The following is a 173,657-nucleotide window of genomic DNA, read 5'->3' on the forward strand; positions in this document are numbered from 1 at the left end:
TTATCAAAAAATCCTAATGGTATTGGTGATGCTTTAATTTTGCCTAAAGATTTCATTCCTTCGCTTTCAATAAACTCTTTCCATGTTAATACTATAATTTCTTTTTTATCTTCTAACTTTTTTGCAGTAAAATCTCTTAGTTGAGTACATGGACATGTAATAATTAAAGAATCGTTTTCTTTAGATATATATTTATCATATAAAACTCTTGATGTTCTAATTAAAATTGGTTCAATATCTGGAACATCATATCCATCTGTTAATTCATATTCTTTTAATACTTTAATAGTTTGTGGACATCTACAATCTAAAATAGTATTTTTATTTTTCTCTGCATATGATTTATATTGTTTTTTCACATAATCTAACTGTGATTCACAGCTTACTAATACATAACCCTTTTTAATCAACGCTTCTTCTATTGTATTTATATCTTTTCCATACATCTTCTCCGCTACGGGATTAATCCATAAAAATTTGCTCATTTTTTCCCCTTATTGATTTTGATTATCATTTTCTTTATAATTATACTGTCTCCCATTATAGCATGTCAACTTTTTTATTAAATTTAACTTTTAATAAGTTTCTTACTTTTAGCATTTTACTCCAAGTAAAATTTTCATTAATAAATTGTATAAAAATAGAGCATTATACTTAAAATCAATACTGAAATTAAGTTATAATACCCTATAATTTTATAATGAAATATGCTCTAACCCCTCATTATATAAGACTTTTTTTGATAAATTACATTTTTTATTAACTTCTCTTACATTTGTCTTTTATTCTTAACTTGTGCTTGTGCTGCTGCAAGTCTAGCAAGTGGTACTCTAAAAGGTGAACAAGAAACATAATTAAGTCCCAAATCATGACAGAATTCGATTGATGATGGATCTCCACCATGTTCTCCACATATACCTAATTTAATATCAGGTCTTGTTTCTCTGCCCTTTTCTACTGCGATTTTAATTAAAGCTCCAACACCACTTCTATCTAATTTAGCAAATGGATCTTGTTCATATATCTTCTTATCATAATAATCAGATAAGAACTTAGAAGCATCATCTCTTGAGAAACCGAATGTCATTTGAGTTAAATCATTAGTACCAAATGAGAAGAATTCAGCTTCTTTTGCAACTTCATCAGCTGTTAATGCTGCTCTTGGTATTTCTATCATTGTTCCTATTTTATATTCTAAATCAATATTTTTTTCTTTTAATACTGATTCTGCAGTATTTTTTATTACATCTTTTACGTATTTTAATTCTTTTAAATCACCTATTAAAGGTATCATTATTTCTGGAATAATATTATATCCTTTATTAGTTTTAACTTCTATAGCAGCTTCTATAATAGCTCTTGTTTGCATCTCTGCTATTTCTGGATATGATACCGCAAGACGGCAACCTCTATGGCCCATCATTGGATTAAATTCATGTAAATTATCAACTGTAAGCTTTAACTCTTCAAAAGTTAATCCAATTTCCTTAGATAATGTCATTATATCTTGCTCTGTACTTGGTAAAAATTCATGTAAAGGTGGATCTAACAATCTTATAGTAACAGGTCTTTCTTCTAAAGCTTCATATATCCCTATAAAATCTCCTCTTTGCATTGGTAATATTTTGTCAAGTGCAACTCTTCTTTGTTCTTCATCTTTAGATGTAATCATTTGTCTTACTGCCATTATTCTATCTTCTGCAAAGAACATATGCTCAGTTCTGCAAAGTCCGATTCCTTCTGCACCAAATTCAACCGCTTGTTTGGCATCCTTTGGTGTATCTGCATTAGCTCTAACTTTTAATTTTCTTATTTCATCAGCCCAACACATAAATGTTGCAAAATAACCTGATATTTCTGGTATAACAGTTTTTATTTTTTCTCCATATACATTTCCTGAAGTACCATCTATGGAAATAAAATCATTAGATGTATATACTTTATCTCCAACTCTAAGAGTTCTCTTAATTTCATCTACCTTAATAGTTCCACAGCCTGCTACACAGCAAGTTCCCATTCCTCTAGCAACTACAGCTGCATGAGAAGTCATTCCTCCTCTTACTGTTAATATACCTTTAGCGGCAACCATACCTTCTATATCTTCTGGAGATGTTTCAAGCCTTACCAGAATAACATCTTCATCTAAAGCAGCTCTATCTTTAGCTTCTTCAGCTGTAAATGCAATTTTACCACAAGCTGCTCCTGGAGATGCTGGTAAGCCTTTAGCAATAGGATTGGCCTTTTTTAATGCCTCAGTATAGAATGTAGGATGAAGCAATGTATCTAATTGTTTAGGTTCAACTTTTAATACAGCCTCTTCTTTAGTTATCATTCCATCATTAAACAAATCAACAGCTATTTTTAATGCTGCTTGAGCTGTTCTTTTACCATTTCTGGTTTGTAAGAAATACAACTTTCCTTCTTCTATAGTTATCTCCATATCTTGCATATCTTTATAATGATTTTCTAATTTACTTACAATATTAACAAATTCCTCATAAATCTTAGGATCTTGTTCTTTTAACTTTGATATTGGAAGTGGTGTTCTTATACCTGCTACAACATCTTCACCTTGTGCATTCATTAAGTATTCACCATAAATAACATTTTCTCCTGTTGCTGGATTTCTTGAAAATACAACACCTGTTCCAGATGTTTCACCCTTATTTCCAAAAACCATTTCTTGTACATTTACTGCTGTACCCCATTCACCTGGAATATCATTAAGTCTTCTATAAACAATAGCTCTAGGATTATTCCATGATCTAAATACTGCAGTTACAGCTTCAATTAGCTGAGTTTTAGGATTTTGTGGGAAATCTTCCCCTTTTTCCTTTTTATATATTGCTTTAAATTCAGATACCAATACTTTTAAATCATTTTCATCTAAATCTGTATCAAATTCTACCCCTTTTTTATCTTTAATTTCTTCAATTTTATTTTCAAATAATCTGTTTTCTATACCCATAACAACATCTGAAAACATTTGAACAAATCTTCTGTAAGAATCATACGCAAATCTAGGATTATTAGTTAATTTAGCCATGCTTTCTACTACTTCATCATTTAATCCTAAATTTAAAATAGTATCCATCATTCCTGGCATTGATGTTCTTGCTCCAGATCTTACTGATACTAATAGTGGATTTTTATTGTTTCCAAATTCTTTTCCACTAACACTTTCAAGTTTTTGTAAACTATTATAAATTTCATTTATAATTTCATCTGAAATAGCTTTACCATCTTCATAGTACTTGTTACATGCTTCAGTTGTAACTGTGAACCCATAAGGTACAGGAATGCCTAAATTAGTCATTTCTGCTAAATTTGCACCTTTACCTCCTAGTAAATTTCTCATTGAAGCATTTCCCTCATTGAAAAGATAAACATACTTTTTGGTCATATCAATACTCCCCCATTCTCAAATTTTTATACCATATATTTACTATCGAGAAAAAATATCTCGTAGTTAGCACTGATTAACCTTATTATTATTGTTTTCCTAATTTAACAAACAATTTTGTAACATTAGTCTTGGAAACTTTTCCCATTATCTTAAATTGTTCCTTATCACCTATCTTTTCTAACGATTCTACAATGGGGATACTGTCAATTTCATGCTCTATTATTTTTTTAGCTAAATCATATGCATTATCATCTTTATTACCACATATAATATTGGGCATACGAGTCATTATTACTCCAATTGGTACCTTGTGGATATCCGTTCCGCCTATAGCAATTTTAAGAAAATCCTTTCTTGAAACAGCTCCAGTTAAAACGCCTTCATTTTCTACAAATAATGTACCTACATCATTAAGGAATAAAAATACAATTGCATCATATACCATAGTTTCTTCACTAACTGTAATTGGCTTAGACATAATTGCATTAGCTTTAATTTCAGTTATATAGTCATGTAACATACCACTAGAAGATTTGCCTGAATATATATATCCTACCTTAGGTCTAGCATCTAAAATGCCTATCATTGTAAGTATTGATAAATCTGCTCTAATTGCAGCTCTTGTTAAACCTAACTTTTCTGCTAAAGCCTCACTTGTGATTGGTTGATGCTCTTTTACTAACTTAATTATTTCTTCTTGCCTATTTGATAACTTCAAAATTCTCCCTCTTTCCCTGAAATAAAAGAATTACTTAAACTTTTAATCTTGGTCATCAAAATCAACTTTATATGTATAAACTGTTTCATTTCCAGTATATACTTTTGATTTATCTTCACCATTATTTGTTTTTACTTTATTCTTTACTTCATCTACTTTAGATTTCATTTTATCTGCAATATCAACGGCTTTGTCTTTCACATCATTTGAAACTTTACATACATATTTATTTATAACTTCGACTGAACCATCTTTTTTAGTTATTTCTATTGTTATTTTTGTTGCAACTGCTGCAATTATACCTGCTACCAATATTGGTGGAATTAATACTGCAATAACTCCAGCGGCTATTCCTGCATTTACAGGAATATCTATTAATTCAGTATCCTCCTTCTTAATCTTTATTCTTGTTATATTCCCTTTATGAATTAAATCTTTAATAAAATTTTTTAATTCTTCTATAGTCATATTTTGTTTATCTTCTTTATCATCATAAATATTATAGTCTACATTTTCATCATCTTTAATTTCTTCTTCTAAATAAATTAATGCTTCTAAAACATCTCCATTACATTCTTCTAACGCATGTTTAGCTATTGCATAGCTAACTCCTGTTCTTTCTATTATCATATCTACTTTTTCTAATGTAATATTAGTCATTATTTATCACTCCTTAATAAATTTTAACATTTCTAAGCTTTTAGGCTTTTTAGAATAATTATTTGATATCAAATAGCTAGATATTTTTTCTAATTCTTCTTTGATTTTATCAGTTAAATTAAGTCTATATACCTTATCTATTCTCATCTTTAATAAAAATTTCAAAGCATTATAAGTAGCTTTTGAAATATACAATCCATATTCTTTAGGACATTCATCACATACCCCACCGTAATTAGATAAACTTATATAATTAGATGAGGGGATTTTCTTTTTACACATACAGCAATTCTCTAATTCTAAAGAATATCCTGTGTTTTTTAATAATTTCAATTCAAATGCTCTAACTAACAATTCATACTCTAAAGCATTTGTATCTAAAAGATAAAAAGTCGTAACTAAATCTATAAAAATCTGTTTATTTTTTTCATCATCAGGTGTACATATATCTATGAGTTCACATAAATAGGATGAGTAAGTAAGCTTATCTAAGTTTTCTAACAATCCTTGAAAAGAATTTATAATTTTCCCTTCTTGAATCGTATACAAATTTTTACCTTTATATAACATGTACTCACCATAACATAAAGGCAAAGTAATAGAAAAAGACTTGTTTTTGCTTTTCTTTGCCCCTTTTGCTATGGCAGTAATCTTACCCAACTCTTCTGTATAAAGCCAAACTAATTTATCATTTTCTTTAAAATCCTGTGATTTTATAATAACAGCTTTACTTTCAAAAAGTGCCAGAAAGATCATCTCCTAATTTTAGAATAAATATATCTATTTTTTCTTATATCCTAATTCTTTTAACAGATTTTGATTATCTCTCCACTCTTTTCTTACTTTAACCCATATTTTAACATTAACTTTTGTTCTTAAAAATCTTTCTAACTCATATCTTGAAGTTTCACCTATTTTTTTAAGCATTTGTCCGTTTTTGCCTATTATTATTCCTTTATGGGAATCTTTTTCACAAATCAAATCAACTTCTATATGATAAGTTCCATTATCACTTTGCTTCATTTGAATTATATCAACAGCAATACCATGTGGTACTTCATCACGTAAACATCTTAAAGCTTTTTCTCTTACGATTTCAGAAACAACAAATCTTTCTGGAACATCTGTTATCATATCTTCTGGATAATATTTAGGTCCTTCTGGCAACTCATTTTTCATTAAGTCAACTAATGTATCTACATTTTTTCCTTTTATTGCAGCTATAGGAACTATTTCTTTAAAGTTGAATTCGCTTGAATACATTTCTAAACTTTTAGCTACTCTTTCTGGTGTACTTTCATCTATCTTATTTAAAACAAGGTATACAGGACATTTTTTATCTTTTAAAGATTCTAAGATAAACTTATCTCCTTTTCCGATTTCTTCGTCTGGATTAGTTAAAAATAAAACTAAATCAACATCATTAGTCGAATCCTTCGCAGAATTGACCATATATTCTCCAAGCTTATGTTTTGGCTTATGAATTCCTGGTGTATCAACAAAGACAATTTGATAGTCCTCACCTGTTAATATTGTTTGAATATTATTTCTAGTGGTTTGAGGCTTATTAGAAACTATTGATAGTTTCTCCCCCATTATATAATTTAATAAAGTTGATTTTCCCACATTAGGTCTACCAACTATTGTAACGAATCCTGATTTAAACATTTTTCCTCCTTCTATAACTTAACCATACTCAAATACTGTAATTAAGTTATACGTTAATTATAAATTAAAATTCATCTTTAGATAAAGTTTATTTCCCTAACTAGAAAATAACTATATCTTCTCTAATCATAATATAGTTTACAAATAGTATACTCTATTTATTCTATTATGTATATTATAAATAATAATTAACAACGTTTATGAAATAAGAATATATACAAAGAATTATTAATTAATATTTCTATGATAATAATTAAAACTTTTTGATTATGCCTAAATTACAAATGCTCGTAAAATTTTCTAATGATATTTTACGAGCACTTATTATTTATTTGAAAGAAATTTATCTTTAAAAGAATAAACTAACTACATAGTTTATCAATTGCTAACACTAATTTTAAAAGATTTCATACTTTTCTAAGTATTAATTTTACTGTTTATATTCTAAATACTACAAATATAAGCATAGTTAATAAAATTCCAAAGAGTGCTCCTACAATAACTTCCAAAATCGTATGTACTTCAGAGTCAACTCTACTTTGAGCGGTTATAAGAGCCATTAAATAGCTTAACATAACACATATAGGTTCTTCTGTAATTAATGAAATTGCTGTGGCAATTGAAAATGCTAAAGCACTATGTCCACTTGGCATTCCACCTTTTAATGGTGTTCCCTCTCCAAATATAGCTTTTACTATTATTGTAGCTATACATACTATTACTAGTACAATAAAAATTGTGTATGGTTCTGATTTTTTAACTTTATTAATTAAGTTATATGAAAAATACGATAATTTATCCCAAAATATTATATATCCTACTAATACAGCATTTATTGCAGTAACTAAAACAGCTCCGGCAGCTGCATTTTTAGCTATTTTAGCTAATGGATGATAATAATTTGCTTTTAGATCTATTACAGCTTCTATAGCTGTATTAATTATTTCTGCACTTATAACCATAGTAATTGTTATGGCTAATATAAGAAATTCATATTTTGTTACATCAAAGAAAAAACATGCTATCAATATTAACAACGCTACTATTAAATGTATTTTCATATTACGCTCTGTTCTTACAGTTTCTATGATTCCATTTATAGCATTATTAAAACTATCTAAAACTTTTTTAAATTTCATCGTTATTTTTCACCTGCTTTTCTACTATCTTCTTATATCAAGTGCAGTTAATATTTCTTCCTCTCTTTTTCTCATTTTCACCTTATCATCTTCCTCCATATGATCGTATCCTAGAAGATGTAACACTGAATGTACTACTAGATAAGATGCTTCTCTTTCATAAGAATGATTATACTCTTTACTTTGTTCTAAAGCTCTCTCTAAAGACAATACAATGTCTCCAAGTACTAAATCATCTCCATCAAAATCTGCTTTAGAAAAATCATTTTCTGTATAAACTTCTTTAAATACTTTCTTTTCTGGATAATCCAGCATAGGAAAAGATAAAACATCTGTAGCTCTGTCTATATTTCTTGTTTCATTATTAATTTCTCTAATCTCTTCATTATCAACGAATAATAAAGAGATTTCACTTGAAATATTAACACCTTCTTCTTTTAACGCAAATTCTATTACCTTTTCTAGATGATTTGTAAACTCATCACTTACTTCCATTTTTTCTTGTCTATTATCAACGTAAATCATCTTACACTCTCCCTACAATTTTTCTTTTGGATATTCAATTCTTTGATGATATATACCATTTAATGCATTTAAAAAGCATAATCTTATCTTTTCAATATCCTTAAGTGTTAAATCACAATTGATTAATTGATTGGAATTTAACTTATCCTTTATTATGTTATTAACCATTTCCTCTATTTTTTCTTTGTTAGGCTCTTTTATCGATCTAACCGCTGCTTCTATTCCATCTGCAAGCATTACTATACCAGCTTCTTTGCTACTTGGAATAGGTCCTGAATACCTATAATCTTTTTCTTTTATATCATCTGGATTTTCAGCATTATTTTTCATAGTATAATAAAAATATTTTACCAAGGTAGTTCCATGGTGTTCTGCTATAATATCTTGAATTATAGCAGGCAACTTATGTTCTTTAGCTAATCTTAATCCATCTTTAACATGTGATATTATAATGTGTGTACTAAGTTTAGCGCTTATCTTATCATGTGGATTTTCTCTACCAATTTGATTTTCCCCAAAGAAATAAGGTCTTTCAGTCTTACCTACATCATGATAATAAGCTCCAATTCTAGCGACTACTGGATTTGCTCCAACTTCTTCTGCTGCCATCTCTGCAAGGTTTGCAACTAACATACTATGATGATATGTCCCTGGTGCCTCCATAAGTAACTTTTTTAATAGTGGATTATTAGGATTTGATAATTCTAATAACTTAATCGTAGTAACTTCATTAAAGGTACCTTCTAAAAATGGTAGTACTCCTAATGCAAAGATTCCTGATAACACTCCTCCAATTATAGAGAATAAACTTACTATGAAAATTTCCTTTAAATTACTAGATATAATAACTCCTGTAGCTAATGTTAATATTGAGCTAACTACTGATATATATAATGTTGCATATATAAGTTCATTCCTCTGTTGCATTTTCTTTAGCATAACAGCACCTAAAATAGCATTTATAAATACTAATAACATCACTTGTGGATCAAATTCAACCAGTGCACTAATTATGGCTGAATTAAAAATACTTATTATAATTGAAATTTTATAATTTAAAAGTAATGTGAGTAACATAGATCCAAATGCAAAGGGAATTAAAAATGCCGAAACAGCTCCAATGCTTCTAGCTAAAATAAGAGAAAGTATATTAATTAAACTAATAAGAATTAATCTTTTAGCATCAAAAAATATTTCCTTATAATTTAAATATATATAACTATATTGTAAAAATAATATAACAAATAAAAATAGTGCTAAAGATAAATATACATATACATATTTGCCTGTTATTCCATTATCAAGAAGTCCTAATTCGTTTATTATAGCAATTTGTTCTGCTGTTACAGGTTCTCCTTCTTTTATTATAATTTGATTTTTCTTTATTATAACTTTAGAAGTACTTTTTTGGGCTTCTTTTTGCATTTCTTCAGTTTTTTCACTATCATAAAATAAATTTGGATTTATTTGTGATTTTGTTATATTAACTAATATTTCTTTTAATGGAGTTGCTATATTAAATTCTTCAATAGCATTTATTCCTTCTTTTTTTGCATTTTCAAGTGAACTTTCATTATTTTCTTGAATATCTTTCTTATAAATCTTATCAATTATATTGACTATTTTTCCTTCTAAGTCAATTAATGTTTCTTTAGGTGTATTTATTAATTCTTTGTATTCACTATCTGTTAATTTAAATTGCGTTATTTTTCTTAATTCAGTTATTTTACTTGCTTCATCCATATTTGTTGCATTTAAATTTAATACTTCATCAAATAAAGACTTTATATTATCTTCTGCTTGAACTTTAACTTCATTTTTTACTGTATACTGCTTATCAACTTTTTCTATAGCTTCACTTTCTTTTTCTTTTGTTGCTTTTTGATCTATTGTATCTCTTGGTGCTTTTATATCAACTCTAGCTATGTCGCCCTCTTGCAAATTAAACTGTTTAGGTGCTATTGCTGTTAAAAGTAAAAGATATGACACAATAAATACAGTACCAAACAAAGCCAAATACTTTGATTTTTTTGACTTCAAATTCTGTAGTTTCTTATTATTTTTTGATTTCATGTTAATCACCTTCTCATCGCTAACATTGAAAGTATTAAGATATATTTTCAGCTATATCTTGTTCAACCGTAAAAATCACCTTTATACATATTGTATCTTTAGAAATATTTTCTATATTTACTTTATTGTCTATTATTTTAGCATCATTAGTTAAATCCTTTTGTAATGATTTTCTTAATTTTTCTACTGCATCTTCTACAGCTTTATCCTTATCTAAATTAACACTTTTTCCTTCTTTTCTAAAATATATTACTTGATTTAATAAACCACCAGTTTCCTCTATTTTATCATAATATTTAAAATCATTTATAGCTTTTTTTAGATAAATTTTCTTATCCCAAAAGTTTACATAAATATCTCTATCTTTTTCCCCAGTTCTTTGGATTTTTTCCCCACTTATTTGTACTTCCATTGACTTTTCGTAAAAAGTGTTAGCTATTACACTGCCACTTGGCTTAACTTCTTTTTCAAAGCCTTCTTTGCCTTGTATTGGCAAAATTAAAACATTACCTGTTTTTACTATATCTCCAGGTTTTACTGCTGCATTCCCTGAAAAAGTAAATACCCTTTTAATTTCTCCATCCATCTTAGCTAGCACTTGCTCTGGTAATATTTTTTCTGTAACTGGTGGATTAACTTTTTCTGCTACAATTACTCTTAATGTGGATCCTTCTATTCTAGCTCTTACCCACATAACTTCTGAATCTAAATCTTCCATCTTTTTTTCTATATTATATACATTTATATCAGATTTTTTTAATCCTGGTTTTATACCTATAGATGTAAGTTCCTTTCTAATCTCAAATGGTGATAAATTATTTCTAGTTTGTATATCTATGGCCCAGATATAATTAGATAATAAGTATAAAACCAATAAAAATACTCCTGCTCCAATACACAATGATAATTTTCTTTTTATTGATAATAGTAAAACTATTATACCACTTTTCCCAACAATTCTGACTTTTCCTTTAGTCCTTTTAACTACCTCTTCCACTTCTTTATATGAATCAAAAGGTATCTGAAACCTTACTGTAGTTATATTAAGTTTAACTATTTTTGATACATTTATTCCTTTTTGCCAAAGTATGTTCAATGTCTTTTCAGGTATTAGACTGTTAACTTCTATTGTTATTTTTCCTACTTTAAACTTATCTAATATCATATTTATCCCTCATAAGATATTCCTCTAAAAATTCCACTTATAGTAATGGTATTATCTCCTATAAAAAGTATTTCAAATTTTTCACCCTCTACTATAACTGCACCAATTCTAGAGTTTATTTTTATCATGTTATTGTCAAAAGTCATAATACCCTTATGATTTTCAATTGTTATTTCCTTATTTCCTACAACAATGATCTTTGGCAAATCTAAAACAACATCTGTGGGAAACTCTAATTTATCAAATACTTTTTCTCGTCCTCTTTGAAACTTATCTTCCATATTCTCCTCCTCTATACCCAAATACTCTGCTATTGTAATCTATGATTAAATAATTAAATTAATTCATTAAAATTTACCATACATTGTATTTTGTATATAAAACAGTTTTTGAAAGTTAAAGTTCAAGTTAGTGCTTACTAAAAATACTATATATTAAAATATTATTTAAATTATAGTGTAATACAACTCTTAATTTCAGATGATGTAGCTTCTTTGAGATTTTTTCATAATTACTTGGACAACAAAAAAATCCTTATGTTTAACAATATATTAAACATAAGGATTTTTTGTATAGCTTATAAATAATAAAAGAACTCAAAAAAAGAGTTCTTTTATTATTTATTTAAATATTCCTTAACAATCTGACTTACAAGTTTACCATCAGCTCTGCCTACAATTTTAGGTCTTATAGCCGACATAACTTTACCCATATCTTTAATGCTACTTGCACCCATTTCTTCAGCTGAATCTTTTACTATTTGTTTTATTTCTTCTTCGCTTAACTGCTGAGGAAGGTATTCCAACAAAATTTCTAGCTCAGCATTACACTGATCCACTAAATCTTGTCTATTTCCTTTTTCGAATTCAAGCATAGATTCTCTTCTTTGCTTAACTTCTTTTGCTAAAATATTGATAACTTCATCATCCTCAAGCTTAACATTATCAGTTTTCTCAACTAATAATATAGCAGATCTCGCTGTACTAATTGTATTAGCTTTAAATTTATCTTTAGCCTTTAAAGCGGCTTTCCAGTCTTCTTGAAGTTTTTCCTTAATTGTTGGCATTGTTATACCTTCTTTCAAAAGAAACCATTTTATTTAAACTTTCTCTTTCTAGCAGCTTCTGATTTTTTCTTTTTCTTAACGCTTGGCTTTTCATAATGTTCTCTCTTTCTTACTTCTGAAAGAACCCCAGCTCTAGCACACTTCTTTTTAAATCTTCTTAAAGCACTTTCAAGTGTCTCGTTTTCTCCAACTTTAATTTCTGACATTTACTATCCCTCCCTCCGCTAGCTTAAATTAATTAACTCAGCTATGGGCTTTATAACACACGGTATATTATACAATATTACAATGATTAATGTCAACAACTTAGAATAAAATGTCTGACTAATTATATTGTAAATTTTAACCTGGTGGCCATTGCAAGTTTCTACCAGCTAAAATGTGAAAATGCATATGATTTACCGTTTGGCCACCATCTTCTCCACAATTGTTCACTATTCTATATCCACTTTCAGCAATACCAAGCTCTACTACTAGTTTATTAATTACTTTAAAGATGTGTGAAACTACATTAATATTTTTTTCATTTAATTCATTTGCACTTTTTATATGTTCTTTAGGAATAATTAAAAAATGAACTGGTGCTTCTGGATTTATATCATAAAATGCATATACAAGCTCATCTTCGTATAACTTTTTGCTTGGAATATCACCTTTTATAATTTTACAAAATATACAATCTACCATAAATTCACCTCCTAAAAAATATTATCAAAATGTTCCGTTCTAATACAATATTGATATATGCATAATCAAAACTCTTATCATAATTCTAAAATTCCAATCACAATGTCACTTCATCTATTGCATATATAAATATATATTTAAAACATAGCCTATTAGAAATTATAATTTTGTATATAATTATATTTTCTTATTTTTACACATTTATTATACCAAATCTTTACTTTATTTTCCCAATAATATAATTATCTTCGTAATCTTCTATATTGCAATTCATAATTTTGCCTATCATCTTTTCATTTGCATCAGAAATCTCAGCTTTTACATAGTTTTTTGTATATCCTTCAAACATTCCTGCTTTATGCGGACATTCTCTTTCTATTAAAACACCCATATCTCTGCCAACTAGTTTCTTAATAAATTCTATTTCATTTTCTTTATTTAACTCTGATAATATTTTACTTCTTTTATCTTTAATAGTTCCATCTATTTGATTTGGCATTTCTGCTGCTTTAGTTCCCTTTCTAGGACTATATTTAAATAAATGAACTTTAGTTAATTTTAAATTCTTTAAATATTCATATGTCTCATTAAACTCTTCTTCAGTTTCACCAGGGAAACCTACTATTAAATCAGTTGTAATTGATACATCTTCAATATTCTCTCTTAGTGTTTGAACTGTTTTAGCATATTCTTCTGCAGTATATCTTCTATTCATTCTCTTTAAAGTATCATTAGAACCACTTTGAAGTGATAAATGAAAATGAGGACATAATTTTTTCATGTTTTTTATTTTATTTATTACTTCATCAGTAAAAAATGCTGGTTCTATAGAACCAATTCTAACTCTATCTATTCCGTCTATCTTTTCTATGTCTTCCAGTAAGCTTATTAGCGTAATGTCTGAGCCTAGATCCACTCCATAAGAAGCTGTATGTATACCAGATAAGATAACTTCCTTAAATCCATGCTCTGCTAATTTCTTTACTTCTTCAATAACTTTTTGTGGATTTTTAGAACAAGTAGCACCTCTTGCATATGGAATCAAACAAAATGTACAAAATCTATTACATCCATCTTGTATTTTTAAAAATGCTCTAGTTTTATCTTGATATTCTTCTATATTAAGTTCTTCGAATTCTTTATTTCTAAGAACTTCATTGACACTTACTTGTATTGCTTTTTCATCTCTAGCTTTATTAACAAAATATACTATATCACCTTTATTTCTTGTTCCTAAAACAACATCTACACCTTCAATTTTAGAAACTTCTTCTGGAGCTATTTGAGAATAACATCCAACCACTGCAATTATAGCATCACTATTAGTTCTTCTAGCCTTGCTTATTATTTGTCTTGATTTTTTATCCCCCATGTTTGTAACTGTACATGTATTTATAACATAAACATCAGCAAAATCATCAAAGTCAGTAACACTATAACCTTCTCTTATAAACTTTTCTGTCATCGCTTCAGTTTCATATTGATTAACTCTACATCCTAATGTGGCAAATGCAACTTTCATTAAACATTTCCTCCTAAATCTGCTAATTCATATTGTATTAAAGAAGTAGCTACAAATCCTGCTGTTTCTGTACGTAAAATTCTATTGCCTAGAGTTATTATATAGGCACCTTTGTGTTTTAAAGTTTCAATTTCACTTTCTTCAAATCCACCTTCTGGTCCTATTACAACTCCTATATTTTTTATAGAATTTAAATCTACATTTTTATCACTTAGTTCTTTTACAAGACTTTTGAAACCAAAATTTTCTGCGTTTTCATAAGGGACTAAAATTAGATCTAATCTTTGTAGTTCATTTAAAGCTTCGTCAAACTCAACAACTTCTCTTACATTTGGTATAATACTTCTTTTTGATTGCTTAGCTGCCTCTAACGCAATTCTATTTAGTCTTTCAAGCTTTTTAAATTCGCCCTTTAATTTAACATCTACTCTATCTGTTATTATCGGCACAAATTCTTTTATACCAAGTTCCGTTCCTTTTTGAACTATCAAATCCATCTTTTGTCCTTTAGGTAATCCTTGAAATAAAGTTATATTTACTCTACTTTCATTATTAGTACTTAATTCTTCTAATATATTTACTATTACTTCTTGTTTTCCAACAGATTCAATTTCTCCTAAGTATTCTTTACCTTCACAGTTATTTAAAACTACTTTTTCACCCTGATTTAAACGTAAAACCTTATATATATGTTTTACATCATCACCAAGTATTTTTCCCTCTTTTTCTGTGATATTGCATGCTGAAGTAAAAAACTTATGCATAAAAATCTCCTTCATTAAATAAATTCAAAATTATTTTTAGCTTCATTACTTTGCTCTATTTTAATTAATGTTAAAAAACATTATTTTAATTTAGCAACTATACAATTCCATTCTCCATCTTTGTTTACTTCCATAACCTCAAATCCACACTCATCAAGCTTTGAAGTAACCATGTCTACTCTTTCATGTATTATTCCTGAAGTAATAAATAATCCACCTTTATTTAGAGCTTTACTAACATCATCTGTTAATATACAAATAATTTCTGCTATTATATTTGCAACTACTATATCAGCTTTACCATCAATTACATCAAGAAGATTTCCTTCTAATATTTCAATATTATCTAAATCATTTAATCCTACATTTTCTTTAGCAGATTCAACTGCTACTGGATCTAAATCAACTCCTAAAGCTAATTTTGCTCCAAGCTTTGCTGCAGCTATGGCTAAAATACCAGAACCACAACCAACATCAAAAACAGTTGAATCTTTTTTCACATACTTTTCTAATGCTTTAACACACATTCTTGTAGTTTCATGTGTTCCTGTACCAAATGCCATTCCTGGATCTAATTCAATGACTAACTCTTCATCTTTAGGTGCATATTCTTCCCACATAGGTTTTACAACTATTCTGTCTGTAATATTTGATGGTTTATAGTACTTCTTCCAGTTGTTTGCCCAATCTTCTTCTTTTATCTTGTCACATTCAACTATACCTTTTCCTATATCTATTCCCATGTCTTGAATTTCTTTAATTTTTTCCTTTGTAATTGAAACTATTTCTTCTAAATTATCGTCTCCAGAGAAATAAGCTTTAACTACTGCAAATTCACCTTTATGCTCTAATACGTTTATGTCTGCAAAATCCCAAGTTAATGGTCCTTGATCTCTTGTTAATAAATCGTTTGGGTCTTCTACGGCAACCCCTTGGCTGTTTAATCCATAAAATATTCCTGATACAGGTTCTATTGCTTCGCAACTTGTTATTACTCTAACTTCTATCCATACTCCGTTCATATTAAATCACTCCTACACTTATTTTAATTTTTTAGTCTTCTTTTATTGCTATTAAAAATTTAGTTTTTATTCCTTGTTCCGTAAACATTCTTTCATGTTCAGTTTCAACATTTCCTTCAAAACCACTAGTATGTAAATCATAAGTTATATATTCAATTCTAAACTTACCTTCTTTAAAATATTCAAGAGATTCTTCAAATAATTCATCATCATCTGTCTTAAACCAAATCTCTCCATTTTCTTTTAAAAAGTTTCTATATTGAGTTAACTGTCTTGTATGAGTTAGTCTTCTCTTCTTATGTTTCTTTTTAGGCCAAGGATTGCAAAAATTAATATAAATTCTACTTATGTTGTCATTTTCATCTAACATTTCATTAATAAGACCAATCTCTTGAGCCATCAATTTAATATTATTTAATTCTTTATTTTTCTCGTTATATGCTTTTTCTATATTTCTTTTAGCTAGACCTAGCACTTCGTCTTTTATATCAATTGCAATATAATTAATATTTTCATTATCAGAACCATGTACAGCTACAAACACACCTTTACCGCATCCAAGTTCTAAGTAAATAGGATTTTCATTGTTAAATGATTCCTTCCACTTACCTTTGTTTTCTTTAGGATTTACAATAAAAAAATTACAACTTTCAAGTTCTGGTCTTGCCCATGGCTTTTTTCTCATTCTCATTGTTAATTCACTCCATCTTTTATCTAATGCCTTATAAGTTTAATATCAAACCAATAAGACCTATGTATTTCCTTAATAAAAAAAGAATTCTTTTGCTTATTTTAGCATTAAAATTCACTTTATCATTCATAATAATTATACATATATCGAAATATATTGCAATTATATAAAATTTGAAACACTTCTATTTAATTGGTTTTATAAAATATAAAAAGCTATTTATTTCCCAAAAAAATCAAGAAATAAATAGCTAATCTATACTTATTTTTTAAATTTATTTACTAATGCTTCAAATTCTTCTTCATGATCCTTTAGATAATCATGAAAATTAACATTATCTTTTTCCAATAATAATGCTAATTCATAAAGAAATTCTGGAATATCTTCTGTTAAAATGTCTCCATATATTTTACCAAGTCTTGCATTGCCTTCTTCAAAAGATCCATTTATATGAAGTTCAAATACGTCTTTAGTTTCATCATTTACTCTCTTCTTCTTTCCTGTAAATCCAATCAAAGCAACTTCATGAATACCACATGAATTTCCACAGCCGGATATATGAACTCTAGGTAATACATCTTTTCTATAATTTTTCTCTTTAAAATATTTTAGTATATTATCTAATATACCCTGGCTATTTAATATGCCTATTTGACATGTAGGTACTCCTATACAAGATATACTTTGTTCTAATGTAGTTTCTCCACCTAAATCTTTTGTAGCTTCTAAAAGCCTTTTAGCTTCTTCTCCATTTAAATTTCTAATATACATGCCTTCTGTCATAGTAAGTCTTATTTCTACATCTTTAGTATTTTCAATTTCGTCAATAATTAATTTTAAATCTTTAAGATATAATTGACCTCCTATTGGATGAAAGTATACACTATACAATCCCTTTTGCTTTTGCTCATACAATCTATTATGTTCTAAATCAATTTCTATACCTTCTTTGTTGCACTCTGATACATGTAAATGCAAAGTCAAATCTTCTTTGTCCCTTAATTCTTTCAAGTGTTTTTTATAGCAATTTAAAAATTCTTCTGGTCCCATTTTATCTAATATATATCTTATACGTGCTTTGTTTTTATTCTCATAGTCACCTTCTTCCATAAATAGATTTGTCATAGCTTCAACATGATATAAGACGTCACTAGGATCTATAAGTTCATCACACACAATTCCTAACTTTGAATTTTTTCCTAACCCTCCGCCTATGTATACCTTAAAATACTTTTTACCATTTTCTACAACTGCTAAAAACCCTAAATCTGTAACAGTAGAATGTCCACAATCCATATTACTGCTTGAAAATGAAACTTTAATTTTTCTAGGAAGATTATATGTATTTATTTTTCTTAAAAAATGATTATTTACTGCTAATGCATAAGGTGTAACATCAAAAGCTTCATACCTATCTACACCTGCTAGTGGAGACATTGCAACATTTCTTGGATAATTTCCACCTGCTCCTCTAGTATATATATTATGTTCTAATCCTTCTTTCATTATTTCACATGCATCATCTATAGATATATCATGAAATTGAACAGCTTGCCTTGTAGTTAAATGTATCTTTTCTAAATTATACTTTTTAGCCATATCATATATAAATTTTAATTCATCTACATGTGTTATTCCTGATGGTATTCTAAGACGCATCATAAATTTTTCACCACCACGATGAGCATATGTTCCCATGCCACCAGATATTTTCTTAAAATCCATTGCCGACATTTTACCTTCACAAAAATCATGACCTATTTTTCTGAAATCTTCTATTTCATCTAACAAAATTTTTTTCAACCTATCCATTAAAACCTACCTACCTTTGCTTTAAGATTAACAATAAACAAACATTTATAAATTCCTCTACTCACTAGCTTTATATTACAATATAACCCATCTTTAAAATATCCCTAAAATTAAAATGGTGCTTATATTACAGTATTATCTTTATATATATTTCACTTTATTATGCAAAAAAATCGTTTCAAATTATATTAAAATTTGAAACGATTTTTTATTTAAAAATTATTTTTTTCTTCCGAAAAATGTTTTCTTAGAATTATGAGTATTTTCATTCATTTCTTCACCGCAAGCTTCCATAAACGTATATAACGCTTCTTTTTGCTTTTGATTTAATCCTTTTGGTATATCAACAATAACTCTTACATATTGATCACCTTTTCCAGTAGAATTAACTCTAGCAACACCTTTTCCTTTTAATCTAAATAGTGTTCCTGATTGTGTTCCTTCAGGAATAGTATATTTCACATTTCCTTCTACTGTTTTAACTGTAATCTCTGTACCAAGAGCTGCTTTAGCCATTGATATGTGAGTATCTATATAAATATCATTTCCTTTTCTTGTGAATTCCTTTGATTGAGCTACATTTATTCTAATGTATAAATCTCCAGGACTTCCCCCTCTTAAGCCATGTTCACCTTGTCCTCTAAGAGGCATAACATTTCCAGTATCAACTCCCGCAGGAATATTTACGTTTATCTTTCTTGTCTTTCTAACATTTCCATTTCCTCTACAATGTGTACAAGGTTTTTCAATTATATTTCCTGTACCACTACATCTATCACAAGTTGATGTTGATACAAAACTTCCAAGTGGAGTTTGTCTTTGTACTCTTACTTGACCTGAGCCGCCACAAGTTGGACAAGTCTTCTTAGAAGTTCCAGGTTCAGCACCTGAACCATTACAGTGTTCACAACTTTCGCTTCTATTAACTGTAATTTCCTTTTCAACTCCAAAAACAGCTTCTTCAAAAGTTAATGTTAATGTATATTCAATGTCATTTCCTCTAACTGGTCCATTTCTTCTACGTGTACTTGAACCGCCAGTAAACATATCAAAAATATCTCCAAAGCCGCCCATATCAAAGCCACCAAAGCCGCCTGATCCAAATCCACCGCCATTAAAATCAGCTGTTCCAAACTGATCATAATTAGATTTTTTTTCAGGATCAGAAAGCACTTGGTACGCTTCATTTATCTCTTTAAATTTTTCTTCTGCTTCTGCATTTCCCTTATTCTTATCGGGATGATACTTAATAGCTAATTTTCTAAAAGCCTTTTTTATTTCATCATCACTTGCACCTTTTTGAAGTCCAAGAACTTCATAATAATCTTTGTTTGCCATTTATTAATGTTCACCACCTAGTTTTGTTTTCTACCTTAAAGAGGGAAGACGAGCATTGCCTTCCCTCTGAATTATTATATTAGATAACTAGAATATAGTAAAATTATTTATCATCATCTACTTTAAAATCAGCATCTACAACATTGTCATCATGTGGTGCTTGCTCTGCTCCACCTGCTGCATTTGGATCAAATCCACCAGCTTGAGATGGATCTCCACCTGCTGCTGCATAAACTTTAGAAGATACAGCATAGAATTCTTGAGTTAATTCTTCTGTAGCTTTCTTTATAGCTTCTAAATCTTCTCCATCTTTTATAGCTTTAAGAGCTTCTAATTTTTCAGTAACTTTAGCTTTGTCTTCTGCTGATACTTTATCTCCAAGTTCAGTTAAGGCTTTTTCTGTTTGATAGATTAATTGATCTGCATTATTTAAAGTTTCTACCTTTTCTTTTCTCTTCTTATCTTCTTCTGCAAATTTTTCTGCTTCTTTTACAGCTTTATCTATTTCTTCATCATTTAAGTTAGTAGATGCAGTAATAGTTATATTAGCTTCTTTTCCTGTTCCTTTATCTAATGCTGATACTTTAACAATACCATTAGCATCAATATCAAAAGTAACTTCAATTTGAGGAATTCCTCTTGGTGCTGGAGCTATTCCTGATAAAGTAAATCTTCCTAATGATTTATTATCCATAGCCATTTGTCTTTCACCTTGAACTACATTTATTTCAACTGATGTTTGACTATCTGCTGCAGTTGAGAATATTTGACTCTTTTTAGTTGGAATAGTTGTATTTCTTTCAATTAATGGAGTTGCTATTCCACCAGCTGTTTCTATTCCTAAAGTTAATGGTGTAACATCTAATAATAATACATCTTTAACTTCTCCTGTTAATACTCCTGCTTGAACTGCAGCTCCTACTGCTACACATTCATCCGGATTAACTCCCTTTGATGGATCTTTTCCTGTAAAGTTTTTAACTGCTTCTACAACAGCAGGTATTCTTGTTGATCCACCAACTAAGATTATTTTTTCAATTTCATCTATAGAAATTGCAGCATCACTTAATGCTTTTTTCATAGGTTCAATACTTCTTTGAACTAAGTCATTAGTAATTTCATTGAATTTAGCTCTTGTTAAGTTTAGGTCTATATGTTTTGGACCTGTTGCATCAGCTGTTATAAATGGTAAATTGATATTTGTTTGCATTGATGAAGATAATTCAATCTTTGCTTTTTCTGCTGCTTCTTTTAATCTTTGAAGAGCCATTTTATCTTGTCTTAAATCAATTCCATTTTCTGCCTTAAATGTTTCTGCTATATAATCCATAACTTTTTGGTCGAAGTCATCTCCACCAAGTTTTGTATCACCATTAGTAGATAATACTTCAAATACTCCATCTCCTAATTCTAAGATAGATACATCAAAAGTACCACCACCTAAATCATAAACTAATATTTTATGATTTGAATCCATTTTATCTAATCCATAAGCTAAAGCTGCTGCTGTTGGTTCATTGATTATTCTTAATACTTCTAAACCAGCAATTTTACCTGCATCTTTTGTTGCTTGTCTTTCACTATCATTAAAGTAAGCTGGTACTGTAATAACCGCTTGAGTTACACTTTCACCTAAATAGCTTTCAGCATCAGCTTTTATTTTTTGAAGTACCATAGCTGAAATTTCTTGTGGTGAATAGTTCTTACCATCTATATCAACTTTATAAGAAGTTCCCATATGTCTCTTTATTGAGATAATAGTTTTGTCTGGATTTGTTATCGCTTGTCTTTTAGCTACTTGACCTACTAGTCTTTCTCCGCCAGCTTGGAAAGATACTACTGATGGAGTAGTTCTTGCTCCTTCTGAATTTGTTATAACAACAGGTTCTCCACCTTCCATAACTGCAACACATGAATTAGTTGTACCTAAGTCAATTCCTATTATTTTTCCCATAATATATTCCTCCTAAATTTGGTTTAATTTATTTGTATATTTTATTTAAATATTAGCCTCTTTTCATAGGCTAGTTAATTAGTTAGCTACTTTAACAACTGTATATCTAATTACTTTATCTTCTTTTTTATATCCTTTTAAGAAAACTTCTGCAATTTGATTTTTTCCCATATTCTCATCTTCTATATGCATTACTGCTTGATGAAGATTTGGATCAAAATCTGCTGATGCATCTATTTCTTCAACTCCTAGTTTTTCAAAAGAACCTTGGCAAGATTTTATTGTCATCTCTACACCTTTTTTTAGGTCTTCAAGACTTCCTTCTGCAGCAACTGCTCTTTCAAGATTATCTAAAACAGGAACTAATTCTTTTAATACATCTACACATGCATCTGAGTATATTCCTTGTTTTTCTTTAGTTGTTCTTTTTCTGTAGTTGTCATATTCAGCAGTAATTCTTAATACTCTATCATTTAAAGATTCCATTTCCTGCTTTAATTTTTCATTTTCTTCTTTATACTTTTTCATCATGCTAAGTTCATCCTCTTCTTCATTTAAAGATTCTTCAGAAGCTTCATCATTTAGATTTTCCTTATCATTATTTTCAATGTTATCTTCTTTTTTTTCATTTTCTTCGATAACATCTTCAATTATCTCTTCTACTTCTTCATTTTTTAAAGTTTCACCATTATATTCCATTTCTGAAATTACACCTCTTCTCTTATTGATTATAAAAATTATTTATTCTGATTATTTAACATATTGTTTAATTCTTTTACAATTTCAGCCATTATTGCTATTACTTTAGAATAATCTATTCTTCTAGGACCTATTAATCCAATGGTTCCAATGGGTCTATTTCCAAAAGAATATTCTGCAGCTATTATGCTACATTCTTTAGCTTGTGGCTTATAATTTTCTTCACCTATTCTAATAGTTATATCTTCATTTGTTTTAAGTAAATCTCTTAATGACTCTTTATCATTAAGAAGAGATAACATTTCCTTAGCTTTTTCAATATCGTTGTATTCTGGATAGTTAAATATATTAGTAGTGCCCTCCATAATTAAATCAGGTGAATCTGCTGCATTTTTTAGAGTTTCATATAATGGAGTTAACAAAGCATTAAATAATTCATCGTATCCTTGTAAATCTTCTTTTAATTGATTGATAACTTGTAAATTTATTTGTTCTATACAAAGATTTACCAGTCTCCTATTAATAACTGCATTTATCTTATTCAATTCCTCAATTGTCGGCGTTGAATTAACTCTTATTATATGATTTTTCATTACTCCAGCATCTGTTATTATTACTGATACTAATGTAGTACTATCTACTTTCATCAACTGAAGTGATTTAATAAAACTTTTATTTACTGATGGAGTTTGAACTACACAAGTTAAATTAGTAAGTTCTGATAATAAAGAACTTGTTTGTCTAACTATTTTATCTACTTCTAACATAGCCGTATCTATAATATATTGCTTTATTCTCAAATTTTCTTCAGGTGTTAGCAATTGATTTTCCATCAAATTATCAACATATAATCTATATCCCTTACTAGATGGAACTCTTCCTGACGAAGCATGAGGTTGTTCTAAATAACCCATATCTTCAAGATCTGCCATCTCATTTCTAATGGTTGCAGACCCTACCCCTAAGTTATACTTTTTAGCAATAGTTCTAGAGCCAACTGGATCTCCAGTATGAATATAATCATTGATAATAGCTTGAAGTATTTTTATTTTTCTATCATCAATAGTCATAATCTCACCTCTTTTGTTAGCACTCACTATGTTCGAGTGCTAATGACTATGTTTTTAATATAGTATTTATCATGTTTTTTGTCAATTCTATTTATATTTAATATAAAGATCTTCACTTCTTTTATTTGATTTTTTATTGACTTTTCTCCATTTTTCTCATTTTTACTCTAATTTACTATAAAAGTTATATTATAAAATCACTCATAACACTATTTGATACTTCTATTCCACGAGATGTCAAATATATTCTACCCCCATTACGAACTAATAATTCTTGTTTAATATTTTTATCAATTATGGTTCCATATACCTCGTCTATATCTTTTTTAAACCTCTCTTTAAATTCGCTTTCTTCTATTCCGCTAATCATTCTAAGCCCCATAAACATGAATTCTTCCATGTTATCATTTATATTATTTTTATAGATTTCATTTTCAACATTTTTATTATTATTTATATTTTTAATATAAAGTTCTATATCATCTATGTTTTTTATTCTTTTCCCATCAATATAAGAACTTGCTGAAGCTCCTAGTCCTAAATATTCATTTAATTTCCAATAAACTGTATTATGGTAACATTCTTTTTCATCTTTTGCAAAATTAGAAATCTCATATTGATTATATCCATTATCTTTCAAAAATTCTTTTGTGAGCAAATACATTTCTCTTTCTTCTTCTTCAGATGGTAAATTTAATTTATCTTTATTATATAAATTATAAAAACAAGTTCCCTCTTCAATTATTAGACTATATGCAGATATGTGTTCTGGATTAAATTCTATTATTTTCTCTAATGTTCTTCTCCAATCTTCTACACTTTGATTTGGCAATCCAAACATTAAGTCTATATTTATATTTGTAAATCCTACTTTTCTTGCCAATAAATAATTATTTTCAAATTCTTCAAGAGTATGAATTCTCCCGATTTCTTTTAAAAGAGATGATTTTGTAGATTGAAGTCCCATACTTATTCTATTTACATTATATTTTTTCATAATTTTTAGCTTATCTTCACTTAAACTACCTGGATTACATTCCATAGTAAATTCTAAATTTTCTTCTAATCTTAAAGTATTAATGCATTTTAAAAGCTTCTCTAATTCTATTTCATTTAAATAAGAGGGTGTACCACCTCCAATAAATATACTTTTAATTTTATAATTGCTAGATTTAGTTCTAATCTCCTTATTAAGTGCATTTACATACTCACTAATAAATTTTTCTTTTCCTGAATATGAGGGAAAATCACAATATAAGCATTTTTGCTTACAAAACGGAATATGTATATATAAAGATATTTCTTTTAAAAATAGTTCTTTCATCTTTTCTCCTCCTAATTAACACTTTTTAATACTTTTAGATAGGCTATATTTTAACAGAATGTTGCTATATGCATATATCAACAAATATTTAAAACATAGCCTTTAGACAAAAAAAGCTGACGTATTTGTCAGCTTTTTTCTTATGTTAATTTTTGGCTCTGTTTTAGCAGGGTGTTGATATATGCATATATCAACACACATTTAAAACAGAGCCTGATTTTTTAATCTACTTTTAATACTGCCATAAATGCTTCTTGTGGTACTTCAACAGAACCAACCTGTCTCATTCTCTTCTTACCTTCTTTTTGCTTTTCAAGTAATTTCTTCTTTCTTGAAATATCTCCACCATAACATTTAGCCAATACATCTTTTCTCATAGCTTTTACTGTTTCTCTTGCTATAATTTTTGAGCCAATTGCAGCTTGAATTGGAACTTCAAACATTTGTCTTGGAATTATTTCTTTTAACTTCTCAGCTATGCCTCTTCCTTTGCTATAAGCTCTTTCATCTGGAACTATCATTGATAATGCATCAACTACATCTCCATTTAATAAAATATCAAGCTTAACTAACTTAGTTGTCTTGTATCCTTTAAATTCATAGTCTAAAGATGCGTATCCTCTAGTTCTAGATTTTAATGTATCGAAAAAGTCATAAACTATTTCATTTAGCGGCATATCATAAGTTATTACTGCTCTTGTTTCTTCTATATATTGCATGTCTATATAAATTCCACGACGTTCTTGACATAATTCCATAACAGCTCCAACATAATCAGTTGGTGTAATTATAGATGCTTTTACCACTGGTTCTTCCATAAAATCTATTTCTGTCATTGGTGGTAAATTAGTTGGATTAGTAATATCCAATACTTCACCATTTGTCTTAGTAACCTTATATATAACTGATGGTGCTGTAGTAATTATATCTAAATTAAATTCTCTTTCAACTCTTTCTTGAATTATTTCCATATGCAATAATCCTAGGAATCCACATCTGAAACCAAAACCTAATGCGATAGATGTTTCAGGTTCAAAGTTTAATGCTGCATCATTTATTTGTAATTTTTCTAATGCTTCTTTTAATTCATCGTACTTTGCTCCATCTACTGGATATATTCCTGAATAAACCATAGGTATTGCTGGTTTATATCCTGGTAATGCCTTTCCTGTTGGTCTACTAGCTTCTGTTATAGTATCACCAACTCTTGCATCTCTAACATTCTTTATTGATGCTGTTATGTAACCAACGTCTCCTGCGCTTAATTCTGGAACTGCAAGCGCGCTTGGAATAAACACACCTACTTCAGTTACATCATAAACTTTGTTAGTTGCCATAAGTTTTATTTTATCACCTGGTTTTACTTTACCATCAAGTACTCTTACAATAGATACAACACCCTTATAACTATCATAATAAGAATCAAAAATCAAAGCCTTTAAAGGTGCTTCTTCATCTCCATCAGGTGGAGGTAAAGTTTCAACTATACTTTCTAAAACCTGTTCTATATTTAAACCTGTTTTTGCTGAAATCATAGGTGCACTTCCTGCATCTATTCCTATTACATCTTCAATTTCTTGTTTTACTTCTTCTGGTCTAGCTGAAGGTAAATCAATTTTATTTATAACTGGTGAAATTTCTAAGTCATTATCTAAAGCTAAATAGCAATTTGCTAAAGTTTGAGCTTGAATCCCTTGAGTTGCATCAACTACTAATAAAGCACCTTCACATGCTGCTAGACTTCTAGAGACTTCATATGTAAAATCCACATGTCCTGGAGTATCTATAAGATTAAATATATACTCTTCTCCATTCTCTCTCCTATAGACTAATCTAGCTGCTTGAGACTTTATTGTTATGCCTCTTTCTCTTTCAATCTCCATATTATCTAAGATTTGTTCTTCCATTTCTCTCTTAGTTAATGTTCCTGTTGTTTCTAACAATCTATCTGCAAGTGTTGACTTACCGTGATCGATATGTGCTACTATTGAAAAATTTCGTATATATTTTTGTCTTTCACTCATATATATAACTACCTTAATAAGGCAGTTTAGTCACCCCCATTGTATTTAAATAAAACCTTTTATTTTTTTCAAGTGCCTAAATTATATCATACATGTATTTAATATTTCTATATAAAACTTTTTCAAACCCTTTTATCTAAATATTATTCTTTAGATTTATGAGTAAAATTATACGCATTTTCTTTTAAACCAGTAAAATTAATACTAATTTTGTTATATAAATTTTTTAACTTCTGTGTAAAAATAGATTCTTCATTAATTCTTAAGTCCTTATTACCTATTCTGATCAACAATTGTTTATCTTGTTCTTTATAAATTTTAATTGTTGAATTATCTTTTATAAAATTTGAAAAGTCTTCTCCAAACTCTTCACTAACTAATTCGTAATTTTGCTTTGTATTTCCAAGTGGAGATAATGATTTTGTATTAATGATATTCACCTTTATAAGTCCACCTAATACAATTAAGATCAGCATAATTACTGGTAACATTCTTCTAAATATCCCGTGTTTTTTTTCTCTCATTTTAAAAGACCACCTTTAGATATATTTATCTAAATAATGGTCTTATTCCATTAATATTATTCATTAATCCCTATTTATTTAATATTTCAGCAATAACCCTTGCCATGCATCTTGCTGTAACTTTTGCTTCTTCAATTGAATTTACATTAGATCCCATTTCAAAAAGTAAGCTTCCATCACTTTTACTTTGATTAAATGCATTTTTTCCTCTATTATAAGTTAATATTTTTCTTGTTAATCCTGGAAATAGTTCTTCTGTCTTTTTAAATACTTGTTCTGTTAACGCTTTATTTTTATCATACCTTGTACTATTTTTAGCATTTACAAACATAATTTTAGCAGCTTCTGTCCCTTCAACTTTTGTAGTCATAGCACCTTTGTCAGGCACAGAATCTCTATGCAAATCTAATATAATTTTAAAATCACCATATTTTTTTAGATACTTATCTACCGTTTCACTTGATCTTGAATAACTATCATTATATGAAACGCTATGATTTGTTTTATCATGTATTACTGAAATTCCATAGTTCTCTTCTAATTCTTTTGCTAATACATCTCCAACGCCAACTACATTTGCATTTTCATCAGTAGTATCAGCAGGAGCCTCTGCATAATTTTCAGTTGTATGTGTATGATAAATTAAAATTTCAGGTTTAGATACATTTAGTTCCTTTTTTAAGGATGCATCATAAATCTTACTATTTAATGATTTTTCATTTGATGAAAATTTTAATATACTGTCTTCATTTACGCTAAATTGATTAAATGTTAATGTAGACTCATCATTTCTATCTATATTATTAAAAAAGCCAACTTCGCTTTTTAATATATTCTCATATGTTAACCCGTCCAAACCAACTGATTTTAATAAAACATTTTTTAAAGATAAGTTATTTTCCGCATAACTTTCTTCATTATAAACTTGTTCTTTTACTATTGGCATACCTAAGTTTAATAATTGAACATATGCATATCCACCTCTCTCATTACATTGCTTCAATACACTGCCAACCCTTAGAAAAAATATAAACACTATAATAATTAATAATATTAGTCCACTGTTAATTCTGGAAAGAAACTTAGTTCTTGCATTCTGTTGTTTAAAATTTTTTCTTCCTAATGTAAGTTTATACAAGTTAACCCCCCCTTGCTTCTTTTATATTTATATTAATAAATTTACATAATTATTATCTTTATTTATAAAATTATTAATTTTATAAAAACAAAAAGTGGCTAAGCCACTTTTAATTTAAAAACTTATTTATATCTTCCATTTCCATATCAGGTTGAAGCGCCATATTTACACCATTAGATATAATTTTAGATAATGCCTCAATAATCATATCTACCTCTTTTGGTGCTACTATTAATTCACCAACATTAGCAGATAAAACCTCTTTTATAAGAAGTTTCTTTTCTGATTTATCAATATCTTTTAACATATTATAAAATTCTTTTCCTGATGAAGATTTGCTTATTAATTCATCTATAACTAAATCTATTGAGTCACTAGCAATTGTAGCTGCATCAACAACTGTTGGTACACCTACTGCAATTACTTTTACACCTAAAGTTTTTTCACTTATTTCTTTTCGGTTATTTCCAACACCTGCACCTGGAGATATTCCCGTATCTGAAATTTGAATTGTTCTGTTAACTCTTTCTATACGTCTTGAAGCTAATGCATCTATGCAAACTACCACATCAGGTTTAACTTTATCAACTAAAGATTTTATAATTTCTCCGGTTTCAATGCCTGTTATACCTAATACACCTGGTGCTATAGCACATACAGGCCTTACGGAATCATCAATAGCCTCAGGCATAACAACTTGCAAATGTCTAGTTACCATTATTTTTTCTGCAACTTTAGGTCCTAAAGCATCTGGTGTTACTTGCCAATTTCCAAGACCAACTACTAGTGCTGTTTGCTTTTCCTCTAAATTAATAAGTCTTTTTAATATTTTTCCTAAAACCTTAGAAACATCATCCATTATTCCACCATCATAAACTGTAAATTCTGGAATATCCATTGTTATATAATTTCCTACAGGTTTACCCATTTTTTTAGCTCCATCTTCATTTTCTATCTTTACTGTAGTAAATTTTATATCCCCCTCTTTTTCTTCTTCTGCAATAACTCCATCAATTTCTCTATTATGTTTTTTTATATACATTTCCCTTGATTCAATTGCCAAATCTGTTCTAATATCCATTGTTACCTTACCTCCATATATCAAGTTATTCTTATTTTTAGCTAGATTTTTCTTATAAAAATCGCCTTTCTCTATCTGAATCTTAGAAGAACTTATCCACATGCAACCCATTGATTATCTCATATATTACAAAATAAGATTATTGTTAATGGTAGCAATCAGATAAATGCTTAATACTATTATTTTTCCTATATGTTTAAATTTAATACTTGAATTACATAACTTTCAATGTTATAATAAGGTTTGTTGAAATTAAACGTTGAGCAGATTTCCCCGAAAACTGCTTAGGCCCTATAAAACTTTAAGGGGGTGAATCAAGAATGGCAAACATAAAATCAGCAAAAAAGAGAATTAAAGTTACTGAAACTAAAACTTTAAACAATAGAATGATTAAATCAGCGTTAAAAACTGTAATTAAAAAGTTTGAAGCTGCTGTAGCTGGTAACAATGTTGAAGAAGCTAAAACTGCTTTCGTAGCAGTAACTAAGTCTTTAGATGTGGCTGCTTCAAAAGGTGTTGTTCACAAAAACATGGCTGCAAGAAAGAAATCTAGATTAGCTGCGAAATTAAACGCTATGGCGTAATCTAATAAACCCACCATTTTTGGTGGGTTATTTATTTTCTTATCTTTTTACTGTTAAAGTATTAATAAGTAACAATTCCATTTCCATAGTCTTATCTAGTCCACTAGATTTTAAATTATTTTCTGTATTAACACACAATTTAACAAGTTCACTTAATTGTTTTTCTGTAAATTTACTACTTTGTGCAACTAATTTTTCACAAACAAACTGTGGTAATCTTAATTCTGTCATGAAATTATTTATCTTTTTCCCTTGTCTTAATCCAGTTTTTATATCATAAAGTTTGATAAAATGTCTTTGAATATTACTTATTATTAACATATGTTGATCTGATTTATATAAAATTTCCTTCATTACATCCATTGCACGCTCTATTTTTCTTTGTGCTATTAATTCAACTAAATCAAATACATCATCTTCTCCAGATGATGATATTAACATATCAATATCTTTTTTAGTTATTTCTCTTCCATCTGTATATGAAATCAATTTATCAATTTCTCTTTTTATTATGTCAAAATTATTTTGCACTTTTTCTGCAAAATATATAAGTTCTATTTTCCCTATATTCTTTTTATTTATTTTAAATAAATCATTTATTTTCTTAATATAAGAGTCTCTTCTTAATTTATCACAATGTACAACTGGTATTAATTTATCTAATGAATTTAACTTTTTATTCTTATTAGGTTTTTCCCTTTTATCATTAAATAAATAATACATTATTAAAATAGTATACGGTGGCATGTCAGAAGCATATTTCAACATACTTTTATAAGTCTTATTGGATGCTTCATCACTTTTATCTTTCAAAAAATTAGCTCTGTATACAATGACAACTTTTTTATCACTCATCATTGGAAAAGTTTCACATGCATTCATAATTTCATCATAATTTGTTTTCATACCATCTATTCTTATTAAATTAAGATTATCTTTATCATTTCCTATAGTCTTATTAAGTATTGAGTTTATAGAATCCTTTATAAGCTCTTCATCTAATCCACAAAATATATATGAATTTTTTATATTTCCTTTTTCAATTTCTCTTTCAAAAACTTCATAATTAATCAAAGTAAAATCCGCCTTCCTATACTTCACATCTAAAATAGCACTTTACCTTTAAATAATATAATTTTATTTATATTATTATCGCTAAAATTTATTATATCATAATCCTTAGAATTAACTTTTGTATTATTAGTTTTAAGAATATAATTTTTATCATCAACCTTTAATACACAATTATTTTTATATTTTTTTATTTTAGCTTTATCACCTATATTTATAATTCCATTTTCTCTATATGTTTTTGTAGCAAAAGTCATATTTTTTAATTTTTTTATATCTATATTATTTTTATTTGTTACAAGTACTCTATCACCTTTATAAGTAATTAAAAAAGAACCTTCATTATAATATTGTATTTTAGGTAACGGACTATATAGTTCAATGGTTATTGCTACTATAAATAAAATAGGTAAATAAATAAATTTATATTGATTATTTTTTACAAAATATAAACTTATTAAAATGCTCATATAAAATATAGCTATATATTCATTACCATTGATTATAGGTAATGAATAATACTCTAATTTATCTAATGTCCAGTCAAACCATTTCAATATAACTAAATTAATATAACTACAAAAATCAAATAAGCTAGGTATAACATATGTAACTGGTAAAATATTGCCACATATAACTATTAAATTAATAAACGGCATTAAAAATAAATTTCCCAATATAAAATTGATAGAAAAATCTTTGAACACTAAAACTAAATATGGAAAAGTAAAAATTTCAGCTGATAAACTAATACTTAAAGTATTTCTTAACACCTTAGGCAATTTATAAAACTTATAATTAAGTTTCTTATTATACAAAATTATTCCTAGTGTTGCCAAATATGATAAATGAAATGAGACTTCAAAAACAGCATAAGGTCTCATAAGTAAGAGTACTATTCCAGATATGCTTAATGCTGAGATAGAATTATTATTTCGTTTCAATAAGTGACTTAATTCCAATGTGCTCAGCATTAAAAATGCTCTAATACTTGAATAATTACTGCCAGTAAATAAAACATATATTATAGTAAATATCAAACCTAGCTTAATTCCTAAAAATCTTTTTAGAACACTATATACTATAGCAACATGTAATCCTGAAACACTAATTGCATGTATTATTCCAAAGCTTTTCATATACTCCTTATCTTCATCATCCAAACACTCTGAATAACCAAATGCAATAGATGAAATAAGTCCTGCCTTTCTTTTGCCAATATTTTCTTCTAGCATTTGATATACTTTATTTTTAATATTATACAGTTTACTTATAAAATCATCATCGCTTTTTTGTAAATTATTTATAAAAAGAGTTCCCACTATCCCCTTTTGTTTAATATCGTTATCTTTTAATGTTCCTTTTACATTAAATTTATCGCCTTGAGTTAACTCATCTTTTAAATTTTCTATTATAATTTTTTTACCATTATAACATCCTATTGTTTCATATGAATTATTCTTTAATATTCTTACTTGTGCATCTACATTGGAATTAATATTGTAATAAGAAAAATTAATAAATAATCCAATTGCAAAAATTAAGCTAATTATAAATATAAAGTTAATTCCACAATAATAAAAAACACATATTAAAAAAAAGCCAACAATAAAAATTGTAAGCTTCTTAAAATCAGAAAACAATCCAAAAGTAATTGAACTCAATATTAGCGTTATAAAAATATATACTATTGGATTGGCTATTTCTTCAATTCTTTTTGTGTTCAAATAGCTCACCTCATCAATGAGTTTTGCCACTTTTTAAATAAAATTTCAAACACAAGTAAAAATACTACTATTATAGCTGAAATAATCATGCAGTTATTTGTTATAACTACTTGTTTTAACATAAATGTTGCTCCTAATGATACTATTGCTAAAACTAAAGATATTATCATTAATTTTCTTTCTATTGATGAGTGCCTTAGGCTTATATTGCTATTAAATGCAATAAATACAATTCCACCTAAAGACATTGTTAACAATGAAATTAAATATCTACTATTATCTTTTAATATATATGTTGATATTAATGTTATTGCACTTAATAACATTGATCTACCTATCACTTCTTTCCTGCTTATATCCATTCCATCTTTCAATAATAAAATTAATGCAAGTGGTACACTTAAAATTATATTTATAAATAATATATTAAAAATATCTAATGATTCCGATATTCCAACCATTGAAGACAATAATAAAGTTATTATTTGTGTTAAAACCAATGTATAAATACCTTTAAATGTTCTATTAATATTATGATTTAATTTTGTTGCATAATCTTTTATCTTAAAAAATCCATCTAAATAATTTTCTTTTATATAAACATCGGATATTTTCTTAACTAATAAAGAAGGTTCTCCTTTAGCTATACCAACATTAGATAAATTTAAACTTGGTAAATCCCCCAAATTTTCTCCTGTTGCTGATACTTTATATCCATCTTTATTAAATAGAGCTATTATTTGAGACTTTATTTCAGGATTTATTCTGGAAAATACTCTTACTTTATTTAATAAATCTTTTAATTCTTTAGAACTTAATGTATTTAATTCTATTCCTGATACAACTTGTTCATTTTTATATATAAGTCGTGCTTTTTTTGCTGTTGTGATAGCACTGATTTTATTTTCTTCTGTAAATAGAATTGGAATTATACCATTATCCTTTATTTTATTAACTCTTTCTTCAATATCTTCTTTAAGTGGATTTTCTAAAGCAATAATACCCACAAAAACCATATTACTTTCTATATTTTCATCCGTTGATGGTTGATAACTAAAATTTCTATATGCAAAGGCTTCCGTTATTAAACCTTCTGCTGAAAATTTTATATCAATTTCTTTTATTTTAGATTTTTCTTCATCAGTAAGTTCTTTCTCTACTCCATCTACCATAATATGAGTACATCTTTCTAATACCGAATCTAAATTACCACGTGAATTAGCTCTATACCATCTTTTTATTCTATTCAAAACTGTTATCATTTTTTTATCAAAATCCATAGGTATTTCAATAATTCTAAGATTTTGATTATCTAAAATTGATTTATATACTTTCTTTTTAGACGCATATTCTAAATATGCTATCTCAGCTAAGTCACCTGAACCATTATTATTTTCAACATTATAAATAGAATTATTACATAATAACGATATATCTAATATTCTCGTAATATTTATATCCTTAGAATATTCGACATTCTCAGATAAAGATATTTCATTATTAGTAAATATTTTTTTTACTATCATTTTTTCTTGAGTTATTGCTCCAATTTTATCTAAACACATTATATTAATATTATTTATTAAATCAAAAGTAGAAAAATTTATAATATTAATATCTTGTTTTAAAAATAATTCAGAAATATATTTAACAGCTAGTGCTATAATTAAAAAAACTGGTAAACATCCAATTATAAAAAATCCAGTATATAAATCACTTATGTCTTGTTTTACTAAATTAATACTTATCATTCCGCATATTAATATTAGGAAACTATACAACAGATACTTTCCCCATTGTTTTTGTGTTTTGTTTAATAGGGTGTTCTTTCTATTGCTTGCATATGTAAGCATTGCTAAAAGTCTTCCAAGTTGAGTAGAATTCCCTATTGAAATTACTATACCTTCCCCATTGCCTTCTTTTATTACAGAACCTTTAAAAAGTATATTGTTCATTTCACTAAGTGAATTTATTCCACCGCTTATTTTACTTTCGAATTTCTCTTTAAAAAATGTCTCCCCAGTAATATTTTTTTCATCTACTTTTATATTGTTAGCTTTTATTATTCTTATATCAGCAGGAATCAAGGAATCTTTTTTAAAAATTACTATATCGCCTATTAATATATCTTCTGCTTTTATTATTTGTTGTAGACCATCTCTTACTACAGTAGCCGTAGCAAAGTTCAACTTTTCTAAAAAGCCAATTTCCTTATCTTTTCTAATGTTATAAAACATAAGTGCTGCAGTATTTATAATTAAAAATCCTAATATAATAAATTTATAATTATTAAAATTCAATACAAATAATAAAATTGTAAGTATTAAATATATTAATATATGTACTTGTTTAAATATACTTAGTATATTCTTAGATACTCTATTCCCACTTGGTAATTCTATCTTATTACTTCCATACTTTTCTTTTCTTACTACACACTCACTACTATTAAGTCCTTTTTGTATATTACTGTCTAACATTTCAACAACTTGAAGCCATGTACTTTTACAATATTTGTCCAAAAAATCCCCCCACCTAACTAATAATTAAATAAATAATAAACCAGCCTATAAACTGGATTATTATTTATTAATTATAGTATAAATGTTAGTAGATTAAAAATAAAGTTAAAAATCTACTCTTTTGTTTTAGGGTTGAATATTAGAGCCATTAAATAACCAAAGAAAATAGCAGCAGTTATCCCTCCAGCAGCACCTTTAATACCTCCAGTAAAGGCTCCTAGTAATCCTATTTCTTTTACTTCTTTTATTGCAGCTTTAGCTAATAAATTTCCAAATCCAGGTAAAGGCACAGTAGCTCCTGCACCTCCTATCGCAACAATTTTATCATATATTCCAAAAGCACCTAATATTGCCCCAATTGTAACAAATAAAACTAATATTCTACCTGGTGTTAACTTTGTTGTATCCATTAATATTTGTGCTATTATACATATAATTCCACCAGTTATAAAAGCACTTAAATAATCCATATATGTATTCTCCTTTCAAAAACTTATTTCATTTCTATTGCAACTGCATGTGCTATACCTGGTATACTCTCTCCTTGAAGAGATGAAGTTGGACTCATTAAAGCTCCTGTAGATACTAAGAGTACATTCTTTATTTCTTTTCTCATTAATTTTTTATAAAATTCTCCTGCAAATACAACTGCTGAACATCCACATCCACTTCCTCCTGCAGCAGTTTTTTGTTGTTCATTATTAAAAATTGCTTCTCCACAATCAATATGATTAGATCTTATATCAAAACCATATTCCGATATTAATTTGTCTGCTAACTCTTTTCCTACACTCCCTAAATCACCTGTTGCTATAACATCGTAAAATTCTGGTTTTCTTCCTGTATCATTAAAATGACTTACTAATGTATCTACAGCCGCTGGAGCCATTGCAGCTCCCATATTATTAGGATCTTTTTGACCATAGTCTTTTACTTTTCCAGTAGTTACATAAGTTACCTCTGGGAATTTTCCTTCATGCCCCAATACTAGTGCACCTGAACCTGTTACAGTCCATTGACAAGTAGCACATCTTTGGCATCCATATTCTAGAGGAAATCTAAATTGTCTTTCAGCTGAACTAAAATGAGATGACGTTGCAGCTACTACATGATCTGCACATCCAGAGTCCATTATTATAGATGCTAAACTTAATGATTCTGTCATAGTAGAACATGCTCCATATAATCCAAAAAAAGGTATATCAAATTTTCTTGCTGCAAAGCTCGAAGATATTATTTGATTTAATAAATCTCCAGCAAAAAGATAATCTATATTACATTCCTGTAAATTAGCTCTTGACAAAGCCTCTGTTATAGCTGTAAACATCATTTCACTTTCAGCTTTTTCAAAACTATCTTTGCCACAAGTATCATCATTTAATATTTGATCAAAATACTCCTTTAAAGGTCCTTCACCCTCTTTAGGTCCTACTATGGAGTAAGCAGAAATTATTTTAGGTGGATTTGTTAATTTAACTGTTTGAGATCCTATTTTCTTACTATCTATTTTCATATTTACACCTACCTCAATTAACAAACTATAGTAATTAATCTTAATATCTAATTAATATAAAAAACAAAGTGGTTGTTCCACACTTTTTTAGTTGAGAGTGGAGAGATTAGAGTTAAAAGTTTTGGTAGAAAGTCATAAAGACTTTCCAAAATATATGTTTTTTAAATTCCAATATAGAATTTTCTCCTTCACTCTACACTTTCCACTCTCAATTCTCAACTAATATTTACTCATAAATCTAGATTTTATCAACTTTTATAACTATAAATCTATATAATAACTTTTTATTTTAAAAAATAGACATTATATAATACACAATACCTATAATTACAGACGTTCCTATACCATATACAAGAACTGGACCTGCAATTGTAAACATTTTGGATGCTACTCCAAAAACAAAACCTTCTTTTTTAAATTCTATAGCTGGAGATACAATTGCATTTGAAAAGCCTGTTATTGGTACTACTGTTCCTGCACCTCCAAATTGTGCTATCTTATCATATATCCCTACACCTGTTAATAATGCACCAAAGAAAATCATAGCTATAGAAACAATTGTTTTTACTTCATCTTCTGGCAAACCTAATGTTGCTATATAATTATTTATAAATTGTCCTATAGTACAAATTATTCCTCCAACAAAGAAGGCTTTCGCACAATCCTGAAGTATTTTGGGCTTTGGTTCAATTTGCTTAGCCATCTTTTCATATTTTTGTCTTATGATTTTTTCATTTCTTTTTTTCAATATTTATCACTTTGCTACTTGTAAATATAAACTTGTAGCATTCTCCTTTCTTTTTTATTTTTATATATCCATACATAAGTATTATTTGTAAATTTAGAAAATTTAATTATGTTAATTTGTTCCTTATTATCATTCGCCTAAAACTATTGTATATAGATCCCTTAAATATAATTTATTTCAATTTTAAACCACACAATTTTCAAAACAAAATTACTGATATAATTTCCTAAAGAAAATAAAAAAACAGATGATTGTCTCATCTGTTTTTTTATATTTTTTATAAAAATCACCATTTTAATTTCTATTCCTCTAATTTCTCTCGCATTTTTAAAAGTACCTTTTTTTCAATTCTTGATACTTGAACTTGACTTATACCAAGCAATTTAGCTACTTGGACTTGTGTCTTATCTTTAAAATATCTTAATACTATAATCTGCCTGGCTTTTTCATCTAGACTTCTTAACGCCTCTTTTAGTGCTATTTTATTTATCATTCCAATATCATCTTCACCTTTTTCACTTAACTTATCTATAAGCAATACAGGTGCTCCATCATCTTGATGAATTGTATCATAAAGATATTGTAGACTGTTAGCTGATTCTATAGCAAATATTATTTCTTCTTTATCTACTCCAGAATATTCTGCAAGTTCATCTATAGTAGGACTACGATTTAATTTTTTAGTTAATTCTTCTTTTGTAAAGTGTATACGCTTTGCTAAGCTTTTCACATTACGACTGACTTTTATCATCCCATCGTCTCTTAAAAATCTTTTTATCTCTCCAATGATCATAGGTACTGCATAAGTTGAAAATTTAACATTGTAACTTAAATCAAAATTATTTATGGCCTTTACGAGTCCAATAGATCCTATTTGAAATATGTCCTCATAGTCATATCCTCTATTTAAAAATTTCTTACTTATAGAAGCTACTAGTGGTAAATTCATCTCTATTAATCTATTCATAGCTTCAGAATCACCGTCTTTAGCTAAAGGTAATAATTGTGAATTATCATTATAATTATATTCCTCTCTATTAAAATTCTCTGTTCCCATATTTTTCCCCTAACTTAATATGTTAAATTTTTTCTTCATTCTAACCCTTGTACCCTTTTCCTTTTCACTTTCAACTAATAACCCATCCATAAATGTTTCCATAACAGTAAAACCCATTCCTGATCTTTCCAAATCAGGACGTGATGTATATAATGGCTCCATCACTTTCGGTATATCTTCAATACCTTTTCCATGATCCGTAATCTCAATGGTAACTTCTCCATCACGAATTTCAACTTCAATTTTAATAATTCCATTTTCCTTATTTTCATATCCGTGTATTATAGAATTAGTTACTGCTTCTGATACTGCTGTTTTCACATCACTTATCTCATCTATAGTTGGATCTAATTGAGCGATAAATGCAGCTACAGCTACTCTTGCAAAAGCTTCATTTTGAGATTTACTTACAAACTCCAAATTCATTTTATTTTCATACACAATAAATCCCTCCATCTTAAATGCATCTTACTGCCTCATCTACAGTTTCATAATGTTTAATTATTTTATATAATCCTGTTAATTCAAATACTTTATTTACGCTTTCCTTTATATTGCAAATACAGAGAGCGCCACCTTTACTATTAAGTTTTTTATTTCTTGCAACAACTACTCCAATTCCAGAACTGTCCATAAAACTCACTCCAGAAAAGTTTAAAATTAATTTTTGTATATTATCTCTATCGATTCTATCGTCAATTCTAACTCTAACTTCTTCTGCACTATGATGATCTAACTCCCCAATCATAGTGACTATTAAAATTTCATCATACTTATCAAATTTTAAATCCATATAAAAATACTCTAAAATTTTTCTTAGAGTAATTCACCTCCTTAGTTTTCTTTACCATATTTTAACATACTATTTTATGCACCGTCAATTTGTTTTATTACATTTTATTCTATTTATTCAATTTTATATAATAAAAATGAAATATCTCAATGACATTTTAATCAAAAGTGTAAAGATTATAGTTAAGAGCTAAAGTGCTTTGCTAAAACATAACGAAAAAATAAGTACTAAGCTTATTTTTTTAACTTAGTACTTATTTTTTTACTTCTTCTTTTTACTTGGTTTATATTTGGCTATCTCTTCTTCTATAATCTTAAAAAATGTCTTAACAGTTTCACCTTCATTTAGTATAAGAACTTCTATTGCATCTTCAAGGACATCCATTGTATAAATATGAAAATCACCATTACTAATACTCTCTTCCACTTCTTTTTCTAAGATTAGTTCATCTTTATTCATACTAGGAATCAATACACCTTTGCCACTAATATTATCTATAGTCTTACATACAGTATAAAAGCCTTCAATCTTTTCATTAACCATTCCTATTGGCTGTACTTCTCCAAATTGATTTATTGATCCTGTTACTGCAATATTTTGTTTTATCGGTCTTTTACTAATGGCTGAAAGCATGCATATTATTTCTGCAACAGAAGCACTATCACCTTCAACTAGTGAATACGTTTGTTCAAAACTCAACTGAAAATCTACTGGTAAGCTTTCATAAGGACTCAATAAAGTATTTATTAAACCTCTTAAAATTACAATAGATTTTTCATGAATATTTCCACTTAATTTGCATTCATTATGAACATCAATTATTCTACCACTGCCTTGAAATGCTAAACAAGTTATTCTCATAGGTCTTCCCAAGCTAAATAAACTTGTGCCAATAACCGCTAATCCATTAATAGATCCAACCTTTTCACCTTTAATAGCTATTAATATTTTATTATTCTTATAACTTTCTAGCATCTCTTCTTTAATATCTTTATCATCACAATGATAGCTACTAATAACATCATCTCTAATTACAGAGAATCTCCCCTCACTATTTGCTTTATCATTAGCTAGATATAATATTCTATCAATATAGTAATTATCCACAGAAATCTTATTTCTATCCCCTATAATTCTAGATAAATATTTAAAAATTTCTTCTATTGATTCTTGATCCATATCTAAAAGATTTTCATTTTTTGCTTTATTTTTTATATAATTTGCAACTAAACTTCTTGATGCATCATTACATTTCAATTGATTTTCCATTTCAACTTTAAATGGGAATATTCTTTTAAATTCTTCGTCTTTCTCGTGAAGTATACTAAATGCCTCATAATCACCTATTAAAATAACTTTCACATTAATTGGTATAGACTCAGGTTTTAAGCCTTCTAAAGATAGAACATCTAAATAATTTTTTGTATAACTATAGTCTATTTTTCCAAGCATTAGTATTTTCTTTAAATAATAATAACTATACCCACTAGATAGTAATGAATTAAGATTTAAAATTAAACAACCTTCATTAGCTTTTAATAAGCTTCCAGGATGTATTAACTCTATGTCTGGCAAATATCCTCCATTACTATTCTTATATTCAATATTTCCAATCAAATTATTTATTGTGGGATCTTCTTCAAAAATAACTCTTGGATGTGGTATATTTTTATTATCCACAAGAACTCTAACTTCAAATTTTGTGAAAATATCATCTATATATTGCTGATCCTCTTCTAGACTTACTGTATAGCATTCAACTATCTGCTCTTCAATCCAATCAAACATTTGAGAAAGATACATACAAGTAAATTTATCAGTTACAAATTCAAATAATAAATCTTCCTTCATTTCTTTCATTTCTTTTTTAAGATATTTTTCATAAATAACTCTTAATTCATTAATTGATTTAATTTCAAGTGCAGTTAGCTTATCTAGTACAACTTGTGCTTCCTTTTTCAATTCTGATACTTGTTCCTTGATTACCCCCTGTTCGTCATTTTCCAATTCATCATACTCATCTTCTGTCATCTCATTTCCTTGAGATTTTAATGGAATAAATACAAAACCACCATTTGTTGCTTTTACTTCAAAATTATTTTCCTTTGCTTTTTTCATTAAATTAGAAATACACTCATTCCTTTGTTCCTTGGTTTCTTCAAGTAACTCCTCTTTTTCCTTATCAGATGAGCCATTATAAAATTCTATTACACAATCAAAATATTGATTCTTTATATCGTCAATTTGTTCTTTTAATAGTGTTCCTTTTCCACTTGGTAAAAATAAAACTTTTGGATTTAATATATCTTCAGTAGTAACATAGCATATATCTTTAGGTGCACTTTCCTCTTCGTATATCTTTGAAATATAATCCATCAAGTCAGTTAATTTATTCATTGCAAATGAATCAATATAATATAAGTTGTATCCATTTTTCTTAATTTTTAAAGCTCTTTTTATATCATTTAATCTTGAAGTAACTTCTGGTAATTCTGCAAGACGTTCTTTCTCAGATAATTCTTTAAAAGAACATTTAAATATAACTTCACTTGGAGTTAATTCATTTTTCATAAACCATATCCACTTCGAAGTTTTTTTCTATAACTTAAACTGTGATTAAATCTTCAAAAGTAGTTTCCTCCTTAAATTAGTAGTATATTAATATTAATATTCTTCAACTGAAAAAATAGAGATAGTTTTTTATTTTTTCTCCATATTTTAATATATTATTTACTACTAATTTTTTATAATTAAGCTAAAACTTCATTAAAAACTCCTTGATTTTTACTTATTAAGAACGAATATGTACTAAATGCTAATAATTCGTCCAAATATTTTATATTTTCCTCTTCCATACTCATAAATACAATAACTAAAGCAAGTATATTTCTAAATCCTTTATCTATATAAAATTCATATTCAAGTTCTTCATCACATAAATATTCTACAACTTCCTTCATTTTTCTTATGATTTCATGTACATCTTGTTTTTTTACCAAAACTCCTAGTACACTCAAAAATTGATTACTTATCTTGAAATCATTTTTTTCTAAGGATTTTAACAGTTCTTCAGCCTTGCAGGTTGCATCTTCATAACCATTTAACAGTATTGTATTAGTCAATCCTTGTACGCTATTATTAGAGAATAAATCCAAATGTAAAACATAATTAAAAACTTGTTCCATATATTCAGTTATAGAATTAAATTCATTACAATTTATTGCTAATAGCGTACAGAATAAATAATCATCCTCTTTTGTTACGTTTCCATATTTAGATTTTATTATTTTAAATATTTCTTTAGTTTTATAAATTATATCTTGCCTATTTTCTTTATCTACATATTTTACTATTGAATATGCCGATAAAACTAAATAGCCACAATCTTTTAAATTTTCTTCTAATAATGACTCAAATACACCAATTATTTCATCAATTAAATCTGTTTTATCTTTTTTATCATTCATCACTGATATTAAAAATGATAATATATATAGCATATCCCCTCTAAACGAAGACATTCTAGACGTTTTATCTTTAATAAATTTTCTTATATATTTAATTTCATCAAATTTAATTTCTTTATTATAATATCCATTAAGTAAAGAAGAAAAATGATTAATATAATCTCCATCATATCTTAATGTTTCTTTAGCATTAAGATAGTTATTCACTGTAGTATCACAAACTATTCTGGTATTCGTATCTATTATGATCTCCCCCTAGTTTTTTACTAATCTATTAATTACTTTCTTTATTTAATTATATAATGTCTTTATGACATATTTGTGTCTAAATTTATTATTTAATTATTAATAAATAACATCTTTCTTAATTATATATATGAATTAGTAAGTTTTTAGGGTATGTCTAATAGTATTAATTAGTTTATTATATCTATCTAATTTTGCTTCTTATTTCATTAATAGTTGAACTTATTGAATCTAGTGTATTTAACTTTTCAGTAAGTTGTTTTATTATATCTTGATAGTTTTTCTCTCTCTCTTCTTGTCTTAAGTCTCTATTTTCTTGTGCTTTTAATATATAAACTATAAGAACACAACTTAAAATTGTCCAAACTCCTTGAGTTGCAGCTATTTTTATTAATTGATCAAACATAAATTGCCTCCCTATATAATATATTCTTTAAAAATTTCAAAGCTTGTCTTTTAGATTTATTTACTGCTTGTCTTGATATTTTTAATCTTTCTGCAATTTCCTTATCTGATAACTGTAAATAAAACTTTAAAAAAATTATTTTCTTTTGTTTAGGCTTTAATAATGAAATCAAATCCTTAAATATTACATTTGAATATTCATCATTGTTAATATTTTTGTCTAGTACATTTAAAAGTTCTTCATCGGAATTATAAGTTATAAAGGTTCTATACGAATTTATTTTATAATATAAATTTATTGATTTATTCTTAATGCATCTTCTCATATATTTTAATATTTCTTCATCATCATTAAACTTTTTCAAATCCAATTGTAAGGCAAGTTCATATAAATATATAATCAAATCTGTAGATGCTTCTGGATATTTTAACTTATAACTCAAATAATTAATTTTAGAATTAAAATGAGACACTATATCCATAAAATTATTGGATTGTTCTTGAAATAATTTCATTTTTTTTAATAAATCTGTAGGCATACGATCACTCCTTAAGTTGCTTTAACTCCATAACAAGAGCTTTATATACCTACTAAAAGTAAAAATATAAAAAAAATGTAAACCTATTTTTTCAATTTATGTATTTTTATTCAAACAAAATTCTACAAAAACAAATATAATAGTTCTATATTTGATAAATATTATTATGAAAATTATAATTTATCCTCCTAAATATTCCATCAAAATCCAATAATTGTTACTCAAACTTTACAATTACCAACATAAATAGTTATTAAAGTAAATAAAACTCAATGCTTTTAAATGTTTTAAATTAGAATAATCAATTTAGGCGCATGAAAATAAATAACAATATTATGTTTAATAGCTATTTTAATTTCATCATGTAAATTTTCAAAACTAAAAAAAAGCAGCATATAACTTTGTATAAAAACAAACTTATATACTGCCATCTCTATTTTTATTAATCCCTTATTATATTTAAATTTTCACCATTTAATATTTTCTTCATTGTCCTCATGGAACACATTTTACCACACATAGTACATGTTTCTTCATCATGTGGTTTTGACTCTTCTCTATATTTTTTAGGTTTTGTTGAATCCATAGCGAGTTCCATCATCTTTTCCCAATTAAGCTCTGCTCTTTCCTTACTCATCTTATCATCCCAAACTTTAGCTCTTGGTATTCCTTTAGCTATATCTGCTGCATGAGCTGCTATCTTGGTTGCAATAATACCTTCTTTCATATCATCTAAATTAGGTAATCTTAAATGTTCCGCTGGTGTTACATAACATAAAAAATCAGCTCCATAAGTTGCCGCAATAGCCCCACCTATTGCAGATGTTATATGATCATAGCCTGGTGCTACATCTGTAACTAATGGTCCTAGCACATAAAATGGTGCTCCATGACATAGCTTCTTTTCAAGAATCATATTAGCTTCAATTTCATTTAAAGGCATATGTCCTGGACCTTCTATTATTATTTGAACATTTTTTGCCCATGCTCTTTTTGTTAATTCCCCCATTGTTATTAATTCTTTAATTTGAGATGCATCCGTAGCATCATTTATTGACCCTGGTCTACACGCATCTCCTAATGAAATTGTAATATCATATTTAGCACATATATCTAGTAATCTATCAAAATGCTCATAAAATGGATTTTCCTTATTATTTAATTCCATCCATGCAAATAATAAAGAACCACCTCTTGAAACTATATTAGTTAACCTTTTATTTCTTTTTACAGTTTCTATGGCTTCCTTATTTAACCCTGCATGAATTGTTATAAAGTCAACTCCATCTTGTCCATGTTTTTCTACTACTCTAAAAAATTCATCTACAGTTATATCCTTTAATTCCTTATCATAAAATCCTAATGCATCATATATTGGAACTGTTCCTATCATAGCTGGTGACATATCAATTATTTTTTTTCTTAACCCTTCAGTTTTTCCATAATTAGAAAGATCCATGATAGCTTCTGCTTTCATTTCAATTGCTGTACGAACCTTTTCTAATTCCATCTCAAAATTTTGACAATCCTTTGAAATACCTAAATTAACATTTATTTTAGTTCTTAAACCTTGTCCAACGCCCTCTGCACTTAAACTCTTATGATTTTTATTAGCAGGTATTGCAATTTTACCTTGTGCTACTAACTCTCTCAAATCCCCTACATTAATATTTTCTTTTTTTGCTACTAAATTCATTTCAGCTGTAATAATTCCTTTTTTAGCAGCATCCATTTGTGTTGTATAACTCATAAAAAAAAATCCTCCCTTATTATAAAAATTAGATAATTTTTCTAAGGGGGATAACCTAAATAAATAACAACCTGTCTTTTCTAATCACAATATATTATATATAAATTTCATTTCTTTAAAACATAGCATTCTAGGAATTATACTCAGATTTAAAATTTTTATAAATTCCTAAAGAAGAACAAAATCGCTAAGGCGACTTTGGAGCCGTCGATTTTTTTAGCCATGCGCCCTTTCCAAACGCAGTGCAGGAATAATGGTGCGGCATATGATTATTTTTTATTCTTTAGGGGTACTCATAATACCTTTAAAACACATTATTTTAAAAGTTATCCACAAATTTTTTAATAATATAAATTCCTAAAGAATAAAAAAAGCTTGCACTAAGCAAGCATAAAATACCACTACATATAAATATATACAGTAAGTAAATAAGCTTCCCTACGATGGTACTAACCATATCAGGTTATTAGAGTTAGGATATCCTTCTCAGCCGTTAAAAACGGCACCCCTAGCAAAATATTCTATTTTAATTAATTATATCTAAATAATTCACTTATTTCAACTTATAATTTTATTTATAAAAATTGCTATGAAACATATTATTTTAATAATCACAAATACTATATGAATTAATTAGATTTTACATGTCACTTTAAAATACAATCAAATGCTAATATGTATGGTACTTAATAAACTATTATGATATAATAAGCTAGATATAATAGGTTTTTTATTTTAATTGATAAATATATTCTTATTAAAAAGGAGAGTCATAAATGGGTTTAAAAGAAAAATTTTCTGGAAAATTTAATAAGTATTTTCAAGACGCATATCTTGAAAAGTATGGAGATAGAATTACAAGTACATCTGGAACTGTTTTATCAGTAAAGGTTTTTGAAAAAAGTTACTTTATATTTCATAAGTTATTAGTTGAAATGGTAGTTAAACCTGAAGTTGGTAGATCTGTTGTTAAATGTTTTTATAAACAAAATAAATGGTTTAAAAAAACCGAATTTATTACTGTATCTCAAGGCCATAAAGTAATAATAATGGGTGTTAAAGGCGAGAAAATAAAGAAAAAAGATACTACAGAAGCTATTCAAATAATGAATGTATTAAATCTTACAACTAAAAAAGACTTAATACCTGTTGACCATAGTGAATTAAAAAAATCACGTCAACAAGCTACTAAAATGATGAGAAGATAATTTTATTAATTTACACATGAAAACAAAAGTACCAATTGAAAATCTCAATTGGTACTTTTTTATTACCTTGTTGTATAGCATATGCTAATGTTAACCTTGTAGTGTAAGAGCGCAGTGGCATTGTAATTTACTTTTTAAAATTCTTAATGAGTATTGTCACATTTACTGCTTGTCTCAATTTTATATTGAGAACAAGCTAAAATTGGACTATACTCATTTTAGTATTTTTAAAGGAAATTACTCAGTCCACGAGCTTTATACTACAAGATTAACATCCTATTTTGATTTTATTAATAAATATACACTATTTATTAATGCTATTATTCCGGAGAAGAACATTACTATTAACCATTGACTAAATGACAATGCAACAGTATGGAATATTCCTCTGAAGAATGGTATATAAAGTACAGATGTTATCATTATTATTGAAATTAAAACAGCTCCTACTAAATAAGGATTTGTAAATAGCTTTATTTCAAATATTGAATGTCTTTCTGATCTACATTCAAAAACATGTATTAATTGAGACATTACAAGAGTACATAAAGCTAAAGTTCTACAAGTTTCTAGATTCATACCATAATATCTTCCTATCATAAATGATAGTAAGGTACATATTCCTATTAATGATCCTCTTACTACAATCTTCTCAACTAGTCCCCTTGCAAAAATACTTTCATTTTTTGCTCTTGGAGTTTGTCTCATAATATCACTATCAGCTGGGTCAACACCAAGGGCAATAGCTGGCAATCCATCAGTAGCTAAGTTAACAAGTAAAATTTGTATTGGACTTAATGGATTGGGAAGATAAAATAATGTTGCTAAAAACATAGTTAAAACTTCACCTAAATTACAAGACAATAAATATCTTATGAATTTTCTTATATTATCATAAATTATTCTTCCCTCTTCTACAGCTGCCACTATAGTTGAAAAATTATCATCCATTAATATCATTGAGGATGCTTCTTTAGTAACATCAGTTCCTGAAATCCCCATGGAAATTCCTATATCTGCTTCTTTTATTGCTGGAGCATCATTTACTCCGTCTCCAGTCATTGCAACTATATTACCTTTTCTCTTAAATGCTTTTACAATTCTTAACTTATGGTTTGGTGAAACCCTAGCAAATACTCTGACTTTATTAACTTTCTTATATAATTCATCATCACTAATTCTTTCTATTTCTTCACCTGTTAAAACTTGTTCTTCAGTATTACATATATTTAATGATTTCGCTATGGCAAGTGCAGTATTCTTATGATCTCCTGTTATCATAACAGGCTTTATTCCTGCAAGTTTACATTTTAAAACTGCATCTCTAGCTTCTTTTCTTGGTGGATCAATGCTTCCAACAACACCTATAAATATAAGATTTTCTTCTAAATGATTATTTTTACTTAATCCTTCTTCCTTATATGCGCATGCTATACATCTTAGTGCTCTAGATGACATAGCTTCAATAAATTTTGCTACTTGTTGTTTCTTTTGATATGTTAAAGGCTTTATTTTATTATTTTCTAATATATAAGAACATTTTTCTATAAGTCTTTCAGGTGCACCTTTAACATAACAAGTTTCTTTATCATTTTCATTAATTATTACAGACATCATCTTTCTTGTTGAATCAAAAGGAATATCATATACTCTATTTATATTAGATACATATGCCTTTAATGGTTCAACTTTCTTAAAGAACATCTCTATTAATGCAGTTTCTGTTGGTTCTCCATGAAGCACTTCTTCCATTATATTTTTAGTAAAATCATAATTACAATCATTACAATAAACTAGAGCTTTCATCATTTTGTTATAATCTTTTAATTCTTCTTTTTCTAATTCATATATTTTACCATTTAAATAAGCTTCTTTAGCTGTCATCTTGTTTTGAGTTAATGTACCTGTCTTATCAGAACATATAACAGAAGTACATCCCAAGGTTTCAACTGCAGGTAATTTTCTTACTAAAGCGTTCCTTTTTAACATTCTAGATACTCCAAGTGCTAATGCTACTGTTACAATTGCAGCAAGACCTTCTGGAATAGCTGCTACTGCTAAACTTACGCCAAGTAAAAACATTTCTGTTATATCATTCCCTCTTATTACACCCATTACAGTTACTATTACACATACAACTAAACAAATAACTACCAATACTTTGCCAAGTGAATCTAATTTTTTATTTAAAGGTGACTTTTCTTCATCTATGTTTTGAATTAGATCTGCTATTTTTCCCATTTCTGTATTCATACCTATTGTGTCAACTTTAAATAATCCTTTTCCTTTTACAATAGTTGTTCCCATATAGCACCTATTATTTTTTCCATTAACATCTTTATCAACTCCTACCGATTCCCCAGTAAGTAGTGATTCATCCACGACAATACCTAATCCTTCAATAAATGTACCATCTGCTGGGACTCTGTCACCAGCTTCTAAAATAACTACATCACCTATAGTTAAATATATAGAATTAAGAATTTGTATGCTTCCATCTCTTAGTACCTTACATGTTGGTGCAGCTAAATCCTTCAGAGCCTCTAATGACTTTTCCGTTCTAAATTCTTGAACAAATCCTAATATCGCATTTACAAACACAATTATTAATATAGTAATTGCATCAGCTTTATCACCTATGATTCCCGAAATTATTGTTGCTGCTATAAGTACCCATACAATAAAATCATTAAATTGTGAAAGAAATATTTTTAAAGCTGATGTCTTTTTTTTATGCTGAAGTTCATTAAGCCCAAAATTCTTAATTCTTTTTTCAGCTTCCTTTGTACTAAGTCCTTTTAAAAGTTCTTTTTCTTGTACCACAATTTCTCCTCCCTTTTTTTCTCCTCATATAAATATATATATTTTCCTTTGCAAAAGTTATGATGATTTTTTAATAAACTTTACATTATTGAAATTTACAAGTAAAATATATACTGTGATTTTATACAAATAAGGAGGAGCTATTTTGAAGAATATAGTTTATGTAACTGGACATAAAAATCCTGATTCAGATTCAATCTGTGCTGCTTATGGATATGCAGCTTTGAAAAATAAAATTAGTAATCTTGAAGCTATACCTGTAAGACTAGGTAATGTAAATCGAGAAACTCAATTCATATTAGATTATTTTGGTGTTGAAGCACCTAAATATTTAGAAACAGTAAAGCTTAAAGTAGAAGATTTAAAAATAGATAATCTTGATCCAATTCCACCAACTTTCCCATTAAGAGGTGCTTGGAACATAATGAGAGATAATCATCTTAAAGCTTTACCAATAGCTGATAAAAATGGTTGCTTAATTGGAGTTATTTCTATTTCTAATTTAACATCAGCTTATATGGATATTTGGGATAATAACATCCTAGCAAAAAGTAATACATCTATAGAAAATATAATAGAAACTCTTGATGCTAAAGCAATATACATAGATGAAAATGTTAAAACATTTCCTGGGAAAATAACTGTAACTGCAATGCAACCTGATAGTTTAAGAGAAATAATAAATCAAGGTGATATTGCTATAGTTGGAGATAGACATGATGTTCAAGAGGAACTATTAAACATAGGAACTTCTTTAATGATTATAACTGGTTCTAATACTTTACCATCTGAATTAATTTTTAAAGCTAGAGAAAACGGAGTTACTGTTATAAGTACACCGCATGATTCATTTACAACCTCAAGATTAATCGTTCAAAGTATACCAGTTGAATATGTAATGGCTAAGGAAAACCTAGTATCATTCTCTACTGAAGATTTAGTAGATGATATTAAAGGTATTATGGCTGAAACTAAATACCATTGTTACCCTGTAACTAATATTGAAGGTAAAGTAATTGGTACAATTTCAAGATATCATCTTATTTCTGATCATAAGAAAAAAGTTATTCAAGTTGATCATAATGAAAAAGGTCAATCTGTTAATGGATTAGATGATGCTGAAATAATAGAAATAATTGACCATCATAGAGTTGCTGATATTCAAACAAGCAATCCTATATACTTTAGAAATGAACCAATTGGTAGTACTTCAAGTATAGTTGCTAAATGTTATTTTGAAAGTGATGTTCAGCCTTCTAAGGAAGTTGCCGGACTTTTATGTGGAGCTATAATTTCAGATACTCTGTTATTTAGAAGCCCAACTTGTACTGAACAAGATAAAATTATTTGTCTTAGATTAGCTGAAATAGCAGGAATAAACATTGATGAATTTGCTAAAGAAATGTTTAAAGCAGGTACTTCTTTAAAAGGAAAATCTGTTGCTGAAATCTTCAATCAAGATTTCAAACCTTTTAGTATAGCTGATTCTAAAATAGGTGTTGCTCAAGTTAATACAATGGACATCGATGGATTTATGCCATTAAAAGATGAAATGCTAAATTATATGAGCAAACAAGCTGAAGAAAATAACTTTGATGTAGTTATGCTACTTTTAACTGATATACTAAATGAAGGTTCTCAAATTTTAGTTGCTGGACCAAAACCAGAAATCGTTGAAAAAGCATTTAAGGTAGAATTATACAACTGTATGACATTCCTACCAGGGGTATTATCAAGAAAGAAACAAGTAGTACCACCTCTAACAACAACATTATTAGCAAAATAATTATTAAATAAAAAATAGTATCTCAAAAATTTGAGATACTATTTTTTATTTGGCTATGTTTTAACAGAGTGTTGATATATGCATAAGCAAAGTGGACGGAGTAATTTAACTTAAGAACACTAAAATAAGTATAGTCCCATTTTAGCTTGCTCCCAATATAAAATTGAGACAAGCAGTAAATGTGACAATACTTATTAAGAGTTCTAAAAGTCCAATTACAATGCCACTTCACCTATTGCATATATCAACACACATTTAAAACATAGATTTTTATTTAATATTTTTTCACATATATTTTTTTAAACACCAATATTATAGTATAATGGCGCAGTGACATTGAAATTTACTTTTTAGAACTCTTAATAAAGACCTGTTGAATTAATTGCTTGTCACAATGTTTCATTGGGAGCATGCATTAATTAGACTAGTCTTTATTTTTAGTGTTCTTAAAGTAAATTACTAAGTCCACAAGCTTTATACTATAATATTGCTAGTTCTAAAAATTACTTTCTCATTCCGTTTATCATTCCCCATACTTCATCAGCAGTTGTTATGCCTTTAGAGCTTAATTGGAATGCTCTTTGAGTGCTTATTATATCTGTGAATATCTCAGCAGTATCCACATTAGATCCTTCTAAAATTCCTTGATGAATATTGTAATCATTACTTAATGTTACTTGTGCATCATCTGATGCCACAAAGTAGTTATCTCCAAGAGCAATAAATGCTTTATCTCCTACTGCAGTAAACACTGGTATTTGTCCTACTTTTACGTATTCACCATCAACTTTTGTTGATACTCCACCTTCACCATCTATTGAAATGTCTTCACTAGATAATTTAGGACTTCCTTCTGACATACCATCTGCATATTGTATGTATATCTTATTACCTCTAGCATCAACTAATACACCATCTCTATCAATCTTTAAGTTACCATCTCTAGTATATGCTATAGAACCATCATTTTGAACTGCTGCAAAGTACCCTTTTCCATCTATGGCTATATCAGTTTTAACACCAGTAGTTAAAAGATTACCTTGAGTATCCTTTCTATAATTCATACCTAATTTAACACCAGTACCATTAATGGCATCTTTATTTACAAGAGGAGTTCCTTTTCTATCTAATGATTCAGTTAAAAGATCACTAAATTGAACATCTGTTGCTTTATATCCAGTTGTTGATGTATTTACTAAATCATTTGAAAGATAATCTAATTTTTCTTGATATGCATTCATACCACTTTGGGCATTTGCAAATATATTAAACATATTTTTATCCTCCCTATCTTACAGATCCAATTTCATTTGCAGCTTTTTGAACAGTTTCATCTTGCATGCTAACAAATTTTTGATTAGTTTCAAATTGACGTTTTATTTCCATAAGTTTTACCAGTTCTTCAGTTGGATTAACATTTGAAGTTTCAAGAACGTTTTGTCTTACATTTACTACTGCATTATATACTGGATTATCACTTTTATAATAATTATCGCCAAACTTTTCTAATGATGCATAATCTGCAAAATCTGCTGTTAATAATTTATATGTTGATTCTCCTGTAGCACTTTGAATATTGTTATTTCCATCTAAAGAAAATTTTTCTTTTCCTACAAATATACGTTCTTCTGCACCAGTTCTATTATTTTTTCCTAGTACATAATCTCCCTGACCTGTTATTAAATATCCTTGTTGATCTATTTTAAAACCACCACTTCTTGTAAATAAACGTTCATTTCCTTTTTGTACTGTAAAAAATCCTCTTCCATCAATACCAAAGTCAGTATAGCTGTCTGTTGTTTTAAAAGCACCCTGCGTATATATAGTACTTACATCATTAACTTTTACGCCTAAATTTAAATTACCAAGTTTATTTGGAATATGTCTATCTCCAACTTTATTTTGTCTATTAGTTATCATAACATCTTCAAAACTTTGTTTTGTTAAAGTGTTTTTCTTATAACCGTTATTATTAACATTAACAATATTATTAGTAACAGTTTGTTGTTCATTTTCTAATGTTATTAAACCCGATACAGCCGTATAAAAACCTCTTATCACTTACTTATCAACTCCCTCTTTAATAATAGCTTTACATTCATCATTATAGTGCATGCCTAAGCCTCTAGCTCTTTCTTCTATTTTGCTGTCAGAAAGATTAAAACTACTCTTATATCCAAACATAAGGGTTACTCCTATAACTAATCCTATACCAATACCAAATAATATTTTACTATCATTTAAGAAAAATATCATGTCTTTTAGCTTTTGAATAAGTTTCTTACTAATAATACTTCCCCCTTACTTATAGACAAAACTTTACATATCTCTTCATCAGTTAAATTTTGCTTTATTAAATCAGTTATCATCAGTTGCTTATTAGATTCATTTGTCACTTTCTGAGTTTGAAAATTTATCTCTGAAATAATTCCGTTACTTATTTCTTCAGTTTCGCTTTGTTCTATAGCAATATGTTCTTCTTGAATATTATTTTCTAGTTCACTAGTACTTTTTGTTTTATAAATATTACTATCTAATATATTATCGTACTCTTCTTCAATATCATTAATCATATTTAAATTTACTTTTATAGTTTTGATTTCTTGTTGAAGTTCTGTAAGACTTTCACCTATATCTTTTCTTAAAAGTCCAAGTTCTAATTTATAATCATTTAAATTTTCTTTTTCTTCATTTAAAGTAAATTCAAATGAAGTTGTGCCTTTACTCATTATTTTATAATTATATACAATTAAAATAATTCCAATTGCAATCAATATTAATGGTACCATCGAATCGCCTCTTTAATCAATGTAATGTAATTTTTTCATAGCTTCTCTTAAATTACTAATAGATCTTGCATGTAATTGACATACTCTTGATTCCGATACTGACAATATAGCTCCTATTTCCTTAAGTGTTAATTTTTCATAATAATATAAATTAAGTATTAATTGCTCTTTTTCTTTTAATAACTTAATTGCATCTGATAATACTTCTAACTTTTCTTTTTCTTCTAATTCTCCCTCTGGACTAGGACTATTTTTATCTTCTATTATTCCTAAAAGATTAACTTCTTCATCATCTGAAAAAATTATATTTTCTAAAGATACCATAGATATGTGATTAATATAATTTTCTATTTGAGAAACTTCTTCCAAAGATAATTCTAAATATTGTGCTATTTCTAAAATATTAGGTTCTCTTAATAATTTATTCTGCAGAGCTTCAATAGCACTATTATATCTATTTAATTTATCCATGGCACCTTTAGTAATTGGTCTATTCTTACGTATTTGATCTATTATAGCTCCTTTTATTCTAATAGAGGCATATGATGAAAATTTCATTCCTTTTTCAGGATTATATTTGCTAATAGCGTCCATAAGTCCTATTATCCCATAACTAACTAAATCTTCATACTCCATATACTTGTTTTTACCAATCATAATCCTAGAAGCTATATATTTAACTAAAGGGATGTACTCTCGTACTATTTGTTCTTTTACATTATTATCTTGTAAATTACACATTCCTCTCAATCCCCCTTTTCTTACTCTTAACACTCTTATTATTATATTATTTTTAATTTTTTATAATATAAGAGCAACTTTTGTCTTTTGTTAAATAATTATTATAGTATTTCTCTTTGTTTCCTCATTATATTAAAAATTTCACTTATAACCTTATCTCTTTGATTTTCACTAATCTCAATAAATTTAACTCCATAAATATATTCATTAAACTCAGTTATTTCCAAACGCATAATTTGTGCTTTTATATAATTCAACTTATCATTTAATGCAAATTCTAATATTAATTTATCATACTTTTCTAATTTTTCTTTAGTTTTAAATCTCATTCCACCACCACTTAGATCAATCATTAATGCATCCTTAAAACTAGTGATTTCTTCATCTTCTGATTCTGTTATTTTTTTTAACTTAACAATATTCATAAAATCTACTCTTACGAAATCTCGTCTTTGTATTTCTCTTACATTATATGGCTTACTTAATTTATAATAAATTATATTATTTTCTTTTCCACGCTCTAAAACATCACAATAAAAATTAAAGCACTTTCCACCTTTTGCATAAGAATTTATCTCGATCTTATCATCTATCTTTAAAGCTAAATATTCCCCATTAAACACCGGAATATTTATCTTAATGCAATCATCTTCAATATCTTGTATTAAACTTTTAAAAGCTTTATCCTCTACTAAAACCTCTACTCTATCATTAACTTTTAATATAAATTTTGACATCCTTGACCTCCTATGAAAATATTCTAAATAATTTTTTAAACAATTCTCTAGGTCCACTTGAAGTCTTCACATCTTGTCCTAAAATCTTTAATGCAATATTATCTATGGACTTAGATGCTTCACATGTAGGATATGATATTACAAAAGGCTTTTGCATTTTAACACTTTGAACAACTTTTCTGTCATCTATAACACAACCTAAATATTCTAAATTTAATTTCAAAAATCTTTTTACTGTTCTTTGAAGTTTATTATATACATCTATTCCTTCTGATGAATCAATAGCTCTATTAACTACAACCATTGCATGATTTTTAATTTTAAAATGATCGGCTGCTTTTATTAAACTATATGCATCAGTAAGTGCTGTAGGTTCTGGCGTTGTTACTATTATCAAATCTTCTGATACAGCCATAAAAGACAAAATGCTCTTATTTATTCCAGCACCAGTATCCATAAGTATATAATCAAAATCACTAAGAGATTCTAATTTTTCTAAAAATAAATTTCTTTCGCTTTCTTGTAATTCATCTACCTTGTTTAATCCAGATCCAGCTGGTAATAAACTTACTCCATTAGGTCCTAACATAATTATATCCTCTATTTTTTTTCCAGTAAATATAATATCAAATATATTGTACTTAGGATAAATACCCATTAGAACATCGTCATTTCCCATACCTAAATCTGCATCAAAAATCAAAACTTTTTTACCTTTATTTTGTAAACAAATTCCCAAATTAACAACAAAATTACTTTTACCTACTCCACCTTTACCAGATGTAACTGTAATTATCTTAGTATTTGACTTATTATCAGTATTTTCGCTTTTATCAACAAGTTTTCTTAAAGCTTCAGCTTGATCTAGCATAAAGTTTCCTCCCCTAACATAAATCTAGCCAGTTCTTCTTTAGTTGGGACTATTATATCATTAGGTACATTTTGTCCTGTTGTTATATACTTAACAGGTTTATTAGATCTCTTCATTATGTTATATAGTGATCCATATACTGTTGTTTCATCTAATTTAGTAATTATTACATTGTCATAAGATAAATCTGAATAACCATTCAATATGCTTACTATATCTCTATTTTTAGTTGTTGCACTAATTACCATACTCACATAATCTGGATTAGCTTTTTCAACAAATGCTCTTAGCTCTGAAATCTGCATTGTATTTTTACTACTTCTACCTGTAGTATCAATAAGAATAACATCACAATCTTTCATTGAATTTATTGCTTCTTCCATTTCTTTTATAGTAATTACAACTTTAAAAGGTATATTCATTATTTCAGCATAAGTTTTTAACTGTTCTATTGCCCCTATTCTATATGTATCAACAGTTATTAATCCAACATTTTTTTTATCTATAAGAGATAATTTTCCTGCAAGCTTTGCTATTGTAGTAGTTTTTCCAACACCAGTTGGACCCACTAAAGCTATTTTTCCAGAAATTTCCCCACTGCATTCCAAAAGAACTTCTTCAAAAACACTTCTAAGAAGTTCATACTTATCTACATTTTCATCATCAATACTATTTATTTTACTAAGTATCTCTTCATGAAATTCCTCATCTACATCTATATCAATAAGTTTTTCTTCAATTTTATCAATCTTTTTAATTTCATCTTTTGAAGTATTTTCTATAACTCTGTTCAAAAGCACTTTCATTTCACTAACCTCTTTATACATAGAATCTTGAACTAATTCTCGATGTGAATTTTCTTTTTCTTCTACTTTTAAGTTAGTTGATAAATTTAAAGCGGCTATTGTTGTATTTTCATCTTTTTCTATTATGGTATTTTTATCAGAAGTTTCTAACAATCTCTTTATATTACTTAATGAATCTTCTATTTTGCCATCTTTTTTGTTATTAGTCTTGTTTAAATCAGCTGCATTTTCCACTGCTGCTGTAACCTCTATTAACTTTCCCGAAAAGAATCCCTTAAATCCAGGCTTTCTTACTTTTCTTTGGCTTATTATGATAGCATCTTTTCCTAGTTCATATCTAATTCTAGTTAATGCTTCATTCATGTTACTTACAAGATATCTTTTTATGATCATTGAATAGTTACAACTCCTCCACTATTAATTTCTATATCATTTGGTACTTCATTTAAAGAAATTACCATGACATGTGGAAATACCATTTCTATTAATTTCTTAAATACTGCTCTTATATTAGGAGATACTAATATAACTGGTTGATTATTATTGAAGTAAGTTGTTTCAAGTATATTTTTTATACCTCCAAGCAATCTAGTTGTTGTATCTGGATCTACGGTTGGGAAAGATCCTTGCATTGTCTTCTGAATATTTGACCCTATCATTTCTTCTACATTAGGATCTAATGTTACAACTGTAATTGCTCTATCTTCATTTATTAACTGATTACAAATTGTTCTTGATAAAGCAAATCTAACATATTCAGTAAGCACTTCAATATCTCTTGTATTTCTTGAATTATCAGCCAAAGATTCCATTATCGTAACCATATCTTTTATAGGCACTTTTTCTTTTAAAAGACTTTGTAATACTTTTTGAAGTTCCCCTATAGTCATTAAATCTGGAATAAGTTCTTCTACAACAGCACTATATTTATCTCTTAAGTTATCAACAATAAGTTTAACCTCTTGTCTACCAAGTAACTCGTAAGAATGAGATTTTATAGTTTCTGTTAAATGTGTTACCATAACTGTCGTTGGATCTACCACTGTAAATCCTTTTATTTCAGCTTCTTCTCTCTGATCTTTATTAATCCATACAGCTGGCAATTTGAAAGTTGGTTCTAAAGTCTTTATACCTGGTATTTCTAAGCCATCCCCTGTGGGATCCATGCAAAGTAACATACTTGGCATAAGCTCAGATGAAGCTACTGTTGTTCCTCTTATTTTTATAACATATTCATTGGTCTTTAATTGAAGATTATCTCTAATTCTTATTGGTTGTACTACAATCCCCATTTCAATTGCACATTGTCTTCTAACAGAAGCAATTCTTTGAAGCAAATCCCCTCCTGAACTTTCATCTGCAAGAGGAATTAATCCATAACCAATTTCAACTTCCATTGGTTCTACTGAAATTAAATTCATTACATTTTCAGGTTCTTTACGCTCTGCTTCTATAATTTCCTCTTCTTCAGAAACAAATTCTTGTTCTAATTGTTTAGTTTCTTCTTTATAAAGCATATAAGAAAGAACTGCCATTGAAATTGCTGCAATTAAAAATGGAACTTTAGGCATATTAGGAACTAATGCTAAAAAGAACATAGCAGCACTTGCAATAGATGTTGCTATAGGAAATCCTGTTAATTGCCTTGATAAAGATTTACCAAAGTTTTCAGCATTTCCTGAACGTGTAACTAAAATACCAGAAGCTGTAGATATTAATAACGCTGGCACCTGACTTACAAGTCCATCACCCACAGTAAGTTGAACGTACTTAAGTGCTGCATCTCCAACACTTAAATCTTTTTGCATAACTCCAATTATTATACCTGCAATTATATTTATTACAGTTATTATTATACCTGCGATAGCATCTCCTTTTACGAACTTAGAAGCACCATCCATAGATCCATAAAAATCTGCTTCTGATTGTAAATCTTGTCTTCTTTGTTTAGCCATTACTTCATCTATAAGACCTGAATTCAAATCAGCATCTATACTCATTTGTTTTCCTGGCATAGCATCAAGTGTGAATCTTGCTGATACCTCAGAAACTCTACCAGCACCGGCTGTGATAACCATAAATTGTATTATAATTATAATTAAAAATATAATTATACCAACTACATAGTTTCCCCCGATAACAAAATCTCCAAATGCTTGAATTATCTTTCCTGCATCACCTTCACTTAATATAAGCCTAGTTGATGATATATTAAGTCCTAATCTAAATAATGTAGTAATTAATAGCAGTGTTGGAAATACTGATAATTGCAATACATTTGTAGTAAACATTGTTATGATTATAATAACAACAGATAACGTTATGTTAAATGCCAAAAGTACATCTAATAATGTTTTTGGTAATGGTATTATCATCATAAGTACTATACATATAACACCAGCCGCTACAAGTACATCTAAGTTGTTTTTTATATCGAGTCTTTTATTTTCAAGTCCCAACCTTATCCCATCCTTTATTTAATATAAAACTAAGAGTTCTTCTTTAACTTCAATACTATTGCTAGTACTTCTGCTACCCCTTGATATAAATCTTGTGGTATATCTTGATCTATTTCTACCCTGTCATACATTAGCCTTGCTAATGGCTTATTTTCAACAATAGGAACATCATTGTCTTTAGCAATTGTTTTTAATCTAATTGCAACATTGTCTGCACCCTTAGCAACAACTTTAGGTGCTTCCATGTTTCCACCCTCTTCATATTTTAATGCAATAGCTAAGTGAGTAGGATTTGTAATTACAACTGTAGCATCTGAAACAGATTGCATCATTCTTCTCATTCCCATTTCTCTTTGCTTTTGCTTTATTTTCGCTTTTAATTGAGGATCACCCTCTGCTTGCTTATATTCATCCTTAATTTCTTGTTTAGTCATTTTTAATTCTTTGTTATGAATTCTAAATTGTACAAAATAATCTGTTGCACCAATAATAACTAATGCCAATGTTATTTGCATAAATATTCCTACAACTAAATTTTTTACTTCATCACCTAAAGAAGGTAAATATAAACTCGAAATATTTATTATATCAACGTAATTATTCTTAACATACTTATAAGCTAGTATAGATATTATTGTTACTACTATAAGATTTTTAATTAAACCAACTAAACTTCTTTTAGAAAACATATTTTTAAAACCTTTTAAAGGATTTATCTTACCTAATGAAGGTTTTAATGGTTCTCCTGTTATAAGGAAACCAGTTTGAATTATACTTGATGCTACTCCTGCTATCATTATTGCTAATGCAAATGGTAAAAACACAGCAGCTACCTTTAAAAGACTAAATACAATAAAGTTTATAGCAGTTAATTCATTAAAATCTTTTAAACTTGGGAATGCTAAAAAATAAGTTAAAACACCTTTAAAAGTATTTACTAAACTTCCCCACAACATAGAAACTGCTAATGTACATGCAGCCATAGTAATAGCAACACTTACATCTTTACTTCTAGCCATTTGTCCTTTTTTCTTTGAATCTGATTTTTTCTTTGGAGTTGCTTCTTCTGTTTTTTCATCTGCAAATATCAATGCTAGAGGAATTGCAGGAATTGCTCTAAAAATATGTTCAAAAACATCTGATAAGTTATAAACTGCACTACTAACCACTTTAAATATCAGCGGTAATAAAATTACAAATGTAGCAAGTCCTAATAAATTTTTAATTGGTAAACCAAATATCATTATTGGAATTGTAGGTACAGTTCTTGATATCAGTCCTAAACATAAATCAGTTATAACAATTATCAGTACAAGTGGTACTGCTATTTTCACTCCTAATACAAAGTATTCAGTAATAGTAGAAATTACAGCCATCATAGTTTCTTGATAAACTAATGTTTGACCAATAGGTACTATTCTAAAACTTTCAATTAATAATTTTATTACTATATGATGACCGTCCACAATAAAGAAAATAACTGTGGCTATCATATAAGAAAAATTTCCAATTAAAGTAGTTTGAGAGTGTGAAGTTGGATCTAATATTGATACCATAGAAAATCCCGCATGAATATCCATCCAGCTTCCTGCAAATTTTACTACTTCAAAAATCATGTTAGTTATGAATCCTAGCACTAAGCCAGTCATAACTTCATTTAACCCATAAATAATTAAATAATATACATTATTTATTTCATTTACAGTTGAATAATCTACTCCAGCTAATACCGCAATAGAGATTATTAAACTTAATGCTCCTTTTAATATATGTGGTGTTCCTGTTTGAAAAAATGCATTAACAATAACAAAATAAGATGTTAATCTTAAAAATATAAAGAATAATGCAAGAAAGTAGGCCGTTTCAATCACAATGCACTACCTCCCCTTTACGCTGTAACTTTTGTAATCAATTCAAATATTCTTGTTGTAAAAGACATTAAAGTTTGAAGCATCCAGCTTCCTAAAAATATTCCAACTATAGCTCCAGCAATTAATTTAGGAACAAAAGTTAAAGTTTGTTCTTGAATTTGGGTTGTTGCTTGTATAATACTTATAAGTAATCCAACAATTAATACTACAAATAATATTGGTGCTGCTAGTTTTGCAGCAACTATTATAGTATCTTTAACAACCCCATTTAATAACGCTTGACTCATAAATTTCCACCTCACGAAAAGCTCATAATTAACGATTTTACGAGTAAGTACCATCCATCTACCATTACGAATAATAATAATTTAAATGGCAATGATACCATAGCTGGCGGTAACATCATCATACCCATTGACATAAGTACGCTTGCCACAACCATATCAATTACTATAAACGGCAAATATATTAAAAATCCTATTTGAAACGCTGTTTTTAGTTCACTTATTGCAAATGCAGGAATCAAAGTTGTAAATGGAACATTTTCTCTAGTTAATTCTTCTTTATTCACATTATTAATCTCTACAAATAACTCTAAGTCTTTTTCTCTAGTTTGTTTCAGCATAAAATCTTTTATCGGTTTTGAACCTATTTCAATGGCTTCATCCTGTGTTATACTCTGCTCAATATATGGTTTAAAAGCATTTGTATTAATTTCATTATATACTGGTGACATAATAAATATAGTGATAAATAATGCCAATCCTGTTAAAATCTGATTTGGTATTGCTTGTTGTACACCTATAGCACTTTTAATAAATGAAAATACAACTACTATTCTTGTAAAAGATGTTAACATTATGACTATAGATGGTAGTACTGCAAGAATAGTGAAAAATATTAATATCTTTATATTATTAACATAATCGTTGGGACTACTTTCACCATCTCCAATACCTAAATTTACTTGTGGTAAATCTATGCTTTCAGGAACTGCATATGCTTTTATTCCACAAAATGTTATGATAGCAAAAGCTAAAATCAACACAAACATAACTTTGTTTTTATTTTTTTTCATCTTTATCTTCCTTTGATGTGTAAATTCTTAAATATATTTAAAACCTTTTTCTTTATATCTTCAGATTTCTTTATATATGACTCATTTATAAGATACATATTATTTCTTTTCTCTTCTTCAATTTTATTAATTTCTTCTTCAGATAAATCTTCTAATTTTTCCATACCTGTTTGTGTATTTGTAAGTAGATATCCCTTATTACCTACTTTGATTACTACTATAGAATTTTCCTTTGTTATTTGAGTTCTATCTATAACTTTTACATATTTATTGTCATTAACTGCTTTTACCTTACTTCCTAATATTTTAAACATTAAAAACATAAGTGAAAAGACAACTAATAAAGACATTATCAAATTTAGAATCATCTTAAAAAAACTAAATTCCATATTTTTTTCTTCTTTCTATTGAGTTATTATACTATCAAATCTAACATCAACTATCTTACTCTTTGTTAATTGCTTATTTATTTTGTCCATAAGTTGAGCTTTTATTTCTTTTTCATTATTAGTATTATTAATATAATCTAATTTTAAAGACTTTAGATAAAATATTATTGAATCTCTTACTACAACTTTTTTTTCTTTTAGTTCAGTTTCTGCATCTTTATCTGTCTTATCATACCCTATTGATATTTGACCTTTAAAGTATCTTTTCCCACCTTCATCTGCTAAGTTTGCAGTCATTTCTCCCATATCTACATAAGTTATTTCAGTGGTTTTTTCTTGAATAACTGTTTTAGCATTCTTTTGCATAAACATATAAGTTGCACCAAAAACTCCTCCACCAACTATCAGTAAAGCTACCACAAATATTATAATAGTTTTCATATTGCCTGATTTGCCTTTTGCTTCTTTATCCTTACCCTTATCTTTATCAGCCATTATTATCGCTCCTTATTATCTTTTTCATTAATTATTAATATGTTAACTCTTCTATTTTTAGCTTTATTCTCTTCAGAATTATTATAAACTATAGGTCTATACTCTCCATATCCTGCTGCACTAAATTTCATTGGATCATTACTCTTTGTCTCAACAAAATATTTAACTACATTTACAGCTCTTTGAGTAGATAATTCCCAATTACTTGCATATTTATAATTACTTATAGGTACATTATCCGTATGTCCTTCTACTATAACTGAATTAGGTAATGCTGAAATTAATGTATTAACTTTATCTAAAACTTCCTTACTACCAGGAATTAAATCTGCTTGGCCAGATTGAAATAAAACAGTATCTTTTAGCTCTAATATAACGCCACGTTCATCTTGAATAATATCCATAGCTCCAGATAAATTGTTTTTTTCAACATAATTTTTTACATCTTGATACATAGTTTCTTTTCCTAAAGATTCTGCATCAATTACCCCTTCAGCATCTGATTCTCCACCAATTATAGGAACCTTTCCATCATACTGATTATACTGAAGAAATGTGTCACCTGACTGACCTGTCATAACTGATACAAAAGCCTGAGATATTGATTGTACTTTTTGTGCATCAACACTTGACATAGAATAAAGTAAAATAAAAAAGGTTAAAAGTAGTGTAACACAATCCGAATAGGTACCAAGCCATTCATCTCCTCTTAATCCGCCTCCATCATCTGACTTCTTTTTTCTAGCCATTTTTAAGCAACCCCTTCATTATTTTCTGAATTATTTTGAGCATAAACTATTCTTTCTTGTGGTGATAAGTAAGATATTAATTTATCTTCAACAATTCTAGGATTTACTCCTGATTGAATTGAAAGTATACCTTCAAGCATCATTTCTTTTATAGCAACTTCTTTTTGACTTTTATTATTTAAATTTTGTGCTATTGGTGATGCAAAAATATTAGCTATAAGTGAACCATAGTATGTTGTTATAAGCGCTTTACCCATTCCTGATGCTATTGTACTAGAATCAGTTAAATTGGCAAGCATTTGTATTAATCCTATAAGGGTACCTAACATACCGAATCCCGGTGCAAATGCTCCCCAAGCTGAAAAAATTCCTGCTCCTGATTTATGTCTTACTTCCATTTCTGATATATCAAGTTCTAATATTTCTTTTATAGATTCTGGCTCTATTCCGTCAACAACCATTTGTAAGCCTTTTTTTAAAAATTTATCTTCTAATTGAGATATTGTATCTTCTAAAGATAATAACCCGTCTCTTCTAGCTTTTCTTGAAAGTTCTGTAAACTGACTTATTGTTTCCATTGTAGATGACTTTGGTTCTTTAAATGATTGGAGAAATAATATTCCTGCTTTTTTTATTTCGTCTAGTGGATATACAATCATTACCGCTGCAATAGATCCACCACCTGTTATAGCAACTGAAGGTAAATCCCAAAAAAGCTTTAAGTTACTTGCACCTGAGCCTCCACTTGCCATCCCATAAATCATTAATCCTAAACCCATTATTAATCCCGCGGCAGTCATTATATCAGTTTTTTTCATTACTAAATGCCTCCTCTATCTTCCCTGAATAAAAATTTCTCTTTTATACTTTAGAATTTTAAATTTAATTTCATCTACACTTTCAATAACTATGTACTTCTTCCCATTACTTAGTGTAATTAAAGTTTCTGGAACTTGTTCTATTTTTTCAATATGATCATCATTTAATATAAATGATTTATTATTCATTCCTGTTAGTTCAATCATTGACATCCTCCCATTAAGTATAAATCTTATACTCTAATATTATTTATTTAAATAATTAGGGAGAAAATATTACTCCCTAATTATTAAATTCTTTTATCTCATTAATCCTGTAATTGTTTGAAGTATTTCATCTCCTGTTGATATCATCTTTGATGAAGCTTGAAATGCTCTTGTTGCTGTTATCATGTCTGTAAATTGCTCTGTTAAATCTACATTTGATGATTCAAGTGTACCTTGGATAAAATCTCCAAAGCCCTTACTATTATCTATCTTTTCTGGGTCTCCACCTTCATTTTTCATTCCACCTACAGGTGTTTTTATTATTTCAGGTCCTGAATTAGGAGATGTCTGCAACTTATTTCCTCCTATTGTAGTTAAACCTTCTGGGTTTTTAAAAGTAGCCATAGCTATTTGACCAAGTGCAGTTCTACTACCATCTCCAAGAACTGCTGTAATTACACCATCTTTTCCTATAGAAAAACTTTTAACAGGAACTTCTATTGGTTTTTCACTAGTATTAGGAGTACCATCATCATTAAGAGGATAAGTTTTTACCTTATCTGGTATTTTTAAAGTATTAAGTTCTTTTCCTTCCCCTACTGCTTTTAATGTTTTGGAATCAGCATCTACATAGTTTGCTACTGCAACTTTAGTGGTACCTCCACCTGGAGTTTCCCATTCTATACTAGCCTTTGCATCTGCCTCTTCCCCATCTTGAATCAAATATCCCATTACTCTGTATCCATCTGCTGTTAAAAGATTTCCTTCATAATCAAGAGTAAAATTACCATCTCTTGTATATAAAATTTCACTTTCACTACCACCTGATAATTTTCCTGAAGGCTCTATTCCAATAGTTCCAGTGCCTTCACTTGTTCCACCTTTGTAAACCTCTGGTCCTTTACTTACCATAATATATCCATCACCATCAACACATACATCTAAGCTTCTTCCTGTTGATAATGCATTACCTTGTCCCATAACTTTATTTATACTTGAAAGTTGTGCTCCAAGTCCTACTTGTTTAGCATTTGTACCACCTTTTTGCCCAGTTGGTGCTGTTGCTGATGACATATTTTGATAAAGCATATCAGAAAATCTTGCACTTGATGCCTTAAATCCTGTTGTACTTACATTGGCAATATTATTACCTATAACATCTAATTTAACTTGGTTAGCTTTCATCCCACTTATTCCTGAGTACATCGATCTTAGCATATTTAATTTTCCTCCGTTTATTTTCAAATTTTATCTTTTGTTATCAATAATCATTAAAGTTTTATGTTTTATTTATAAACTGTTAATAATCAATTTATCTCTTCTAATCGTATAGCATATAAAAGTTATCCTAACTTTTATTAATAAAGCTAATATTCAGCCGGAGTGTAAATTTCTGAATATAAGTTTTTTATTAATCTTATCTCATTAAGCCAGTTATTGTTTGAAGTATTTCATCACCTGTAGTTATCATTTTTGATGAAGCTTGGAAAGCTCTTGTTGCAGTTATCATATCTGTAAATTGTTCTGTTAAATCTACATTTGATGATTCAAGGGTTCCTTGTACAAATTGTCCAAAGCCTTTACTATTATCAGTATAATCATCTGCTAATTTTCCCTTTGGTGTCTTTATTATTTCAGGTCCTGAGTTAGGTGATGTTTGTAACTTATTTGCTCCTATTGTAGTTAAACCTTCTGGATTTTTAAAAGTAGCCATAGCTATTTGACCAAGTGCTGTTCTACTACCATCTCCAAGTACTGCTGTAATTACCCCATCTTTTCCTATTGAAAAACTTTTTACTGGTACTTCAACAAACTCAGTTGTTGGATCTCCATTTTCATCTCTTTTAGGTGCTAAAACTTTATCTGGTATCTTTAAAGTATGAAGTTCTTTTCCTTCACCTACTGCTTGTAAAGACTTAGAATCAGCATCTACATAATTTGCTATTGCAGTTTTTTTGCCATTTTCTTCTTTCCATTCTATACTAGATTTAACATCTCCATCTGTGCCATTTTGAAGTAAGTATCCCATTACCCTGTATCCATCTGCTGTTAAAAGATTTCCTTCATAATCAAGAGTAAAGTTTCCATCTCTTGTATACAAAATCTCGTTTTCGCTACCTCCTGATAACTTTCCAGATTTATCTATCCCAATAGTTCCTTTTGCATCAATTGTCCCACCTTTATAAACCTCTGGACCTTTACTTACCATAATATATCCATCACCATCAACACATACATCTAAGTTTCTTCCTGTTGATAATGCATTACCTTGTCCCATAACTTTATTTATACTTGAAAGTTGTGCTCCAAGTCCTACTTGTTTAGCATTTGTACCACCTTTTTGCCCAGTTGGTGCTGTTGCTGATGACATATTTTGATAAAGCATATCAGAAAATCTTGCACTTGATGCTTTAAATCCTGTTGTACTTACATTGGCTATATTATTACCTATAACATCTAACTTAACTTGATTAGATTTCATTCCACTTATTCCAGAATACATTGATCTTAACATATTTTATTGCCTCCAAATCATAATTTGTTAACTTGTCTCTATCATTCAACAAGTTTAGGCTTCCATACTAACAATGTTCAATTTACAATATTTAATTTACAATTATAAAATTATTTATTCTTTAAATGTTAATTGTCAATTGTCTAAGGTCCAGCCTATAATATTACCACACTATCTATATTGGTAAATATATTATCTTTTGCTCTTTCTTTCTCAATAGCTGTTATTAATGTCCTATTTTCTATACTTGCAATTAATGCAGTATCTTTGTACAAAATAACAGAATTCTTTGAGTTTTTATCTTTTGCGATTTGGAATCCTTTTTCAATTTCTTGCATATCTTTATCTGTAAAGTTAATTTCATTTAGTCTTTCAGCTGCATGCTTTGATACAATAAAACCTTGATTCTTATTGATAACATTATTTAATACATCTTTAAAACTATTTTTTTCTTCTGTTTTTGTTGTGGATTTTGGATTGGTATTTTTAATAGGTTCAAAGGTACCTATCGGATACACTTGACCATTGATTATTCTATAACTCAATTATTTTCCTAATATTGATTGTAATTTTTCAAGGTCATTTGCATAGTCTTGTCCGTATCCTGCCTTATCCTTATTATCTACCATTCCTAAAACTTGACTTGCCTTTTCTTTTTCTGTTGGATTTTGTGAATCCGCTTTATTTGTATTTTCTACTTTTGAATCTTCTTCTGGTTTCTCTTCCGGCTTCTCCTCTGGCTTTTCTTCCGGTTTAACATTCATGTCATCTTCAGTTAAATCTCCTGCCTTTACTATTGAAGCATATGGATATTCCTTTGTAATTAAGTTTCCTTCTTCATCTTTACTCTCTACTCTAACTTTAACAACACCATTATCTATAAATGCACTTTTTATGGTTCCCTTTACTATGATATTTTTATTGTCTTTATCATACGTAGAAATAACTACTTTTTGATCCTTTAAAGCTGAAGCTGATAAAAAGTCTGAATTTACTAATATGCTATTAACATCTGACGCTGTATAATTAGGAACTTCTAAGACTGTTTGTATCTTACTAACATCAAATACTTTGTACTCATTTTTACCATTTTCATTAACTTCTACAGAAATATAAGTACCATATTTATCTTTAGATACTCCTCTAACTACGCCTGTATATAATTCGCCTTTTTTATTTACTGCATCTAATGTTACACCCTTACCAACTAATTGTTGATATGAAAAATTACTCATCGTATCATTTAAGTTATACATTTGTTCCATAGCTGCAAATTGTGCCATTTGAGTAACATATGCAGTTGAATCTTGATCAGATGTTGGATCTAAATTGGATAACTGAGCTGATAAAAGCTTTAAAAATGAGTTTTTATCAAATTCTTGACCTGATTTAGATATTTTAGTTCCTCTATCAGTTGTCATTTTTCCTTGAGTAGAATTAGTCTTACTATTTGCTGCATTAGATGCATTGGTTTTACCGAGAGCTGCATTTACATCACTCATAGAAAAAGTCATAACTTCACCTCCTAAGCAAAAAAGTCTAAATTACTATTTAAATCTTCTGTAATATCATCTTCTGATTCCACTGAATCAATTACAGATGTTTGTCCATTATTACTGTTTTGTTTTTGATTTTCTTTAGCTAGTCCTCTTCCAAAGCCTTGTTCTTTAAAGAATGTAGTATCTTCTTGATACAGTTCTACATTTACATCAGCAACTTTTATATTTTGTTCACCTATGGCTTTTTTCATTTCAACTAAATTTTGTGAAAGAAGTTCAAATGTTTCTTTAGAATTTGCTTTTATGTTAGCTTTCATGATTCCATTTTCTTGAATCAAACTAATAGTAAGTTGACCTAAATCTTTTGGGTTTATTTTTACTGTTAATTCTTTCATAGAGTTTGTAATCATAAGCTTAACATTTTTAATTAAATCGTCTCCCATAGTTGCTTTATTTATTGTTACTGGCTCAGTTGGAGCAGCTACATTATTTGAATTAATTTCATTTCTTGAAGAAAGTAAATTGATTTTATTTAATACGCTATCATCTTTATTATTGTTTAAAAGCTTATTTAAAAAATCATCTTCATCTGAAGTGCTTGTAGGTACTTTTTCTTCTTCAATATTTTGATTATTCATTTGAGAATTGGCATTTTGCTCAAAATTCTTAAATGCAGTATTAAAGTTAGAAGTTTTATTTTCCTTATTTTCTAATGAACTTGATATTTGGCTCATTAAATCTTTAACTTTATTTGATACATCTGTATCTTCATCAAGTTTATTTCCTAACTTACTCAATAACTTATTTAATAAATCTTTATTATCAGAATTTAATAAATTAGTTAAAGGACTTTCTGAAGCATTTAATAGATTTTCAAGAAGTTTAGGTAAATCACTATTTTCTTTACCTAAATTGTTAATTATTGAATTCAATATATCCGAATTTAAATCTTTCACGTCAATATTTTCATCTTTAGCAGAAGACAACATATTAAAAATTGAATTTAACATTTCAATAATTTCATCTTTTGATGCAGTATCAAGTTTTTCTTCTAGTTCATCAATCTTTTCTTCTACATTAAGATCTTTGTCATTAACATTTTTATCTGCAACTTCAGTTTTATCTTTTATATTTTTACTATCATCTTTTTTACTTTCTACTTTTGTGCTTGATTTTTCATTTAGTACATCTTTAAAGCTTGTATCATCTTTACTTTTTGCAGTGTAATTTTTATCATTACTATGTGATACACTATTAACTTTAGATGGTGTTACATTAGATTCTGTATTTAATGATGTTAAATTTAAATTAGAACTTATATTCATTTTCATTTATTCTCACCTCCCTTCATTGATTCTTCTCATATATGAATAAAGGGCTATTTCATCAAGGTTAACTTGTTCAACCCTTTCTTCCTCTTTAATGTGCTCTAAAAATTTTTTTTCTTTTAATATTTCAACAGTTTTCCTATCAACCTGTTTAGATACCAAATCACTTCTAGCTTCATTCACTTTTTTGTCCTTCAAAACTAAATCTTTTTCAGTTTCTTTAATTCCAGTTTCAAGTCCTTGAAGATAATACCTTTTTAATTTTTGGTATACTACATCTTCCCCTGGAACAATTCCATTATATTTATCATAATTAAACTTTAATTGATTTAATTTTTTTTCAGTGTTTTGTTTTTGTCTTTGTGTTTCAGTAAAAATTCTTTTGCTCTCTTCTTCTTTATCTTGTCTTATTTCAAGAAGCTTATCTAAACTAAATTTAAATTTTTCTGCCACTTACCATACCTCCACTACTGATGTGTGATATTTACTATTCAAACATTGACACTAAATAACTTATACTCTCATCAAAATTTGATTTTTCATTAACAGTTTGACGCAGAAATTCTTCTATTTTATCATGATAAGAAATTGCTAAATCTATTTTTTTATTACTACCTTTTACATATGCTCCTATATTAATTAAATCCTCTGATTCTTTATATGTTGCTAAAAGGTCTCTAGCAATAGAAGCTGCTTTTATATGCTGTGGTGGAGCTATTGAATTCATAAGTCTACTTACACTATTTAATATGTCAATTGCAGGATAATGATTTTTATGAGCAAGAGATCTTGATAGTACAATATGCCCATCCAAGATACCTCTTACAGCATCTGCTATTGGTTCATTAAAATCATCTCCATCAACCAAAACTGTGTAAAAAGCAGTTATTGAACCATCTTCTGACGTCCCAGATCTCTCCATTAATTTTGGTAACTTAGCAAATACTGATGGTGTATATCCCTTTGTTGCAGGAGGCTCTCCTATTGCAAGACCTACTTCTCTCTGAGCCATTGCAAATCTTGTAACAGAATCCATCATTAAAATTACTTTTTTACCTTTGTCTCTAAAATATTCTGCTATTGCAGTAGCCGTAAGAGCACCCTTTAATCTTATTAATGCTGGTTTATCAGAAGTAGCACAAACTACAACTGATTTTTTCATACCTTCTGGTCCTAGATCTTTCTCTATAAATTCCAGAACCTCTCTACCTCTTTCTCCAATTAAAGCAATAACATTGACATCTGCCTTTGCTTCTCTTGCTATCATCCCAAGAGTAGTACTCTTACCAACTCCACTCCCTGCAAAAATACCTATTCTTTGACCATCTCCACAAGTTAAGAATCCATCTATAGCTCTAATACCTGTTGGCATTATTTCTTTAATTCTTTTTCTTTTCAAAGGATCTGGTGGATTATTTTCTAGTGGGTAATCTTCTCCTTCTAGAAGCTCTTCACCCCTTAGTGGCTTTCCTAATCCATCAATAATTTCACCTAATAGTTTGTCAGAACATCTTACACTTAAAGGCTTACGCATTGGAACTACTCTACATCCTGGAGAAATTCCTATTAATTCATCTAATGGCATTAAAACAACAAATCCATCTTTAAAACCAACCACTTCACAATTAACAGGAGTATTTTTTTCATTATATATAATACATAACTCTCCAACAAATCCTTTTATGCCTTTTACTTCAACTGTAAGACCAATTACTTTATTAACTACACCTTCAGTATATATTGAATTAGTATTGTCAACCTTCTTGATTAAGTTATTAAAGTCAATATCCATCATGTTTAATACTCCTAATCTTGTCCCAATATTTCTTTTTTTATTGCTTCCATGCCTATATCAAATCCAACAATTACTTTGCCATTAGGTTTTTCTATAGTAGCATTACCTGGTTCCATAAAATCATCTGTTAATATAAAGATTTCATCTTTTATTGAATAAGATATTTTCCACCTATTAACTTGTGACTTAAGTTCTTCAACATGAATAGAATTACATTTTATTATTAAATTCTCTTCACCTTTGGATAACTCAATAGCCTCTTCAACTAATAAGTTCATTGAATCTTCATAACTTAATTCTTTTCTTAAGATGTTTTTAGCAATCTCTAAAGATAATTTTATAATATCAGACTTCTTCTCTTCTAAATATTCAGCATAATTCTCATTAGCAGATTTTAGAACTTCTTCTGCTTTATCAATAATTTCTTTAGATTTAGCTTTGGCTAAATCTATATTTTCATCATAAGCTTTTTTATATCCGTCATCATAACCATTTTTTAGCCCTTCTTCATATCCCTTTTCATAAGCTTCTTTTTCCAAATTTTGAGCTTGCATGGTTCCTCTTAAAATGATTCCCTGTTTTTCATTGTTGGCATCTTGTATTATTCTTTTTCCTATTTCTTCATACTTTTCAATTAAAGCATCTACTTCTTCTTTTGAATAAAATTTTTCTTGAACTTCTTCTTCAATATTTTCTTCAAACTCTGTTTTCTTTTTCTTAGATATATATTCAGTAGAAATTTTCTTTTTTTCTGCATCCAAAGCACAGTTCTTTTTTATAATACTATACGATGATTGCATCTTCTCCACCTCTTGAAATTATTATTTCATTTGATTCGTCTAATCTTCTAATTATAGAAACAATCTTTTGTTGTGCCTTTTCAACATCCATAAGTCTTACAGGTCCTAAGAATTCCATATCTTCCTTTAAAGAAGCAGCAGCTCTCTTAGATTGATTTCTATAAATTGCATTTGCAACATCTTCTGAACAGCCTTTAAGTGCAAGTGATAAATCACTAACTTCAACTTCTCTAAGAATTCTTTGAATAGATACATCATCAAGAGTAATAATATCTTCAAATACGAACATAGAACTCTTAATCTTATCTGCAAGTTCTGCATCTTCTCTTTCAAGACCCTCTGTAATATTCTTTTCAGTTGTTCTATCAACTTGATTTAAAATGTCAACTAATGTTTGAACTCCACCTAAGCTTGTCATCTCTGTCTTTACTACAGAAGACAACTTACTTTCAAGTACTGCCTCTATCTCTTTTATAACCATTGGAGATGTATTACTCATAGTTGCAATTCTAAATGCAACCTCTGCTTGAGTTTCTTCTGAAAGTTCTGCCATAACTTGAGCTGCTTTATCAGCTTGTAAATAGCATAAAATTAAAGCTATAGTTTGAGGATGTTCATAAGTTATTGCATTTAAAAGCTGATGAGCATCAGCTTTTCTAGCAATAGCAAATGGTCTGTATTGTGATGTAGCTTCTGAAACTTTTTCTAAGATTTCATTTGCTCTTTGTGCACCTAAAGCTTTTGATAATAAAACTTTAGCATAATCCATTCCGCCCTCAATTATATAATCTCTTGCTTTATTTATTTCTAAAAATTCATCTAAAATTTCTTCTCTTTGTTCTGATGTAACAGAAGTTATATTAGCAATTTCATATGATATCTTTTGAATCTCTTGCTCAGGTAATTTTTTCAATATTCCTGATGAAGCTTCCGGTCCAAGCGTTATAAAAAGTATTGCTGCTTTTTGAACTCCTGTTAATTTTTTAGGTTCTTTACTCACAGACTATCACCTCTCATCCTCTGCAAGCCAAGCTTTGATAATTTCAACCACTTGCTCTGGCTTATCTGTGGCATATTTTTTAATTTCATTTTCCATATGAGTTTTTTCATTTTTAGTCTCAAATTCTATTGGTTCAAATAATTCTGATTCTTTTTCATCCCCAACTACTACATCTAACAATTGAGTTTCATCATCATACTCATCTTTAGCATTTTTTCTTCTCTTTTTAACTAAAATAACTATTATTATAATTAAAGCTAATAATGCTATAGCACCCATAATTATATATTTTTGCATTTCCTTTTGTTTAGCTTCTGCATTAAATGCATCTGTTTGGTTTTGAGCGTCTTCTTTTAGACTTGGATCAAAATTCATACCTAATACAGAAATTTGATCTCCTCTAACAGAATTAAATCCAATTGCATTAGATACTGCATTTTCAATAGCCTGTTGCGTTGCTGCGTCTAAATTTCCATCAACCACAACTGAAGCTGTCATTCTCTTAACTTCACCTGGCGCACTAATAACCTTAGTTTCAGTTTTTCCAATTTCATAGTTATTTTTTTGTTCTTCTCTTGTTGAATTAGAATTTGTATTATTGTTATTATCTGTAGTGTTACTTATATTATTATCAACGGGACTCTCGCTAATGTTCCCATCAGTACCATTATTATTAACTTCTTTAATTGTTTGTTGACTTACAACTACTTTATTAGGATCAAGAACTGTTTGTGTTTGTTGCTTAGAATCAAAATCTAAGTCTACATTAATAGTAGCCTTAACCTTGTCTTTACCTATAACAGGTTCTAGTAAGCTTACTATTTCCTTTTGTAATTTACTTTCATAATTTTTTTCTAAAGAATATTGCTTATCTAACGATTCTGAGCTCATCATCTCATTTTCATCATCATTTAAATTAGCTGTAAGTAAATTCATCTTATCATCTATGACTTCAATATTTTCTTTAGGAATATTTTCTGTACTACCTGAAACAAGTGCAACTATTGATTTCACTTGATCTTTAGTAATTTCGCTTCCTGTCTTTAACTCTAAGTATACAGCAGCCTTTCCTGGCGTACTTTCCTTAACAAAAACTGAGTCTGTAGATGGTGTTATATGAACTCTTGCACTTTGTACTTGAGAAAAACTTTTTATTGTTTTTTCAAGTTCTCCCTCTTGCATTCTTAACTTTTTAACTTTAAACTCCTCGTCCGTCATTCCAAAAGAACTTCCACTATCCATTAATTCATATCCACTACTTCCTGATTTCAATTCAGGAGCTAGTTCTAACCTTAATTGATCTACCTTATCATTAGGTACTAAAATAGTATCCCCTTGTATTTTGGTTGTAACTTTTTGTTCATTTAGCTTAGCGAGTATAGTCTGTGCATCTTTGGGATCAAGATTTGAAAACAAAATTTGGTACTTATTTGATGATGTGTAAATTACTGTACTTGCAATAGCAAGAATTACAGCAACACAGGATACAAAAATAGCAATTTTTATTTTCTTGCTTTGAGTTTTAAACTTTTCCCACAGCCCTTTGACTTTTTCTAAAAGTTTATTCATTTATCGTAGCACTCCTCACTTCAGTTACAATTGCATTTTTATTAATTCTTTATATGATTCCACTAAATTATCTCTAGTTTTAACTAAGAATTGTAATGCCAAGCTTGCCTCTTCTCCTTTTATCATAACTTCATCTATATTTACATCATCACCTTTAACAAAAGCATTGGTGTAATTATCAGCTTGTACTTGTTTTGTATTTACATCACTTATACAATTTTTCAATGTTTCACCAAAGCTCACATTGTTTTCTTTATTAGATGTAACTTCTTGTCCATTTTTATTATTTAAAACATCAAATTTATTGTTAAATAACACTTGTTTTTGGTCAAACCCATTAATAATCTTCATTCTTATTTACTCCTTATTTACCAATTTCTAAAGCTTTTGAAAACATTCCTTTAAGTGCATTTAATGTTTCTACATTGGCTTCATATGATCTTGTAGATACCATCATATCCGCCATTTCATTTAGCACATTAACATTAGGCATAGTTACATATCCTGTTGCATCCGCATCAGGATGAGTAGGGTTATAAACCTTTCTAAGTGGTGATTTATCCTCTACGATTTTCACTGGTTTAATTCCTGCCATTTTTCTATTTTCATCAAGTGCTTCTTGAAAAACTGCTATTTTTCTAACATAAGGACCACTACCATCTGCACTTCTTGTGGTACTTGAATTAGTCATGTTAGATGTTATTGTATCCATTCTTAATCTTTCTGCTGAAATACCTGTGGCACTTATTTGCATAGATGTAAATGCATTCATAAATTATCCCTCCTTTACTTTATAACAGTTTTTAAACTATTAAATTTCCCATTTAATTTAGTAATCAAAGCATTGTATTTTAATGTATTAGCAGCTTGATTAACTTTTTCAAGTTCTAAATCTACATTGTTATCATCAGTTCTCATACTAGTATTTTCTTCTCTTACGACTTCTATATCGCCATTTAAATCATTATTTCCTCTTAAATGTCTAGAATTTGTAATTTTCAATGATAAATCCTTTGTATCTGAACTATTTTTTAAGTTTTCTTCAAAAATTACATTGAATTTCTTATATCCTTTTGTGTTTATATTTGCCATATTATTAGCTATAGCTTTTGACCTTGCATTAGATGCTTTAAGTCCATCTTTGATCAAATTATATGTATCATATGATTTAATTGAATTTATAGGCATGTGTTTCCCCCCATAATAATTTCTTTAATAATTTCTTTAATAATTTAAATAGTTATATTTTACCCAATAATAATACATTTTTTATCTATTTAATATAATTATAAAATAATAACTATATTTATGCTACATCTTTTTTTACTTTTAATCCAAATTATTACAAATATTGCAATATTTTATTCTAAATATTTTGCATTTCCATAAATCCATATTCTATTATACTATATATAAAATTGTTTTTAACTACTTTTTTTGAAAACAATTAAATATTTTATAAAAATTTCATATTTCAGTATATTTTATTGAGAAAACTATAACTTTTTCACCTTTTCTGTCATATTCATTTTTATTTAATATAAGACATGTATTTCATATTTTTTATCTAGTGTTTAATTTTAATTAATTAATCTAATCCAAAATAAAAAACCACCCCTAAAGAGTAGTTACATAATGAAATTAATTATATATAAAAAAACATATTAATTAAATTAATTGCTTTTACATAGAATTAATTAAAACAAAAAGTATATTATACCCTTCGGCAACTGGCTGGCATAGATTGCTCCTTAGCCCCTATAGCTTTGCGTCACTAACTTTAATTAGTTTTGCCTATTCAATTGTATTACATATTACAACTATATTATAACCTATTTTCCATGATTTTTCAAAATAAAACAAAATTTTTTTAAAAATTTTTTAATAAAATTTCCAACAATATATTTTGCTTTTTAATTATATAAATAAAAACGCCTTACTTAATATAAAAATCAATATAAAATCAAATTTATTATTAAGTAAAGCATATAAATATAATATTTATTTATCTAATATTTTTTAAAACATTCAATGCATCTTGTGGGAAATTATTACTTTGAGCAATTAAAGAAATAGATGATTGTATTAATATTTGACTTTCTGAAAACTTAAGCATCTCAAATGCAATATCCGCATCTGCAATATTACTTTGAGATTTTTCTAATGACATACTATTTTCAGATATAGCATCTCCCGTCCCCTCAAGTCTTAATTGTATTGCTCCGTACTTGCTCCTAGCACTAGATACAGATTGTATAGCTGTATCTATTATATCTAAAGAATTACCTATATTATCTTTATTTGTTACATCTAAAAGTTTTTTACCAGTATCATCTTTGAATCCTAACCCTTCAGCTGTAAGATTAAACTTAGGTAGAACTGTAAGTTCATCTTGTAAACTTCCTATCATAGAAGTTACTGCTCCATCTTTAATAGTAGCCTTATCTTCATTTATAAGTTTAACACCATTAAACTCTGTATTTTTAGCCATATAATCTAAATGATTTGTCAACTGATCAATTTCCTTTTGAATTACTTCTCTGTCTTTAGAAGTTAATGTTCCGCCTCCTGCTTGAACTGTTAACTCTTTAACTCTGCATAAACTGTCATTCATTTCTTGCATAGCACCATCAAAAGTTTGAATCATAGAGTTAGTATCTTCAATATTCCTTTTTGCTGCTGCATTACTTAAAACTTGTATCTTAAGCATTTGGCTTTGAGTTATCTTATTAGGATTATCCTTAGCTGAATTAAGCTTAAGACCAGAACTTATATTGTTAACAGCAGAAGAATTATTTGTAAGTTGCTTTTTATAGTTATTATATATATTTGCAGAAAACATATTATGACTTAATCTCATTTAATCACCACCATTTTTTATTTTAACAATATTTAGTTATCGGTTTTTATCATAAAAACTTTATGTTTTAAATTTACATTTGCATCTATCTGGAAATATTTACACCCCAGGGGTGATTTATAAAAAACAGATAAGATTTTTATTTTTATCTCATCTGCCATTTATATTTAAACCTCAAACTTTTTTTATCCCAAAGACCTTGTTCAAAACATTTGTAATTCGTTCAGCACCTCTACCATCAACAATACATGTACTCTTTTTACTCATTTTCCTTCTTTTATTAATATTCTTATTTAATTCTAAAATTGCATTACACAAAACTTCTTTGTTAAGTTCATCATACCACCCTAAATATTCTATAGCACCTTTACTTTGTAGATTTATAGCAACTTCCTTTTGATTATCTGCAAGTACTATTCCTATTATTGGAACTCCACACGCTGCAAATTCATATAATGTACTTCCACATGCAGAAATAGCTATATCACATTTTTTCATCAACTTAACCATATTAGCATTAAAATATAAATTTACATTTTTCGTTTTTTCACTTAATATTATTAATTCTTTAATATTGTCTTCTTCAAAAGATGGACCTATTACAACATGAAATCTAAATTCTAACTCTTGTATATAATTACATATAATATTCGTAAGTCCTTCAGAATCTGATCCCCCTACAGTTATCATAATATCCGCTATTTGTGGATTAATAACCTTTTTTTGAATGTTTCTAAATTCTTCTCTTAACATAGTATATTCAGTTCCTAAAAATAATTTTGTATTTTTATTTACCTTATAGAAACATTTTTCTGCTCCAATATTTTGATTAATTATAAAATTTACATTAAAGTAATACAAATTCATATCATCTATATATCCAGTAACTTTAAAAAATTTCTTAGTAATATTAAAGTACTCCTCATTCACATCATAACTATCTGTGATTAAGCAATCTGCATTAACTTTGCATAATTCTTCAACAAAAATACCTTCTTTTATAGTTACTACATTAAATCCTTCAGATTTAATCTTGTCTATACCAGGTTTGTACTTATTAGATGTTAGATAATCTATTCTACATACATAAAAAATATCATTGGTTTTTGCTAATTCTTTAGCTAAAACTAATGTTCTCATTATATGTCCCATCCCTATTTGAGAACCACCATCCGCTCTTATTGCTATTTTCACTTAATCACCTGACTCCACATATCCCCATTTTAAAGGTGTCCCTTTTTCAAAATCTCCATTACATCTTTTTCCTATTACATCCTTGATGTACTTAGGATGTAATCCAAATCCTGGTCTTATAGATTTAACATTTTCTTCTGTAAACTTTTCTCCTGCTTTAATATCCTTTACTATAAATAATGATCTACTGAATTCTCTATTCTTCAAAGCTTTATCAGATAATGTATAATTTACTTTTCCTAATGCCTTTTCTATATCTCTTATCGATGATACCATTTGTGCAAATTCATCTATATTTAGTGAGAATGTAGAGTCCGGTCCTCCCATTTTTCTATCTATTATAAAATGCTTTTCAATCACTTTTGCACCTAGAGCGACTGCTCCAGTAGGAACAGTTATACCTAAAGTATGATCTGACAATCCGCATAAAACATCAAATGTCTCTGCCATATTAGGTATAGTTTTTAAATTCATTTCTTCTAATTTAGATGGATACGCACTAGTACATTTAAGTAAAATTACTTGGTCATTTCCAACTTTTCTACATACATCTACTGCATCTTGTATTTCTTGAATAGTTGCTATTCCAGTTGATATTATAACCGGCTTTCCTTTTTTAGCTATATATTCAATTAATGGTATATCCGTAATTTCAAATGATGCAATTTTATATGCTGGAACATTTAATTCTTCTAAAAAATCAACAGCTGATTTATCAAAAGGTGAAGAAAAACATATAATTTCTTCTTCATCTGCAACCTCCATTAATTCTTTATGCCACTCCCATGGAGTATATGCTTCTTTATAAAGCTTATGTAGAGTAGTTCCATCCCATATAGTTCCTTGTTTAATTTGAAAATATTCATTGTCACAATCAAGAGTTATTGTATCAGCAGTATATGTTTGCAATTTAACTGCGTCTGCACCAGCTTTTTTAGCTTCTCTGATCATTTTTTTTGCAACTTCAATGTCTTGATTATGATTTGCAGAAATTTCTGCTATTATAAATGTACTAGAATAATTAGAAATAATTTTATTATCTATTATTATTTGTTTCAATTTTATCACCACTTTCTAACAAATAAACATATTTAAGATATATTTCTACGGTAGTTTTACAATAGCCTCTCCATCTAAAATAACCATTTGTTTTTGATTAGTTATTTTAGTGCTAAGTTTGGCTATTTTTTCATCATTTTTTATTTCTATAATAGTAGCTGTAGCTGTAATTGTATCCCCTATATAAACTGGTCTTTTAAATGTTAATTTTTGACTTAAGTATATTGTTCCTGGCCCTGGTAAATACATACCTAAAATAGTTGATATAAAAGAGCTTATCAACATTCCGTGAGCTATTCTATCTTTAAATATAGATTCTTTTGCTTTTTCCTTATCTATATGAATAGGATTAAAATCTCCACATATACCGGCAAAATTATAAACATCATACTCTGTAATAGTCTTTGAAACTGATTTACTTTGATTTATATAATAGTTCATTTTTTCTCCTTTTTTATTCTATTAATATTTCTTTATAATTATAATTTTCTTTTATTTCATCCCACTTTTCTTTAATAATACTCATACATACTATATTATAAAACTCTTCATTTTTAAATATGTGCTCTTTAAATATGCCTTCTATTATACTTCCAAATTTTTCATGAATTGCTATAACCTTTTTATTAGATTCAAATACTTCACAACATAATTTATTTAACTTTAAAGTGTTAAATACATAATTATATATATTACATTCTAAATTTGTTGCAATACCTTTTCCCCTAAACGATGTGTCTGCAATATAATAAGCCCATGCACACCTTTTATTAATATAGTCTATTTCATTTATGCTTAATAATCCAATATCTGTATTATCAAATACTATAATCCAATATAATTCATTTGCAGATTTTTGTATTTTGTTAAACCAAAGTTTCTGTTTTTCCAAATCCAAAACAGGATCAGTATACATGTATTTAGTTACTTCTGGCAACATCCTCCATTTCATTATGTTCTTTAAATCACTTTCATTTACCCGTCTTAACTTTAACGACATATTATTCACCTAATTTCTTTTGTTCTATCTCCGCATTTATTTGGGCTATATCATAATTTTTTTCTAAAAAATCAACTGCATCCTCTAATAAAAAATACCCTTTTTCTTTGAATAACACTTCATATATAGCTTTTATAACTTGAAAATCTTCTTCAGTATCTAATGTAACTCGATATCTTGAATAATCTTTTAAATTTTTATAAGATAATATTCTAAAATTATTATTCAAATCGTATAAATATGGTGTTACATGCTCTCTTTCATAATCTTTTACTGTATTATTGAATGCCATCTTTAATGCATAAAAAGAAAAAATTTCTATATCATAACCCCTAGGATAAGTTTTATCTATTGTATTATTCATATAATCAAAATTATTAACTTTACTTAAAAATACATTGATCATATCTTCTAATATTTTATAATCTAAACAAGGACAATCACTTGTTACTCTTATAACTATATCAGCATTGTTTTCTTTGGCGGCAAAATAATATCTAGAAAGAACATCATTTTCTGAGCCTCTAAAACATTTAACTCCAAGTCTATTAGCTTCATATAAAATTCTATCATCTTGAGATTCTACAGTTGTCGCAATAACTATCTCATCAATATTAGGTACTAGTTTTAACCTATTCACATCATGCTCAAGTACTGTCTTCCCACATATTTCTTTAAGAACCTTGCCTGGTAATCTTGTAGAACCAACTCTAGCTTGCACTATACATACTACTTTCACTTAAACTCCCTACCTTAACTTATTTAATTATTTAACTATAAAACCTAACAATTCCACTTCTTTTCTTAATTGCTCTATACTAAGCCATTTATTATTATTTGATGAGTTATATTCAAATCCATCTTCTATTTTTTTGCCACCTGCAGTCATAAATAGTTTTGAATTCCACCAATCAAAATTAGGGTAAATTATGTAATGTTTGTCATATTCATAAGTCATTCTAGAATCGTCACTAGTTATCATAACTTCATGAAGTTTTTCCCCTTCTCTTATTCCAACTTCTTTAATATCAATTTCCTTACACATAGCTTGCGCTAAATCTGTTATTTTAAATGACGGTATCTTAGAAATATATGTTTCTCCACCTTTCGATTCATTTAATGCCTTAAATACTAAATCTACACCTTGATCTAAAGTAATCCAAAATCTTGTCATTCTAAAATCAGTTATAGGTAAAACTCTCTCCCCTTTATCTAACAATTGATTAAAAAACGGAATCACTGACCCTCTGCTTCCTGCAACATTACCATATCTAACTACAGAAAATATAGTTCCATCTCCACCCGAATATGCATTTCCTGAAATAAACAACTTATCTGAAACAAGCTTTGTTCCACCATAAAGATTTATTGGGTTAACTGCCTTATCTGTTGATAAAGCTACACATTTCTTAACTCCTTTGTCAATACAAGCATCAACTATATTTTGCGCTCCATGAATATTAGTCTTGATAGCTTCAAATGGATTATATTCACAAGCTGGAACTTGCTTCATAGCTGCTGCATGAATAACATAGTCAACATCCTTAAATGCTCTATATAATCTATCTTTGTCTCTAACATCTCCTATAAAAAACCTTAGTTTATTCACCTTATCTGGAAATTTTGTAGTAAAATCCTTTTTCATCAAATCCTGCTTAAATTCATCTCTTGAATATATAATTATTTTTTGAGGATTATATTCAGTTAATATTCTTTCTGCAAATTTTTTACCAAATGATCCTGTTCCACCTGTTATCAATATATTTTTATTATTTATCAATTTTAACCCTCCAATTACTAGTCGTTTATAAAATTTCTTTTTTCATATTCTTTAATCCTTTTATAATAACTATCAAAAAAACTTTCTTTTATATAAAATTTTTCAGCTATAAATGCAGGTACGGTAAATCCTCCAAATCCTCTTTTAAAATCGCTAATACTTTTATCTTTTTGGGTTGGAAAATATCCTATAGTATCATTATAATCCTGTATTCCTAAATCTATATATTTTATATTTAGTGATTTTAAATATTTTATTGCTTCCCATATCATAATATGAGATATTTCAAAATCAAACTCTTTATAATTCTTTGACTTGCAACCCATGGCATAATATGCAACATCTTTATAGTAATGAAACAGTATATAACCAACTACTTCACCATTGTAAGAAGTCTCTACAAGTATTGCATGATTATTTACTATCCATCTATAAATATTTTCGAATGTGTTTTTAGGTCTTGTAACTTTTCCTGCAATGTTAAAATAATATTTCATAAACTTATGCACATCTTCATCATTTATATTCGCATAATCTATTATTTTTGAAGTTAAATATCTGTCTGCTTTGTTAATACATGATTTAAATCCTTTATTAAATCCAGAAAAAATACTTTTTTCATCTTTTAAAATAGATATTACAGAAGTTTGTCTACTAATATCTAGAAAACCATTATATTTTAAAAGATAATTGTGCTTATCAATGCTTTCAATATAAGTAACATTTTGATATGGAATGATCATTTCAATTTTTTCCACATTAATATCTAACGCTAAGTTATCTATAGTCTCTATTATGAAACTTAATGCTTTCTGTCTAGTTTTTTTATTTACTTTATCACTTATTAATGGTGCTAATAATGGACCTCCTCCATAAGCCAAATATTTTTTTTCTTTACATTCTTCAATAAAAACAACCATTACACCAACTACTTCTTTATTATCATTTAATACAAAAAAAGATTTGTTCGTAGCAGTAATATTAAAATTTGAATTAATGTTATATTCAATTACATTTGAAGTATAAGAAAAAGTTCCATTGGAATTTTTATAACAAAAATCATCCCATTTATCATATTCATCTATATTTAAAAATTTTATCTTCAACTAAACTCTCCTATTTCTTAATGTATTAAATATGCCAGTTTGATCATATGAATCATTTTTATATATTACTACGGTATAATCAAATGGCAAATAATCGCTTTTTAATACAACTTTTTTTGAATATTTATAAGCAATATTTAATATTTTTTCTGGATTGACATAATAGAATTCTTCATCTTTAAAATTTACTCTCTCTGTAAGAAAGTTAAAAGCAATTGCTTCCTTACACATATCCATAGCCTTTTCAATAGTATTATGAATTAACTCTAAATTATCTATTTCGCTAGATTTTATATTAAAAATTCCAGATTCAACTATGTAATCATATTTTTCATCAAAATCTTTGTTTAAGAAATCACAACATTCGAATTTAACATGTGAATTACCATATTTTTTTTCAGCAACATTAATAAATTCTTCTACTATATCTAAACCACAGTAATTGTAATTATTATTTTGTTCTTTTAATAATTTATTTAAGTCACCAAATCCGCATCCAATATCTAATATAGATTTTCCTTCTATAGAAAAGGAATTTATAAGATTTTCAAATCTTATAAATTGTTTTTCTTTTGTCCATAAAACCGCCTCTGGAGAATACCCATTACTCTCAAAACTTTTCTTATATTTATTTTTTAAATATACATTTCTATTTACTAATTTGTATTTATCCACTTTATAACTCTCCTATATTTTCCCATACTTTTCTAAATGCATTAATCACATCATCCATGTCTTCTTTAGTCATGGATGGAACTATAAATTCATGAGTCATTAAATCTTCAAAATGCATTTTTTCACACGTTGGGCAAATTCCTTTGCTATAGTTTAGTTGTCCTTTATACATTGGACACTTAAATGGGCATCCTGTTTCACCATAACCTACAAGTTTTTGATAAATCGGCTGTAGATATAATGGTTTAACATAACCTCCACCAAGTTTTACACCTTCATTTTCTCTCATCTCAAAAGGAGTTAATTCGGCTTTTACAGCTTCAATAAATCTTTCTCTGCTTATTCCTGCAATTTCTTTTTTTAACTTAATGGCATGAACATAAAAAGCATGCTTACAACCTTCTCTAGTTTCCGGAATTTCGATACAAGGAATTTCAGACAATTTCTCCGATACATATTCTACATTCTTTAATCTTGCTTCTAATAAATAATCTAACTTCTTCAACTGTTCTCTTGCAATAGCGGCTTCTATCTCTGTCATTCTATAATTAAAACCAATCATATTAACAAGATTATTCACACCTTTAGCTTCTACAACGGCTTCTGCATGATTTCTTATAAGCATCAATCTCTCAGCTAATTCATCATTATCAGTTACTATTATGCCACCTTCACCACAGTGTATATGCTTGTGATAATTTAATGAATATATCCCCATATCACCTAAGGTACCTGCATACTTTTCTTTGTATATAGCGCCTGGTGCTTGTGCTGCATCTTCTATTACTATTAAATTATGTTTTTTTGCAATAGCATTTATTGCATCTGCATCATAAGGTTGCCCCATAATGTCTACAACTATTATAGCTTTAGTTCTTTCTGTTATTTTTTGTTCTATAGATTTAACATCTAAGCAAAAATAGTTTTCTTCAATATCTGCAAATACTGGTATTGCATTATAAACTAACGCTGCTGAAGCTGAAGCTGTCATCGTATAAGGAGATACTATAACTTCATCACCGGGTCCTATTCCTGCTGCTCCTACTGCACAATATAAAGCTGATGTGGCTGAATTCACTGATATAGCATATTTTACTCCAAACTTTTCAGCCCATTCTTTTTCTAATGCTTTTACTTCCTCTCCACCATAAAAATCTTCATGCCATGTTCCTAAAAATCTTGAAAGTTTACCTTTATTCAATACTTTTTCAACTACCTCTTTTTCTTCTTTCCCAATTGGATTATATGCGGGAAACAACCTTTCCCTTACTTTTTTACCACCATTTATAGCTAATATTGACATATTATTTCCTCCATAAAATTTATTATATTATCTATAGCACCTTTTTGTATGTTAAATTCATATCCTTCATTTTTATCATTCATTACAAATTTTTCAATTTTTTCTTCCAATTCTTTTGTATATAAAATAGACTTAACCGCTCCAATTTTATCTAAAATAAAAGGATTATCTCGATTTAAACCCATTTGCATACTAATTATTGATTTTCCTAGTACTGCACTTTCTATTAAAAACATTGATGACATACCACAAATTAAATTTGAAGTGCAAATTAACTTAAACCCATCTAACTTCTTATCTATTAAAATTGAAATATTATCATTTATATTATCTATAAGATCATTATAGTTATTTTCATCTTCTTTAGGATGTAATCTAATAATTAGTCCTATTTTTCTGTTAGTCTTTTGTCTAACTTGATTTAATACATTAATAAATTCTTTAAAAATACTTCTTTCACTATATCCCCAATAATGTTCTGAAGTGTCACTTTCACCATAAGTTTTTGACAATGGTTCTGATGCATAAGTTATTATATAGTCCTCCATATCGAATCCAATAATTTTTCTAAAATCTTTTATAACTTTATCACTAATTGTTTCTTTTTTACTTATAAGATAATCAAAATACGGCTGACCTGAAATAAGTATCTTATCTTCGGGTATTCCTTCTTTAATCATCTGTTCTTTGGAGTAATTATCCATAACTAAAATTTTATAAGGTAAATAAATATGCTCTTTTTTCTTTTCATACTCTTTTAATTGACTAACACCAAATTTTGAAAATCTTAGTCCATAATTTATCCATTGATCTAATATCGCAAAAGATGGTATTTTTAATCTTTCAGCACATTTCCATAAATATTTTTCAGTAAAGTCATCTGCACTTGTTCCTGTTATTAAAAAATCTGGAGCTTCTTCTAATAAGAATTTATATATTCCATCCTCTGAAATATAACTTAACCTACCAATAATATCTATACCTTTCAAGCCATATTGTTCATATCGATTTAATGCTACATCTTTACCATATATCTTTACATTATATCCTTCTTCTTTTAATTTTTGGTATAAAGGTACTACTGTATTTGTTCCTCCTGGATCTCTTGAAAATAACAATATTTTCTTACTCATACTTATTTCATCACCTTTAATCTCTCACAAATCTCCATATCTTTACATCCATCTTCTAAAATACAATTTAAATTTTCATTATACATCAAATTGTTATGTATATTTTTAACTGCATTTAACATAGCCTTATTTAATTCAGTTTTATATTCCTTTTCTTTAAACAAATTTTTATATCCACTAAAAACTTTGCTATCTAACACACTATACTCCTGAATTTTAAATCCAGAATCAATTATCTTTATTCTCTTCTTTTCAAATAATAATTCTGATTCAAAAATAGTATAATTGTCACATGGTATATTTTGCATAACAAAGTCGCTACCATTTTCAAAATTCAAAACGGCAGATACACTTGGATCATCATCATAAAAATCATAATTATGGTTTATAACTTTAAAATCCTTTATCTCTCCAATTAAATATCTTAATAAATCTATTAAATGTGATCCATTATGTAAAACTCCTTTACCATAATATCCATTTCCACATAGAAATTTTCCATATTTTCCTTCCAAAATACTATCTTTTAATAAACTGAATTCAGCTACAAATCTTCTTGAATAATTTACTAGACATCTTATATTTTTTTCTTTATATATTCTAATTATTTCGTTTGCCTCATTTATATTTTTAACTAAAGGTTTTTCACAAAAAACTAATTTTACTGGAAAATTTGATAATTTTTTCAGTATACCGTAATGACAATTATCTGGTACGCATATTGATACTACATCAATATCATTTTCACTAAATGCCTCTTCAATTGTTGAAAAATAATTAACTCCCCATAACTTTGCCGCTTCTTCGCCTTTCTTTTTTGAAGTTTCCACAAATCCTAAAAGATTAAATCCTTCTATCTTTAAAAAAGCATGTGCATGCGTAAGTATATTTTCTGAAGATGGATTATCAAAAAATGCTCCTATATTTCCTGCTCCCACAATTAAAACATTATACTTTTTCCCCATATTTTTCTTGCCACTCTTTCTGCTCCCTAAACGGGTTTTTTCTATGCGTATTTTCTAATTGTTTTATCATTTCAGAATTTTTAATTAATAATTCAATTACATCTTGTGCTGAAAAATCTGAATCTTTAGTATATAATATTTCATAAATCTGTTTTATAAATTCATAGTCTTCTTTTGTGTCTAATGTAATTTCAAATTCTGGATAATTCATCTTTTCTTCTGCTTCCCAATTTATTAGCCTGAATTTTTCTGGATTCGTATAAATATAAAGAGATACGTGCTCGTGATCAACTGGATTTTTAGTAAGTTTATTAACCTTTTCTAAAATTCCAACAGGAAAAACTTGAGTATCGAAACCTCTTGGAAATGTTCTCTTTAAAGTATTTGATGCATAATCATACTCTCCAGAAAAAAATATTTCAACAAGTTTATCTATATGTCTCCAATCTATCATAGGACAGTCACCTGTAATTTCAACAATTATATCTGCATTAACAGATTTTGCACTTTCTAATACTCTTAAAAGAACATCTTCTTCACTACCTCTATAATATTTACATCCTATTTCTTTGCAAAGCTCTACAATTGAATTGTCTTCCTTATTAACGGTTGTAGCCACTATTACATCATCTATCACTTTACTTCTTTTTAATCTTTCTACAATATGCTGTAAATTAGGTTTGCCACAATATTCCATGAGAACTTTTCCTGGAAGTCTTGAAGATGTCATTCTTGCTTCTATTGTAGCAACTATTTTTCCTTTGTCCTTATACATTTCTATCATCTCCATTTTACGAATAATTTTATTAGAATAAATATTATACATTATTAAATTATTTAACACCAATTACAACTTTATTAATAATTGGCTTTATTTCATATCTCAAAATATCTGCTTGTAATGTATAATCCTTAGCTTTTAAACATTTTTCCATTTCAACAAACCAACTATAAATCTTTTGGATATCAATAGCTATATTTTCTTTAGTTGAAACATTTATAATATAATCAAAATCTATAAATATTTTATCTAAAATTTTCATTGCTTCATCAAGTTGATTTGTTATTAATTTTTCCCAACATTCATCTATATTATTTACTACAAAAGTAATTTTTGTCTTTAATTCACTATTAATACTCATCACTTTCTCCTTTAAGAATTTCATATCTATATGCATTTTCCATTATTAGAAGTTTATCTAGTGCATAACAATATATACTTAATTCTTTTTCTATTTTATTTTTTTTAGAATATATATGTTCTGCACTCTCTACTACATCTCTTATTATATATTTGTATAATTCAATTTCATTAAATTCTTTTTGTTTTTCCTTTAAATAATCTAGTTTATATTTTTCACTTGAACTACTCTCTAATATTCTTATTAAATCTTTACATATTTTTATAACATTATCTATATCACGTCCAACAACTTTTATAAATTCATCTATTAAATCATTGTCTGCATTTAATACATGTTCTTTATAACACTCATCAATTATACTTTCTATATTATATTCTTTGCCCTTACTAAGTATATTATCTACATACTCATTAAAATCTATATTTTCTGCTCCTTCGATATTTAAACCTAAAGAATTTCCATTTAAAAATTTAATATTTGAATTTAGTCTTATGCAAAATTCAACTGATTGTCTAGTAGCTAAAAATGCAGGATCTGTATATACATCTTCGCCCTTTGCATTTTTAGTTTTTATATATCCATCTTTTTCAAATTCGCTACTCATATCTTTAAAATCATCTGCACTATCAGCATAATTTTTGCCATTACTAAAACAATAATCTTGTCCTAATAATATTATAGGATTACATCCTAGTCTTGCTAAATTATAAACAATAGAATTTGCTACGGAAGGTCCTGAAAACAAATTATACTTTTCCCATAACAGTTTATCACTTATAAAATGATCCATTACTGTTGTATTCATTAAAAATTTATTTCTATTAAATAAATCAGGTACAGTATGACATACCATAGTCGAATACATAAGTGCTGAGTCTTTGTTTAATTTTAAATTTTTAAATAATTTTTCCTCTGAAATCCAAGTATCTATAGCACCTAATAAATGTCCTTTAATATTGTTATTATCTAAAACTTTTACTCCTGTTCCAACTGGGGCAATTATTGCTTTATTACAAACTTTCTTTAAATGCTCTAAATTGTAATTTAAGGATGGACCTGCGCCTACTATTATAGCAGGTATGTTTTCAAATTTAGAATGTAATTTTGTTATAGGACATGTTTCCTTTAAATATTTTAAATTTATTATATAGCTTTGAAGCCATGGTCTATGAGAACTAAGTTTTGTGTGAATATTTACCCTATGAAGATTTAAAATTTTCCTCATATCCTTTATTAACTTTATAATTAATTCACTATATAAAATTTCATATGCTGGCAAAATAACGAATTTAACATTTACTGTCTTTTCACTTTGTACTAGATTATAAAAAAAATTACTTATATCTTCACCGTTATCACCCAACATAAAATGAATATTATTATTATTATTAAAAATAGTTTTTATATCTATACTGTTTAGAGCCACTTTAAAAATTTCACTATCTGGTTCAATGATAAAACATCTTTTACCATTACTATTTTTCACTATTTCTCTTGTTTCATAACCTAGCCCCATACCTATTATAAATATAATATCGCTGTTATCATTTAATGCATATTCACATATAGTTCTAGCTTGTGTTTTAGTATTATACCTACTATGTATTGATATATATCCATTTCCATTCTTTTTAATTAATGTATCACTATTATCTTTAGCTTTTATTACTTCTACAGTATTTATGTCTACTTCCGATATTTTATTATAAAGATCTAAATTAAGTTCTTTTAAATATTGCATATTTTTTTTATAAATCTTATTCATAAACAGTAATCCCTTCAATTATATGTTATTTCAAAAAAAGCCAGCTAAAAGCTGGCTTTTTGATATTATTACTGGCTTTTATAATTATCTTAATAATTGTAAAACACCTTGTGGTTGTTGATTAGCTTGTGAAAGCATTGCTTGTGCAGCTTGACTAAGAATATTATTTTTAGAGAAATTCATCATTTCCTTAGCCATGTCAACGTCTCTAATTCTTGATTCTGATGCTTGTAAGTTTTCACTAGCTGTTCCTAAATTATTAATTGTATGTTCAAGTCTATTTTGAACAGCACCAAGTTTTGATCTTTGAGATGAAACTTTTTCAAGTGCATTTTGAACTGTTGATATAGCAGCATTTGCTGAATACTTATCATCAACCTTAATGGCAGTTCCATCATTAGCTTTTAATCCTAAAGCTTTTGCTCTCATATCACCAATACCAATTTGCATAGTTTGACCTGAATTAGCACCAATTTGAGCTGTTATTGAGTGACTTCCATCAGTAGTTTCTGCCTCAGTCTTGTTGAATACTAATGTAATACTTTCTCCAACTTTCATATTAGTTCCTATACCTGTTGCGTCAAATTTAACGTCTCCACTAGTTATTCCAGCAGTACCACTTATTGTGATTCCATTAGTCGCTATTGTAATGTTAGTAGCATCTAATTTTGCTCCTGAATTATTACGGAATTCATATTGTGCAGTTCCGCTAGCGCCAACTCCTGTTTTAGTTATACTTACAGCGCCATTAATTTGTGTAGCATCTTTTAATGCAGTCACAGTAGTAGCATCTGTACCAATTTGTATATTACCAACAGAACTATTATTATTAACTGTTACTGTTCCATCAACTTTACCATTAACTCCAACAACATCACCATTTAAAAGTTTCTTAGTATTGAATTCTGTTGTATTACCGATTCTATCGATTTCATCTGCTAATTGGTTAACTTCTTCTTGAATAGCTTTTCTGTCAGTATCATTGTTAGTATCATTTGATGATTGAACTGATAATTCTCTCATTCTTTGAAGAATTGAGTGAGTTTCATTTAAAGCACCTTCAGCTGTTTGAATCATTGATATAGAATCTTGTGAGTTTCTTCCAGCTTGATCTAATCCTCTAATTTGTCCTCTCATTTTTTCAGAGATTGCAAGACCTGCTGCATCATCTCCAGCTCTGTTTATTCTTAAACCTGAGCTTAATTTTTCCATTGATTTTCCTGCTGTACTTGTGTTTCCTGTCATTTGTCTATGAGCGTTCATAGCGTTCATATTGTGATTAATAATCATAATAAATTCCTCCTTGAATTTAACTGGACATCCATGTCCTTAATTTTTTATTTATTTAAAATTAAAGCTTTTGACTTTAATATTTAAAACTTATTTGTTTTATTAAATGTTTATATTTATTATATCGTTTGACCTATTATTCACTTTATAGTTTTTAATAAAATATTTTTATAAATTATTTAACACTTTCAAAAGCAAACTAAATCTTACTACATATTATATCGCACGTAAATTATAATACTTAACATATTTTAAACTATTTTATCTAAATTTATTCCTTTTCCAGGTTCAACAGCCATCTTATCCATCATTTCTGTCATTTGATCAGCAACTTGTTTTTCTGAATTCATCCCAAGCTTTAAAACAGATAATTGAACTGCAGTTTTTAAAGTTCCTTGATTCATAGAAATTGACATTGCTCCTATATCCATAAATATTTCACCCTTTCTTTTATTTAATTATTCTGACCACCTTTGCTTATGCATACACCAATAAGTTACTAAACAGAATTTTTTATTTAGCACTAAACCCTTTTTGAAAAAAAGTTGCTTCCTCTATTAACATTAGCATAGCCTAAATTGGCTTGTTTTTTAACAGCTATTTCCTGTATTTCTTCTTTAACAGATAACATTTTTTCTTTTAAAATATTTTCTAACTCTTTGTCTAATACATCTAATTTCTCTTTTGAATATATTTTTTTTATTTCACTTTTATCTAAATCTAAAGCTAAAATCTTTTTAATAGCATTATCTCTTTTTTCAAATAAAGAAATGTCTTCTTTATCATTTTTTATTGAATTTATTATTTCTAAAGTTATTTCTCTATACTCATTAAAAATATCTATATTCATATTTTTAGTTCATTCCCAACTGTGACATTAAATTAGATTGTTGTGAATTAAGTTTATTCATCATTTTTTCAAGAGTAGCATATTTAGAATATAATGCTTGTTCTCTTCTTGAAAAACTCTTTTCCATATCTTTTATCTTCTTTTCATAATTTGTTATGTTCTTACTAAGTTCATTAGTCGAAAATGTAGAAGTCCCTTCAAAACCAGCCTTCTTTAAAAGAGGAGAACTAGTACTTTTTCTAAACTCCACATCTATGGTATCTTTTAACTTAAATAATATACCTGTTTGATTTTTTCTTTTTGTTATCTCTTTAGATGATAACCCTGCTAATTCTTCTTCAGTTGGAGATGGTGTAATAAATAAATTCATAACATCTTCTGTATTATTTTCTAAAGCTGTTTTAAGTACATCCTCATCTATTGTAAATGTTCCATTTAAATCTCCTGAATAATCCTTTACAGGCTTTATTCCTATCTTTTCAAGTTTTAATCCACTACCTTCCATTAAAGTTCTCATAGAATCTTTCATATCATTAGCTATTCTTGTAACATCAGAATCTTTATATAATTGACCTTTTTCAACTCTTTCATTCCAAAGCTTAACTTCTGTTTCTGACATATCCTTCTTTTGATCAGCTGTAAGAGGATTATAACTTCTATCATGCTTAGTACTCACAGTTGTATTCATTTTTTCTATAAGCTTATTATAATCATTTACAAATGCTACAATCTTGTCCTTTAATTCTTTTGCATCAGTTTTTCCTGTTAGCGTTACTGGCTTACCACTCTCTACTATTAAATTTCCATTAGGATCTTTTAATAAAGTTTTTCCATCTAAATCCTTTTTAAATGTTGAGTTTACATCATTAAAATTAAAAGAAACACCATCTACTGTTACTGAGTTTGTATATTTATCAGTAATTGAAAACGTCTCATTTTTACTATTTGAAATAGTGGCAATAAGTGGCTTATCTTCAGCTTTTGGTTGTGAATTAATTTGAAAACCACCTTGTTCAAAATCCTTAGCCTCAAAAACTATTCCCTTACTAATTTCACTATATTTAGCTGTAATATTTAAAGATTTCAATTGTTTATCTGTTAATCCTGAAGTTTTCTTTAATTCTTCTATTTTTGTATTAAATTTAGCTATTGTTGCTGTGGCATTTTCTTTTGCTGTTTTAGTATCATCTTTTACAACATCAAATTCTACTTTTCCTGCACTAATTGTTAGTGTTTGTGTTCCAGTTGCACCATCTTTTAAAGTAGTTGATGCTTTAGAAGCCAATTGTTCTACACTAACTGTATAATTATCTTTTATAGCTCCACCACTTGCTTTTGCAGTTACTGCGTTTTCATCACTTGATGAAAAGCTAACTGACGCCCAATTTGATGCTTTTAATAAGCTATCACTTTTAGCTATATCTAAATGTTTATTAAAAAAGTCCCTATTGTCTTTTATAACATCCCTATATAATTTTTGTTTTATCTCAACAACATCTTTCTTTTGTGTCATTTGATCTACTTTTATTCTATAAGGTTTCATGGAATTCTTGATTATTTCATCCATATCAAGGCCTGTTGCAAGTCCTGTAATTCTCATTTCACTTCACTCCTTTTTTTATTATGCTCTTTTAGATTTCTTTTCAGCTTCATGCCATATGTCTCTTACTTCTTCAATAAGAGGTATAACTTCATCCATTGTTTTAACATCTTTTTTTAAGTTTACCTCAAAAAGTTTTTCATTTATGAATCCATAAATATTAAACATATTTACTGCCCATTCCCCAGCATTTGTATCAATTGATGCTCTAAGTTCAGTAAATATATCTTCTGTTTTTACTATATTTTCATGTGATTTCTTTACATCATTATCAATTATAGCTTGTCTCGCTATTTTAGAAAACTTAACTGCACCATCAACTAACATTAATAATAATTGCTCCTTTGATGCATAATTAACACTATTAGTTTTATAAGCAGTATATCCATTAGAATACATTGATTTTTCCTCCTACTTCTCTATATCTAAAAATCTACCTTTAGAGTTTGTTTCATTTAAATTTTCTACTTTTTCTACCTTTACATATAAGTTTTTTACATTACACCTTATTCCCTCAATTGTAATGTATTTCTTTGGGGATTTTTTATTTTTATCTTCTGTTTCTTTATGACCCTTATCTTTATTTTCGTCTTCTTTTAAATCTTTCTTTATACTTATATGATTATTTCCATGTATCTTATCAGTCTTAATTTCTTCTTTTAATTTATCTCTAATATCAGTGTCAACCTTATTAAGCCTAAATTCCATCTCAATCCCCCCTAAGATAATTAAGCTTTCTTATCTAATAATCCAAATTGCTTGCACATACTTGCAACCATATCTAGTATTTTCTTTGGAGGAATTTCCAAAATCACTTCTTTGGTAGCATCATCTACTATCTTTATCATTATCGCTTTTAAATCCTTATGTACAGAATACTCTGCATGTGCTTTATCATCTTCTAAAAATTTATTTAATTTTTTAAGTGATTTATCTAATTCTTCTTTGCTGTAATCATTATCTAAGGAATCAGATTTTTCTACTTGTTTTATCTGTACATCATTGTTTGCATTTTTAAATTCTGATGTAGCACCTTCAATATCATTGTTAATAATATTAACTTGTCCTATATGATTAATATTCATTTTTATTCACCCTCAATACCTATTTAATTTTTTAATAATTTCTTTTAAATATATATTTAATAAATAAAGTGTCATTGTAATTCGACTATACTCATTTTTAGTATTCCTAAGTTCAATTATTCATTCTACTTTACCTATGGATATATCAACACGCTATTAAAACAAAGCTAAAAAAATTACTTCTTTAATCCTTTTAATAAATTTACATCTATACTCACAGCTTTTTTATTTTCTTCTTTAACAGCTTCATATAATTCTTTTCTTAATATAGTTGTTTCCTTTGGTGCATTTATTCCAAGCTTAACACTTCCATCTTCTAGCTTTAATACTGTAATTTCAATATCCTCACCAATCATTAAAGACTCATCTTTTTTTCTTGTAATAATCAACATATTATCACTCCTCTATTAAAAGATGTTTTATTTTATAATCTAAGTTATCTAGTATTATTTGTTCCCCTAAATTATTAGAAATATTTATAATTATAGGTGCCTTTAAGTTTGTAGTAATTTTTTTTGGATCAGAATTTAATGTTACAGTAGTTAATAAAATAATATCATTTTGATTTTTTACATCTAATTTATTAATTTCTTCATCACTTAACTTAATTTCATAATCATTAAAAAATTCAAAAGGAGACACTACAATAAAGCCTGTATTTTCATCTTCTAAAGATTGAAGTAATTTAAAAGGTTCGCATTCATTTAAATCAACTAAAATATATTCTTTCAAATTTTCAAATCCTAAAATTCCTTTTCTTAAAGTAATTTTATCTTTTTCTTCATATTCTATATTTCCTTGTACCTTAGAAACAAATACCATAGTTTATTCCTCCTATTTTATAAATAGTCTAATATCGTTGCCGGAAGTATTTTAGCACTAGTTTGAAGTGCTGCCATATATACTGTTTGCATTATTGAATACTGTATCATTTTTTCCGTAAAATCAATATCTTCAGTTTTTGATAAAATATCTGTCATATCTAAATTTTCTGATTCATTCTTGTCTTGAGCAGATTCCATTCTATTTTGCATAGCTCCAACTTCTGATCTATTTTGAAGTAAATTTTTAATTATATCATCAACTTCGCCAAGACATTCACCAGTTATTTTAGACTTATCTCCACCAGCTCCAAGATTTGTTATAATTTTATTTAATGTATTCATAACATTAGTTCCATTGCCTTCTAAAATATCAACTGCATTCTTATTATAATTAATTAAAACACCTTGAGAAACTTCAACATTTAAATCTGATCCTATTTGATCTAATGCATCAAAAGATGGCACCATAGATACTGCACTACTTAAACTCTGATTAGAAGAAAAACCGTTTGAATCTAATACTGCTTTAAATGCATTTTCCAAATCATTTCCTTCAAGTGGTTTACCATCAGCTGCAGTAATTTTAACTGGTGCTAAATGTTCTTCTTTAGGATTTGCAGGATCTGTATTATTTATAATTGTTATTTCTATATTGTCGCCTTTCTTTTCCATGTTTTTAATAACTTTTGTGTTGTCATCACTCTTAATTTGATTTGTAAGTTCTATTTTCACTCCATCTGTAGTCTTACTTACAGCATTTCCATCCTTATCAGCATAACATAATTCACCATTAGAATTTACCATTATAGGCTTAGATGTACTTTTAGTTCCTCCAAATATATATACTCCATCAAAGTTAGTATTTAATATTTGACCCATTTCATTAACTCTTTCTTTAATTTCATCTTGTATGGCTTTTTTTTCATCAGGACCATATCCACCATTACCAGCTGTAACTAAAAGTTCTCTCACCCTTGCAAATACATTTCCCATTTGATTTAATGAAGTATCTGTTGTATCTAACCAATTTGAGATATCTTTAATATTTTCGTTGTATTGTTTATTAGCTCCAATTTCCGTATACATTTGCATTGTTCTTGAAACTTTATATGGATTATCTGATGGTCTACTTATTTCTTTACCTGATGATAATTGATTTTGAATTTTTTGTATATGATTCAAGTTTGTTGTCATATTACTTTTGTAATTTGAAGCTAACATACTTGTAGTTATTCTCATAATCTTCGCCTCCTATTTCTTAATATAAATATACTTCTTTTCATTTTTTTCATTTAAAATACGTTCATATATAAAAAGTAGCTACTCCATACGTTTTAGTTGAGAGTGGATAATTGAGAGTTGAGAGTTTTGGTTGAAAGTCTTAAAGACTTTCTAATAATATATATTTCAAAATTTCAATAACGAATCTTTTCCTTACCTCTCCACTTTCCACTCTCAATTCTCAACTAAATTTCTAAAGTTCTAGCTTTCATCAGACTTTTAAAATTTTATAAATTCATATACACCCAACTATCTCTTAAGTCCATTTATAACAACCTCAAGTAGCTCATCTACTGTTGAAATTATTTTAGCATTTGCACTATATGCATGTTGAAATTGTATTAAATTAGTCATTTCTTCATCTAATGAAACTCCTGATGTTGATAATCTTTGCATTTCTAAGTCTTTTAATATTTTACCTTGACCACTTACATTTCTACTTGCAGTCTCTGCATTTACACCTAATGTATTTATTATTTCTTTATAATAAGCATTAATTGTAGAACCTTGTGCACTACTTATCATATTTATTCCATCATCAAAGTTTACCTTTGTATTATTAAAGAAATCATCTCTACTTTTTATATCCTTAGAATTAGATAAATTCATCTTTACAGTTCTAAGACTCGCAATTGCAAGTGCTCTATCACCATTACCTTCACCAGCCTCATCTTTACTTGAAGCATTTAATAGTGATACATTTTTTAATACATCTTTATTAATCGTTATATTTTTGGCACTTATGTTTTTTTCTAATGCCTCATTTTTAGCTACGCCAGTCAACCCTGTTACATCTGCATTGTTAGTAAAGATAAGTTCATACTTGTCAGTTGGTGTTTTACTTCCTGTTTGAATTGCATTAACAGAATAAGCAAGTCCTACAGCAATTCTATCTAAATCAGCCATATATCCCTTTATAGTATCTTGTACACCTTGATTACCTGCTATATCACCTTTTATATGTTTATTATCTACAGTATTAACATCAACATCTAATTTATGAGTTTGTAATATCCCCGTATTTATATCTAAGTCTTTTTGTTTTATAGTTTCTCCATCTTTTAAAGTTTTTGTATTGTATTTATATGTCGGTGGTATAGTTGGAGGGGTAATTTCAGCACCTTTTTCTCTTACAGTAACATTTCCATCTTTATCCGCTGTTAATACTCTATTTTGAGTTAAAGATTCTGCAATTTTCTTTGCTTCAGTTTCGTCTGCACACTCAATTGTAACAGTTTGCTCTTTAGCATTTAAATTTCCTAGTGGATGATACTGTAATTTAACTGTAACCTTTCCAGCAGCATCCTTTTCTACTTCGGCATTCTTAACATAAGAAAATCTAGTGTATCTTTCATCTGTTGGGCTTGAATTAACTAAATTGTTAACAGGATTTTTATCATTTTGATATCCTTCTAATTTTAAATCTATAGCTTCTTTTTCTTTTCTATCAACTGTTATTCCAAATTTATAACTTAACTCATCTAAAAGATTGTCTCTTGCATCCATTAAATCGTTAGGTTTTTGACCAACCGCACATACACTTGCTATTTGCTTATTTAGTTCATTTATTTGATCTAAATAATTATTTACATCCTTAATATTAACTTGTAATAATTCTTGCGCATCACCTAATTGTTTATTAAGTTGCGTATAAGTATTATTTAATGCATCTGATAATGATGATGCTTTTTGAAGTGCTATGGTTTTAGTTGATGAATCATGTGGCTTTTTAGATAATTCTTGGAATGAATCAAAAAATTCTCCTAATAATTCTTGTATTCCTGAATCAGAAGGTTCTCCAAATATGTTTTCTACGCTGTATAAAAATTTATCTTGAACATCATAATTTCCAAGCTTACCCTTTTCATGTCTTACTTGAAAATCAATAAAAGAATCTCTTATTCTTTCTATTGATGAAATTTCTGCTCCTGTACCAACTTGTCCTACTGTACACGTATCAAATCTAGACATTCCTCCAAAAGGTCTTGTAGTTGTTGCTACTGCCCTTTGTCTTGAAAATCCAACCGTATTTGCATTTGCAATATTATGAGACGTTGTATTTATTGCTCCTTGTTGTACATTTAACCCTCTTTTTCCCACATTAAATGTATCAAATAATCCTGCCATTCATATTCCTACCTTTCAAAATTCCTACATCCATGTCTTTTTTATTCCCCATCCATGTTTTTAATTATCTATATTTTGAATATATGTTTATATATCCCATATGTAAAGTGGCATATATAAACATCTTACTAAAATATAAGCTATAATTAAAAAGACTTACACTCTTTTGAGTATTATCTTCTCAAATTACCATAAGAGTTATAAGTCTTCATTTCCCTATTAGGGTTCATAATGTTTAACATTTGATTATTAAACATTATTTGTTGTTTTAATAGCATTTCATTAGTTTCTTTTTGAAATGTTAAATCTTTCAATGTTTTTTGAATTTTATCATATGATTTATACAATTTTTCATCATTAGCTGTGTTTAATATATCTTTGATACTTTGTTTTCCGATTAGTTGTCTTCTTTTTACTTCTTCACCAGCTATTTTTTTATTACATTCATTCAACTTGTCAACTAATCCTTCTAATCCAAACACATCTTTTTCCATTATCATTTTATATTGTACTTCAAACAGACCCAATAATTCTCTTAATGCATTTTCTTCATTTTCTATTATCTCTGTTAGTTTGTTTATCATTATCTATTTTTTATTCTCCTTTATAGCTTCTAATATACTCTTTGCAGTTAATTTAGAATCTATTTTATAAGTACCATTTTGTATCTTTTCTTTAATTTCTGCTACTTTTTTAGCATTATCTATATTATTTTCCAAAGAGTAATCTTTTATAGATTTTCCAAGTGCTGAAATCTCTATTCTATCTCTTGTTTCAACTTTATTAGCTTTTTCAACTTTATTAATGTTTTTATTAGAATTATATATATTCACTGCAGAATGTGCATTAATTCTATTAATACTCATATTTCTTTTACCTCCACAATCTTATCTTTCTCATCTTTCTTCTTTTATTATCGTACTCTTATATATTAAGTTTAGTTATTTTTAACAAATTAATACCTTAATAATATAAGTATTTCTCTCATTTACAAATGTGAAATCTTTTTTACAAATATTTAATAATAAAATAATTTTATTAAGACACTACGTTTCTTAATTTTTCTGATATTAAAATTATACTACTAATTTTATTTAAGGCATATGAAAATAAATAACAATTCCAAAGTTACACTGAAAATAGAGATATAATTAATTTATATAACTTTTGATACCAAAATTATATACTATTAATTATATCTCCATATATTTTCAATTACTCTTAATTATCTAAGAGATCTTATTCTTTCAGCATTACTTACTATACTTGTTATTCTTACACCAAAATTTTCATCAACAACAACAACTTCACCATAAGCTATTTTCTTTCCATTAACTAATATTTCAACTGGTTCTTCTGCTAATTTATCTAATTCAACTAAAGATCCAGTACTTAAGTTTAATATATCTTTTATGCTCTTTTTGGTTCTACCTAAAACAACAGATATATCTAATGGAACATCTAAAATTAAGTCTATATTCTTAGGTGTTTGTGAAGTATCTCCTGGAACTAGTGTTTCAAAAGCTGCTTCATGCACTTCTACTGATTGTTGTTGCACCCTTGGTTGTTCTACTATAGGTTTCGCTTGGATTGGTTGTGGTGCTGGCTGAGGAGTAGCTGTCTTTTGCGTAGTTGCTTGAACTACTGGTTTTTCTTCTACAACCTTTGCTGGCTCACTAACTTTACTATTATTATCTTCTTGACCCATCATTATAGAAACTATCTTTTTAGCCGTATTCAATGGTAATATTTGCATTATATTACTATCAACAAGATCTCCTATTATTAATCTAAATGAAACTCTTACTATTTCCTCATCTTCTGATAAAGTGTCTGTAATAGGTTCCTCTTTTTCTTTCCACAACTTTGATTTTGGAGGAGATATATCTACTCTACGTGAAAACATTGTTGCCATGGAAGTTGCTGCTGAACCTATCATTTGATTCATTGCTTCTTGAACAGCACTAACTTCTATTTCTGATAATTCAGGATTTTCGGCAACCTTACCATCTCCACCCATCATCAGATTTGCTATTACAGCTGCATCATCTGTCTTCATAACCAATATATTTCTTCCTATTATTCCCTCTGTGTATTCAACATCTAAAACTATGTTAGGAGTTTCAAAAGAAGCCTTCATATCTTCTAATGTTGTTAAGGAAACTATAGGTGTTGTTATATTTACGTTTTGATTAATAATTTGATAAAGAGCTGTAGAAGCTGATCCCATGGATATATTTCCTATTTCCCCTAACAGGTCTTTTTCAATATCAGTCAATTTTTCTGTATTCCCATTATCTTGAGGAACTTCTTGCGTTTCTTCATTACCAAGTTCTCCTGCTAGAAGCGCATTTATTTCTTCTTGCGATAGAAAACTATTACTCATACTCTTTCACTTCCTTATCTATTATATCTAAAATAGCAACACCCATATTTTTCCCTGATACACCAGGTTTAGCGTAGTAACATTCTTCATTTCCTACATATACCTTTATAGGTGAAGAGCTCTTATTGTCAAGCTTAATAATATCGCCCTTAGTTAATTTCAAGAAATCATCTACTATGATACTTGTATTGCCAAGTTCTGCAAATACTTCAATATCAACCTTTTGGATTCCTTCTTCCATTTTAACTCTTGATTCCGCAATTAATGTTTCATCATCGTTTTGGAACCAATATTGTACTACTAATTTGTCTAATACTTTCTCTATACTTAAATATGGAATACACATATTCATAAATGTACTGTGTTCTCCAAATTCTACAGAAAATGTAATAAGGGCTACTGGTTCATTTGGCGCTAATGTTTGATTTATTGCTGGATTTGTTTCTATTCCTTCTACCTCAGGACTTACATTTAAAATATCTTCCCATGCTAATTTTAGATTACTGATCATTCCAGTAGTAACTTGTCTTATTATATTCTTATCTATGTCTGAAAATTCTTTATTACCTATTTTCCTATCTCCACTTCCCCCAAGTAAAATATCTATTATTTGAAATGACAATTTAGGGTTTGTTTCAAATATAATTGATCCTGTTAAAGGGGGCATTTTAAATATAGTGATGATAGTAGGATTTTGTACGGAATGTATAAATTCCTCATAGGTTATCTGTTCTACAGTTTCTATTTTGACTTTAACATTCTTCCTTATTTGTCCTGTTAAATAATTTGAAGTTATTCTTGCAAAGTTATCATGAATTAGTTCTAAAGTTCTTATGTGATCTTTAGAGAATTTTTGCGGACTTTTAAAATCATATAACTTTATTTTATGTTTTTCCTCGTCCTTAGGTACGGTCTCTGGTTCTAACTCACCTGTAGATAAAGCAGATAACAAGGCATCTATTTCACTTTGTGATAAAACATCTGCCATTTTTTTATCCCTCATTTCATTACTAATTTAATAACTTATCAATGTTTATTATTGTTAGAAGTTTGTCGTTATAATCTACAATTCCTTTTACATAATCTGGTCCATTATTTTCATCTAATCTTTGTATATCTTTTTCTTCTATATCTAACACTTCGTCAACTTCATCAACTGATATTCCGATTTCTTCTTCCTTAACAGTCAATATTATTATGTTATTTTGTTTGGCACTTGAGTCAACATTTAATAACAGATTTATATCAACAAGTGATTTTATACTTCCTCTTAAGTTTATTAATCCTTTGATATAACTAGGTGCTTTTGGCACTCTAGTTATACCCATCATATCATTTATACTTTGAACACGTTCTGTTTCAACAGCAAAATATTCATTTCCTAGTTTAAATACTACTATCTGCATTTAATACACCCCCATACTTGCATTTTAACCAAGTACTTTTTTTATTGCTTCTAATACTCTATCAGCTTGGAATGGTTTTACTATAAAATCTTTTGCTCCTGCTCTTATTGCCTCCATAACCATAGATTGTTGTCCCATTGCAGAACACATTATTATTTTTGCACTTGGATCAAATTCTTTTATTTGTTTAACTGCTTCAATACCATCAACATCAGGCATTGTTATATCCATTGTTACAACATCTGGTTTCTCTTTCTTATACATTTCTACTGCTACTGCACCGTTACTTGCTTCTCCAACTATTTCGAAATCATTCTTTTCTAATATATCCTTTATCATCATTCTCATAAACGCTGCATCGTCTACTATTAAAACTTTAGCCATTTAAATCTCCCTCCAAAATTAATTTACTCCAATTGATTTTAATATTTTCTCTAATGAGCCCGGCATTGGAACATAATAAAAATGTGCTCCAATCTCCTCTTGAGTATCATCTAAGAAAACTGTCTCTATGTCAAGTATATTTTCTTCATATTGACAAGATTCTATGAATGTTGTTGTTAAAATTGCACTAATCATATCATATGCAACTGCAGGAACTGATGGAATTATCTTAAGATTAGTGAACTCAGCTATTGCATTCATGTATGACCCTGTAATTATGTTAGTTATTTCACATAAAACTGATTTTCCTAGTTCACTAGTAATTTCTTCCTCACAACCTGCTAATCTTTCAATCATAGTTTTAGCTCTATTGGCATTAAAAATTAAAAGAATATTCCCTGAAATATCTCCAAGTACTCTAATAACAATCCCTGCAACTTCTTCTTCACTATTCAATTCAATAATATCTTCAAGTTTTACTATATTTACTGATGGTACTGTCATATCTATTTTTTCAGATATCATTACCGAAAGAGCAGTTGCAGCATTTCCAGCACCAATATTAGATACTTCTTTTAGTGCATCTAATTGCATACTATTGAAGTTGGCATATTCCATTTCATACCTCCTATAAAATTATACTATAATAATGCTCCCACATCTAATATTAAAGTAACTAGGCCATTACCTAATATAGTTGCTCCAATGTACTGATCTAATCCCTTTAATGTTTCACCAAGAGGCTTAATTACGATTTCTTGTTGACCAAGTAATGAGTCTACTAGTAAACCTATAGTTTTATCACCAACGTTTACTATTATAACAAATTTCTTTTCAGTTTCACCAGCCTCAATATCTAATGTTTCATTAAGTCTTACTAACGGAATTACATTTTCTCTATAAATTATAACTTCTCTTCCATTACTTGTCTTTATATTTTCTTCTTTATAATCTATTACCCTATCAATAAATCCTAAAGATATGGCAAGAGTTTCTTCCCCTATCTTTACAAGTAAAGCTTGTATTATTTGTAATGTTAACGGAAGTTTTATTACAAATGTTGAGCCTTCACCCTCTTTACTAAATACATCTACTGTACCACCTAGAGATGAAATCTTTGTTTTAACAACATCCATTCCAACTCCTCTTCCAGATATATCTGTAACAACTTCATTAGTACTAAAACCTTGAGCAAAGATTAAATTCTTAATATCATTGTCTGACAATCCTTCAGTATTTATTCCCTTTTCTTCTGCTTTAGCTTTTACTCTTTCAACATTTATTCCAGCACCGTCATCTACTACTTTTATAAGTGCTTTAGTTCCTTCTTGATAAGCAACTAATTTAACTGTACCAACTGGATTTTTTCCTGCTGCAATTCTATCTTCTTTAGATTCAACACCATGATCTGCAGCATTTCTTAATAAATGTATTAATGGTTCACCAATTTCATCTATAACAGTTCTATCTAATTCAGTTTCAGCACCCTCTATGATAAAGTTTATCTCCTTATCTAATTCTATTGAGACATCTCTTATCATTCTTGGGAATCTATTAAATACAGTATCTAATGGAAGCATTCTAATTTTCATAACTAAATCTTGAAGATCAGAAGTTGTTCTTCCCACTTGTTCTAATGTCTCATTTAATTCTGGTGATTTATGATCCATTACTATTTGTTCAAGCCTTGTCCTATAAATAACAAGCTCTGAAACCATATTCATTAAGTTGTCAATTCTTACTAAATCAACTCTTACTGATTGATGAGCTTTTTTAGAATCTTTTTTAACTGAATTTGTTTTCTTTGCTCTACTTTCAGCTTTAGGTGCTGGTTTATTTTCCTTAACTTCTTGAGTTATAGGTTCAGATTTTTTTTGTTCATTTTCTTCTATTTCTTTAGCTAAAACCTCATTATTGATTTCCACCATAGAAACTTCAACTTTTTCAACTTCTGATATATTAGTTACTATGTTAGTTATTTCTTCAATTGTATTATGTGTTACTAAGATAAAGCTTAAATCTAAATCAAAGTCTTCATTTTCTATTTCCTCAGTTGAAGGCTTTGATTTTAAAATTTCACCATGATCTTCAAGATCTTTTACAATTAAAAAAGCTCTTGCTGATTTAAGTAGTGTATGTTCATTTATCTTGATTTTTACTTCCATTACATTGAATTCTTTTTCTTTTGCTTGTTTAATTACTGATAAATCATATTCATTTAATTCAAACGAAGAGTCCTTATCAACAATATCTTTAATTTCAACTTCTGTTGAAATTTCTACATTTTCAGTTTCTTTTTTAATTGATATATTTTCTAGTGCTTTTATAATATCTTCTATATCTACACTTTCTTCTGAAGAACTTTGAATATTATCTATCATTCTTTCTAATGTATCTAAGCAATCAAATAGCACAGTTACAACTTGTTGAGTTACATTTAACTCTCCATCTCTAAATTTAGCTAATACATCTTCCATTTTATGAGTTAACTCTGCAACATCATTAAATCCCATAGTGGCAGCCATACCTTTAATTGTATGTGCTACTCTAAATATTTCATTAACCTTATCATTGTCTTCTGGATTTTGTTCTAAATCTAAAAGTGATTCATTCAAAGTTTGAAGATTATCTAAAGATTCTTCTAAAAACATAGTCATATATTGAGATGTATCCATATTATCCCTCCTTATATCTTTTTATAAATAAAGGTAGATGCTTTTTCAAAACCATATTCTTTATAATTATAAATGCTTTCAGTAGCACCAACAAATAAAAGTCCACCTTTTTTTAATGAATTACTAAATCTTCTATAAATATTCTCTTTAGTATCATTATTAAAATAAATAACAACATTTCTACAGATTATTAAATCAAAGTTAGTATCATATCTATCTAAAATCAAATCATGCTTCTTAAAAGTAACCATTGATTTGATTTTATTACTTATATAGTATTTATCGCCCTTATTCTCAAAATATTTACTTAAATCCTGATTTTTAATGTTTTTTATTTCATTATTAGTATATTCACCTATTTTAGCTTTAGATAAAATTGTATTATCTATATCTGTAGCAATTATGTTGTGTCTCCCTCTTGGCGCTATTTTATCTAACATCATTGAGATAGTATAAGGTTCACAACCAATTGAACATGCAGCACTCCAAATTTTTAAATTAGGATTATTAGGTAATAAATCTTTTGTTATTCTATTTTCTAAATCATCAAATAATTCTGGATTTCTAAAAAACTCTGTAACATTTATTGTTATAAAATCTAAAAACTTTTGTCTTTGAACTGGATCACTTTTTATAACTTTAGTGTATTCATCCAAAGATTTAATTCCAACTCTACTCATCAAACTATCAATTCTTCTATTAAGTTGATCTGGTTTATATGCTGATAAATTTATACCTAATTCTTTATGAACCCATTTATGAAAACCATTAAAATCCATACTTTCCTCCTAACGTTTTTTTACAATTTTAGTTACTTCATCACATATATTATTAAGTGGTAAAACTAAATCTACTTTACCTGTTTCAAATGCAGCTTTAGGCATTCCGTAAATAGTACAAGTTGATTCATCTTCTGATATTGTAATTCCACCATAATCTTTTATATTGCTTGTACCTTTAGCTCCATCTCTACCCATTCCTGTTAAAACTACAGATATTAAATTACCTCTGTATGCTTTTATAGCTGAATCAAAAAGTTTATCTACAGCTGGTCTAACTCCCCATATTGGATCTTCCTCATTAAGATGAATTTTCCCATCTGTACCAACGGTCATATGATAACCACCCTTAGCAATATATATCACATTACTTTCTATTTTTAAGCCTTCTTCACCCTCTACGACTTTAAGATTACATATCTTATCTAATCTCTCAGAAAAAGCTTTTGTGAATCCTTGTGGCATATGTTGAACAACAAATATTGGTACTCCAATATTTGCTTCAAACTTAGTTAATAATTGTTGAAGTGCCTTAGGACCACCAGTAGATGCACCAATAACAATAGCATCAATTCTCTTATTTTTAATTGTAACCATATTTATATGTTCAGATTTTTTAAAATCTTTTACTTTTGTGTCGTTATACAAATTAGTATTTTTTATTATAGTCTTAGAAGTATCTATTGATTTATTGCTTGTTCTAATTCTTATACCTCTTTTAGATATACTCTTAATTTTTTCAATAAGATTTTCTTGAACTTTTCTTATGTCTAAAGATATACTTCCTGATGGTTTAGTAACAAAATCAATTGCTCCATTTTCTAAACATTCCATTGTTTTTTCTGAACCTTTTGTTGTCAAACTACTTAACATTATTATTGAATAGTTCTTATTTTTTTTATGTAATTCTTTTAATGTTTCTAATCCATCCATTTCAGGCATTTCTAAATCCAATGTTATAATATCTGGATTAAACTTATCAACTTTTTCAATAAGTTCTTTTCCGTTTCTTAATTTAGCTACAACTTCTATTTCATTGTCTTCTTCTATTATTTCTGATATCATTTTTCTCATGAAAGCAGAGTCATCAACAACTATAACTTTTATTTTACTCAATGTATTCACCTCTTTATAATTCCACAATTCCTATCCCCACTATTTTTAGTGTAACTTTGCCATCTAAAGCATCTAAAATCATGGTTCTTCCTTTGTTTCCGCCTACATCTTCGGCAATTATTTGAATTCTTTCTTCACTTAATGATTTCTTTACAGCTTGTATATTTCTCTTTCCTATGTCACCAACCATACTTTTGTCTGAAAAACTAAACATAGAAGCTCCACCAGCTATTTTAGCTATTAAATTCCTCTTTTGACAACCTTTTGCTTCCATTTTTTTTATTAACAACGGAATTGCTAAATCAGCAAATTTCATTGGATTTGTCACATTTTTAAATTGTGTGCTATCAGGAAGCATTATATGAGATAATCCTGCTAGCTTGCTTCTTCTATCATATAATGCTATCCCTATGCATGAGCCTAAGCCTATTGTCATTATTTTACCTGGTGAAGATACTAGATTTAAATCTGCTATTCCAACTTTAACGTCTGTATTCTCCATTTTACCCCCTAAAATATACTTTGTTCTTCCTCTATAGATAAAATTTTATCTACATCTAAAAGTATTACTATATTCTTATCTAATCTTATCAAACCATTAATATAACTTCTTGATAATGTAGTTGTTATTTCAGGAGAAACCTCTATTAATTTACTATCAATATCTTTTACTTCATAAACATTTTCTACAATTATTCCAAACTTGTTATTGTCTTTTTTTACAACTATTATTTTTTTTTCTTCTGATTGTTCATCATTTCCTAGATTAAACTTTGTTGATAAGCTTATTATAGGTAATATGCTTTCTTGATAATTAATAACCCCTTTTACAAATCTAGGTGAATCTGGAAGAATTGTTGGTTCTTCATATCCTAAAATTCTTTCTATATCTTTTATATCAGAAGCATAATATTCATTATTCAAACCAAATATTAATATCTTCATTTCATTCATTGACATTATACCTTGACCTCCTACAATAGAAATTTATCTACTACTATCATTCCATCTTTTCCTAAATACGCTTTTACATTTTTTGATGCTACATCTAATGTAAATTGTTTTTCACCAAAACAAAAAACTGTATTTTGATATGCTATATCTGCTGTTATAACTCCTTTTTTAGATACTTCTAACCTAGTAAGTACGCCAGCTATACTTCCAACAGTCTTTAACTTAATTTCATCTTTGGCATGTAGTATTCCACCCCTACACACTGCTCCAGCTTGTGTAAATTCAATACTGTTTAAAGATGTTATTTTCGATACATATTGTCCTTTTCCAGTTATAAATATACTACCAGATGCTTCTATTGTAGAGTCTTGAGCATAGTCCATATACACATCTACTGGAATAACTATTTCTTCTTCTAATACTTCTATTTCATTTACTATCATATCTTTCAGCTCATAAAGCTCAGAATATTTTTTTATTTTTATAGGACCTAATCCTAGAATTTTTTTTCTAATAAAAGCTATCATATCATTATCAGTTGAGCTATTATTTTTCTCAAAACTTACTATAAGCATTGATAATCTAGGAATATTTTTAAATTTGCTTTCTATTAATATTTTAATAATTTCTCCATCTGATTGATTATTATCTAAAATATTCTTATCTTTTATTTGTTTTGTGTAACTAATTAAAGACTCTATTATACTATCGTACTGTTTTAATATTTCTAAATGCTTTTTTTTATCAATATCATTTGCGCCTGCACTTACTTTTGAATTCAGTATATTGGCATATATGTTAACTTGTCCACTTGCTATGATAGTCGCTTCTTCTACATTTTTTCTTACTGTTACTGAATTTCCTGCTTTTACTTGCGTTCCACTCTTTATGCTTCCACTTATTTCAACATCTCCAATAAAATCTATGTTCCCAGTTTTTATATCTACATCTTTTAATTCATATATTTTATTGACACTGTAAACTCCAGATTTACATGATGGTCTTCCTTCTATTGTTGAAATAACTTTGTTCTCCTCTAGCTTACATCCAGAACCAATTTTTATATTTATTTTTTTCGTTGTTTTTCTCTTGATTTCTTTTCCAAAGATATTCTTTCCATCTTTACCTTGTATCCCTTCTACTTTTTCTGCTAGTATCTGTCCAGCGCTTATATTAGATATTGAATACATATTTCTATAATCTATCTTTGCATTTTCATCTTTTAAAATTTTCTTTTTATCACTTTCAAAAAATACTTTAACTGTATCAGGAATATCTTCTACAACTTTATCACCTTGAGCAATTAATTCATTGCTAACGCAATCATCTTTACTTATTTCCTTTATTCTATCATTTAGTAATCCATAAACAATATTATTCTCTTTTAAAATTGTTAATAGTTCATCATAGGTATATTTAGGTGGATATTCACCTTTTTTCTTTTTTGTTTCTAATTTAAGATCTCTACAACATGATTTATCGACTAACTCAAAGGAATATTCAGGAAAATAATTTATTGTTATATATGCTTCCATTTTCTCTTCTGAAGTAGTTATATCTATTTTTCTACTACTTTCTTTTGTCACATATTTAACTTCTATATTATCTAAAGCAGTAACTGCTGTTTTTGATGTACATTCTTCTCCATTTATTAAAAGTTTAATTCCATTACATGGATGTATCATTACAGTTTCATTAGATTCATAGTCTAAGTTTTCAATTATTATTTCCCCATTTTCTACTTTTATCCCTTTATGAGTTTCATTTTCTTTATTACTCAATTTTTCATCTACTGTTAAGTCATTAATTTTATTAATTTTATTAATTTCATTAACTTTAGAAACTTCTATTTTTACTTTTTTCTTAAAAAAAATATTTTTTTGAGCAATAATAGTATATTCTAAGCACTCTTTTGGTACTTTTAATTCATTTGATGCTTTTTCAAGACATCCTTCTAATGTTGTAGCTGAAAATATTAAACTCATAAAATTCAACCCCTATAAAAAATAATCTTTTTTTTAGTATATCATATAGGAAAATAATTTTATATATAATACACTGTAATTAATTACTTTTAATGTAACTAATAATCTTATTATTATAATATTTAATCAGCTTGTTAATAATTTCATTATTTTTTATCTTTATTGAATCAACTTGATTTATTGGCAATATTTTTGGAGATGTTCCTGATATAAACATACCATCTAACTTTTTTATATCAGAGTATTTATAACTCACCTCTTCTACCTTTATGCCATTTTCAATAGCTATATCTATTATTTCTCCTCTAGTTACTCCAGGTAACACTGCTTTAACTGGTGATGTTAATAAAACATCATCCTTTATCATAAATATATTTGATTTACTGCCTTCAGTTATATATCCATTTCTGTCGACTAATATAGCCTCATACGCATTACTTTCTTTTATTTTAATATTTACTTTTTCTCTAAAGCTTAAATTAACTATTTTTGCATTTGGATTATCTCTTTCACCAAAATATAAAATAGTTTTTACTCCATTTTGATACATTTTTTCATTTGGATATGAATGATTAATAAAGAATATTCTCATTACTTTTTCATTTACATTATAGGTGATTTTTACATTCCCCTCTAATTTCTCATTTTCTCTAACTAAATTTTCTATATCTTTTCTTATTTTAAAATTTTCTAAACAACAATCAACATTTATAAGTTTAAATGAGTTCTCCATTCTCAATAAATGATTTTCTAAAAATAATGGCTTTCCATGGATTATTCTTAGAACTTCATATATCACTTTTCCTGATGTTTCAATATCTTTTAAACTATTTATTCCTTTTATCTTAGAGTTTTCAACAAAAAATTTATTAATTGCTTCCATACTACATGCCCCTTCTATACCGGAAATTATTTCCACCTTAATATTTCTATATCATGATTTTTCTTATAATTAATCAGATATGGCTTTCCAACCAAATCTAAAAGTGGTTTATCTGATAATGAATCTGAAAACATATATGACTCTTTAAAATCCACATCTATTTTTTCTTCTTTAAGTACCTCTTTTAATCTTCTTACCTTTTCTTCACCTTTACAGTTAAATCCATCCATTTGCCTTAAGAACTTTCCATCACTAAATTTAAATTTAGTTCCTATTACTCTATCCACTTCTTTAACACTATAAAATTTATTTATATAAAATTCAGGTGATGCTGATATTAAATATATATCATACCCTTCAGATTTAAGTTTTTTCATCATATCCATAGCATCACTATATAAAAGATTGCTTAGTTTTTCTGTATAAAAACTTTCAACAACTTTATCTAATTCATCTTCACTTATTCCATCTATAAACTTTAAGAACTTCTCTTTCACCATTTTTTCATCATAAAATTTCAATAAATACATTATTCCACAGTATAGTGCTCTTGGTAAAAATCTAATAGCCTTTATATCTTTCTTTATATAATACTTAAAAAACTCCATAAGTGTTTCTTTTTTTGTAATTGTATAATCTATATCAAAAATTGCAATTTTTTTCATATCCAAATTCTTTCTCCTTAATTATAATTGCTATAAAACACGCTTTGTTAGTTTAAAGTTAAGAGCTAAGAGTTGATAGTTCTCACCTCTTAATTCCACCCCTCTATAATCTTAGATTTTATCACCCCTTTAGCCTAGAAAGATTCTATATAATAATTTTCTTCAAAAAAACCCCATGTTTTCAACAAGAGGTTTTTTTAAATATTACTATATTAAAATCTATCTACTTTATTTTACTTAAGAATATAGATAATCTATCTATCCCCTTTTCTATTATATCCATTGATGTTGCATATGATAGTCTTATATAATTTTCTAATCCAAATCCACTACCTGGTATAACAGCCACTTTTTCTTCTTCTAAAAGTACCTTTGAAAATTCAACTGAATTAATTATATTATGCCCTTTAAAAGTGGTATTTAAATATTTTTCTATATTAACCATTATATAAAATGCACCATTCGGTCTTAAAATTGAAAGCTCATCTATTTTGCTTAATTTATCTAGCATAAAGTTTCTTCTACTCTCAAACTCCTTCACCATCTTATCTACTTCTTCTTCAGAACCAGTAAGAGCTTCTATTGAAGCATATTGAGTTATAGAGTTAACATTTGATGTCATATGACTTTGAATACTAGTCATAAGTTTAGTTATTTTTTCATCAGCAGCAACATATCCTAGTCTCCAACCTGTCATAGCATATGTTTTTGATACTCCATTTATAACTATTGTTCTTTTATATGAATCTTCATTTAAACTTGCTATACTTATATGTTCTTCATTATCATATATTAATTTTTCATATATTTCATCTGAAATTATAAATAAATCATGTCTTTTAGCAAAATCCGCAATTTCTTTAAGTTCTTCTTCATGATAAATAGTTCCTGTTGGATTATTAGGACTATTTAATAATATTGCTTTTGTCTTACTAGTAACACATTTTTCTAAATCTTCTATTGTATATTTATAATTGTTTTCTTTTATAGTCTCTACAAAAACGGGGACTCCATCTGCTAATTTAACAAGTTCAGGATAGCTTACCCAATAAGGTACAGGAATAAGCACTTCGTCTCCAGGATTTAAAATTGCCATAAATACATTAGCTAAACATTGTTTTGCACCTGTAGATATAGTTATTTGACTTGGTTTATATTCTAAATTATTATCTTTCTTAAACTTTTCACAAATAACTTCTTTTAATTCTAATATTCCACCTGCTGGAGTATACTTTGTTTTACCTTCCTCCATAGCTTTTATAGCAGCATTGATAATATTTTGTGGTGTATTGAAATCAGGTTCTCCTGCTCCAAAACTAACCACATCTACGCCCTCATTTTTTAATGCCTTTGCTTTTGCTGTAATTTCCAAAGTAATTGATGGACTAATATTTTCTGCTTTTTTAGATAGTTCCATTTTTCTTTCCCCCATTTATTACATATTATGCATTAGTATTAATATTATATACAATAAAATATAACATTAATACTTTGAGTTGTAAATTAAAAAAATCGTCAAAGCGACTTTAGATTCGTCGGTTCTTTTAGCCATACACCCTTTCTAAACGCAGTGCATGTAATATTAATTCTCTAAATAATAAAATAGACTTTAGTAATGTTACTAAAGTCTATAAAAATATTATAGGAACATATAAGAAAATAATAGATCAAATATACACGTATACTGAGGTATTATTTTTTTAAATGTGACTTATTCTTCTGATCCTACTGATTCTTGATAATAAGCTGATACTCTGTCGAATTCTTCTTCGTCAGGAACTACAAGTTCTTCTCCATCAACTCTAAAAAGATACATTGAACCATCTTCAGCATTTTCAGCTAATACGTATTCTTTTCCTTCAACTTCGAATGCATCAACGATTGGACATGAAACTACATTTCCGTTATCGTCTTCTAAATCTACAACGAAAGATTCTTCTTCTCCACATCCGCATCCACAGCCTTCATGATCATGGTCTCCACATCCACAACCTTCATGATCATGATCGTGTCCACCGCATCCACAAGTGTCGTGTTCTCCACATCCACATTTTTCTAAATCTTTATCCATAATTTAATTATCCTCCTTGCTAACAACTGTTGCTTTCTTCCATACTAATTCTACCCTTAAATGACTAAAATTAAAACCCCAAATAAAAATTATTTATTTTTTAGCTATTTTTTATTATTAAGCACAATTTAAACTTGTACCTGTAAAATTTTACACCCCAGGGGTAAACACAAAAAAAGGATGACCATTTCTTATGGTCACCCTTTTTTATTAAAACTTACTAAACATAATTCTATTGTTCAGCTAATTTCTTGTATCCTTCTAATCTTTCCATTGCATCAGTGTAAGTCTTTTCAAATAATGCTTCTGCAGCTTCTGGGAATGCTTTAGCAAGTGAAGCGTATCTTACTTCACCCATTAAGAATTCTTTAAAGTCAGCAGTTGGAGCTTTAGAATCTAATGTGAATGGGTTCTTAGTTCCCTTTAATTCTGGGTTGAATCTGTACATTGCCCAGTATCCACATTCAGTTGCTCTCTTAGCTTCTAATTGGCTGTTACTCATACCAAGCTTAATTCCATGGTTTATACATGGAGCGTAAGCTATGATTAATGATGGTCCCTTGTAAGCTTCTGCTTCTGCAATAGCTTTAAGAACTTGATTTCTATCAGCTCCCATATTGATTTGAGCTACATATACGTAACCGTAAGTCATAGCCATCATTCCAAGGTCTTTCTTCTTAGTTCTCTTACCTGCAGCAGCAAATTTAGCTATTGCAGCTGTTGGTGTAGATTTAGAAGATTGTCCACCTGTGTTTGAGTAAACTTCTGTATCAAATACAAATACATTTACATCTTCTCCTGAAGCAAGTACGTGGTCAACTCCACCGTATCCGATGTCGTAAGCCCAACCGTCTCCTCCGAAGATCCATTGAGATCTCTTAACGAAGTAGTCTTTTTCAGCTAAAATTTCTTTAGCAGCTTCTGTACCAGATTTTTCTAAAGCAGCAACTAATTTAGTAGCTCTATCTCTAGTTCCAGCACCTTCGTTCATGTTATCTAACCAATCTTGTAATTCAGCTTTAGCTGGATCATTGGCAGCTATAGCAGCTTCTGCTCTTTCTTGGATTCTTTCTCTTATAGCTCTAACTCCTAAGAACATACCTAATCCATATTCAGCATTATCTTCGAATAATGAGTTAGCCCAAGCTGGACCATGTCCTTCTTTATTCTTAGTATATGGAGTTGAAGGTGCAGATCCACCCCAGATTGATGAACATCCAGTTGCATTAGCGATCATCATTCTATCTCCAAATAATTGAGTTATAAGCTTAGCGTATGGAGTTTCTCCACAACCAGCACAAGCTCCTGAGAATTCAAGTAATGGTTGCTCAAATTGGCTACCCTTTACTGTATTTTTGTTCATTGGGTTCTTTTTAGCTGATACTTCATCTACTAAGTAATCCCAAACTTCGATTTGATTGTGTTGGCTTTCTTGTGGTTTCATAACTAATGCTTTTCCTGGAGCAGGACAAATTTGAGCACAGTTTCCACAACCAGAACAATCTAGTGGTGCAACACCCATAGTGTAGAATAATTTTTCTTCACTCTTAAGAGCTTTAGCATCAACTATTGTTGCATCAGCAGGTGCAGCATTCTTTTCTGCTTCATTTAATAATATTGGTCTTATAGAAGCATGTGGACATACTAATGAACATTGGTTACATTGAATACATTTTTCAGCATCCCATACAGGAACATTAACTGCAATTCCTCTCTTTTCGAATGCTGCAGTACCTGCTTCAAATGTACCATCTTCCATTCCAACGAAAGCAGAAACTGGAAGAGAATCTCCTTCTTGTCTGTTCATTGGAACAACTATATTCTTAACGAATTCTGAAGCATTCTTAAGTGGAGCTACTTCTTCGTCTTTAACAGTCTTCCAAGCTTCTGGAATCTTGATTTCAACGATAGATTCAACACCCTTATCGATTGCTGCGTTGTTCATATTAACAACTTTTTCACCCTTCTTACCATAAGAAGTTACAACTGAGTCTTTTAAGTATTTAACAGCATCTTCAACTGGGATAATGTTAGCTAACTTGAAGAAAGCTGATTGCATTATCATGTTGATTCTTCCGCCAAGACCTATTTCTTGAGCTATAGCAACAGCATTTAAAGTATAGAACTTAATATTGTTGTTTGCCATAAATCTCTTATATGCAGCAGGTAACTTTTCTTCTAATTCTTCTGGAGTCCAGATAGTATTTAATAAGAAAGTTGCTCCTGGTTTTAATCCTTCTAATACGTTATATTTATGAACGTATGATTGATTAGAACAAGATACAAAATCTGCTTTGTTGATTAAGTATGGAGACTTAATTGCCTTCTTACCAAATCTTAAGTGAGATACTGTAATTCCGCCTGATTTCTTTGAATCATAGAAGAAGTATCCTTGAGCATACATGTCTGTATGGTCTCCAATGATCTTTATAGCACTCTTGTTTGCTCCAACAGTACCATCTGATCCTAATCCCCAGAACTTACAAGCTGTAGTTCCTTCTGGAGTAGCATCTATATCTTCAGTTACTTCTAATGAAGTATTTGTAATATCATCAACGATTCCTATAGTAAATCCATTCTTTGGTTCAGCTTTTGCTAAGTTATCATAAACAGCAGCAATATGAGCTGGATTTGGATCTTTTGATCCTAAACCAAATCTTCCGCCAATTATAACAGGAGCATTTTCTTTTCCGTAGAATGCATTTCTAATGTCTAAGTATAATGGTTCTCCATCAGCACCTGGTTCTTTAGTCTTATCTAAAACAGCGATTTTCTTAACAGTGCTTGGAATAGCAGCTATTAATTTTTCAACTGAGAATGGTCTGTAAAGTCTTACTTTAACAAGACCAACTTTTTGTCCATGTGCATTTAAGTAATCTACAGTTTCTTCAGCTACATCTGTTACTGAACCCATTGCTATAACTACTCTGTCTGCATCTTTAGCACCATAGTAGTCGAAACAATGATATTCTCTACCAGTTATTTTAGTGATTTCAGCCATATAGCTTTCAACCATATCTGGTAACTCATTGTAGAATTTATTTACTGATTCTCTTTCTTGGAAGTAAATATCAGCATTTTGAGCTGTACCTCTAGTTACAGGATGATCTGGATTTAAAGCTCTTGCTCTGAAAGCTTTAACAGAATCCATGTCAACTAATTTAGCTAACTCATCATATTCTAATACTTCGATTTTTTGAATTTCGTGAGAAGTTCTAAAACCATCAAAGAAGTTTAAGAATGGAATTCTAGATTTTATAGCAGTTAAATGTGCTACTGCTGATAAATCCATAACTTCTTGAACTGATCCTTCAGCAAGCATTGCAAATCCAGTTTGTCTTGCTGCCATAACGTCTTGGTGATCTCCAAATATGTTTAATGAAGATGTAGCTAGAGCTCTAGCTGAAACGTGGAATACTCCTGGTAACATTTCACCTGATATCTTGTACATATTTGGTATCATTAATAATAAACCTTGTGAAGCTGTGTAAGTAGTTGTTAATGCTCCAGCTTGTAAAGAACCGTGAACTGCTCCAGCAGCACCTGCTTCTGATTGCATTTCCATTACTTTAACAGTTTGTCCAAATATATTCTTTCTTCCTTGTGCAACCCATTCATCAACATGTTCTGCCATTGGTGATGATGGTGTTATTGGATATATTGCAGTTACTTCTGTGAACGCATAAGATACGTGAGCTGCTGCAGTATTACCATCCATAGTTTTCATTTTTCTCATCGCGTGACCCCTTCTTTCTATTATTAAAAAAATGTTAAATTAAAAATTTAACAATGTATTATATTATAAAAGTAAGTCTTGATGACTTACTTAATAAACACTATTATTTAGCAAGTTTTTTACCTAGCAATTGTGCATTTTCTAAATTTTCTTTTGTTGGGAATTCTTTTACAACCAATTCTCCAATGCAATTAAATCCATATGATTTCATTGTATTAGACCATAATTTAATAAACATATCATTTGTCCATCCATGACTCCCAAACAAAATACATTTTTTATTATCAATAGATAAACCCTTTAAACTATCAATAAATGGTTGCATTTCCTGTTCTTCTATATTATCTTGGTCCATTGCAGGACTTCCAAATGCTACAGAATCTGCTTCTAAAACATCATTAATAGTCGCATCAGCAACATGTTTTAAAGTTACCTTTGCTCCAGATTCCTCAGCGCTATCCGCAATCATATTCGCAAGTATTTCTACACTACCACCACAACTCCAGTAAATGATTGACACTTTTTTCATAAATAGCACCATTCCTTCCAACACACAATAAATAGTCATTATTATAGTACATTATAATTGTACTATAAATTAACTTACACACTTTATTATATATCACATAATTTTTTTTGCAAGTTTTGATTATCTAAAGTTGATTAATTATCCAATTTATTCATTAAAATATTTACGTCTATTAATATTTTTATCCTTTAATACTTTTTAATATCACTTCTATAATTAAATCAATACTATTTTTTCCATTCATATTATTCATTGCATTAATTATAGTTTTTTTATTAGATTTTAATTCTAGAATCTTATTACATAATGTATCATTTATAAGTTCTTCTTCATTTAACACTAAAGCATATCCCTCTTTTTTAAATGAATTTGCATTTAAGATTTGATCACCTCTGCTAGCTTTTTTAGAAAGCGGTACTAAAAGCATTGGTTTTCTTAACGCTAAAAATTCAAATATTGAATTTGCTCCAGCTCTAGATATTATATAATCAGCTGTATTCATTAAATGTGGTAATTCTTCTGATACGTATTCAAATTGTTTATAACCAGATTTATTTAGAAAATTATTATCTAAATTCCCATTTCCACAAATATGAATAATATTAAAATCCCTCAACAATAAATCTAAATTGCCTCTTATTTGATCATTGATTATTTTAGATCCTAAACTTCCACCCATTATTAAAAGCACTTCTTTTTCTTGTTTAAATCCACAAATCTTTAGACCTTCTTCTCTACTTCCATGTAAGATTTCATTTCTTATAGGACTTCCTGTAAGTACTCCTTTATTATCTTTTATAAATTTAAGACTTTCTCTAAAAGTTACACATAGTTTGCTGCAAAAAGGTGCACTTAATTTATTAGCAAGACCTGGAGTCATGTCAGATTCATGTGCTACAACTGGTATTTTTCTTAAATGTGCAGCTATAACAACTGGAACAGCTACAAAGCCACCTTTTGAAAATACTACATCTGGCTTTTCCTTCTTTAATATTTTGTTTGCATCTTTAATTCCTTTTAACACTTTAAAAGGATCAGTAAAGTTTTTTAAATCAAAATATCGTCTTAACTTTCCTGATGATATCTGAAAATATGGAATATTATTATTTTTAATTATTTCTTTTTCTATCCCATTTTTACTTCCAATATATTTAACTTCAAATCCATTTTCTTTAAGTGCTGGTACTAAAGCTAAATTAGGTGTTACATGCCCCGCAGTACCTCCACCTGTCATTATTACTTTATATTTATACACCAAAACTCATCCTTTCATTATTACTAAGAACAAAAGTAGCTAAGCCACAATTTGTTTGTTGAAGTTCTTTCTAATCTATATTACATGATCTTTTTAAAATCACATTATTCTATATAATACTTTTTAATTATAATAATTCTACTTATACATTATAACTATTAATTCCTATTAGTCACCATAAAAATACACTTATTGTTTATAATTCATCAGAAATATTTTAAATTAATTCTTTTAAATAGCCTATGTTTTAGCAGAGTGCTGATATATTCATTTAAAATAGAGCCTTTAAATAAAATATTTCATCTTCTATCTTTTTATTTATATGTACTAATCAAATCCTTATTTACCGTAATTTATATATTATAAAATCGGATTTTTTACACAAGCTATAGACATAAAGGAGGTGATAAATATGAATAATAACAGCGGATATAATAATCCTATAGTTCCAGAAGCTAAAGGGAAGTTAGCACAATTCAAAAATGAAGTTGCTAATGAAATGGGTGTACCATTTAAAGAATATAATGGAGACCTAAGTTCAAAACAATGCGGAAGCGTTGGTGGAGAAATGGTTAAAAGAATGGTAAAACAATATGAAAATAATCTATAACTATTTAACACTCCTATAAAAAAGTGTCTAGACCACATTTGTTAGTTGAAAATTGAAAGTTGAGAGTTCAGAGTTTCGTTTGAAATCTAAAAATTTTCTAAAAATATATATTTTAGAATTTTATCAAAGATTTTTTCTTTTACTCTCTACTCCTAGCTTTCAATTATCAACTAATTTCTATGTCATTTTTATTTATCTCAATTTTTTAAAGTTTAAAAATTATATATTTTCTTTTGTGCCTTTCATTATGGAGTTTTATAAAGATTAGTATTCCTATTAGAAACCATAAAATTTCATAAACATATCTAAATATTAAATAAATTCTGAAAATATTCTGAAAATAGTATTGTTTTTTATTTAACAATGTAGTATATTATACCTATAAAGTTAAATAAAAACTTTAATTGCTGTTTATAGGTTTATATTTTTATATTATCAATATAAAAACTGTATTATTTATGACAATATAAGCATATAAATAACACATATTAATCAATATCATATATTTACTAGAAAATTAGTTATTATTAAATTTATATTATATAGTATTCAACAATATAATATAAGAATATTATATAAGATATTGATAACTTTTACACTACAAAAGCAAACGTTTTTTTATAAATTTATTTGTTAATAAAATAACATTCATTAGCTAGGAGGATACTTTTATGAATTATTCAGAACAATTAAAAAACAAAACTATAACTGTAGAAAAAGCTTTATCACTTGTAAAATCAAACGATGAAATAGTTACTTCATTAGGACCTTGTGAAGCAACATTGTTCATGTCAAAGCTTCATGAAATAAGAGACAGAGTAGAAAATGTAAGTGTAGTTAGTATGCTTAGTGCTTTAGATTATAAATATCATACAGACCCAAGTATGGCTGGACACTTTGTAAATGAATCTACATTTTTTGCTGGACCAGCTAGAAAAGCTCATTCAACAGGTTTAGTTTCATATATACCAACTCATCTTAGATATGCTGGTATCAATAGACTTGATTATAAAACACCTAATATATTCGTTGGTGCTGTTACACCAATGGACAAGCATGGTTTCTTCTCATTATCACTTTCTACTGTATATGAAAGAGATTCTTTAGAAAAAGCAGATGTAGTTATATTCGAAGTAAACAAAAATTTACCTAGAATATTTGGAGATACTTCAGTTCATATAAGCCAAGTAGATTACTTATATGAAAGTAATGAAAAAATACCAGAATTATCTCCTAAGGAACCTTCTGAAAAGGATTTTATAATAGGTCAATATATCGCAGACTTAGTAGATGACGGTGCTACTATTCAACTTGGAATTGGCGGAATTCCAAATGCTGTTGCTAAATCATTAATGACAAAGAAAGACTTAGGAATACACACTGAAATGATTACTGAAGGTGTAGTTGATTTATTTGAAGCTGGAGTTGTTAATAATAGTAAGAAAACTCTTCATAAAAATAAAATCATAGGTGCTTTCGCATTCGGTTCTCAAAGATTATATGACTTTTTAGATGATAATCCTTGTATTGAAATGAAGAGATGCTCTTATGTAAATAATCCTTATACTTTAGCTAAAAACAATAAGATGACATCTATAAACACATCTCTTTCTGTAGATTTAACTGGTCAATGTGCTTCTGAAAGCTTAGGCTTTAAGCAATACAGTGGAACTGGTGGACAAACTGACACAGGAATTGGTGCACAAATGAGTCCTGGTGGAAAATCTATAATCGCTCTATACTCTACTGCTAAGAATGGTACTATTTCTAGTATTGTACCTAGTCATTATATGGGTGCAGCTATTACATATTCTAGAAATGATGTTCAATATGTTGTTACTGAATATGGAGTTGCTAACCTTCGTGGAAAAAGCATTAGAGAAAGAGTTGATAGCTTAATCGCTATAGCTCACCCTGACTTTAGACAAGAACTTAAGAAGGAAGCTGTTAAGAATAGAATTTGGTAGAATAAAATTTGGTAAAGGAAGTGCTAATTATGGATGATAAAAGTAAATTAAAGGAAATCCTAAGCAAATTGGATTCTATTAACGACAAAGTTAATAATATTCAATATCAAATTTTCCAAACAAGTGAATATTCTGATAATGGTAGCTATATAGATTTTTTATATGACACTTATACAGAGTCACTTATAGAAAATGTTTGTCAGGTAATAGGTGATTAGTTTTATTATAAAGATGGATAAGTAGGAATGTATTTTTCTACTTATCCATTTTCAATTGTAAAATAGCTGTGTTTTAAATATTGCTAATCTTAAAACTACTCACTTATATTTTTATAATAAAAATTTATCTATAATTTTGTATAACTATTTGAATGTTTATATTTCCATTGTATTCATTTATGCTTGGATAAAATATTAGATCTAAATTTATTGAATTAAATTCCCCATCATATAATTTTTGCAGTTCTTCATAATTATATTTCTTAGTTATATATTCTTCAAACTCTTCAATATCCCCAAAGTAAATTGATTCTATTGCTCTTCCATTGGAAGTTTTCAATTTTATTTTTAATACGTTTTTATTTTGTCCAAGTACCATAGCTTTTACCGCATTGATATTTTTTGCTCCAAACAATGGTTTAGAATTTCCCTTTCCAAAAGGCTCTAAAATCTCCAAATCATTTATCATATCATAATTAATATTTTCTAATCTCAAAGGTACATCAATTGTTACTTTAGGAATAAGTTCTTCTTCTGTTAATTTAGTATTTCTATTAAGTCCTTTTCTAAGTAAGTCTATATTACTTTCTTCTAAAGACAGCCCAGCAGCCATTGGATGCCCCCCAAACTTATTTAATAAGTCCTTACATTTTAACAATTCTTCAAACATATTATATTCTTCTATTGATCTTCCAGAACCTTTTACATCATCTTCCGCTTTTGTAAGAATTATTGTAGGAACATTATATCTTTCTCTTATTCTTCCTGCTATTATTCCTGCTAAACTTTCATGAACTTCAGGAATATATATAACAAATACCTTATCATCTTTCATAGTACTGCCTTCTATAATTTCTACAGCCCTTTCCACACCATCGCTAGTCATGCTTTTTCTTTCATCATTTAATTCAACTAACTCTTTTGCTAAACTCAAAGCTTCCTCTTCATTTTCACATAATAATAATCGTAATCCCTTTTTAGCTGAATCTAATCTTCCTGATGCATTTATACATGGTCCTATAACAAAACCCAAATGATAAGTTGAAATTTCCTTACCATCCATCTTAGTTTCTTTCATTAAATATTTTAATCCTAAATTGGTAGTATTGTTTATCATCTTTAATCCATTTTTAACAAATATCCTATTTTCATCAATTAAATCTACAACATCACACACAGTTGCTATGGCAACAAATTCTATTAGCTTATAAAGTTCTTCCTTAGAAATATTAATTTTTTCATATAAAACTTCAATTAGTTTAAATGCCACACCAGCACCACATATTTTATCAAATTTATATCCACACTCAATTTGTTTAGGATTAATTATTGAATCTGCTTCTGATGATATAAAAGTTCTATCTCCTTTTTCATCTTCAACAAAAGGAATGTCATGATGATCTGTTACTATCACTGTCATACCTAACTTTTTAGCATATTTTATCTGTTCTATTGCAGAAATCCCATTATCGCATGTTAATAAAGTATCTACTTCATCATTCTTAGCTTCAAGTATTATTTTTTTATTTATACCATAACCATCTTTTATTCTGTCAGGTATTTCATAATCAACATTGGCACCACATTTTTTAAGCGCTGTATATAATATATAAACACTTATTACTCCATCAACATCATAATCACCAATTATTCTAATTTTCTCTTTAGAATCTATTTTTTCTTTTAATATTTTAGTAGCCTTTTCTATATCCTTCATCTTATATGGATCGTGAAAGTTACTATAAATAGGATTTATATAATTTTTTATCGTATCCTCTTCTACAATATTTCTATTTATCATTAATCGAGTTATTAATTCACTAATACCATATTTTTTAGATATATTCTTATAATCGGCTTTAATATTTTTTACAAACCATCTTTCTTTCATTTTATCCCCTCACCTTTTACAAATAATAACAAACAATCCACAACTTCACTTAAACTTCATGTTAAAAAGTGGATAAAATTGTGGATTGTTTATATTTGGCTATGTTTTAGTAGAGTGTTGATATATGCATAAGCAAAGTGGACTGAGTAATTGAACTTAGGAATGCTAAAATGAGTATAGTCCCATTTTAGCTTGCTCCCAATATAAAATTGAGACAAGCAGTAAATATGACAATACTCATTAAGGATTCTCAAAGTCCAATTACAATGCCACTTTACCTATTGCATATATCAACACGCATTTAAAACAGAGCCTTATATTTAAATCTATACACTGATATATTATTTATATAACATAGACTTAGCTAATTCTTCTACCTTATCGTATCCCAGCTTTTCTATTAACTTATAAGCAAATTCTATAGCTGTTGCTGGACCTCTACTCGTTATTATATTACCATCAACAACAACATTATCTTCTTTGTAGTTGCAATTTATAAGTTCATCTTCAAATCCAGGATATGAAGTTATATTTCTTTCATTTGTTAATCCTGCTTTTCCAAGTACTATAGGAGCTGCACAGATAGCACCTATTATTTTACCTTGTTTATCATGCTTGTTAACAAACTCTATAACTCTTTCATCATCTTTTAAGTTTTTTGCTCCAGGCATCCCACCCGGAAGTGCTACTAGATCATATTCCATATCAGACTTAAAGATCTTATCTGCTTTTATTGTAACTCCATGAGAAGAAGTTACACATTCTTTATTCATCGAAACTAAATCACAAACTATATCCGCTCTTCTTATAATATCAGATATAGTTAATGCCTCAACCTCTTCGAAACCTTCTGCTAATAATACACATGCCTTTTTCATAAAATTCTCCTCCTACTATTATACAATCATAATATCTTTCAATTCATCATCAATCATTAACATAACATTCGTTCCTCTTCCAGCACGATTTTGAAGCTTTATATCTTCAACAGTTATATTTAATTTCTCATTTGCCTTTGAAGTAAGTGAAATTTCTTGTGATCTAGGTGATATTATAACCATATTTCCATTAACCTCTAAGTATTTAGAAACATATGCTCCAAATATAACCTCATCTTCTTCTCTTAAACTAATGCCAGTAACTCCAGATGCAACCTTTCCCATAGAATTAACATTCTCAACTGGGAATCTTATTGCCATACCCTTCTTAGTTATCATTATTAAATTTCCTAAAGTTATATTATTTATATCTACAGATATAACCTCATCATCTTCTGTCTTAAGTTTATAGAAAAACTGCTTTTGAGTATTTACTTTAAACTCATTTAATAAAGTTTTCTTTACTAATCCCTTTTTACTAAAAGAATAAAGTGCTAAATTATTATCGTAAGAAGAAATTGAACTTATTCTTATTATCTTTTCTTTCTTTTCTAATTCTCCAGTAAATACTTCTAATTTAATATCTTCATTCATTATATTTTTCAATAAGAATCCAGGTATTTTATACATATACCCCTTATTACTAAATAGCAATAAGGTTTTTAATGAATTTATTTTTGCTCTATTCGAATCTACTTTTGATGTCTTATAAGACTTAAGTATATTTTTATCGTTAATCCCTATGTTAAATTCAAAATATTCTTCTTCTTTACTTTCATTCACTTCAATAATTTCATCATCTACAGATAAATTAAATAATTGAATAGGTAAAATATTTCTTGGTACATTTTCAAGTTCTGGTACTTCTATTGTAAACTCTAAATCTAATTTAGTTTTTATATTTAAATAATCATTATTTTCTTCTCTATCTCTTAATTTAACATTCAGTAATGCATCCTGATCTCTTAATTTTAATGCTTGAAGCTTTCCATAAGATGTTTCAAATTTATCTAGTGAACTTTCTTTTATTCCACCACTTTTAGTTATAAATCTAAAAATTTTATTTGGATTAAAGTTATCTACTGATATAACTTCAACTATTTTTTCATTTTCTAAATTTAGAGATTTTATTATAGTATCAAGTCTTTCACCTTTTTCTTTCCATTTTAATTCTGGAATATTTATTCCTTTAGCTTGATACATAAACCCCTTATCCGTAAAGATAAGAAGACTATCTCTAGTATTTGAACTTATTAGATATTCTAACTTATCCCCTTCTCTATATTCTATATCCTCAGGATTAGAATTGGATCTAATATAATTTTTAACTGGTATTCTTTTTATAAATCCATCTTTAGATAAAGTTATCATAACCTCTTCAACTATTATAAGTTCTTCAATATCTATTTTACTCTTGGCATCATCTTCTATAATTTGAGTTTTTCTTTCGTCCCCATATTTATCACTTATTTCTTTTAATTCAAATTTTATAACTTTTAATAATTCTTTTTCATTTGATAATATCTTTTCAAGTCTTTTTATTATTTTTTCAAGTTCTTTGTATTCTTTTTCAAAAACTTTTATTTCAAGACCTGTTAATCTATATAGCATTAATTCTAATATAGCTTGAGCTTGTTCTGCTGTAAAAGCAAATTTTTCAATTAAATTATTAGATGCATCTTTTTTAGATTTTGAGCTTCTTATAGTTGCAATAACTTCATCTAGTACATCTATAGCTTTAATAAATCCTTCCACTATATGGAATCTCTTTTGTGCTACCTCAAGTTCTTTTTCACTTCTTCTTGTTACTATTTCTTTTTGATGATTTACATAATGCCTTATCATATCTTTAAGGCTCATGGTTTCAGGCTTTCCATCAGCTAAAGCAACCATATTAAAACTTATATTACATTGAAGTTCTGTCTTTTTAAATAAGTATTTTAATATCTTATTTGCACTATCCTCATCAGCAGATTTCTTTAATTCTATTACTGCTCGTATACCATTTCTATCAGACTCATCTCTAATGTCAGATATAAGCTCTAATGCCTTTGAGTGCCTTCTATCTCCTGTCATCTCAGAAATAGTTTGAAGTAATTTTGCTTTATTCCTTCTATAAGGGAACTCTGTAATAGCTATTCCAATTCTACCACTGTCTAGCTTTTCGATATTAGTTTTCGCTCTATACGCTACTTTACCAACACCACTTTCATAGGCTGATCTAAGTGAATTTTTTCCTATTAATATTCCACCTGTTGGCAAATCTGGTCCTTTAATATGTTCCATTAATTCTTTAATATCTATTTCATTATTATCTATATATGCTAATACTCCATCTGTTACTTCTTTTAAGTTATGTGGAGGAATGTTAGTTGCAAGACCTACTGCAATTCCAAATGATCCATTAACTAAAAGGTTAGGATATCTACTTGGTAATACCTTAGGTTCAAATTCACTATCTGAATAGTTTGGAACCATGTCAACAGTATCCTTATCTATATCTCTCAACATTTCCATGGAAATAGGTGCAAGTCTAGCTTCTGTATAACGCATGGCTGCCGCACTATCTCCATCAATTGATCCCCAGTTTCCATGACCATCTATTAGTGGAGCTCTTGTTGAAAAATTCTGTGCCAAAATAGTCATAGCATCATACACTGATGAATCTCCATGTGGATGAAATTTACCTAATATATCTCCTACTATTCTTGCCGACTTATAATAAGGTCTATCTGGAAAAGCCTTTAGAAGATATGCTCCATAAAGTATTCTTCTGTGCACTGGTTTTAGTCCATCTCTTACATCTGGAAGTGCTCTTTCTTTGGCTACTTCAATAGCATAAGGCAAATAATTTTCAGGCATAGCTTCCTCTAATGGTACTTTAATTATATTATTATCTCTTGGTATACTTTGAACTTTTTTTGCCATAATATTTCTCCATTCTTAACTTAATTGAATTCTCCGTATTTATACATATAATTTTTTCTCGGCTCTACTACATCGCCCATAAGTAGAGATATCATTTTTTCTGCTTTTGCTGCATCCTCTATTGTAACTTGTATAAGAGTTCTTGTTTCTGGATTTAAAGTAGTTTCCCATAATTGTTCTGGATTCATTTCTCCAAGTCCTTTATATCTTTGAATCAATGCACCTTTCCCAATTTCTTTTTTAGCCTTTTCTAGCTCTTCATCACTATATGCATACTTTACAGTCTCAGAACCTTTATTAACCTTGTATACTTTGTATAAAGGTGGTTGTGCTAAATATAGATGCCCATTTGCAATTAACGATCTCATATATCTATAAATATAAGTCATCCATAATGTTCTTATGTGATATCCGTCTACATCAGCATCACTCATTATTATAACTTTATCATATTTCATATCATCTTGTTTATAATTTTCTAATGTCCCTGTTCCAATTGCCGCATTAAATATTCTTAACTCTTCTGAAGCTAAAACATTCTCAAGCTTTTGTTTTTCAGTGTTCATTATTTTACCTTTAGATGGCATTATAGTTTGGAATCTTCTATCTCTTGCTTGTTTTGCAGAACCTCCTGCTGAGTCTCCCTCAACAACTATAAATTCATTAACACTTTTATCTTTTAATGTACACACTGCAATTTTACCTGCTAAAGGTGCTGTTCCAACTCCAACCTTTTTCTTTTCAGCATCATTTATCTTTTTAATTTTTTCTCTTCTCTTTGCAGATTCTAATGCATTACTAATTAAAGTTGTTGCTAACTCCTTATTATCTTCTATCCATTCTAATAATTTAGTATATACTAAATCATTCATCATAGTATACGCTTCATTATTTCCTAGTTTAGTTTTGGTTTGTCCTTCAAAAATCGGATTGGTAATTTTAATTCTAAGTATTGCAGTCATACCTTCTCTTAAATCATTACCTTCAAACTCTTTATCCTTTTCTTTTATTAAGTTAAGCCTCTTAGCACCCTCTTTAAAAGCTCTCGTCATACCAGTCTTAAATCCAGTTTCATGAGTTCCAGCTTCAGTAGTTGGTATATTATTCACATAACTTGCTATATACTCTGTTGATGAATCTGTGAATTGTATACAGATTTCACCTTGCACTTGAAGATTATTTACTGTTCTTTCTCCCTCAAAAATAATAGGATTGTCATGAATAACTGTTTTGCTTTCATTTAAGTAATTAATAAAATCTAAAAGACCATTTTCTGAGTAATATTCTTTTTGAATCTCCTCATCTTTTCTTCTATCTATAAGTTCTAATCTTATTCCTTTGTTTTGGAATGCTAGCTCTTGCAATCTACTATCTATAACATCAAATTTAAAATCTGTAGAAGAAAATACCTCTGAATCAGGTTTAAAAGTGACTTTCGTTCCTGTTTTATCAGTCTTTCCAATTACCTGTAACTTACTCACAGGTGTACCTGGCATAGATCTTTTTAACTCCTTATCAAAAGCATATTCAAATCTTTGTCTATAAATATTACTGTTTTGATACACTTCTACTTCAACCCATTTTGATAAAGCATTCACTACAGCTGCTCCAACTCCATGAAGTCCTCCAGAAGTTTTATAATTTTTATTATCAAACTTACCTCCAGTATGAAGTTCTGTAAATACCATTTCAACACCTGATTTTTTCTTTAAAGGATGTATTCCTGTTGGTATTCCTCTACCATTATCATAAATTGTAGCACTTTTATCTTCATTTAAAATAATAGTTACCTTATCTCCATATCCATTTGTAATCTCATCTATAGCATTGTCTAATATTTCCCATATACAATGATGTAATCCCTTAGTTCCTGTAGACCCTATATACATACCAGGTCTAATTCTTACTGGTTCCAACTTCTCTAAAGATGTTAAATCAGTAACATCATAATTATTATTTTTTAATTCCATAAGGCCCTCCTAAAACTATACTTAAATCTATTATCTTTTTAAGTAAGTACTAATATTTTAACTCTCACTATTCTATATTATATTTCCACTGTTTACTATAGCTATTATTTATAGTAAATTTACTTTTAGTACAGACATGCGAACTTATGTACTATTATACTATAAAAATATACTTTATTTTACATCTCATGTCAAAAAATAAAATATTTAATTTTAATTTACCATATTCCATATATCCCATACGCGAAAGAAGAGTGCTTTATTTAGTTATGTAATAAAAATTTTAAGCTTTATTACACCTTTTAAGCACTCTTTAAATCTAATTCTATATAACAAATTTAAACATCACATATTTCAATATTTCTAATGTGTTTAGTATGATTCCACTCTTTATTATTTTTATTCCATATTCCTTGAATAGTAATAGGAACCCAAGTTATAGTATATAATCCATATAATAAGAATCTGAAAAATAATACTAAATTACTCTTTCCTAATAATAAGAAGACTGCTAATAAGAATAATACATTAAATCCCAAAGTAATTCCTAATGCTACACCATAATTTTTTGTTGCATCTAATCCATAATTTTTTACTATATCTAAAATGTAAGGAATAAAAAATATGTTAGTTGAATACAACGCTGTCATTACAAAGAAACCCCTAGATATCTTTCTTTCAACTGCCAATATTAATGGAGTAATTATAAATTGTATTAAAGCAAATACCTTAATTCCTATACCAACCCACACATTTCCTTGGAATACTTGACTCAAAACAAATATATCATGTCCTGATGTATCTAATTGTATTATTGTTAAAATTGCTGATGCAGCTAACATCAAAGTAATGAATGGTTGTAATACATATAATGCACAATCAAATATATACCATTTTCTTTCTTTAATTGACTTTTTAGTTAACTTCCAAAAATATCTTGATGCTACATCTGTAAATCCCTGCATCCATCTTTTTCTTTGAGTCCATGATTGAGATAATTTTAGTGGTTTCTCATCATAAATTATAGCATCATGAGCCCATCCTACTTTTTCTCCATTTAGCACAAGCTTACATGTAAATTCTAAGTCCTCAGTCAAGCAAGTTGCTCCCCAACCTAATTCTTTTAAAGTTTCAGTTTCTATTGCAAAACCTGTTCCACCTATTTGATTAGAAAATCCTACATTTTCTCTAGCTAATTGGAACATCCTATTTTGAGTCCAAAAAGCTATTGAATATGAAGTTGCTATCCATGAATCTTCAGGATTTTTACTATCAATATAGCCTTGTACAACTTTATATCCATCATTCATTTTAGAATTAATTTCTTGTAAAAAATCCTTATGAACTAGATTGTCAGCATCAAATATAGCTACTGCATCATATTGTTTTTTCATTTTAGATAAGTTATCAAACATCCATTCTAAAGCATAACCTTTGCCACGTTTATCTTTATTAAATCTTTCACAGACATTAACACCATATTTTTTTGATATTTTAGCAGTATTGTCAGTACAATTATCTGCTATAACAAAAACATCATACATATCTTTGGGATAATTAAGATTTAACATACTTTCAATTAATTTACCAATAACTACTTCTTCATTATGTGCTGCAATTAATAACGCAAATTTCTTATTAGGAGTATAATTTTTCTTTTCCTTTTTCCTAATAAGACCAAAAAAACCTAACACCATATAATATAAAGTTAATATAATTACAAATATTTGAAATATCGTTGTTGTTATGGTAAAAATATTTTTTCCCATTACATTCACTCCTAATGTTAAATGAAGCTAATTCTTCACTTATTATTTTATCTACACATTTTAATTACACCTTTATTTAATATATTTCAATATAAATAAAAAATCAAGTATGTTTTTCTTAAGATAAAATTAAGATTGTTTTATTTGCGTTTTTTGTAATCATTTACCATGAGTTTTCTTAGTTTCTTTATCATTTATTTAATAATGCTTATTTCTTTTTGGTAAATTAATAAATATTATAAATCATACTTTAATTCTATATCTTTATAATTTGCATATATTCGAATATTTATTAATGTAATTTTTGTAATTAAAAAATCCTTTTTATCTTAATTTTATTTTTTCAAAAACCTAAAATTAAAATAAATTTTTTCTATAAAAATAACAAGTCCATTTACCAGTCTATTTTTCATCATGCTACGTCGTCATATTGACCTAATAGGAACGCTATGAGTTCAATTCATCTTCTTGCCTGATGAAAAATATCAATTGCAACTTTGGACTTGTTACTTATTTCCATTTACCTAAAGTTAATTTTTATAAATTTATAAATGTTTTATTGATATAAAAGTAAAAAAATTATATAATTCCCTGACTTATCATAGCTTCTGCTACTTTCATAAATCCAGCTATGTTAGCTCCAGCTACAATATTTCCTGAATTACCATATTCTCCTGCTGCATTTTTAGAGTTGTTATATATATTTTTCATTATATCTTTAAGTTTTTCATCTACTTCTTCAAATGTCCATGATAATCTCAAACTATTTTGTGACATTTCAAGAGCCGAACAAGCAACGCCTCCAGCATTAGCCGCTTTTGCTGGTCCAAATAACACATTATTATTTTGGAATATATCTATTGCATCTAAAGTTGATGGCATATTAGCACCCTCTGCTACTGCTTGAACTCCATTATTCACTAATATTTTTGCACTTTCCGAGTCAATTTCTCCTTGAGTTGCACAAGGTAATGCTATATCACATTTAATTTTCCAAATACCATTGCATCCATCTTCATACTTAGCACTTGGTACATAAATTAAATAATCCTTTATTCTGCCTCTCTTTACTTCTTTAATTTCTTTTATAACTTTTAAATCTATTCCATTTTCATCATATATATATCCATTAGAATCACTTAAAGCTACAACTGTTGCACCTAATTCTTGTGCCTTTTGAGTAGCATAAATAGCTACATTTCCGGATCCAGAAATAACTACTCTTTTACCTTCAAATGTCATATTATTATCTTTTAACATTTCATTTGTAAAGTATACTAAACCATATCCAGTAGCTTCTGTTCTAGCTAAGCTACCTCCAAAAGTTAATCCTTTTCCAGTTAAAACCCCTTGTTCACTAGCATTTCTTAATTTTTTATAGTAACCATAAAGATATCCAATTTCTCTTCCACCTACACCAATGTCTCCTGCTGGAACATCTATATTAGGTCCAATGTGTTTGTATAATTCAGCCATAAAACTTTGACAGAACCTCATTATTTCATTATTTGATTTTCCTTTTGGATCAAAATCTGAACCACCTTTTCCCCCACCAATTGGTAATCCAGTTAAAGAATTTTTAAATATTTGTTCAAAACCCAAGAATTTTATTATACTTAAATTTACTGATGGATGAAATCTTAATCCACCCTTATATGGTCCTATGGCATTATTAAATTGTACCCTAAATCCTCTATTTACCTTTACTTCCCCATTATCATTTACCCAAGGTACTCTAAAGATGATTTGTCTATCTGGCTCAACTATTCTCTCAAGTAAAGCTGCATCTATAAATTCTGGATGCTTTGCAAATACTGGTACTAAAGAATTTAATACTTCAGTAACCGCATCTATAAATTCTGTTTCTTCCTTATTAACCTCTTTAACCCTTTTTAATACCCCATCAACATATTCCATTGCTTTTGCTTCCATTAAACTCATCTCCTTAAAATTTTACAATCAATTATTTTAGTTTAAATGATTTTGTTTATATAATACACCTTGAGGTATTATTTTGCTATAATATTATTAAAATAATATAAAAATTCACATTATATCATATAAAGTCGCTATTTATTATTAATTTACCAATTATAATTTCAGGATTATTTTATAATTTCACTAATTAATCTTTTAAAAAATCGTATATTTTTGCCTTTAATGCAACTATATTCCATAGGTGACATTGTTAGAGATCCCAATGTTCCTATTATTATATCTAGCATAGTATCAATCAAACTATTATTTTGAGAATTTAAACCAAATAATCTATCCGTAGAAAACTCCCATATCTCCCAAACGCCAGCCATTGCTATTGAAAAACTTAATATAAAAATTAGTGAAAATAGTGGATTTAATTTATCACTAACTTTATGTGTATAATTCACATATATAGAAAATCCTATAACACTAATTATGATTCCAGATACAAAATGAAGTATTTTATCATAACAATATATATATGTATATATATCAAATACATTGCCTACATACATTGCCATAATTATGAAAGTTAAAATTAACAAGTAAATCATTTTACAATGTTTAATAAAAGTAACAGAAAAAACAAACTTTGCAATAAAAATAGTAATAATAAGTAATACAATTCTAAAGACATTATCACCTGACTGAAATAATATATTAAATAGTAAGTGAATTACTAATATTGCACTCACTATTATTGTTATTATTTCATCATATGTTAATTTTCTTCTCAAAATTTATTCCTCCTCAATTTATATATCTTCTTAAACTATACTTTTTAAAACAATATTAACTGTAATTTGTTTTAAAATTAAAGCCTCTATATTTTTCTAATCATTAAAATGCGAGTAATAATTGCACCACCAATAAAACCTCCTATATGCCCTAAATTATCTATACCCTTAATGGTAAATCCAGACATTAAAGTTAAAATTATTATTCCTACTAAATTTAATATATACCCCTTTTTTAATCTATGTCTTTCTTTTATACTAAATACTAGTATTGCTCCAAGTAAGCCAAATATAGCTCCAGATGCTCCTACCGATACTGAATTTTCATTCAATAATATGCTTAATAAACTTGAAGTTATAGCTGATGTAAAATATATACATAAATATTTGTTAACACCAAAAATTCTTTCTACTTGTGGTCCTAAAATATATAATGCATACATATTAGATAACAGATGAGTTATACCTCCATGTAAAAATGCACAAGTTATTAATCTCCAAATCTCACCTTGATATATTAAATAATTATATTTAGCTCCAAAATCTATTAATACATTTATATCTATGTATAATATGCTTTTAGATTCAAATACTGTTAATAAGAATATAATCACATTTATTGCAATTAAAATTAAAGTGCTCTTCTTATTTCTTGAAAATTTATTTAACTTAAATTCAGAGCTTTTATTTATATTAATAATTATATTTTTCAAAGGTTCACATGATTTATCACATAAAACTATGTTATTATTTTTTTTATTTATAACTAATTTATTTATATTTTCCTGTTTACTTCCTAAATATTCTCCATTTGAAAATACCACTATATTTAAAGCAAAATTTTTTCCTAATGTTTTTAAATATGTTACAGCTTCATCTACGTTTATGTCTTCATGTTCTTCACTTGTAACTAGTACACAATAGCTACCATATGGTAATTCCTTTATTGCAATATAATTTAATTTATCATAAAACTTACTATAATATTCTTTAATATAAAAATTATCATTTTTTATTAAGAAATTAAATAATTTTTGTTCTAAATATTTCATTCTTAAGTCCATCCCTTTTTATTATCTATTTATATTTTTCAGGCTATATTTTATAAAAGTGTTGATATATACATAAGTAATACAAATGCTGCCTTAAAAATTAAGACAGCATTATATAATATATTTTTATTAGCTATGTTTTAGATATATCAACACATTGCTTAAACATATCCTTATTCTTTAAAAATCAATCATATCTAATAATTCATTAAATCTTTTTATCGTTGCTTCTAAAGGTTCATCAGTAGTCATATCAACACCTGCATTTCTTAGTATATCTATTGGATAATCACTTCCTCCAGATTTTAAGAAGCCTTTATATTTTTCAACCGCATTTTCCTTTTTCTCTAAAATAGCTTTAGAAAATGCTGAAGCTGCTGCATAACCTGTAGCATATTGATAAACATAAAAATCTGAATAGAAATGAGGTATTCTTGACCATTCAATATCTATTTCTTTATCTACAACCATATCTGGTCCAAAATATTTTACATTTAATTCATGCCATTTAGTATTGTAATCTTCAGAAGTTAAAGGTATTCCTTTTTCTAAAGTCTCATGGGTATATAATTCAAACTCTGCAAACATTAACTGTCTAAATACTGTAGTTCTTATTTGCTCTAATTCTTGATTTATCAAATAAAGCTTTTTATTTTCATCTTTTTCTTTATCTATTAAATAATGAATAAGTATTGATTCATTTGTAGTAGATGCAACTTCTGCACAGAATAAAGTATATCCTGCATAATAGTATGGTTGTTCTTTTCTTGAATAATATGAATGAATTGAATGGCCCATTTCATGTGCTAATGTAGATACATCACCAAGTTCATTATTATAATTTAATAATACATAAGGCATTGTATCATATCCACCCCATGAATATGCTCCACCTTTTTTACCTTTATTTTCATATATATCTATCCAACCATCCTCTATACCACTCTTAAATATACTTAAATATTCATCACCTAATGGCTTTAGTGCATCCAATACTATATCTACACCATCATTAAACTCTATCTTTTCTTTTGGAGTTTCAATAACTGGAACATATAAGTCATACATATGAATTTCATCTAAGCCTAAAAGTTTCTTTTTCACTTTTACATATCTGTGAAGAGAATCTAAATTATCATTTATAACTTTTACAGCATTTTTATATACTTCTAAAGGTATATTGTTAGGTTTAAGTGACGCTTCTAAGGCACAATTATATTTTCTTATTTTGCTGCTAAAATTAAAGTTTTTAATTGAGCAAGTTAAAGAAGTGGCTAATGTATTTTGAAGTTTCTCATATTCACCAAATAACTGTTCAAATGCTCTTTTTCTAAGTTCCCTATTTTTACTTCTTATAAAAGAAGAATAATTGCCCTCTGTTAATTCTATATCTTTTCCATCTTCATTTTTTATTTTTCCAAATGTCATATCTGCATTAGTTAAAATATTATGGATAGCTGATGGTGCATCTAAGCAATCAGAAGCTTGTGCTAAAAGCTCCTCCATTTCTTTTGACAATACATGTGGTTTTTCTTTTAATATGTCTTCAAATAAAAATTTATATGGTTTTAATTCATCTAATCTTTCTATTTCTTTTTCTATAAAACCATCTTCTAAACTCAATATTTCTGGAACAAAATAAGCTGTATAACTTGCAAACTCAGCCATATATATATCAATTTTGCTCATTAAACTTTGATATGTTGCATTTGAAGTATCTTCATCAGACTTTAAATGAGCATATATATATAACTTTTCTGCTTTTCTTGATATTTCTTCACTTAACTTTAAATACTCTAATATACTTTCTCCACAATTTAATTTACCTGAAAAATCTTTTAAGCTATGAGCTTCATTTTTTAAATCATTAAATTCTTTTTCCCACTCATCAATATTTTCATATATTTTTTCTACTTTCCATTTAAATTTGGATTCAATTTCTTCTCTCTTTTTCAATTCTTCCATTAATTTACCTCCTATTTAAATTACAATAGTAAATACTTTGAAATTTTAAATATATTCTTCTTTCTTATCTTTGATATTTTCCCATACATTATTCATTTCTTCTTGTATTAATGTTATGCATTCGTGTATTTTTTCTTTAATAAAATCAAAATCATCTTCATATTTAAATTTTATAACATATGTTGGATCATATTCATCTAAATCCTCTTCTATTTCATATCCTTTTTCAGTGAATCTTTCTGTATTAAATAAATCATATATAGCTGAATATTCCCATTCTTCTACATTTTTATTAGTATCAAAATACATATGTACGATTCCATCTAATACATAAAACTTTTTAACAAATAATCCACCTTCACTTACTTCAAAACTTCCTAACTCTTTCTTTATAAATCCTGTTTCACTATCTTTCTCTATTAAAACTAAACTTGAAAATTCCATAATTCAGCACCATCCTTTTAAATATTTGTTCATTTATAATAAGGCACATGAAAATAAATAATAAGTTCAAAGTTGCAATGAATATTTTTCATCAAGCAAGAAGATGAATTGACCTCCTAGCGTGCCTATTAGGTCAATTTGACGACGCAGCACGATGAAAAATAGGCTGGCAAATGGACTTGTTATTTTTTTGATTGTGCCTAAATACATTATAAGTATATTTTATCTTAATAAGCAATAGAATTGCTTTTATTTATTATATTTTTCCATTTTATGTATAAAAAACATTTAAATATTTGTAAATATATGGTAATATTTTCTTACAACATTTTATATTATGTTAACCTTTAGTTTTGTATTATTAGAATTTTTTTAATTTCCAAAACATATTAAAAACATTACAGGAGGTGTTTATGGAGAGGCAGGAGTTTTATAGTAGAAATATAAAAAAAAATAATACAATTGATTTAAATCGATATAAGAAACAAAAGGTAAAGAAAAAACAAAAAAGAACTATTTTAAAACGTTATATCTGCACATTTTTAATTTTAATTACTTTAGTTCTTTCTTCTTTTATTATTACAAAAGAAATATATATTCAAAAAAGATGTGCTGATTTAGCTTATTCTGTTGAACATTATTTTACTAACGGCTTTGATAAAAAAGATAAGCTTCTTAGAGTTCAAGAAATGTCATTAATTTATTCTGATGGAGAAAATGCTCTTGTAGAAGCTTCCGGATTATCAAAAGAAGAACCTCATAAAAAAACAATTTTAAAAGGAAATTTTAAAAAAGATAAAAGTAATTTTTGGGTACTAGATGAAGTATATAATTAGTAATAGTTGCAAACAATTTGCAACTAAGTATATAATATATTTAGGCGTTATATAATATAATGTCTAAATATATTATTTTTAAGGAGTTGATTACTTTTTGATAAAAATAAAAGATTTATCATTTTCATATACAAACAAATCTGAACTTTTATTAGAGAATATTACACTTGATATACCTGGTGGTGTTTACTTATCAATACTAGGTGAAAATGGTAGTTGTAAAAGTACATTTATAAAATTGGTACTTGGATTATTAAAACCAACATCAGGTTCAATAACTTTAGATTTTAATAAAATTTCTTATGTACCTCAAAGATTAGATAATTTTAATTCTCAATTTCCTATAACAGTAAAAGAACTGTTAACAATGCATGCAAAAACCATGGGAATTAAAAAAACTACTGAAATAGATGACGTATTAAATAAAGTTAATATGAAAAACTTCAAAAATTCATTAATTGGAAATTTATCTGGAGGGCAACAACAAAGAATATTTATTGCAAAAGCCCTTATAGGGAATCCTGATTTAATAATATTAGATGAACCATCAACTGGAGTTGATGAAAAAAGTCAGAATGAAATCTATCCTTTATTAAAAAGTTTAAATGAAGATTTAAACAAAACAATTATATCTGTTGAACATAATACAGATGTTGCACTTAAGTATTCTACTCATATTTTAAAAGTTAATAGTGGTATTCTTACTTTATATACTAAAAAAGAATTTATTAATTATCTTGAATGTGAACATCATAAGTCTTGCGCAATGTAAATATTTTATTAATTTTAGAAAGGTAATTATATATGTTTGAATTAAGTTTTATGCAAAATGCCTTTATGGCTGGAATTATAGTAGCAATACTTTGTCCATTTATTGGTCTATTTATTGTTCTTAGAAGAAATTCTATGATCGGAGATACATTATCACACTCATCCTTTGCTGGAGTAGCTATTGGCCTCGTAATAGGAACAAATCCAATAATTACTGCTTTTTTATTTACATCACTTTGTGCAATAATAATAGAATTTCTAAGAGATTATTATAAAAAATATTCTGAATTAGTTATGTCTATTGTATTGACCTTAAGTTTAGGTATTGCAATTATATTAGTAAGTAGCGGTAAAGCTGTTGCTAAAGTAGATTCTTTTTTATTTGGTAGTATATTAACTGTAACAAGAGCAGATATTTTACTAATTGCATTGATTGGTGCTGTTTGTATAATACTTTTACTTATAATTTATAATAAATTAATATATGTAACATTTGATGAAAGTGGTGCTAAAACTGTTGGAATAAATGTTAAACTTATAAATTACATATTTACATTATTAGTTGGTGCAACCATATCTCTTTCTATTCAAATAATGGGAATTTTAGTTGTTTCATCAATAATGGTAGTTCCTGTAGCAACTGCTATGCAATTAAAAAAGGGGTTTAATAAAACACTAATTTTTTCTATAATCTTTGGGTTAATAGATGTTATATTAGGTCTAGTTTTATCATATTATCTTAATAGCGCTCCTGGAGGAACAATTGCTTTAACTTCAGTAATAATGCTAATATTAACTTTAATTTTTACTTCTAACAAAAATCATTAAAACATAGGTAATAAAAAATGCTACATAAACATTTATTTTAAAAATAAATTCTTATGTAGCATTTTTTATTTAGTTCTGTTTTATTAGTATTATCAATAATTTAATATTCTTAAAGCAAAATCCTATCCTTTATCCCACATAGATATCATCTATAATTTTAATAATGGCAAAACGCTTTTAAAATAACGATTTTTTTAATTCTCAATACTTTATAAACTCAATTTGAAGTTAAGAACTCTATCTATACTTTACTTATTTTTTTTGCACTCTTGACATACACCTTTAAGAATAAGGTTATGTTCTGTTAATGTAAAACCAGTTTTGTTTTCTACAAGTTCTTGTATTTGAATCATAGGACATGGAATCTCAACTTCTTTATGACAAATATCACATTTTAAAAAATGCATATGAGTCTTTTTCTTTAATTTATAAGAAAATACTCCATCTTCAAGAACAATTTTATCAATTATATCTTTTTCTTCAAATAACTCTAATGTTCTATAAATAGTACTTAAATTAATATTTATATTATCACATCTACATATTTGATATATTTTTTCTGCGCTCAAACTATTATTAGAAATTCTTAATATTTCTAATATCTCAATTCTTCCTTTGGTTACTTTTATATTCTTATTTTTTAAAAATTCTTTTAAATCCATTAGTATATCCCCTAATAAACATTCTTAAGTTTATTATAACACATGATTATTAAAGAACTATACTAAAAGAATACCATTTTTAATCCAAATAATATTAATATAACTCCTGCTAAAAAATCAGCATATTTACTTATAAAACTAATCTTTCTTATATATTTACATAAAAATAATCCACTTAAACATATTATCAATGTTATAAGCCCTATAAGCAAAGAATCTAATATAAGAAGTAAACTATTGTTTAAATTATGAAGAGTAGTAAATCCAACAACTAACGCATCTATGCTTACAGATACTCCTAGTATTATACAAGTACTACTCTTCTCTAATACATCATTTTTCTCATTATTCAATCCATCAAATATCATAAGTATACCTATAATAAAAAGTATTATACCACCTGCCAAAGAAGATATATTTACAATATAGAGATCAAATAAATATCCTATAGTACCTCCAACATAAGTAAACAAAAACTGAAAAAAAGCAAATGACAGTATAAATTTTATTTTATTTCTGTAAGTAAGTATAGAATTTAATCCTATACTCAGTGTTACGCCAAACGCATCCATAGCTAATATAATTCCTATTAATATAACTTCGCTTAAACCCATAATAATCACTTTCCTTATATCTATTAAAATTACTATCTATAATAATAATTATTATTATGAAACTGAAAATATATGCAAAAATAATTAATTAATTTAATATTTATCAAAAAAACTATTTATTTAATGTACTTTTTGTTGTATATTATTAAATAGAGTATTACTAATAAGTAAATAGTATATCACATTTATACTATTATGTTTTAAAAAGGAGCGTTTTTATGTCTAATTGTATTATTGCACAATCTGGTGGTCCAACTTCTGTTATTAATTCTAGTGTAGTAGGATTAATACACGCTAACAAGTCACTTAAAGTTTTTGATAAGGTCTATGGTGGCTTAAATGGTATTGAAGGAATTTTAAATAAAAATATAATTGATCTTACCTTAATTAATGAAGATGAATTACAAACTTTTAGATATACACCATCTTCTGGGTTAGGATCTTGTAGATATAAATTACAAAATCCCGATAATTCTTGTGATGAATATGAAAATTTAATAAAAATATTAAAAGAATATGATATAACTTCATTTTTTTATGTAGGTGGAAATGATTCAATGGATACAATTGCCAAACTTTCTGCTTATTCTAAAAAAAATAATATTGATATAAAATTTATAGGAATTCCTAAAACCATTGATAATGATTTAATGTTTACAGATCATACACCTGGCTTTGGTAGCGCAGCAAAGTTCATTACAACATCAGTATTAGAAACTTATCTAGATTCTTCAGTTTATATAAATAATGGTATATTTATATTAGAGACTATGGGACGAGACACAGGTTGGCTAGCAGCTTCAGCTTGCATAGCAAAAATAGATAACAAACCTGTTGCTGATTTCATTTATCTTCCTGAAACTGTTTTTGATAAATACCAATTTATAAATGATGTTAGAGAAAGATTTAAAAAACAAAATAAAGTTTATATTGTTGTATCAGAAGGTATTAAAGATGAAACTGGTAAATTTATATCTGAATTCCAATGTGTTTCTAATGATAATTTTGGACATGCCCAATTAGGTGGTGTTAGTAAGTATCTAAGAAGTTTACTTCTTGATGCCGGTATAACTAAAAGAGTAAAGGCTTTAGAACTAGGAATTTTACAACGTTGTGCTATGCACTTTGCATCTGATTCTGATTTAAATGAAGCTTATGATGTTGGTTATGTAGCTTTACAAAGTGCAGCAAATAATGAAAGTGGTAAAATGGTTGCTATAAAACGTGAAGATTCTAAAGACTATAAATCATCTTATTTCTTAGTAGACGCTGATAAAGTAGCTAATAATGTTAGGTACTTCCCTTCTGAATGGATTAATGAGGATGGAAACTTTTTAAAAGAAGAAGCTTGTGAGTATTTTTCACCATTAGTAAAAAATATTCCTAATTTAAAACTAGAAAATAACTTACCACAATATAAAGTTTTTAATGTCTAATTATGTTTAACTGAGTAAAAGAGTTATTAAACTCAAACTAATAACTCTCTTACTATAAAAATCTAATATAACCAAGATTTCATATTATCTAAATAATGAACTTTTAGAATATATCTAAAAGTTCATTATTTATAAAGTTAAATTTCCTCTTGCAATATCTTCTACTGTATTTAAAAAGAAATCTATTTCCTTTTCTGTATTATATACTGCAAAACTTACTCTAATCATTCCTGGCATTCTTTTTGTTTCGTCATTTAAAAAAGAACTTGCTTCTTCTTCGCTTATTCCCATAAGCCTTCTACAATAAGGATGTGCACAAAACCATCCATGCCTTACTGCTATTCCACGCCTCTTAGCTAATATTTCAGCTACTTCTTTGTCATAAAATTCATTTATATTAAAAACAGCTATTCCAAGCCTATCATAAATATTAAAAGTATCACCGTAATTAATTATTTGTGGAATGCTTTCAAGGCCTTGCAACATTCTTTTTAAAAGAACTTTCTCATGTTCTTCAATAAATTGATATCCTATATCCCTTAATTCTCTTAATGAATTTATTAAAGACATTACTCCTAAAAAATTTGGAGTCCCTGCTTCATTTTTTTCTGGTGGCTTAAGATAAGTTACTTCATTATCTAAAACCAGCTCCACTGTTCCTCCACCTGAATAGTCTGGAAGAGAATTTATAAAATCTTCTTTTAAACCTATTATTACACCTATTCCAAATGGAGAATATATTTTATGAGAAGAAAATACTAAAAAGTCTATATCCTCTTCTTTTGAATTTCCGCTAATACTAATTTTTTTATGAGCTACAAGTTGAGCTGCATCTACTATTAATTTAGCACCATATTGATGAACTATTTTGGCTATTTCATGAATATTGTTTATATATCCAGTTACATTAGATGCACCAGTTAGGGATACATATTTTATTTTTCCAAGATTACTTTTTAACTTTTCTTCTAACTCTTCAATTTTTAATCTTCCTTCTTTATTAACTTCTATATAATCAACTTTTCCTCTATTTCTCCAAGGCAAATCATTTGAATGATGCTCCATTCTTGATATAAGAACAATTTCATCATCTTTTTTAATTAATGTTTTAGCAAGTTTATTTAAAGCTTCTGTTGTATTATTAACATAGATTACAACATATTTATCTCTATTTTTTATATTAAAAAAATCCATTAAAAATTTTTTTGATTCATAATATAACTCAGTAGTTATTTCCGCTTTTTGACCTGTACCTCTGCCTATAGATGCGTAAGTTTTACTGAGTTTTTTCATATATGAAAAATTAGATTTAAAAGTAGGTGTAGTTGCTGCATTATCAAAATTTATTGAATTTATGCCATGACCTCTATAATCATAAACTTTTTCATCTATTCCAAGAAATAAATCTCTAACGTTCTCCTCATTTTTTATCCTCATATACATCTCCTCCAATATATCCTATTCAAATGTAGCTTTTATTGTGTCACCAAGGAATGTAGTTAATTTAAGTAATATATATGTATATAAATTCATATTATAAAGTGTAACAAATAGTCTTTTATAGTCATATAGTTATTAAGATAATATATGGAGGTATTGTAAAAAAATGAAACCTGATAAAAAATATATGAATATTAAATGTAATAATGACTTTGATTACAATTTTATGCCACTACAAAACATTTTTAATTTTCGCTGTAATCATTCATCATTAACACCCCTTTTTAAGGTTAATAATTCTCTCTTCGATAATGAACCTGATCATAATTTTAGAGGTGATATTAATTCTTCAGACTTATTTCCAGATGAAACTGTTGAATCTGAGCTATACTGTTATGTTAATGAATTAAATGAAAATTGTCACACAAAAAATCATGCTATAAAAGAAGAAAATCCCTCTGAATTGACTCCTGATAAAATATTAAGAGGTTTTGATTTAGATTTAAATGAAAATGAAGATTTAGAGCGTGCTAAGCCCGATAATGATGTAAATAGAATTTATTTAAGAATTGAAAAAAATAATCCTAATATATTGAATACACTTTTACGTTATGGTATTCCTTATCCAATGGCTAGGATGATTATTAAAAGAATAATAACATTGTCACTACAATATTGTGAAAAAAGGTAGGTGAAATTATATGTTTTTATTTAGAAATTCCTTACCTGATATAGAATCTAATGTAAGGTTTATACATGCTATTCCTGAATCTTTAAGTGTTGATATTTATGCAAATGATAAACCACTATATTCTAATATCTCATTTGGAGAAGTTTCAAATTATATAAATATAGCTCCCGGTAAATATGATATTAAATTATATAAGGCCTATACTTATGACACTCCCCTTATATCTAAAACTATAGAAATATTACCACTCTCGTATTCAACTATAAATATAACTTATGAAAATAAAGAAGTAGCATTTTTTAAATTAGATGATGGTGAATTTGAAGCTAATCCGTTACTATCATATGTAAGATTTATTAATCTTTCACCAAACTTATCTGGTATTTCTTTATCATTACCAGATGGACCACTTTTATTTGATGAAATTCCTTACTTAGAGACAACAGATTACTATCCTGTATCTCCTGGAATATATAATTTTGTTGTATCAGATAAAAATAATTTTAGTAAATTTATAAGTAATATTAATTTAGAAAAAAATATGTTCATAACAATTTATATAGTTGGAATTTTTAATGACACGCCTAGAATAGGATATATCCTCACTAAAGATGCTTATAGACAAAAGTAATTTTATAAATAATACCTATCTTAATATATTTAATCTATATTTTAAGATAGGTATTTTAAATTTAGGTTCTGTTTTAGCAAAGTTTTAATATATGCATAAGCAAAGCTAAATGGAGCTTAACTTTTAAACCTTTATCATAGCTAAAATTTTCTTAAATAAAATAGGCTTGATAGTATCTATATCAGTAGGTTCTTTAAATATTATCGTTGTAAAGCATACACTTCCTACCAATTCTATTATCATAAACAAAGTCATTTCAGCTTCTTCTTTTGACATGCCAGAATTAACTAGATTTTTTATAAAACTATCTACCACTTTATTTACATTGTAATATTCCTCTGGTTTTAATATATTTTTTCTATATAATCCCCAAGAAATATTTTTATTTATAATTTTAAGAAGTAACTTATTATGTTTTAAATTTTCTATTATATAATCTATAAAAAATAAAACTCTTTCTGAAAAATCATCTATTTTTTCATTAGTGGTCTCATTCATAGCCTCTTTTAATAACTTGTTGCTCTTTTTTAATATAAGTTTATTTAAAAGATCATGTTTATCATTAAAATATAAATAAAATGTACCTTTTGCTATTCCAGCTTTATTTACAATATCACTTATAGAAGTCTTCTCAATTCCTTGTGTTAAAAACAGTTCATATGCTGAATCAAATAACTGCTTTTCCTTCAATTGCTTCTTTGCACTAACCTTATCAATCTTTTCGTCATATAAGTTCATTTATAATTCCTCCAAAGATTATTCCTTAAATTGATATACCTATTATAAAATAGTATAATTATATAATATACATTTAATTATAACAATAAAACATTGGAGGATAAATAATGATTGTCTTAAGTTGTAAAGATATAAGTAAAAGTTATGGAATAGATGATATTCTAAAGGAAGTAACTTTTTCTGTTAATGATGGAGATAAGGTTGGTATAATTGGATCAAATGGAGAAGGTAAATCTACTCTATTCAAAATACTTTCTAAAGAAATCCTTCAAGATACAGGTGATATTTATATAGATAAAAATAAATCTATAGGCTATTTATCTCAACATTTAAACTTAAATTCTGAATTTACTCTTTATGATGAAATGTTGACAGTATTTAATGAGCTTATACAACTAGAAAATAAAATTTCTAATTTACAAATAAAAATGGGTGAACCTTATGACGAGAAAAATGCTGCTTATCACGAAAAAATAATAAAAGACTATACGACTGCTCAAGATTTATATGAAAACAGAGGTGGATATACATATAAGGGTGAAATATCTCGTATAGTTAAAGGTTTAGGATTTAATGAAAATGATTTTGATAAAGTTATTTCAACACTTAGTGGTGGACAGAAGACTAGAGTAGCTTTATGTAAGCTATTGCTTTTAAAACCTGATATATTGCTACTAGATGAACCTACTAATCATTTAGATTTGGATGCAATTGAATGGCTTGAAGAATACTTAAAAAGCTACAAAGGAACTGTTCTTATAATCTCACATGATAGATATTTCTTAGATTCTGTTACTAATATAACTTTTCAAGTTATAAATGGTCATGTTAATTGCTATAATGCGTCATATACTAAATACTTAGAATTAAAAGAAAAAGATTATGAAAGTAAATTAAAAGCTTATAATCTTCAACAAGCTGAAATTAAAAGACAAGAAGCTATTATAGAAAAATTCAGATCATTCAATAGAGAAAAGAGTATTAAGGCTGCTGAAAGTAGAGAAAAAGCTCTTGATAGAATTGACTTATTGAATGCTCCTGATGTTGAAAAATCTGCTTCTAAAATAAACTTTGAAACCTCTGTAAAAAGTGGATTTGATGTATTACATATTGAAGATCTATCTAAATCTTATGGAGAAAAAAAATTATTTTCTAATCTTTCTATTGATTTAAAACGTGGAGAAAAAATTGCTTTAATAGGTGAAAATGGTCGAGGTAAAACAACTTTATTTAACATAATAATGGATAAAGTGAAAAGTGATAGTGGCGTTAAAGTTTTAGGTGCAAATGTTAATATTGGGTATTATGATCAAGAACAATCAAATCTTAATCTTGATAAAACAATAATAGATGAGCTTTGGGACGACTTTCCTGAATTAACTACTACACAAATTAGAAATGTTCTCGCTTCTTTTTTGTTTACTGGAGATGATGTTTTTAAGAAAATTGATAAACTAAGCGGTGGAGAAAAGTGTAGAATTAATTTATTAAAACTTATGTTATCTAAAGCTAATTTATTATTATTAGATGAACCTACTAACCACTTAGACATACCATCTAGAGAAGCCCTAGAAGATGCTATTTTAAGCTATGATGGTTCATTACTAGTAATATCTCATGATAGATACTTTTTAAATAAAGTTATAAATAGAATATTAGAACTAACTGAAAATGGAGTTATAAATTATTTAGGTAATTATAGCTATTATACAGAAAAGAAAAAAAATCCTTTGAGATTTGAAAATTATGATGAACAGGATTCATCAAAAACAAAGACTCAATTAAATACAGAAAAAAAGAAAAAAAAGGCTTTAGATAAAGAGGCCAAGGCCCTTCAAAATAAAATAAAATCTCTTGAAGAAACTATAAATAAAAATGAAGAAGATTTATTAATGCTTCAGGAAGAATTGTGTAAAGAAGAAATTTACTCAGTTCCATCTGAAAGTGAGAGAGTTAATAAAGAGATTAAAGCCAAAGAAAGCTTAATTGAAGAACTTTATGCACAATGGGAAGAATTAAATGAATCAAACTAAAAAGGACTATGTTTTAAATATGCATATACCAAAACATATTAAAACATAGATTTCTTAAAACTATATATTTCAGAAATGATATAGTAACTACAGCCTTCTAAGGCTGTAGTTACTATACTATCTTAATCCTGAAGATCCAAATCCATTTGCTTTTCTTTCAGAACCACTTAATTCATTAACTTCTTCTATTTGAACATTAAGTACAGGTTTTATAACCATTTGAGCAATTTTCATGCCCTCTTCTATTTTAAAACTTTCTTTGCTATGGTTTATCAAAATAACACCAATTTCACCTCTATAACCTTCATCTATAGTTCCTGGTGAATTTAAAGTAGTAATTCCATGTTTTAATGCTAATCCACTTCTTGGTCTAATTTGAGCCTCTGTATTTGTAGGAAGCTCTATTTGTATTCCTGTATGAATTAAGCCCCTCTCTCCTGGTTCTAATAATAATTTCTCTACTGAATATAAATCTAATCCTGCATCTCCCTCATGAGCATAATTAGGCACTATTGCTTTTTCATTAATTTTCTTTATTTTTAATATGTACCTTTCCATATAATCACCTACTTAAAATATCTCGTGTAGCATAAGCTATACGGATTGTCTTTGCTTATATGATTATAAAATATAATTATATAAATAGCAAAAGATTGATAAGTTAAACAATCTTATCAATCTTTTAAAATATAGAAATTATCTATATCTACAATTCTTTTTTAAATTATTCATAACTAAAATTTTAGCATTAGTATTTTCTCTATTTATATTTACTTCATTCCAATTAACATACTTAGGTTTTTCAAAATAATTTTTATTAACAATCTCTATTATTCTATAACATCCTTCTGGTAAATTCTCAAATACTACTTTTCCTTGTTTATTAGTTAAACAAGATTCAATAAATACTGGACATACACCATTAAGCTTATACAAATTTATTTTAGCACCCTCTAAATATTCATTTTTACCGCCACAGTTTATAGATGATATAACTACTATTTCTCCTCTGACTTTTGGACATTGATTATTGTAATAACTAAATCCATTAAGTTCTGAATCATTTAATGTATCATGTTTTTGTATATCCGACTCACAATTTTCATAAGAAAAATTTCTACTATCAATATTGTTGTTTTCTGTTAACTCGTAATCATTTTCTTGAGAATTATAATTGTTTTTTATTGAATCCATTTCATCTTCTGTTAAATCATAATTAATTTTTAGTAAATCCTCGTTATCTCCTGTAAAATTGTAATTACCTTTCACTGTATGATTTTTCTCTTCTACTAAATCACAATCCATATCTATATTAGAAAAATCAGGATCTTCATCTGAAATTTCAAATATACATATATCATCATCAGATTCATAATACTTTATTTTTTCACCTGACGCTGATAAATTTATATGCATGTTATTCGTATCATTAGCCATAAAAACTTTCCTTTCTTATTTCTATACAATACTAGAATATGATTCAAAAATATTTTATGTGCTAATGACTTCGGATATTTAGATTTTAAGAAATTTACTTATTAAATAATTATTGTTCTTATACTAACAAAACAATGGTATCATAAGTTGACCTAAATAATTTATTAAAGATAAGTCCTCTTGTGTATATTCCCTCTTATTCACTGAAATAGAGACATATATAATTCCTATTACTTCTCCATTATATATTATTGGTGTTATACACAGTGATTTCCAATCATGTATTCCAAAACATTTATCTACATATGAGTTATCCCAATCAATTAAATAATACCCCTTAGCATTATTAATAGCTTCCTCTATTAAAGTCATATTAAGCTTTTCTCTATCATTAATTTTATCTTCTTTAATTTTCTCGTTATAAATCTTTGCTATTTTCTTATTCTTTACAATAAATGCTGTAGCAAATTCCGAACCAGTTATTTGAATTATCTTTGAAAGAAATTTATATATTTTATCTTCTTTACTACTTTTATTGGTTAATAATTCAAGTATATCTTTTATTAGTGGAACTAACTTATTATCGTTATTATACTTAAATGGTAATATACCCTTAGATATATTTATATTATTACTTAATACTTCTATATTATCATTCCATATAGTTGTTTTATTTTTTCCTTGAGCTTTAGATGTATATAATGCTTGATCCGCCATTTTTATTAAATCTTCTGAATTTGAAGAATGTTTTAAATAAACTGATATTCCTAAACTAATAGTCACTTTTCTTTTTTCACCTAAAATCTTAGCACACTCAACTTTATTTCTTATTCTTTCTGAAAACAAATATGCATCCTCTTCACTTTTTTCAGGTAAAAGTATAATAAATTCTTCTCCTCCATATCTTACAAATACATCTTCTTTAGATAAGCATTTTTTAACTTCCTGTGTTAGTTTTATTAAAACTTCATCTCCTGTTTGATGACCATATCTGTCATTTACTCCTTTAAAATCATCTATATCAAAAATAATTAATGAAAATTCCTTTCCTTTTGAATAAGAGTCATCTATTAAATCACAAAAAGCTTTTTCAAGATATTTTCTATTATACACTCCTGTAAGTTTATCCAATGTAGAACTTATCATTAACTTATATTGATCTAATAAAAACATTACAAAAGGCATTAAATTTTTAACCTTAATTTTTGAATTAGAATTTATATTATTTATAGCATTATTTGATATTAAAATAAGTTTTCCATTAATACATTCATTGTTAGTAATAAATTTTCTTTTATTTCTAAACTTTATATACATACATGCTTGAATTCCATCTCTAAGCATTTCGTAATTCATTTTACTTTTATTATTACAATCATTAGATATAATCACTATTTCTTTGTTAGGATTTACTTTTAATGAAAAATATTTTAAAATTTCTTTTTTATCTTCTATTCTATATTCACATATAACTTCATTTTCTCCAAAATTATTTTCAATTGTAAGTAATGCCTTATCTGATAGTGTTATTCTTGCAATATATTTTAATAAATTTTCTAAATTTTTTACTATATTATTTGAAAAATTACTTAGTATTTCATATATATTACTTTCAAAATTGCAATAATAATTACTATAGTGCTTTTGCATAATATAAAAAAATTCTTTGTTTAATAACAATTTACTAATTTTTAATTCATCTAATAATTCATTTATTTTAAAATCAACATCTATACAATTTAGTTTATTTAAATTTAGTTTTATCCCCATGTTTTCCACTAATATTTTTCTAAATTTATTATAAACAACTAAAAACATACTATTATTAATATATTGTATCTTATATTTTTCAGGTAATGAATTTATTATATTTATGAATATATTAATAGATTCATAATAATAATTTATTGCCAGCTCTTGAAATCCTTTACTTTTATATTTTTCAGCTATTGAGCAATATACCATTGCTTTTACTTCTTGATTTCTACTAAACTTAATTACTTTTAAAGCATCCTTAATTAAATTATTATAATCATTATCTTTTGATAAGTATAATGCTAAAAAAATATATCCTAATTGATTATCATATTCCTTTGGGCATTCTTTTATATTAAGAAATAATTCTCTTGCTAATTCTTTATATCCTAAAAATAATATACTTACTACACTGCCTATTAACATTCCTTCTTTAGTAACAGGATTTGTTAAACTAATCAATTCATCCTTTAATAATTGAAAAGTTCTTTTTACGTCATTTTCATTTTTACAATTAATAATGCATAATTGGTAGTATTGGCTCTTTATTTTACTAAACTCCGTCCCTTTGTAATCATTTATTATTTTATTAATTGCACTTAATTCTTTAAATGCATGTTTAAAATTATATATTCTACAATTATACAAGGCTTCTGTAGATTTAATAGTAAGCATATCTAATTCTGATACTTGTATTCCTTTTTTCAACTCAGAAATTAATTCATAGTAATTAGATGCTAATTTTGTTTTTCCTAATCTACAATATACCCAACATAGTAGAGTACAAATTCTAAGAATATATCTATCCAATCCATTTTCTCTGGCAATTTCTAATGCTATTAGCAAATTTTCACTAGCTTTATTATATTTGAATATTTCTATGTTCATTTTAGCTATGTGTATTAAACTTGAAACTTCTTTTTTATAAACCTTATATTTAGTACTTAATTTTCTAATATCTATAAGACTTTTTAAAATATCATCTATATTTTTTCCAATTTCATTATTAATAACTTCACAATTTATTTTAGTAGTTAATAATCCTGCATAATTATTTTCCATTTCAAATACATTCATAGATTCATTCAATAACTTTTTAGCTTCACTATACTTTCCTTCTGAAATAAATATACTGCTTAGTAATAATTTTGCACAAGCATATACCCCTACTGTAATATTGCTATTTTTACAAATCTCAAAAACTTTCTCTATATATTTCACCGATAAAGCTTTTTTGCTCTCTATTTTAGCTACTAATGCAAGTGCATAATAATAATATGCTTCACCTTTAGAATAATCTATGTTATTTAAAAGATTTCTTACTACTTTTAATGGATACGTTAAATCTATAGGCTTGTATTCTTTTGAAGTTATTATTATCATCCTAAGAAGTACATACGCTTGTAGCTCTTTTTGATCATTATTCATAGCATCTATATTCGCTTTATTGAAATAATTATATGCCTCTTTATCTTTTCCTACTTTTTCATTTAACTTTCCAATACTTATTGCAATTCTTGTTTTTTCATTGCATTCCGCACAGCTTAATGCCTTTTTATAATAATATATAGATTTAAACGTATCTCCATAATCATCAAACTTTTTTCCACATTTTAAACTATATTCTATCAATTTTTCTTTTTGATTAGATTTTTCTAGTTGATTTAAATATTCATCCAAATATTCTTGGGTATTCTTTAATATTTTTTCTAAAAAATAGCAAGAATCAGTATGCATTGTTAAACTTTTTTCTTTAGGCATCTTAGAATAAATTATTTTTTTCACTAAATCATTATAAAAATCTACTCTAACCCCAGAATCACTTATTTTATCAATTAATAATCTATTTTTCTTTAATTTATAATATATATTTTTTCTTTTATTATCTAAAATTACATATGAAAATATCAAAGTTTCAGATAATGGCATTTGAAATATTGATAACCTTTCCAATATTTCAAGTTCTTCATTATTTAAATTTAATATTTTATTTTCTAATATTTTTTCTACGCCTTTAGGAATAACAATATTATTTACATCAATCTTGCTTCTCCATCTTCCATCATCTCTAGATAAATATATAATTCCATCTTTATATAACTCTTCTATGGTTTTGCTAATAAATTGTGGCTTTCCTAAGGTTTCAGAATATATCTTCATACAAAGTTCACCTATACTCTTGTGATAATTCAACATATTCTTTACCATTTTGCTAGTATTATAATTATTAAAATAATTTACTGCAACTTCTTCATAATTTGGCAGTGATCTAATAAACTTCATATATTCTATCATTTCACAATCAAAATCTTCTTCATTAGTAGACATTATAATCATTATATTTTCTAATTTCTTTCTTAATAAGCACATATATTTAAAGAATAATTTAAATACTTCACTAGTTTTTTCAATATCATCTATTAAAATAATTAACATATTATTTAAAGTATATTCATGTAAAAGAGTACAAACTCTATTGATAATTTTAAGCGTATTTTCATCATTAATTACTTTATCTTCCAAAAGCATATCTATAAATTTTTCTAAATACGTTCCATATTTATCCTTTAAATATTTATCTAAATTGTTGTATATATTTTTAATAGTAACAATAAAATTAGTGCTAGAACATATATTATCTATTATTAAGTATGAATTTTCTCTCTTATTACCAATATATTTACTAGATATCTTTCGTTTAATTTCCTTTAAAGTTGTAGTCTTACCATTGCCTTGTTCCCCTTTAAAACATATTATTTTATATTTAAGTTTATTTTCAGATATATGCTTAAATCCTAATTCTATCTTCTTTATCTCATCTTCCATTCCAATTATATCTAAATCTGTTTGAACTTTATCTAATGCTTCAAATATAAATATACTATAGTTCTTATTTAGTTTTTTATTTATACATTTAATAAAATCAGTTATTTTAGGAGCTTTATTGAATGATAATATTTTATCTATAGAATTGTTTCCTTTAAAATATCTCTTTAACTCAACATCATTAAATAAGTTTTTAAACAAATATAATATGTCCTTTATATTATCCTTTTGACTTGATTGATCTTCTAACTTATCAATGTTATAAGGATAAGGTAATGATTTCACTCCTAATAGATTATTTTCTCTAAATTTACTTATTTCATATTGTAATAAATTTTTTATCTTTATGCTTACTTTATTATCATCATTTGAAACTATAATTATATCCTTCATGCTTAAGTCATCAAATATATACCCTTTAATATTTAATGTATTAACCGCTGCACATAATTCCATAAAAATATCTAGTTTTTCATTAAATGAACATTTATTTAAATAAACTTCAGTATCTATTTGCGTATCTATATATTCTGTTACATATCCATAGTTTAATTTATCTAAATTTATCCCATCTATATTTTTTATTACTTCTATATCTAATATATTAACCACATTTTTAAAGTTTAAATTTTTTATTGTCTTAAACTTACTTAATAAATATTCTCTGCAATTTTCATATTCAACATTATCTTGAAAAATATATAAATTATATATTTTATTATTACGTATATTGATAACCTTATATATATAAAAATTTTCATTAACATCTATAGATCCATTAATAGAATATTTTTTATTTAAAGTCTTCAAGTAAGTTCACCTCTTTACTGTTTTTACATATAAAACTATATATTTAATTTTATAATTTTATTTTTCATTTAATGTGTGAATATAAGAAATAAACATTATTTATATTTATCTTAAAAGACTATTTATAAAATGAGAACTTTCCCTTCTATAAATAGTCTTATCTAATAAGCAAAATCAAATATATCTCACCAAATTTATACATATATTCCATATACCTGTAATTTTATCATTTACCTAAATACAATTCAACAAAAAACATATATTTAATATTATATAAATATTTTTAATATATTAGGTAAATAATATTATTGTGAATATGTATTGAAGGTGATTTTATGAAATTTAACAAATTTAACAGATTATTTATTTTATTATTAGCATTTATTCTGATAACTAATTTAAATAGCAAAGTAGCTTATGCAGAAGATGAATCGAAAACTAATAAAGTTATATACTTAACTTTCGATGATGGACCAGCCAGTAAAGTTACAGAAGATGTTCTAGATATTTTAAAGGAAGAAAAAATACATGCAACATTTTTTTTAATAGGAGAACAAGTTAAGGGTCAAGAAGATTTAGTAAAAAGAATTTATGATGAGGGACACTCTCTAGGTCTGCATAGTATGACTCATAAAAAAAATAATTTATATTCTTCTAATGAACATTTTTTAAAAGAAATGTTAGAAACTCAAGAATTAATAAATTCTATTGTTGGAATAAAACCTAATATTCTAAGATTTCCATTTGGATGTAACAATAATAGTTATAAGTTGTGTAAATCCATGATTGATTTACTTCATGAAAATAACTTGAAAATATATGATTGGAATGTCGATAGTGGTGATGGTGCTAACCATTCATCTGCTCCTAGTACATTTATAAAGAACTCTAGAAGTGATAAAGAACAAGTAGTTTTATTAATGCATTGCGGATATATTAGTAAAAATTCAGTTAAAGCTTTACCAGAAGTGATTAAATATTATAAAAATAATGGGTATGAATTCAAAGCTATTACAGAAGATACTCCTGAAGAATATCACATTATTAAATAGGAATTTTTAAGTTTAACTAAATCAAAATTAAAAACATCTATATTATTGAAAAATCAATCAATAATATAGATGTTTTTTTATTTACTATAATTTAAGCATATGCTTTAGTTGTTGATACAGTTCTTGCAACTATTTTATACATTACATATCCAGCAAATGCATTCAAAGCTGTTGTCGGTAATACTACTGCCATAAATAGTATCCCAAATGAAGCTCCTCCTGGTAAACCCGCTGTCAACATTAATACTGTTAAAAATATTGTTCCACTCACTAAAGTTCCAACAGATAGCAATATTATTATTTGTATATTCTTTTTAACCCTTTCTCTTAAAGGAATTAGCACTAAATACATAATATTACATGTAATAAATTTATCTGCAATATTAGGCAATTGACCTCCTGGTGTTTTGCTAGTTAAAGCTGTAAATATTCCTACTATAAGCCCACAAATTATTGTAGTTTTATAATCTTTATTATAAACAATTATTATAAATAACATAGCTAATGCAAAATCTGGTTGCATTGGTAACCCTAGTGCTGGTGTAAGTTGATGTAAAATTACTCCTATTGCTATTAAAATTGCATTTGTAATCATTCTTTTTGTATTCATTTTAATTCCCCCATTTTTTATATCAATTAATATTCAAAGTCTTTAAATACAATTCCTTTCACAACATAACTACCACACCCCATACAATTTAATTTTTAAGTAGCTAGTATCTATAAGTCACATTCAAATAAATAAAAAAAACCGTCCTATATATATAAATATATATAGGACGGATATTATCCGCGTTGCCACCTAAATTGCATAAATAAAAATGCCTCTCTTTTTTTGATACTAACATATCTCATTCGCTATAACGTGCGACTTACGGCTCAACTACTCTCTAAAAGATTTCATATTGCTCCTCAAAGGCCCATTCATCATTAGCATTAGTACTGAAATTTCACCATCTTCAGCTCTCTTAAACTTAGCACCTGATTACTATCCCTCTTCTTAGGATTTGTATTATTAATATATATATTATCCCCTTTTTACACATTTGTCAATTTTATTTAGAAATTTCTTTGCATATCATATTTTTAATTTTTTCAAATCTTTCTGGCTTACTATAATAGTATCCTTGTACCACATCACAAGAAATTCCCTTCAAATAATCTACTTGTTGTTTTGATTCTACGCCTTCTGCTATTACTTCTATTCCTAATTGATGTGATAAATTAATAATATTTTCTATTATGCACTTATTTTTTGAATTCTTTTCTAAGTCAACCACAAAAGTTCTATCTATTTTTAATGCATCTATAGGAAGTTTAGTTAAATAATTAAGAGATGAATATCCCGTTCCAAAATCATCTAATGCTATACTTATTCCCAAATCTCTAATTTCATTAAGAATTTTTATATTTTTATCAAATGATTTCATTAGCATACTTTCAGTAATTTCCACTTGAATATAATTAGGATTAACTCTATATTTATATATAAATTTCTTTAAATCTAATACAATACTATCTTCTCTTAGCTGCATTTCTGATAAATTTACTGCCATCTTAAAATTTAAGTAACCTTCATTTATTAATATTCTTACCTTTTTAAAAACTTCTTCTAATACAAAACTTCCAATTGGAATAATCATTTTAGTATTTTCTGCTATTGGTATAAATTCATCTGGACTAACAACTCCCATATCATTACTATTCCATCTTACCAAAGCCTCAAAACTTCGTACTAAAAAATCATCCAAAGTAACCTTAGGTTGAAATACTATAAATATCTCTTTATTATCTAATGCATATCTTAATCCCTTTTGTAATGAATATACTCTATTTAATTCAAGTGATATTTTATCATTAAAAAAATTATATTCATTTTTTCCATTTCCTTTTGCTACATACATAGCAGCATCTGAATTTTTTAATAGTGTATCAAAATCCACACCATTATATGGATACAAAGATGCTCCTATACTCACACTAACATATACCTCTTTCTCATCTATTATTATAGATTCATCAAAAGACTTAACTATTTTTCTACATAAAATACTTATTTCATTTAAATCAATAATGTCTGGAATAAATATTAAAAAAGTATCTCCACTATATCTACATACTAGATCACGTTCTGAAACCAAAGATAATATTTTATTAGCAGCTACTTTTAATGCTACATCTCCAAATTCATGTCCAAAAGATTCGTTTACATATTTAAAATTATCTAAGTTAAGCATTAACATAGCACATTGAACTTGTTCTTCTTTACATTCTTTTAAAAATCCCATTACAGTTCGTTTAAAATAATAACAATTAGGAAGTTCTGTTGTTCTATCACATTCAATTAATGATGTTATTTTTTGATTAATGAAATACTCTTCAGATAATTCTTTATATAAAAGGTCTATCTCGGAAATCCAATAATTAGAATCCAAATTTTCAAAACAATAATGTATTCCCATTAAAGTATACCCATCATATTTCTTAACTACCTTCCCCACAAAGATGAAATATAGAATATTATTATTATTTTTTATTCTATAATGAGTTACTAGATGCTTTTTAGAATCATAAATTTTTTTTAAGTCTTCTTTGAATATATCTTTTATTTTATTTAAATCTTCTAGATATATATAATTTAAAAATTGATTAATTTTCTTATTGTCTATTTCATAATCCTCTAAAAAATCAACTATTTTATAGTCAAATGTCAATTCATCCTTTAATGGATTCCAGAACATAGTTATTCCATTAATATCTAAGTGATTAAATAAATCCTTGTAATTAAAATTTAATTTTTCTATATTCATAATTAACATTCCCTCATCAAATAATTATTTTAATTACTTGTCATCATCTGCCCTGCTGTCTTTTTTATCATTTACTAAAGATAAAACTAAAGCTGTAGTAGCTGCAAGAACACCCATAATTTTTCCGTATTTTTTTAAGTTCATCATTCTTTCCTCCTACTCTTTTTATTTTATTATACCTAATTTTTAACTAAAATGCTTTAAATTGATTATGTAATTTATTATATTCATATCCGATGCTTTTACATCTATGTACTATATCTTCTTCTTTTAAATCCAAATCATAACAAAGTGATTGTAATGAATCATAATTATCTCTTAATTTCATATTCATAATACTAACCAATAAATTAGCATCCATACTTATTACATCTTCTCTATTCATCTTCATCATTCCTTTATAGATATTTTATTTTTATTTATAATATACTTTTTATTCTATTATTTTATATAATTACTTTCAATTACTCCGCCCACTTTGCTTATGCATATGTCAACACCCTGCTAAAACAGATCTATATTAAAAAGGTTGTCAAAATTAAGACAACCTCTATTTATTCTTCGTCATATACATCTAAAAATGAATATTTTTTATTTCCTTTTTGCCATCCTAGTATTGAATCCATACTAACATTTTCAGCAGATTTAAATATAGACTTATCTACACCATCAAAATTTTGTTTTAATTGTGCAATTAGATCCTTTATTTCATATCTCTTATTGCCTGTTCTTTCTGCTGCTACCATACATGCACAATTTAACGGAGCAATTCCAGTACTTTTAATAAATTTCTTTATGTATTCTTCTTCAATATAATACATTGGTCTTATTAATTCTAAATTTTCAAAATTTGCTGATTTAAGCTTTGGTAGCATTGTTTTGAAATTACCACCATATAATATATTTAATAAAGTTGTTTCTATAACATCATTATAATGATGTCCTAATGCTAACTTATTGCATCCAAGCTCTTGAGCTTTATTATAAAGAGAACCCCTTCTCATTCTAGCGCATAAATAACATGGGTAATCCTTAGCCATTTTATCAACTACATCAAAAATTCCTGATTCATAAATAGTTATTGGAATATTTAAATATTCACAGTTATCTAATAACAATTGTCTTATATGTGGATGATATCCTGGATCCATAGCTATAAATTCTACTTCAAAATTCATTTGACCATGTTTTTGAAGTTCTTGAAATAATTTTGCCATAAGAATACTATCTTTTCCTCCTGATATGGCTACTCCAATTTTATCTCCTTCTTGAATAAGTTCGTAATTCTTAATTGCTTTTACAAACTTAGACCAAACATGTTTTCTATATGTTTTTACTATACTTCTTTCAATATCTTTTAATGGCTTTTTTTCTTCATCCGGTATAATAGTCGGACAACCTTTACCTGCTATACTATTCATAATATACACCTCATTTTTTCATAGTAATTATAACATCATTTATATAAATTTAAAAATAATTATTTTTACAAACCTTTATAATTATCGACTAATTAATCAACAAATTTTTAACATTATTCATTATTTAATTAACAATGAAAATTACTACAATTAGTATAATTTTTGCATTATTAGGATGAAACTATACTAATTTTGATGATTATTTTCTTAATAACCTTTTAATTTTTATGTAAAAGTTTAAACTTAGATAAATTTTTAACAATTTCTTATTGAATATTTTTGGAAACATGATAAAATTACATTGTCGGTATTCTTAATAAAGAAACTGAACAGAAAAACTAATAATTAAATTTTTCTGAATTATATCCTTATTAAATATGGGAATAAGAACGGAGGCATTTTATGGAAAGAATTAATGTAAAAACAAAATTTTCAACTAGAAAAATGGCTATGGTAGGTATGCTATCTGCTATCTCTATTTTTTTAGGCTTAACAGGATTAGGATTTATTCCAATACCACCTGTTAAAGCTACTATCATGCATATACCTGTTATCATAGGTGCAATTATTGAAGGACCTGTTGTTGGTGCTTTAGTTGGTGGAGTGTTTGGATTATTTTCAATGTACCAAGCGTTTACAGCTCCAATGCCAACATCATTTATATTTTGGAATCCTATAATTGCAATATTACCTAGAGTTCTAATTGGGATAGTATCATACTATGTTTATACATTCTTAAAAAATAAAATTAAAAATAAAAGTATTAGTATTGGTACTGCTGCTATACTAGGAACGCTAACTAATACAATTGGTGTTATGGGCTTAACATATATTATTTATTTAGAAAAATACGCTCATGCATTAGGAATTAGTAGACAAGCTGCTACTATAGGAATTGGTAGTGTTATTACACTTAATGGTTCTATAGAAGCTATTGTAAGTGCTTTGATTTCAGTTCCAGTAATAATGACAATATTAAAAATAAATAGGAATAATTAATTTCAATATTAAATAAAAAAAACAATGGTGTAAAATAACTATATCTTTTTACTATCATTGTTTTTTTGTTTATTAGAACAAAATCGCCAAGGCGACTTTAGAGCCGTGGATTTTTTTAGCCATGCACCCTTTCCAAACGCAGTGAAGGAATAATGGTGCGGCATATGCATAAGTAAAGCTGGACATGTAATTAAAATCTAGAGGAGGTATTTTTTATGGAAGAAATTAAATTTTGTGATATAGATGGTATAAAGCTAGGACATGCTGAAAATAAAGAAGGTGGAACTGGGTGTTCTGTTGTCATCTGTGAAAATGGTGCAACTGGTGGAGTTGATGTTCGTGGCGGTTCACCTGGTACAAGAGAAACCGATTTATTAAATCCAATGGAAATGGTAGATAAAATTCATGCTGTTGTGCTATCTGGCGGAAGTGCTTTTGGCCTGGATGCTTCTAGTGGTGTAATGGAATATTTAGAAAATAAAAATATTGGCTTTGATGTAACTGTTGCTAAAGTTCCAATAGTGTGTCAAGCAGTTTTATTTGATTTAGCATTTGGTGATTCTAAAATACGTCCAAATAAAGAAATGGGAATTAAAGCTTGCTTAAATTCAGAAGAATACTATGATGATATAAACGGTAATATAGGTGCTGGATTTGGTGCAACCGTAGGAAAGTTTTTAGGACCAGATTTTTCAATGAAAGGTGGTCTAGGTACATATGCTGTTAAAATTGGACCTTTAGAAGTTGGTGCAATTGTAGCTGTCAATTGTCTTGGTGATGTAATTGATCCACAAAATTTAAATATAATTTCTGGTGCATATGATCGCAAAAATAATAATTTTTTAAATACAGAAAATTTATTATTGTCTAGCTTATATAATCCTATTAATCCATTTAAAGGGAATACCACTATTGGAATAATTGTTACTAATGCAAACTTTACTAAAGCAGAAGCAAATAAAGTCGCTTCTATGGCTCACAATGGCTATGCTAGAACAATGTATCCAGCTCACACTATGTTTGATGGAGATACAATATTTACAATGTCAACAAATAAAGTTAAATCTGATGTTACTACTGTTGGGATGATAGGCGCTAAAGTAATGCAAGAAGCTATTCTAAGAGGTGTTAAATCTGCAAAATCATTATTTGGAGTACCTAGTTTTCAAGATATAAATAGATAAATTTAACATTATTATCGAATTTTATTAACGTATGTAGTTTTTTGGATTTTATAATTAATTTTTACTAATATTCCTCTCATTACATAGAGTATATTTTTTGATATGGCACAAAATAATACTGCAAAGCAGAAAAGCTTAGCAAATAAAATTATTTTATAATTAGATTAAAGGAGGAATATATTATGGCAAATTCATTAGTACCAGAAGCAAAAAACGGGTTAGCAAAATTCAAAAATGAAGTAGCAAATGAAATGGGTGTTCCATTTACTGATTACAATGGTAACCTTTCTTCTAAGCAATGTGGAAGCGTTGGTGGAGAAATGGTTAAGAGAATGGTACAACAATACGAATCTGGCATAAAATAGTATTCTGACTGTGTACCAAAAGAGGAGATAGATATACTCTAATATTAATAAATTAATATATGACTTTTCATTTTAAATATAGGATTATGAAAAACTGAAATTTTTCAGATAAAACAAATTCTCATTTAAAATAAATCATATATAAAATAATTTATTAAACATAAAAGGAGTATTCTATCTCCTTTTACATTTTATTATTATAAGGCTGTGTTTTAATTTTAGCAAAGTGTTGATATATGTATAAGTAAAATTGTACAAATGCCACTTTTACCTATTGCATATATCAACACTTATTTAAAACAGAGCCTATTATAAAGTTTGTAAAGATAATTTAAATAAGAAATTCTAACTTCACGAATTATATTATTAAAATATTTTTAATAAATAAAACTTAATTATTTACAGGTTTCAATATTATTTCTTCATTGGCTCCATCAACTACTACTTTAGATCCATAAATTAAATCTCCTTTAATTATCATTCTTGCAAGACTATTTTCTAAAGTATTTTGAATATATCTTTTAAGAGGTCTTGCCCCGTATATTGGGTCATATCCTTCTTTAGCCATTATTGATTTAGCTGAATCAGTAACTTCTAGTTCTATATTCTTATCTTTTAATCTGTTCTTAACTTCATTTAAAAATATATTTATAATTTTCTTTATTCCATTTTCAGATAGTGGTTTAAACATAATTATATCATCAACTCTATTTAAGAATTCCGGTTTAAATCTTAATTTTAATTGATTTATTACATCTTCTTTTATACTTGGTTCAATATAATTCTCACTTTTATTCTCTAATAAATAATTACTACCTATATTAGAAGTCATTATAATTATAGTATTTTTAAAATCTACTGTTTTTCCTTTATTATCAGTTAATCTACCATCATCTAAAATTTGAAGGAATATATTAAATACATCATCATGTGCTTTTTCTATTTCATCAAAAAGTACTACACTATATGGATTTCTTCTTACTGATTCTGTTAGTTGTCCGCCTTCATCATAACCTACATATCCTGGAGGCGCTCCAACTAATCTTGATACTGAATGTTTTTCCATGTATTCTGACATATCGATACGAATAATATTTTCTTCTGAATCAAATAAATTTCTAGCTAAAGTTTTTGCAAGTTCTGTTTTACCTACTCCTGTTGGTCCTAAAAAGATAAATGATCCTATTGGTCTATTAATATCTTTAAGCCCTGCTCTAGCTCTAAGAATTGCATTTGTAACAGACTCAATAGCTTCGTCTTGACCTATTACTCTTTTGCTCATCTCGTCTTCTAATCTTAAAAGTTTTTCTCTTTCACCTTCAAGAATATTACTTACAGGTATTCCAGTCCATTTAGATAAAATTTGTGAAACTTCCTCTTCTGTAACTTCTTCTTTTAAAAGAGCACCTTCATAATTTTCTTTAACTTCTAATTCTACATTTTTAAGCTTTTCTTCTAATGCAGGAATTTTACTGTATTGAATTTCAGCTACCTTGTTGTATTCATAATTTCTTTGAGCAGCTTCTAATTCTCCTCTAGCTTCATCTAGTTCTTCTTTAATATTTTTTAAAACAACTATATGCGCTTTTTCTTTTTCATATTTAGCTGTCATCTCATCATTTTCTTCTTTTAATCCAGCTAATTCTTTTTCTAAATCTGTTAATCTATTTTTAGACCCTTCATCTTTTTCTTTTGATAATGCTTCTTTTTCAATTTCAAGTTTAAATATTTTTCTTCTTATTACATCTAACTCTGTTGGTAGAGAATCTATTTCTGATCTTATCATGGCACCTGCTTCATCAATCAAATCAATAGCTTTATCTGGTAAATATCTGTCTTGAATATATCTATCTGATAATTTTGCAGCTGATACTATTGCCGAATCATGTATTCTTATACCATGATGTATTTCAAACCTTTCTTTTAATCCTCTTAATATTGAAATTGTGTCTTCAACAGTAGGTTCTTCTATTATTACTGGTTGAAATCTTCTTTCTAGAGCCTTATCTTTTTCAATATATTGTCTATATTCATCAAATGTTGTTGCACCTATACAATGAAGTTCTCCTCTTGCAAGTAATGGCTTAATTAAGTTACCTGCATCCATAGCTCCATCAGTTTTACCTGCACCAACAATAGTATGAATTTCATCTATAAATAAAATTATTCTACCTTCACTATTTTGAACTTCCTTTAAAACAGCTTTTAATCTTTCTTCAAATTCACCTCTATATTTGGCCCCTGCTATTAATGATCCCATATCTAAAGAAAATATAATCTTTTCTTTTAGACCCTCTGGTACATCACCTCTAACTATTCTTTCAGCTAGCCCTTCAACTATTGCTGTTTTACCCACACCTGGTTCACCTATAAGAACAGGATTATTTTTTGTTCTTCTTGATAGAATTCTTATAGCTCTTCTTATTTCTTCATCTCTACCTATAACAGGATCTAATTTATGCTTTTTAGCTAACTCTACTAAATTAGTTCCATATTTAGCTAATGCATCATAAGTTCCCTCTGGGTCTTGAGTATCAACTCTTTGACTTCCTCTAACTTCTGATAAAACTTTTAAAAATTTATCCTTAGTAAGGTTATATTTATTTAATAATTTAGCCACTTCTCCATTTTTATCAATATCCATTATAGATAACATTAAATGTTCAACACTTATATAAGAATCTTCGAATTTTTTTGATATTTCTTCTGCTTTAATTAAAATTTCATCTACTTTTCTTGTGATATATACTCCTGAATTTGATGCACCTTCACCTAAAACTTTAGGCATTGAATCAATTATTTTATTTAAATTATCTTTTAAAGATTTTACTTGAATACCCATCTTAGTAAAAATATTAGGTACTAAACCATCTTCTTGATTAACCAGAGCAGAAAAAACATGAATTACATCTATTTGTTGGTGATTATATTTAACTGCTATAATATTGGCATCACTTAAAGCTTGTTGTACTCTTAATGTCATTTTTTCTATATTCATTCTTCTTGCCTCCCCTATTTATTTTCACTATATATTTTCTTCTTTAAATATATAATAATACAAAGGTCAAAGAAAGTCAAAGTATATTTAAAAAATAAAAAAAGTTCTATTAAATTGGATTTTTAATAGAACTTTTTAATGACATTATTTTTTTACGCCTCAACTTCCAATGATAAATAAGGCTTATTTCTATTTCTGGAATAAGAAAATATACTTATACAATTCTCTACATCTTCCATTCCTGTTAATGTTAATCCAAAATTTTCTTCATAATAATTAAACCACTTGTTTACCATTTCAGAAACATCTACACTTAGAAAATGCTCATCTTTATTTCCTTCAATAATTAAGAAATTACCTGTGTATTCATAACTAGGTGCGTTATTCCAATTAACTGCTAAAGGATTATATTCTTCAGTATTATTATTTAAGAAAACTTTATTTCCAGAAACCTGTCTAAAATTATATATATTTTTTTCTACACATAAATTCAATGTTGCAGATTTTATCTTATAGGTGTTTAATATTTTATCCTTTATATCAAACATCATTAGTGTCCTAAAAACGTTACCATCAGTTCCTACTACATTTCCTACTGGTAAATACTTATTTTCATAAAAATTTTCTTCATTAAATCTTCTACTAATCACAGATATAGATGAAGGGTAAACAGAAATAAATTTCATTAAACCGCTCCTTTAAAATTATCTTTCTTAATCTATATCTATGAAGATATTTAACTTTTAATTCACATTATCAAAATTATTATATATGTAAAAATAACACATTTATGTTATTTAACATAAGTGTGTTAAATTTAGCTTAATATTTAACGGCAGTGAAAGATACCCCTTAATTTTTTTATATTCTTTTATCCACAAAAAAGCTAAATTAAAATATTTTAACGAATCAGATACAGATCCTAGTTTATAATACATATTTCCCATATCTATATATCTTTCCTTACGTTCTTCTTTAGTACCTGATTTAAATAAAGCATCTAATGCTATATTCATATATTTTTCAGCTTGTACATAATCTCCTAATTTCTGAAGTATTGTACCCTTTAAATAATATGATTTCTTTAATAAAGATATATTATCAGTAGAAATTGCAATATTTAAAGATTCATCTGCTATTTTAGATGCAATTTCAAATTCTGAATTCTTTACTAAAATTTTAGTACAAGAATTTAAAAACTCTACATATTTTTCTTTATTATGATGTGGGAATGTCTTTATTCCCTCTTCTATTTCTTTTATGGCTTTCTCTCTATCATTTATTTGAAAATAATATTTACCATAATCACCTCTAGATAATGCTAAATTTATAGGATTATGTTTTTGATATTCAAAAGCTTTAATTTTAAAGTCTTCAGCATAATCTTTATTTAACTTAATACACAAAGTCGCATATGCATGATATATTTTTCCCTTATTTAAGTCACTATTTATTTTATCAATATCTTTAATTACTATTGATAAAAGTTCATATGCTTCTTCATATTTATTTAATCTTTGATAACAAATAGCTTCATTATATAAGATTAAGCAGTACTCTTCCCGATCTATTTTTTTATTTTCTTGATTTAAAATTTCTCTTAATTTATTATAATAAGCTATTGATTCTAAATACTCTTTATTTTCATATAAGTATCTAGCCATATCTTTAAAATATACTAATGTATTTTCAACATTATTATTTTTTTGATACAAATCATAATATTGAGAAACTATTAATTGAATATTTTCAACTTTACTTTGTTCAACATAATAAGTAAATAGTATATGTATTAATTCAAAAGCTAAATCATTATATTTATATTTCAAAGCATATTCTAAATTATATTTCAGCTTATTTTCACACTCTGAATCCGAAGACAATGTCTTTTTTATTAATTCTAAGTTATTTAATATTTGATCATATACATCTTGTATTAAATAATTTAGTTCAATTCCTATTTTCTCTGATATATATTCTAATAGTTCTTTATCAGCCTTAACTTTTCCATTTTCTATACAACTCATTTTAGAAATTGAAATTTTAGTTCCACATAAGTCTTTTAATGTAATACCTTTAAAAATTCTAGCCCTTTTTATTTTTTCCCCTGTAGATAATATTTCCACTTACATCACCCATTTATATTTATTGATTCATTATATAATATGAATTAATTTTATTTTATTAATCCTAACTCTTCAAAAAATTTAATTCCTTCATTTAAATAATTACTTGCTCTATTTTCATCTTTTTTATCCATAAAATGCTTACCTATTTTCATAGCTATTTCGCCTGCTTTTAATAAATCTTTGCTTTCTTTAGCTTTAGCATATGCTTCCATGATCATTTTTTCAGCATTTTCATATTCTTCTGATATATTAAAAATTATATATTGTATTAATTTACATTCTATTAATCTACTAAAATCATTTGGGTCTATAACTTTATCCATTTGTTCTACTATTTTTCTGCATTCTTCTATATTTTTAAGTTTTAGATGTGATTTACATATGTCTATTAAAACATCTACTTCATTTTCAAATTCATTTTGATTAATTACCTTTTTAGATATTTCATAATGCTTAAACGACTCTTCTAAATTATCTAATTCATAAAATAATTTACCTAAGTTATGTTCAATTTCTACTACACTCTTTTTGTGTTCTATTTTTCTATAGACTTCTAATGCTTTTTTAGAATATGCAGTAGCTTTCAATAAATCTCCTCGTTTATTGAATTCTTCAGCTAAAACAAGCAGTGTTTTGGCATAACCTTTATCACTATAAGTTCTTTCTAATTTCTTCTTGGCAACATTTGAATATTCTAATGCTTTATCTAAATCTTCTATATTAAAATAAGTTCGTGCCATATTATAGTATATTTCTCCTAATAAAAAGTCATCCTCTATGTTATTATCTAAATATACTTTTTCTGCTTGTCTTAAATAACTACTAGCAGAATGATATGCTCTTAAATTTATTGTTATTTTGGCTAAGTTTAAAAACGTTTTAATTATTTCTTCATAATTATTATTTTTAATAAATATAACATTAGAAGATAAGAAAAACTTTTGTGCCATTTGAAAATCTTTTTTATAAACATATATTTGTGCTGTTATAAATAATAATCTTGCTTTTCTATATTCTAAATTATATTTTTCTGAATAATATAAAGCATTTTCTATGTATTTTTGTGCAATGTCATAAATTTCTAATAATATATATGATTCTGCAACTTGTTCATAATAGATGCTTATTTTTTCGGCTTGACTTTCTTCCGACTCCATAAGATGTTCAATACTTATATTTAATGTTGCTGCTAAGTATTCAAGCAAATCCATTGATGGATTTGATCTTCCTGATTCAATTAAACTTATTTGACCAGGAGTTATCCTATTCTTTGCTAAATCTTTTAATGTCATATTTAATTCTTTTCGTCTCGTCTTTATTTTTTCACCCAATGACAGGATTTCCACATTTTTCAACTCTTTTCTATACCAAGAATTATTATATTAATAATTATACCATAAAATCACAATAAACTACACCAAATTATTATTATTTTTCTATTATTTATGTATCTTTTACATTTTTATGCAATATTGATGTAATTACATTATATTTAATATATTTTTTTATTTAACTTTTAATAATATAAATAATATTTAAAAATTTCATTATAAAATATGCTACAAAAATAAAAAGACAAGAAAAAACATTTATTTTTTCTTGTCTTTTTGATAAACATATTTTTATTTCATACAACAATTCATCATATTATCATATGTATCTTCAGCCATATTTCTCATTTTTGTTCCAACTCTTCTCATTTTCTTTTGAGTTCTGCGATCTAAATTAGGCATAAATGCCATTCCTACAGCTGTACTAATTAATGCTCCTGCAACAATTCCCTTAGTAAATTTTCCCATAATAAACACCTCTTACATTTTTTTTGCTATGTTTTAGTATAATGTTTATATATTTAAAACATAGCCATTTTATTATATTAATTGTTCTATAAATAAGTTATGTATTTTTTTAAAATTTACTCCAAGAAATTATTGGTTTATTTTATAATTTGGCTCTGTTTTAAATGCGTGTTGATATATGCAATAGGTAAAGTGGCATTGTAATTGGACTTTGAGAATTGTTAAGTGAGAATCTAAATTTTATATTTAGCTTTTCGAACTTACTCAGCGAAGTCGAGTTTCCTTTTAATAT

Annotated in this window: 161 protein-coding genes, 1 pseudogene, 2 riboswitches and 1 other annotated feature (1 of these 165 running past the window's edge); of the genes and pseudogenes, 17 read left to right on the forward strand and 145 right to left on the reverse strand. The window is 27.5% G+C overall.

Translation table 11 applies throughout. The features are described 5' to 3' along the window. The 28 genes from NG901_RS04640 to gpr form a co-directional block, all read right to left on the reverse strand. Positions 1-485: the 5' portion of a hypothetical protein gene (locus tag NG901_RS04640; RefSeq protein ID WP_252212581.1), read on the reverse strand. Its footprint begins 133 nt before the window's first position; 485 of the gene's 618 nt are visible here — the first part of the coding sequence; its start codon is at positions 483-485; its stop codon lies beyond the left edge, outside the window. 284 nt (positions 486-769) lie between these two features. Then, on the reverse strand, positions 770-3,403 hold the full coding sequence (ppdK, locus tag NG901_RS04645) for a pyruvate, phosphate dikinase (RefSeq protein ID WP_252212582.1): 2,634 nt from the start codon (positions 3,401-3,403) through the stop codon (positions 770-772). A gap of 88 nt (positions 3,404-3,491) precedes the next feature. Further along, a complete protein-coding gene (ccpN, locus tag NG901_RS04650; RefSeq protein WP_252212583.1) occupies positions 3,492-4,124 on the reverse strand; it encodes a transcriptional regulator CcpN in 633 nt (210 codons plus the stop codon). Between the two features lie 42 nt (positions 4,125-4,166). Then, on the reverse strand, positions 4,167-4,784 hold the full coding sequence (locus NG901_RS04655) for a DUF4342 domain-containing protein (RefSeq protein ID WP_252212584.1): 618 nt from the start codon (positions 4,782-4,784) through the stop codon (positions 4,167-4,169). Positions 4,785-4,790: 6 nt separating this feature from the next. Continuing rightward, on the reverse strand, positions 4,791-5,540 hold the full coding sequence (gene recO / locus NG901_RS04660; RefSeq protein WP_252212585.1) for a DNA repair protein RecO: 750 nt from the start codon (positions 5,538-5,540) through the stop codon (positions 4,791-4,793). A 24-nt stretch (positions 5,541-5,564) separates the two neighbouring features. After that, positions 5,565-6,452: a GTPase Era gene (gene era / locus NG901_RS04665; protein WP_252212586.1), complete on the reverse strand. Its 888-nt coding sequence runs from the start codon at positions 6,450-6,452 to the stop codon at positions 5,565-5,567. 437 nt (positions 6,453-6,889) lie between these two features. Continuing rightward, a complete protein-coding gene (locus NG901_RS04670) occupies positions 6,890-7,591 on the reverse strand; it encodes a diacylglycerol kinase (RefSeq protein WP_252212587.1) in 702 nt (233 codons plus the stop codon). Positions 7,592-7,615: 24 nt separating this feature from the next. Then, positions 7,616-8,116, reverse strand: coding sequence for an rRNA maturation RNase YbeY (gene ybeY / locus NG901_RS04675; protein ID WP_252212588.1), 501 nt, complete (start codon positions 8,114-8,116; stop codon positions 7,616-7,618). 12 nt (positions 8,117-8,128) lie between these two features. Beyond that, positions 8,129-10,189: an HD family phosphohydrolase gene (locus NG901_RS04680; RefSeq protein WP_252212590.1), complete on the reverse strand. Its 2,061-nt coding sequence runs from the start codon at positions 10,187-10,189 to the stop codon at positions 8,129-8,131. Between the two features lie 34 nt (positions 10,190-10,223). Then, a complete protein-coding gene (gene yqfD, locus NG901_RS04685) occupies positions 10,224-11,354 on the reverse strand; it encodes a sporulation protein YqfD (protein WP_252212591.1) in 1,131 nt (376 codons plus the stop codon). Positions 11,355-11,356: 2 nt separating this feature from the next. Beyond that, on the reverse strand, positions 11,357-11,635 hold the full coding sequence (gene yqfC / locus NG901_RS04690; RefSeq protein ID WP_252212592.1) for a sporulation protein YqfC: 279 nt from the start codon (positions 11,633-11,635) through the stop codon (positions 11,357-11,359). A gap of 335 nt (positions 11,636-11,970) precedes the next feature. Continuing rightward, positions 11,971-12,420: a GatB/YqeY domain-containing protein gene (locus tag NG901_RS04695; protein WP_035784011.1), complete on the reverse strand. Its 450-nt coding sequence runs from the start codon at positions 12,418-12,420 to the stop codon at positions 11,971-11,973. A gap of 29 nt (positions 12,421-12,449) precedes the next feature. Continuing rightward, positions 12,450-12,626, reverse strand: coding sequence for a 30S ribosomal protein S21 (rpsU, locus tag NG901_RS04700; RefSeq protein WP_003371500.1), 177 nt, complete (start codon positions 12,624-12,626; stop codon positions 12,450-12,452). A gap of 136 nt (positions 12,627-12,762) precedes the next feature. Next, positions 12,763-13,107: a histidine triad nucleotide-binding protein gene (locus NG901_RS04705; protein WP_252212593.1), complete on the reverse strand. Its 345-nt coding sequence runs from the start codon at positions 13,105-13,107 to the stop codon at positions 12,763-12,765. A 217-nt stretch (positions 13,108-13,324) separates the two neighbouring features. Next, positions 13,325-14,629, reverse strand: coding sequence for a tRNA (N(6)-L-threonylcarbamoyladenosine(37)-C(2))-methylthiotransferase MtaB (gene mtaB / locus NG901_RS04710; RefSeq protein WP_252212594.1), 1,305 nt, complete (start codon positions 14,627-14,629; stop codon positions 13,325-13,327). Continuing rightward, positions 14,629-15,393, reverse strand: a complete 765-nt coding sequence (locus tag NG901_RS04715) for an RsmE family RNA methyltransferase (RefSeq protein ID WP_252212595.1) — start codon at positions 15,391-15,393, stop codon at positions 14,629-14,631. Before NG901_RS04715 ends, mtaB begins: the two co-directional genes overlap by 1 nt. Positions 15,394-15,473: 80 nt before the next feature. Beyond that, positions 15,474-16,415 carry a 50S ribosomal protein L11 methyltransferase gene (prmA, locus tag NG901_RS04720; protein WP_252212596.1) on the reverse strand — a complete coding sequence of 314 codons (942 nt, stop codon included), beginning with the start codon at positions 16,413-16,415 and terminating at the stop codon, positions 15,474-15,476. A gap of 31 nt (positions 16,416-16,446) precedes the next feature. Then, positions 16,447-17,106 carry a tRNA (guanosine(46)-N7)-methyltransferase TrmB gene (gene trmB / locus NG901_RS04725; protein WP_252212597.1) on the reverse strand — a complete coding sequence of 220 codons (660 nt, stop codon included), beginning with the start codon at positions 17,104-17,106 and terminating at the stop codon, positions 16,447-16,449. Between the two features lie 261 nt (positions 17,107-17,367). Beyond that, complete coding sequence (locus NG901_RS04730; RefSeq protein WP_252212599.1) at positions 17,368-18,918, reverse strand: nitrite/sulfite reductase; 1,551 nt, start codon at positions 18,916-18,918, stop codon at positions 17,368-17,370. Positions 18,919-19,137: 219 nt separating this feature from the next. Beyond that, complete coding sequence (dnaJ, locus tag NG901_RS04735) at positions 19,138-20,256, reverse strand: molecular chaperone DnaJ (RefSeq protein WP_252212600.1); 1,119 nt, start codon at positions 20,254-20,256, stop codon at positions 19,138-19,140. A 103-nt stretch (positions 20,257-20,359) separates the two neighbouring features. Further along, entirely contained in the window at positions 20,360-22,210 is a 1,851-nt protein-coding gene (gene dnaK, locus NG901_RS04740) for a molecular chaperone DnaK (protein WP_252212601.1), read from the reverse strand. A 78-nt stretch (positions 22,211-22,288) separates the two neighbouring features. Then, positions 22,289-22,909 (reverse strand): nucleotide exchange factor GrpE, encoded by a 621-nt coding sequence (grpE, locus tag NG901_RS04745; RefSeq protein ID WP_252212602.1) that lies wholly within the window; start codon positions 22,907-22,909, stop codon positions 22,289-22,291. A 38-nt stretch (positions 22,910-22,947) separates the two neighbouring features. After that, positions 22,948-23,979, reverse strand: coding sequence for a heat-inducible transcriptional repressor HrcA (gene hrcA / locus NG901_RS04750; protein WP_252212603.1), 1,032 nt, complete (start codon positions 23,977-23,979; stop codon positions 22,948-22,950). Positions 23,980-24,163: 184 nt separating this feature from the next. Continuing rightward, positions 24,164-25,303: a radical SAM family heme chaperone HemW gene (hemW, locus tag NG901_RS04755; RefSeq protein ID WP_252212604.1), complete on the reverse strand. Its 1,140-nt coding sequence runs from the start codon at positions 25,301-25,303 to the stop codon at positions 24,164-24,166. Between the two features lie 221 nt (positions 25,304-25,524). Further along, entirely contained in the window at positions 25,525-27,327 is a 1,803-nt protein-coding gene (gene lepA / locus NG901_RS04760; protein ID WP_252212605.1) for a translation elongation factor 4, read from the reverse strand. Between the two features lie 143 nt (positions 27,328-27,470). Next, on the reverse strand, positions 27,471-27,851 hold the full coding sequence (locus tag NG901_RS04765; protein ID WP_252212606.1) for a sporulation-related protein NgaS: 381 nt from the start codon (positions 27,849-27,851) through the stop codon (positions 27,471-27,473). Positions 27,852-27,921: 70 nt separating this feature from the next. Next, positions 27,922-28,989: a stage II sporulation protein P gene (locus tag NG901_RS04770; RefSeq protein WP_252212607.1), complete on the reverse strand. Its 1,068-nt coding sequence runs from the start codon at positions 28,987-28,989 to the stop codon at positions 27,922-27,924. 109 nt (positions 28,990-29,098) lie between these two features. Continuing rightward, a complete protein-coding gene (gpr, locus tag NG901_RS04775; RefSeq protein ID WP_252212608.1) occupies positions 29,099-30,070 on the reverse strand; it encodes a GPR endopeptidase in 972 nt (323 codons plus the stop codon). A gap of 320 nt (positions 30,071-30,390) precedes the next feature. On the opposite strand from gpr, the gene rpsT reads away from it, so the two are divergent. Then, positions 30,391-30,654 carry a 30S ribosomal protein S20 gene (gene rpsT / locus NG901_RS04780; protein WP_252212609.1) on the forward strand — a complete coding sequence of 88 codons (264 nt, stop codon included), beginning with the start codon at positions 30,391-30,393 and terminating at the stop codon, positions 30,652-30,654. A gap of 39 nt (positions 30,655-30,693) precedes the next feature. Here the strand turns inward: rpsT and holA are convergent, their stop codons facing one another. From holA to thiC, 14 genes are all read right to left on the reverse strand, one after another. Continuing rightward, entirely contained in the window at positions 30,694-31,728 is a 1,035-nt protein-coding gene (gene holA, locus NG901_RS04785) for a DNA polymerase III subunit delta (RefSeq protein ID WP_252212610.1), read from the reverse strand. 29 nt (positions 31,729-31,757) lie between these two features. Beyond that, positions 31,758-33,452 (reverse strand): ComEC/Rec2 family competence protein, encoded by a 1,695-nt coding sequence (locus tag NG901_RS04790; protein ID WP_252212611.1) that lies wholly within the window; start codon positions 33,450-33,452, stop codon positions 31,758-31,760. Positions 33,453-33,457: 5 nt separating this feature from the next. After that, complete coding sequence (locus NG901_RS04795; RefSeq protein ID WP_252212612.1) at positions 33,458-35,974, reverse strand: P-type ATPase actuator domain-containing protein; 2,517 nt, start codon at positions 35,972-35,974, stop codon at positions 33,458-33,460. Between the two features lie 113 nt (positions 35,975-36,087). Beyond that, positions 36,088-36,444 carry a stage V sporulation protein AE gene (gene spoVAE, locus NG901_RS04800; RefSeq protein WP_252212613.1) on the reverse strand — a complete coding sequence of 119 codons (357 nt, stop codon included), beginning with the start codon at positions 36,442-36,444 and terminating at the stop codon, positions 36,088-36,090. A 23-nt stretch (positions 36,445-36,467) separates the two neighbouring features. Beyond that, on the reverse strand, positions 36,468-37,487 hold the full coding sequence (spoVAD, locus tag NG901_RS04805) for a stage V sporulation protein AD (RefSeq protein WP_252212614.1): 1,020 nt from the start codon (positions 37,485-37,487) through the stop codon (positions 36,468-36,470). Positions 37,488-37,776: 289 nt separating this feature from the next. Beyond that, positions 37,777-38,235, reverse strand: coding sequence for a stage V sporulation protein AC (spoVAC, locus tag NG901_RS04810; protein ID WP_286673994.1), 459 nt, complete (start codon positions 38,233-38,235; stop codon positions 37,777-37,779). 301 nt (positions 38,236-38,536) lie between these two features. Further along, positions 38,537-39,292 (reverse strand): RNA polymerase sporulation sigma factor SigF, encoded by a 756-nt coding sequence (gene sigF / locus NG901_RS04815; protein ID WP_252212615.1) that lies wholly within the window; start codon positions 39,290-39,292, stop codon positions 38,537-38,539. Between the two features lie 9 nt (positions 39,293-39,301). Next, a complete protein-coding gene (spoIIAB, locus tag NG901_RS04820; protein WP_252212616.1) occupies positions 39,302-39,733 on the reverse strand; it encodes an anti-sigma F factor in 432 nt (143 codons plus the stop codon). Positions 39,734-39,749: 16 nt separating this feature from the next. Further along, the gene (gene spoIIAA, locus NG901_RS04825; RefSeq protein ID WP_252212617.1) at positions 39,750-40,085 is read right to left on the reverse strand and encodes an anti-sigma F factor antagonist; all 336 of its coding nucleotides are present in this window, start codon (positions 40,083-40,085) and stop codon (positions 39,750-39,752) included. Positions 40,086-40,346: 261 nt separating this feature from the next. Then, positions 40,347-42,656, reverse strand: coding sequence for an AAA family ATPase (locus NG901_RS04830; RefSeq protein WP_252212618.1), 2,310 nt, complete (start codon positions 42,654-42,656; stop codon positions 40,347-40,349). 179 nt (positions 42,657-42,835) lie between these two features. Then, a complete protein-coding gene (locus tag NG901_RS04835; RefSeq protein ID WP_252212619.1) occupies positions 42,836-43,759 on the reverse strand; it encodes a DUF4003 family protein in 924 nt (307 codons plus the stop codon). A 223-nt stretch (positions 43,760-43,982) separates the two neighbouring features. Then, positions 43,983-44,204 (reverse strand): BhlA/UviB family holin-like peptide, encoded by a 222-nt coding sequence (locus NG901_RS04840; RefSeq protein WP_252212620.1) that lies wholly within the window; start codon positions 44,202-44,204, stop codon positions 43,983-43,985. After that, positions 44,197-44,742: an RNA polymerase sigma factor gene (locus NG901_RS04845; RefSeq protein ID WP_252212621.1), complete on the reverse strand. Its 546-nt coding sequence runs from the start codon at positions 44,740-44,742 to the stop codon at positions 44,197-44,199. The genes NG901_RS04840 and NG901_RS04845 overlap by 8 nt, the downstream gene beginning before the upstream one ends. A gap of 442 nt (positions 44,743-45,184) precedes the next feature. Next, positions 45,185-46,492 carry a phosphomethylpyrimidine synthase ThiC gene (gene thiC / locus NG901_RS04850; protein WP_252212622.1) on the reverse strand — a complete coding sequence of 436 codons (1,308 nt, stop codon included), beginning with the start codon at positions 46,490-46,492 and terminating at the stop codon, positions 45,185-45,187. Positions 46,493-46,910: 418 nt separating this feature from the next. Beyond that, positions 46,911-47,012: riboswitch (TPP riboswitch) on the reverse strand. Between the two features lie 256 nt (positions 47,013-47,268). Between thiC and NG901_RS04855 the strand changes: the two genes are divergently transcribed. Beyond that, on the forward strand, positions 47,269-47,700 hold the full coding sequence (locus tag NG901_RS04855) for a hypothetical protein (protein ID WP_252212623.1): 432 nt from the start codon (positions 47,269-47,271) through the stop codon (positions 47,698-47,700). A gap of 276 nt (positions 47,701-47,976) precedes the next feature. Here NG901_RS04855 and NG901_RS04860 read toward each other — a convergent pair whose 3' ends face one another. Next, complete coding sequence (locus NG901_RS04860; RefSeq protein ID WP_252212624.1) at positions 47,977-50,523, reverse strand: calcium-translocating P-type ATPase, PMCA-type; 2,547 nt, start codon at positions 50,521-50,523, stop codon at positions 47,977-47,979. A gap of 145 nt (positions 50,524-50,668) precedes the next feature. On the opposite strand from NG901_RS04860, the gene NG901_RS04865 reads away from it, so the two are divergent. Further along, on the forward strand, positions 50,669-52,309 hold the full coding sequence (locus NG901_RS04865) for a putative manganese-dependent inorganic diphosphatase (RefSeq protein WP_252212625.1): 1,641 nt from the start codon (positions 50,669-50,671) through the stop codon (positions 52,307-52,309). Between the two features lie 503 nt (positions 52,310-52,812). Here the strand turns inward: NG901_RS04865 and NG901_RS04870 are convergent. The 76 genes from NG901_RS04870 to murG form a co-directional block, all read right to left on the reverse strand. After that, positions 52,813-53,583: a flagellar basal-body rod protein FlgG gene (locus NG901_RS04870; RefSeq protein ID WP_252212626.1), complete on the reverse strand. Its 771-nt coding sequence runs from the start codon at positions 53,581-53,583 to the stop codon at positions 52,813-52,815. A 13-nt stretch (positions 53,584-53,596) separates the two neighbouring features. Next, positions 53,597-54,370: a flagellar basal-body rod protein FlgG gene (locus tag NG901_RS04875; protein ID WP_252212627.1), complete on the reverse strand. Its 774-nt coding sequence runs from the start codon at positions 54,368-54,370 to the stop codon at positions 53,597-53,599. Continuing rightward, positions 54,371-54,493 carry a hypothetical protein gene (locus NG901_RS17115; protein ID WP_286673943.1) on the reverse strand — a complete coding sequence of 41 codons (123 nt, stop codon included), beginning with the start codon at positions 54,491-54,493 and terminating at the stop codon, positions 54,371-54,373. A gap of 77 nt (positions 54,494-54,570) precedes the next feature. Then, positions 54,571-55,098, reverse strand: a complete 528-nt coding sequence (locus tag NG901_RS04880) for a hypothetical protein (RefSeq protein ID WP_252212628.1) — start codon at positions 55,096-55,098, stop codon at positions 54,571-54,573. A gap of 12 nt (positions 55,099-55,110) precedes the next feature. Next, positions 55,111-55,839: a FliA/WhiG family RNA polymerase sigma factor gene (locus tag NG901_RS04885; protein ID WP_252212629.1), complete on the reverse strand. Its 729-nt coding sequence runs from the start codon at positions 55,837-55,839 to the stop codon at positions 55,111-55,113. Positions 55,840-55,940: 101 nt separating this feature from the next. Beyond that, positions 55,941-56,576 (reverse strand): flagellar brake protein, encoded by a 636-nt coding sequence (locus NG901_RS04890; protein WP_252212630.1) that lies wholly within the window; start codon positions 56,574-56,576, stop codon positions 55,941-55,943. 10 nt (positions 56,577-56,586) lie between these two features. Then, the gene (locus NG901_RS04895; RefSeq protein ID WP_252212631.1) at positions 56,587-57,447 is read right to left on the reverse strand and encodes a MinD/ParA family protein; all 861 of its coding nucleotides are present in this window, start codon (positions 57,445-57,447) and stop codon (positions 56,587-56,589) included. Next, complete coding sequence (gene flhF, locus NG901_RS04900; protein ID WP_252212632.1) at positions 57,441-58,646, reverse strand: flagellar biosynthesis GTPase FlhF; 1,206 nt, start codon at positions 58,644-58,646, stop codon at positions 57,441-57,443. Before flhF ends, NG901_RS04895 begins: the two co-directional genes overlap by 7 nt. Further along, positions 58,643-60,712 carry a flagellar biosynthesis protein FlhA gene (gene flhA, locus NG901_RS04905; protein ID WP_252212633.1) on the reverse strand — a complete coding sequence of 690 codons (2,070 nt, stop codon included), beginning with the start codon at positions 60,710-60,712 and terminating at the stop codon, positions 58,643-58,645. Before flhA ends, flhF begins: the two co-directional genes overlap by 4 nt. A gap of 29 nt (positions 60,713-60,741) precedes the next feature. Next, entirely contained in the window at positions 60,742-62,583 is a 1,842-nt protein-coding gene (locus NG901_RS04910) for a fused FliR family export protein/FlhB family type III secretion system protein (RefSeq protein WP_252212634.1), read from the reverse strand. A 17-nt stretch (positions 62,584-62,600) separates the two neighbouring features. Continuing rightward, a complete protein-coding gene (locus NG901_RS04915) occupies positions 62,601-62,870 on the reverse strand; it encodes a flagellar biosynthetic protein FliQ (protein ID WP_252212635.1) in 270 nt (89 codons plus the stop codon). 11 nt (positions 62,871-62,881) lie between these two features. Continuing rightward, positions 62,882-63,661 carry a flagellar type III secretion system pore protein FliP gene (gene fliP, locus NG901_RS04920; protein WP_252212636.1) on the reverse strand — a complete coding sequence of 260 codons (780 nt, stop codon included), beginning with the start codon at positions 63,659-63,661 and terminating at the stop codon, positions 62,882-62,884. 2 nt (positions 63,662-63,663) lie between these two features. Beyond that, positions 63,664-64,050, reverse strand: a complete 387-nt coding sequence (locus tag NG901_RS04925; RefSeq protein WP_252212637.1) for a flagellar biosynthetic protein FliO — start codon at positions 64,048-64,050, stop codon at positions 63,664-63,666. Positions 64,051-64,065: 15 nt separating this feature from the next. Continuing rightward, positions 64,066-64,545 (reverse strand): flagellar basal body-associated FliL family protein, encoded by a 480-nt coding sequence (locus tag NG901_RS04930; RefSeq protein WP_252212638.1) that lies wholly within the window; start codon positions 64,543-64,545, stop codon positions 64,066-64,068. Between the two features lie 2 nt (positions 64,546-64,547). After that, positions 64,548-65,294: a flagellar motor protein MotB gene (locus NG901_RS04935; protein WP_252212639.1), complete on the reverse strand. Its 747-nt coding sequence runs from the start codon at positions 65,292-65,294 to the stop codon at positions 64,548-64,550. A gap of 2 nt (positions 65,295-65,296) precedes the next feature. Next, positions 65,297-66,112, reverse strand: coding sequence for a motility protein A (locus tag NG901_RS04940; RefSeq protein ID WP_252212640.1), 816 nt, complete (start codon positions 66,110-66,112; stop codon positions 65,297-65,299). 15 nt (positions 66,113-66,127) lie between these two features. Next, on the reverse strand, positions 66,128-66,319 hold the full coding sequence (locus NG901_RS04945) for a flagellar FlbD family protein (RefSeq protein WP_252212641.1): 192 nt from the start codon (positions 66,317-66,319) through the stop codon (positions 66,128-66,130). A 93-nt stretch (positions 66,320-66,412) separates the two neighbouring features. Continuing rightward, a complete protein-coding gene (locus tag NG901_RS04950) occupies positions 66,413-67,537 on the reverse strand; it encodes a flagellar hook-basal body complex protein (protein WP_252212642.1) in 1,125 nt (374 codons plus the stop codon). Between the two features lie 199 nt (positions 67,538-67,736). After that, entirely contained in the window at positions 67,737-68,834 is a 1,098-nt protein-coding gene (locus NG901_RS04955; protein ID WP_252212643.1) for a flagellar hook-basal body complex protein, read from the reverse strand. 155 nt (positions 68,835-68,989) lie between these two features. Further along, entirely contained in the window at positions 68,990-69,379 is a 390-nt protein-coding gene (locus tag NG901_RS04960) for a TIGR02530 family flagellar biosynthesis protein (protein WP_252212644.1), read from the reverse strand. Beyond that, positions 69,380-70,348 (reverse strand): flagellar hook assembly protein FlgD, encoded by a 969-nt coding sequence (locus NG901_RS04965; protein ID WP_252212645.1) that lies wholly within the window; start codon positions 70,346-70,348, stop codon positions 69,380-69,382. It abuts the gene before it with no gap. An 11-nt stretch (positions 70,349-70,359) separates the two neighbouring features. Then, positions 70,360-71,664: a flagellar hook-length control protein FliK gene (locus tag NG901_RS04970; RefSeq protein WP_252212646.1), complete on the reverse strand. Its 1,305-nt coding sequence runs from the start codon at positions 71,662-71,664 to the stop codon at positions 70,360-70,362. A 6-nt stretch (positions 71,665-71,670) separates the two neighbouring features. Then, the gene (gene fliJ, locus NG901_RS04975) at positions 71,671-72,114 is read right to left on the reverse strand and encodes a flagellar export protein FliJ (protein WP_252212647.1); all 444 of its coding nucleotides are present in this window, start codon (positions 72,112-72,114) and stop codon (positions 71,671-71,673) included. 34 nt (positions 72,115-72,148) lie between these two features. Next, entirely contained in the window at positions 72,149-73,456 is a 1,308-nt protein-coding gene (fliI, locus tag NG901_RS04980) for a flagellar protein export ATPase FliI (RefSeq protein WP_252212648.1), read from the reverse strand. Between the two features lie 11 nt (positions 73,457-73,467). Further along, positions 73,468-74,256 carry a FliH/SctL family protein gene (locus tag NG901_RS04985; protein WP_252212649.1) on the reverse strand — a complete coding sequence of 263 codons (789 nt, stop codon included), beginning with the start codon at positions 74,254-74,256 and terminating at the stop codon, positions 73,468-73,470. Beyond that, complete coding sequence (gene fliG, locus NG901_RS04990; protein WP_252212650.1) at positions 74,240-75,256, reverse strand: flagellar motor switch protein FliG; 1,017 nt, start codon at positions 75,254-75,256, stop codon at positions 74,240-74,242. Before fliG ends, NG901_RS04985 begins: the two co-directional genes overlap by 17 nt. Before the next feature lie 6 nt (positions 75,257-75,262). Next, positions 75,263-76,825: a flagellar basal-body MS-ring/collar protein FliF gene (gene fliF, locus NG901_RS04995; protein WP_252212651.1), complete on the reverse strand. Its 1,563-nt coding sequence runs from the start codon at positions 76,823-76,825 to the stop codon at positions 75,263-75,265. Positions 76,826-76,849: 24 nt separating this feature from the next. Then, the gene (gene fliE / locus NG901_RS05000) at positions 76,850-77,176 is read right to left on the reverse strand and encodes a flagellar hook-basal body complex protein FliE (protein WP_252212652.1); all 327 of its coding nucleotides are present in this window, start codon (positions 77,174-77,176) and stop codon (positions 76,850-76,852) included. A 13-nt stretch (positions 77,177-77,189) separates the two neighbouring features. Next, a complete protein-coding gene (flgC, locus tag NG901_RS05005; protein WP_252212653.1) occupies positions 77,190-77,597 on the reverse strand; it encodes a flagellar basal body rod protein FlgC in 408 nt (135 codons plus the stop codon). A gap of 14 nt (positions 77,598-77,611) precedes the next feature. After that, positions 77,612-78,013, reverse strand: coding sequence for a flagellar basal body rod protein FlgB (gene flgB, locus NG901_RS05010; RefSeq protein WP_252212654.1), 402 nt, complete (start codon positions 78,011-78,013; stop codon positions 77,612-77,614). Between the two features lie 534 nt (positions 78,014-78,547). Beyond that, positions 78,548-78,630, reverse strand: a riboswitch (cyclic di-GMP riboswitch). A gap of 200 nt (positions 78,631-78,830) precedes the next feature. Beyond that, positions 78,831-79,685 (reverse strand): flagellin, encoded by an 855-nt coding sequence (locus NG901_RS05015; protein ID WP_252212655.1) that lies wholly within the window; start codon positions 79,683-79,685, stop codon positions 78,831-78,833. A 174-nt stretch (positions 79,686-79,859) separates the two neighbouring features. Beyond that, the gene (pseG, locus tag NG901_RS05020; protein ID WP_252212656.1) at positions 79,860-80,879 is read right to left on the reverse strand and encodes a UDP-2,4-diacetamido-2,4,6-trideoxy-beta-L-altropyranose hydrolase; all 1,020 of its coding nucleotides are present in this window, start codon (positions 80,877-80,879) and stop codon (positions 79,860-79,862) included. Then, entirely contained in the window at positions 80,880-81,938 is a 1,059-nt protein-coding gene (pseI, locus tag NG901_RS05025) for a pseudaminic acid synthase (protein WP_252212657.1), read from the reverse strand. Between the two features lie 45 nt (positions 81,939-81,983). Continuing rightward, the gene (locus tag NG901_RS05030; protein WP_252212658.1) at positions 81,984-82,379 is read right to left on the reverse strand and encodes a MaoC family dehydratase; all 396 of its coding nucleotides are present in this window, start codon (positions 82,377-82,379) and stop codon (positions 81,984-81,986) included. 13 nt (positions 82,380-82,392) lie between these two features. Beyond that, entirely contained in the window at positions 82,393-82,938 is a 546-nt protein-coding gene (pseH, locus tag NG901_RS05035) for a UDP-4-amino-4,6-dideoxy-N-acetyl-beta-L-altrosamine N-acetyltransferase (RefSeq protein ID WP_252212659.1), read from the reverse strand. A gap of 1 nt (position 82,939) precedes the next feature. Next, positions 82,940-83,677 (reverse strand): cytidylyltransferase domain-containing protein, encoded by a 738-nt coding sequence (locus tag NG901_RS05040; RefSeq protein WP_252212660.1) that lies wholly within the window; start codon positions 83,675-83,677, stop codon positions 82,940-82,942. A 27-nt stretch (positions 83,678-83,704) separates the two neighbouring features. Beyond that, positions 83,705-84,718, reverse strand: coding sequence for a UDP-N-acetylglucosamine 4,6-dehydratase (inverting) (gene pseB, locus NG901_RS05045; protein WP_252212661.1), 1,014 nt, complete (start codon positions 84,716-84,718; stop codon positions 83,705-83,707). Positions 84,719-84,735: 17 nt separating this feature from the next. Continuing rightward, positions 84,736-85,824 carry a GNAT family N-acetyltransferase gene (locus NG901_RS05050; protein ID WP_252212662.1) on the reverse strand — a complete coding sequence of 363 codons (1,089 nt, stop codon included), beginning with the start codon at positions 85,822-85,824 and terminating at the stop codon, positions 84,736-84,738. Further along, on the reverse strand, positions 85,825-86,499 hold the full coding sequence (locus NG901_RS05055; protein WP_252212663.1) for a class I SAM-dependent methyltransferase: 675 nt from the start codon (positions 86,497-86,499) through the stop codon (positions 85,825-85,827). It lies immediately after the preceding gene. A 1-nt stretch (position 86,500) separates the two neighbouring features. Next, positions 86,501-87,802, reverse strand: a complete 1,302-nt coding sequence (locus tag NG901_RS05060; protein ID WP_252212664.1) for a DegT/DnrJ/EryC1/StrS family aminotransferase — start codon at positions 87,800-87,802, stop codon at positions 86,501-86,503. Continuing rightward, a complete protein-coding gene (locus NG901_RS05065; protein ID WP_252212665.1) occupies positions 87,790-88,935 on the reverse strand; it encodes a glycosyltransferase family protein in 1,146 nt (381 codons plus the stop codon). Before NG901_RS05065 ends, NG901_RS05060 begins: the two co-directional genes overlap by 13 nt. Before the next feature lie 2 nt (positions 88,936-88,937). After that, positions 88,938-89,900, reverse strand: coding sequence for a Gfo/Idh/MocA family protein (locus NG901_RS05070; protein ID WP_252212666.1), 963 nt, complete (start codon positions 89,898-89,900; stop codon positions 88,938-88,940). Then, positions 89,884-90,675: a cytidylyltransferase domain-containing protein gene (locus tag NG901_RS05075; RefSeq protein ID WP_252212667.1), complete on the reverse strand. Its 792-nt coding sequence runs from the start codon at positions 90,673-90,675 to the stop codon at positions 89,884-89,886. The genes NG901_RS05070 and NG901_RS05075 overlap by 17 nt, the downstream gene beginning before the upstream one ends. Positions 90,676-90,733: 58 nt before the next feature. Further along, positions 90,734-91,042: a DUF8042 domain-containing protein gene (locus NG901_RS05080; RefSeq protein ID WP_252212668.1), complete on the reverse strand. Its 309-nt coding sequence runs from the start codon at positions 91,040-91,042 to the stop codon at positions 90,734-90,736. Beyond that, entirely contained in the window at positions 91,032-92,810 is a 1,779-nt protein-coding gene (locus NG901_RS05085; RefSeq protein WP_252212669.1) for a motility associated factor glycosyltransferase family protein, read from the reverse strand. Before NG901_RS05085 ends, NG901_RS05080 begins: the two co-directional genes overlap by 11 nt. 84 nt (positions 92,811-92,894) lie before the next feature. Beyond that, positions 92,895-94,100, reverse strand: coding sequence for a flagellin N-terminal helical domain-containing protein (locus NG901_RS05090; protein WP_252212670.1), 1,206 nt, complete (start codon positions 94,098-94,100; stop codon positions 92,895-92,897). 251 nt (positions 94,101-94,351) lie between these two features. Beyond that, positions 94,352-94,531 carry a YjfB family protein gene (locus tag NG901_RS05095; RefSeq protein WP_252212671.1) on the reverse strand — a complete coding sequence of 60 codons (180 nt, stop codon included), beginning with the start codon at positions 94,529-94,531 and terminating at the stop codon, positions 94,352-94,354. Between the two features lie 92 nt (positions 94,532-94,623). Continuing rightward, complete coding sequence (locus NG901_RS05100) at positions 94,624-94,950, reverse strand: flagellar protein FliT (RefSeq protein ID WP_252212672.1); 327 nt, start codon at positions 94,948-94,950, stop codon at positions 94,624-94,626. A gap of 4 nt (positions 94,951-94,954) precedes the next feature. Continuing rightward, complete coding sequence (fliD, locus tag NG901_RS05105) at positions 94,955-96,550, reverse strand: flagellar filament capping protein FliD (RefSeq protein WP_252212673.1); 1,596 nt, start codon at positions 96,548-96,550, stop codon at positions 94,955-94,957. Positions 96,551-96,571: 21 nt separating this feature from the next. After that, positions 96,572-96,949 (reverse strand): flagellar export chaperone FliS, encoded by a 378-nt coding sequence (gene fliS / locus NG901_RS05110; RefSeq protein WP_252212674.1) that lies wholly within the window; start codon positions 96,947-96,949, stop codon positions 96,572-96,574. Positions 96,950-96,961: 12 nt separating this feature from the next. Further along, positions 96,962-97,258 carry a hypothetical protein gene (locus NG901_RS05115; RefSeq protein WP_252212675.1) on the reverse strand — a complete coding sequence of 99 codons (297 nt, stop codon included), beginning with the start codon at positions 97,256-97,258 and terminating at the stop codon, positions 96,962-96,964. A 20-nt stretch (positions 97,259-97,278) separates the two neighbouring features. Beyond that, positions 97,279-97,635, reverse strand: coding sequence for a flagellar protein FlaG (locus NG901_RS05120; RefSeq protein ID WP_252212676.1), 357 nt, complete (start codon positions 97,633-97,635; stop codon positions 97,279-97,281). A 176-nt stretch (positions 97,636-97,811) separates the two neighbouring features. Next, positions 97,812-98,027 (reverse strand): carbon storage regulator CsrA, encoded by a 216-nt coding sequence (gene csrA / locus NG901_RS05125; protein ID WP_252212677.1) that lies wholly within the window; start codon positions 98,025-98,027, stop codon positions 97,812-97,814. Positions 98,028-98,031: 4 nt separating this feature from the next. Then, positions 98,032-98,457: a flagellar assembly protein FliW gene (gene fliW, locus NG901_RS05130; protein ID WP_252212678.1), complete on the reverse strand. Its 426-nt coding sequence runs from the start codon at positions 98,455-98,457 to the stop codon at positions 98,032-98,034. A gap of 17 nt (positions 98,458-98,474) precedes the next feature. Further along, positions 98,475-99,698 (reverse strand): flagellar hook-associated protein FlgL, encoded by a 1,224-nt coding sequence (gene flgL / locus NG901_RS05135; protein ID WP_252212679.1) that lies wholly within the window; start codon positions 99,696-99,698, stop codon positions 98,475-98,477. A gap of 291 nt (positions 99,699-99,989) precedes the next feature. Continuing rightward, positions 99,990-101,867, reverse strand: a complete 1,878-nt coding sequence (gene flgK, locus NG901_RS05140; RefSeq protein ID WP_252212680.1) for a flagellar hook-associated protein FlgK — start codon at positions 101,865-101,867, stop codon at positions 99,990-99,992. Between the two features lie 173 nt (positions 101,868-102,040). Next, on the reverse strand, positions 102,041-102,451 hold the full coding sequence (locus NG901_RS05145; RefSeq protein ID WP_252212681.1) for a flagellar protein FlgN: 411 nt from the start codon (positions 102,449-102,451) through the stop codon (positions 102,041-102,043). A 3-nt stretch (positions 102,452-102,454) separates the two neighbouring features. Beyond that, positions 102,455-102,733, reverse strand: coding sequence for a flagellar biosynthesis anti-sigma factor FlgM (gene flgM, locus NG901_RS05150; protein ID WP_252212682.1), 279 nt, complete (start codon positions 102,731-102,733; stop codon positions 102,455-102,457). 359 nt (positions 102,734-103,092) lie between these two features. Then, complete coding sequence (fliY, locus tag NG901_RS05155) at positions 103,093-104,253, reverse strand: flagellar motor switch phosphatase FliY (RefSeq protein ID WP_252212683.1); 1,161 nt, start codon at positions 104,251-104,253, stop codon at positions 103,093-103,095. Beyond that, entirely contained in the window at positions 104,246-105,241 is a 996-nt protein-coding gene (gene fliM / locus NG901_RS05160) for a flagellar motor switch protein FliM (RefSeq protein ID WP_252212684.1), read from the reverse strand. Before fliM ends, fliY begins: the two co-directional genes overlap by 8 nt. 22 nt (positions 105,242-105,263) lie before the next feature. Further along, entirely contained in the window at positions 105,264-105,659 is a 396-nt protein-coding gene (locus NG901_RS05165; protein ID WP_252212685.1) for a chemotaxis protein CheW, read from the reverse strand. 24 nt (positions 105,660-105,683) lie between these two features. Further along, positions 105,684-106,043 carry a response regulator gene (locus tag NG901_RS05170; RefSeq protein WP_252212686.1) on the reverse strand — a complete coding sequence of 120 codons (360 nt, stop codon included), beginning with the start codon at positions 106,041-106,043 and terminating at the stop codon, positions 105,684-105,686. An 18-nt stretch (positions 106,044-106,061) separates the two neighbouring features. Further along, positions 106,062-106,661 (reverse strand): chemotaxis protein CheC, encoded by a 600-nt coding sequence (locus tag NG901_RS05175; RefSeq protein ID WP_205449212.1) that lies wholly within the window; start codon positions 106,659-106,661, stop codon positions 106,062-106,064. A gap of 23 nt (positions 106,662-106,684) precedes the next feature. After that, positions 106,685-108,718, reverse strand: coding sequence for a chemotaxis protein CheA (locus tag NG901_RS05180; protein ID WP_252212687.1), 2,034 nt, complete (start codon positions 108,716-108,718; stop codon positions 106,685-106,687). An 11-nt stretch (positions 108,719-108,729) separates the two neighbouring features. After that, positions 108,730-109,497, reverse strand: coding sequence for a CheR family methyltransferase (locus tag NG901_RS05185; RefSeq protein WP_205449210.1), 768 nt, complete (start codon positions 109,495-109,497; stop codon positions 108,730-108,732). A gap of 9 nt (positions 109,498-109,506) precedes the next feature. After that, positions 109,507-110,613, reverse strand: a complete 1,107-nt coding sequence (locus NG901_RS05190) for a protein-glutamate methylesterase/protein-glutamine glutaminase (protein WP_205449209.1) — start codon at positions 110,611-110,613, stop codon at positions 109,507-109,509. Between the two features lie 13 nt (positions 110,614-110,626). Next, positions 110,627-111,115: a chemotaxis protein CheD gene (locus NG901_RS05195; protein ID WP_205449208.1), complete on the reverse strand. Its 489-nt coding sequence runs from the start codon at positions 111,113-111,115 to the stop codon at positions 110,627-110,629. Positions 111,116-111,123: 8 nt separating this feature from the next. Beyond that, entirely contained in the window at positions 111,124-111,573 is a 450-nt protein-coding gene (locus NG901_RS05200; protein WP_205449207.1) for a chemotaxis protein CheW, read from the reverse strand. A gap of 14 nt (positions 111,574-111,587) precedes the next feature. Next, positions 111,588-113,552, reverse strand: a complete 1,965-nt coding sequence (locus NG901_RS05205) for a flagellar assembly protein A (RefSeq protein WP_252212688.1) — start codon at positions 113,550-113,552, stop codon at positions 111,588-111,590. Between the two features lie 79 nt (positions 113,553-113,631). Continuing rightward, positions 113,632-114,435: an aminotransferase class IV gene (locus tag NG901_RS05210; protein ID WP_252212689.1), complete on the reverse strand. Its 804-nt coding sequence runs from the start codon at positions 114,433-114,435 to the stop codon at positions 113,632-113,634. A 26-nt stretch (positions 114,436-114,461) separates the two neighbouring features. Next, the gene (locus NG901_RS05215) at positions 114,462-115,100 is read right to left on the reverse strand and encodes an HAD-IB family hydrolase (RefSeq protein ID WP_252212738.1); all 639 of its coding nucleotides are present in this window, start codon (positions 115,098-115,100) and stop codon (positions 114,462-114,464) included. A 223-nt stretch (positions 115,101-115,323) separates the two neighbouring features. After that, positions 115,324-116,517, reverse strand: a complete 1,194-nt coding sequence (locus NG901_RS05220; protein ID WP_252212690.1) for a pyridoxal phosphate-dependent aminotransferase — start codon at positions 116,515-116,517, stop codon at positions 115,324-115,326. 294 nt (positions 116,518-116,811) lie between these two features. Then, positions 116,812-117,171, reverse strand: a complete 360-nt coding sequence (locus NG901_RS05225; RefSeq protein WP_252212691.1) for a DUF1292 domain-containing protein — start codon at positions 117,169-117,171, stop codon at positions 116,812-116,814. A 232-nt stretch (positions 117,172-117,403) separates the two neighbouring features. After that, a complete protein-coding gene (nifJ, locus tag NG901_RS05230; RefSeq protein WP_252212692.1) occupies positions 117,404-120,907 on the reverse strand; it encodes a pyruvate:ferredoxin (flavodoxin) oxidoreductase in 3,504 nt (1,167 codons plus the stop codon). A 103-nt stretch (positions 120,908-121,010) separates the two neighbouring features. Beyond that, a complete protein-coding gene (locus tag NG901_RS05235) occupies positions 121,011-121,436 on the reverse strand; it encodes a flavodoxin domain-containing protein (protein WP_252212693.1) in 426 nt (141 codons plus the stop codon). Between the two features lie 181 nt (positions 121,437-121,617). After that, positions 121,618-122,691 (reverse strand): undecaprenyldiphospho-muramoylpentapeptide beta-N-acetylglucosaminyltransferase, encoded by a 1,074-nt coding sequence (gene murG, locus NG901_RS05240; RefSeq protein WP_252212694.1) that lies wholly within the window; start codon positions 122,689-122,691, stop codon positions 121,618-121,620. 412 nt (positions 122,692-123,103) lie between these two features. On the opposite strand from murG, the gene NG901_RS05245 reads away from it, so the two are divergent. The 3 genes from NG901_RS05245 to NG901_RS05255 all read left to right on the forward strand — a co-directional run bounded on the left by NG901_RS05245 (position 123,104) and on the right by NG901_RS05255 (position 125,486). Then, positions 123,104-123,301, forward strand: a complete 198-nt coding sequence (locus tag NG901_RS05245; protein WP_252212695.1) for an alpha/beta-type small acid-soluble spore protein — start codon at positions 123,104-123,106, stop codon at positions 123,299-123,301. A 671-nt stretch (positions 123,302-123,972) separates the two neighbouring features. After that, positions 123,973-125,268, forward strand: a complete 1,296-nt coding sequence (locus tag NG901_RS05250) for an acetyl-CoA hydrolase/transferase family protein (RefSeq protein ID WP_252212696.1) — start codon at positions 123,973-123,975, stop codon at positions 125,266-125,268. A gap of 29 nt (positions 125,269-125,297) precedes the next feature. Further along, a complete protein-coding gene (locus NG901_RS05255; protein ID WP_252212697.1) occupies positions 125,298-125,486 on the forward strand; it encodes a hypothetical protein in 189 nt (62 codons plus the stop codon). 124 nt (positions 125,487-125,610) lie between these two features. Here NG901_RS05255 and recJ read toward each other — a convergent pair whose 3' ends face one another. From recJ to NG901_RS05305, 10 genes are all read right to left on the reverse strand, one after another. Next, complete coding sequence (recJ, locus tag NG901_RS05260) at positions 125,611-127,377, reverse strand: single-stranded-DNA-specific exonuclease RecJ (protein WP_252212698.1); 1,767 nt, start codon at positions 127,375-127,377, stop codon at positions 125,611-125,613. A gap of 341 nt (positions 127,378-127,718) precedes the next feature. After that, the gene (locus NG901_RS05265) at positions 127,719-128,255 is read right to left on the reverse strand and encodes a DJ-1 family glyoxalase III (RefSeq protein ID WP_252212699.1); all 537 of its coding nucleotides are present in this window, start codon (positions 128,253-128,255) and stop codon (positions 127,719-127,721) included. 18 nt (positions 128,256-128,273) lie between these two features. Then, the gene (locus NG901_RS05270) at positions 128,274-131,183 is read right to left on the reverse strand and encodes a DNA topoisomerase IV subunit A (protein WP_252212700.1); all 2,910 of its coding nucleotides are present in this window, start codon (positions 131,181-131,183) and stop codon (positions 128,274-128,276) included. A 20-nt stretch (positions 131,184-131,203) separates the two neighbouring features. Then, positions 131,204-133,153 carry a DNA gyrase/topoisomerase IV subunit B gene (locus NG901_RS05275; RefSeq protein ID WP_252212701.1) on the reverse strand — a complete coding sequence of 650 codons (1,950 nt, stop codon included), beginning with the start codon at positions 133,151-133,153 and terminating at the stop codon, positions 131,204-131,206. A 338-nt stretch (positions 133,154-133,491) separates the two neighbouring features. Next, a complete protein-coding gene (locus tag NG901_RS05280) occupies positions 133,492-134,922 on the reverse strand; it encodes a glycosyltransferase family 2 protein (protein WP_252212702.1) in 1,431 nt (476 codons plus the stop codon). A 579-nt stretch (positions 134,923-135,501) separates the two neighbouring features. Then, positions 135,502-136,854: an NADP-specific glutamate dehydrogenase gene (gene gdhA, locus NG901_RS05285; RefSeq protein WP_252212703.1), complete on the reverse strand. Its 1,353-nt coding sequence runs from the start codon at positions 136,852-136,854 to the stop codon at positions 135,502-135,504. Between the two features lie 173 nt (positions 136,855-137,027). Continuing rightward, positions 137,028-137,639, reverse strand: a complete 612-nt coding sequence (locus tag NG901_RS05290; protein ID WP_252212704.1) for a DUF2238 domain-containing protein — start codon at positions 137,637-137,639, stop codon at positions 137,028-137,030. 86 nt (positions 137,640-137,725) lie between these two features. Further along, positions 137,726-138,691 carry a rhomboid family intramembrane serine protease gene (locus NG901_RS05295; protein ID WP_252212705.1) on the reverse strand — a complete coding sequence of 322 codons (966 nt, stop codon included), beginning with the start codon at positions 138,689-138,691 and terminating at the stop codon, positions 137,726-137,728. 180 nt (positions 138,692-138,871) lie between these two features. Further along, positions 138,872-140,656, reverse strand: a complete 1,785-nt coding sequence (gene pepF, locus NG901_RS05300; protein ID WP_252212706.1) for an oligoendopeptidase F — start codon at positions 140,654-140,656, stop codon at positions 138,872-138,874. 45 nt (positions 140,657-140,701) lie between these two features. Beyond that, a complete protein-coding gene (locus NG901_RS05305) occupies positions 140,702-141,100 on the reverse strand; it encodes a DUF6762 family protein (RefSeq protein WP_252212707.1) in 399 nt (132 codons plus the stop codon). A 413-nt stretch (positions 141,101-141,513) separates the two neighbouring features. Here NG901_RS05305 and NG901_RS05310 point away from each other — a divergent pair, with 413 nt between their 5' ends. The 3 genes from NG901_RS05310 to NG901_RS05320 all read left to right on the forward strand — a co-directional run bounded on the left by NG901_RS05310 (position 141,514) and on the right by NG901_RS05320 (position 143,535). Beyond that, entirely contained in the window at positions 141,514-141,936 is a 423-nt protein-coding gene (locus NG901_RS05310) for a hypothetical protein (protein ID WP_252212708.1), read from the forward strand. 97 nt (positions 141,937-142,033) lie between these two features. Continuing rightward, entirely contained in the window at positions 142,034-142,708 is a 675-nt protein-coding gene (locus tag NG901_RS05315; protein WP_252212709.1) for a metal ABC transporter ATP-binding protein, read from the forward strand. A gap of 32 nt (positions 142,709-142,740) precedes the next feature. Beyond that, positions 142,741-143,535: a metal ABC transporter permease gene (locus NG901_RS05320; protein ID WP_252212710.1), complete on the forward strand. Its 795-nt coding sequence runs from the start codon at positions 142,741-142,743 to the stop codon at positions 143,533-143,535. 248 nt (positions 143,536-143,783) lie between these two features. On the opposite strand, the gene NG901_RS05325 is transcribed toward NG901_RS05320, so the two are convergent. Together NG901_RS05325 and NG901_RS05330 are read right to left on the reverse strand one after the other, a co-directional pair. Next, positions 143,784-144,197, reverse strand: coding sequence for a Fur family transcriptional regulator (locus tag NG901_RS05325; RefSeq protein WP_252212711.1), 414 nt, complete (start codon positions 144,195-144,197; stop codon positions 143,784-143,786). 62 nt (positions 144,198-144,259) lie between these two features. Continuing rightward, on the reverse strand, positions 144,260-144,811 hold the full coding sequence (locus NG901_RS05330; protein ID WP_252212712.1) for a manganese efflux pump MntP: 552 nt from the start codon (positions 144,809-144,811) through the stop codon (positions 144,260-144,262). Between the two features lie 218 nt (positions 144,812-145,029). Between NG901_RS05330 and NG901_RS05335 the strand changes: the two genes are divergently transcribed. Further along, positions 145,030-146,247, forward strand: a complete 1,218-nt coding sequence (locus NG901_RS05335) for a 6-phosphofructokinase (protein WP_252212713.1) — start codon at positions 145,030-145,032, stop codon at positions 146,245-146,247. A 129-nt stretch (positions 146,248-146,376) separates the two neighbouring features. On the opposite strand, the gene NG901_RS05340 is transcribed toward NG901_RS05335, so the two are convergent. Then, on the reverse strand, positions 146,377-147,684 hold the full coding sequence (locus NG901_RS05340; protein WP_252212714.1) for an aminotransferase class V-fold PLP-dependent enzyme: 1,308 nt from the start codon (positions 147,682-147,684) through the stop codon (positions 146,377-146,379). A 169-nt stretch (positions 147,685-147,853) separates the two neighbouring features. On the opposite strand from NG901_RS05340, the gene NG901_RS05345 reads away from it, so the two are divergent. Together NG901_RS05345 and NG901_RS05350 are read left to right on the forward strand one after the other, a co-directional pair. Continuing rightward, on the forward strand, positions 147,854-148,378 hold the full coding sequence (locus tag NG901_RS05345; RefSeq protein WP_252212715.1) for a hypothetical protein: 525 nt from the start codon (positions 147,854-147,856) through the stop codon (positions 148,376-148,378). A 10-nt stretch (positions 148,379-148,388) separates the two neighbouring features. Continuing rightward, positions 148,389-149,009, forward strand: coding sequence for a DUF4397 domain-containing protein (locus NG901_RS05350; protein WP_252212716.1), 621 nt, complete (start codon positions 148,389-148,391; stop codon positions 149,007-149,009). Positions 149,010-149,132: 123 nt separating this feature from the next. On the opposite strand, the gene NG901_RS05355 is transcribed toward NG901_RS05350, so the two are convergent. Then, positions 149,133-149,747, reverse strand: coding sequence for a TetR/AcrR family transcriptional regulator (locus tag NG901_RS05355; RefSeq protein ID WP_252212717.1), 615 nt, complete (start codon positions 149,745-149,747; stop codon positions 149,133-149,135). A gap of 107 nt (positions 149,748-149,854) precedes the next feature. Between NG901_RS05355 and NG901_RS05360 the strand changes: the two genes are divergently transcribed. Next, a complete protein-coding gene (locus tag NG901_RS05360) occupies positions 149,855-151,780 on the forward strand; it encodes an ABC-F family ATP-binding cassette domain-containing protein (RefSeq protein WP_252212718.1) in 1,926 nt (641 codons plus the stop codon). A gap of 117 nt (positions 151,781-151,897) precedes the next feature. Here the strand turns inward: NG901_RS05360 and dut are convergent, their stop codons facing one another. The 3 genes from dut to NG901_RS05375 all read right to left on the reverse strand — a co-directional run bounded on the left by dut (position 151,898) and on the right by NG901_RS05375 (position 158,608). Next, the gene (gene dut, locus NG901_RS05365) at positions 151,898-152,338 is read right to left on the reverse strand and encodes a dUTP diphosphatase (protein WP_252212719.1); all 441 of its coding nucleotides are present in this window, start codon (positions 152,336-152,338) and stop codon (positions 151,898-151,900) included. A 138-nt stretch (positions 152,339-152,476) separates the two neighbouring features. Further along, positions 152,477-153,217, reverse strand: coding sequence for a prealbumin-like fold domain-containing protein (locus tag NG901_RS05370; RefSeq protein WP_252212720.1), 741 nt, complete (start codon positions 153,215-153,217; stop codon positions 152,477-152,479). 123 nt (positions 153,218-153,340) lie between these two features. Beyond that, positions 153,341-158,608 (reverse strand): diguanylate cyclase, encoded by a 5,268-nt coding sequence (locus NG901_RS05375; RefSeq protein WP_252212721.1) that lies wholly within the window; start codon positions 158,606-158,608, stop codon positions 153,341-153,343. Positions 158,609-158,943: 335 nt separating this feature from the next. Here NG901_RS05375 and NG901_RS05380 point away from each other — a divergent pair, with 335 nt between their 5' ends. Beyond that, positions 158,944-159,660 carry a polysaccharide deacetylase family protein gene (locus NG901_RS05380; RefSeq protein ID WP_252212722.1) on the forward strand — a complete coding sequence of 239 codons (717 nt, stop codon included), beginning with the start codon at positions 158,944-158,946 and terminating at the stop codon, positions 159,658-159,660. A 91-nt stretch (positions 159,661-159,751) separates the two neighbouring features. Here NG901_RS05380 and NG901_RS05385 read toward each other — a convergent pair whose 3' ends face one another. The 4 genes from NG901_RS05385 to NG901_RS05400 form a co-directional block, all read right to left on the reverse strand. Then, entirely contained in the window at positions 159,752-160,270 is a 519-nt protein-coding gene (locus tag NG901_RS05385) for a tryptophan transporter (protein ID WP_252212723.1), read from the reverse strand. Positions 160,271-160,432: 162 nt separating this feature from the next. Then, positions 160,433-160,671, reverse strand: a binding site (T-box leader). 44 nt (positions 160,672-160,715) lie between these two features. Continuing rightward, complete coding sequence (locus tag NG901_RS05390; protein ID WP_252212724.1) at positions 160,716-162,470, reverse strand: putative bifunctional diguanylate cyclase/phosphodiesterase; 1,755 nt, start codon at positions 162,468-162,470, stop codon at positions 160,716-160,718. 190 nt (positions 162,471-162,660) lie between these two features. Then, entirely contained in the window at positions 162,661-162,855 is a 195-nt protein-coding gene (locus tag NG901_RS05395; protein WP_252212725.1) for a DUF4250 domain-containing protein, read from the reverse strand. A gap of 169 nt (positions 162,856-163,024) precedes the next feature. Beyond that, positions 163,025-163,891, reverse strand: a complete 867-nt coding sequence (locus NG901_RS05400) for a tRNA 2-thiocytidine biosynthesis TtcA family protein (protein ID WP_252212726.1) — start codon at positions 163,889-163,891, stop codon at positions 163,025-163,027. 402 nt (positions 163,892-164,293) lie between these two features. Between NG901_RS05400 and NG901_RS05405 the strand changes: the two genes are divergently transcribed. From NG901_RS05405 to NG901_RS05415, 3 genes are all read left to right on the forward strand, one after another. Next, on the forward strand, positions 164,294-164,890 hold the full coding sequence (locus NG901_RS05405) for an ECF transporter S component (protein ID WP_252212727.1): 597 nt from the start codon (positions 164,294-164,296) through the stop codon (positions 164,888-164,890). 215 nt (positions 164,891-165,105) lie between these two features. Beyond that, positions 165,106-166,074 (forward strand): P1 family peptidase, encoded by a 969-nt coding sequence (locus NG901_RS05410; RefSeq protein ID WP_252212728.1) that lies wholly within the window; start codon positions 165,106-165,108, stop codon positions 166,072-166,074. A gap of 182 nt (positions 166,075-166,256) precedes the next feature. Further along, positions 166,257-166,439 carry an alpha/beta-type small acid-soluble spore protein gene (locus tag NG901_RS05415; RefSeq protein WP_012423416.1) on the forward strand — a complete coding sequence of 61 codons (183 nt, stop codon included), beginning with the start codon at positions 166,257-166,259 and terminating at the stop codon, positions 166,437-166,439. 391 nt (positions 166,440-166,830) lie between these two features. On the opposite strand, the gene clpB is transcribed toward NG901_RS05415, so the two are convergent. The 5 genes and pseudogenes from clpB to NG901_RS05440 all read right to left on the reverse strand — a co-directional run bounded on the left by clpB (position 166,831) and on the right by NG901_RS05440 (position 173,365). Continuing rightward, entirely contained in the window at positions 166,831-169,437 is a 2,607-nt protein-coding gene (clpB, locus tag NG901_RS05420; RefSeq protein WP_252212729.1) for an ATP-dependent chaperone ClpB, read from the reverse strand. A 152-nt stretch (positions 169,438-169,589) separates the two neighbouring features. Continuing rightward, positions 169,590-170,123: a DNRLRE domain-containing protein gene (locus NG901_RS05425; protein WP_252212730.1), complete on the reverse strand. Its 534-nt coding sequence runs from the start codon at positions 170,121-170,123 to the stop codon at positions 169,590-169,592. 175 nt (positions 170,124-170,298) lie between these two features. After that, positions 170,299-171,563 (reverse strand): annotated as a pseudogene (locus NG901_RS05430) (transcriptional regulator). Positions 171,564-171,613: 50 nt separating this feature from the next. Next, positions 171,614-172,912 carry a helix-turn-helix domain-containing protein gene (locus NG901_RS05435; protein ID WP_252212732.1) on the reverse strand — a complete coding sequence of 433 codons (1,299 nt, stop codon included), beginning with the start codon at positions 172,910-172,912 and terminating at the stop codon, positions 171,614-171,616. Between the two features lie 276 nt (positions 172,913-173,188). Beyond that, positions 173,189-173,365 (reverse strand): YtxH domain-containing protein, encoded by a 177-nt coding sequence (locus NG901_RS05440; RefSeq protein ID WP_252212733.1) that lies wholly within the window; start codon positions 173,363-173,365, stop codon positions 173,189-173,191. Between the last annotated feature and the right edge of the window lie 292 nt (positions 173,366-173,657).

This window comes from Clostridium sp. CMCC3677, from assembly GCF_023845585.1.
In the GTDB taxonomy this organism is placed as follows: domain Bacteria; phylum Bacillota; class Clostridia; order Clostridiales; family Clostridiaceae; genus Clostridium; species Clostridium aquiflavi.

What these genes read in the sequence shown, in the direction of transcription:
- ppdK (WP_252212582.1), bottom strand. Translation starts at nt 3,403, where the DNA reads ATGACCAAAAAGTATGTTTATCTTTTCAATGAGGGAAATGCTTCAATG.
- NG901_RS04655 (WP_252212584.1), bottom strand. Translation starts at nt 4,784, where the DNA reads ATGACTAATATTACATTAGAAAAAGTAGATATGATAATAGAAAGAACA.
- recO (WP_252212585.1), bottom strand. Translation starts at nt 5,540, where the DNA reads ATGATCTTTCTGGCACTTTTTGAAAGTAAAGCTGTTATTATAAAATCA.
- era (WP_252212586.1), bottom strand. Translation starts at nt 6,452, where the DNA reads ATGTTTAAATCAGGATTCGTTACAATAGTTGGTAGACCTAATGTGGGA.
- NG901_RS04670 (WP_252212587.1), bottom strand. Translation starts at nt 7,591, where the DNA reads ATGAAATTTAAAAAAGTTTTAGATAGTTTTAATAATGCTATAAATGGA.
- ybeY (WP_252212588.1), bottom strand. Translation starts at nt 8,116, where the DNA reads ATGATTTACGTTGATAATAGACAAGAAAAAATGGAAGTAAGTGATGAG.
- NG901_RS04680 (WP_252212590.1), bottom strand. Translation starts at nt 10,189, where the DNA reads ATGAAATCAAAAAATAATAAGAAACTACAGAATTTGAAGTCAAAAAAA.
- yqfD (WP_252212591.1), bottom strand. Translation starts at nt 11,354, where the DNA reads ATGATATTAGATAAGTTTAAAGTAGGAAAAATAACAATAGAAGTTAAC.
- yqfC (WP_252212592.1), bottom strand. Translation starts at nt 11,635, where the DNA reads ATGGAAGATAAGTTTCAAAGAGGACGAGAAAAAGTATTTGATAAATTA.
- NG901_RS04695 (WP_035784011.1), bottom strand. Translation starts at nt 12,420, where the DNA reads ATGCCAACAATTAAGGAAAAACTTCAAGAAGACTGGAAAGCCGCTTTA.
- rpsU (WP_003371500.1), bottom strand. Translation starts at nt 12,626, where the DNA reads ATGTCAGAAATTAAAGTTGGAGAAAACGAGACACTTGAAAGTGCTTTA.
- NG901_RS04705 (WP_252212593.1), bottom strand. Translation starts at nt 13,107, where the DNA reads ATGGTAGATTGTATATTTTGTAAAATTATAAAAGGTGATATTCCAAGC.
- mtaB (WP_252212594.1), bottom strand. Translation starts at nt 14,629, where the DNA reads ATGAAAGTTGCATTTGCCACATTAGGATGTAGAGTTAATCAATATGAA.
- NG901_RS04715 (WP_252212595.1), bottom strand. Translation starts at nt 15,393, where the DNA reads ATGCATAAGTTTTTTACTTCAGCATGCAATATCACAGAAAAAGAGGGA.
- prmA (WP_252212596.1), bottom strand. Translation starts at nt 16,415, where the DNA reads ATGAACGGAGTATGGATAGAAGTTAGAGTAATAACAAGTTGCGAAGCA.
- trmB (WP_252212597.1), bottom strand. Translation starts at nt 17,106, where the DNA reads ATGAGAATGAGAAAAAAGCCATGGGCAAGACCAGAACTTGAAAGTTGT.
- NG901_RS04730 (WP_252212599.1), bottom strand. Translation starts at nt 18,918, where the DNA reads ATGGATAGGTTGAAAAAAATTTTGTTAGATGAAATAGAAGATTTCAGA.
- dnaJ (WP_252212600.1), bottom strand. Translation starts at nt 20,256, where the DNA reads ATGGCAAACAAAGATTATTATGAAGTTCTTGGACTTCAAAAAGGTGCA.
- dnaK (WP_252212601.1), bottom strand. Translation starts at nt 22,210, where the DNA reads ATGGGAAAAATAATAGGAATTGACTTAGGTACAACTAATTCATGTGTT.
- grpE (WP_252212602.1), bottom strand. Translation starts at nt 22,909, where the DNA reads ATGGAATATAATGGTGAAACTTTAAAAAATGAAGAAGTAGAAGAGATA.
- hrcA (WP_252212603.1), bottom strand. Translation starts at nt 23,979, where the DNA reads ATGACTATTGATGATAGAAAAATAAAAATACTTCAAGCTATTATCAAT.
- hemW (WP_252212604.1), bottom strand. Translation starts at nt 25,303, where the DNA reads ATGAAAGAACTATTTTTAAAAGAAATATCTTTATATATACATATTCCG.
- lepA (WP_252212605.1), bottom strand. Translation starts at nt 27,327, where the DNA reads ATGAGTGAAAGACAAAAATATATACGAAATTTTTCAATAGTAGCACAT.
- NG901_RS04765 (WP_252212606.1), bottom strand. Translation starts at nt 27,851, where the DNA reads ATGAGAGAAAAAAAACACGGGATATTTAGAAGAATGTTACCAGTAATT.
- gpr (WP_252212608.1), bottom strand. Translation starts at nt 30,070, where the DNA reads ATGGATATTAGAACAGATTTGGCAATTGAATCAAGGGAAATGTATATA.
- rpsT (WP_252212609.1), top strand. Translation starts at nt 30,391, where the DNA reads ATGGCAAACATAAAATCAGCAAAAAAGAGAATTAAAGTTACTGAAACT.
- spoVAE (WP_252212613.1), bottom strand. Translation starts at nt 36,444, where the DNA reads ATGGATTATTTAAGTGCTTTTATAACTGGTGGAATTATATGTATAATA.
- spoVAD (WP_252212614.1), bottom strand. Translation starts at nt 37,487, where the DNA reads ATGAAAATAGATAGTAAGAAAATAGGATCTCAAACAGTTAAATTAACA.
- sigF (WP_252212615.1), bottom strand. Translation starts at nt 39,292, where the DNA reads ATGGGAACAGAGAATTTTAATAGAGAGGAATATAATTATAATGATAAT.
- spoIIAA (WP_252212617.1), bottom strand. Translation starts at nt 40,085, where the DNA reads ATGGATTTAAAATTTGATAAGTATGATGAAATTTTAATAGTCACTATG.
- NG901_RS04830 (WP_252212618.1), bottom strand. Translation starts at nt 42,656, where the DNA reads ATGAAAAATGAATTAACTCCAAGTGAAGTTATATTTAAATGTTCTTTT.
- NG901_RS04840 (WP_252212620.1), bottom strand. Translation starts at nt 44,204, where the DNA reads ATGTTTGATCAATTAATAAAAATAGCTGCAACTCAAGGAGTTTGGACA.
- NG901_RS04845 (WP_252212621.1), bottom strand. Translation starts at nt 44,742, where the DNA reads ATGCCTACAGATTTATTAAAAAAAATGAAATTATTTCAAGAACAATCC.
- thiC (WP_252212622.1), bottom strand. Translation starts at nt 46,492, where the DNA reads ATGAGTTATACAACACAAATGGATGCTGCTAAAAAAGGAATTATTACA.
- NG901_RS04855 (WP_252212623.1), top strand. Translation starts at nt 47,269, where the DNA reads ATGGGTTTAAAAGAAAAATTTTCTGGAAAATTTAATAAGTATTTTCAA.
- NG901_RS04870 (WP_252212626.1), bottom strand. Translation starts at nt 53,583, where the DNA reads ATGTTTAATATATTTGCAAATGCCCAAAGTGGTATGAATGCATATCAA.
- NG901_RS17115 (WP_286673943.1), bottom strand. Translation starts at nt 54,493, where the DNA reads ATGTTTGGATATAAGAGTAGTTTTAATCTTTCTGACAGCAAAATAGAA.
- NG901_RS04880 (WP_252212628.1), bottom strand. Translation starts at nt 55,098, where the DNA reads ATGGTACCATTAATATTGATTGCAATTGGAATTATTTTAATTGTATAT.
- NG901_RS04885 (WP_252212629.1), bottom strand. Translation starts at nt 55,839, where the DNA reads ATGTGTAATTTACAAGATAATAATGTAAAAGAACAAATAGTACGAGAG.
- NG901_RS04890 (WP_252212630.1), bottom strand. Translation starts at nt 56,576, where the DNA reads ATGTCAAAATTTATATTAAAAGTTAATGATAGAGTAGAGGTTTTAGTA.
- NG901_RS04895 (WP_252212631.1), bottom strand. Translation starts at nt 57,447, where the DNA reads ATGCTAGATCAAGCTGAAGCTTTAAGAAAACTTGTTGATAAAAGCGAA.
- flhF (WP_252212632.1), bottom strand. Translation starts at nt 58,646, where the DNA reads ATGATCATAAAAAGATATCTTGTAAGTAACATGAATGAAGCATTAACT.
- NG901_RS04915 (WP_252212635.1), bottom strand. Translation starts at nt 62,870, where the DNA reads ATGAGTCAAGCGTTATTAAATGGGGTTGTTAAAGATACTATAATAGTT.
- fliP (WP_252212636.1), bottom strand. Translation starts at nt 63,661, where the DNA reads ATGAAAAAAAATAAAAACAAAGTTATGTTTGTGTTGATTTTAGCTTTT.
- NG901_RS04925 (WP_252212637.1), bottom strand. Translation starts at nt 64,050, where the DNA reads ATGGAATTTAGTTTTTTTAAGATGATTCTAAATTTGATAATGTCTTTA.
- NG901_RS04930 (WP_252212638.1), bottom strand. Translation starts at nt 64,545, where the DNA reads ATGGCTGATAAAGATAAGGGTAAGGATAAAGAAGCAAAAGGCAAATCA.
- NG901_RS04935 (WP_252212639.1), bottom strand. Translation starts at nt 65,294, where the DNA reads ATGGCTAGAAAAAAGAAGTCAGATGATGGAGGCGGATTAAGAGGAGAT.
- NG901_RS04940 (WP_252212640.1), bottom strand. Translation starts at nt 66,112, where the DNA reads ATGAAAAAAACTGATATAATGACTGCCGCGGGATTAATAATGGGTTTA.
- NG901_RS04945 (WP_252212641.1), bottom strand. Translation starts at nt 66,319, where the DNA reads ATGATTGAACTAACAGGAATGAATAATAAATCATTTATATTAAATGAT.
- NG901_RS04950 (WP_252212642.1), bottom strand. Translation starts at nt 67,537, where the DNA reads ATGCTAAGATCGATGTACTCAGGAATAAGTGGGATGAAAGCTAACCAA.
- NG901_RS04955 (WP_252212643.1), bottom strand. Translation starts at nt 68,834, where the DNA reads ATGTTAAGATCAATGTATTCTGGAATAAGTGGAATGAAATCTAATCAA.
- NG901_RS04965 (WP_252212645.1), bottom strand. Translation starts at nt 70,348, where the DNA reads ATGACTTTTTCTATGAGTGATGTAAATGCAGCTCTCGGTAAAACCAAT.
- NG901_RS04970 (WP_252212646.1), bottom strand. Translation starts at nt 71,664, where the DNA reads ATGAAAATGAATATAAGTTCTAATTTAAATTTAACATCATTAAATACA.
- fliI (WP_252212648.1), bottom strand. Translation starts at nt 73,456, where the DNA reads ATGATGGATATTGACTTTAATAACTTAATCAAGAAGGTTGACAATACT.
- NG901_RS04985 (WP_252212649.1), bottom strand. Translation starts at nt 74,256, where the DNA reads ATGCAATCATCGTATAGTATTATAAAAAAGAACTGTGCTTTGGATGCA.
- fliF (WP_252212651.1), bottom strand. Translation starts at nt 76,825, where the DNA reads ATGAATAAACTTTTAGAAAAAGTCAAAGGGCTGTGGGAAAAGTTTAAA.
- fliE (WP_252212652.1), bottom strand. Translation starts at nt 77,176, where the DNA reads ATGAAGATTATTAATGGGTTTGACCAAAAACAAGTGTTATTTAACAAT.
- flgC (WP_252212653.1), bottom strand. Translation starts at nt 77,597, where the DNA reads ATGAATGCATTTACATCTATGCAAATAAGTGCCACAGGTATTTCAGCA.
- flgB (WP_252212654.1), bottom strand. Translation starts at nt 78,013, where the DNA reads ATGCCTATAAATTCAATTAAATCATATGATACATATAATTTGATCAAA.
- NG901_RS05015 (WP_252212655.1), bottom strand. Translation starts at nt 79,685, where the DNA reads ATGAGATTAAGTCATAATATGTTTTCTGCAAATATATATAATAACTAT.
- NG901_RS05030 (WP_252212658.1), bottom strand. Translation starts at nt 82,379, where the DNA reads ATGAACTATTATATAAATCAAAGTAAATCAGTTTCAAAGACTATTACA.
- pseH (WP_252212659.1), bottom strand. Translation starts at nt 82,938, where the DNA reads ATGTCGTTAAAGTTAAGACGGGTAAATGAAAGTGATTTAAAGAACATA.
- NG901_RS05060 (WP_252212664.1), bottom strand. Translation starts at nt 87,802, where the DNA reads ATGTCAATATTAGCTATAAATGGTGGTAAAAAAGTAAGGGAAAGGTTG.
- NG901_RS05065 (WP_252212665.1), bottom strand. Translation starts at nt 88,935, where the DNA reads ATGAGTAAGAAAATATTGTTATTTTCAAGAGATCCAGGAGGAACAAAT.
- NG901_RS05070 (WP_252212666.1), bottom strand. Translation starts at nt 89,900, where the DNA reads ATGGGGAAAAAGTATAATGTTTTAATTGTGGGAGCAGGAAATATAGGA.
- NG901_RS05075 (WP_252212667.1), bottom strand. Translation starts at nt 90,675, where the DNA reads ATGTATAAGGACAAAGGAAAAATAGTTGCTACAATAGAAGCAAGAATG.
- NG901_RS05080 (WP_252212668.1), bottom strand. Translation starts at nt 91,042, where the DNA reads ATGAGTATTAATAGTGAATTAAAGACAAAAATTACTTTTGTAGTAAAT.
- NG901_RS05085 (WP_252212669.1), bottom strand. Translation starts at nt 92,810, where the DNA reads ATGAATAAGATTTATAAAAAAAATATGCAATATTTAAAAGAACTTAAT.
- NG901_RS05090 (WP_252212670.1), bottom strand. Translation starts at nt 94,100, where the DNA reads ATGATTATTAATCACAATATGAACGCTATGAACGCTCATAGACAAATG.
- NG901_RS05095 (WP_252212671.1), bottom strand. Translation starts at nt 94,531, where the DNA reads ATGGATATAGGAGCAATGTCAATTTCTATGAATCAAGGAACTTTAAAA.
- NG901_RS05100 (WP_252212672.1), bottom strand. Translation starts at nt 94,950, where the DNA reads ATGAATATAGATATTTTTAATGAGTATAGAGAAATAACTTTAGAAATA.
- fliD (WP_252212673.1), bottom strand. Translation starts at nt 96,550, where the DNA reads ATGAGAATTACAGGACTTGCAACAGGCCTTGATATGGATGAAATAATC.
- fliS (WP_252212674.1), bottom strand. Translation starts at nt 96,949, where the DNA reads ATGTATTCTAATGGATATACTGCTTATAAAACTAATAGTGTTAATTAT.
- NG901_RS05115 (WP_252212675.1), bottom strand. Translation starts at nt 97,258, where the DNA reads ATGGAATTTAGGCTTAATAAGGTTGACACTGATATTAGAGATAAATTA.
- NG901_RS05120 (WP_252212676.1), bottom strand. Translation starts at nt 97,635, where the DNA reads ATGAATATTAATCATATAGGACAAGTTAATATTATTAACAATGATATT.
- csrA (WP_252212677.1), bottom strand. Translation starts at nt 98,027, where the DNA reads ATGTTGATTATTACAAGAAAAAAAGATGAGTCTTTAATGATTGGTGAG.
- fliW (WP_252212678.1), bottom strand. Translation starts at nt 98,457, where the DNA reads ATGGTATTTGTTTCTAAGGTACAAGGAAATATAGAATATGAAGAAAAA.
- flgL (WP_252212679.1), bottom strand. Translation starts at nt 99,698, where the DNA reads ATGAGAATAACTACAAGTATGTTAGCTTCAAATTACAAAAGTAATATG.
- flgK (WP_252212680.1), bottom strand. Translation starts at nt 101,867, where the DNA reads ATGGCAGGATTATTTGATACATTTAATGTGGGAAAAAGAGGGTTAAAT.
- NG901_RS05145 (WP_252212681.1), bottom strand. Translation starts at nt 102,451, where the DNA reads ATGATAAACAAACTAACAGAGATAATAGAAAATGAAGAAAATGCATTA.
- flgM (WP_252212682.1), bottom strand. Translation starts at nt 102,733, where the DNA reads ATGAGTATTAATAGAATTAATGCACATTCTGCAGTGAATATATATAAT.
- fliY (WP_252212683.1), bottom strand. Translation starts at nt 104,253, where the DNA reads ATGAGTAATAGTTTTCTATCGCAAGAAGAAATAAATGCGCTTCTAGCA.
- fliM (WP_252212684.1), bottom strand. Translation starts at nt 105,241, where the DNA reads ATGGCAGATGTTTTATCACAAAGTGAAATAGATGCCTTGTTATCTGCT.
- NG901_RS05165 (WP_252212685.1), bottom strand. Translation starts at nt 105,659, where the DNA reads ATGCAGATAGTAGTATTTAAACTAGGAAATGAATATTTTGCTGTTGAA.
- NG901_RS05170 (WP_252212686.1), bottom strand. Translation starts at nt 106,043, where the DNA reads ATGGCTAAAGTTTTAATAGTAGACGATGCAGCGTTTATGAGAATGATG.
- NG901_RS05175 (WP_205449212.1), bottom strand. Translation starts at nt 106,661, where the DNA reads ATGGAATATGCCAACTTCAATAGTATGCAATTAGATGCACTAAAAGAA.
- NG901_RS05180 (WP_252212687.1), bottom strand. Translation starts at nt 108,718, where the DNA reads ATGGATACATCTCAATATATGACTATGTTTTTAGAAGAATCTTTAGAT.
- NG901_RS05185 (WP_205449210.1), bottom strand. Translation starts at nt 109,497, where the DNA reads ATGGATTTTAATGGTTTTCATAAATGGGTTCATAAAGAATTAGGTATA.
- NG901_RS05195 (WP_205449208.1), bottom strand. Translation starts at nt 111,115, where the DNA reads ATGGAGAATACAGACGTTAAAGTTGGAATAGCAGATTTAAATCTAGTA.
- NG901_RS05200 (WP_205449207.1), bottom strand. Translation starts at nt 111,573, where the DNA reads ATGTCAATGAATGAAATGAAGATATTAATATTTGGTTTGAATAATGAA.
- NG901_RS05205 (WP_252212688.1), bottom strand. Translation starts at nt 113,552, where the DNA reads ATGAGTTTAATATTTTCAGCTACAACATTAGAAGGATGTCTTGAAAAA.
- NG901_RS05210 (WP_252212689.1), bottom strand. Translation starts at nt 114,435, where the DNA reads ATGGAAGCAATTAATAAATTTTTTGTTGAAAACTCTAAGATAAAAGGA.
- NG901_RS05215 (WP_252212738.1), bottom strand. Translation starts at nt 115,100, where the DNA reads ATGAAAAAAATTGCAATTTTTGATATAGATTATACAATTACAAAAAAA.
- NG901_RS05220 (WP_252212690.1), bottom strand. Translation starts at nt 116,517, where the DNA reads ATGGAACTATCTAAAAAAGCAGAAAATATTAGTCCATCAATTACTTTG.
- NG901_RS05225 (WP_252212691.1), bottom strand. Translation starts at nt 117,171, where the DNA reads ATGGATAAAGATTTAGAAAAATGTGGATGTGGAGAACACGACACTTGT.
- nifJ (WP_252212692.1), bottom strand. Translation starts at nt 120,907, where the DNA reads ATGAGAAAAATGAAAACTATGGATGGTAATACTGCAGCAGCTCACGTA.
- NG901_RS05235 (WP_252212693.1), bottom strand. Translation starts at nt 121,436, where the DNA reads ATGAAAAAAGTGTCAATCATTTACTGGAGTTGTGGTGGTAGTGTAGAA.
- NG901_RS05245 (WP_252212695.1), top strand. Translation starts at nt 123,104, where the DNA reads ATGAATAATAACAGCGGATATAATAATCCTATAGTTCCAGAAGCTAAA.
- NG901_RS05250 (WP_252212696.1), top strand. Translation starts at nt 123,973, where the DNA reads ATGAATTATTCAGAACAATTAAAAAACAAAACTATAACTGTAGAAAAA.
- NG901_RS05255 (WP_252212697.1), top strand. Translation starts at nt 125,298, where the DNA reads ATGGATGATAAAAGTAAATTAAAGGAAATCCTAAGCAAATTGGATTCT.
- recJ (WP_252212698.1), bottom strand. Translation starts at nt 127,377, where the DNA reads ATGAAAGAAAGATGGTTTGTAAAAAATATTAAAGCCGATTATAAGAAT.
- NG901_RS05265 (WP_252212699.1), bottom strand. Translation starts at nt 128,255, where the DNA reads ATGAAAAAGGCATGTGTATTATTAGCAGAAGGTTTCGAAGAGGTTGAG.
- NG901_RS05270 (WP_252212700.1), bottom strand. Translation starts at nt 131,183, where the DNA reads ATGGCAAAAAAAGTTCAAAGTATACCAAGAGATAATAATATAATTAAA.
- NG901_RS05275 (WP_252212701.1), bottom strand. Translation starts at nt 133,153, where the DNA reads ATGGAATTAAAAAATAATAATTATGATGTTACTGATTTAACATCTTTA.
- NG901_RS05280 (WP_252212702.1), bottom strand. Translation starts at nt 134,922, where the DNA reads ATGGGAAAAAATATTTTTACCATAACAACAACGATATTTCAAATATTT.
- gdhA (WP_252212703.1), bottom strand. Translation starts at nt 136,854, where the DNA reads ATGGAAGCAAAAGCAATGGAATATGTTGATGGGGTATTAAAAAGGGTT.
- NG901_RS05295 (WP_252212705.1), bottom strand. Translation starts at nt 138,691, where the DNA reads ATGAAATATTTAGAACAAAAATTATTTAATTTCTTAATAAAAAATGAT.
- pepF (WP_252212706.1), bottom strand. Translation starts at nt 140,656, where the DNA reads ATGGAAGAATTGAAAAAGAGAGAAGAAATTGAATCCAAATTTAAATGG.
- NG901_RS05305 (WP_252212707.1), bottom strand. Translation starts at nt 141,100, where the DNA reads ATGGAATTTTCAAGTTTAGTTTTAATAGAGAAAGATAGTGAAACAGGA.
- NG901_RS05310 (WP_252212708.1), top strand. Translation starts at nt 141,514, where the DNA reads ATGGAGAGGCAGGAGTTTTATAGTAGAAATATAAAAAAAAATAATACA.
- NG901_RS05320 (WP_252212710.1), top strand. Translation starts at nt 142,741, where the DNA reads ATGTTTGAATTAAGTTTTATGCAAAATGCCTTTATGGCTGGAATTATA.
- NG901_RS05325 (WP_252212711.1), bottom strand. Translation starts at nt 144,197, where the DNA reads ATGGATTTAAAAGAATTTTTAAAAAATAAGAATATAAAAGTAACCAAA.
- NG901_RS05330 (WP_252212712.1), bottom strand. Translation starts at nt 144,811, where the DNA reads ATGGGTTTAAGCGAAGTTATATTAATAGGAATTATATTAGCTATGGAT.
- NG901_RS05335 (WP_252212713.1), top strand. Translation starts at nt 145,030, where the DNA reads ATGTCTAATTGTATTATTGCACAATCTGGTGGTCCAACTTCTGTTATT.
- NG901_RS05340 (WP_252212714.1), bottom strand. Translation starts at nt 147,684, where the DNA reads ATGAGGATAAAAAATGAGGAGAACGTTAGAGATTTATTTCTTGGAATA.
- NG901_RS05345 (WP_252212715.1), top strand. Translation starts at nt 147,854, where the DNA reads ATGAAACCTGATAAAAAATATATGAATATTAAATGTAATAATGACTTT.
- NG901_RS05350 (WP_252212716.1), top strand. Translation starts at nt 148,389, where the DNA reads ATGTTTTTATTTAGAAATTCCTTACCTGATATAGAATCTAATGTAAGG.
- NG901_RS05355 (WP_252212717.1), bottom strand. Translation starts at nt 149,747, where the DNA reads ATGAACTTATATGACGAAAAGATTGATAAGGTTAGTGCAAAGAAGCAA.
- NG901_RS05360 (WP_252212718.1), top strand. Translation starts at nt 149,855, where the DNA reads ATGATTGTCTTAAGTTGTAAAGATATAAGTAAAAGTTATGGAATAGAT.
- dut (WP_252212719.1), bottom strand. Translation starts at nt 152,338, where the DNA reads ATGGAAAGGTACATATTAAAAATAAAGAAAATTAATGAAAAAGCAATA.
- NG901_RS05370 (WP_252212720.1), bottom strand. Translation starts at nt 153,217, where the DNA reads ATGGCTAATGATACGAATAACATGCATATAAATTTATCAGCGTCAGGT.
- NG901_RS05380 (WP_252212722.1), top strand. Translation starts at nt 158,944, where the DNA reads ATGAAATTTAACAAATTTAACAGATTATTTATTTTATTATTAGCATTT.
- NG901_RS05385 (WP_252212723.1), bottom strand. Translation starts at nt 160,270, where the DNA reads ATGAATACAAAAAGAATGATTACAAATGCAATTTTAATAGCAATAGGA.
- NG901_RS05390 (WP_252212724.1), bottom strand. Translation starts at nt 162,470, where the DNA reads ATGAATATAGAAAAATTAAATTTTAATTACAAGGATTTATTTAATCAC.
- NG901_RS05395 (WP_252212725.1), bottom strand. Translation starts at nt 162,855, where the DNA reads ATGAATAGAGAAGATGTAATAAGTATGGATGCTAATTTATTGGTTAGT.
- NG901_RS05400 (WP_252212726.1), bottom strand. Translation starts at nt 163,891, where the DNA reads ATGAATAGTATAGCAGGTAAAGGTTGTCCGACTATTATACCGGATGAA.
- NG901_RS05405 (WP_252212727.1), top strand. Translation starts at nt 164,294, where the DNA reads ATGGAAAGAATTAATGTAAAAACAAAATTTTCAACTAGAAAAATGGCT.
- NG901_RS05410 (WP_252212728.1), top strand. Translation starts at nt 165,106, where the DNA reads ATGGAAGAAATTAAATTTTGTGATATAGATGGTATAAAGCTAGGACAT.
- NG901_RS05415 (WP_012423416.1), top strand. Translation starts at nt 166,257, where the DNA reads ATGGCAAATTCATTAGTACCAGAAGCAAAAAACGGGTTAGCAAAATTC.
- clpB (WP_252212729.1), bottom strand. Translation starts at nt 169,437, where the DNA reads ATGAATATAGAAAAAATGACATTAAGAGTACAACAAGCTTTAAGTGAT.
- NG901_RS05425 (WP_252212730.1), bottom strand. Translation starts at nt 170,123, where the DNA reads ATGAAATTTATTTCTGTTTACCCTTCATCTATATCTGTGATTAGTAGA.
- NG901_RS05440 (WP_252212733.1), bottom strand. Translation starts at nt 173,365, where the DNA reads ATGGGAAAATTTACTAAGGGAATTGTTGCAGGAGCATTAATTAGTACA.